This window comes from Enterococcus sp. DIV1758, assembly GCF_051711985.1.
Taxonomy (GTDB): domain Bacteria; phylum Bacillota; class Bacilli; order Lactobacillales; family Enterococcaceae; genus Enterococcus; species Enterococcus faecalis.
Genome location: NZ_JBIOOA010000001.1, coordinates 1,301,201 through 1,531,886, shown reverse-complemented (window position 1 = coordinate 1,531,886; position 230,686 = coordinate 1,301,201). Strand labels below are relative to the sequence as shown.

The window sequence follows — 230,686 nt, the reverse complement described above, 5'->3', positions numbered from 1 at the left end:
TCTGATTAATGGAGATATCCGCATTACAGCTAAAGAAAAAACGCTTCGCCGTGTTGAAGCAAGCTCTGCAAATGGGAATATCAAGTTGGCCTTGCCAAATGACTTAGGCGTTGAAGGGCAAGTGAAAACTAATTTAGGTAGTATTAACAGCCGTTTAACAGATATTGAAGTTGTTCGTGAAAAGAAAGATCGCGGCAATCAACAATTACATTTTAGACGTGTACTGGAAGAATCAATGGCTCAAATTAATGCTTCTACAACAACGGGAAGTATTTTCCTAAAAGATACGGATAAATAATTAATAATTTTAAGCTAGATGGGCTGACGAATCAGCCTTTCTAGTGTAAAATTTAGTAGACGAGGTGAAAACATATGAAAAGAAAACTAACAAAATCTCCGAATAACGTGGTTTTAACAGGAAGCTTAGCTGGGATTGCTGATTGGCTAGGAATTGACCCAACAATTATTCGTGTCGTTTATGTCTTGCTCAGCTTTTTCTCAGCAGGATTTCCAGGCATTCTCTTATACATTGCCTTAGCAGTCTTGATCCCTTCTGGAAGAACAGGAAGCGATCGCGGCTACGGCCATCAAAATCCTTATAATAGAAATGTTCGCAATGAAAATCCTTATGCTGCCAATAAAAAGCAACGTAAAGAAGCGGAAAAAATTGATGATGACGAATGGAGTGACTTTTAATGACATATTTTCAGCGATTGGTTGTTAATACACTGACATTCATTTCTTTATCAGTTGTTTTTCCTGGCATGATTCATGTGAGAGGCATAATGCCTGCAATTATTGCCGCCTTTGTTCTCTCAATCCTAAATATGTTGGTGAAACCAGTCTTAACAATCTTGTCGCTCCCATTTACTTTATTAACGTTTGGTCTATTTAGCTTTGTTGTCAATGCAGCGATTTTACAAATGACCTCGTTTTTTGTGGGGGAAATGAACTTTGGCTTCTCAAGTTTTTGGGCAGCGGTGCTAATGGCTGTAATTATGTCAATTGTCAATACGATCGTTACGGATCACAATTTATCTAAATATGAATAAAAAAGCCTGAAGAACGTAGCATAAAATGCGTTCTTCAGGCTTTTTCGCTGGTTAAATTTTCTAGGTGACATTCTGGATGGCGGCTGATATAGCCATATAAAATGTTTAAAAAATCAACTTGTTGCTTCGAGTAATGCTCAATTGTTTTCGGTGGTTTTTTGGGCATGATTTTTTTTGCTAGTTCAAGCGGTGAATATTTTTGAAACGTTTGTTTAGTTACAACACGTGTTGCTACCACCAAGCCTTGGTAAATTAAATAGTATTTGATTTTTTTCTGACAAGGTAACCACATCAGTTGACAATCTCGTTGGTTAGCTTGACTAATTCGTTGATTTTGGTTTGCAAAGCGCGTCAAAAAGAGCCAATCTTCTTTGAGTTTTGCTGCTTTTTCGAAGGCTTGTTTTTCAGCAGCTTCTTGCATTTGTTGAGCAATTCGTTTGATTGGTTCTCGTCCTTGATTATGGAAAAAGTCGAACAATTCTTGTTGAAATAGTTCGGTCGGAATGGCACTCTCTTTTTGAAAGGTTTGATGCCAATAGTTGGTTGGGACGAGATCGTAGATACTATCCAAAATTATTTTTAAACGGTTTAATTTTCGACGAATCGAATAAGGACCAAAACAGTTCTCTTTAGTGGGCATATTTAAGAGTTTAATCTCTAATTGCCGCTCATTAACGGCTACTGATACATAAGAATATTGTTCATAAGCATTCATTTGGCGATTATAGCGCGGCCGGTACTGTTGAATCAGTTGACATTCTAGGAGGAGCGCATCCAATTCTGTGTCAGTATGGAGAACATCGAAGTCTATAATTTGTTTGACTAAGCGCATCGTCTTTCGAGAATGTTGATGACTATTAATAAAATAGCTTGACACGCGATTTTTCAATTTTTTGGCTTTGCCCACATAAATAATTGTGTCGGTTGCGTCTTTCATTAAATAAACACCAGGCGTTAACGGTAATTGATGGGCTTTTTCCTTTAAATATTCTTTCATAAGTTTCCTCTTTTCTTAAAAGGATCGGCTTCAAGTATACAAAGTTTTCTGAAATAGTCAAGTAACAGAAATAGCATAGATAATTTCACTGAAAAATAGTTTCATTTTTTTGAAATATGATAATTCTAGGAATTATCTAGTGAATAGCTAGAAACTTGTATTTTTAAATGATAAAATATAACAAGTAGCAGAAAGGACTGACATTCGATATGACAGAAGTGGTAAAGATTTATCAACTGGTAGAAAATCTTTCTTTAGAAGTAGTCTACGGAGATGAAGAAAGCTTAAATAGAACAATTAAAACTGGTGAAATTTCCCGGCCAGGCTTAGAATTAACTGGGTATTTTAATTATTATTCCCATGATCGTTTACAATTATTTGGGAGCAAAGAAATTACCTTTGCGGAACGAATGATGCCTGAAGAGCGTTTATTAGTGATGCGCCGTTTATGTGCGAAAGATACTCCAGCCTTTATAGTATCCAGAGGACTAGAAATCCCCGAAGAATTGATTACAGCAGCAAAAGAAAATGGGGTTTCTGTGTTACGTTCACCGATTTCAACTTCCCGTTTATTAGGGGAACTATCCAGTTATTTAGATGGTCGCTTAGCTGTTCGGACAAGTGTCCATGGGGTTTTAGTTGATGTTTATGGACTTGGTGTTTTGATTCAAGGAGATAGCGGTATTGGTAAAAGTGAAACAGCTTTAGAGCTTATTAAACGTGGCCATCGGCTAATCGCAGACGATCGTGTCGATGTTTATCAGCAAGATGAATTAACCGTGGTGGGAGAGCCACCAAAAATTTTGCAGCATTTAATTGAAATTCGTGGTATCGGGATTATTGACGTCATGAACCTGTTTGGAGCTAGTGCGGTCCGCGGCTTTATGCAAGTTCAATTGGTCGTTTATTTAGAGGCATGGGAAAAAGACAAGAAATATGATCGCCTCGGTAGTGATGATGCAATGGTTGAAATAGCTAACGTTGATGTCCCTCAGATTCGCATTCCTGTTAAGACTGGCCGAAATGTGGCCATTATCATTGAAGTAGCAGCAATGAACTTCCGCGCGAAAACAATGGGCTATGATGCAACAAAAACGTTTGAAGAGCGCTTAACCCGTTTAATTGAAGAAAATTCAGGAGAATAGAAGGAGAAGATGTGATGATGTTAGCTCAAGTGAATTCAATTGCATTTCGCCTTTTCGGTATTCCCGTCTATTGGTATGCAATTATTATTGTTTCAGGGATTGCTTTAGCTGTTTGGCTAAGTAGTCGTGAAGCCGTTCGTGTTGGTTTAAAAGAAGATGATGTCTTTGACTTTATGCTCTGGGGATTACCAGCAGCAATTGTTGGCGCGCGCTTGTATTACGTCGCTTTTCAATGGCAGGATTACGTAGACAATCCGATTGAAATTTTCTTTACTCGAAATGGTGGCTTAGCGATTTATGGTGGTCTTATTGGTGGGGGACTGGCGCTGTTTTTCTTTACGCGTCATCGTTTCATTTCTACATGGACTTTTTTAGATATTGCCGCACCAAGTGTGATTTTAGCGCAAGCAATTGGTCGCTGGGGCAACTTTATGAATCATGAAGCCTATGGGCCAGCGACCACCAGACAATTTTTAGAAAATCTCCATTTACCAACGTTTATCATTGATAACATGAATATCAACGGAACGTATCATCAGCCAACATTTTTATATGAATCTGTCTGGAATGTTTTAGGCTTTATCGTTTTATTGTTATTACGCAAAAAGCCACACTTTTTAAAAGAAGGCGAAGTCTTTTTAGGTTATATAATATGGTATTCTTTCGGCCGTTTCTTCATCGAAGGCTTACGGATGGACAGTTTGTATGCGTTTAGTAACATTCGTGTCTCACAATTGTTGTCTTTAGTGATGTTCGTGGCAGCAATTGTTATTGTGATTGTTCGTAGAAGGAATCCCAATTTGAAATTTTACAATCGGGAGAAACAAAAGAAAAAAATAACAACTTCTTAATCCAACTTGATCGAAGAATATGGTAAACTAGAGAAGCAACGTTGTTTAGCGAAAGGAGAGTTTCACCGATGAAACAAAAAGTCGCTGTTTTAGGACCAGGTTCCTGGGGGACAGCTTTAGCTCAAGTATTAGCCGAAAATGGACACGAGGTCTGTATTTGGGGAAATAAACCAGAGCAAATTGATGAAATAAATACAAAACATACCAACAAACATTATTTACCAGAATTAATCTTACCTACTTCAATTCAGGCAACCACTGATTTAGCCACTGCTTTAGTAGATGTTGATGCGGTACTGTTTGTGGTACCAACTAAAGCCATTCGTTCAGTAGCACAAGAAGTGGCCCAACATTTAAAAACAAAACCAATTATTATTCATGCAAGTAAAGGGCTCGAGCAAGGTACACATAAGCGGATTTCAGAAGTGATAGCGGAAGAGATTCCAGCAGAAAAACGGCAGGGGATTGTGGTTTTATCTGGTCCAAGCCATGCAGAAGAAGTCGCTGTTCATGACATCACAACCATTACAGCAGCAAGCGAAAATTTAGCAGACGCTGTGTATGTGCAAGAGTTATTTATGAATGATTACTTTAGAATTTATACGAATGATGATGTGATTGGTGTAGAAACAGGGGCGGCCTTAAAAAATATTATTGCTTTGGGCGCCGGAGCGATTCATGGCTTAGGCTTTGGTGATAATGCCAAAGCGGCAATTATGACTCGTGGTTTAGCAGAAATTAGTCGTTTAGGGGTTGCGATGGGAGCAAACCCATTAACATTTATTGGTTTAAGTGGTGTTGGGGATTTAATTGTTACTTGTACAAGTGTCCATTCTCGAAATTGGCGTGCGGGTAATTTATTAGGAAAAGGTCATAAGTTAGATGAAGTCTTAGAAAACATGGGCATGATTGTGGAAGGTGTTTCAACAACTAAAGCAGCCTATGAATTGGCACAACAACTAGAAGTCGAAATGCCAATCACAGAAACAATCTACAATGTCTTGTACAATGACGAAGATGTACAACAAGCAGCAAAAGAAATCATGTTGCGCGATGGCAAAACCGAAAACGAATTTACACTTGATTTTTAGGAGGAAAAAAGATGAAAGTTAAAAAGGCAGTTATTCCAGCAGCTGGGTTAGGAACACGTTTCTTGCCGGCTACTAAAGCGATGGCAAAAGAAATGTTACCGATTGTTGATAAACCAACGATTCAATTTATTGTAGAAGAAGCACTAGCTTCAGGAATCGAGGATATTTTAATTGTGACAGGTAAAGCCAAACGTCCGATTGAAGATCATTTCGATTCAAATGTTGAATTAGAAAATAATTTAAAAGAAAAAAATAAAACCGATTTATTGAAATTAGTCGAAGAAACAACGGATGTTAATTTACATTTTATTCGTCAATCCCATCCGAAAGGCTTAGGTCACGCTGTTTTACAAGCGAAAGCATTTGTTGGCAATGAACCTTTTGTCGTGATGTTAGGCGACGATTTAATGGAAGATAAAGTGCCATTAACGAAACAATTAATGGATGATTACGAACAAACACATGCTTCGACAATTGCGGTAATGAAAGTACCCCATGAAGATACTTCAAAATATGGTATTATCAATCCAGAAAAAGAAATCGAAAAAGGACTATACAATGTCGAGAACTTTGTTGAAAAACCAAAACCTGAGGAAGCACCAAGTGATTTAGCGATTATCGGCCGTTATTTATTAACCCCTGAAATTTTTGATGTACTTGAAAATCAAAAACCAGGCGCTGGTAACGAAATTCAGTTAACAGATGCGATTGACACTTTAAATAAAACACAACGCGTTTTTGCTCGTGAGTTTAAAGGAGAACGTTACGACGTTGGCGATAAATTTGGGTTTATGAAAACAAGCATTGAATATGGTTTGACTCATCCAGAAGTAAAAGATAATTTACGAGAATACATTATTAATTTAGGTGCTCAATTAGCGAAAAAAGAGCAACCAAAAGAAAAATAAATAAAAATAAGCGTAAAATTTCAATTCGTTAGAAGGAAATTTTACGCTTATTGTCTTAAAGAAAAGGGCATGAGAATTTTATAAAATAAATTGTCATTCTTAGCTTTATGAGTTGTGAAAAATATAAGTTGGTGTTATCCTAAGATTATAAATAAAATTTCAGAGGGGAGTAATGATATGTCAGGTGGGGAAATTGCTGCCTTAATTGCAGCGGTAGCATTTGTTGTTTTAGTCATCTTTTTAGTACTTGTGTTATATAAAGTTTCTCAAGTTGTTTCAAAAATTGAAGATACAATTGATGAAACAAATACAACAATCAAAGTCGTGACTAGCGATGTGAATGTATTGAGTCGCCAAGTGGAAGGCTTGCTTGTTAAAAGTAATGAACTATTGACAGATGTGAATCAAAAAGTGGCAACGATTGATCCGTTGTTTACGGCCGTTGCTGATTTAAGCGAAAGTGTCTCTGAATTGAACACCTCAAGTAAACATTTGATTACGAAGGTAGGAACCGTAGGGAAAGGCACAGCGAAAGCTGGTTTAGTGAGTAAAGTAGGCGGTTCTGCTTTTAGAGCAATGCGTTCAAAAAATAAAAAAACAAATAACTAATTGGAGGAGATTTTTATGGCTAAAAAAGGCGGATTTTTCTTAGGAGCAGTAATTGGTGGAACAGCAGCAGCCGTTGCCGCATTATTACTTGCACCAAAATCAGGTAAAGAATTACGTGATGATTTATCAAATCAAACAGATGATTTAAAAAACAAAGCGCAAGATTACACAGATTATGCTGTTCAAAAAGGAACAGAATTAACAGAAATCGCAAAACAAAAAGCCGGCGTTTTATCAGATCAAGCCTCTGATTTGGCAGGTTCTGTCAAAGAAAAAACAAAAGATTCATTAGATAAGGCACAAGGTGTTTCTGGCGACATGCTTGATAACTTTAAAAAACAAACAGGTGATTTATCTGATCAATTTAAAAAAGCAGCTGACGATGCTCAAGATCACGCGGAAGATTTAGGTGAAATTGCCGAAGATGCAGCAGAAGATATCTATATTGACGTTAAAGATTCTGCGGCAGCGGCCAAAGAAACTGTTTCTGCTGGTGTCGGTGAAGCAAAAGAAGCCACCAAAGATGTTCCTGAAAAAGCTGCAGAAGCAAAAGAAGATGTTAAAGATGCAGCGAAAGACGTAAAAAAAGAATTTAAAGGGTAACAAGCGTTTAGCTTATGAAAGTTAGCAACGGATCGTGTTGCTTTTGTTCAGCGGCTTGCCTTAAAATTTAGAAATGAGGCCATCAGTCCGGTTGACTGATAGCCTCATTTTATTTTTATGCTATTGAATAACTTGCAATTCTTTAGTTGTCTTAGTGAATGGTTCGGAACCTGTTTTGGTTACGTGTAAACAATCTTCAATACGAACGCCTACTTTTCCAGGAATGTAAATACCGGGCTCAATAGAGAAACACATACCTTCTTCAATGACTAAATCATTGCCATGAACCAGCGATGGGTATTCATGGACAGTGGTTCCAATGCCATGGCCTAAGCGATGGTTAAAGTATTCACCATAACCAGCTTTTGTGATTACACCTCGAGCAATATCATCTAATTCGCCTGCTGTAACACCAGGTTTCACCGCTTCAGTTGCTGCTAATTGTGCTTCTAAAACAATTCCATAAATTTCTTTTTGGAAATCAGAAGGTTCCAAGTAGCTGACTGTTCGTGTGGCATCACTACAATAGCCATTATGAACGACACCTAAATCAAATAACACTAAGTCATGGGGCTCAATTTTTGTTTCGCCAGGTACCCCGTGAGGACTAGCTCCGTTTTTTCCTGTTAAGACTAACGTATCAAAACTCATCGAGCGAATACCTTGACGTTTTAATTGATACTCGATTTCTGCAACAATTTCTTGTTCCGCAACGCCTGCTTGAATTGCTTTGAAGCCAATCTCAAAAGCGACATCCGCCCAACTACCAGCTTCTAGTAAACGTTGAATTTCAGGTTCTGTTTTAATTAATTGAAGTTTTTCAATTAAAGGCGTAACATCATGCGAAAAATCGCTAGCTGGGAAATAGGTTTTCAATTGATCGAAACGAGCTAAAGAAAGAGCTTGTTTTTCTAAAGCAAAGCGTGGCGTGCCTTGTGTTCGTTTATTTAATAATGCCGCAATTTTTTCCCAAGGATTTTCGCTATCTAAATAACCATAAACGGGATAAGTCCAACTACTATTTTCGGCATCTTCGACTTCTAATGCAGGTGTAAATAAAAATGATTGGTCGTCCGCAGCGATAAACAAAGCTAACACGCGTTCATGAGGTTCGCTTTCGTAACCGGAAAAGTAAGCGATATGACCAGGATCACTAATATAAGTGAAGTCAATCTTTTCTTGGTGCATCCAATTTTTTAAATCGGCAATTTTTTCTTGATTCATAAAACATCCTTCTTTCTTTTATTCTGAAGTGAATCACAGTACTATCATAACATGAAATGACAAAAAGTTCCTTTTGAAATGGAAAGTAAATTTTCATGAAAAAACGATAAAACGGTTGCAAAAATAGAAGAATTTTGATATTCTAGGCTAGGAAAGAAATGTAAACAGTGTTTTCAGAAAATGAGAACAAATTCATATTTATAGGAGAAGAAACATGGAAAAACAAACAATTACAATTTATGATGTTGCTAGAGAGGCAAATGTATCTATGGCTACTGTTTCTCGTGTTGTCAATGGTAATCCCAATGTAAAACCAGCAACGCGTAAAAAAGTCTTAGAAGTGATTGATCGCTTAGATTACCGTCCTAACGCAGTCGCACGTGGTTTAGCAAGTAAAAAAACGACAACAGTGGGTGTCATTATTCCAGATGTTAGTAATGCATTTTTTGCTTCATTAGCACGTGGCATTGACGACGTGGCTACAATGTATAAATATAATATCATTTTAGCTAATTCAGATGGAGACGATCAAAAAGAAGTTACTGTATTAAACAATTTACTTGCCAAGCAAGTAGATGGGATTATCTTTATGGGTCATCGCATTACAGATGATATTCGTGGTGAATTTTCACGTTCAAAAACACCTGTTGTCTTAGCAGGTTCAATTGATCCAGACGAACAAGTTGGTAGCGTTAATATTGATTACACAGAAGCAACGAAAGATGCAACAGCGACTCTAGCGAAAAATGGGAACAAAAAAATTGCTTTTGTTAGTGGTGCATTAATCGATCCAATTAATGGTCAAAACCGAATGAAAGGCTACAAAGAAGCCTTAGCGGAAAATGGCTTGTCTTATAATGAAGGCTTAGTTTTTGAATCTGAATATAAATTTAAAGCAGGGATTAATTTGGCTGAGCGTGTCCGTAATAGTGGGGCAACTGCTGCCTTTGTTACAGATGATGAGCTAGCGATTGGTTTATTAGATGGGATGCTAGATGCTGGTGTGAAAGTTCCAGAAGAATTTGAAATCATTACAAGCAATAACTCATTGCTTACAGAAGTCTCTCGTCCACGTCTATCAAGTATTACACAACCTTTATATGATATCGGTGCCGTGTCAATGCGTTTATTAACAAAACTAATGAACAAAGAAGAAATTGAAGAAAAAACAGTTGTTTTACCTTATGGAATTGATCAAAAAGGTTCAACAAAATAAGAGAAAATTCTACTAGAAATGCAAAAAAGTACAAGAAGAAATCATGAAAATGATTTCTTCTTGTACTTTTTTATTTGCTTAATATCTTTTTAGTTTAAATTTGTTACCAAGTTCTATAAGAGAATACCCAATAATGTTTGTAATGACCTGGAAAATGCCAGGTCTTTGGACGACGAGCATAGTAACTTCTATTGTAGCCTCTAGGGTATCTTAATGTTTTATAATGCACATTAATCAGGCCGCTCCATCCTGTTCTATACTCCCATTGATCAGCAGTATGAGGGACATTTTCATAGTACGCAGCATCCGCTTCATTAGGAGATATAACACTTGAAATAAAAAAACTAGTCAAAAGAGAGAACGTACCAACAATTACCTTTTTCTTCATAATTCATCTACTCCTTTAAATATATATTGAATAATTCCTTATTCAATACATATTTTATCATATATCATTTCAAAAATTAAGTAAAAATTAAAAATATTTTAATTTCATTGGAAACAAATGATTTTTATGGTATCTTTAGATTAAAAAAAGAGGTGTTTCTATGAAGGTAAAAGAATTAACTGTCGAGTATGGTAATAGAACAATTATAGAAAATTTATCTATGCAAGCTGAATTTGGTGAAATAATTGGCTTAGTTGCTCCTAATGGAACTGGAAAAACCACGTTTTTTAAAGCTATATCTGGTTTAATCCCTAGAAAAAATGGAAATATTAGTTTAAATAAGATTGATTACAATAGTAGAGGTGCAACGTATTTAAAAGAACTATTTTTTCTTGAAAGTAGTAAAAATTTATATGATTATTTGACGCCGAAAGAACATCTTGAATATATTAAAGCCGCTTGGAAAAGTAATAGCGATATAGAGCATATTTTTGAACAATTAAAGATGAAAGAATATCAAAATAGAACAATAAAAAAATTATCGCTCGGAATGAAACAACATGTATTATTAGCGATGTATTTAGCAAGTGATGCAACAATACTTTTGTTAGATGAACCTTTTAATGGCTTGGATCCTACTAGTGTTAGTTTATTCATAATGTGCTTAAAAGAAATAGTTTCTAAAGATAAAATAGTTATTTTATCTTCTCATGATTTGTATAATGTTGAACACACATGTACACGTATTTTATTTATGAAAAATAAAAAGTTGGTTGAGAATGATCAACGTAACCTTTCTTTACGTGAACAATATGATAACTTATATTTAAGAGGAGAAGAGAGAAATGCTTAAGATAGAAACGATAAAAATATTGAAAGAGAAGAGTCTGTGGTTTGTGTTTGTAGCCTTTATTTTAATGTTAATTTATCCGTTACTAGCTCAACCCCAACAACTTTCTTTTAAAGAAATGCAATATGAAAACCGAATCAAAAATAACGAACAAGCGAAAGAAAAAATGAAAAATGAACCTGCAGCAAAAGAAACTTTAAATGAGATAGAAGATGAAAGTGAGCAATTAAGGAAAGCAATTAATGCCATCAAAATTGGTGATGAATGGGCTTTATTAGAAGCTGAGAAAAAATTGGAAGAAAGTAATTTAAACGCAATGTTAAAAGGAACGTTGTACAGTATACCAATTATTGAGCAACAAAAAAGAGTCAAAGAATTGCAATATTTATCTGAAAACAGGATCAAACAAGTGGATTCTTCTGAAGTTGCTAAAATGCCTGCTTTGAATTACCTAGGTTTTCTTTTATCGATGGATTTTCCATATACATTATTATTAATTATCCCTAGTTTAATGATTATAGCGCTCGCAACTTTAGAAAAAAGAAAAAATACTGTTTCTTTATGGAACGGCCTTCCCTTAAAACTATGGAAAAAATATTCTATTAAAATAAGTAGTATTTTGTTTACAGTCGGATTGGTTTCTTATCTGTCAATCTTTCTTTCTGTAATCAGTGCATTTTTCAAAAATGGTCTGGGAAACCCTGATTATCCAGTCGCGATTATTGAAAAGGGACAAAGTGTTACAATCATTTCTCTTTCTAACTATTTGTCGAGAAGCCTAATTATGTTTGGTATGCTGTTATTAGCATTGACAGTATTCAGTTTCTTGCTTTCACTGTTTACTGGAAATTTGATTGTTCATAGCTTGCTAATTGTTGGTGTGGTATTATCTTCAGGATTTAGCATGCTTTCCAATAAATTTTTCTTTACATCTTATATGAATTTTCCCAAAATTATTAATGGAGGAAATGGGTATGAGCCGATGGATGAGATAGGTCTCACATTTGATTTTTCTTTAAAGATGATAGTTGTCTATGTATTAATAAGTTTAATAGTATCTGCTATTGTTTTGAGAAACAGAAAGGGATTATTTTAGTTAAAATAGGTTGATTGCTGCATATTATTTCATTAAATGTAGGAGCTATTTTTGAATAGCTCGAGCTAGTATCGATGGTAAAGAATAAGAGAAACAATAAAAGTAGAGACGTAATTCATCAATTGATGGATTACGTCTCTACTTTTTTACATAATTTTGGTTACAAGCTTAACTTACCAAATTCTTTAGTTGTTCTTTTTATTATCGTTGTTTTTATTGTTGTTGTTATTATTTGTAGTGGCACGTGGAGCAAGATTTCCCCAGTAAGAAGCGTAATTGCTGTCTGTTCCACCGATCCCAAATTTATAGGTACTTTGTGGTGCACCATCTTTGGCATAGTATGAAGTCGTTGTTTTGCCAGGTGTATTGAACTTGGCACCATTATAGGTAATTGAGCCAGGTTTTTCACCAGTAAATTCAGAAACTTTTGATTTAATAACACTTGGGTCTAATTCAAATTTTTGACCAATGCCAAACAATTCTGGATTCGCATAGTACAGCGCGTTGGCTAAGTTCGCCATATAATTCCCATTATTGTCGCCGCTGGTCATCGTCATTGGCGCTGGTAGATCATGTCCTGCCCAAGAACTTAGTGTCACAGTTGGGGTAGAGACAATCAGCCATGAATCTTTATAGTCATCAGTTGTCCCAGTTTTTCCGACCCAATCAGCACTAGCTAAATGAGGATTCAAGCCAGCTAACGTTGGTTTGAATTTTGTTGTATTCGCAGAATCCACCACTGAGCGCAACAAGTCATTCATAATAGAAGCGGTCGCCGGTGAATAAACTTGCGTTCCTTCATCTTTGTGTTCGTAGACTACATGTCCGCTATTGTCTGTAATTTTTTCAATCATGTAGGCTTTTTGATATTTACCTTTGTTAGCAAGTGCTTGGAAACCGTTTGTTTGAGTTACAACATTTGTTTCTACTGGACCCAATGGCGCAGATTCGTAAGCCCAAGCATCTGAAGCTGGATAGTTCATTTTACTTAAGTAGTGATTGTAAGAAAAATTATCATCACCTTTTTTCTTTTTCAATTCTTCATTTACATGATACACAGGGATGTTAAAAGACCAGTTTAACGCATTTCGAACGGTTACAAATTGATTTAAATCCACAGTTGTTGAGTTAGCAAAAGGAGTACCATCTGAATAAGTAGTCGTGTAGTTGGCCAAACGACTTTCAGAACCAATGATTCCTTGATCAATCGCAGGACCATAGACAGAAATTGGTTTAATCGTAGAACCAACTTGACGATCGGCATTAAAGGCATGGTTGTTTTGATTAATATCGAAGTTTCTGCCGCCGATAAAACCGAGGATACGACCAGTAGCGTTATCCATTAAAATATTCCCAGTTTCAATCATTGTATTCCCATTGACATCTGCAGTTCCATCATCAAGCAAATAACCATAATTTGCGACAGCGGTTTGCATCGTGTTGTAAATATTCTGATCAATGGTCGATTGGATTGTATAGCCTTGTGACTGGATTTCGCGACGTGCTTGTTCTTCATATTGATCTAAACCAACTTGATCTAAATCATCACGATTAACTTTAGCTTTTTTCATATCTAAATCCATGACAATCTCAACTGCTTTATCTAACACCGTATAGTATAGATAGCCTTCTGTATTGACATTGGCCTGTTCAGTTGGTAAAAAGTCTTTTTTCAAGTCGTAAGCTTTGGCTTCTTCATATTCCTTTTGCGAAATAGCTTTTTCTCGGTACATACTGAAAAGAACAAAATCTTTTCTCTTCATTCCTAAAGACAAATCGTCTTTCAAGGCACCAGTGTTAGTATAGGGCGTGTAAACAATGGGACTTTGGGGAAGTCCTGCGATAAAGGCCGCTTGAGGAAGATTCAAGTCCTTGGCACTTTTACCAAAGAGTCCTTTGGCTGCTTCTTCCACGCCTGCAATATTTTCACCTTTGTTATTACGACCAAAAGGGGAGACATTTAGATAAGTTGTCACGATTTCGTCCTTAGAAAAGTATTTTTCAATGCGTAAAGCTAATAAAATTTCGTTGGCTTTCCGTTTAAAAGTCGTTTCGTCAGTTAAAATCTGTTGCTTGACCAATTGCTGAGTCAATGTTGAACCACCAGAAGAACCGCCGATACCTGTTGCATCAGAAATCAACGCTCGAACTAGCGCTTTTGGTACTACCCCATGATGTTCTTCAAAATATTCATCTTCTGTTGAAATAATGGCTTTTTTTAGCAATGGAGACATTTGATCGCCATTAATTCGTGTCCGAATTAAATCTGATTTGATGTTAGCAATCGGAGTACCATCTGTGTAAGTCATTTTTGACACTTCGGTAATATCACTGATTTCTTTTTGCAATTCTTCCTTCGTTGGGGGCTGTGTATCTTCAACTAGAAAAGCAAAATAGCCCATTCCGATACCTAAGCCAAGAGAGCCACCTAAGACAATCAGAATAACCCCAAAAACAACTAATGACTGAAAAACGCGAATAATGACATTTAAAATAAGTAAAAAGACATTGCCGCCAGAAGAGGTCTTTGGTTTTTGCTTATTGTTACTTGAATTATTTTTCAAAAGCTTCACCTCAATAAAATGATACATTCTGTGTTATTATAGCAAAAAAAAGCTTCTATGAATAGTTTCTACACCAATTGCCATTTTTTGTTGAAAAAACTTAAGAGAAAATAGGTAAATCTCATTTTTTGACTTTTCAAGTGTGACAGAATCGGTTACTATGAATAGGGGAATTTGATCTATTATTATGTTTTACTATAGGAGGAAAATCATGAATTCAGCTTTTTTTGAAGAATTAAAAGCCCGTGGGTTGGTCTACCAAGTCACAGATGAAGAAGCCTTACAAAAACAATTAAATGAAGAATCTGTTAAATTATATATCGGCTTTGATCCAACGGCAGACAGTTTACACATCGGGCATCTACTGCCAATTCTTATGTTACGTCGTTTCCAACAAAATGGTCATGTGCCTATTGCTTTAGTTGGTGGCGGAACAGGCATGATTGGTGATCCATCATTCAAAGATGCAGAACGTAGTTTAAACACACTTGATACAGTGAAAGCTTGGTCTGAAAGTATTAAGGGCCAGTTGTCACGTTTTATCGATTTTGAAGATGAAAAAAATCCAGCGATTCTAGCAAATAACTATGATTGGCTTGGAGAACTTTCGTTAATTGATTTCTTACGTGATGTTGGAAAAAACTTTACAATTAACTATATGATGAGTAAAGAAAGCGTGAAACGCCGAATCGAAACAGGAATTTCTTATACTGAATTTGCGTATCAATTATTACAAGCATATGATTTCTTGAAATTGTACGAAACAGAAGGTTGTTTATTGCAATTAGGCGGCAGTGATCAATGGGGAAACATTACTTCAGGGATTGAATTATTACGCCGAGAACAAGAAGTTCAAGGATTTGGCTTAACTATGCCTTTAATTACAAAAGCAGATGGTACCAAATTTGGTAAAACAGAAGGAAACGCAGTTTGGCTAGATGCGGAAAAAACTTCGCCATATGAATTTTATCAATTCTGGATTAACACAGATGATCGTGATGTCGTGAAATTCTTGAAATACTTTACTTTCTTAACATTGGATGAAATTGCAACAATTGAAGAAGAATTTACAGCGAACCCAGGGCAACGTGCTGCGCAAAAAGCGTTAGCCAAAGAAGTGACTACTTTAGTCCACGGTGAAGCAGCCTATCATCAAGCGGTTAAAATTTCAGAAGCTTTATTCAGCGGGGATATCCAAAGCTTAACAGCAGAAGAAATTAAACAAGGCTTTAAAGATGTACCAACGTACGAGGTGCAACCAGAGGATCAATTAAGTTTAGTTGACTTATTAGTTACCTCAAAAATAGAACCATCCAAACGTCAAGCCCGTGAAGATGTACAAAATGGAGCGATTTACGTCAATGGAGAACGTCGACAAGATTTAGCAGCTGAATTGACAGAAACTGATAAAATCGAAGGACAATTTACTGTGATTCGTCGCGGGAAGAAAAAATATTTCTTGTTAAAATACTAAAAAAATGAAAGCTTGGGACGAAGGTCGTTTAGACAACAGGTTCCAAGCTTTCGCTTTTAAAAAAGATAAATTGGGATTAATTCTGTTACAAAAAACTCTTTTTTACTATTGGGCATATTCAATTACAGATAACTTGTGCTATGCTAGAATAAAAAGTGCAGTCGCTATAAGGAGTAGGTTATGAAATCAATTGTCGAAAAGTTAAACTTAACGAAGTATCAGCACCCAGTTATTTTAAATAGACCACAGGCAGAGTATCTATCTGAATTTGCTTCAGACGCGCAGCAATTACCCTCAGAACCAGTTGAGCTGATTTTTGCATTTGTGAAAACGATGGCGGAATTTCAAGAGATTGTTTCAATGGTGATTGAAGGTCAACATTTAGTAGAAAATGGGTTGTTATATGTGGCTTATCCGAAAAAAGGCAATAAAATCTATCCAACCTTTGTCCACCGAGATGAAATTTTTCCAACATTACAAGTAAACGAGGCAGATGGGTATATTAAAGGCTCAACCTTAAAATTTAATCGCATGGTTAGTTTAGATGAGACTTTTACGGTTGTCGGCATGAAGAATGTTCTTAAAAAGCCAGCGAAGAATCAGACCAGTTCTGCTGTTGGGGATTATGTTCAATATTTACCAGAAATTGAAGCGTTGGTACAAACAGAACCAGCTGCTGCAGCGACATTCGCTGCATTAACGCCTGGTTATCAAAAAGAGTGGGCGCGGTATGTATTTAGTGCAAAGCGAGCGGAGACACGGAAAAAGCGGCAAACTGAAATGTTAGTCATTTTAAAAGAAGGCTATAAAACCAAAGCGCTTTATCAGCAAAGGAAGAAATAATGGCGCAGTCAATTGAAACAGTTACAGCATACATCGAAACAGTTGAACCAAACTGGCGAATTGCTTATCAGCAAGTATTAGATGTCGTTTCGCAAAATTTGCCAGCAGGGTTTGAATTAACAATGCAATATGGCATGCCAACCTTTGTTGTGCCGCTTTCAGTATTTCCAGAAGGCTATCTTAACCGCGTGGATGAACCGTTACCATTTATCAGCTTAGGCGCTACTAAAAGGCAAGTAGCTTTATATCACATGGGATTAATGGGAAATGAAGCCGTCCGAAGTTGGTTTCAAGAAGCCTATCAGGAACAAGTGTCAACAAAGCTAAACATGGGGAAAAGTTGTCTTCGCTTCACTAATCCTAAGCGAATACCCTATGAACTAATTGGCGAATTAGTAACAAAAATCACGCTTGAAGAATGGCTGCAACAGTATCAACACTACCAAAAGAAAAAGAAGAATTATTAGGAGGAACCACATGTTATTAGGATCACACGTTAGTATGAGTGGCAAGAAAATGCTATTAGGCTCTGCCGAGGAAGCGGCTAGTTATGGCTCAACAACCTTTATGATTTATACAGGTGCGCCACAAAACACGCGCCGGAAACCGATTGAAGAAATGAATATTGAAGCTGGGCAAGCGTTTATGAAGGAACACAATTTAAGTAATATCGTCGTTCATGCCCCGTATATTATTAATTTAGGCAATACAATCAAAACGGAAAATTTCGGTTTTGCCGTAGACTTTTTGCGACAAGAAATTGAGCGAGCACAAGCGTTGGGAGCAACGCAAATCACGTTACACCCAGGTGCGCATGTTGGTGCAGGTCCAGAAGCCGGCATCAAACAAATTGTTAAAGGTCTAAATGAAGTCTTGTGGAAAGAGCAAATCCCTCAAATCGCTTTAGAAACAATGGCTGGTAAAGGAACCGAAATCGGCCGTACGTTTGATGAACTAGCTGCAATTATTGACGGAGTTACGCTAAATGATAAACTTTCTGTCACTCTGGATACTTGCCACATTAATGATGCAGGTTATAATGTAAAAGATGATTTTAATGGCGTATTAGTTGAATTTGATAAAATTATCGGATTGGATCGTTTAAAAGTTATTCATGTGAATGATTCTAAAAATCCTATGGGCTCACATAAAGATCGTCATGCCAATATTGGTTTTGGCACTATTGGTTTTGAAGCTTTAAACGGTGTGGTTCACCATGAAAAATTAACTGCTTTACCAAAAATTTTAGAAACACCTTATGTCGGAGAAGACAAAAAAAATAAAAAGGCCCCTTACGGCTTTGAAATTGCGATGTTAAAAAATCAAACATTTGATCCAGAATTATTAGAAAAAATTCAAGGACAAAACTAAAGCAACAATCGCTCTTAAAGGTCCTATTGACATTTAAGAGCGTATATTTTTGACTTTTAATCACTATTTTGCAAAAAAATCAGACTTTTTTCATTATTTAAGAGAAATCCCGCAAAAAGAACTTTTCTTTTTTTGCTATTTCTAGTAAAATAATTCATTGAGAGCAAAACTATACGGAGAGGAGAGAGTTTCAATGGCAACAGGTTGGGTAGTATTAATCGCAGTAATCGCTTTATTAGTAGGCGCTGCAGGGGGCTTTTTCCTTGCACGCAAATATATGCAAGATTATTTCAAAAAAAATCCTCCCGTTAATGAGGATATGTTACGCATGATGATGGCATCAATGGGTCAAAAACCGTCAGAGAAAAAGGTTAGACAAATGATGCAACAAATGAAAAACCAAGGAAAATAGTAAAGGTTATTCAGGTAATCATGAATAAGTGTAAAAACGGGCTGATTTTCAGTCCGTTTTTTTGTTGTTTTGCGGGAGAATAGGATAATCTAGGAGGAAAAGAGCGAAACGTTTAATCAAAAACAACAATAACGAAGAAACCTTCTAGCTCGAAAGTAGTCTTCGTAGAACAACAAAGTAAAGGAGGGACAACTGAATGTCCATATTCAAAAAATTAGGCTGGTTTTTTAAGCAAGAGAAAAAAAGTTATATTATTGGGGTTTTCTCATTAATGATGGTCGCTCTTGTTCAATTAGTCCCGCCCAAAGTTATTGGCGTCGTTGTAGATGAAATCGTTAACAAAGAAATTCGCTTAACGAAAATTATCGTATGGGTTGCACTCTTGATTGGTGCTGGGCTTGCCCAATATCTTTTTCGCTATATTTGGCGGATGCATATTTGGGGGAGTGCCGCTCGTTTGGAAAAAGAGCTACGGACTCAATTATTTCATCATTTCACAAAAATGGATAGCATCTTTTATCAGAAATATCGGACAGGTGACTTGATGGCGCATGCAACCAATGATTTAAATGCCATCCAAAATGTGGCTGGAGCTGGGATTTTAACATTTGCTGACTCTGTGATTACGGGAGGAACAACGATTATCGCAATGGTTCTATTTGTCGATTGGCGCTTAACATTAATTGCTTTATTACCGCTGCCTTTATTAGCGGTCACCTCACGAGTTCTAGGTTCTAAGTTGCATGATGCCTTTCGAGATTCACAAGCTGCTTTTTCAGCGATTAATGATAAAACACAAGAAAGTATTACTGGAATTAAAGTCATTAAAACATTTGGGCAAGAACAAGAAGATCTTGCTGATTTTACAGAGAAAATTGATGATGCTATCGTCAAAAATAAACGAACGAACTTTTTAGATGCACTATTTGATCCGTTTATTACGCTGATTATTGGTGTTTCTTATGTTTTGACAATTATTATTGGTGGTCGTTTCATCATGGAAGGAACGATTAGTTTAGGTCAGTTGGTCTCTTTCATTGCCTATATTGGGATGCTAGTTTGGCCAATGTTTGCGATTGGGCGCTTATTTAATGTGTTAGAACGTGGGAATGCTAGTTACGATCGTGTGAACGAATTATTACATGAAAAAACGCATATTATCGAACGAAAAGATGCCATCAAAACAATGGCCCAAGGGACAATTTCAATGAAGATTGATTCTTTTTCTTATCCAAAAGAAGAGACGGTGGCGTTGGAAAATATCCAATTTTCGTTGCAAGAAGGAGAAACCTTGGGGATTGTTGGCAAAACAGGCGCTGGAAAAACCACTATTTTGAAATTGTTGATGCGTGAATATGACCAATACCAAGGAACGATTTTCTTTGGAAAACATAACATTAAAAATTACACATTAGATGCATTGATGGGTGCAATGGGGTACGTGCCACAGGACCATTTTCTCTTTTCCATGACGGTACGAGATAACATTCGTTTTGCTAAACCACACTTGGAACAAGCAGCAGTTGAACAAGCGGCAGCATTAGCATTTATTAACCAAGAAATTAAAGCATTCCCTGAAGGCTATGACACAATGGTTGGGGAACGTGGCGTTTCGCTTTCTGGCGGACAAAAACAACGGATTTCTATTGCACGGGCCTTGATTGTTGAACCAGAATTGTTAATTTTAGACGATGCCTTATCTGCAGTCGATGCGAAGACTGAAGAGGCGATTTTATCAAATCTAAAAGAAACGCGCCAAGAAAAAACCACTATCATTACAGCGCATCGTTTAAGTAGTGTCATGCATGCCAAAGAAATCTTAGTGTTGGATGAAGGGAAAATTATTGAACGGGGGACGCATCAAGAGTTACTGGCTCAGAAGGGTTGGTATCAGCGGATGTGGGAAAAACAGCAATTAGAAGCGAAAATTGAAGGGAGTGAGAGTTAATGGAAGAAAAGTATCAATCCGAATGGTCCAGAGAGTTACCGCTGAAAGAACAATTAACGATTGTTCAGCGTTTGTTTCGTTTTGCCAAACCGTTTCGACGCATGTTTTACACAGCTATTCTCTTTGCATTTGGCTTATCAATTATCAATATTCTTTTGCCTAGAGTCATTCAAGTTTTTATGGATAATTATTTAACGCCTAAAACTGCTACAATGCAAGTGATTCTAACTTTTGCTGCTATTTATTTTTTTGGTGTCATTGTCAAAAGTATTGTTTGGTTTTTCCAATGGTATTTGTATTCGATGGCTTCTTTAAAAACGTATCAATATATACGAGTGAAATTATTTGAAAAATTACACACTTTAGGTATGCGTTATTTTGATCAAACACCAGCGGGTTCGACGGTGTCTCGTGTTACAAATGACACAGAAACATTGTTTGAATTCTGGTATGTATTCCTAATGGTGATTACAGGAATTTTTGCCGTAATCTCGTCATTTTTTGCAATGTTTCAACTCAGTCCAAAAATTTCATTTTATTGTCTAATTTTCTTGCCAATTTTATTAGTTGTAATTTGGTATTACCAAAAATTTAGTTCAAAATTATATCGCAGTATGCGGGAAAAATTAAGTCAATTAAACACCAAACTAAATGAATACATCTCTGGTATGCAAATCATTCAACAATTTCGCCAAGAAAAGCGTTTGGAAAAAGAATTTGAGGAAACCAATGATGATTATTTAAAAACACGAGTAGCAATGATTCGTATGAATTCATTATTATTAAGTCCCATCATTAATTTGTTGTATACATTGGCGATTGCATTGGCCTTAACTATGTTTGGCATCGATGCTTTACATTCACCTGTTGAAGCGGGGATGATTTATGCTTTTGTAACGTATGTCCAAGCTTTTTTTAATCCGATGACACAAATGATGGACTTCCTAAGTATCTTTACAGATGGGATTGTCGCAGGTAGCCGTATTTTAAAAATTATGGATACGGAAGAATTAACGCCGCAACAATCAGTAGGAGCGAATGGGGAAATTATTCGCGGGAAAATTGAATTTCGCAATGTTACTTTTTCTTATGACGGCAAAAACGAAGTATTGAAAAATATTAGCTTTGTCGCAAATCCCGGGGAAACCGTCGCTTTAGTCGGTCATACAGGAAGTGGTAAAAGTTCAATTATTAATGTACTCATGCGTTTCTATGAATTTTATGAAGGGCAGATTTTAATTGATGATCGTGACATTCGTGATTTTCCCATGACAGAATTACGGGAAAAGATGGGCTTGGTATTACAGGACGCTTTCATGTTTTATGGAGATATTGCTGGAAATATCCGTTTACTGAATCCCAATATTACAGATGAACAAATTAAACAGGCAGCGGAATTTGTTCAGGCGGATAAATTTATTCACACGTTACCCAATACCTATCATGCGAAAGTCATTGAACGAGGAGCGAGTTATTCTAGCGGACAACGTCAATTAATTTCGTTTGCACGAACGATTGTGACTGATCCCAAAATTTTAGTTTTAGATGAAGCAACCGCTAATATTGATACAGAAACAGAAGGATTGATTCAAGAAGGATTAGCCAAAATGCGTCAAGGGAGAACGACAATTGCGATTGCGCATCGCCTTTCGACGATTCGTGACGCAAACTTGATTTTAGTTTTAGACAAAGGGCAGATTGTAGAACGAGGAACGCACGAAACGTTACTGGCAGAAGGTGGCCTTTATGCGGATATGTATCAGTTACAAAGTACGGAAGTTTAACGTAACAACTGAAAGAGTTAAATAACCTAAACAAAGGCATTTAGTGTTAGGAAATTCCTAATTCTAGGTGTCTTTGTAGCTCTTTAAATTGCAAAAAAGAATAGAAATGGTATGATATGAAGAGAGAAAAACAAACGAGGAAGTTAGGTGGAACTGTGAAGCCAGTTATAGTCAAAAATGTGCGAATAGGTGAAGGGAATCCCAAAATTGTGGTGCCCATTGTTGCTCCAACAGCCGAGGATATTTTGGCCGAAGCAACGGCGAGCCAAACACTAGATTGTGATTTGGTAGAATGGCGTTTAGACTATTATAAAAATGTCGCTGATTTTTCCGATGTATGTAATCTTTCACAACAAGTAATGGAACGGTTGGGGCAAAAACCGTTATTGTTAACTTTTCGTACACAAAAAGAAGGCGGCGAAATGGCTTTTTCCGAGGAAAATTATTTTGCTTTGTATCATGAATTAGTGAAAAAGGGTGCGTTGGATTTATTAGATATTGAATTATTTGCGAATCCGCTGGCGGCAGATACGTTAATTCACGAAGCTAAAAAGGCGGGGATTAAAATTGTTCTCTGTAATCACGACTTTCAGAAAACACCGTCGCAAGAGGAGATTGTCGCGCGGTTACGCCAAATGCAAATGCGTCAGGCGGATATTTGTAAAATAGCTGTGATGCCACAAGATGCGACAGATGTACTTACGTTACTTTCAGCAACCAATGAAATGTACACCCATTATGCATCCGTCCCAATCGTTACTATGTCAATGGGACAGTTAGGGATGATTAGTCGCGTAACAGGTCAACTGTTCGGGTCGGCACTAACTTTTGGCTCAGCCCAGCAAGCGTCTGCACCAGGCCAACTATCCGTACAAGTATTAAGAAATTATTTAAAGATATTCGAACAAAACAAGTGATTCAGAAGGTGAAAAAAGTGGCAAAGAAAAAAACACAACAAAAAACGAATGCGATGCGCATGGTAGAACAACATAAAGTACCATATAAAGAATATGAATTCGCTTGGAGTGAAGATCATTTAAGTGCAGAAAGTGTCGCTGAAAGTTTAGGTATTGAAAAAGGACGAATTTTTAAAACCTTGGTTACAGTAGGTAATAAAACAGGTCCAGTGGTGGCTGTCATTCCTGGTAATCAAGAATTAGATTTAAAAAAATTAGCGAAAGCTAGTGGCAACAAAAAGGTAGAAATGCTTCACTTAAAAGATTTAGAAGCAACCACAGGCTATATTCGTGGTGGCTGTTCACCAATTGGGATGAAAAAACAATTTCCCACCTATTTGGCTGAAGAAGCTCAACAATATTCTGCAATTATTGTTTCTGCAGGCAAACGTGGCATGCAAATTGAATTAGCGCCTGAAGCAATCCTTTCGCTAACCAATGGACAATTTGCGGAAATAACGACAAAAGAATAAGTGGCTATAAGAAGAAGTCGAGACAGAACCGTTTATCTGTTTTTAAACGTGGAGCAAAAATCACTAGGGATTTTTGCTCCACGTGTTTAATTATCAAATTAATAAAGGAAAAGCATTAAGTAAACAGTGCTACTTTTTACTGGGATAAAATTTTTGTAATGCTTGCCGTGCAAGCATATCTGCCGCTTTGTTTTGACTTTCAGGTAGCCATTTGATTAAGAGCAAAGGAAAATTCTTTTCTAGTTGTTGATATTCTGCTAAATAAGGCTGGTACTTTTCATTTTTAGCATAGTTTTTTTCAATTGTTTGAACAACAATTTTACTATCTGAGTGGAGAAGAACGGTTTGTTGATTGTCTTCATTGGTAATCGCTTGTTTTAAAGCTTCAATCAGCACTTTAAATTCAGCTTCGTGATTACTAACAATACCTAAAGGCACATGCAATTGTTGCCGCGATTGGTCGGTGAGGTAAACGATACCGCCGCCAGATTCACCTGGATTGCCTTTAGTTGCAGCATCTACATAAATTCTTAACATAAAATTACTCCTAATTTCTTTTTGTTCTTAAAAAAAGTATGTTACTATTATAACATATTTAAATTTAGCGGCGTTGATCCAGAAGTAGTGAGGGCACTTTATGAAAAAACAGAAATTTTATTGGCAGCCAGAATTAGCATCAACAATTATTTACTGGTCTTGCACATTTTGTATATTATTTATTAGTTTAATTTTAGCATTGGAAAATAATGGTCCTTACTTGATTAGTAATCTGGTGATGGTTCCATTTTTTGTGTTTGCTTATCTAGGAATTGCGCGGTCTTTTAACCTGACAGAAACATCTTTAATTGTTAGAGATGTTTTATGGTTTCGTAAAAAAGCACTTCCGCTTTCTCAGATAGAAAAAGTAACCTACAATGAAAAAAGCATCGAAATTTTTTCCTCAGAATTTAAGGAAGGCTCAAAAGTCTTTTTAATGAAAAAGAAAACGATTCCGTTATTTCTTGAGGCACTTAAGGTAAAAAAGCCTGAATTGAAGGTAGCAGAAGATCATTCTTTGGGCCTTCATAAAAAAGAAGAAAAAAACAAGAGTGAGTCATAAGTCGAAACGACTGGTGACCCACTCTCAAAATCTTAAAATAATCAGCTGAAACAAACGCTACGTTTACTTACTTTTTGGAGCAAAGCGTTGTTGGTTCAGCTTTTTTAGTTATCTATTTTTTTGACATGTGCTGCTTGTAGCCCACGATTGCCTTCCATTATCTCGAACTCTACAGATTGATTCTCATCAAGTGATTTGAATCCGTCACCTTCTATAGCAGTGAAGTGGACAAAAATCTCATCTTCTTCGTTGTAAACGATAAAACCATAACCTTTTCTGTTATCGAACCATTTGACAATTCCTTTTTGCATCCAATTCACGCTCCTTTTAGATTTGTAAAGACACTTTCATTATACGAGAAAAGGCTACCAAACGTCAATGGTTGGGTTGTTTAAAAAAGGTTATTCTAGCCATTCTATTCAATACAAGCTATAATTTAAAAGAAACAATGTGTCACAAAGACGATAAAGAATTGAAAAGGGGTTCGTTATGAAGACAGATATTAACATTGCACAAGCAGCAACATTAAAACCTATTCAAGAGATTGCCGAAACAATCGATCTTTCAGAAGATTCGCTAGAACTTTATGGGAAATACAAAGCGAAAATAGATTTTCCAACGCTTCAATCCTTAGAAGCGAAACCAGAAGGTAAATTAATCCTCGTTACGTCGATTAATCCAACGCCAGCAGGAGAAGGAAAGTCAACCGTGACCATTGGTTTAGGAGATGCATTAAATCAAATCAATAAAAAAACAGTTATTGCCCTAAGAGAACCATCATTAGGTCCTGTGATGGGGATTAAAGGTGGCGCAACAGGTGGCGGTTACGCACAAGTATTACCAATGGAAGAAATCAATTTGCATTTTACTGGTGATATGCATGCGATTACGACAGCCAATAATGCCTTAGCTGCGTTACTAGATAATCATTTACAGCAAGGAAATGAATTAAAGATTGATTCTCGGCGGGTGATTTGGAAACGGGCAGTGGATCTAAATGATCGTGCGCTCAGACAGGTCGTTGTTGGTTTAGGCGGTCCTTTCCAAGGTGTACCAAGAGAAGACGGTTTCGATATTACTGTGGCGAGCGAAATTATGGCGATTCTTTGTTTAGCGCAAAATTTAACGGACTTAAAAGAACGCTTAAGTCGGATTATTGTCGCCTATAATGACCAAAGAGAGCCGGTGACGGTTAAAGATTTAAACGTGGCAGGTGCCCTGACTTTATTATTAAAAGACGCCTTAAAACCTAATTTAGTTCAAACGATTGAAGGAACTCCAGCTTTTGTTCACGGTGGTCCTTTTGCCAATATCGCTCATGGATGTAACAGTATTTTAGCGACAAAAACGGCTTTGCATCTAGGGGATTATGTCGTAACAGAAGCAGGTTTTGGTGGCGACTTAGGTGGCGAAAAATTTTTAGATATTAAAGTACCTTCTTTAGGAAAAGCACCAGATGCCGTTGTGATTGTGGCAACGATTCGCGCGCTGAAAATGCATGGCGGTTTGGCGAAAGATCAGTTAGCAGAAGAAAATTTACCAGCGTTACAAAAAGGCTTTGCCAACTTAGAAAAACATATTCAAAACATGCAACGTTATGATGTACCAGTAGTTGTTGCAATTAATGAGTTTACACAGGATACAGAGAAGGAAATTCAACTGTTGAAAGAAGCCTGCCAAACGTTAGGCGTGCCCGTCGAGTTAACAAGTGTTTGGGCGCAAGGTGGCGCAGGTGGCACGAATCTAGCGAAAACAGTGGTAGCAGAGATTGAAGCCAATACAAAACAGTTTCAACCTTTATATAACCCTCGCCAAACAATTGAAGAAAAAATTCAAGCCATTGTACAAACGATTTACGGCGGGGAACAGGCGATTTTTTCTCCGAAAGCGCAAAAACAAATCGCAGATTTTACAAAAAATGGTTGGGATCAATTACCAATTTGCATGGCGAAGACACAGTATTCACTTTCTGACGATCCTCAAAAACTAGGACGGCCAGAAGGATTTACGATTACGATTCGTGAGCTAGTTCCAAAAATCGGTGCAGGGTTTATCGTGGCGTTAACGGGTGACATTTTAACGATGCCTGGCTTGCCGAAAGTTCCTGCTGCGTTAAATATGGATGTGGACGAAACGGGTCAAGCGAGCGGTCTCTTTTAAAGCCGCTCTTTCCTGAGACCTATTTTTAGTATATACTTGAAAGTAGCTCAATAAAAAATAATGACGGAAATTTATTGCGTAGTTTACTATAAGGAGCAACGACTATGGGGGAACGAGCAGATACATTTTTAGCACACTTTAATCGCATTGAAAAGTGGATGAGAGAGAGACTGAACAATCCTGTCAACATGGGATTCAGTGAAATGACAAGACGTCTTTCCCGAAAAGAAAAAGGACAGATTGCTCAATTTGAAGAGGATTTGCTTCAAATGGCTCAGTTAAGAAATGCCATCGTTCATGAGCGAATTGCTGATGATTTTGTAATTGCAGAGCCAAACGAATGGGCAGTTCAACGAATTGAAACGATTGAACAAGCTTTAACAAAACCAGAAAAAGTAGTGCCTAAATTTGCGAAACGTGTTACAGCTTTTGAAATCACCACTTCTTTAGAAACGTTATTAACGATTATTGCAAAAAAACAATATTCTCAATTTCCGATTTATGAAAAAGGTGTATTTAAAGGATTAATCACGGTTCGAGGGATTGGTGTATGGTTTGCCATTGAGAGCACCAAAGGCGAAGTTCACATTGCCAACCGAATGGTGCGAGAATTGTTGGCATCAAATTATAAACGCAGCAACTATCAATTTGTTTCAATTGAAGCAACCGTTTTTGAAGTTGAACAAATGTTTCGGGAGCAGCCACGCTTAGAAGCTGTGCTTATTAGTAAAAGTGGCCATCCTAATGGTGAGTTAGTAGGCATTGTTCGACCAAGAGATTTAGCAAGTATTCATAGAGAAAAGGAATGACGCGATTGTTAGTAGTATATTTTTTAATCAGTGCCTTATTAGTAGGGCTTGACCAATGGAGCAAATATTTGACGGTCCAAAACATTTCTTTGGGTGAAACAAAAGAATTCATTCCTGGATTTTTGTCGCTGACCCATTTAAGAAATACCGGAGCCGCTTGGAGCTTATTAGAAGGAAAGATGATATTCTTTTATGTCATCACAGTAATTGTTAGTGTCGTGATTATTTATTTATTAATTAAGAATTATAAAAAAAGTATCTGGTATTCTGTAGGTTTATCTTTTGTCTTAGCAGGTGCCATTGGAAATTTTATTGATCGTGTACGTTTAGGCTACGTGGTGGACATGCTCCAAACGGATTTTATGAATTTTCCTATTTTTAATGTTGCAGATAGTACGTTAGTGGTCGGCGTTATTTGTATATTTATTTATTTGATTTTAGATGAAAAAGCAGCAAAGGAAGGCAAAAATGGAACAAATTAACGTAACGATTCAAACAGAAAAAGGCCGGATTGATAAAGTATTAAGTGAACATTTACCCAATCATTCCCGCTCGCAAATTCAACAATGGTTAAAAGAAAAACACGTAACAGTTAATGGTGAAACGGTCCGCGCAAATTACAAAGTTACAGCAGGCGATGAAATTGTGGTAACAATTCCTGAACCAGAAGTGCTAGATATGGTAGCAGAGGATATTCCTTTGACCATTGTTTATGAAGACAATGATGTGATTGTCGTCAACAAACCTCAAGGCATGGTTGTTCATCCTTCGGCAGGGCACCCCAATGGTACATTAGTGAACGCGTTACTTCATCATGCGGATCACTTATCGGCGATAAATGATGTGGTGCGACCGGGAATTGTTCATCGAATTGATAAAGATACTTCGGGGCTATTGATGGTGGCTAAAAATGATCAAGCCCATGAATCATTAGCGAAACAGCTAAAAGAAAAAACATCGTTACGTAAATACGTTGCCTTGGTCCACGGTGTTATTCCTCACGATAAGGGAGAAATAAATGCACCTATTGGTCGTTCCAAGGTTGACCGCAAAATGCAAGCGGTCATTGAAGGCGGTAAAGAAGCAGTCACGCACTTTACTGTTTTAGAGCGTTTTGATGCATTTACCTTAGTTGAATTACAACTAGAAACAGGCCGGACACATCAAATCCGTGTTCACATGAAATATATCGGTTATCCATTAGCTGGAGATCCGTTATATGGACCGAAAAAAACATTGCCTGGCAATGGGCAATTTTTACATGCGAAGTTATTAGGCTTTACACATCCTACTACAGGTGAACAATTAGTTTTTGAAGCACCTTTACCAGAAGTTTTTGAAAAAACTTTACACCAATTAAGAAATAATCATTGATTTTTTTCTGAAGAAGAGGTAAACTCTTTTTTAAGAAGAAAAATAACTAAATAACTGTAACCTTTAAGTTTAGTCCCGTGAGGCTAAGAAGGAATCATGCAAAAGAACACTAAGTGCGCTTAGTTAGTAAGTTGTGTGGGCTACATGGTACCCTTTTACCTTTTTAAACTGTAACCAACATCCTCCTATCCTCATACGGGTAGGAGGATTTTTTGTTGGAAAAAATAACAGGACAATTTCAATAAAAACCCACTTATTTTTCAGCTGCTCAATTGAAGGAAGAATCGCTGACCCCAAGACAGCGAGGACGTAGATAAAAAAGAAATGAGGAGGAAATTATTATGCCAAAGAAAGAAGTTGTTGACGCAGTCACAATGAAACGAGCGCTTACTCGAATCTCGTATGAAATTATTGAAAGAAACAAAGGAATTCAAGACATTGTTTTAGTAGGAATTAAAACGCGTGGGATATACATTGCACAACGTCTAGCCGAACGCTTAAAACAATTAGAAGATATTGACGTGCCAGTTGGTGAATTAGATATTACTTTGTATCGTGATGATGTGAAAGATATGGAGGAACCTGAATTACATTCTTCTGACGTACCAGTCTCAATTGAAGGTAAAGAAGTTATTTTAGTGGATGATGTCTTGTACACGGGCCGGACCATTCGTGCTGCGATGGACGCTGTTATGGATTTAGGTCGTCCAAGAAAAATCTCTTTAGCAGTCTTAGTAGATCGTGGGCATCGGGAACTACCGATTCGTGCCGATTATGTAGGAAAAAATATTCCAACATCAAAAACTGAGGAAATTATTGTGGAAATGGAAGAGCGTGACGGCGCAGATCGTATTATGATCAGTAAAGGAAACGAATAAAAAGGAGTGAACAACGTTGTCAGAAAAAGAATTTCGAAATGAGGATGCAGTCTTAGATATTAAAGACAGACCGCAAGCTTTTCACTGGGTTGGCCTAAGTTTACAACATTTATTTACGATGTTTGGCGCAACGGTTTTAGTACCAATCTTAGTGGGAATTGACCCAGGGATTGCGTTAGTCAGTTCAGGATTAGGAACAATGGTCTATCTGATTACTACAAAAGGAAAAATCCCCGCCTATCTTGGCAGTAGCTTTGCTTTTATTGCAGCGATGCAGATGTTAATGAAGAGTGATGGTTATCCAGCCATTGCTCAAGGTGCTATGACAACCGGCTTGGTATACCTAATCGTTTCATTAATCATTAAAAAAATTGGTTCCGACTGGTTGGATAAAATTTTACCGCCTATCGTTGTAGGACCTGTCGTGATGGTTATCGGTTTAGGCTTGGCAGCTAATGCCGCAAATAACGCAATGTATAACAACAACGTTTATGATTTTAAATATATTGCCGTAGCCTTAATTACTTTAGGTTTAACCATTTTTTACAACATGTTTTTCAAAGGCTTCCTAGGATTAATTCCAATTCTTTTGGGAATTGTTAGTGGGTACCTAGTCGCTTTAGCTTTCGGAATTATTGATTTAACCCCTATTAAAGAAGCTGCTTGGTTTGCTTTACCGAATTTTGAAGTACCTTTTGTTCAATATGAACCGAAATTGTATTTAAATGCCATTACAACAATGGCACCAATTGCTTTTGTAACAATGACAGAACATATTGGTCATTTAATGGTCTTGAATAAATTAACCAAGCGCAACTTTTTCCAAGACCCAGGCTTATCTAAAACTTTAATGGGAGATGGCTTAGCGCAAATTGTAGCAGGTTTTGTTGGTGGACCGCCAGTTACAAGTTATGGTGAAAATATCGGCGTGTTGGCAATTACAAGAGTACACAGTGTCTTCGTGATTGGTGGAGCCGCGGTGTTCGCTGTAGCTTTAGGCTTTGTTGGAAAATTAAGTGCCTTGATTCTAAGTATCCCAGGACCAGTTATTTCAGGAATTAGTTTCGTCTTGTTCGGTGTGATTGCCGCAAGTGGTTTGAAAATCTTAATCGATAATAAGATTAATTTTGATAAGAAAAAGAATTTATTGATTGCTTCAGTAATTTTAGTCATCGGCATTGGTGGCTTAGTCTTCAAAGTAGGAACTTTTGAATTGTCTTCAATGGCATTAGCAACTGTCTTAGGAATTGTTTTGAATTTAATTTTACCGGAAAACGCACGTAGCGAAGAACAGTAGGAGGACTGGACGAATGATTATTACATCTGAACGAATTAGTTTAAAACATCTTTTAACTGCTGAGGCTTTAACCGACCGTGAAGTCATGGGGTTAATCCGTCGCGCAGGAGAATTTAAACAGGGGGCAAAATGGCACCCAGAAGAACGTCAATATTTTGCAACAAACTTGTTTTTTGAAAATAGTACTCGAACACATAAAAGTTTTGAGGTAGCTGAGAAAAAATTAGGCTTAGAAGTGATTGAGTTTGAAGCGAGTAGAAGTTCTGTTCAAAAAGGAGAAACGTTATACGACACAGTACTAACGATGTCGGCAATTGGTGTAGATGTAGCAGTCATTCGTCATGGTAAAGAAAATTATTACGATGAATTGATTCAAAGTAAAACGATTCAATGTTCTATTATTAACGGTGGGGACGGGAGTGGACAACACCCTACACAATGTTTATTGGATCTGATGACCATTTATGAAGAATTTGGTGGATTTGAAGGCTTGAAAGTGGCGATTGTGGGAGATATTACACATTCTCGCGTTGCTAAATCAAATATGCAGTTATTAAACCGTTTAGGCGCTGAAATTTATTTTTCAGGTCCAGAAGAGTGGTACGATCATCAGTTTGATGTCTATGGACAATATGTGCCGCTAGATGAAATTGTTGAAAAAGTCGATGTGATGATGTTGCTTCGCGTGCAACACGAACGTCATGATGGTAAGGAAAGTTTTTCAAAAGAAGGCTATCATTTGGAATATGGGTTAACCAACGAACGGGCAACTCGTTTACAGAAACACGCAATTATTATGCATCCAGCGCCAGTCAATCGGGATGTTGAACTGGCAGATGAATTAGTGGAAAGTCTGCAATCAAGAATCGTCGCGCAAATGAGTAACGGAGTCTTTATGCGCATGGCAATTTTAGAAGCAATTTTACATGGAAAGGCCTAGGTGGAGAAATGAAGACGTTAATTAAGAATGGAAAAATCATCAAAAAAGAGAATCAATTGATTGAGGCAGCACTTTGGCTAGAAAATGGTGTGATTCACGCAATCGGGGAATCGTTTGACGAAGCAGATTTTGAGCAAGTTTTTGATGCGAAAGGGCAACTAATCACGCCAGGCTTGGTCGATGTGCATGTTCACTTTAGAGAACCAGGCTTTACGTATAAAGAAACGATTAAAACGGGTAGTAAAGCTGCTGCTCGCGGTGGTTTTACTACGGTTTGTGCAATGCCCAATCTGAATCCAGTACCAGATACGGCTGAAAAATTAAGTGAGGTTTACGACTTAATTCAAAAAGATGCAGTCGTGAAAGTTTTACAATATGCCCCCATTACAGAAGAGCTACGGAGTGAAGTTTTAACCAATCAGAAGGCCTTAAAAGAAGCGGGCGCCTTTGCATTTACGAATGATGGTGTTGGTGTCCAAACGGCAGGAACGATGTACTTAGCCATGAAAGAAGCTGCTGCATTAAATATGGCGCTTGTTGCGCACACGGAAGATGAATCTTTATTATTTGGTGGTGTGATGCATGAAGGAGAAATTTCTAAGAAATTAGGCCTGCCAGGGATTTTAAGTGCAACGGAAGCTTCACAAATTGCTCGGGATATTACTTTAGCAAAAGAAACAGGCGTTCATTATCATGTTTGTCATGTTTCAACAGAAGAAAGCGTGCGCGTTATTCGGGATGCTAAAAAAGCAGGGATTCACGTAACAGCCGAAGTTTCGCCGCACCATTTAATTTTAGTCGATGAGGATATTCCTGGTGACGAAGGGTTTTGGAAAATGAACCCGCCATTACGTGGTTTAGCAGATCGACAAGCATTGATTGACGGCTTGTTAGATGGCACGATTGACTGTATTGCTACCGACCATGCGCCCCATGGTTTAGAAGAAAAACAACAATCATTTTTAAACGCACCTTTTGGCATTGTCGGTAGTGAAACGGCCTTCCAATTGATTTATACGAACTTTGTCGAAACAGGCATTTTCACATTAGAACAAGTAATTGATTGGATGGCAGTGAAACCGGCAGAAATTTTTGGATTAAACGCAGGAACACTAACAATTGGTGCTCCGGCAGATATTGCAGTTTTTGACTTAGCAACAGCTGCACCAATTGATGCAGAAGCATTTGAATCAATGGCTGTCAATACACCATTTACAGGGTGGACAGTCAAAGGAAAGACACTTATGACATTTGTTGACGGAGCATTAGCTTGGTCGGAGGAGGCGCAGTAGGTTTGAAAAGGTTATTGATTTTAGAAGACGGAACAGTATTTGAAGGAAAAGCGTTTGGTGCAGAAGGCAATGTAGTAGGAGAAGTTGTTTTTACTACTGGCATGACAGGTTACCAAGAAGCAATTACTGACCAAAGTTTTAATGGACAAATGATTACTTTTACGTATCCATTAGTTGGAAATTACGGGGTCAACCGAGATGATTATGAATCCATTGCACCAACCTGTAAAGGTGTCATTGTTAAAGAGCATGCGCGGGTTGCTTCAAATTGGCGTCAACAAATGACCTTGGATGAATTTTTAAAGCGCAAAGGGATTCCGGGAATTTCAGGAATTGATACGCGTGCGCTGACTCGTAAGTTACGATCAGCTGGAACAATGAAAGGGAGCATCATTGATGCCGTGGATGATTTGCCGCATGCGTTTGATCAATTAAAAGCGACGGTCATGCCGAAAAATCAAGTGGCACAAGTCTCTACCACTAAGCCTTATCCAAGTCCAGGTATTGGGCGTAATGTAGTCGTCGTTGATTTCGGGTTGAAACATAGTATTTTGCAAGAATTATCAAAACGGCAATGCAACTTAACCGTGTTGCCTTATAATACAACGGCCGAAGAGATTTTAGAATTAAGTCCCGATGGTGTCATGTTGACAAATGGGCCTGGAGATCCCAAAGATGTGCCTGAAGCTATTGAAATGATTCAAGCAATCCAAGGAAAAGTTCCAATTTTCGGCATCTGCTTAGGTCATCAGTTATTTTCATTAGCGAATGGTGCGGATACGTATAAGATGAAGTTTGGACATCGCGGTTTGAATCATCCTGTACGAGAAATTGCAACAGGACGCATTGATTTCACCTCACAAAACCACGGATATGCCGTAGATGAAGCAACAATTGATCCAGAAAAATTACTTGTGACCCATGTGGAAGTCAATGATGGAACGGTTGAAGGCGTGCGTCATCGAGATTATCCAGCTTTTACTGTGCAATATCACCCAGATGCGGCTCCAGGACCGCACGATGGTCTTCATTTATTTGACGAATTTATGGAATTAATGGATGCATGGAAGGAGCAAAACTAATGCCAAAACGAACGGACATTAAGAAAATCATGGTGATTGGTTCAGGACCAATCATTATTGGACAAGCAGCAGAATTTGACTATGCAGGCACACAAGCCTGTTTAGCGCTAAAAGAAGAAGGGTATGAAGTTGTCTTAGTAAACTCAAATCCAGCGACCATCATGACCGATAAAGAAATCGCGGATCATGTTTATATTGAACCGATTACTTTAGAATTTGTTTCAAGAATTTTGCGAAAAGAACGTCCTGATGCTCTTCTACCAACATTAGGTGGTCAAACTGGATTAAATATGGCGATGGAATTATCGGAATCAGGAATTTTAGATGAGCTAAATGTAGAATTGCTAGGAACAAAGCTCAGTGCGATTGACCAAGCGGAAGACCGTGATTTATTTAAACAATTGATGGAAGAATTAGAACAACCGATTCCAGAAAGTGAAATTGTCAATACGGTGGAACAAGCCGTGGCTTTTGCCAAACGAATTGGTTATCCAATTATCGTTCGTCCCGCATTTACCTTAGGTGGAACAGGCGGCGGCATGTGCGATACGGAAGAAGAACTCCGCCAAATTGCTGAAAATGGTCTGAAATTATCACCAGTTACACAATGTTTAATTGAAAAAAGTATTGCTGGTTTTAAAGAAATTGAATATGAAGTGATGCGTGATTCGGCTGATAATGCGATTGTGGTTTGTAACATGGAAAACTTTGATCCTGTCGGCATTCACACTGGGGATTCGATTGTTTTTGCTCCGAGTCAAACCTTATCAGATTATGAATACCAAATGTTGCGAGATGCGTCTTTGAAAATTATTCGTGCATTAAAAATTGAAGGTGGCTGTAATGTTCAATTAGCTTTGGATCCACATAGCTTTAATTATTATGTGATTGAAGTGAATCCTCGTGTTTCTCGTTCATCTGCACTTGCTAGCAAAGCCACAGGGTATCCCATTGCGAAGTTAGCTGCAAAAATTGCTGTTGGTTTAACATTAGATGAAATGAAAAATCCAGTTACTGGAACCACTTATGCCGAATTTGAACCCGCTTTGGACTATGTTGTTTCCAAAATTCCTCGCTGGCCTTTTGACAAATTTGAAAAAGGTGCTCGAGAACTAGGAACGCAAATGAAAGCAACCGGGGAAGTCATGGCAATTGGCCGCAATATTGAAGAATCCTTATTAAAAGCAGTTCGTTCTTTAGAAATTGGTGCTTATCACAACGAGTTAGAAGAACTAAGTCATGTCAGTGATTTAGAATTAACGAAGAAAATGGTCCATGCGCAAGATGATCGATTGTTCTACTTATCAGAAGCCATTCGCAGAGGATATAGCATCGAAGAATTACAAAGTTTAACGAAAATTGATTTATTCTTCTTGGATAAACTTTTACACATTATCGAAATTGAAACAGCCCTTGAAAGTCACGTGGACAACGTAGCTGTTTTGAAAGAAGCCAAACAAAATGGTTTTTCTGATCGGAAAATCGCAGCACTTTGGGGACAAACAGAACAAGCCATCGCTGACTTCCGCAGAGCCAATCAAATTGTGCCCGTCTATAAAATGGTGGATACGTGTGCTGCAGAGTTTGAATCACACACGCCTTATTTTTATAGCACGTATGAAGTGGAAAACGAAAGCAATGTTTCGAAAAAGCCTTCTGTACTAGTATTAGGTTCTGGTCCCATTCGCATTGGTCAAGGGGTCGAGTTTGATTATGCAACGGTTCATTCTGTCAAAGCAATCCAAGCGGCTGGTTATGAAGCAATTATTATGAATAGTAATCCTGAAACAGTTTCAACAGATTTCTCTGTTTCTGATAAATTATACTTTGAGCCATTAACTTTAGAAGACGTCATGAATGTGATTGATTTAGAAAATCCGATTGGCGTGATCGTCCAATTTGGTGGACAAACAGCGATTAATTTAGCTGAGCCGCTCACAAAACAAGGCGTTAAAATTCTTGGAACAACGATTGAAGATTTAGATCGTGCGGAAAATCGTGATTTATTTGAACAAGCTTTGCAAGAGTTAGCGATTCCTCAACCACCAGGAGATACGGCCACAAGTGCAGAAGAAGCAGTCGTGATTGCTGATCGTATCGGCTATCCCGTTTTAGTGCGTCCAAGTTATGTTTTAGGTGGTCGTGCAATGGAAATTGTCGAAAATCAAAAGGATTTGGAAGATTATATGCGACATGCAGTCAAAGCTTCTCCAGAACATCCTGTCTTAGTTGATAGCTATTTATTGGGACAAGAATGTGAAGTTGATGCCATTTGTGATGGTGAAACAGTACTAATTCCAGGGATTATGGAACATATTGAACGAGCTGGCGTTCATTCTGGTGATTCAATGGCGGTTTATCCACCGCAGTATCTTTCTCAAGAAATTCAAGCAACGATTGCCGATTATACAAAAAAACTGGCACTTGGTTTAAACTGTGTAGGCATGATGAATATTCAATTTGTTATTCATGAAAATCGTGTTTATGTGATTGAAGTGAATCCTCGTGCGAGTCGAACAGTTCCTTTCTTAAGTAAAATCACAGGGATTCCGATGGCCCAAGTTGCTACAAAAGCGATTCTTGGTGAGAAATTGACTGACCTAGGATATCAAGATGGATTATACCCTGAAAGTAAACAAGTTCATGTGAAAGCCCCTGTATTCTCCTTTACGAAACTACAAAAAGTAGATACGTACTTAGGGCCTGAAATGAAATCAACTGGGGAAGTTATGGGTAGTGATTATTATTTAGAAAAAGCCTTGTATAAAGCCTTTGAAGCATCTGGCTTGCATTTGCCAAGTTATGGGGCTGTACTTTTCACCATTGCTGATGAAACAAAAGAAGAGGCTTTAGAAATTGCTAAGCGTTTTTCAGCAATTGGCTATAGTTTAGTCGCAACGGAAGGAACCGCTGACTTTTTAGCGAAGCATCAGTTGCCTGTTAAGAAAGTGACGAAAATTTCTAATCCTGAAGGGGAAACCGTGCTGGATGTCATTCGTAATGGGAATGCACAAGTGGTAATCAATACCATGGATAAAAATCGTTCCAGTGCCAACCAAGATGGGTTTTCAATCCGTCGGGAAGCAGTCGAACATGGGATTCCATTGTTTACCTCACTTGATACAGCAAATGCAATTTTAAAAGTTTTAGAATCAAGAGCCTTTACGACAGAAGCCATTTAAGCATAAATCTGGAACAATCGTCTGAGGAGGACTGTTCCAGATTCTTTTGCGAAGAAATAGAAAATCATTTATAGGGGAATCAGAGAATAAAGGAGTGAAGGATACTGATGCAGAGAAAGCAAGAAATGATGACCATTGTAGCTCAAAAACAGTTAGCGCCACGGATTTATCAGTTAGACTTACAAGGTGAGTTAGTGAAAGAGATGACACGACCTGGACAGTTTGTGCATATCAAGGTTCCGCGTGCAGATTTACTTTTGCGGCGACCGATTAGCATCAACCAAATTGATCATTCGAACGAAACCTGTCGTTTGATTTATCGAGTCGAAGGCGCTGGAACGGAAGTGTTTGCCACCATGAAGGCTGGTGAACAATTAGATATTTTAGGTCCTTTAGGAAACGGCTTTGATATAACTACCGTAGCAGCTGGTCAGACTGCTTTTATCGTTGGTGGAGGAATCGGGATTCCCCCATTGTATGAATTATCAAAACAACTCAATGAAAAAGGCGTGAAAGTGATTCATTTTCTTGGTTATGCATCAAAAGAGGTTGCTTATTACCAACAAGAATTTATGGCATTAGGAGAAACACATTTTGCCACAGATGACGGCTCGTTTGGCACTCATGGCAACGTGGGCCGTTTATTGTCAGAAGCGTTAGCAAAAGGACGGATCCCTGATGCAGTTTATGCTTGTGGTGCGAATGGTATGTTAAAAGCAATTGATTCTTTATTTCCAACACATCCACACGTTTACCTTTCTTTAGAAGAACGGATGGCCTGTGGAATTGGGGCTTGCTATGCCTGCGTTTGCCATAAAAAAGGAGACACTACTGGAGCAAAAAGTGTCAAGGTCTGTGATGAAGGTCCGATTTTTAAAGCAAGTGAGGTTATCTTATAATGAAAAATCCTTTAGCTGTTTCAATTCCAGGTTTAACATTAAAAAATCCAATTATTCCCGCCAGTGGTTGCTTTGGGTTCGGGGAAGAATATGCTAACTATTATGACCTTGATCAATTAGGTTCAATTATGATTAAGGCAACAACCCCCCAAGCACGATATGGAAATCCCACACCACGTGTAGCTGAAACACCTAGTGGTATGCTAAATGCCATTGGATTGCAGAATCCAGGCTTAGACGTGGTTATGCAAGAAAAATTACCAAAATTAGAAAAATACCCTAACTTACCGATTATCGCAAATGTTGCAGGTGCTTGCGAAGAGGACTATGTGGCTGTTTGCGCAAAAATTGGGCAAGCGCCTAACGTCAAAGCAATTGAACTGAATATTTCCTGTCCCAATGTGAAACATGGCGGCATAGCTTTTGGTACAGATCCAGAGGTTGCTTTTCAATTAACACAAGCAGTCAAAAAAGTCGCCTCTGTTCCGATTTATGTTAAACTATCACCAAACGTAACGGACATTGTGCCGATCGCCCAAGCAATTGAAGCAGGGGGCGCAGACGGTTTTTCTATGATTAATACATTGCTAGGGATGCGCATTGATTTAAAAACGAGAAAACCTATTTTAGCCAATCAAACTGGTGGACTATCTGGCCCAGCCATTAAACCTGTTGCCATTCGCTTAATCCGACAAGTAGCCAGTGTTTCTCAGTTGCCAATTATTGGAATGGGTGGTGTTCAAACAGTGGATGATGTCTTGGAAATGTTCATGGCAGGTGCTAGCGCTGTCGGGGTTGGTACGGCCAACTTTACAGATCCATACATTTGTCCGAAGTTAATTGACGGATTACCTAAGCGAATGGAAGAGTTAGGTATTGAATCGTTGGAACAATTAATTAAAGAAGTGAGAGAGGGGCAGCAAAATGCACGATAGACCAATTATTGCGTTAGATTTTCCCACGCAAAAAGAAGTGGCTGTTTTTTTAGAAAAATTTCCTAAGGAAGAAGCCTTGTTTGTTAAAGTGGGGATGGAACTTTTTTACGCAGAAGGACCAGCGATTGTTCGCTGGCTTAAAGAACAAGGACATGATGTTTTCTTGGATTTAAAATTACATGATATTCCGAATACTGTGGAAAAAGCGATGACAAATTTAGCAAAATTAGGCGTTGCCATTACCAATGTCCATGCAGCAGGGGGCGTTCGAATGATGCAAGCAGCTAAGGAAGGTCTAATCAAAGGGACTCAGCCAGGCGCTAAGGTTCCTGAGTTAATTGCTGTAACCCAGTTGACTTCTACTAGTGAAGAAGAGATGCACCATGATCAATTAATCAACGTTTCTTTAGAGACAAGTGTCATTCATTATGCTAAATGTGCGGAAAAAGCGGGTCTGGATGGCGTGGTTTGTTCAGCATTAGAAGCACGTGGTATTCAAGAAGCAACCAAGCAGACGTTTATTTGTTTAACACCTGGTATTCGTCCAGCAGGAAGTGCAGTAGGTGACCAACAACGGGTCGTTACGCCGCAACATGCTCGCGAAATCGGGTCCACATATATCGTTGTTGGCCGACCTATTACCCAAGCAGAAAATCCTTATGAAGCCTATCAAGAAATCAAAAAAGACTGGAGCGGAAAGTAACATGACAAAAGTAGCAAAAAAAATTGCCAAAGATTTATTAGAGATTGAAGCGGTATTTTTAAACCCTAATGAGCCGTTTACCTGGGCTAGTGGCATAAAAAGCCCGATTTATTGTGATAACCGTATCACGATGAGTTATCCTGCTGTGCGTAAAGAAATTGCAGAAGGCTTAGCGGCAAAAATTAAAGAAACTTTCCCAGAAGTCGAAGTGATTGCTGGGACAGCTACCGCAGGGATTCCACATGCGGCATGGGTAGCCGATATTTTAGGATTACCAATGGTTTATATCCGCAGTAAAGCCAAAGATCACGGCAAAGGGAATCAAATTGAAGGCCGAATTTCTGAAGGACAAAAAATGGTAGTTATCGAGGATTTAATTTCAACAGGCGGTAGCGTGTTAGAAGCGGCAGAAGCGGCGGAACGTGAAGGAGCAACGGTTTTAGGCGTTGCGGCAATCTTCACTTATGAGTTACCCAAAGGAACGGCAAATTTTGCAGATAAACAGATGACGTTACTAACGTTAACCAATTATTCAACTTTAATTGATGCTGCATTAGAAGCAAATTATATCGAAGAAAAAGATGTTACCTTATTACAAGAATGGAAAAAAGATCCTGAAAACTGGGGCAAATAACCGTTGAACTAAAGATGGTTCTTGTCGTCTGATTTTTAGTGTCATTTTCAGTAACCAGATTTAACGGTAGGAGAACTTAGGTCATTTGCCGAGGAGCGTAATGAGCTAAGTTCTTTTGTTTGACGTAGAAAAGATGTTAGGATAGAGTTTTAACATGAGTTTTACCTGATTACTATGTGGAAATGAAGGAAGAGTGTATGAAAAAAATAAAAAATATGGACGTTGAATGGAGCTATACAGGCAACGATGGACCGGAACATTGGCATACGCTATGTGACTGGTTTGCAGAAGGTGCTAAGTTTGCTTATCAATCGCCAATTGCTTTAGAAAAAGAAAGTGCTGAGACAGTAAATTCTCAGATTACGTTTCATTATAAAAAAGAAGAATTCACTGAAAAAGAATTCAAAAATACGTTTCATTTTGTACCACCAAATACGGAAAGTTACGTAATGTTTGAAAATGTTGCGTATCATTTAACCGATATCCATTTTCATATGCCTAGCGAACATTTGCTATCGGGAAAGCAGTATCCGCTAGAATTCCATTTGGTTCATATGAACGATGCTGGCGAAAATTTAGTTGTCGGTTGCCTGTTTACCATCACAGAGGAAGAAAATCGTTTTTCAGAAGCGAATCATCCGATGGACTGGGAAAACGGCACGCACCAACAATGGTTTAATCCGTCAATCTTTTTACCAGAGGAGCGTCTACACTACCATTATGTAGGCTCGTTAACAACACCGCCAACTAAGGGTCCAGTGAAATGGTTTGTATTTGATACCATTCAAAAAATGGATCAAGCCTTTTTAAATAAGATCAAGGAAGGCATGTTGGCCTTTAACAATCGGCCCCTTCAGCCGTTGAATGGGCGTAAGATTTATTTTTCAAATGATTAGTGTGTGGAGGAAAAAGTGTTGAATATTCAACAAATGAAGTATGTTGCTGCCATAGCTAACAATGGGAGTTTTCGGGAAGCAGCCAAAAAACTATTTATTACACAACCTAGCTTGTCAAATAGTATTCGGGAATTAGAAGAAGAACTAGGGATTTCCCTCTTTTTACGTACTAATAAAGGCGCTTTTTTAACAGAAGAAGGAATGGTTTTTTTAGAACAAGCAGAGAAAGTCTTAGTTCAAATGGAGTTATTGGAAAATCGCTATCGCGAGACAGTGACCAGCGAACGATTCTCCATCTCTTCGCAACATTACGATTTTTTAGGTGAGGTAATTGCCAAAGTTCTTAAAAAGTATGGGGATCAATATAAAGATTTTCGTGTCTTTGAAACCACGACCTTAAAAGTAATTGAAGACGTCAAAGGATTTCACAGTGAGTTGGGGATTATTTATTTAAATGAACAAAATAGTGTCAGTATTGAACGGTATTTAGAACAAGCTAATCTAGCCTACGAGGTAATTAGTACCTTTAATACACACATTTTTTTAGGAAATCATCATCCTTTAGCCAAGCAAAAAGAAATTCATTTAGAGGAATTAGTTCCCTATCCACAAGTCCGCTTTAATCAAGAAGGAAGCAATTTTTCCTATTTTTCTGAAGATTTAGTTGAAATTCCTGAACAGGAATCGGTCATTCATACTACGGATCGTGGAACCTTAATGAATTTGTTGGTAGAAACCAATGCTTATGCTTCTGGTTCAGGAGTCGTAACGGGTTTTACGAAGAAAGAAATTCGGTTAGTGCCATTGGCGCCAGCTTTGGAAAATCGTATTTGTTTACTCTTTCCCAAAAATCGGGAAATCAGTCCGATTGGTCGCTACTTTATCAAAGAATTAAAAGCGTTGTTTAAAAAAGAGGTAGATACCAAAACGTTTAGCGCTAAGGAATAAAAAGAAGGAACTATCAGTGATTTGACTGATAGTTCCTTCTTTTTTGGCTCATTTTGAAACAGTAGAAATGGTTTCTCTTTCAATTAATGTTACAGGCACTTGAATGTCTTCTATGATTTGAAGGTCTTGCTGCATCGTTTGTAATAACACTTCGCCAGCTAGTTTTCCCATTTCTTTAAAGTCTTGTGCCATGGTTGTTAATGGCGGTTCGACAAATGCTGCTGCTTGAATATCGTCAAAACCAATAATCGATAATTCTTTTGGCACATGAATACCTAGGTTTTTACAGTTTCGTAAACAATGTAACGCGCTGAAGTCATTATCGCAGACCACGGCTGTGAGTTGGTGCGCCTCAAAATACTGTTTAAAGTTGTGTTCATCTAAGAGATTGGTTTCCGTGATTGCTGTATGAAATGCCAGATTGGCTTCTTTTAAAGCTTGGAGATAACCTAAATAACGTTGCCGAACGGATTGTAGGGCTGGACTTCCTGAAAGGATATATCCAATTTTTGTATGTCCTAAGCCAATTAAGCGTTCGGTTGCTGTTTTACCACCAGCAAAGTTGTCTGATTGAATGGTTGCAAAAGGTAAATCATGGATCTTTTTATCCAAGACAACGACTGGAAAATTCATCAAAGCCAACTCAAACAATAAGTCGAGGTAGTCATTACTAGTAGCAGCATAATAGACAAGCCCGGCAAACTCATTCACAATGTCCACAGCATTTTTCTCTCTCAAAAAATTAGGCGAGGTCATAAAGACTTCTAAACCAGCTGCTTGAATAGTAGGGGCCAAACCGCTATAGAAATTTCCTACTGATAAATCGTCTGCAAAAGGCAATAAAAAAAGAACTTTATTTAAAGAAGTATGGAGAGGATGCTTTGGTGCTTGAACAAAACTTCCTTTTCCTTGGTGACGTTGGATTATGCCTTGCGTTTCCAATTCAGTTAGCGCTCGTTTGGACGTAATTCTACTGACGTTAAACTGAGCCGATAATTCTTTTTCGGTAGGCACTTGTGCTCCAACAGGCAATCGCCCTGAATCAATTTCATTTTGTAAATAATCAATAATTTGTTGATATAATGGTTGCTTCATTCATTTCACCTCACAATAAGATATATCTTATTTATAGTTTACCATAAATTAATTGGTTTTAAAATGAAAAAAATGATCGAAATCACTAGACAAAGTGAAATGTAAACGCTATAATTCAATTGTGAAATGATATATCAAATTTAAGAGGTGACGAGAATGGTTTATACAGAAGTTCCAAAATCCGTAGCAACATTTATGGAGACAATTACAGAAAAATGCGGTGAAGCACATCAAGATTGGGCAAAAAACTTTCAGGCGGCCTTTGCCAATACTTTACTAACAACAGTGAAACGTCAAGAAGATGGTACTACCTTTTTATTAACAGGCGATATTCCAGCAATGTGGTTAAGAGACTCAACAGCGCAAGTTCGTCCCTATTTAGTGATTGCGAAAGAAGACGAAGACCTTGCTCAAATGATTGCTGGGTTGGTTAAGCGCCAGTTTCGTTATATTTGCATTGATCCTTATGCCAATGCGTTTAATGAAACAGATAATCATGCAGGCCATCAAACTGATAAGACAGAAATGAATGGCTGGATTTGGGAACGGAAATATGAAATTGATTCATTATGTTACCCGGTCCAATTAGCCTATTTACTTTATAAAAATACTGGGATGACCGAACAATTTAATTCAGACTTTGTGGAAGGCGTCAAAAAAATTCTCAACGTTTTTACAACAGAACAAGATCACGCACAGTCACCTTATTTATTTGAACGAGATACGTGGCGTCAAGAAGATACGTTGGTTGAAGCAGGGAAAGGAACACCAGTTGGCAAAACAGGGATGACATGGTCAGGCTTCCGTCCTAGTGATGATGCCTGCCAATATGGTTACTTAGTTCCTTCTAACATGTTTGCAGTTGTAATTTTAGGCTATATTCAAGAAATTTTCTCTGATGTTTTAGAAGATGCTACGATTGTGGCGATTGCTAAAAAATTACAAGAAGAGATTGAAGAAGGCATCCAAACATTTGGACGAACAAAAAATCAAAATAACGAAACGATTTACGCGTATGAAGTGGATGGCTTAGGCAATGCAAGCGTGATGGATGACAGTAATGTTCCCAATTTAGTAGCAGCCCCTTATCTGGGTTATTGTTCAACAGAGGATGAACAATATTTAACAACGCGTCAAACCTTATTAAGTAAAGAAAATCCTTACTTCTATGAAGGCAAATACGCGAAAGGGATTGGTAGCTCACATACACCAGAAAATTACGTGTGGCCGATTGCTTTAGCAATGGAAGGAATGACAACCAAAGATAAAGCAGAAAAAGAACGAATTTTAGATTTATTAGTTGCCACAGATGCGGGGACTCATTTGATGCATGAAGGTTTTGACGTAGATAATCCTGAGAATTATACAAGAGAATGGTTTTCATGGGCTAATATGATGTTTTGTGAATTAGTTATGGATTATTTTGACATCCGAGTGGAAAAATAGGAGGAAAAGTGATGACAAAGAAAAAAGTCTATATTGTTTCCCATAGTCATTGGGATCGTGAATGGTATCTTCCTTATGAAGAACATCATATGCGCTTAATTGAATTAGTGGATAATGTATTAGATTTAATTGAAAATGATCCAGAGTTTAACAGTTTCCATCTAGATGGACAAACGATTATCTTAGACGACTATTTACAAGTTCGCCCAGAGAAAAAAGAAGCCGTAAAAAAAGCTGTCCAAGCAGGCAAACTAAAAATCGGACCATTTTATATTTTACAAGATGACTTTTTAATTAGCTCTGAATCCAATGTTCGAAACATGCTGATTGGGCATTTAGAAAGTCAAAAATGGGGAGCACCAGTTCAATTAGGTTACTTCCCGGATACATTTGGGAATATGGGTCAAACGCCTCAAATGATGCAATTAGCAAATCTGCCTGCGGCTGCGTTTGGACGCGGGGTGAAACCGATTGGCTTTGATAATCAAGTCTTAGAAAGCGACTATAGCTCACAATATTCTGAAATGTGGTGGGAAGGTCCTGACCAAACGAAAATTTTCGGCTTGCTTTTTGCGAACTGGTATAGTAACGGGAACGAAATTCCTTCAGAAAAAGAAGCGGCAATCGCTTTTTGGAAACAAAAATTGGCTGATGTAGAACGTTACGCTTCCACAAACCATTTATTGATGATGAATGGGGTCGACCACCAACCGGTACAAAGAGATATTACTAAGGCCATCGCTTTAGCCAATGAACTATTCCCAGAATATGAATTTATTCATTCCAATTTCGATGACTATTTGAAAGCTGTTCAAGAGGAGTTACCAGAAGATTTAGGAACAGTAACAGGCGAATTAACGAGTCAAGAAACGGATGGCTGGTACACATTAGCCAATACTTCTTCTGCTCGTGTCTATTTAAAACAGTGGAACACAAAAGTCCAACGCCAATTAGAAAATATCGCAGAACCTTTAGCAGCAATGGCTTACGAAGTAACTGGCGACTACCCACATGACCAATTTGATTATGCTTGGAAAACATTGCTTCAAAACCATCCGCACGATAGTATTTGTGGCTGTTCTGTCGACGAGGTTCACCGAGGCATGATGACTCGCTTTGAAAATGCCAATGATGTCGGGCATTTCTTAGCAGATGAAGCAACACGACAATTAACAGAAGCAATTGATACAAGTGTTTTCCCAGAAAAAGCGCACCCGTTTGTTTTATTTAATACTAGTGGCTATCAGAAAACGGAGGTTGTCACTGTGGAAGTGGAGATTGAACGATTGCCATTTTATACAGGAAAACCTGAAGATCTTTATCATGAATTAAAACAAAAAGCCACCCCAGATTATCAAGTGATTGATCCAACAGGACAAGCCGTTGCAAGCCGTATTGTCAAAGAAGATGTTCGTTTTGGTTACGATTTACCTAAAGATGCCTTCCGTCAACCGTACATGGCTAAATACTTAACGGTCGAATTATCTGTCAAAGAAATGGCGCCATTCTCTTGGGATAGCTTTGCATTGATTCAAGGAGAAACGAACGCTTTTGAAGGAAGTCTTTTGGCTCAACTAGCAACAAATGAAATGGAAAACGAATTTATTCAAGTGAAAATTGAAAACAATGGTAGCTTAACCATTGCTGACAAAAAAACAGGAGAAACATTTTCAAAATTGTTAACATTTGAAGATACTGGCGACATTGGGAATGAATATATCTTTTTCAAACCGACCGAAGACCAAGGAATTACAACCGAAAATGTAACGGCTGAAATTACGAATAAAGAAAATTCCCCTGTAAAAGCAAGTTATCAAATTAAACAAACCGTCATGTTACCAGTTGCAGCAGATGAACGATTAGAAGAAGAACAAAAGGCTGTTCGTGAGTTTAGAGAACGCCAAGCACAACGTTCAACGACGCTTCGCCCGTTCGAAATAACGACAGTGGTTACAATGATCAAAGAAAGTAACCAATTGTTCTTTGAAACAACCATTAATAATCAAATCAAAGATCATCGTTTACGCGTGCTTTTCCCAACTGGCATGGTCACAGAAACACACGAAGCGGATAGTATTTATGAAGTCGTGACACGACCAAATCAAGTAAGCGATACATGGGAAAATCCAACAAACCCGCAGCACCAACAAGCGTTTGTGAATGTTCATGACCAAAACAAAGGCGTGACTATCTTCAATGAAGGCTTAAATGAGTATGAAGTCTTGGCAGATGGAACCATTGCGGTCACATTAATTCGTTGTGTTGGCGAACTAGGTGATTGGGGCTATTTTGCAACACCAGAAGCACAATGCCAAGGAGAATATACCTTTAAATATGGTTTGTCATTGCATGGAAAACCAGAAGAACGCTTTGCTACGTATCAACAAGCCTATAGTGCACAAATTCCTTTTACTGCAGCTACTACTGCGCGTCATGAAGGTAAACTAGCACCGAACCATGTCTACTTGACAACGGCAGAAGGACCAATTGGTTGGACAGCCGTTAAACGTCAAGAGCAAACGAATCATTTAGTCGTTCGTGGCTTTAATCTAACAGCGCAAAATATTCCTTGTGAACTTCACAAAGAGACACAACCAGCGACTTGTTTAACAAATGTATTAGAAGAACCGTTGACACCGGCGATAGAAGTTGATGCACCATTACGTCCGTTTGAAATTCGGACATGGCGTTTCGAAAAATAAATAAATAGGAGAACTTTGTTGAAAAGGACAAAGTTCTCCTATTTTCTTCTCTGTCGTTTTTTTGAGATATTTATAATAAAAATCTAGCGAAACAATGAGAAAATCATTCATTTTACGGTCAATTTGTGCTACTATAACGTCAACTGAAGGAGTGAAGCTAAATGGATTTAACCAATCGTTTTAATCGTCAAGTAAATAAAATTGCTGTTTCTTTAATTCGTCAATTTGACGAACAAGTCTCAGGAATTGAAGGTATTTTAAAATTAACGCTAGGAGAGCCGGATTTTAACACACCTGAGCATGTCAAAAAAGCAGCCAAAGAAGCAATTGATGCGAATTTTTCTCATTATACAGGGATGTCTGGTTTGTTAGATGTCCGTGAAGCAGCCGCTTATTTTATGAAAGAAAAGTACCATTTGACTTACCAGCCTGCGACAGAAATTTTAGTAACAGTTGGAGCAACAGAAGCGATTTCAGCTTCGTTATTAGCAATTTTAGAACAAGGTGACAAAGTGCTATTGCCAGCACCTATTTACCCAGGGTATGAACCAATTATTACATTGGCGGGGGCGGAGCCGGTATATTTGGACACACGAGACAACGATTTTGTCTTGACCCCTGAAATGATTGAAGCGGCAATGGCCGAGCATGGGGAACAAGTCAAAGCAATTATTTTAAATTATCCTAGCAACCCAACTGGTGTCACCTATAATCGCCAAGAGTTGCAAGCAATTGCTGATGTTCTAAAAAAATACGACATTTTTGTGATCAGCGATGAAATTTATAGTGAGTTAACTTATGATGAGAGTCATGTTTCGATTGCTGAAATGTTACGTGACCAAACGATTTTAATTAACGGTTTGTCGAAATCACATGCCATGACAGGCTGGCGGATTGGCTTTATTTTTGCACCAGCGATTTTAACAGCGGAGATCATTAAAGTTCATCAGTATTTAGTTACTGCGGCTGCAACAGTGTCTCAAAAAGCGGCTGTTCGTGCCTTAATCGAAGGAATGCATGATGCTGAAATTATGAAAGAAGAGTATCGGAAACGGCGCGATTTTGTTTATGAACAGATGACTCAATTGGGGTTTGAAGTTGCGCGTCCAAATGGCGCCTTTTATATTTTTGCTAAGATTCCTACTGGTTATGAACAAGATTCTATGAAATTTTGTATTGATTTAGCGCAAAAAGAAGCAGTAGCGTTGATTCCAGGTATTTCTTTTGGCCCAGAAGCAGAAGGATACGTCCGAATTAGTTATGCGTCCGATATGGATAAATTAACAACGGCCATGGAACGAATTGCACATTACATGGCGACACAACGCGTAACACACTAACCTTTATAGATTCTTTACACACCTTTACCTTTTATTTACATTTAATTGAAACAGAATTAACAGAGTCTTGGTAGACTAAACTTGTAACTAATTGAAAAGGAAGTGCAAAGATGAAAAAACGTGTAATTGCAGCAACTATGCTGAGTCTAGGGTTATTATTAACTGGGTGTGGAGCTCAAGGAGGCACAACTGAAAAATCCAGCGAAGCGGATAGTAACAAACCAGTTAAAATTGTCGCTGTTGGTTCCACCGCTTTACAACCGTTAGTAGATGCTGCGAAAGATCAATTTACACAAGAACATCCCAATTATACAGTTTCTGTCCAAGGTGGCGGCAGCGGAACAGGACTTTCGCAAGTTGCAGATGGCGCAGTGACCATTGGAAATTCCGATGTGTTTGCCGAAGAGAAAGATGGCGTGGATGCCTCTAAATTAGTTGATCATCGGGTAGCCGTGGTTGGTATGGGACCAGTGGTCAACAAAGAAGTCGGCGTGAAGAATTTAACGAAGCAACAATTGATTGATGTCTTTACTGGCAAAGTCAAAAACTGGAAAGAAGTGGGCGGCAAAGATCAAGAAATCGTCGTAATAAACCGCGCAAACGGAAGTGGCACCCGAGCAACATTTGAAAAATGGGGCTTAGATGGAGCTAAACCAGTTCAATCACAAGAACAAGATTCTTCGGGAACAGTTCGTAAAATTGTTGAACAAACACCAGGAGCAATCAGCTATTTAGCTTTTTCTTATATGGATAATTCCACTGTTGCCTTAAGCATTGATGGTGTTGAACCAAAAGAAGAACACGTGAAAGACAATTCATGGAAAATCTGGTCTTATGAACATATGTATACAAAAGGGGAGCCTAATAAAGATGTAAAAGCCTTCTTAGACTATATGGTCACTGATGATGTTCAAAAAACAATTGTCAAAGACTTAGGTTATTTAGCCATCACAGATATGCAAGTAGAACGTGATGTAAATGGAAAAGTAACTGAAAAATAAACAAAAAACTCAGCCAATAAACAGGATTGGCTGAGTTTTTTTAGGCTTCTTTTTTTGTTAAAGGCAAGGTGATTGTAAAAGTGGTCCCTAACCCTAAGTGACTATCAATGGCGATTTTACCGCCTAATAATTCTGTGTAATTTTGGACAATAGCTAGACCTAGACCGGTGCCACCAGAATGACGGCTACGTGCTTTATCGACACGATAGAACCGTTCAAAGATCCGTTCTTGGTCTTTTTGACTAATGCCAATGCCAGTATCTTGAACAGATAAACGTAATTGCTGATTTTCAATAGCATAAGAAATAGTAATCTGACCATTTTCTTGGGAATACTGAATGGCATTTTCAATTAGATTCTTCACGACTGGATAAAACAATTCGTATTTGGTGAAAAATTGGCTCTCTGGCAGACCATGAACGACTGTTTTCAGCTGTTTTGCTGCCAATTGTTGCTGATAAGAGCCGAGAATTTCTGTAATAAATTTTTCTAAAGTAATTTCTTGTTCTGCATAAGGAATTGTTGCGCTGCCCCGAGAAAGTTCTAAAATTTCTTGAATTAATTGTTGCAGACGCTGGGCATCTTTTTGCATGATGTGCAAAAATTGATCAAGGACTTCCGGATCTTCTTTGGCGCCATCTATGAGTGTCTCGGTAAAGCCCAAAAGAGAAGTGACAGGCGTTTTTAATTCATGAGACACGTTTGATACAAAATCTTTTTGCATTTTTTCTAGTTGGCGAACGCGCGTTAAATCATAGGCAATTCCTAATACTTGATAATCATTGGCGCTTTGATCATCCAAGTAACGAAGAGAAAGATATAATCGTAAAGGTGTTGGTCCTTGTGTCACAGTAATTTCTTGATGTAAACTGTTTTTTTCAGCGACGACTTGATGGATTAAATGAATCAAATCGGCGTCTTGAATCACTTCAAGATAATTGCTTTGCATATTTTTAGCAGAGAGTCCTAACATTTCCTGCATTTTAGGGTTCAACAGACGAAGCCGTCCTTGCGTATCAATGATAAAGACACCAATCATCAGCTCATCTAAAAGTTCGTGAAATTGCTCATCCGCAGACGTATACGCTTTATACGTTTGACTTACTTGTTGACTCAGTAAGTTAATAGTTTCGTAAAGTTCATTCCATTCAGAAGATTGCTGGATAATGGATCGATTTTCATCTGGATGTTTAAGCATTCGTTTCAGAATCGGTAAGACAGTCACTAGCGGTTGATTTTTTTGCCGTAACAATAAAAAGATAAACAAGGTAATTAGTAGGAACAAAATGCCAAATGTAAAGATAATATAGCGACGAAAAGATTGGATATTTTTAGAAAATAGCGCGGTTTGTTCCGAAATCCGAATAATGCCAACGATTTCTCCTGATTTTAAAACGGGCGTGGCAACGTACAGAAGTTCTTTATTTAACGTTTTACTCTTTCGTAAAGCTGAACCATAGGTAGCTCCTGATAGAACCGCAGCGATTTCAGGCCGTTTTTTGTGCGACTCTAGCGGTTCATTTTGGCTGCTGTCAAAAAAGACGGTACCATTTTTTTGCAACAAAGTTACCCGTTCTTCTGCATCATCTAACGCATGGGTGACAAGGAGTTGTTGTTGGTTTGTCAGTTGCCCTTTTTCGAAAACGGAAGGGGGCAACTGGTCTGTTAAAAGGGTATTTTTTCTTCTTAAATAGGTTTCTTGCTGAGCAACCATTTCTTTTTGAAAGAAAAAATTGGTCGCTGCAATACTCCCGACAAATAATAAAAGCATGACTGCCGCAACTAAAAAATATTCAATCCGCAGTCTCTTTTTCATCGTTTTGGCTCCTGAAAACGGTAGCCGAAGCCACGGACAGTTACTAAGTAAACGGGCCGTTTGGGATCGGGCTCGATTTTATCACGTAAATGACTAATGTGGACATCGACGATGCGACTTTGTCCAGCGAAGTCATATTGCCAAATTCGTTCCAACAAGGTTTCCCGATTAATGACCCGATCTTTGCGTTTCATGAAGTAAACGAGTAATTCAAATTCTTTCGGTGTTAGCTCAATGGGCTGATTGCGCACAAAGACTTCATAATTTTGTTCATCCACACGAATCTCGCCAATCACAAGCGGAGCTTTAGGTGTGTCCTCTTGAAGCGGTTCGGTCGTGGTAGGTTTTAAACGACGAAAAATAGCTTTCATACGTGCTAAGACTTCTCTGGGACTAAAAGGTTTTGTTAAATAATCATCTGCCCCAATTTCTAAGCCGATGATTTTATCTACTTGTTCATCTTTGGCAGTTAAAATCAAAATAGGCGTGTCAATTTTTTCTCGACGAAGTGCTTTGGTAATTTCTAAGCCATCCATACCAGGAAGCATTACATCTAAAATTATAAAATCATATTGATTAGACAAAGCTAATTCGAAGCCGTTTTTACCATCTTCGGAAGTAGTCACCTGATAGCCTTCTTTTTCCAAATTAAAGGTTAACAAAGTTAAAATCGATGGTTCATCATCGACGACAAGAACTTTTTTCATTTACATAACTCCTTCAAGAAATTTCTGAAAATAAGTGTATATTTCACTATTGTTAGTTTAACATATTTTTAGAGGAAGAACGTACTTTAAAGTAAGCGAGAATGCTACTTTTGAGAAAAGTCAACTCATGGTATAATAGAGAAATGAAATGAGGAGAAGCGAATGATTGGTATTAGTAGTTGCTTAGGTGGGATTTGTTGCCGTTACGATGGAAAATCTCAAGAACAAGAAGCGTTAAAACAACTTGTAACTAATGGAAAAGCAATAATGATTTGTCCCGAAGTTTTAGGGGAGTTGCCCATTCCACGTCCGCCAGCAGAAATCATTGGCGGGGATGGCTTTGATGTTTGGGCGAATACTGCTTATGTATATACGGATAACGGGGAAGATGTGACTGAGGCATTTAAAGCAGGGGCACAACGCGCGTATCAAAAATTAAAAGCCCAACAAATTACAACCTTGATTTTGAAAGAAAAAAGTCCCAGCTGTGGCAGCCAGCTGATTTATGATGGACAATTTTCTGGCATTAAAAAAGCTGGAGTTGGAGTCGCAACTGCTTATTTTATTCAACAAGGAATGACCGTTTATTCTGAAGAAACATGGCAACTTGCTGACATTTCTTTTTAAAAGGTAAAAACTTAGTAAAAAAAGATTGACTATTCCCTATGAAATCGGTAACCTATAAGGGATTGAAGATGGGAGCACGGCTCATGGAAATGGAAAAAACAAACCGCATGAATGCGTTATTTGAATTTTATTCGACATTATTAACGGAAAAGCAGATGAATTATATGGAGCTTTACTATGCTGATGACTTTTCTTTAGGAGAAATTGCGGAAGAATATGAGGTTAGTCGCCAAGCGGTTTATGATAACATTAAACGAACCGAAAAAATTTTAGAAGAATACGAAAAAAAGTTACATCTTTATTCAAACTATGTTGTACGGAAAGAATATCTTGAACAACTACAGCAGTATGTTCAAGAAACTTATCCCAAAGATAGTGAAATCAAAAAATATATTGAACAAATTCAAGAAATAGAGGAATGAAACTATGGCTTTTGAGAGTTTAACAAACCGCCTACAGCAGGCAATGAGTAAAATCCGTCGTAAGGGAAAAGTTTCCGAAGCCGACGTAAAAGAAATGATGCGAGAAATCCGTTTGGCTTTATTAGAAGCCGACGTTAATTTACAAGTGGTCAAAGATTTCACAAAACGTGTCAGAGAACGGGCAGTAGGAGTCGAAGTATTAGAAAGCTTATCACCCGCCCAACAAATTGTAAAAATTGTTGATGAAGAATTAACGAAAACGTTAGGTTCAGAAACGGTTGAACTGAATAAATCTCCAAAAATCCCGACAGTGATTATGATGACAGGGTTACAAGGGGCTGGTAAAACAACTTTTACTGGTAAATTAGCCAAACACTTAATGAAAACTGAAAACGCTCGTCCGCTTTTAATCGCTGGTGACGTTTATCGTCCAGCAGCGATTGATCAGTTGAAGGTTTTAGGTCAACAATTAGAAGTTCCCGTTTTTGATATGGGAACCGATGCTAATCCAGTGGAAATTGTTCGTCAAGGGTTAGCATTAGCAAAAGAAAAGAAAAATGATTATGTCTTAATTGATACGGCCGGCCGTTTACACATTGACGAAGCTTTAATGGACGAATTGAAACAAATTAAAGAGTTGGCTAATCCCAATGAAATTCTGTTAGTTGTTGATGCGATGACGGGGCAAGATGCTGTCAACGTTGCAGATAGTTTTAATGAACAGCTTGGAATTACTGGGGTTGTTATTACCAAAATGGACGGCGATACTCGTGGGGGGGCTGCGCTGTCAATTCGGGCAGTAACGGGCGCTCCGATTAAATTTGTCGGTTCTGGTGAAAAATTAACCGATTTAGAAATTTTCCATCCCGATCGTATGTCGAGTCGTATCCTAGGTATGGGGGACATGTTGACGCTAATTGAAAAAGCGCAACAAGATTACGATGAGAAAAAAGCAGAAGAACTTGCTCAAAAAATGAAAGAAAACAGTTTTGACTTTAACGATTTCATTGAGCAATTGGATCAAGTTATGGGCATGGGACCGATTGAAGACTTATTAAAAATGATCCCTGGAATGAGTAACATGCCTGGTATTGAAAATGTCAAAGTCGATCCAAAAGATGTGGCACGGAAACGGGCGATGGTTTTATCAATGACCCCTGCAGAACGTGAAAATCCTGATCTATTAAATCCTAGTCGCCGTCGCAGAATTGCAGCTGGTTCAGGAAATAGTGTGGTTGAAGTCAATCGTATGATTAAACAATTTAAAGAATCCAAAAAAATGATGCAACAAATGTCCAAAGGGGATATGAACATTCCTGGTATGGATCAAATGCTAGGTGGCGGTGTTAAAGGCAAGTTAGGTAAAATGGCCATGAATCGTATGATGAAGAAAAACAAAAAAAAGAAAAAGAAAAAAAGATAAACAGGCTTTAGTTAATTATCATAAGAAACAGAAAGTGCGCCATCAGTCTCTTCGACTGATGGCGCACTTTCTGTTTAAGCGTAGTTTTGGATAATTGCGTTTAACGCTTCGGCAAAACCAGCGCCGTGTTGTTCATAATATGACGTAAATCGTTCATCGCCAACATACATAAGGCCTAACCCTTTGTGTGCTTCTGGCGAATAGCTTGACCAAGAGTACATTAACCAATCTTTGTGTAATTGGAAAATTTCTTGCGCAAGTTGGCTAGTCAACTTGGGTGATTTTTGATACATGGCTAACTTAGAAAATAAATCTTTTTCCACGTTCTGCATTGCTTGCATGTCTTTTTCCGTCAAGTTTAAATATTTTTTGTTGGCTTGTTCAATCGTTTCGTTGCCATATTTTTCCCGAATCTCTTTACCATATTTTTCTTCGTTTTCTTGAACTCGTTGTTGTTTGAATGCTTCGAATTTTTGCTGATCTGACATGTTTATCTCTCCTTTGTAATGGTGTAAGGTTTGTTGAACAGAGGCTAAAAGACGATCAATTTCATTGCGCTTTTCCAATAGTTTTTGTTGATGCTCGTATAAAGCCTGTTCAACATTAAAGTCAGGTTGCTCCAAAATTTCTTTAATTTCATCTAGTTTCAGATCCAATTCACGGTAAAAAAGAATTTGTTGCAAACGATTCACCTCGGCTTGCCCGTAAATTCGATAACCAGAAGAATTAATTCTGGCTGGTTGAAGAAGACCAATTTCATCATAATATCGTAACGTCCGTGCACTGACGCCAGATAGTGAAGCCATTTTTTTAATTGTATATTCCATCATTCATTCCTCCTGACAAAATCTATCATAAACCTTTACGTAACGAGAAGGTCAAGCAAAAAAATAAAAAAAGTGAGACAACCTGTAAAAAGTTGCCTCACTTTTTCTCGATTGATTCAATTAGGCAGTTAAGCGATTAAAGAAATCCACGTAAGCATCTACAATTGATTGTAAGAAGCCAACAGTGCCATCAATAATTTTACCATCTTCACCAATTAAGTTCGTAATACCGCCAATATAGGCTTCAGGTTGTTGTAAAGTTGGAACATTTAAGAAGACTAATGATTGTCTTAAATGATGGTTCGCACCAAATCCGCTAATTGCACCTGGTGAAACACTCACCACAAGTCCGGGTTTTTTATCCCAAACGCTTTCGCCATACGGACGTGAACCGACATCCAATGCATTTTTTAAAACAGCTGGTACTGAACGGTTATATTCTGGTGTTACAAACATCACACCATCTACTTGTTTGACTTCTTCACGGAATGTTGTCCAAGCTTCGGTGGGGGTTCCTTCATCATCCAAATCTTGATTGTATAATTCTAAATCACCAATGTTAATAAAAACAGGTTCGAAATCAGCTGGAAATAAGTCCGCCATTGTTTTTGCTACCAATTTGTTAAATGAATCTTTTCTTAAACTCCCTACAAAAATACCAATTTTTTTTGTCATGTAAATCCCTCCATTTTTCTTTTACTTACTTTATGATAGTACTTTTTCAAAAAAAGCGCAAACGTTTTATCCTTGTACATTGTTGAACTTCGTAACTTCACGTATAATAGCTAGTAAAAGGATGAGTAAAGGAGCAACTGCTTGAATAAAAAAATAAATTGGCGCCGACAATTAACACCGTCGGAGAAACAAACATTGACTGAATTAAGAAACAAGGAAATGATTAAACAAGGAACTTTTTATAAATTGGAACAAACATTTCCTGAGGAATCAGCTTATACTTATTATGGTTTATACAGGAAGGGACAAGCCATTCAAGCGTATATCGTAGGGTATTGTTTTGATGGGGAAACCTTGGAAGCGACGATTGTTGCGCCAAATGTAGGGCCATTTTTTGAAGAACTTGTTCAAGAACTCGAAAAGCAAGCAGCTTTGTGGGGAATGAAAGAAGTCTTTCTCGTGATGGACGACAAGCAATCTGTTGGCCTGAATTATTTTAATAGACAAGGAATTGTGCCAGCTTTTTCAGAACAGTATCTGGTTTTTCAAAGAGAAACTTACTCACAGGAGTTGGCGAAGCTGACACTTCTCCGACCACAAGCGGCTGATTTGCATTCCTTGGCTAGGTTACTAGAAGGTACGCCTTTACCGGAGGACCTTCAACGAACACTTATTTATAAAGAAAACAATCAACTTTTAGCCACGCTACGTTTGGATCATTTTGAAAACGAATGGGGGATTTATGGCTTTGTTGTGACAAAAATGCAACGAGGTCGCGGTCTTGGCCGTCAAGTGTTACAGTCTGCGCTCCGAATGATTTTAGAAAATTCAGCCTCAGCGACTATTTTTTTAGAAGTTGAAACAGAAAATCAAGCAGCGCTTCATCTCTATCAAACAGAAGGCTTTCAAGTGAGAAACCAGTACAACTATTATCAAATTTTGTAAAAATTCTTCATTATTTCGTTTGTTTTCCTGCAAATTGGCTAAAAAAATTGAAAAAAAGTAAAGGTGTCAAGAAAAAACTCTTTACAGGTTGTTGTTAATCTGTTAAACTAACTCTTGTGATTAAGTTAATGGAGGTGTATTTAATAATGGCAGTTAAAATTCGTTTAAAACGTATGGGTTCTAAAAAGAGTCCTTTTTACCGTATTGTAGTAGCTGATTCTCGTTCTCCTCGTGATGGACGTTTCATCGAAACTGTAGGTACTTACAACCCTTTGAAAGACCCTGCAGAAGTAGTTTTAAAAGAAGATTTAGTTTTAGATTGGTTATCTAAAGGTGCGCAACCTTCTGATACAGTTCGTAACATCCTTTCAAAAGAAGGCGTTATGAAAAAACATCATGAAGCTAAAAACGTTAAGAAATAAGGTGATTGAATATGGCAGATGTGAAAGAGTTAATTTTAACTATTGTCCGTCCGTTAGTCAGTCAACCTGAAGCAGTCTCATTAGAAATTGAGGAATCAACTGATTTCCTCGAGTATAATTTGACTGTGGCCAAAGAAGATATTGGACGTATCATTGGTAAACAAGGGCGTGTTGCAAAAGCAATTCGGACAATTGTTTATAGTGTACGTATCGATGGTCCGAAAAAGGTCCGTTTAAATATTCTTGATGGTAAATAAGCAGTAACAAGGAGGTAGCCTAGCTATCTTCTTTTTTTATACATAACCAAAAAGTTTTCATTGCTAGAGACAGACCTTTCTTGCTAAAATAGATGTATCCAGAATAAAGGAGCGATTTGTATGACAAAACGAATTATCATTATGAACTTTGATATTGAAAGTAAATCGTACCAAGCATTTTCCGAAATAAAAAAGATGCAGGCAGAAAGACAGCTTAAAGGTGAGCAAATGGCGGTTGTTACGCATGTTAATGATGGCCAGCATCAATTTAAAATCAATGATTTTATCGATTTTACAGGCAACAATCATACATCAAAAGATAGTATGATTGGGATGTTAGTAGGCATATTAGGTGGTCCTCTGGGCATTCTTTTTGGCTGGTTTGCTGGAAGTATGTATGGTGCAAGCAAAGACGCCAAAGAAATTCAAGAAGCACAAACGGTTTTTGAACATGTGATTCAAAAGATTGATGAAGGACAAACGGGATTATTATTAATTGCAGAAGAAGAAGACAACCGTCCACTCAACCAATTGGTTATGTTTGACTTAGGTGGCGAAATCACGCGGCTTGATTTAGAGGAAGTCCAACAAGAAATTAACGATGCGAACGAAGTTGCAAATGAAGCGAAACAATCGTGGCAAGCAAAAAAAGAACAACATAAAGAAGCGACAACGAAAGAAGAATAAGGATCAAAGACTGTTTTCTGAATAAAGGGAAACAGTCTTTTAAAATACTAAGAAATCACGGTTTTTTATGGTAGTTTGCTAATTTTTTGTTATTTTATCGTAAAATACGGTAAACTAAGAAGAAAACTTTGAGAAAATAGATAAATTATTATTTGCTAAAGGAGCAAACTTCTTCTAAAATAAAAAGGAAGTTTAAAAGAAAGTATGGTAGCAGATGGAAATACAATTTTTAGGAACAGGCGCTGGTGTGCCAGCAAAACATCGCAATGTCACAGGTATTGCGTTGAAATTATTAGATGAACGAAATGCAGTTTGGCTCTTCGATTGTGGGGAAGGGACGCAATTGCAAATTTTAAAAAGTAGTATTCGCCCAAGAAAAATTGAAAAGATTTTTATTACACATTTACATGGGGATCATATTTTTGGTTTACCTGGTTTGTTAAGTAGTCGTTCTTTTCAGGGCGGGACAGAACCTTTAGAAATCTATGGACCAGTTGGGATTGCTGATTTTGTTAAAACTTCTTTACGGGTCTCACAATCGCGGTTGTCCTATCCACTGAAATTTATTGAATTAACAAAAGAAAATGACGTTATTTTTAAAGATAAACAATTCACTGTTCGCTGTAATATCTTGGACCATGGCATCACGAGCTTTGGCTATCGAATTGAGGAAGCAGCGCATGAAGGAGAATTACAAGTAGAGAAACTTCAAGCTTTAGGGATTCCTTCTGGGCCATTGTATGGCAAACTCAAACGTGGTGAAACGATCGTTTTTGATGGACAGGAAATTAATGGACAAGCGTTTGTGGGAGAGCGTAAACCTGGTCGAATCGTGACGATTTTAGGAGACACTCGCAAAACTAAAAATAGCGTAACCTTAGCACGACGAGCGGATGTTTTAGTCCATGAAAGTACGTTTAATAAACACGAAGCAAAAATGGCAAAAGCCTACTTCCACTCAACCAGTCAACAAGCAGCTGAAGTTGCAAAAGAAGCGCAAGTAAAACAACTTATCTTAACGCATATTAGTGCCCGTTATTTAACCAAAGAGGCCTATCAGCTTCAAGAAGAAGCCCAAGAAATTTTCCCCAATACAAAAATCGTGAAAGATATGGATATCATTGAGATTCCATTTGCCAATGAAGGAGGAGCTTAGATGGATTTAACAAATAAAGTCGTTGTCGTAACTGGAGGTTCAGCTGGTTTAGGTGAACAAATTTGTTATGAAGCAGCTAAACAAGGGGCGGTCGTCGTTGTCTGTGCCCGCAGAATTAATTTGATTGGTAAAGTTCGCGAGCAGTGTGCCGCTTTAAGCGGACGAGAAGCATTTTCTTATCAATTAGATATTGCCGATCCAGAAAGCGTTGAACGTGTGGTTGAAGCTATTTCAGCAGAAGTTGGTTCTATAGATGTTTTAGTCAATAATGCTGGTTTTGGCTTGTTTGAAAATTTTGTTGAGATTGACTTGGCTGTTGCACGCCAAATGTTTGATGTCAACGTTCTAGGAATGATGACGTTTACTCAAAAAGTAGCTATTAAAATGATTGAAGCTGGGCAAGGACATATTATCAACGTTGCTTCAATGGCTGGGAAGATGGCTACAGCTAAATCAACCGTTTATTCTGCAACGAAATTTGCTGTGTTAGGTTTTTCAAATGCTTTACGTTTAGAATTGAAACCGTTGGGTGTAGCAGTAACGACTGTCAATCCAGGACCAATCCAAACAGAATTCTTTGATAAAGCGGACCCGACAGGCACTTATCTAGCTGCGGTGGATAAAATTGTTTTGGACCCTACGAAATTAGCGAAAGAAGTGGTTGGGAGTATGGGGACTTCTCGACGTGAGATTAATCGTCCGTTTGTCATGGAAGCAGCTGCCCGCTTTTATACATTGTTTCCACATTTAGGAGATTTCATAGCGGGAAATATTTTAAATAAAAAATAAAGGAGTCGATCAAGTCATGAAAAATCAATGGCGTGTTATTTTGGGCCTTGTGTTGGTCTTAATTGTTGTTATTTTTGCTGTTTTAAATAATCAAGCTGTTCCAGTAAACTTTGGTTTTACTAAAATTAGTGGACCGTTAATCTTAATTATTTTAGGTTCTGCAATTATTGGCGCACTAGTTGGGTTACTAACCTCCACAACCACCATTTGGAACCAACGTAAGGAATTAAAAGCTGTACAAAAAGAGTTGGATATTTATAAAAATGATATGGATAAATTAGTCAAAGAAGAAACGGAAAAAGTTCAACGTTCTTTTGATAATCAATTGGCTGATTTGCAAGCCAAACAAGCGGCAGCACCACAAGTCGCAGAACCAGTGGTCAACGAACAAACATCAAACACAGAAGTAGACGCAACGCCTGTGTCAGGTAGTCGTATTGATCGTTATGTGAAACCTCGTGTGAATGAAGAGGAACAAAAATAAGGAAGAGACTTTATCGCTAAGTTTCTTTTAAAATAAAACTGTGATATCTGCTATTTATCTAACAGATATCACAGTTTTTTTCTCAGATTTAAAAAAATGCTTTCTTTAGTTTTTGGAAAAATTTTGCTATAATTACTTGGTTAGGAGTGACGTCGTGAAAAAATCAAACTATCAATGGCAGTTACAGACAAAGACAGAATTACCTGTAGAATTTATAGAACAATTAAAAAAAGAACAAATTAATCCATTAATTGGCCAACTTTTATGGCACCGCAATATCCGGACAGAAGAAGCATTACGTAAGTTTCTACATCCGACTATCGAAGATATTTATGATCCGTTCTTAATGCATGATATGGAGAAAGCGGTAGCCCGCATCCAGCAAGCCGTCGAAGCGGGTGAACAAATCCTTGTCTATGGGGATTATGATGCAGATGGCATCACTAGTACCACGGTTATGAAAGAAGCAATCGAATTAGTCGGTGGCATGGTTCAGTACTTTCTACCGAATCGTTTTGTTCATGGATATGGACCTAATAAAGACGTATTTGCTGAACAAATTGAACAAGGAGTCCAATTAATTGTAACCGTTGATAATGGTGTAGCTGGACATGAAGCAATTAACTACGCTATGGCACAAGGAGTAGATGTAATCGTTACTGACCATCATGAATTGCCTGAACAATTACCAGAGGCCTATGCGCTTGTCCACCCTAGACATCCACAAGGTGACTATCCTTTTGGAGATTTAGCTGGTGTTGGCGTGGCTTTCAAAGTCGCTACTGCGTTACTTGGTGAATTGCCAATTGAGTTATTAGATTTGGTAGCAATTGGGACAATTGCTGACTTGGTTTCATTAACCGATGAAAATAGAACGTTTGTCAAAATGGGCCTGCAAATGATTCAAACTGGTGATCGAATTGGTTTAGACGTTTTACTACAAGAAGCAGGTGTAAAAAAGGAATCTGTTTCAGAAGAATCAATTGGCTTTACCATTGGACCTCGGTTAAACGCGTTAGGTCGATTAGGGGAAGCCGCACCAGGTGTTGAATTAATGACTACATTTGATGAAGAACAAGCGCTGGAAATCGCTAAATATATTGATCAACAAAACAATGAACGAAAAGACATTGTAACGACGATTGCCAAAGAAGCCCTGGATTTAATCGACCCGAATGCGCCGGTCCATATTTTAGCGAAACAAGGCTGGCATGAAGGTGTCTTAGGGATTGTCGCGGGCCGCATTATGCAAGAAACGGGGAAACCAACCATTATTTTAGCAATAGATGAATCTGGTAAAACCGCAAAAGGCTCTGGACGTAGCATTAGCGCATTGAATCTCTATGAGGCGTTGAACGAAGTGCGTGAGCAATTCACTCATTTTGGTGGGCATCATATGGCAGCGGGAATGACTTTACCTGTTGAAAATATTCCTTTTGTTCAGGAACATTTGGCACACTTTATTGAAAAAAATCAAATTGATATGGCTAATGGACAAGAGTTACTCATTAGTGAGAGCTTAGCGGTTTCGCAGGCAACGACTGCTTTTATTGATCAATTGCGTATTTTGGCGCCTTTTGGGACTGATAATACTGTTCCAACTTTTGTATTTAAGGAAATCACGCCTACGCAAATTCGTCAAATTGGTGCAGATAATGCACATCTCAAATTTCAAATGAATCAAGAAGGGGCGCAATTGGATGCAATTGCTTTTCAAATGGGGCCTCAAGCGGATGAACTAGCACAAGGAACCGCCGATGTGGCAGGCCAACTTTCCATCAATGAATGGAATGGTCGTAAGAAACCACAATTAATGGTGACTGATTTTGCTGTATCGGGAAGACAATTATTTGATTTTCGTGGCAAAAATAATCAAACGAAACCAATTCCTTCAGAAGCAACAGCTTATCTTTTGTTTGATGAAAAAAATCAAAAATTCATTTCAGATCCAACCGCTAATATTATTGTTTGGTCAAACCAAGAAGAATTGGTGGAAGTTGTTTCTCAAAATCAAATCGAACAACTGGTTTTTGTCGACTGTCCTGTGGAAGCAATCACGGTTAAAGAAATTGTTGAAGCGACTGAGATACAACGTATATACATGATGTTTATTTCACCAGAAGAAGCTTATTTAAACGGTATGGCTTCACGTGAACAATTTGCAACATTGTATAAATTTATTTTGCAGCAAAAAGAAGTAAATCTACGTTCCCAGCTATCGAAGGTGGCAAATTACTTAAATATCCAAGAAAAATTATTAATTTTCATGATACAGGTGTTTTTTGACTTAGGATTTGTTACAATAGAAAGCGGTGTTTTAAACAGTATTGAGAAACCCGACAATCGACCATTGACTGAAAGTCAAGTGTACCAACAACGATTGAAAAAAATAAAAACAGAAGAATTTCTACTTTACAGTGATTGTCAAACAATACAACAATGGCTGTGGAATGAGGAGGACAAATAAAAATGGATTTAAGAGATTACATTGCAAGCATTCCAGATTATCCTGAGAAAGGGATCGTGTTCCGTGACATTTCTCCATTAATGGCTAATGGGGATGCCTACCGTGAAGCAACGAAACAAATCGTGGATTACGCCAAAGAAAAAAGAATTGATATGGTTGTAGGACCAGAAGCTCGTGGCTTTATTGTCGGCTGTCCAGTGGCTTATGAACTAGGGGTTGGCTTTGCTCCGGTTCGTAAAAAAGGAAAACTTCCTCGTGAAACCATCGAAGTGACTTATGACTTAGAATATGGTTCAGATACATTAACGTTGCACAAAGATGCCATCACACCAGGTCAACGTGTTTTGATTTGTGATGACTTGCTAGCAACTGGTGGTACAATTAAAGCAACCATCGAATTAGTCGAACAATTAGGTGGTATTGTAGTTGGTTGTGCGTTCCTAATTGAATTAATGGATTTACATGGCCGCGATAAAATTGATGGCTACGATATTGTTACCTTAATGGAATACTAATCTAATTTAATTAGAAAGAGCGAAGGATTTAATCCTTCGCTCTTTCTTTGACATATTTATAAAAACGGAGCGTAGCTTGGGGGGAACACACCGTTTTATTATTTATTAAGGGAACTTACGATAAATGTATCTTGCTTGCTGTTGTTTACGTGTACGTGTATAACGCTTCTCATCCCATGACATAAACCAAAGAATAAATAACGGCGTCACGATCATAAAAGCAAGACGTAATCCTAATGTTCCCAAAAAAATACCTATAACCAATACAAAAAATAAAAATCCAACACGACGAATTGCTTCCATGTGTATCACCTCTTCATTTGATTCGAACGAGTGTTCGTATTGTTATTATACGAATGTATGTTCGTTTTGTAAAGTCTTTTCTACTAATTTATGTTAAAATAATTCGAAAAGAAGAATAATCCTTTATAATAAAGAGATTTAGGGCAATAAAAGAACACGATGCTTTGAGCATCGTGTTCTTATTGTGCTGTGATTACGTATAAAAGAGAACAGAAAAATACATGAGAATCGCTGCAAGCATGACGAACAAGTGCCAAACCACATGCATAAACCGCACATTTTTCAATGAATAGAAGGCTGCACCTAATGTGTAAGACACACCCCCTGCGACCAATAACGCTGTTCCTGTAAATCCAAGAGATTCATATAACGGACGAGCAGCGATGATACAGAGCCAACCTAAAACAATATAAATAATCGTTGAAATGTTTTTCACTGTTTCTTGTTTATGCAACGTGAGGGATTTATAGACAATACCGACGATGGCGATTAACCAGACTAAACTGAACAAGGTCCAACCTAACCAACCGCCAATACTAATTAAGCAAAACGGCGTATAGCTGCCAGCAATCAATAAGAAAATAGAACTATGATCGAAGACCTGAAAGACCTTTTTGGCTCTTGTAAAAATTAAACTATGAAATAACGTTGAAGATAAAAAAAGTAGAATCAACATGGAGCCATAAATAGCATAAGATACCACGTGAATTGGTGAGCCTAAACGAGCCCCTTTAACAAGTAAAATGACTAAACCAGCAATACTTAAACCTGCGCCTATGCCATGTGTAACTGCATTTAAGACTTCGTTCACGATTAGGTATTTTTTTGAGAAATGCGTTTTTTCCAATAAATTCACTTCCTTTATTTTAATTTGATGAAAAATTCGGCAGTGTCTGTTATACTATAACTAGATAATTAACCGTTTAATGGTATTCTACCATGAAAACAGGTTCCTTTTAAAGAAAGAGTGATAAATTTATGACAAACGTTAAAATCGTAACGGATTCTTCATGTACGATGGAAAAAAGTCTTAGAGATGAATTAAATATCCATATGATGCCCTTATCAATTATGGTTGATGGCGTTGTTTATCCAGATGATGATCATTTGCCAGGCGAAAAATTTATGGACATGATGGCTAATGCGAAGGCCTTACCCAAAACCAGTCAACCACCAATTGGTGAATTTGTAGAATTATATGATCGCTTAGGTGAAGATGGCAGTGAAGTAATTTCGATTCATATGACAAAAGGCTTAAGTGGAACGGTTGAAGCGGCCCGTCAAGCTAGCAACTTATCATCAAGTAAAGTAACGGTGATTGATAGCGATTTTACAGACCAAGGTTTGTCTTTCCAAGTCATTCAAGCAGCAAAATTGGCACAAGCGGGAGCGGGTGTTCCAGAAATTTTAGCTGAAATTGAACGCGTCAAACAAAATACTAAATTATACATTGGCATTTCAACATTGGATAATTTGGTTAAAGGTGGACGAATCAGCCGTACAACAGGATTATTATCAAACATTTTTAATATGAAAGTTGTCATGGACTTTGAAAATACGGAATTGATTCCTGTAGCGAAAGGCCGCGGCGTTAAAACGTTTAATAAATGGTTTGACGAATTGAAATCAGAATTAAGTAAGATTCCAAATGTTCGACAAATTGGCATTTCTCATGCGGATGGGCTAGAACTAGCAAATGGATTCAAAGAAGGATTACAAGCAATCTTTAAAGACATGGATATTCCCGTATTACATACGAATCCAGTCATTGCAACCCATACAGGAAAAAATGCCTTTGCTATTATGTACTATACAGACTAAGAAATAACGAGGTTGGGTCTCACTCTTAAATGAGTAGACGCAACCTCTTTCTAACAAGAAAAGGAAAATTTCTTGTTAGTTTATTTAAAAGGAAGTGACGAAGATGAAAAAACAAACACAGCATATTTTGCTGACCGTCTTAACACCTATCCTCATTGCGCTAGGTGTTTTTACATTGTTAAGTGTGGCCATCCCCAAAGCAAAGCCACTATTAAAGCAAGAGAAAGTGGCCACAACTTTTCAAAAAAATCAAAAAGAAGTCATTCATTATACAGCTATCGGTGATTCTTTAACTGAAGGAATTGGCGATTTGACGAATAGTGGAGGTTTTGTTCCTATTGTGGCAGATGATTTAAAAGAACACTACAACTTGAACGGTGTTCAAACAGACAATTTTGGGAAAAATGGGGATCGTAGTGACCAAATTTTAAAACGAATCAAAGAGAAACCTGAAATTCAAAAGGGCCTTGCCTCTGCGGACGTGATTACGCTAACGGTTGGTGGAAATGACTTAATGAAAGTAATTAGTAGTAATATTTTCGACTTGAAAGTCAGCTCGTTCAATCGTCCACAAAAAGCCTATCAACGCCGAGTAAGACGACTACTTGAAGAAATCCGAGAGTACAACAAGAAGGCTCCTATTTATGTCTTAGGAATTTACAATCCCTTCTACTTAAACTTTTCCGAAATTACAGAAATGCAAGAAATCGTTGATAACTGGAATCAAGCAACCGAAGAAATGGTTCAAGAGCAAAAACGAGCCTATTTCATTCCTATCAATGATTTACTCTATAAAGGTCGTGGCGATGAAGTTGGCGTAACTGGTGGCGACTCAGAAACTACAGGAAGTAGTGCTAGCAAAGAGGATTTAAACAATTTGTTATATGAAGAAGATCGCTTCCATCCGAATAATCTTGGCTACCAAATTATGGCCGGAGCTGTCCGGGATGAAATGGTCAAGACAGAGAAAGAATGGATAACCAAATCAGAAGGTAGTGAATAAAATGAATGAAGAAAAGCCAAAAACAAGTAAATCAATTAAAAAGACACAACCAACCAATCCTAAACGAAATCCCTGGAAAATCGCTTTTCTTGTTCTAGTGGGTTTAGTCATTGGTAGTGTAGCTTTCGTGACATTTCGAGCAACACAAGTTCGCGAACCAGATTTAAAGAAAATACCAGCAATTGTTGAAAAAGAAGGCGAGCCAGTCGTCACAATTCAGTCAAAAAAACAACAAGTGAACAAACTGATTGACTTTTATTTAGCCGACTTTCAAAAAGGTTCGGAGATCAAATATAAATTTTATTTAGAAAATGATGCTTTATTAAATGGAACATTTCAGGTGTTAGGGCATGACATTCCTTTTTACTTATATTTTGATCCTTACGTGATGGCGAATGGCAATGTACAATTAAAAGCAAAAAGTTTATCTATAGGAACGTTAGGCTTGCCAATTAAAGAAGTATTGAAATTTGCTAAACGTTCTTACAAACTACCTAAATGGGTTGAAATCAATCCAGATGATCAAACTGTTTTATTACGTTTAGATCAGTTTAGAATGCAAAATGGTCTATTTGTTCGAGCAGAAAAGATTAATTTAGTTGACGATGACATTCGGATGAATATATACTTGCCAAAAGAGAAATAAAAAAGGAGTGTTAGAGATGAAAGAAAAAGCAATTTTTGCAGGCGGCTGTTTCTGGTGTATGGTGCAGCCTTTTGATACACAACCAGGGATTATCTCAGTTGTTTCGGGTTATACAGGTGGGCACGTGCCTAATCCAACATATGAACAGGTTCTAACACACACAACAGGCCATACGGAAGCAGTAGAAATCACTTTTGATCCGGCGATTATTTCTTATGAACAATTAGTGGATATTTATTGGCAACAAACGGATCCTACTGATGCTTTCGGTCAGTTTCAAGACCGCGGCGATAATTATCGGCCAGTTATTTTTTATCGTTCTCAAGAACAAAAAGAAATTGCTGAGAAAAGTAAAGAACGTCTAGCTAATAGCGGCCGTTTTACAGAACCAATTGTTACCACCATCGAACCAGCAGCACCATTTTATCCTGCTGAAGAATACCATCAAGACTTTTATAAAAAAGACGCTTTGCGTTATGAATTGTCCCATCAACGTAGAAGTGAATTTATCGAAGAAAAATGGAGTGACTAATTTACATGAGACGAAGCTTTTACCATTACTTAATGACATTAAAAGGTCCCGCTAAAGATCCTGAAACTGATTTTGCCAATGAAGCGGCCAAAGATATTCAGTTTCCAAAACAAACCGAGGATTATCATGAACTTTCTTCTTATTTAGAAATGAATGCTGACTATTTAAGCAACATGGACATCTTTGATGAGTTATGGGAAAAGTACCTTGAAAACAATAAATAAATCCAGAGGAAAAGCAAACAAAGCTTTTCCTCTTTTTTCATTCATGTTATAGTAAACAAAAGTAGTGACGAATTTGTTAGAAATGAGATGAAATCTATGAAGAACAAACGAACTGTTCCTTTTTATCAATATATTATTTCGCTCCTCTGTGTCGCATTTTTAGCTGGAGGAAGTAGTTATATTTATTTTGATCATCGTGTTAAAAAGATGAGTCAAGAAGGGGCAATTACCAATGCTGATTTAAGCAAAGTGCAGGATTTATATAATGAAATTAGTACCAATTATGTAGGTGAAGTAGATAAAAATGAATTAGTTGAAGGCGCCTTAAAAGGCATGTCTGAAGCCATTGGAGATCCATACTCAACTTATCTAAATGAATCTGCTGCCAATGATTTAAACGAAAGCTTATCTGGCGATTTTGAAGGAATTGGTGCCACTATGACAATGAAAGATGGCGAACCAGTTGTAGCAGAGGCCCCTGTAGCAGATTCCCCAGCTGAAAAAGCGGGAATCAAAGAAGGCGATATTATTGAAAAAGTTGATGGTACAGCTACAAAAGGGATGAAACTAGCAGAAGTCGTCTCAAAAGTCCGAGGTAAAAAAGGAACTTCCGTTGAATTGACTATCCAAAGAGAGGGAGAAACTAAAAATATCTCAATCAAACGTGGGAAAATTCCCGTTAAAACAGTGACAGGTGAGTTAGACAAAAAAGATGCACAAATTGGCTCGATTAAAATTACGTCCTTTGGTAAAAAAACATATCAAGAATTGAAAGAAACAATCACGAATTTACGAGCCAAAGGAGCTAAATCCTTTGTAATTGATGTACGCCAAAATCCTGGTGGACTGCTAGATCAAGCAGAGCGAATGGCCAGTATGTTTTTAAAAAATGGCGAAACAATTGTTCAATTTGAAGACAAAAAAGGACGTACGATGAAAGAAGTTGCTTCCAAAGAATTAGACGACGGCTTTAAAGTAAAAGAACCTGTTGCAGTTATCATTGATGGCAATAGTGCCAGTGCATCCGAAATTTTTGCTGCAGCACTGCATGAATCTGCGAATGTCCCACTAATTGGAACGAAAACATTTGGCAAAGGAACGGTCCAAACGGTGAAGGATTTAAATGACCAAACCGAAATAAAATTGACTGTTTTAAAATGGTTAACACCAAAAGGCGAATGGATCAACGAAAAAGGAATTGAACCAACCATCAAAGCTGATTACCCCGAGTATGCCTATTTAAAATTGATTCCTCGCGATAAAACGCTAAAAGAAGGGGATCAATCTGAAGATATTCAGAACTTAAATGCTATTTTAGCTGTATTAGCGTATCCTGTTGATGAAAACAATGCAAACTACACCGCAGAAACAAAAGCAGCGGTTAGCGATTTTCAACAGAAAAATGGCTTGCCTGTAACTGGAGAAATCGACAATGAAACAGCCACAAAAATTGAAGCCACTTTAGGTAAATTAATTCTTGAAAATGACGCTGCCTACGATACAGCAGTCAAAGAAATTCAAAAAAACTAGAAAAAAGGTGGCACGAAGTTGAAGAAGAAACGTGATTATGTTGGGTATTTAATGTACTTTCTGAAAATTTTAGTACCAGCAATCGTAGCCGTTTTTATTTTAAGAGGATTTTTCCTGATTCCTGTTCGGGTGGATGGCCATTCCATGCAAAAAACCTTGAATCAAGGAGATATGATTGTGATGGAAAAATTCTCCGCCATTAAACGGTTTGATGTGGTGGTCTTTAAAACAGACACAGGATCGATTCTGATTAAACGTGTGATTGGTTTACCAGGAGAAGCTGTGCGTTACGAAAACGATCAATTATATGTCAATAATCAGCCAATCGCTGAACCCTATTTAACTAAAAACAGAAAAAAAGATCATGAAACGATGCCTTACACTACGAATTTTGATTCAAAAGAATTGTTAATGCAAGAAAAATTACCTAAAGATAGCTATTTTGTACTTGGTGATAATCGCCGTATGTCCAAAGACAGCCGTTCTTTTGGTGCAATACATGCAGATCAAATCTTAGGGAAAGCACAATTTGTTTATTACCCACTCACTCATATGAAGATCATTCCTAAATAAGTAAGACCATTAGTTCGTTTATTTAAATAACGACTAGTGGTCTTTTCTAATCTGAAAAATTGTTCTCTTAGCTGAAAAATGTTAAGGTTAAAGTAATGATAGATGTAGGAGGTCATGCAAATGATTAGAAAAACAATTTTAGCAAGTTCTATCTTAGGCGTTGGGTTGCTAATTGGTGCATGTGGGAATCAAACCCAAACGCAAATGAATTCAACCAATACCAGTGAATCATCACAGCCTAAAGTAACCGAATCAAGTCGCAAGTCATCTGAAAGTGCGTCTAATAACGAAGGTGTATCAAGCGATTCTAGTAAATCCACAAGTTCCACTACAGAATCAGAAATCTTAAAAGGTCTGGCGGAAGAAAAAACGCTAAAAGAAAAAATTCCGTCCTTAAATCAAACAACGACTAAGCAAGTCACTGATAATGAGTATAAACGCATTCTTGTGATGGAAGAAAAGGCTACAGAAACAACCTATAAAAGTATTTTGATCAAAAAACAAAATCGCTTAAAAATTGTCAACGAAACAACCGATGAATTGTTATATAATGGAACCCTATAAGAAGGAACGGATTCAATCAACTCAAAAGTATCGCCATTGTTTTCAAAGAAAAATTTCTTTGGAAACAATGGTTTTTTTGTTGACAAAAGAATTTCTAAGATATATAGTTAGTTACATAAGTAGTTAACCGTTTAAGCGAGGTGTAAAAATGGAATTTAATTTTTCGGGGGAAAAGCCTTTATTTCAGCAAGTAGCCGATCAGATTGCTGAAGGAATTTTTAATGGCGCTTACTTAGAAGGCGAACAAATTCCCTCAACCACAGAAATATCAAAAAGTTACCAAATCAATCCAGCCACCGTTTTAAAAGGAATGAATTTATTAGTAGAACGACAGCTGATTGAAAAGAAACGGGGGATTGGCATGTTTGTTTTACCAGGCGCTCAAGAGAGAGTAAGAAGGGCACGGAAAGAAGAATTTTTAAATAAAGAAGTATTAGAAGTTGTCGCAGAAGCTAAAAAATTAGGGATTACAGCCGAACAATTAAAACAACTAATTGAAAGAGGGTATGACGCATGAGTTTGCGGGTGGAATCAGTAAGCAAAAAATATCATCAAAAAAAGGCATTAGATAATATTTCAATTACTTTTGAAAAAGAAACGATTTATGGGCTTTTAGGCAGGAATGGGGCTGGTAAAAGTACGTTATTAAATATCATTAATAATCGAAGTTTTGCCACTTCAGGTTCCGTTCAATTGGCGGGAGAAACAGTGACCGATAATGAGACTGCTTTGAATCATATTTACTTAATGAGTGAAGATAATTTATTTCCTCCTCAGTTAAAAATTAAAGATATTTTTAAAACGACTGAAGGTTTTTATGGATCATTTGACTGGTCTTTGGCCGAACAAATGTTAAGCGATTTTGGTTTAGATAGTAAAAAGGCATTCAAAAAATTATCAACTGGTTATCGGAGTATTGCTAAACTAATAGTGGCGCTATCCGTCCCCTGTGAGTATATTTTTTTAGATGAGCCGGTCTTAGGTTTAGACGCCAATCATCGGGAATTATTTTATACTTATTTAATTGAGACATACCAAGAACGTCCCCGTACGTTTGTGATTTCTACCCATTTGATTGAAGAAATTGCGAATTTATTAGAAGATATTATCATCATTGATCAAGGAAAATTGATTCGCGCAGAATCTATTGAAACAATTTTGAAAAACGGTCGCATTGTTTCTGGGCCGAAAGAACAAGTAGAGCGCTATACTCAGTCATTGGAAATCTTAGGCATGGACACTTTAGGTGGGGCAGTTACGGCTTACGTGTACGGCGACTTGCCAACTGAAAAAGCAGAGGTTCAAATTGCGCCGCTAAATTTACAAACATATTTTGTGCAATTAACCAATAGAAAGAAGGAAAAGTAAAATGAAATTTAAAACAGCTTTGCGGTATCGTGTAATTTATCAAGTCCGTTCCTTAGCAATTTATTTTGGCTTTTATGCTTTGTTCGGCATTCTTTTTCCTCTTATTGGGTTGCTCTTTTCTAACGACGTGAATACTGTCAGCTCTGATGCAGTAATTCCTTGTCTGGTTTTTATGGGGATACTATCATTTTTTGGGATGAACACAGATTTTAAACTGTTTATTCAAAACGGGCTTTCCCGCTGGACAATTTTTTTGGTGAATTTTGTAAGTAATGCTATTTTATCTTTGGTTGGATCCTTGGCTGTACTTGTACTGATTAAAGTATTTAGCGGCAATTTCATTTCTCATTTTCAATTATCAATGAAATTAATTGATGTCTATGCTCAAGGAAACTTTTTCATGTCGTGGTTGCTCTTTTTTATCTTACTAATGCTTAGCGGCTCACTTGGCTTGTTAGCAGGTGTCTTTAATGATCGGATAGATGGCGTAAAAAAACTCATTGTTTTATTGCTGTTATTAATGATTCCTATTTTACTGGGCACGATTGCACAATTAGGGGGGACACCAATGCGCCTGAGAATGCTCCACGTCTTGCAAGCAATGGTTGGTTATCAATCCACTGGTTTTACTGTCCTGCCACTTCTTCTGACAATCAGTTGCTTTGTTGGCATTAATCTTGGTTTGGCCTATTTATTGAATAAACATCGTGAAATTAAACGCGTAAATGCATAACTAATTAATAAGAACATGTTCAATGAGGTGAATTTGGAACATGTTCTTATTGTTTTAATTGAGAGATACATCGGAAGTACCATGACAAAGGAAAGGGCTTCCGTCAAAATAGAAAGAGAAGAAAGGAGTATGAAAAGAGTAAAAAAACTTTGTAAATAAGTAAACGACAAAGAATGAAAAATGGAGGGGTAACATGGCGGTAATTGAAGCAAAAAATATCAAAAAAAGTTATGGAAAGAACGAAACAAAATTTGATGCGTTAAAAGGTGTTGATTTAAAAGTTGAAAAAGGTGAATCTGTGGCCATAATTGGTAAAAGTGGCTCTGGGAAATCAACATTTATGCACATTTTGGCATTGTTAGATCAACCAACTTCAGGAGATATTTATTTAAATGGTAAAAATGTTACTAGTATTAGAAAGAAAGTGCTGAATAAAACGAGAAATGAAGAATTTGGTTTTGTTTTTCAACAATTCTTTATGAATGCCAAGGATACAGTTTTAAATAATGTTCTTTTACCATTAAAAATTGGTGGTATTTCCGGTAGCAAGAGGAAAAAGATGGCTTTAGATGCGTTAAAAGCAGTCGGTTTGGAAGATAAAGTTCAAAACAAAGCGAATAATTTATCTGGTGGCCAAAAACAACGGGTATGTATAGCGCGTGCTTTAGTTAATAATCCGCAAATTATTTTTGCAGATGAACCTACAGGGAATTTAGATTCTGCCACTGGGAAGAAAATTGAAGAATTGTTATTTGATTTAAATAAAAATAAAGGAATTACCTTAATTATTGTGACACATGATCCAGACTTAGCAGCACGTTGTGATCGGCAAGTTCATGTTCGAGACGGCTTGATTGTAGGAGGAGATGAGTAAATGAAATTTAGAGATATTTTAAAATCAGCTAGTACCAATTTAATGCGTAATAAAGGTCGAACCGTATTGACCATTATTGCAATCTTTATTGGAGCATTTACCATAGCTTTAACTACAGGAGTCAATATTGGTGTAAATGATTATATTGACAAACAAGTCGGCAGTGTCGGTGGTGCAAATCAGCTATTTATTCAGCCAAAAATGGAGATGAATGTTGGTAACGGAACAGAACCAAGTAAATATAATCCAGAGAAAAAAACCAGTACGATTCAACAACAAAGTATGCTTGCTGAAAAAGATATTGAGAAGATTAAAAAAATCTCGGATGTTACATCAGTGGAACCAATGAAATCCGTTGCTATCGATTATATAAAAGGAGCAGATAAGCATAAATATGTATTTTCAGCAACTTCTGCGCTAGATGAGATGACCATTGATTTAGCGGCTGGCCGTAAAGTTTCGCAAACGAGCCAGGACTTCGAAATTAATTTGTCACCAGAATATGTAAAGGCGCTCGGCTATACATCTAGTAAAGCTGCCGTGGGAGAAACAGTTCAATTAGGTATCTCAAGTTCCTTGAAAGGACAAGAGCAAGTTATTGAAGCAAAAATTGTTGGCGTTAGAAATACCAGTGTCATTCAAAATGGGCTCTCGCTGATGAATAAAGCATTGATTGATAAAGTTGTCTCAATTAATCAAGCAGATCTTCCAGAACATTTAAAAAATCAATACGCGATGATTATTGCTGAAGTTAAAAAAGACAGCACGCCAGAGCAGATTAAGGACATCAAAAAAGATTTAGATAAAGCTGGCTATTTAGCGACTACTGTCGAAGATGAAATTGGTATGATTCGTAATATAATCAATGCAATCACTGGTGTTTTAACCATGTTTGGTGCAATTGCCTTGTTAGCTGCAAGCTTTGGCATTATTAACACGCTGTATATGTCTGTCCAAGAAAGAACGCGAGAAATTGGTTTAATGAAAGCCATGGGACTTAGCAATGGGAAAGTCTTTACAATTTTTAGTGTTGAGGCGGCTTTAATTGGCTTTTTTGGCTCAATGTTAGGCATTTTAGGAGCTGTTGGGGTTGGAAATTTAGTTAATCGTTTGGCAACGGATTCTTTTTTAAAGGCTTTAACAGGATTTAAATTAATTCAATTTTCATTGCCATCTTCACTAACGATTATCTTAGTTATTATGTTTATTGCTTTTTTAGCAGGAACTTTACCAGCTCGAAGAGCAGCAAAATTAGATCCAATTGAATCTTTACGTTATGAATAATAGATTAAAAACAGCCACTTTCTCTCAATTTAACTAAAGCATATTCTTATATAAAAAGAAGACAATAGGCGTATACTAAAAGTGTGAAAAATGAAACAAATGAGAGGAAGTTGGTTTATGAAAGCTGTTGTGATTAATCAGTACGGAAGTAAAGAGGTACTTGAAGAAGCAGAAGTAACACTACCGAAATTATCGGAACATCAAGTATTGGTAAAAGAATACGCGACATCAATTAATCCGATTGATTGGAAATTGCGTGAAGGATATTTAAAACAGATGTTTGATTGGTCCTTTCCGATTATTCTTGGTTGGGATGTCGCTGGTGTGATTACAGAGGTGGGGAGTCAAGTAACGGATTGGCAAGTTGGCGATAAAGTTTTTGCTCGTCCTGAAACTACTCGTTTTGGTACCTATGCAGAAGTAACGATTGTGGATGATCATTTATTAGCAAAAATCCCTGAAACAATTAGCTTTGAAGAAGCGGCTGCCGTTCCGTTGGCTGGTTTAACCGCTTGGCAAGCATTGTTTGATCATGGTCACCTTAAAGAAGGAGAAACTGTTTTAATTCATGCTGGTGCAGGTGGGGTCGGTACTTATGCGATTCAACTAGCAAAAGAAGCGGGCGCACATGTCATCACGACCGCTAGCGCAAAAAATCATGCCTTACTGAAAAAAATTGGTGCAGATGAAGTGATTGATTATCATACAACGAATTTTGCAGAGGTATTAACTGATGTTGATTTGGTTTTTGATACAATGGGTGGTGAGGTTCAAAAAAATAGTTTTGACGTCTTAAAACCAAACACAGGTCGTCTTGTTTCAATTGTGGGCATTGAAGATAAACAATTGGCAGCCGAAAAAAATATTTCTGCTGAAAGTATTTGGCTTCAACCAAATGGAGAACAATTACAAAAAATTGCTGATTTGATGGCAGCTGGAAAAGTTAAATCAATTATTGGTGAAGTTTTCCCTTTTTCTAGACAAGGGATTTATGATGCACATGCACTCAGTGAAACGCACCATGCAGTTGGCAAAATAGTTGTTCAAATGGCAAAATAAAAGAAGCTCAGACAGTGAATTATCTTAAAATAGAAAAAGTGAGCCTGGGACAAAAATCCAAAGAGATTTTTGTCCCAGGCTCAAAACCTGATAAACGGCGGGAACAGAACCAACTCCTTCGGAAATAAGCCGAAATTCTCCAAAAATTAAAGAGCAATTTTCGGAAATTTCTTCTTATTTCTCGGAGCTAAACGGTTCTGTCCCGACCTCACTTTTTTGTTAAGAGGACAGATGTGCCAACCAAGTTTGTGTTTCCTTAATTTCTTGATAAGTTAATTGATGACTTTGTGTCCAAACCTCTTGTACGGTTGCTCCATGATTCTGAAATAATTGAATCACACGCATACTCTCAGGAAGTGGGACAATCGGGTCATGCTCTCCTAGAGATAATAAAACAGAAGTGTCGGTCAAGTCTGGTTGATTGGTCAATTCAACAGGAAACATGGGATGATAGAGGACAGCTTGATGGTAGCTGTCGGGATGAGTAAGCAATAATTGAATAGCGATATTGGCCCCATTTGAATAGCCAATAAAAATAATTTTATCCAATGAAAATTGATGTTCGTTAGCGGCTTGTTGAATAAACTTATGAAGCGCCTCGCCGCGTTTTTCTAGATCTTCTAAGTCATAATGACCTTCCGCTAGGCGCTTAAAATAACGATTCATTCCATTTTCTGAAACATCACCACGAATACTTAGCACAGTAGCTTGTTTATTTAGTTCTTGAGCAATTGGTAGGAGAGATGTTTCATCACCACCTGTACCGTGAAGTAGCACAAAGACAGGTGCTTCAGGATGTCCTTTTTTAAAAATTGAATGCATTTTTTTTCCTCCTTAGGCTCGTTTTGTATTGAACGGCTTGATCACACTCTCAATATATTCACGACGGTTTTCTAAAAATGGAGCTAGAGATAACTTTTCTCCTAATGTTTCGTAAGGTTCATCCCCCATAAACCCTGGTTCATCGGTGGCTAATTCGACTAAAATATGCCCAATGCGAACATACAATGATTCAAAATAATAACGATCGACATAGCCAGAGTTTTGTAAGCCTAAATGATCAAAGCGCGTTTGCCAAGTCCCAAGTGATTTGCGATCCGCTAAGCGGAATGCAACGTGATGTACTTCACCATATCCTTGTTGCGCTTGTGAGCTAGTATCATCGTCTACCAAAACGACTTGGGCACCATTGCCACCTTGGCCAACTTCAAGTAAATAGCGATTGCCTTCTTGTGCCACTACGTGAAAGCCTAGAATTTCTTCAAAGACTTCTTTGAATTCATGAAAATAGGAAATAGCTATTTCGACAGGTCCTAAGCCATAGATCGCAAATTCTGTTGGAACAGGTCCTTTTTTCCAAGGGGTGCCCGCTGTAACACCCTGATTTAATTCATCAGAGATTAATTGATACGCTTGATCATCAAAATCCCAAAAGCGAAGGACCTTTTTCCCAAATTCTTCAGAAATACCTGTGTGTTTGACAGCAAATTCATTGAAGCGATTTTCATAATAAGTCAAAGCTGCATCTGAAGGAACCCGGAACCCTGTTCTTGAAATTGTATTGGTTCCTTTTAATCCTTTAGGGTTATTGGGAAAATCGAAAAAGGTCATGGTTGTACCTGGTGTACCCAAATCATCGGCAAAATAGGTGTGGTAAGTATAGATATCATCTTGATTCACTGTTTTTTTGACTAAACGCATCCCTAAAACGTCTGTAAAGAAGTGATAGTTTTTTTCTGCATCACTTGTCATAGCTGTAACGTGGTGGATTCCTAATAATTGATCTTCTTTTTTCATCATTATTTCCTCATTTCGTTTCATTTGTTATTTTTCGTAAAGTTTTTTGAAGAAGTGTTAATTCTTCGGAAGAGAGTTGTTCAAATGCTTCTGCAATTCGCTTTGCATGCGTCGGGAAAATTTCTTTAATTAATGTTTTTCCAGCTTCTGTTAATTCAACGTAAGTAATGCGTCGGTCTTTTTCACTGGGGGTGCGCGTTACATAGCCTTTTTTATGTAATTGGTCAATAACATAAGTGGTGCTACTGCTAGCGATTAAAATTTTCTCCTTGATTTTTTGGATGGTCTGAGGACCTTTATGGAGTAACAGCTCTAACACTGAAAATTCTGTAATGTTTAAGTCATAACAAGCGACATCTTGCTTGGCAAGTTGCTCTAGTCGATGGCTGGTTCTTAATAAACCGATATAGGCTTTTAAAGCTTCTTGCTGTTGGGTCATTGTTTCACCTCTTTTTATTTCGAATTCGAGATAAATATAACTTACTTTTGGTAAGTAATCAATTAATATGCTTAAAAAGACAGCCAGCAAAAATTCACATTTTTTGCTGGCTGTCTTTTTTGTTTAATTTAGAAGATCGTTGGAACTAAGCCGCCATCGATTCTTAAGGCTTCGCCTGAGAAGGAAGAAGAATCCGGGCTGGCCACAAAGGTAACAAAACGACCAATTTCTTCTGGTCGAATGAGCCGTTGGATTTGTGAACGAGAACGATGATTTTTCATGAAATCTTTTTCCCAATCCTCTTTGGGAATGTCTGAATCAGCGTACATATCTTCCAACATTTTTTCTACACCTTCGGTAAGGGTTGAGCCAGGCATAACCGTGTTAACGGTGACATGTGTGCCAACAGTTAAGTTGGATAAACTTTTAGCTAATGAAAGATTCATCGTTTTTGTCATGCTATATTGGGGCATTTCGCCAGAAGGCATCACCGCTTCTTCGCTAGCGATGAAAATAATGCGACCAAAATCTTGTGCAAGCATTTTAGGTAGATAAGCTTTTGCTAATGCATTGCCTGACAACACGTTCACAGTAAAAAATTTTTCCCAAGTGGCGTCATCGATGTCCCAGTATTCCATTGGTTCAAAAATCCCCATATTATTCACTAAAATGTCGACTTTAGGGAATTTTTCAAGTAAAGTAGTTCGTTGACTTTCAATGGAAATATTGGCAGTTCCTGCTTGAGGATGAGTGTCTGGAAACATTGTTTGTATTTCTTCAACAACTTTGATTACTTCGGCTTCATTGCGCCCATTGATAATGACATCGGTTCCTTCACGAGCCATTTCAATCGCAATTGCTTTGCCAATTCCTTTGGTTGAACCAGTAATTAATGCTAATTTATTCGTTAAGTGTAAATCCATTTAAATCCCTCCAACGTTTGTCTATATGTCTATATCTAGTGTAGGTCTTTTTCTGGACTTTTAAAAGGAAAAAGTTTTTTCGGCCCGCGGGAAACAAGCCCCAATAACTACTTAACAGCTGTATTTTCACTTTTTGGGCGTAAAACGAGTAATTATTGTCAGTAAAAAAGCGTCACTTTTTTGATAGAATAACTAGAGACGAAATTGGCTAAGACCAATTTTGTAAAATTGTACATAAAAAAGAAGAGTGGGAATGCTATGAAGAAACAATATTACTGGAATATACCCGATAACTTACTAAACTCGTTAAAACAGCGGAAAAAGTTATACAGCTTTTATAAAAATGAACAAAATAAGGCAAGAGAATTAGTAGAGAATTGTCAGTCGGTTCTTTTTCCTGAATTAGTCGCTTCGCTGAATAAAATAGATGAGCGGATTAAATTATTGATATTCTATCAAAATTTAGAAGATTGTGAGCTTTCAGAAGAAGAAATTATTACTGTGATTGAGCGAGAATATTTTGTGACTTTTTATGAAACAATTGAAGAACCGACCACTGAAATTATTAGTAGTCATTCTATGTATTATTTATTGCAACAGCCGACTAAAGAAATGCTTTGGGATTTAGACTTTAGTAACATGTTAAAACAAGGTCAGTTAGTTGATTTAATGGATTATCAAAAATTGACCAAATGTTATCAAAAGCTGCAGAATCAAGCTAAAAATTTGATTGAAAAATTAAATAAAGAAACATTTTACACATTCTATAGTCAACTTTTATTGATTGATTGCCAATGCAAATTATTAATAGAAGAGGCGCTTCTAAAAGAAGAATCATTGATGACGGTCGATGAATGCTTAACAGCCATTAAGCAAGAAATTCGAAAAATTCATTTTGAACAATTTAAATACCAACATTATTTATTTGAAGATTTATCTTTGCGGTACCAAGTTTAACGAAAGTGACAAAAAGAATGGTTGAATCTAACAAGAATGTTCGTTGTTTTCTGTTATATAAAAAGATATGATAGTTTCTGTAGAAAAAATAAAGGAGACGATTCATGAACGCAAATCGCTTAAAGTTATTGATGATGGGGTTAATGGTTCTTGACCATATTAGTTATTTTGTTCCGCCAGAATGGGCACTGATTTTTCATGTAATTACTCGTTGTGTCGGCGTGTTTTTTGGTTACATGGCTGTAGAAGGTTTCAACTATACACGGAATGTTTATCGTTACAATGGTCGTTTGTATATTTGGGCAGCAATCATGTTTGTTGGAAATACGCTTCTAAATCATTTAGTGAATAATCCAGCTGTCGCAGTTCACAACAATATTTTCTTCACCTTAGCCCTTGGGGTCAGTATGTTAATTGTGACAAAAGCGATGCTAGAGATGCCAAAAATCAGTTTAAAGATTGTTTTATTGATTAGTATATTAGCCATTTTAGGAATAGGAGCAATGTTTGCTGAAGGTGGCATTGTGATGTTACCTTTTATGTTGATTACGTATTTAGCCAGAAAGAGACTTGTCTTACGGAACTGTTTATATGGTGCATTAGCGCTCTTTTTCTTAGTTACAAGTTTTCAATGGTTGGGAGATTGGCCAACGACAATTGAAATGTTAGCTTATAATTCTGATTTTATGTTTATCACTGTGTTACCATTTATATCGCTTTACAATGGTGAGAGAGGGAGCAAAGCACCATTTTTCAAATATTTATTTTACGGATTCTATCCGCTTCATTTATGGCTGATTGCATTGATAGCCAATTACGTTCATTAAACCTTTTTATATTAAAAAAATAAAAACAGCGACTCACAAAAATGTGAGTCGCTGTTTTTTAGATGGGTAAGATACTGATTCCTAAAAGAAGAGTGACAAGTAGAAAAACAAAAAACACAATTCGCTTATCATGAACCAGTAAGGCAATGTATTCTCGGATTAGAGCAGTTGGTAAAAAATATAAGGCAGTTGGTGCTCCAACACCTTCAGCTTTTAAGCCGACACGATGGGCATACATAGCTCCTCGTAAGACATGATAGTTATTTGTTGAAAAAATAACAGAGGGTTGTTTAGAATCAGACGGCATCTTTTGCCAATCCGCCTGAATGATTGCTTTAGAAAACAACATATTTTCATAAGTGGTTGTGGATTGGTCCTCCATCAAAATTGCTTCCGCAGGAATATTTTGTGAAAGCAAATATTTTTTCATTGCGAAAGCTTCGGCCATCGGTTCGTCAGGACCTTGACCACCGCTGACTACAAATTTAGCGGTGGGATTTTTTTCATAATATTCAATCCCTTTATCTAACCGACTCTTCAAAAGTGGAGGCACTTCCTCGCTACGAATTCCCGAACCTAAAACAATGATATAATCAACCGCTTTTTTTAAAGGAATCATTTGGTACATCCATGAATACAAGACGTAAGCAGCAAATAGAAAGGTCAGTAAAAGATCCATTAACAATAGAAAAAGTAAGAACAGAAAAAGCACATAAGGTATTTGCGCTGTGCCAACTGATAATAAATATAGAAAGGCGGGTAAAGCAATTAATAAGTTCAGTCCTAAGCCCGCCGACAATTTAGCCGTGACACTTTTGCCTTCTTTCGTTTGCATTGTACGTGAGTTAAAAATAAAGTAAAGGCAAATGCCGATAAACACAGCGGGAATTAATAGATAACCAATAGCCAAGGTAATTAAGTCGCCATTCTTAAAATGTAAATAAATTTTGTCTAGTCCGATAAATAGTAAGGTGACTAATGACAATAAGGTGCCAGAAGCCAGAGTGATACCGCCGAGGATACTGCGGTTATTAATTTTTAATATACCAAATCCTAGTAGGGCGATAAACAAAAAGAATAGTAGTAGTGCCATTTAATTCCTCCTAAAAATAAGTATCTAAAGTATAACATGCTTTAGGATCGGACATAAATAAACAGCTGTGCCGAAGCATAAGTTTTCCTTTCATTCTTAGAAAAGAAGTTTTTTCATGAAAAGTAAATTAGATAACAATTGTTTAGATAAAGAAAAGCTTGATTTACTAAGCTTTTCCTTCTCTATAAAAAATATTAATAAGGGCATAAAAATTAACAATTTGTATGCGCTTACATACTGAGGTAGATTTAAAGTGTAAAGAAGAAAAAATGAGGTGAGAAAATGATCACTGTTTCAATTGCAGGAGGTTCACAACCAGAGATTTTACAGCTAGTTAAAAAAGCGCTAAAAGAAGCCGAGCAACCGTTGCAGTTTATTGTATTTGATACAAATGAAAATCTTGATACTGAAAATCTCTGGAAATATGTTCATTGCTCAGATGAGGCCGCGGTAGCACAGGAAGCTGTCAGTCTAGTTGCAATCGGTCAAGCACAAATTTTATTGAAAGGAATTATTCAGACCCACACATTACTGAAAGAAATGTTGAAAAGCGAGCATCAATTAAAAAATAAACCGATTCTTTCCCATGTAGCAATGGTGGAGCTGCCTGCGGGAAAAACCTTCTTGTTAACCGATTGTGCGATGAACATCGCCCCCACTCAAGCGACCCTCATTGAAATTGTTGAAAATGCTAAAGAAGTCGCCCAAAAATTGGGACTGCATCACCCGAAAATTGCTTTGTTAAGCGCAGCGGAAAATTTCAATCCTAAAATGCCTTCGTCTGTTTTAGCAAAAGAAGTCACGGCACATTTTAATGATCAACAAGAGGCTACGGTTTTTGGGCCACTTTCGCTTGATTTAGCGACCTCTGAAGAAGCGGTTGCGCATAAACGTTACAGCGGTCCTATCATGGGGGATGCAGATATTTTAGTGGTCCCAACTATTGATGTTGGAAATTGTTTATACAAATCATTAACCTTGTTTGGGCACGCCAAGGTGGGAGGAACGATTGTTGGCACAAAAGTCCCAGTCGTTTTAACATCTAGAAGCGATTCGACAGAAAGCAAATTCCATTCATTAAGATTTGCCATGAGACAAGTTTAAAAAAAGGAGCAGAAAACAATGGAAACAGTATTGGTTATTAATCCTGGCTCGACCTCCACGAAGTTAGCGCTTTTTGCTAATCATGATTGCTTGGCAGAAGAAACGCTTAGACATAGCGTCCAAGAATTGGCACCTTTTGAAAATGTTGTCAGTCAAACAGCATTTCGAAAACAAATGATCGCGGAATTTTTAGAAACACATAACATCACACAATTAGCCGCTGTCGTAGGGCGTGGTGGTTTGCTTAAGCCTATTCCTGGCGGTACGTATCTTGTCGATCAACAAATGCTAGAAGACTTGCGGACAGAACGCTTTAATACCCATGCTTCAAATTTAGGGGCGATTTTAGCTAATGAGTTTGCAGAAAAATATCACGTGTCAGCCTTTATTGTCGATCCTGTTGTTGTAGATGAGCTACAGCCATTAGCCAGGATTTCTGGATTAAAAGGCATTCAGCGGCGTAGCGTTGGTCACGCCTTAAATCAAAAAGCGGTCGCTCGAAAAATCGCTGAGGATTTAGGGAAAACATATGAGCAAAGCAATTTTATCGTTGTTCATTTAGGTGGGGGCATTAGCTTGGGGGCGCATCAAAAAGGCCGCATGGTGGATGTGGTAAATGGGCTTGATGGTGAAGGTCCTTATACGCCTGAACGCAGTGGCGCCTTACCGCTCGTTGAATTTGCGCAATGGATACTTGAAAAGGAGTTGACGATTAGCCAAGTGAAAAAGCTAATTGCGGGTAATAGCGGTCTTAAATCATACCTAGGTGAAACAGATTTACGGCATATCCAAGCACAAATAGCTGCAGGTGATCAAACAGCAAATTACTATTTAAAAGGAATGTGTTACCAAATCGCAAAAAGTATTGGCGAGATGGCCGTGGTTCTTGAAGGCACAATTGATGCAATTATTTTAACAGGGGGCGCAGCCTATTCGCAAACCGTTGTTCAAGAAATTAGTCAAAAAGTCACTTGGATTGCACCAATTAAGGTTTACCCAGGTGAAATGGAGATGGCTGCTTTATATGAAGGCGTCAATCGAGTATTAACAGGGGAAGAACAAGCTTTAAATTATAGTGAAGCAAAAATTGAGCAGGAGTGATCAAAATGGCGGAACAAACAGATTTACTGATTTTAGGTGGCGGAACAGGAGGCTATGTAGCAGCAATTCGAGCCGCACAAAAAGGGCTAAACGTCACAATTGTTGAAAAATACAAATTAGGTGGCACTTGTTTGCACAAAGGCTGTATCCCTACAAAAGCTTTATTAAGAAGCGCAGAAGTTTTTGATACCTTAAAACAAGCGGCTTCTTTTGGGATTGAAACAGAGGCAGCTTCCATTGATTTTTCTAAAATACAACAACGGAAAGAAGGAATTATTGAGCAGTTGCACAAAGGTGTTGAAGGCTTATGCAAGAAAAATAAAATCAAAATTTTAGCAGGCGAAGGTGCGATTTTAGGTCCTTCCATTTTTTCACCAGTCTCTGGCGCAGTGGCAGTTACGTTTAATGATCCAACACGGGAAGAAGAAATTATCGTTCCTAAAAATGTCATTATTGCGACAGGCTCTAGTCCTAAAACGTTACCTAATTTGCCATTAGATGAAGAATTTATCTTATCTTCTGATGGGATGCTTGAATTAGAAGAATTACCAGAATCAATTGCAATTATTGGTGGTGGCGTTATTGGTGTCGAGTGGGCTTCTTTATTAAATAGTTTAGGTGTCAACGTAACTATCATTGAATTTTTGGATCGTTTACTTATAAATGAGAGTGCAACAATTTCTAAAGAATTAAAGAAACGTTTAGAGCAACGAGGAATTAACATTCTATTAGGTAGCAAAGTCCAAGAAGCGAAAGTTACTGGACAAAAGGTTCAAGTAGAAGTTGCAGGACAAGAAACCCTCACCGTTGACAAAGTCATGGTAGCAATTGGACGTCAGCCCAATATCAATAAGTTAGGGTTACAGAATACCTCAGTGAAATATACTGACAAAGGCATTGAAGTAAATGAATTTTATCAAACCACAGAAGGACATATTTATGCGATTGGTGATTGTATTGATACACTTCAACTAGCGCATGTGGCTATGAAAGAAGGAGAGCTAGCTGTTCAGCATCTTTTAGGCGAGACAGTTGAACCTTTAAATTATACAAACGTGCCTCGAGGTGTTTATACAAATCCTGAAATAGCAAGTGTCGGCTATACTAGAGAAACTTTACCAGCAGATAAAGAAGTAGTGATTGGTACCTTTAATTTTAACGGTAATGGTAAATCACTTGTTTATGGAGAAACAGATGGCTTTATAGAAGTAATTCGTGACAAGAAGACCGATGATTTATTAGGGGTTTCTATGATTGGGCCACATGTCACGGATTTAATTGCCGAAGCAAGTACTGCCATGTATTTAGATGCTGCGCCCATTGAAATTGGCGAAGCAATCCATGCGCATCCAACAATGACAGAAGTATTGCAAGAAGCAGCCTTAGATACTTATGGCTTAGCGATTCACAAATAGAGAAAGGTTGATGAAAATGAAAGCGCTTAAAAAATCAGGTTTATCAAAAGAAGAATTGATTCAGGCATATCGTGAAGTACTAAGAGGACGTCGTTTAGACGAACGGTTGTGGCAATTAACAAGGATTGGTAAGACCTCTTTCAATATTTCTGGTCAAGGGGCAGAAGTTGCACAAGTAGCGATGGCGATGGCTTTTGATCCTCAAAAAGATTATTTTTTACCGTATTATCGTGATATGACCGCGTGCTTGGTTTGGGGCATGACCTCCAAAGATATTTTAATGGGTTCTTTTGGAAAAGAGGCGGATCCTTCTTCCCATGGTCGTCAAATGCCGAATCATTATGGTTCAAAAGAGCATAATATTGTTTCCTTCTCTTCAACAGTAAGTACACAAATGCCATTAGCAACAGGTGTTGGTTATGCAGCGCAACTTCAAAAAGCTGATTTTGTTGCATTGACCACCACTGGGGAAGGCTCTGCCAATCAAGGAGAAGTCCAAGAAGCTATGAACTTTGCAGGCGTAAAAAAATTACCAGTCATTTTTGTGGTTGAAAATAATGAATATGCGATTTCTGTCCCAATCGAAGAACAGTATGCCAATAAACGAATGGCCGATCGCGCGAAAGCTTATGGCTTTGAAGGTGTAACCGTTGATGGTAGTGATTTTACTGAAGTCTATCTAGCATTTAAAGAAGCAGTAAAAGCGGCTCGCGGGAAAAAAGGACCAAAATTGATTGAATTAATGGTTTCTCGCTTGACTTCTCATTCCGCTGACGATGATCAATCTGTTTATCGTTCAAAAGAAGAACTTGAAGAAATGAAAAAGAACGATGCAGTGAAGCTTTTTGAAAAACAATTATTAGAAGAGGGCTATTTAACAGACGAAGACATTGCCAAAATTGATGAAGAAATTCGTGCAGAAATCAATCAAGCAACGGATGAAGCAGAAGCAATGCCAGATCCTGTACCGACATCAATTTTAGAAGAAGTGTATGCAAAATAAGAGAAGAGGAGAAGAAATATAATGGCTGAGATGACTTATTTAGAAGCAATTAACTTAGGAATTTCTGAAGAAATGGCTCGTGATGAAAAAGTAGTTATTTTTGGGGAAGATGTCGGCGGCGACAAAGGCGGCGTGTTCGGTGTAACAAAGGGCTTGGCTGCTAAATACGGTGACGAGCGTTGTTTTAATACACCGTTAACAGAAGGCTTAATTGGTGGTTTAGCTGTCGGCTTAGGTTTAATGGGCTATCGCGCAATTGGTGAATTTCAATTTGCGGATTACATTTTGCCTGCAACCAATCAATTGTTATCAGAGGCTCGGACAATGCGCTATAGAACAAAAGGCGATTGGACTGCGCCAATCGTTTATCGGACCCCTTATGGCGGCGGTGTTCGTGGTGGGCTGTATCATTCTCAGTCTACAGAAAAAGTTTTTTGTGGACAACCAGGATTAAGAGTGGTGACCCCCTCTAATCCTTATGATGCAAAAGGGATGATTAAAGCAGCAATTCGTTCCGATGATCCAGTCATTTTTTACGAACATAAGCGTTTATATCGTTTACTAAAAGATGAAGTGCCTGCAGATGATTATATCGTACCAATTGACAAAGCCAATGTCGTTAGAACGGGTAGTGATTTAACCGTGATTAGTTACGGCATGACCTTGCAATTAGCTTTAGCTGCGGCGGAAAAACTAGCCGCTGAAGGTATTGATGCCGAAATCGTCGATGTTCGCTCATTATATCCTTTAGATCGCGAAACATTAGTGGCTGCAGCTAAGAAAACGGGGAAGGTTTTACTCGTAACAGAAGACAATAAAGAAGGCAGTGTGATGAGTGAAATTGCAGCAATGATTTCAGAAGATGCTCTCTTTGATTTAGATGCACCGATTCAACGACTTGCAGGACCTGATTGTCCAAGCATGCCTTATGCATTACCTTTAGAAAGAGAATTTTTAATCAATGAAGAGCAAGTATTAGCAGCAATGAAAGAATTAGCAGAATTTTAATTGAAGCAAGGAGGAAAAAATAAATGGCCACAAAAGAAATCAAAATGCCTCATCTAGGCGAAAGTGTCACAGAGGCAGCCATTGTTCAATGGTTAGTTAAACCAGGGGATTCGGTGAAACGCTATGATCCTTTAATGGAAGTCGTTTCTGATAAAGTCACCACGGAAGTCCCATCAGATTTTGATGGTGTAGTAAAAGAATTTCTGATTTCTCTAGATACAGATGTGCCCATCGGAACAGCGGTGATGACGTTAGAGACAGAAGAAACAACAGAAGAAACAGAAGTAGCTACTTTAGCACCAGTGAAAGAAGCAAGTGCGGAACAAGCACATGAACATGAAACGGCTGAAACAACAAGCACTGCGACGTCCCATCAAAAAAATAATGGTCGTTATTCCCCAGCAGTCCTTAAAATTGCCCAAGAAAAAAAGATTGATTTAACACAAGTTACAGGGACAGGTCGTGATGGTCGAATTACTAGAAAAGATGTCACAAACTTTACACCAACACAGGCAAGAACACCTGAGAAAACAGTGAGTCCAGGAACTAGCCCTTCAATTTCAGAGGAGCCAGTTGCTTCGCAAAATGAAAGCGCCGCAACAGCTAGTCCAACTGAAACAACCACAGATAAAATTGTCTCTGCAGATCCTGTACGTAAAGCGATTGCTAAAAAAATGGTACAAAGTGTCAACGAAATCCCTCATGCTTGGTTAATGGTGGAAGCGGATGTGACCAACTTAGTCCAACTTAGAAATTCATTAAAAGATGAATTTAAACAACAAGAGGGACTGTCTCTAAGCTTCTTCCCATTTTTTGCCAAAGCAGTCATTCAAGCGTTAAAGAAAAATCCAAAAATCAATACATCTTGGGATGATGGCTCAATTATTTATCATAAAGATGTTAATTTATCCATAGCTGTAACGACAGACGAGCATCTTTACGTGCCAGTGATTCAACAAGCGGATAACTATTCGATTGCAGGGCTAGCTAAAGAAATCAATCGTTTGGCACAAGAAGTCCGACAAGGAACGCTGGCAAGCAAAGAAATGCAAGGAGGGACCTTTACCCTTAATAATACTGGGACACTAGGTTCCGTCCAATCGATGGGAATTATTAACCATCCACAAGCTGCGATATTACAAGTAGAGTCAATTAATAAACGCCTTGTGCCAACCGCAGATGGAGGCTTTAAAGTGGCAGATATGGTTAACTTATGTCTTTCTATTGATCATCGAATTTTAGATGGACAACAAGCAGGTAAGTTCTTGCGAGATGTTAAAGATAATTTAGCGAAATATAATGCGGATACGGATGTATATTAAAAATCGTTCCTTACTTTAGTTAAATAAAAAGCACCTCAAAGAAATAAACGCTCTTCTTTGAGGCCGCTCTTTATCTAACAGAAAGTTCAATCATTCTCAAACTTATTCTAAAAAAACAAAAATAATCAATAGGAGTGTTGAAAATGCCCACTGATAAACTGGATGCTCAATTAACCCCAAGAATATTTTTTAACAAAGTGTTAGCTGGAACAGCTTCCGGCACCATTATCGCCTTAATTCCCAATGCTGTATTAGGAGCCATTTTAAAATATTTTGCAGAATACAAGATTATCGAAATGATTATTCATGCGGCGCAAATTTTCCAACTAGCCACCCCTTTAATTATTGGTGGACTGATTGCTTTTCAATTTGGCTTAACGCCACAGAAAATGATGATTGCTGGCGGTGCAGCATTTGCTGGCTCTGGCGTGATTAAATTTAATTCAGAAGTGAAAGGCTTTATTGGTGCAGGCACTGGTGACATCATTAATATTATGATTACGGCTTCTGTTGCAGTCTTACTTTTATTAGTCATCGATAAAAAATTCGGTTCAGTGGAAATCATTGCTTTACCGATCGTTGTTGGAGTAGGTGCAGGTTTGTTTGGCATGTTGATTTATCCATATGTGACACAAATTACGGTCGCCATTGGTAAAGTGATTAACAATTTTACTGATTTCCAGCCAATTATCATGAGTATTTTAATTGCTTGTTCATTTGCTGCACTGATTATTTCACCAATCACTACTGTGGCAATCGGTTTGGCGATTCAGTTGAATGGCTTGTCTGCAGGTGCTGCTGCAATGGGAATTGCAGCCACAACTGTTGTTCTTGTGATTAATTCTTGGAATGTCAACCAATCGGGAGTGACACTGGCTGTCTCTTTGGGCGGCATGAAAATGATGATGCCTAACTTATTTAAATACCCAATTATTTTAATTCCTTGTTTATTTACAGCGACTATTTCAGCAATTCCTGTGGTTCTATTCAACATTTCAGGAACCCCACAATCGGCTGGATTTGGCTTGGTTGGACTCGTGGGACCACTTGCTTCATTGGATGCGGGCTTAGGGATTTTACCCTTACTCTTTTCTTGGTTTGTTGTTCCAATTGTCGCGGGTTTATTCTCAAAATTCTTATTTGAAAAAGTGTTGAAACTTTATGATAGTAAAGTCGTCTTTGCTTATCAAGGCTAGATTATCCATTAATTTTCTTTAATGATTTGGATAAAATCTCTAACATCTTCTGTCATACTAAAATCGCGGCGCAAAGCAATGCCGATGGGGAAATAGTCAAACTTATCTTTTAAAGGAATCCATTTCAGTCCCTGACTTTTTCCCACTTCATAATATTCAATCGGCAGCAAACAAATCGAATTATTTTTTTGTAAACTATAAAGAAGTACTTGTAAATCATCGTTATGCAAAATGATATTCGGCTCATAACCGAAGCTCCGAGTCCGATCTAATAGTAGGCGACCAATCATAAAATTATCACTTAACGATGAAAATCGTTGATCTTTCAAATCTTTAAAAGTTAATTTTTCATATTGGGAGAGAGGATTTGATTCTGGTACCACGACATAAACATGGTAGCCTTTGGTAGTCGTTTCTAAAGGTTCAATATGAATAATTTCAGGTAAGGTATTTGGAAAAGAAATTAGTCCCATATCAATTTCTTTATTTGCTAACATCGTTTGTAATTTTGGCGAGCCATCTTGCTGTAATATTAAATTCACATGTGGATGGGTTGTTAAAAATCGTGAAATTTCTTTCATAAATTGTACAGCAAATAAAGTAGTTAAGCCTAAACGTAATTGCTTTTTGACTGGTTTCTGGTTCATTTCACGAATATCTGTTACCAATTGATCGAATTGAAAAACAACTTCTTGGCCATGTTCATATAAATAAACACCAGTATCGGTTAATTGAAACGGTTGATCAGAATGATCAAACAACGCTGTGCCTAACTCAGATTCCATTTTTTTCAATGCTAAAGAAAGTGTTGGTTGGGTGACAAATAAATTGCGAGCGGCCGCCGATAAACTGCGGGTATTAACAATTTCAATGAAGTACTTTAAAAGCTGAATATTCATCAGAAACTCCCTTTCTTTTTAAAAGCGCTTACACAAATGTGCTTGGATAAAAAATAACAAATAGATCACTTATAATATAACATATGTTTTGCCTTTTTATTGCTATAAAAGTAAGAGATAGAGATTTTCTTAGCAGATTTTTACCTAAAAATAAAAAATTGAACGGAGGAAAAGAAATGAAGATTATTATCGCAGGTGCTGGCGCTATGGGCAGTCGTTTTGGACTAATGTTACATCAAGCAGGAAATGACGTTATTTTTGTTGATGGTTGGCCAGAACATATTGAAGCAATAAGAAAAAACGGGTTAGTTGCTGATTTTAATGGCGAAGTGGTGACCGCTAAAATTCCTATCTATCCTCAGACAGAAGTAGCAAGCATCGATTTTACAGCAGACTTAGTTATCCTATTTACAAAAGCAATGCAACTGGAAGGAATGCTTGAAGCATTAGAACATTTCCTTAATAAAAATACGAAAGTTTTATGCTTGTTAAATGGAATTGGGCACGAAGATATTATCAAAAAATACGTGCCTTACGAAAATATTTTATTAGGAAACACAATGTGGACCGCTGGGTTAGAAGGACCGGGCAAAGTAAAATTATTTGGTAATGGTTCGATTGATTTACAAAATTTAGGGGCGCAAAGTGAACAAGCAGCAGAAGCAGTCATTAAGGTATTAAATAACGCTGGCTTAAATGCACGTTATTCTGAGAATATTTTATCATCCATTTATAAGAAGGCCTGTGTGAATGGAACAATGAATGGTTTATGTACTTTGTTGGATTGTAATATGGCAGACTTTGGCGAAACAGAGCAAGCAGATCAAATTGTTCAACAAATAGTTAATGAATTTTTAGCAGTCGCTGAAGTGGAACAAGTTACGTTAGATAAACAAGCAGTTCTTCAACAAATCCGCTCGTGTTATAATCGAGAAACAATTGGTTTGCACCATCCATCGATGTATCAGGACTTAATAACCAATCATCGTTTAACCGAAATTGATTATATCAATGGAGCAATTGTTCGCAAAGGGAAAGCTTATGGGATTGCTACACCGTACTGTCAGTTTTTAACAGAGTTAATTCATTGTAAAGAAAATTTACTTCATGCTAAATAACAAGTAAAAACAGAAATACTCTTGAGTCGGTCTTGAGAAGAGCTTGACCTACTTCTTTCTATACTTTGCCAGTGTATAAGTCTGAGACAAAATCCAAAGTGAGTTTGTTTCAGCTTTTTTGTTTTTTAAAGAACACTGCAGAAAATAAATCAAATCCGTGAAAAATATGTTAAACTAGAGAAGGTGTTTTTTTCGCAAGAATCTACGCGGGACACAGGACTCGTTGAAGAATTGAATCAAAGAAACAATGTGTTAAAGAAGGGATTTGAACAGATTATGACCATTCAATGGTTTCCCGGCCATATGGCCAAAGCAAGAAGAGAAGTTTCTGAAAAAATCAAATATGTCGATATTGTATTTGAACTAGTTGATGCGCGGTTACCGCTTTCTTCTCGTAACCCAATGATGGACCAAATTGTCCAACAAAAACCACGATTAGTCCTTTTAAATAAAGGGGACTTAGCAGATAATGACCAAAATAAAAAATGGCAACATTACTTTCAAAAGAAAGGGTACCAAACCCTAGTTATCAATGCCCAACAAAATAAAGGAATCAATAAAATTGTGCCAGCAGCCAAGGAAGCGTTAAAAGAAAAATTGGCTCGTGAACAGGCGAAAGGTTTGAAACCGCGTGCGATTCGCGCAATGTGTATTGGGATCCCCAATGTTGGTAAGTCAACCTTAATGAACCGTTTAGTCGGAAAAAAAATTGCGCAAACTGGGAACAAGCCAGGCGTGACAAAAGGACAACAATGGTTACGCTCTGGTTCCCAATTGGAATTACTGGATACACCAGGGATTCTCTGGCCAAAATTTGAAGATGAAGAAATTGGGAAAAAATTAGCTTTAACTGGCGCTATAAAAGATCAATTATTGCATCTAGATGATTTGGCGATTTATGGATTAGAATTTTTTGCACGTTTTTATCCGCAACGTTTGACGGAACGATATGGTTTAACAGAGGAAGAGCTATTTTTACCTGCCCCAGAACAGTTGATGTTAATTAGCCAAAAACGTGGTTTTAGAGATGATTATAATCGAGCCAGCGAAATGATTATTTTAGAAATTCGCAGTGGAAAATTAGGTACGTATACTTTGGACCGCTGGGAAGAACTAGGAGACGAATAACATGGCAAAAGAGTCGATTCAGGCAATCAAAGAAGCGTTGTTAACTGTCACTGATGCAACCGATGAACGATTAGCAAGCTGGCGAGAAGATGAACGTTCAGGAGTGCAACAAGCGATCAAACAATGGGAACGTCGCCAGTTAGCCAAAGAAAAAGAATGGCAACTTTTTAAAGAAATGAGTCAATTTGAGGAAGCGGCCTATAAAAAAGGCCATCGTTTAATTGCGGGAATTGATGAAGTAGGCCGCGGACCATTAGCTGGTCCTGTTGTGACAGCTGCAGTTATTTTACCGAAAGATTGTCAATTATTAGGCTTAAATGATTCAAAAAAACTATCTGCTAAAAAACGGGAAACGTTATATAACCAGATTCAAGAACAGGCTGTCGCTATCGGGTTAGGTATCGCTGATCAAGGAGTCATTGATCAAATTAATATTTATCAAGCAACTAGACAAGCGATGAAAATGGCAATTGACGATTTAGCTTTTACACCAGATTATTTATTAATTGATGCAATGCAGTTAGACGTTCCCCAACCACAAGAAAGTTTGATTAAAGGGGATGCACGCTCCATTTCAATTGCAGCAGCCAGTATTATTGCAAAAGTAACAAGAGATCGATTAATGGAAGAATATGATGAATTATATCCTGGATATGGATTTAAAAACAATGCAGGTTATGGAACAAAAGAACATCTTCTCGGGTTAGAAAAATACGGTGTAACACCCATTCATCGACGTACGTTTGCGCCAATAAAAGATATGATTTAAAAATAAAACACTTTTTTTACGTATTCTTATTTTAAGAAGATGTGAAAGAGGTGTTTTTTGTTGGAAATTTTACAACGACAATTATTATTCAAATTAGCGGTATGCCAAGGAATTGGCAATTTAGGTATCTTAAAAGTGTTACAAGAAGCTATCGCACAAAAGCGTGTTGATTTTTCCAGTACAGAAATTATTAGAATTGCTGAAATCAAGAAATATCGTGAATTATTTGAACAATCTTGGTTACACCATACGATTCATAGTGAAGCGTTATATATACGACAATGCCAACACCAATTTATGACAATTTTAGATGCCGTCTATCCTAAATTATTACGAGAAATTTATAATCCACCAGCAATTCTTTTTTATAGAGGAAATTTACAATTGTTAAGCAGAAGGAAAATTGGCATCGTCGGCGCTCGCTATGCCACTTCGTATGGGTTAAGAGTGACTGAAGCTCTGGTTCCTAAAATAGTCAAAGAAGGGTTCACAATTGTCAGCGGTCTTGCCAAAGGTATCGATAGTCGTAGCCATGAGATGGCCATCCAGAGCGGGGGTCAGACAATTGGAATTTTAGGCACTGGATTAGATGTATATTATCCGTATGAAAAGAAAGAATTACAGCAAACTATGAAGCAGAATCAGCTTGTTTTAACAGAATATGTGAATGGAAGTGGGCCGAAAAAATATCATTTTCCTGCACGTAATCGCATTATTGCTGGATTATCTTTAGGGGTCTGCGTGATGGAAGCTCGTAAGAATAGTGGCTCTTTAATTACTGCACAAGCGGCGATGGATTACGGGCGCGAGGTATTTGCCGTACCGGGAAGTATTTTCCAGTCTTTTTCAACAGGCTGCCATGAATTGATTCAGGACGGCGCTAAATGTGTTCAGACAATTGATGATATTTGTGAAGAATTGTGACTTTTACTAATTGTGAATTGACAACCTACGTTCACTTCGGTACTATTTAATCAGATTTTAATCTTTTGGTTGGCAGTTAGGAGTGTCTAAATGGAAACGGTTGTTAGGAAAAGATGGTTGTTTGGTATGCAGCTACTGGGCTTTTTGGTTTTGGATCAAATTCCTTTGATGATGGTCTCAGTTGTTCAAGTTTCTACAGAAAACTTTTGGTTTCGCTTTGTTAGTGGATTAGTGGCTGTTGGACTTGGTGCCTATTTCGTCTATCTATTTGTTGTTTTTTTGAAAAAGAAAAAGCTCATAACTTGGACTTTTTTAGGAATCAAAGAAACCTTGCCAGTGGTCTTGTTAGGTTTGGTGATAATCGTTTGTGTGGGAATACTTGGTGATTTCTTATTACGTCTGGAAGGACTAGAGACGACCTCTAACCAACAAAGTGTTGAAGAAATTGTCCAAGCCATTCCTAAAGGGCTTATACTTATTTTTGCAGGTGTGATTGGGCCAATTTTCGAAGAGGGAATTTTTCGTGTCGGGATTCAAGCGTTTTTCAAGCCAGCTTCAAAAATAGGCATACTCGTTTCTTCTATTTTATTTGCACTTGTGCACACGCCCACAGATATAGGTAGTTTTATTATTTATTGGGGCATGGGTTTAGCGTTAAGTTGGGTCTATCTACGCACGGGTCGCTTTGAAGCTGCTGTCTTGACTCATTTTATTTGGAATGTTTTGGGTATTTTAATGCTTTAGGATAAAATCTATAAATCATAGGCATTTTTTATTTATAAATTCGGACAGTCAAACAGAAATGACAGAAATGTTAGAAAGCCTAGTCTTGACAAACCTATTCTATATAGCATATGATGTATTACGATTTGTGCGTTTTTTACATATATTATATAGTAGGAAAGCGAACACGAAAGGAGCTAATTGAATGGCCTATAAGTATCTCGTGATTGTAGAATCACCTGCCAAAGCCAAAACAATTGAAAAATATCTAGGAAGAAACTACAAGGTGGTTGCCAGTGTTGGTCACATTCGCGATTTACCAAAAAGTAAAATGGGGATTGATATTGAAAATAATTATGAACCTCATTATATTTCGATTCGCGGAAAAGGCGATGTCATCAAAAGTTTAAAAGCGGCTGCAAAAAAAGCTGAAAAAGTCTATCTCGCAGCCGATCCGGACCGAGAAGGTGAAGCAATTGCTTGGCATTTAGCTTATCTTCTTGGCCTTGATTTAAAAGATAAAAACCGTGTGGTATTCAATGAGATCACTAAAGAAGCAGTAAAAGCGGCATTTAAAGAACCTAGAACCATCAACGTTGATTTAGTTGATGCACAACAAGCACGGCGCATTTTAGACCGTTTAGTTGGATACTCGATTAGTCCTATTTTATGGCGTAAAGTCAAAAAAGGTTTGAGTGCTGGTCGTGTGCAATCTGTTGCTTTAAAAATGATTATTGATCGAGAAAATGAAATTCGAGAATTTAAACCTGAAGAATATTGGAGCATTGATGGGAATTTCCAAAAAGGTCGCAAGAAATTCAAAGCAAATTTCTGGGGCGTAGATGGTAAAAAGAAAAAATTACCAAATGCAGAAGCGGTGAAAGAAATCACTTCTCGGATTGACGGTAAAGATTACGATGTTACAAAAGTTGAGAAAAAAGAACGGAAACGTAATCCTGCGTTACCTTTTACAACCAGTAGTTTACAACAAGAAGCGGCACGTAAATTAAATTTCCGTACCCGTAAAACCATGATGGTTGCGCAACAATTGTATGAGGGAATTGCTTTAGGGAAACAAGGCACTGTGGGGCTGATTACCTACATGCGTACAGACTCAACCAGAATTGCCGATTCCGCCAAAGCAGAAGCTGCTGAATTCATTGAAAAGACCTACGGAGATGAGTTCTCAGCACATGGCGGCCGCAAAGCAAAAAATACGCAAGGTGCACAAGATGCCCATGAAGCGGTTCGTCCGTCAAGCGTTTTAAGAACACCCGATGAAATGAAGAAGTATTTAGATAAAGATCAATTAAAATTATATACTCTTATTTGGTCGCGCTTTGTAGCTAGTCAAATGACACCAGCGATTTTAGATACCATGAAGGTCACGCTTCAACAAAACGGCGTAACGTTTATTGCCAATGGCTCTAAAGTGAAATTTAAAGGGTTTATGCAAGTATATGTTGAAGGACGCGATGATGGTAAAGAAGACAAGGAAAATATTTTACCTGAATTAGTGGAAGGTGACGTTGTTAAATCGGTCGATATCGAACCGAAACAACACTTTACTCAACCACCGGCTCGTTTTAGTGAAGCCACGTTAATCCGGACTTTAGAAGAAAATGGTGTGGGCCGACCATCAACATATGCGCCAACATTAGAAACCATTCAACGGCGTTATTACGTGAAGCTAACGAATAAACGGTTTGAACCAACGGAATTAGGTGAAATTGTGAATTCCCTAGTTTCAGAGTTTTTCCCACAAATTGTCGATACACATTTTACAGCGACAATGGAAACGGACTTAGATAAAGTCGGTGAAGGTCAAGAAAAATGGGTTGAAGTTGTCGATCGTTTCTACAAGCCCTTCGAAAAAGAATTAACAAATGCCGAAGAAAAGATTGAAAAAATCCAAATTAAAGATGAACCAGCAGGTTTTGACTGCGAACTATGTGGACATCCAATGGTGATTAAGCTGGGTCGCTACGGGAAATTTTATGCATGTAGTAATTTCCCAGATTGTCGGAATACAAAAGCGATTGTCAAAGAAATTGGCGTGACTTGTCCTGTGTGTCACGAAGGACAAGTTATTGAACGGAAATCAAAGAAAAATCGGATTTTCTATGGCTGTAGTCGGTACCCAGAGTGTGACTTCACTTCTTGGGACAAACCAGTTGGCCGACCATGTCCAAAATGTGGGCAATATTTAGTAGAGAAAAAAGTTAAAGGCGGCAAACAAGTCGTTTGTATCAATGGCGATTATGAAGAAAACGTCCAAAAATAAGAAAAATTGAGACCGAAGAATTTACTTCGGTCTTCTCTTTTAGTAAAATGAATTGAGTTTGTAAGAGACAGCTCTTAACTTCTTGACATAGAAAGGAATTTTTATACATGACAAAAAAAGTCACAATTATTGGTGCCGGTTTAGCCGGAAGTGAAGCGGCATGGCAAGTGGCCAATGCTGGCGTACCAGTTGATTTATATGAAATGCGCCCTGTCAAAAAGACACCAGCGCATCAAACAGAAAATTTTGCAGAGTTAGTTTGTTCTAATTCATTACGTGGAAATAGTTTAACCAATGCGGTAGGTGTTTTGAAAGAAGAAATGCGCCGTTTAAATTCAATCATTATTGGTAGTGCAGATCAAACCGCTGTACCAGCTGGCGGCGCCTTAGCAGTTGACCGTGATTCTTTTTCTGAAACAATCACTGAAAAAATTAAAAGTCATCCATTAATTACAATCAAAAATGAAGAGATCACCGATATTCCAGAAGGGATTGTAATTATTGCAACGGGTCCCTTAACTTCTGAAAGCTTATCACAAAAAATTCAAGAATTTAATGGTTCTGAAGGCTTTTATTTTTACGATGCAGCAGCACCAATTATTGATAAATCAACAATTGACATGGATAAAGTTTATTTAAAATCTCGTTATAACAAGGGCGAAGCGGCTTACTTAAACTGTCCGATGACTGAAGAAGAATTCAATGCTTTTCATGAAGCACTAGTCAATGCAGAAGTGGTTCCTTTACGCACGTTTGAAAAAGAGAAGTTTTTCGAAGGCTGTATGCCTATCGAAGTAATGGCGCAACGTGGCATTAAAACCATGTTGTTTGGCCCGATGAAACCTGTCGGACTAGAAGACCCTAAAACAGGTAAACGCCCTTATGCTGTAATTCAATTACGTCAAGACAATGCTGCAGCTTCTTTATACAATATTGTTGGTTTCCAAACGCATTTAAAATGGGGCGAACAAAAACGAGTATTCCGTATGATTCCGGGATTAGAAAATGCTGAATTTGTTCGCTATGGCGTCATGCATCGTAATAGTTTTATGAATTCTCCAGAGTTGCTAAAACCAACCTACCAATCAAAAAAACGTGACGATCTGTTTTTTGCTGGACAAATGACTGGTGTTGAAGGATATGTTGAAAGCGCGGCAAGTGGTTTACTTGCAGGTATTAACGCAGCTCGTCTTGCCAAAGGGGAAGAGCCGATTGAATTCCCTCGCGAAACGACTTTAGGAAGTATGGCTTATTATATTACACATGCAGAAGGCAAACATTTCCAACCAATGAATGCAAACTTTGGGCTTTTCCCAGAGTTACCTGAACGAATTCGTGACAAAAAAGAACGCTATGAAGCAATTGCTAATCGGGCCTTAGATGTCCAAGCTCAAGTTATCCAATCTTTAGACTAAATTAGAAAAAATATGAGAAAAGACTGAGCATCATTGCTAAGAAATGCGATGATACTCAGTCTTTTAATTTTTAGAAAAAAATAACAAAAGCTAAAGAATAGTTAAAATTGTGAACATATTTAGAAATATTGATTAAATTCTGACAACTTAATTGTCTTTTGAAAAAGGTTATGCTAAAGTTACTTTGTAATCGAATGAGGAGGGCTATCACATGGAAGAAAAGAATTGGCCTGAGTTATTTGCTCGTTATCTTATTGTCGAAAGAGGCTATTCAGAAAAAACAAAAAAAGCATATCAAGAAGATATACAACATTTTTTTTCGTTTTTAAAGACTTCAGGTAGTGACAATTATTTGACTGTGGAACATTTGGATGTTCGGGCTTATTTGAGCGAATTATACGATCAGGAATATAGCCGCAATTCGATTAGTCGAAAAATTGCCAGTCTGCGTTCTTTTTATCAATTCTTATTAAAAAATGAAGCAATCCAAGAAAATCCTTTTTCCTATGTTCATATGAAAAAGAAACAGTTACGGTTGCCCCGTTTTTTTTATGAAAAAGAAATGGATGCATTATTTGAGAGCGCACAAGGTGAGCAACCTCTTGATTTGAGAAATCAAGCGTTGCTAGAAGTTCTGTATGGGACTGGCATTCGGGTCAGTGAATGTGCGAACTTAACGGTGGACGCAGTTGACTTTCAAGCTTCTGTTTTATTGGTTCACGGAAAAGGAAATAAAGACCGCTATGTGCCTTTTGGTTCATTTGCACAAGACGCCTTAAAGGATTACTTAGAGAATGGCCGCGCGCTATTAATGACAAAATATCAAAAAAAACATCCGTATGTCTTTGTTAATCATCATGGTGAACAAATCACGCCAACAGGGATTGAATATGTCTTAAACCAACTAATTAAAAAAAGTTCATTAAATGCGGAAATTCATCCCCACATGTTACGCCATACATTTGCGACACATTTATTAAATAATGGCGCCGATATGCGGACAGTTCAAGAATTATTAGGACATGCTAATTTATCAACAACTCAGATATATGCGCATGTGACAAAAGAAAGTTTACAAAAAAATTATCGAACGTTTCATCCTCGTGCATAATGGAGGGAAACGTCTAGGAGGAACAATAATGGTTGAATCACAATTTCACTCTACAACAATTTGTGCAGTCGAAAAAGATGGAAAATTTGCAATGGCTGGTGACGGCCAAGTAACAATGGGCGAATCTGTCGTTATGAAAGGTACAGCCAAAAAAGTGCGCCGTATTTACAATGATGAAGTCGTTGTCGGTTTTGCAGGAAGTGTGGCAGATGCCTTTACATTAGAAGAAAAGTTTGAAGGAAAATTAAATGAATACAACGGAAACTTAACGAGAGCTGCGGTTGAGTTAGCCCAAGAGTGGCGGACACAACAGTCTATGCAAAAATTAGAGGCTATGCTGATTGTGATGAATAAGGAAGAAATGCTCTTAGTTTCAGGAACTGGGGAAGTCATCACACCAGACGATGGTATTTTAGCAATTGGTTCTGGCGGTAATTTTGCTTTGTCCGCTGCAAGAGCCATGAAAAACTTTGGCGATAAAGAAATGCCAGCGAAAGAGATTGCTAAAAATGCCTTAAATATTGCTGCAGATATCTGTGTATTTACGAATCATAATATCATTGTAGAAGAATTATAAGCGAGGGAAAATCCATGAATGAATTAAACAAAACACCAAAAGAAATAGTCAAAGAACTAGATCAATATATTGTTGGACAGCAAGCTGCCAAAAAATCAGTGGCGGTAGCTTTACGTAACCGCTATCGTCGCTTGCAATTAGAAGAAAATATGCAACAAGATATTACGCCTAAAAACTTACTAATGATTGGACCAACAGGTGTTGGTAAAACTGAGATTGCTCGTCGTCTCGCAAAAATTGTCAATGCGCCTTTTGTAAAAGTTGAAGCAACCAAATTTACAGAAGTCGGCTATGTTGGTCGGGATGTCGAATCAATGGTTCGAGATTTAGTAGAAAATGCGATCCAAATTGTTGAAAAACAACAATACAGTCGCGTGTATGCGCAAGCGTTGAAAAAAGCCAATCAACGTTTAGTCAAAGTATTAGTGCCTGGAATTAAAAAAGAACAAAAGCAGGCTGGTGGTAATCAATTTGAACAAATGATGAACATGTTTAACATGGCTCAGCAACAGCAAGAAGCACAAGAAGAAGTAACGGAAGATATTCGAGCGAATCGCCGAACAATTTTGGAACAGCTGGAAAAAGGTCTATTAGATAATCGTGAAGTAACAATTGAAATTGAAGAACCGAAGAAAACGATGCCAGCTATGAATAATGGCCTAGAACAAATGGGCATCGACTTAAATGAAACGTTAGGCGCTCTGTCACCAAAGAAAAAAATCGAACGTACTGTAACGGTGAAAGAAGCACAAGAATTATTAGTGAAAGAAGAATCAGCAAAAATTGTCAATGACGCTGATATTCATAGTGAAGCGATTCGTTTAGCTGAATCAAGCGGAATTATTTTTATCGATGAGATTGATAAAATCACCTCTAAAAGCCAACAGAATTCGGGCGAAGTCTCTCGTGAAGGAGTACAAAGAGACATTTTGCCAATTGTTGAAGGCTCCCAAGTTAACACGAAGTATGGTCCTTTACAAACGGATCACATTTTATTTATCGCTTCAGGTGCTTTCCACTTGTCAAAACCAAGTGACTTGATTCCAGAATTACAAGGTCGCTTCCCAATTCGAGTTGAATTAGATGATTTAACGGCTGATGACTTCGTAAGTATCTTAACCGAGCCAAACAATGCTTTAATTAAACAATATGTAGCATTAATTGGCACAGAAAATGTTTCAGTTATCTTTACAAAAGAAGCAATTGAACGGTTAGCACACATCGCTTATGATGTAAACCGTGATACAGATAATATTGGGGCGCGTCGTTTACACACAATTTTAGAGCGTTTATTAGAAGATTTATTATATGAAGCACCAGATATGCAAATGGGTGAAATTACGATTACCGAAGCATATGTCAATGAAAAATTGAATGACATTGTTCAAAATGAAGATTTAAGTCGTTACATCTTATAAAAAAGGCTGGAGGAGAAAAGATGGCTACATTATTAGAAAAAACACGTCAAGTGAACGAGCTTTTGCAAAAAAACAATCTGTTTGACGTACAAGCAGAACTTCCGTACAACAAAATGGCAATGATTTTAGGGGATATTTTAGAAAGTAATGCGTATATTATTAGCAGTTCAGGGGATTTGTTGGGGTATACTGAAAAATTAGATGTTAATAATACCCGTATCAAAAATATGTTTAAAGAGAAAAAATTTCCTCAAGGATACACCGAGGCCGTGGATATGCTCAAAGTAACCGAAGCCAATATTCCAATAGATAGTGATTTAACTGCATTTCCTTTTGAATCACGAGAGCTATATCCGTTTGGTTTAACCACTATTGTACCTTTGTACGGTGCTGGCAAACGCTTGGGTACGATTATTTTAGCGCGTGTTGAAAAATCCTTTAACGAGGATGATTTAGTGTTAGCTGAATATAGTGCGACCGTTGTCGGCATGCAAATTTTGTATCATCAATCCAGAACAATTGAAGCAGAAGTTCGCAGTGCGACTGCCGTGCAAATGGCCATCAACACTCTTTCCTATAGTGAATTAAAAGCCGTCCACGCCATTTTTGAAGCCTTAGATGGCGAAGAAGGTCGTTTAACTGCTTCAAGTATTGCAGATGAAATAGGCATTACTCGTTCCGTAATTGTGAATGCCTTAAGAAAATTAGAATCAGCTGGCATTATTGAATCACGTTCTCTTGGTATGAAAGGGACTTATTTAAAAGTGTTAAATCAACAATTTATTAAAGAGTTGGAAAAATAAGCAATTGCTCGTATCAACTAGGAGGACAACGCAATGACTGTACAAATTGAAAATGAATTTCTAATCGCAACATTTGCTGAAGAAGGAGCAGAATTAGTAAGTTTACAATCAAAAGAAACCGGCATTGAATATATTTGGCAAGGAAATCCTGAATTTTGGGCCCGCCATGCGCCCGTACTTTTTCCGATTGTCGGTCGTCTAAAAGAAGATACGTATATGTACCAAAATCAAGCGTATCATTTAACTCAACATGGTTTTGCTCGTGATCAAGTATTTGATGTGATCGAAAAAGGCGCAGAAGAAGTTTCTTTTTCACTAAAATCAACAAAAGAAACCAAGAAAAAGTATCCTTTTGATTTTGAACTAGTGATTACTTATACATTAGAACATCAAGAATTGACTGTAAACTACCAAGTAGAAAACACAGGGAAAGAAGAGATGTATTTTGGGATTGGTGGTCATCCAGCCTTTAATGTACCTTTAGAATCTTCACTAACGTTTGAAGATTATTATCTAAGTTTTTCACCTAAAAAATCACGGACACAAATTCCCTTAGCAGGCCCATTTATTGATTTAGCGAATAAAACGCTAGCCCAAACGAATACCAGCTTTGACTTAACGCATCAATTATTTGAAAATGATGCAATGATTTTTGAAACAAAAGGTCAAACAGCAATTACGATTGCCACAGACGAAAGTGACCATCAAGTCACTTTGAGTTATCCAGAAATGCCTTTTGTAGGGATTTGGTCACCGACACCGAAAGAAGCGCCTTTTGTCTGTATCGAACCTTGGTGCGGGATTGCTGATGCTGTCGACGCAACTGGCCAACTTGCTGAAAAATTTGGCATCAATAAGTTACCAGCTAACGAACTATTTAAAACACAGTATATGATTAGTGTAAAATAAAGAAAAAGGCTGTGAACATTATTTGTTCACAGCCTTTTTCTTTATTTTTTTGCACGTAAGCCAAAAGAGAGGCGACTTTCTGTTCCATTTTTAATTCGCTGAATGTTTTCACGATGACGGACAAAGATAAAAGTAGTCAAAGCAATCGCAATCACGGTTAATAACCAGTTAAATGTTGGTAAAATAGCTGGGACAGTGAAAGGCAAAATAATAGTAGAAAGTGTAATTAGTACAGCGCTAATCATACTTGTTAAACTCACCATACTGGTTAGATACAGACAAATCACAAAAATAAGAGCAGAATAAATAAAAAATGTGGGGCTGTATGCTAATAACATGCCAGCGCTAGTGGCTACGGCTTTACCACCTTTGAAATTAGCAAAAATAGGGAAGGTATGCCCTAAAACAGCTGCTACCCCAAAGAAAAGCGGGTTCACGCCTTGTAAACCAAACAAATAGGGTAATGAAGTGGCTAACGTTCCTTTCAAGATATCCATTAATAATACCGTAATTCCGGCAGGTTTCCCTAAGACACGAAATGTATTGGTTGTTCCTGTATTCCCACTCCCAAATTGGCGTATATCTTTTTTAAAGAAAAGTTTGCCAATCCAAACACCTGAGGGAATCGAACCTAATAAATAGGCAACAAGTAACAAAATGACGATTTTCATCAAGTTAACCTCTTTCTTATTCAAACTAGGATTTATTTTATCATGAATAGAAAAACGGAACAACGTCTAATAACTAAAACAAGAAAAGTTTTTCTTTTGCTTGAGGAAGCGTTGACAAATGGTTGATAACCGTTATAATAAATGTGTGTCATTAGACAAAGACGTCTAATCACTGGTTTGAAAATTAGTTATCAACGAAGATACAATATATATGTACTTATGAAGTGTCAGGGAAAGAGGTGCGAATCCTCTACAGACCTACCTACTGTATGGTGGATGAAACCAATAAGACCACAGATTATTCTGGAAGGATTGGGAGTAAGAAGAAGCTAAGTCAGGATACCGGCTTGATAAGTCTAATCATTCTTTTGTAGGAAAAAGAAGGGGCTTTGAAGATAACTGGCTGAGTATATCATTAGCATAGTTAAGTGACTGCTTTTTTTCTATTGGAGAAAAAAGTGGTTTTTTTGTATTGTTTTGACGTTGAGACAAAGGAGGTTCATTTCAGAAAATTTTCCCCAAAATAAAATAGACGAATGCGAGGATGAAAAAATGAAAAAATTTACTTTAACAATGATGACTTTAGGTTTAGTAGCAACACTTGGATTAGCAGGGTGTGGTAAACAGGAAAAGAAAGCAACTACCTCTTCTGAAAAAACAGAAGTAACGTTACCAACCAAAGACCGTAGCGGCAAAGAAATTACTTTACCCAAAGAAGCAACCAAAATTATTTCTCTAGTGCCATCAACAACAGAAGTGATTGAAGACTTAGGTAAAACCGATCAATTAATCGCAGTTGATACTCAAAGTAGCACAATGATGACTGATTTAAAAAAATTACCACAAATGGATATGATGGCTGTCGATGCCGAAAAATTGATTGCCTTGAAACCACAAATTGTTTATGTGAATGACATCAATTTAGCTAGCTCAGAAAGTGTTTGGAAACAAGTGGAAGATGCTGGAATTACAGTCGTTAATATCCCCACTAGTACAAGTATCAAAGCAATCAAAGAAGACGTCCAATTCATCGCGGATAGCTTATCTGAACATGAAAAAGGACAAAAGTTAATCAAAACAATGGATCAAGAAATCGACGAAGTAGCCAAAATTGGTAAAACCATTAAAAAACCAAAAACTGTTTTGTTTGAAGTGGCTGCCTTACCAGACATTTATAGTTTTGGTAATGGGACATTTTTAAATGAAATGATTGAAACAATTGGGGCAAAAAATGTTTTGGCAAATGAAAAAGGCTGGTTACCAGTGACAGAAGAAGCGGCCATTGCTGCAAAACCAGAAATCATTTTAACCAATGTTAACTATATGAAAGATCCCGCCAAAGAAATTTTAGCTCGTAAAAACTGGGAAAGCGTTCCAGCAGTTCAAAACAAAGAAGTTTTCGAAATTGATAATATGTCTAGCTCTTTACCAAATAACCACATTACCAAAGCATTAAAACAAATGGCAAAAGCTGTTTATCCAGAGGAATATAAGGATTTAAAAGATGAGTAAAAAAACGTGTCTCATACTGATGCTCTTGATCAGTATGAGCATGCTCTTTTTGGGTATTAAAATTGGAAGTGTTCAGATTTCGTTTACGGATTTGCTTCAAATTTTAGTGAAAAAGACGGTTTCAGAAGACGGGATTTTAGAGGGAATCATCTGGAATGTTCGGTTACCGCGTGTCGTGATGGCCTATCTCGTGGGCGCAGGCTTAGCAGTAAGTGGCACGGTGATGCAATCGCTCTTAGGTAATCCTTTAGCTTCTTCGTATACTTTGGGCGTATCAGCGGGAGCATCCTTAGGCGCTGCGTTAATCATGGTAACTGGAGTAACTGCTTCGATCTTAGGGGCATTTTTATTGCCTTTAACTGGTTTTATCTTTGGCTTAGCAACGGTCTTTTTAGTTTTGTTATTTACGCAAACAATGGATAGTCAAATGTCCAATCAAACAGTTGTTTTAGTGGGGATGATTATGACCTTGTTTGTCGGTGCTATTTTGACGTTGATTACAGCACTTTTCCAAGATTATTTGAAACAATTAGTCTTTTGGCAAATGGGTAGTTTTTCTGGCAGTAATTGGCAAAAAATTGCTATTTATTGTCCAATCTTGCTTGTCAGTAGTCTGTTTCTTTGGTTTGATGCCAACGCATTGGATGTTCTTGGCTTAGGAGAAGAACATGCGATGTTAGCGGGAGTAGAAGTCAAAACAGCAAAACTACGCATTATTCTTTTGGCTAGTTTACTAGCAGGAAGTGCGGTTTCATTTGTCGGTGTGATTGGTTTTGTTGATTTAATAGCACCACATATTGTCCGTCGCTATCTAGGGGCGACTCATCGCTGGCTGATTCCCGGTTCAGCAATCTTAGGTGGGACCATCATGGTAATAGGGGACACAATTGCTCGCACGATTTTATCACCAAGAGAAATTCCCATCGGGGCCGTAACAGCCTTGATTGGAGCGCCATTCTTCTTGTATATTTACTTTAAAAAAAGGGGCGTTGCTGCATGATTGAATTAAAAGAAACAGCTGTAACGCTCCAACAAACCCCTATTTTAAAAGATATTTCCCTCGTTTTTCCGACAGGTAGTAAAACTTGTATTTTAGGTCCAAATGGTTGCGGTAAAACGACACTTTTAAAAACGATTGCCGGACTTGTCCCTTATAGTGGTTCTGTTTTAATTGATGGTCAAGAAGTTCATGGACAAAAGCGGAAGGAATTGGCAACGAAAGTAGCGATGATGAGTCAATTCACGACAGTTGCTTTTGATTATACGGTTTACGAAACAGTTTTGATGGGGGCGTATCGACAACAAGCACAACGTTTTTTACCTATTGTTTCTAAACAAGAAAAAGAACGAGTCCTTTATTATTTAGAACGCACGGGTTTATTGCCTTTAAAAGATAAAGTTGTCAATCAGCTTTCAGGAGGACAACAACAACGAGTATTTTTGGCTAAATTATTTGTACAAGATCCAGAAATTATTTTATTGGATGAACCCAATAATCATTTGGATATTCGGTATCAACAAGAATTGATTCAGCAGTTAAATGAGTGGAGTGCGCAAGAAGGGAAAACGTTAATCGGGGTGTTTCATGATATCCGTTTAGCGTTAACGCTGAGTGAAAAAATTGTGTTTATGAAGCAAGGGAAAGTGGCCGCGCAAGGTGATTTTCAAACGTTGGCTTCAAAAGAATTTTTACAAACGATTTTTGAAACAGATATTGTTTCCTATTTTCAGAAACAACATAAAGTTTGGGAAACTATCCAATAACTTTGACAAGTTTTTTGGAAACAGGTAAGATAAAGGCAAAGAATCAGAAACACAATGGCGTGTTTTAACAAATCGGCAAAGGAGCCCAAGACTAAGTACGTGATGGTACTTGCTTTGGGCTCCTTTTTTATGGAGGTAGCGATGAAACGAATCATTTTAATGGGAGCTATCGGTTGTGGCAAAACCACGTTATGTCAAGCTCTGCAAGGCAAAGAATTAATTTATGATAAAACACAGGCGGTGGAATTTCATACAGAAATGATTGATACACCGGGCGAGTTTATTTTGCATCGGCAATATTATAATGCATTAAACGTCACAGCGGCAGAAGCAGATGTGATCGGTTTGGTTCAAAGTGCTGTAGAAACACAACAAGTTTTTTCACCAGGATTTGGTAGTATTTTCCCGAAAGAAATCATTGGTATTTTAACCAAGATTGATTTAGCACAAGATTCTCAGCAGTTAGAGATTGTTCGGCAACAATTAAAAAGTGCGGGTGCAACAAGAATTTTTGAAATTTCTTCTGTTGAAAAAATTGGCTTGCAAGAATTAGTAGATTATTTAGAGGAGGATGAAGCAGAATGAAAATTTATACAAAAACTGGCGATAAGGGAATGACGAAATTAGTCGGCAGCTCAACCGTCGCTAAGGATTCTGATCGAGTTGAAAGTTATGGAACAATTGATGAATTGAATTCTTGGGTCGGCTACATTATCAGCCAACTTCCACAAGAAAATCAAGAAATTAAAGAAGAACTAGAAGCTTTACAACATTTACTTTTTGATGCGGGAACAGATTTGTCAACACCGATTGAAGCACAACGACCATTTAAATTACAAAAGGAAAGTGTCCATTGGCTAGAACAGCGGATTGATTTCTACACTGCACAATCACCAGATATTGATCGTTTTATTTTACCTGGCGGAACCTCAGCAGCCAGTATGGTTCATGTGGCTCGGACGATTGCACGGCGCGCAGAACGCATCATTGTTCGTTTAAATTGGACAGCCAAAATTAACGAAGAGGTATTAATTTTTACCAATCGTTTATCAGATTATTTTTATGCGTTGGCTCGCTATTTAAATGTTCAAGCACAACGACCTGATGTTTTTTATGAACGAAGCGAAAAGGTTTTCCATAAAATTAAAGAGGATGGATTGTAAACAGTTGCTTTTCTAAAAAACTTATGGTAAATTTCAGATAGATTAAACGAATATTTTATGAAAAATATGAATGGAAGCCAGTGAGAATCTGGCACGGTCCCGCCACTGTGAAGAAGCAAGGTTGCTTTTAAGTCAGGTCTTTTCATTTTTTCATTATTGGGCATGCTGTTTCGAGGCAAAACAGGATGTTTCTTAACAACGCTTGTGTTGAAAATCCAGCCCAAGATATTTGTATTAATCCAATTAATGGCACGAGGAAGTGCTTTTGGGAATTTTGGGCTGGTCTTTCAATGTTGAAGGAGATTTCAGGTACAATGACGTACTGCTATATTCCCTTTTTTTATTGACAATTAATTAAAGGCGTTGTACTCTATGGATAAGGTTTCGTGTACAATGGCGTATACATAAGGAAGCAAAGACGCTTCAGACAGATGATTTTTCGTTTGTTTGAAGTGTCTTTTTGTATTTTATTAAGGAGGAATTTAGATGAAAACAATTCATTTCCCTACCGAACTATGGGTAGGAGAAGGCGCATTAGCCAATTTGGAAACACTTCATGATAAACGTGTTTTCATTGTCACAGATCCATTCATGGTTGACTCTGGATTTGTGAATGAAGTGACAAAGCATTTAACAAAAAGTGAATGGCAAATTTTTAGTGACATCATCCCCGATCCACCAATTGATAAAATCGCTGCGGGAATTAAGCAGTTAGCGACATTTCAAGGAGATACGATATTAGCTTTAGGTGGGGGATCCGCTATTGATGCGGCCAAAGCAATGAAATTTTTTGGCAAACGTACTTTGCAAACTCAGATTGCTGAGTTTATTGCGGTTCCTACAACTAGTGGAACTGGTTCAGAAGTTACGAATTTTTCAGTGATTACGGTTGCAGAAACTGGCACGAAAATCCCGCTTGTAACGGATGAAATTCAACCAGAAATTGCGATTTTAGATACAAATTTAGTGATGAGTGTGCCACCAAAAATCACAGCGGATACAGGAATGGACGTCTTAACGCATGTTATTGAAGCGTATGTTTCAACAGAAGCAAATCCGATTTCAGATGCGTTGTGCGAAAAAGTCGTTCGCCTGGTATTCGACAATTTAGAAATAGCCTTTAATGAGGGTAGCAACCAAGAAGCTCGTGAAAATATGCATTTAGCTTCATGTATGGCAGGGATGGCGTTTAATGTTACTTCGTTAGGCTTGAATCACGGTATTGCTCATGCGGCCGGTGCGCGTTTACATGTGCCACATGGACGAATGAATGCAATGCTCTTACCTGAAGTCATTGCATATAACAGTGGCTTAGCGAATGGCAAAGTCACCAACGAACCAACAGCCAAACGTTATGCGCAGTTAGCAAATTGTCTAAATGATACACAGACAACCAATGCACGGATTGGTGTTCAACAATTTATTCGACAAATCAAGCAACTCCGTCACAAATTAAACATGCCTGCCACTTTTAGTGATTATGGTTTACCAAAAGAAGAAGTCCAAACTGCAATCCCAAAAATAGCTGAAGGCGCATTGATGGATGGCTGCACCAAAACAAATCCTGTCCAACCAACAGCAGCAGAAGTGACAAAAATTTTAAATTCTATCTTATAAGCGATTGACAGGATGAAATCGATAACATATAATGTGGGTAGCACAACGGCGTGCTTCAAAATTTAAGAGCAAAGAAGCTCCTTAGTAGAAAGCGAAAGTGGAACCTTTACGTTTTTTATTGAGGATTTTTTATTTGCTAAATTAAAGGAGCGAGTCTGGTTGGAAGAAAAACAACGAATGATTCAAGAATATGTTCCTGGGAAACAAGTAACGTTAGCGCACATCATTGCTAGTCCTAATAAAGAAATTTATACAAAATTAGGATTGCCAGAAGGCACCAGCAATGCACTAGGTATTTTGACAATCACTCCGAGCGAAGCGGCAATTATCGCTGTTGATATTGCGACTAAAAGCGGAGATATCCAAATCGGTTTTATTGATCGTTTTTCTGGATCGGTGGTCATTTCTGGTGACGTAAGCTCAGTGGAAGCGGCCTTACAAGCGGTGATTGAAGGTTTACAACAGATTTTAAACTTTTCTGTAACTTGTAAAATTACCAGAACATAGCGTTGAAAGGACAAGGGCGTGAAGAAAATGGATGGACGAATTGTAATAGTCGATGATGAACCTATTACGAGACTCGATATTCGTGATATTGTGATAGAAGCAGGGTACGAAGTAGTCGGTGAAGCGGCCGATGGTTTTGAAGCAATTGAAGTATGTAAAAAAACACAACCTGACCTAGTATTAATGGACATTCAAATGCCAATTTTAGATGGTCTAAAAGCAGGTAAAAAAATTGTTCAAGACCAACTAGCCAGTAGTATTGTCTTTTTATCTGCATACAGTGACGTACAAAATACGGACAAGGCTAAAAAATTAGGCGCACTGGGTTATTTAGTTAAACCTCTAGATGAAAAATCATTAATACCTACAATTGAAATGAGCATTGAACGAGGCAAACAAACGCAGCTGTTACTAAATCAAATCGATAAATTAAGTTTAAAATTAGAAGAACGTAAAATTATCGAAAAAGCCAAAGGTATTCTTGTAAAAGAAAATCATATATCGGAAGAAGAAGCCTACCAAATGTTGCGTACGTTAAGTATGAACAAACGCGCACGTATGAGTGAAATTGCAGAATTGATTGTAATGGATGATGAATAAATGAAACGATTAGAGCAATTATGTCACCAATATACCAATCTTTCAGAATCAGACATTAAAGAATTACAACGTACAGCACGTTATCTTTCTTCGACGACACTCTATCAAAGTGCAGATGTTTTTATTGATGTGTATAAGGAAATGTCACAACAAGCACTAGTCGTTTATCATAAGCCGCCTGCGAAAACAACTTCTTTATATAGCGGAGATGTCGTCGGGATGGAAGCTTTATTAAAAAATGAACCTGGTGTTCTGCGTACCATGCAAACTAGCTTAAATAGCATTGGTTTGTTAGCAGTGACTCAGGAAAATCGTTTGATTAAGCAAAATATCTATCCCATTCGCAATGAACATCGAACGATTGGTGTCATTATTGTCGAGATTGCGGCAGATGAAGAGATTCAAGCGGACTTACAAAAAGAGGAGCTAAATAACTGCCAGTTAGCAAAAGTAGCGAAATCAACTAGTCAAGTCGACGCATTATTTATTGATCAATTAGCAGAAGCCGTTTTGATTTTTGATGCGGCGGGTCACTTATTAATTACCAATCACAATGCACAAGAGCTTTATCGCAAACTTGGTTATCGGGACAATATCATTGGAATGAGTTATGACAATTTGTCCATCGATTATACAACTTTTGAATATGTGTTGTATCAAATGAAATATAAAATGAGTAATCAACCAATTGAAAGCAAAACGACCTACCTTAATTATTATTTTAAGGTTCGGAAAGTGTGGTTGGCATCAGAAGAACAACTGATTATGATTATTCAAGACAATACAGAATTTAAAGAAAAAGAAGCGGAAATTATTTCCAAATCTGTTGCGATTCGTGAAATTCATCATCGTGTTAAAAATAACTTGCAATCGGTGGTTTCCTTATTGCGTATTCAAGAACGGCGAACGCAAAGCCCCGAAGCAAAGAAAGTCCTTCATGAAAGTGTCAATCGAATTATGGCGATTGCAGCCACCCATGAATTGCTGTCAAAACAAGTCAAAGATGACGTTGCTTTACGGCAAACATTGGAAGCAGTGATGTATAATTTTAGACATCTTTTTCAAGGCGCACAACCCATTGAGATGATGATGGATGTTGACCCAGCCATTATGGTTTCTAGCGAACAAATGGTCACCATTTCCCTTGTTGTCAACGAACTATTACAAAACATTTTTGATCACGCATTTGAGCCACAAACAAGTGGCGTTGTTAAACTTAGTGGAACATTAGATAATAAAATGATTACCATTACTGTTACAGATAATGGTAAAGGCTATGACGTTCATCAAAGTAACGAGACCAGTTTAGGTTTGATGATTGTCAAAAGCTACGTAAAAGATAAATTAAAAGGAAAAATTACAATTGAATCCAATAAACAGGGAACTAAAACCTGTTTCTATTTCGAACAGAACACCAGTGATGTTGTTCATTGATTAAGCAAAGGCGCTTAAAGAAAAGTAGAAAGAAATTTTCTAACGATTCTTTAAGTGCCTTTTTGTATGCAAAAGGAGGCGAGTCAGGCGATGTCGAAGGAAACACTTTTAACCGTAGGGATTGATTTAGGGACGTCTACAACCCAATTAGTCTTGTCAGAATTAACTGTTGAAAATTTTGCCTCTGCGTTTACAGTACCACGTATCAGCATTTCTGATAAAAAAGTCATTTACCGAAGTGACATTATCTTTACACCCTTACTTAACCAATCAGAAATTGATGCAGAACCTATCAAAGCGTTTGTAGCGGAGCAATATCGCCAAGCAGGCATTCATAAACAAGATATTCAAATGGGTGCGGTAATTATCACAGGTGAAACTGCTCGAAAAAGCAATGCCAACAATGTGCTACGAGCACTTAGTGGCTATGCAGGTGATTTTGTCGTTGCTACGGCTGGTCCTGATTTAGAAAGTATCATTGCCGGGAAAGGCGCTGGTGCTCAAACTTATTCTGAAACGAAACGCAAACCAGTGGTTAATTTAGACATTGGTGGTGGAACGACAAATTTAGCTGTCTTTAAAGATGGCGAAGTGATTGACACGGCTTGTTTTGACATTGGCGGACGCTTAATTAAATTAGATCAACAACAAAAAATCACCTATATAGCTCCGAAGATTCAAGAAATTATAAATAAAAAAGGGCTAACCTTGCACCTTGGTGACCAAGCCACCGAACAAAACTTACTGCCAATTATTTCGGAATTAGTTGCCGTGTTAGAAAATAGCATTGGCTTGGGGACACAAAGTCCGTTCTACCAGTTATTAGTAACCAACCATCCACTACGAAAAGGTGAGGAATTACCAATTGTAACATTTTCTGGTGGTGTGGCTGATTGCTTAAATACGACAAGTACGAATCTCTTTAAATATGGGGACATCGGCTTACTTTTAGGGAAATACTTGAGAAAGTCACTGATTTTTTCGGAAAAAGAAGTCTTAGAAAGCGCAGAAACAATCCGAGCGACGGTCGTCGGAGCAGGTTCACACACTGCTGAAATTAGCGGAAGCACGATTGCTTACCGTGAGCAAATTTTGCCGGTAAAAAATATCCCAATTCTAAAATTAGCGCAAGAGGATGAAACCCTTACTGTGACAGAACTAGGCCAGCGAATCCAAGAAAAACTCAATTGGCATCGTATTGAAGAAACACCCCAGATTGCCCTAGCAATTAGAGGCATGAGCAATCCAACATTTGCTGATATTCAACGCTATGGTCAAGGGATTGTGGAAGGATTAGCTAGTTTAGTTGCTGAACAAATTCCCATTATTGTTATGGTGGATGAAGACATGGCGAAAGCTTTAGGGCATGCCTTAAGTGCCCATCTGCCAAAAGACTATCCGTTTATCTGTCTTGATTCGGTCAAAGTAGAAAACGGTGATTATGTAGATATCGGTTTACCAGTGGCAGAAGGAGCCGTCCTTCCAGTCATTGTTAAGACCTTAGTATTTAATTAAAAAGGAGCGACACAAAGATGATTTTAAAAACCAAACTATTTGGCAAAGTCTATCAATTTACATCCGTTAAAGAAGTCTTAGCCAAAGCCAATGAAGAAAAGTCTGGCGACAAGTTAGCTGGCGTAGCTGCTAATTCAGCCGAAGAACGCGTGGCGGCGAAAGTCGTTTTATCAGAATTGTCCTTAAATGACTTGTTTAACAATCCCGTCGTTGATTATGACGAAGACGAAGTGACACGCATTATTATTGACCAAGTCAATATGCGAATTTTTGAAAGTATTAAACATTGGACAGTCGCAGAATTACGCGAATTTATCTTATCTTCGGAAACAACCGATTTTGATATCAAACGAATTTCCCGTGGACTCACTTCAGAAATGATTGCTGCTGTCTGTAAATTAATGTCCAACATGGATCTAATTGTTGGCGCAAAAAAAATCAATATTGAAAAAACCGCCAACACAACGATTGGCCGTCCCGGAACTTTTTCAAATCGTTTACAGCCGAACCATCCAACCGATAATGTCGATGGCATTATGGCTTCAGTTATGGAAGGTCTTTCTTATGGCGCCGGTGATGCTTTAATTGGTTTGAATCCTGTTGATGATTCTACAGAAAGTGTTAAACGAATCTTAAACAAATTTGAAGAGTTCCGTAGCGAATGGGAAATTCCAACACAAACTTGCGTGCTTGCTCACGTAACGACACAAATGGAAGCCATGCGTCAAGGCGCGCCAACTGGCTTAGTCTTTCAATCCATCGCTGGTTCAGAAAAAGGGAACACAGCATTTGGTTTAAATGCAGAAATTTTAGCTGAAGCACAAGATTTAGCGCTTCACAGTGGTCAAGCAGCTGGTCCTAATGTGATGTATTTTGAAACAGGTCAAGGCTCAGAACTTTCTTCTGAAGCGAACTTTGGCGCAGACCAAGTGACAATGGAAGCGCGTTGTTATGGCTTAGCCAAAAAATTTGATCCGTATATTGTAAATACCGTTGTCGGCTTTATTGGACCAGAATATCTTTACGATTCAAAACAAGTCATCCGCGCTGGTTTAGAAGATCATTTCATGGGCAAATTAACAGGAATTTCAATGGGTTGTGATGTCTGCTACACCAACCATATGAAAGCTGATCAAAATGATATGGAAAACTTAGCAATGTTATTAGCAACAGCTGGTTGTACGTATATCATGGGGATTCCTCATGGCGATGATGTCATGTTAAATTATCAAACAACTGGGTTCCATGAAACTGCGACGATTCGTGAAACATTAGGCTTACGTCCAATTAAAGAATTTGAAGAATGGATGGAAAAAATGGGCTTAATGGAAAACGGAAAATTAACAAGTCGCGCTGGCGATGCATCTGTATTTATTAAATAAACGAGGTGAGAATACAAATGAACGAAAAAGAATTAAAAGAAATGATTGCCGGAATTTTAACAGAAATGGTCGCTGACAATCAAGCGGTTTCGACTGCCACTGTGACTGCTGAAGAAAAACCAGTCACAACACACGTCACTGAAACGACAGAAATTGAAGAAGGCCTAATTCCTGACATTACTGAAGTAGATTTACGTAAACAATTACTATTGAAAAATGCCGTAGATCCTGAAGCACTATTAAAAATGAAAGCTTTCTCGCCAGCTCGTTTAGGCGTTGGTCGTGCAGGGACGCGTTATATGACTAGTTCAACATTACGTTTCCGAGCGGACCATGCGGCAGCACAAGATGCGGTCTTTTCAGACGTAAGTGAAGACTTGGTAAAAGAAATGAATTTTATTTCTACAAAAACAATCTGTAACAGTAAAGATGAATATTTAACACGTCCAGATTATGGTCGTCAATTTGATGAAGAAAATAGTGAAATCATTCGAAAAAATACGACACCAAAAGCCAAAATCCAAATGGTCGTAGGGGATGGCCTTAGTTCAGCAGCTATCGAAGCGAATATTAAAGAAGTCCTACCAGCAATTAAACAAGGATTAAACATGTACAACTTAGATTTCGACAATGTTGTTTTTGTTAAATATTGTCGCGTGCCAGCAATGGATAAAATTGGTGAAATCACTGACGCTGATGTTGTTTGTTTGCTAGTTGGCGAACGTCCTGGTTTAGTAACAGCTGAATCTATGAGTGCCTACATTGCTTACAAACCAACTGTCGGTATGCCAGAAGCACGGCGGACAGTTATTTCAAATATTCACAAAGGTGGGACACCGGCTGTTGAAGCAGGCGCCTACATTGCCGAAATTATCAAAAAAATGTTAGACAAGAAAAAATCTGGTATTGATTTAAAAGAAGCTGAATAAAGGAGGATTTCTCATGAAAAATGATCGTCTAGGCGCAAATGTCCTAAGTATGAAAGTCATTCCCAATGTCGATCCGGCATTAGCAAAAGAATTATCATTGAAACCAGAACATCGCTCATTAGGAATTGTTACTTCCGATTGTGATGATGTCACTTATGTTGCATTAGATGAAGCAACTAAAGCCGCCGATGTTACTGTAGTTTACGGTAAAAGTATGTATGCTGGCGCAGCAAATGCTTCAACCAAATTAGCCGGTGAAGTGATTGGCATTATTGCTGGTCCGAGTCCTGCCGAAATCAATAGTGGCTTGAGTGTCATTACGCAAGTCATTGAAGAAGAAGCCAGCTTCTATAGTGCTAACGAAGATGACAGTATTGTTTATTTTGCGCATGTAGTGTCAAGAACGGGTAGCTTTTTATCTGAACAAGCGAATATTCCTGAAGGTGAAGCGATTGCTTATCTGATTGCTCCACCGCTAGAAGCAATGGTTGGCTTAGATGCAGCAATGAAAGCTGCCGATGTTCAAATGGGTGTCTTTTATGGCCCACCTTCTGAAACGAACTTTGGGGGCGCCTTATTGACAGGTAGTCAATCTGCATGTAAAGCTGCTTGCAGTGCGTTTGAACAAGTCATTCAAAATATCGCTGACAATCCGTTGAGTTATTAAGGATGTGACCTGAATGAAAGCATTAGGAATGGTCGAAGTCAAAGGGTTTTTAGGTGCCATTAGTGTGGCCGATGCGGCATTAAAAGCCGCCGACGTTACTTTGTTAAAAGCTGAAATTATTAATGGCGGTTTAACAACTGTGGAACTGATTGGTGACGTTGCCGCGGTTCAAGCTGCCGTTGAAGTAGGCACGGAAGTAGCTAAAGAATTAAATTGTTTAATTGCTCATCATGTGATCTCACGGGTTGATGCTCAAACGGAAGTGATTTTATCAGATCCAGAACCCAAGTCAGCACCTGAACCGATGGAACAAATAGAAGTAATTGAAGAAGAGATTGAAACACCAGACTTGGAAGAACACACTGGCACACGCCAAAAATTAGAAACACAACGCGTGGTTGATTTACGCAAACAAGCCTACAAAATGAACCTAAGTAGTTTAAAGAAAAGTGAGATTAAATTTGCCAATAAAGAAGCTTTAATTCAAGCAATCATGGCTGAAATAGAAAGAAGTGAAGACGAGTGGAATTAGTAGATAAAGACTTACGTTCCATCCAAGAAACAAGAAATTTAATCAGAAAAGCCAAAGAGGCACAGCAAGTATTAGCAACATTTTCGCAAAAACAAATCGATGCGATTGTCCAAGCAGTTTCAGAGGCTACGTTTAACCAACGAGAAAAGTTAGCGAAAATGGCCAATGAAGAAACAGGATTTGGTATCTATGAAGATAAAATCATCAAAAATGCTTTCGCTTCAAAAGTAGTATATGACGAAATGAAGGACAAACCTACAGTTGGTGTGATCAATGATGATGCTGCCAAAAAAGTCACTGAAATTGCTGTCCCAGTTGGTGTAATTGCAGGATTAATTCCTTCTACCAACCCGACATCAACAGTCATTTACAAAGCATTAATTTCATTAAAAGCTGCCAACAGCATTGTTTTTTCACCACATCCCAATGCGTTGAAATCGATTATTGAAACAGTAGAAATTATCCAAAAAGCGGCTATTGCTGCAGGGGCACCAGAAGGTTGTGTCTCGGTCATCAAAACGCCAACTATGCAAGCGACCAGCGAATTAATGAAAAATAAAGAAACAAATTTAATTTTAGCTACTGGTGGAAACGCAATGGTTAAAGCCGCGTACTCTTCTGGAACACCAGCAATCGGTGTTGGGCCTGGTAATGGACCAGCCTACATCGAACGAAGCGCAAATGTTCCTCATGCAGTGAAACAAATAATGGATTCAAAAACTTTCGATAACGGTACAATTTGTGCATCGGAACAATCAATTATTGTTGAAACTGTCAACCGTGAAGCGGTCAAAGAAGAGTTAATTAAGCAGGGAGCGTATTTCTTAAGTCCAGCCGAAGCCGACAAATTAGCTAAATTTATTTTACGACCAAACGGTACAATGAACCCGCAAATCGTAGGACGTTCCGTTCAACATATTGCTTCATTAGTTGGTTTATCTATTCCAAAAGATCGCCGCTTAATTGTTGCCGAGGAAACACATGTAGGCTTGAAATATCCATTTTCAAGAGAAAAATTGGCGCCGATTATTGCTTTCTATACAGTTGAAAACTGGGAAGCAGCTTGCGCGTTATCAATTGAAATTTTGAAAGGTGAAGGTGCGGGTCATACGATGGGTATTCACACAGAAAACAAAGAAGTCATTCGTGAATTTGGCTTAAGAAAACCCGTCTCTCGTTTACTTGTTAACACCTCTGGTACACTTGGCGGAATTGGTGCTTCAACTAACTTAGTGCCAGCATTAACACTTGGCTGTGGCGCAGTTGGTGGCAGCTCAACTTCTGATAATATTGGGGTTGAAAATCTGTTCAATTTACGTCGTGTTGCTTATGGCGTGCGTGATTTAGAAGAGATTCGTCAAGAATTTGGTCAAACATCAACCACATCTGTGGCTACTTCTTGCGAAACAACCAATCAAGAAGAACTAGTAAATGCCGTGGTGGCTCAAGTTTTAGCTCGCTTAAACTAACAAGAAACGAGCGAGTAAGAGTAAAACAAATGAATTATTGGATTTAGGGTTTGGGACCTAAGTCAAATTGCTAATTGTCCCAAATTTTTAAAATAAAACATACATCTTAGGAGGAAATTATAATGTCAAGTACAAATGCTTTAGGAATGATCGAAACTCGTGGTTTAGTAGGTGCTGTCGAAGCAGCCGATGCAATGGTGAAAGCGGCAAACGTTACTTTAATTGGAAAAGAACAAGTCGGTGGCGGTTTAGTTACAGTAATGGTTCGCGGTGACGTTGGTGCTGTAAAAGCAGCAACAGATGCTGGTGCTGCCGCAGCAGAACGTGTTGGCGAATTATTATCTGTCCATGTAATTCCACGTCCACATACAGAAGTAGACGCTATTTTACCACACGCAACAACTGAATTATAATTTTGATTTTTTGGGGCAGAGGTAGGTTCATTACTTCTGTCCTAAACTTTCATTGAGGAGGGGTGTTATGACAGTTATTACAGAAGATATGCTTCGCAACAAAAGGCTTAAAAAAGAACTAGAAGATGGCACGGATTTTGTGTTTCCTGTAGGCAGTTTTCTGACGCCAGCCGCCAAAAGCTATCTACGCGAGCATCGGATTAATAGCAGCTTCTCTTCAACAAACCCATTGCTTTCTGAGGTTCATTCAGTGAAGGCCTCCTCACAAAAACAAAAACAAGAACATTTATCAAAAGAAACAATTTATGAGATTCGGCACTTAAGCCATCTATTGTATTTGCCTTTCTTAACGAATGAAGCGTTATCAACAGAAGGTTGGTTATATTTCGAACAACAACAACTGTGGTTAGAGAAATTTATTTTAGAACAGTCGCTTGTAATGGAGCCAGTCATTTTGGAATCAAAGGTAACTATTCTAACTAACCAACAGAGACAATGGCGCTATTCCTCAAAAGAAATTCAATTACAACTAGATAAAATTATTCTCCAGTTAAAAGGAGAATCACAACTGTTCGGCCTTTTTCAATCTTGGGCTGCAGAATTAATTAGCACCATGGCTGAAATATCACGAAACTAGGAGATGAACAAATTGGATTCAATGAATGAAATTGTTGAAGAAGTTGTTAAACGAATTCAGCAACAACAACAAAATACTTTTGAAGTTGAAGCTTCTGGCCGACATGTTCATTTGTCTCGTCAAGAGATTGATGCATTATTTGGACCAGGATATCAACTAACAAAAGTGAAAGATTTATCACAACCTGGACAGTTCGTTTGTAAAGAACGAATTACGGTTGCTGGACCTAAAGGACTTTTTCAAAATGTGGTTATTTTAGGCCCTGAACGTAGCGAATCACAAGTTGAAGTTTCTATGACGGATACACGTATTTTAGGAATTAACGCCCCAGTTAGAGAGAGTGGCAAGACAGAAGGGACACCAGGTGTCACGCTGATGAATGGATCAGCAGTTGTGACATTAAGTCACGGCTTAATTGTTGCCAAACGTCATATTCACATGACACCCGAAGACGCCTTGAAAAATAAAGTAAGCAATAGCCAAATTGTGCAAGTCAAAGTGGAAGGCACACGTCCGTTAATCTTTGATGATGTAGTTGTGCGAATCAGTCCGCGATTTGCAACGTACATGCATATTGACTACGATGAAGCCAACGCTTGCGGCATAACCAAAGGAGCTCGTGGCTATATTCTTAAGTAAAAGGAGGAAGGACAATGAACGTTTCTGAAATGGAAAATTTGATTCAACAGATTACTGATCGAATTTGTCAACAATTGCTGTCGTCGTCTTATTCAGTGGCTTTAGCAGAAGCAAAAGAAGCATTTCCTGAAGAAATGTTTGTTCGTTTTCCTGATGTAAATTGGGTAACCAAGGAGCAGAAGCAAGCACGAGGTTTGATTGTAAAGAGGCTAACGCTTTCCCAAGTAAATGCGATTGCGCATTTACAGGAAACGGATGAATTAGTCAAAAACATCTTAGCATTCTTATTTGAAGGTAAGCCGGTATTGGTTTTAACCCCAATACCTTCAGTGACTAAAAATTCCCGATTGAAGTATCGTTTGAAACAAACGATTCAGGAAAACGTGGACATGTGCCAACAGTTTGGGATGATTTTTTATCATGATTCAGAAAATTATGCTATGTTTCAGGCGGCCTGTCAAAAACAATTTCGTTCTTTGGCGGAGACCAAACGAACCTACATTACTGAAAAACAATTGATAAGAATGACAGAAGCAGGTGTTTCTTTAAGTAAAAATGCCTATTTAACCCCGTTAGCGAAAGATTATGCTAGGAAACATCAATTGCTGACGTAAGGAGGAAAAACGATGCTTTTAGGAAAAGTGACTGGTAGCCTTTGGTCAACAAGAAAAGATGAAAAATTAAATGGCTGGAAATTTATGATGGTTGATATTTTGAATCAAGAGGACGAAAAGCAAGGATTTTTAATTGCTGCTGACAACGCTGGAGCTGGTGTCGGGGACAAAGTGTTAATTAGTCAAGGCAATGCTGCCCGTATTTCGGCAGAAGATCCGAATGTCCCAATTGATGCAATGATTGTTGGTGTCATTGATTCTACAGAGGAAGAATAGGGAGGACGAGACATGAGCATTAATGAAATTATTATGTATATTATGGTTCTTTTCATGATTATTGGAGGAATCGATAAATGTATTGGCAACAAACTAGGTTTAGGGGAGCAATTTGAGGAAGGGATTATGGCTATGGGTTCTCTAGCGCTTTCTATGGTAGGGATTATCACTTTAGCGCCTGTCTTAGCCAATCTTTTAAGTCCGATTGTCGTTCCTGTCTATGAATTACTAGGTGCTGATCCAGCAATGTTTGCCACAACCTTATTGGCTAATGATATGGGCGGCTTTGCGTTAGCACAACAATTAGCCAATGATCCACAAGCTGGTTTATTTGCGGGGGCAATCTTAGGTGCAATGATGGGACCAACGTTAGTCTTTACAATTCCAGTAGCGCTGGGCATTATCCAAAAAGACGACCAACAATTCTTAGCAACGGGTGTTTTGAGCGGGATTATTACAATTCCTTTTGGTTTATTAGCAGGTGGTTTAACAGCTGGCATGCCATTGTCATTGATTGTTCCTAACTTAATTCCAATTATTATTGTTGCCGCTTTAATTATTTTAGGTTTGTGGTTAGCGCCAAATGGCATGATTAAAGGCTTCCAAATTTTTGGTCAAGGCGTAGTGATTGTCGCTATCTTTGGTTTAGTTGTGGGGGCGATTCAACTATTATTAGGAATTACAGTGATTCCTGGTATTGCACCAGTTACTGAAGGTATTGAAGTCGTTGGCGGGATTGCTTTAACTTTAGCTGGCGCTTTCTGTTTAGTAGCTGTGATTACGAAAGTCTTTAATAAACCATTGATGAAACTAGGAAAAGTTTTAGGAATGAATGAAGTAGCGGCTGCAGGAATGGTTGCTACATTAGCTAACAATATTCCCATGTTCCAAATGTTAAAAGACATGGATAATCGAGGAAAAATTATTAATATCGCTTTTGCTGTTTCGGCTTCTTTCGTTTTGGGTGATCACCTTGGTTTTACTGCAGGCGTAGCAAAAGAAATGATTTTTCCAATGATTGTTGGAAAATTAGTTGGAGGGATTACCGCCATTTTTGTGGCTATCTTTATGGCAAATCGAATGCTAGGGAAACCCGAAACAGAAGTGAAATAATGAGGTGTAAATATGACAGAATTAAATCGTGAAATGATTGAAACGCTTGTTCGACAAATTGTCACAGAAAAATTAATGCCGACTAAACAAGTGGATCCCAGTGGAATTATGTCCATCAAATTACCCGAAATTGACGTAACAGAAGACGATCGCTTAGATACAGGCAACCCAGCGGACATTGTTTACACAAAAGATCTGTTTTCTTTAGAAGAAAGCCCGCGCCTTGGTTGCGGTTTAATGGTGATGAAAGATACCACCTTCGATTGGACACTAGAATACGATGAAATTGATTATATTATTTCAGGACAACTGGATATACTGATTGACGGACGTAAAATTTCTGCAACAGCCGGTGAAATTATTTTAATCCCGAAAAGTAGCAAAATTCAATTTTCAGTGACGGGTGATGCCCGCTTTGTCTACGTGACTTATCCAGCAGATTGGCAAAGCCAATAATTATTTTACCGGCAGTCAGAGAATAATTTTGCCAAAACCCTTTACTCAGCGTTATAATAAATAAGAACGAAAAAAAGGGGTTGAGTGAATGACATTTGAGAATCCAAGTCAAAATCAAATTTTTGATATTTTAAAACAAGCAAAAAATATTGCGGTGGTTGGTTTGAGTAACAAGCCCGACCGCACGAGTTACAAAATTGCGGAAATTTTACAGCAACATGGCTATCGTGTGTTACCTGTCAATCCAGTTTTAAAAGGCGAAACGGTGCTTGGCGAAACGGTTTATGGGACATTAACAGAGATTCCTGAAAAGATTGATATTGTTGACGTCTTTCGGCGGAGTGAATTTTTGCCAGAAGTGGCCGCAGAAACATTGAAAACAGAAGCGCCTGTCTTTTGGGCCCAACTAGGTTTGGAAAATGAAGAGGCAGCGAACTTGTTATTAAATGAAGGTCGTCAAGTTATTATGAACCGTTGTATTAAAATTGAATTGGCAAAAATGGCAGATGCTGAATAAACACGTGTAATTTTATAAAGAAAGAGCGTCCTGAACGGAAAGCTCTTTTTTTTTTGACCCAGATAGAGTATTATTGTAATGATGGTTTTAGAAGGAGCGAACGGAAAACGCAAGAAACCGGCTCACTCTTCTTCTAATTCTTTAAGAAATAGTTAATGTACGCTTATTAACTAAACGAGAATCTAAGTATAAGGAGTTTTTTCTTTGGCTAAAAAAATTAACAATGAGTACAATGATGCCTCTATCCAAGTCCTAGAAGGATTAGAAGCAGTGAGGAAAAGACCTGGTATGTATATCGGTTCAACCGATAGCCGTGGACTCCATCACTTAGTCTATGAAATTGTCGATAACGCAGTCGATGAAGCGTTATCTGGCTACGGGAATGAAATCAACGTAACTATCCAAAAAGATAATAGTATTTGTGTTGCAGACTCTGGCCGCGGAATGCCAACAGGGATGCATGCTTCTGGTATCCCAACAGTAGAAGTCATTTTTACTGTCTTACATGCGGGTGGTAAGTTTGGCCAAGGTGGCTATAAAACTTCAGGCGGACTCCATGGGGTGGGTGCCAGTGTTGTTAATGCCTTATCTAAGTGGTTAGAAGTTCATATTGTTCGTGATGGCGTAGAATACATGGAACGATTTGAGGACGGCGGTAAACCAGTTGGTACCTTAAAAAAAATCGGTAAAACAAAAAAACGCAACGGCACCTCCGTTACTTTTTTACCTGACGACACCATTTTCTCTACGACAAATTTTTCTTACGAAATTTTAGCAGAACGTTTGAGAGAATCAGCTTTCTTATTAAAAGGCGTCAAAATTACTTTAACAGATGAACGTGGGGAAGAACCCAAAGAAGAAGTCTTTCACTACGAAGAAGGCATTAAAGAATTTGTTGCCTATCTAAATGAAGAAAAAGATACATTAACACCCGTTGTTTATTTTTCAGGTTCCAAAGAAGGTATTGAAGTTGAATTAGCCTATCAATACAACGATGGCTATTCTGAAAATGTTTTATCTTTCGTTAACAATGTCCGCACAAAAGATGGCGGTACCCACGAAGTCGGTATGAAAACGTCAATGACAAAGGCGTACAATGAATATGCACGTAAAGTAGGACTATTAAAAGAAAAAGATAAAAATTTAGAAGGTAGCGACTTCCGTGAAGGCTTAGCAGCCGTCCTTTCTATTCGAGTACCAGAAAACTTACTACAGTTTGAGGGCCAAACCAAAGGAAAATTAGGTACACCTTTAGCAAGAACCGTTGTCGACAACGTCGTAGGCGAACAAATGGGCTTCTATTTACAAGAAAACAGTGAAATGAGTCAATCATTAATTCGGAAAGCGATTAAAGCCCGTGAAGCCCGTGAAGCGGCTCGTAAAGCCCGTGAAGAAAGCCGGAACGGTAAAAAACGGAAAAAAGGTGAATCGTTACTTTCTGGAAAATTAACACCGGCTCAATCCAGAAATCCTAAGAAAAATGAATTATATCTTGTCGAAGGAGACTCGGCTGGTGGCTCAGCAAAACAAGGACGCGATCGGAAGTTTCAAGCCATTTTACCGCTACGAGGAAAAGTCATTAATACGGAAAAAGCGAAAATGCAAGACATCTTGAAAAACGAAGAAATCAATACTATGATCTATACAATTGGCGCAGGCGTTGGTCCTGAATTTTCAATTGAAGATTGTAATTATGATAAAATCATCATCATGACCGATGCGGATACCGATGGTGCCCATATTCAAGTGTTGCTATTAACGTTCTTCTATCGTTATATGAAACCATTAATTGAAGCCGGCAAAGTCTATATTGCCTTACCACCTCTTTATAAAGTTTCTAAAGGAACTGGAAAAAAATCAGTCATTGAGTATGCTTGGACCGATGGTGAATTGGCAGAAGTGATTGATAAAGTTGGTAAAGGCTATATGCTCCAACGCTATAAAGGTCTGGGGGAAATGAATGCAGAACAACTTTGGGAAACAACGATGGATCCTGAAACTAGAACCTTAATTCGTGTTCGGATTGATGATGCAGCTCAAGCAGAACGCCGTGTGACCACATTAATGGGCGACAAAGTCGAACCTCGTCGAAAATGGATTGAACAACATGTTCAATTTACGTTGGAAGAAGATGGCAGTATTTTAGATCGTTCAGAAGAAGACACTTCTGCACCAACAGGAGAAAGTCTTTTAGATGCGGAAAAAACAAAAGAAGCAGAACAAACCGATGACACTGAAATCAGTTTGTTTGACATAGAGTAGGGAGTGACAATTTTGGAAAAACGCCAAGAAGTTCAAGAATTAACCCTTGAAGAAGTAATGGGCGATCGTTTTGGAAGATATTCCAAATACATCATTCAAGAACGGGCCCTACCAGATATTCGAGATGGGCTAAAACCAGTACAACGCCGCATTCTCTTTTCAATGAATAAAGACGGCAATACCTTTGATAAAGGCTTTCGTAAATCGGCAAAATCTGTCGGAAACATTATGGGGAATTATCATCCCCATGGCGACAGTAGTATTTATGAAGCGATGGTGCGTCTAAGTCAAGACTGGAAATTACGGGAAGTACTAATTGAAATGCACGGAAACAACGGAAGTATGGATGGCGACCCGCCAGCGGCGATGCGTTATACAGAAGCTCGTTTATCACAGTTAAGTGGTGAGTTGTTAAAAGATATCGACAAAAATACCGTCGATTTCGTCTGGAATTTTGACGATACAGAAAAAGAACCCACTGTTTTACCAGCCAAATATCCTAATTTATTGGTAAATGGCTCAACGGGGATTTCAGCAGGTTATGCAACAGAAATTCCTACACATAATTTAGCGGAAATTATTGATGGGACCGTGTATTTAATTGATCATCCTAATGCAAGTTTAGAGAAATTAATGGAATACATTCCAGGACCAGATTTTCCAACAGGTGGGATCTTACAAGGAAAAGCAGAAATTAAAAAAGCCTACGAAACCGGCCGTGGTAAAGTAATTTTACGTGCGAAGACAAAGATTGAGCCCTTAAAAGGCGGCAAACAACAAATTGTCATTTCTGAAATTCCTTACGAAGTCAATAAAGCAACGCTAGTGAAGAAGATGGATGAAATCCGTTTAAATAAAAAAGTAGACGGCATTGCCGAAGTTCGTGACGAAAGTGACAGAACTGGCTTGCAAATTGTTGTTGAACTAAAAAAAGATGTCAATGCAGAAGGTATTTTAAATTATCTATTTAAAAACACTGAATTGCAAATCAATTACAACTTTAACATGGTAGCCATCGACAACATGACCCCGCAACAAGTGGGCCTAAAACGGATTTTAGAAAGTTACATTACGCACCGCAAATCAGTTATCATTAACCGTTGTCAATTTGAGTTGGACAAAGCTCGCAAACGTGAGCACATTGTTGCTGGTTTAATTAAAGCATTGTCTATCTTAGATAAAGTGATTGCAACAATCCGTGGCAGTAAAGATAAAAAAGATGCGAAGAAGAACTTAGTATCCGACTATGCGTTTACTGAAGAACAAGCTGAAGCAATCGTTACTTTACAGCTATACCGTTTAACCAATACGGATATTACTGATTTACAAGAAGAAGCAAAAACTTTAGAGCAACAAATTGCTGAGTTATTGAACATTTTAAACAATGAAAAAGAACTATTCTCAGTCATGAAAAAAGAACTTCGCGAAGTTAAAAAGCAATATGGCAATCCTCGCTTAACTCAAATTGAAGAGGAAATCCAAGAAATCAAGATTGAAACAGCCGTGTTAGTTGCACAGGAAGACGTGGTCGTAACCGTGACGCACGAAGGCTATATCAAACGGAGTAGTATTCGTTCTTATACAGCATCAAAACCAGAAGAAATCGGCATGAAAGAAGGCGACTTTTTACTATATGCTGGCGAAGTCAATACATTAGATCATCTTTTACTAGTAACAAATAAAGGGAATATGATCTATCGCCCCGTCCATGAGTTGCCAGATTTACGCTGGAAAGAAATTGGCGAACATATTTCTCAAACCATTTTAAATCTTGCTATCGATGAATCGATTATTGCTGTATATCCTTATAAAGAGTTAAGTCCGACAAAAACCTTTGTTTTCATTACAAAAGCTGGCATGATTAAACAAACCAAAATGGCTGATTTTGAGCCTTGGCGCACTTATAAGAGCCGCCCGACATCTTGTATGAAATTAAAATCAGACCAAGATGAAATTACCAATGTTTATTTAACAAATGATCAAGACTTATTGGATGTTTTCCTCGTTAGCAATCGCGGTTTTGGCTTACGTTATCCATTATATGAAGTACCAGTCGTGGGTAGTAAAGCGGCTGGAGTTAAATCAATGAACCTCAAAGAAGACGATTATGTCGTTAATGGTTTACTGGTTCATTCTGAAGGGGATACACCAATTGTCATCGTTACCCAACGTGGCGGTGTTAAACGTATGTTAGCCCAAGAATTAACACAATTAGGACGAGCAAAACGTGGATTAATGGTCTTACGGGAATTGAAGAAAAATCCACATCGTGTTGTCTTTATGTCTGAAAGTACCGATTTAGATTTATTAGTTACTACGCAAAAAGGCACACAAGAAGTTATTCAGTCGAAAAACTATCCAATCAGTGAACGAACATCCAACGGTTCCTTTGTCATCGATGAACAAAAAGATGGCCAAGTAATGGAAGTCCACGAGATGCATTCTGCAGTGATTGAAGAAGAGCAAACAAACTAAACTGTGTTATAAATATCTCGACAGCAGCCATCTGTATTAATACAGATGGCTGCTGTTTTTAATACAGAAGTACATTTTTCACAAGTGATAACAACTATAAATCGTTCTTATTTTCACAAGTATAAATGTTTATATATCAGCGTTTATAATCTTCGCTCCCCATTTATTTATTAAGAAAGTGCAATAAATAATAAAAAAACGCTTGCATCTAAAAGGTTATGTGTTATACTAATCACATAAAGCTGTTACATACAATCAAGTAGCAGTTAACTAAGGAGGCAAACACTTCATGAAACAATGGGAAGGCTTTAAAGGCGACAAATGGAGAACAAGCGTTGACACTCGTGATTTTATTCAAAACAACTACACAGAGTACAAAGGCGACGACAGTTTCTTAGAACCAATCGCTCCGAGCACTGACAAATTATGGACAAAACTACAAGAATTATTTGAAATCCAACATGAAAAAAATGGCGTTTATGACATGGATAGCGATATCCCAGCAACTATTACGTCACATGAACCTGGTTACTTAATCAAAGAAGAAGAAAAAATTGTCGGTTTACAAACAGATGTACCATTAAAACAAGCATTTATGCCATTCGGTGGTATTAAAATGGCGAACAATGCCTTAGTTTCAAATGGTTATGAAACTGACGAAGAAATGACAAAAATCTTCACAGAATACAGAAAAACACATAACCAAGGTGTTTTTGATGCCTACACAGCTGAAATGCGTTTAGCACGTAAAAACAAAATCATTACTGGTCTTCCAGATGCTTATGGCCGTGGCCGTATTATCGGTGACTATCGTCGTATCGCATTATATGGTATCGACTACTTAATGGAACAAAAGAAAAAAGATCATGATAACACTGGTAACAAAGAAATGACAGACGATGTTATTCGCTTACGTGAAGAAATTTCTGAACAATACCGTGCGTTAAATGACTTAAAACAAATGGCTGCTTCTTATGGTTTCGATATTTCTCGTCCTGCTGCAAATGCGCAAGAAGCAATCCAATGGTTATACTTTGGTTACCTAGGTGCCATTAAATCTCAAAATGGTGCGGCAATGTCAATTGGTCGTATCTCAGCATTCTTAGACATCTATATCCAACGTGACTTAGAAGCTGGTTTAATCACTGAATTTGAAGCACAAGAAATGATTGACCATTTAATCATGAAATTACGTATGGTTAAATTTGCACGGACACCAGAATACAACCAATTATTCTCTGGTTATCCAATTTGGGCAACATTATCTATTGCTGGTATGGGTATTGACGGTCGTTCATTAGTTACCAAAAATGACTTCCGTATCTTACACACCTTAACAAACATGGGACCATCTCCAGAACCGAACTTAACTGTATTGTATTCTTCTCACTTACCAGAAGGCTTCAGAACATATGCAGCTAAAATCGCGAAAGAAAGCTCATCTATCCAATTTGAAAACGATGACTTATTACGTGAAAACTGGGGTTCTGACGACTGCGCAATCGCATGTTGTGTTTCTGCAACAGTTATGGGTAAAGATATGCAATTCTTCGGCGCTCGTGCGAACTTAGCGAAAGCTGTTCTTTATGCAATTAACGGCGGGGTCGACGAAAAAACTAAAATGCAAGTAGCACCAAAATATCGTCCAATGACTGGTGACAAATTAGATTACCATGAATTCATGGAACGCTATAAAGACATCTTAGACTGGTTAGCTGAATTGTATGTTAACACATTAAACATTATTCATTACATGCATGATAAATATGCATATGAAGCACCACAATTAGCTTTAATGGATACTGATTTACAACGGACATTCGCAACTGGTATTGCCGGAATCTCTCATGCGACTGATAGTATCATGGCAATTAAACACGGTGAAGTAGAAGTAATCCGTGACGAAGATGGTATGGCAATTGATTATGTACCAACAAAAGAATTCCCAACATACGGAAACGATAACGAAGAAGCCGATGCAATGGCTAACTGGATTTTAGATTACTTTATGACACAAATTAAACGTCAACACACATACCGTAACTCTAAACCAACGACTTCATTATTAACAATCACTTCAAACGTTGTTTATGGTAAAGCAACAGGGAACACGCCTGACGGACGTCGGGCCGGCAAACCTCTTGCACCAGGTGCGAACCCAAGTTATCAAGACGGTAAATTCTTAGGTGAGAAAAATGGCTTGTTAGCTTCATTAAACTCAACAGCTCGTTTAGAATATACAATCGCTTTAGATGGTATTTCTAATACACAAACCATCAACCCTAATGGTTTAGGTAAAGACGACGACACAAGAATTAACAACTTACGTAACGTATTAGATGGCTACTTCGATAAAGGTGGTTACCACTTAAACGTAAACGTATTTACAAACGAATTATTATTAGATGCACAAGCACATCCAGAAAAATATCCAAACTTAACTATCCGTGTATCTGGATATGCCGTGAAATTCCGTGACTTAACTCCTGAACAACAAGCAGACGTTATTTCAAGAACTTCACACGACAGACTATAAAAAACATTTACATTATTTAACTGAAAGGGTGACATTTAACGTGTCATCCTTTTCGTTTGAAAGAAGAGGGATCATTATGACAACACCAGTTACAGGTAGAATTCATTCAACAGAAAATTTTGGTACCGTTGATGGCCCAGGTGTCCGTTTTATTGTATTTACACAAGGGTGTCGCATGAGATGTCAATTCTGTCATAATCCAGATACTTGGAAAATTGGTTCCGGTGGTCGTGTGGTGACGACTGACGAAGTATTAGAGGAAGCATTACGTTTTCGCTCTTATTGGGGCGAAAAGGGTGGTATCACTGTCAGTGGTGGTGAGCCGCTATTGCAAATGGACTTTTTGATCGATTTATTTAAAAAAGCCAAAGCACAAGGCATTCATACAACCTTAGATACGTGTGGCAAGCCTTTTACTCGGGAAGAACCCTTCATTAGTCAATTTGATGAATTGATGAAGTACACAGATTTACTCTTATTCGACATCAAACATATTGATAACGAGCAGCATAAACTGTTAACAACGCAATCAAATGATAATATTTTAGAGATGGCTACCTATTTATCTGAAATTGACAAACCTGTTTGGATTCGCCACGTATTGGTGCCTCAACGTAGTGATTACGACGAATATTTAATCCGTCTGGATGCCTTCATAAAAACATTAAACAATGTAGATAAAGTTGAAGTGCTTCCTTACCATACGATGGGCAAGTACAAATGGGAAGAACTAGGTATTCCTTATCCATTAGAAGGAATTGAGCCTCCTAAAAATGATCGTGTTGAAAATGCGAAAAAACTACTACATGTCGAGGACTATCAAGGTTATCTAGCACGTTAACAAACGAAAAAATAGAAAAGAAGACAATTTTTTTGTTGTTTCTTTTCTATTTTTTGTTATCATTAAGAGTGAATCAAAACCAAGGAGTGTGTATTATGTCAAAAATTTTAGTTTTTGGACACCAAAATCCTGATACAGATGCTATCGGAGCAGCAATTAGTTTTGCTTACTTACAAAAAGAATTAGGAAAAGAGACAGAAGCTGTCGCTTTAGGAACACCAAGTGAAGAAACTCAATATGCCTTAGATTACTTCAATATTGAAGCACCACGTGTTGTCACTGAAGCAGCTAGCGAAACAAACCAAGTCATGTTAGTGGATCATAACGAATTCCAACAAAGCATTTCAGATATCGCTGAAGTAAACATTTTAGCAGTAGTGGATCATCACCGGATTGCCAACTTCGAAACAGCAGATCCATTGTATTATCGTGCAGAACCAGTAGGGTGTACCAGTACAATCATCTATAAAATGTTTAAAGAAAATAACGTGACAATTCCAGCTCAAATTGCTGGTATGATGGTCTCAGCGATTATTTCTGATACATTATTATTTAAATCACCAACTTGCACACAAGAAGACATCGATGCAGCGCACGCCCTAGCTGATATTGCTGAAATTAATTTAGAAGGCTATGGTCTTGACTTATTAAAAGCAGGAACAAATTTAAGCGATAAATCAGCTGAAGTTCTTTTAGATTTAGATGCTAAGAGCTTCCCAATGAACGGCAAAACAGTTCGCGTTGCCCAAGTAAATACCGTCGATTTAGCAGAAGTTTTAGATCGTCAAGCTGAATTAGAAGCAGCTATGGCCGCAGAAAATGCAGCCAATAATTATGACTTGTTTGTCTTAATTATTACGAATATCCTAGACAGTGATTCTGAATTATTAGCGATTGGTGCGGAACAAGCCAAAATTGAAGCAGCATTCAATGTAACATTAGTTAACAATCGTGCGTTCTTACCAGGCGTTGTTTCTCGTAAAAAACAAGTAGTACCACAATTAACAGAAGTCTTTAACTAAAACCGTAAGCGCCTAAGCAACGCGATAAATTCCTTGTTGCTTAGGCGCTTCAATAGTAAAGGGGCGTTAACATGAATGATTTAGCAATTTACTATCATTCTCCGCAACAAACGAAACAATACAATCATTTGCTCAACCAATCACTTTTTTTCCCTCTTGTTACTTTTATGTATGAACATCGGGAAGAAAGAATCATTTTAAGACAATTAAAAGCGGCCTTTGCAACAGAAGGCAAGTTAGAACAATTTTTATCAGAAATGATTGATTGTCAGTTAATCATTCGGGAAAATCGTCAATATCGTTTGAATTTTCCTATTTATACGGCAGCTGAAGTTGCGAGTTTGACCTTGGCTGAAGAAGAACTTCCTAAGTTTAAAGGAACTGTAACAGAGCAATTATTTTGGCTAGCTGAATCTTTTTGGCCACAAGTGTTTCCAGAAGAGGAAGACTATTTTTTTGGCGTGAGCGGTGGCCCCTCATTCTATCAAAAACAAAGATTGGCCTCGGCACAACTATCTATAATTACGCTTGAAAAAGAAAAGACAGAGGTTCCAACAATGCCTCGTTATTTTGATTACTTGGGCAAAGAGCAATCCTTGCCAGAAGCCTTCAGTGCTTTATATGACTTGCTAGGAGACGTAAATCCTGAATACTATCTTTCACAAGCGAGAAGAGTTATTAAACAAGCTCTGCGAGGCCGCAAAGTCAGTACTGTGCCTAATATTTTTCAAGAAAGTTTGCACTTGACCCAAGTGATTACGATTGACCAGGACCACTTAAAACTCCTTTTACCAGTAGCAACGGAACAAGCCGAGCCTTTAGAAGCACAGTCGGATATTCTAGCATTTTATTATGAAAAAATTGCTAACCGATCGGCCATCGAACGCTTAGTTTTTATGCAACAATTGATTGAGCAACTAGGTACGAACTCTCTAAGTTATCTTAGAATAAATTAAAGTTACTATAATTTTATTATGTAAACTAAAAATCAATGACAAGAAATGACGCCGCTTCTTAGTGAGAAATGGCGTCATTTCTTTTGCGAACTTTTTTCGTCCAAAAACCACCGGAAATGAACTTAGGCTCATAGGAAATGATAAATGCTCTCGGCTCTAATTGATTGATTAACTTGTACAATGTACGTTCGTTTTTTCTTGGGGAAAGAATTTCTAAAACCATTCGTTCTCCTTCGCGTCCGTAGGCGACACTTTGCGTAACACCATAGCCGTGTTCACGAAGTGTTTCTGGTAAATGAAATTGTTCAGTAGTAGAAGGGAGGATAACCGATACCATAATATAACCCAAGGCCAAATAGTCTTCGATTTTAATTCCTACACTAATGCCAACAGCGTAACCAAGCGCATAAACAAGTAAATTTAAAGGATTGTCTAACCGATTCAGAACCATACTTAGCCCTAAGACATAAATTGTTATTTCAGCCATACTAACCAGCGGTGCAATAACCCGATAACCTTTCATCGTTAACATAAAACGAATAGTATTTAAGGTAATATACGCAAAATTAATGATAAAAATCATAGCTAACATTTTCAAATCAACAACCATAAAATAAGTACCTCTTTTCAAAATCTTTACATCCAGCCCTCATTATAGTACAGAAAAACTGAGAATCAAAGGCGAAACACTTATAGAAATGAATTCTTTTTTGAATACTCGCTCATATTATTCGCCTAATTTAACTGTTATTTGATATAATCTTAGTATGAAGTAAGAAGGAGGTAAGCGATGAAAATTTTTGTTTGGATTTTGTTATTTTTATTAGTAATTAACGTTATTGCTGCCTTAATTACTGTTTTTAGAAAGCCTCGTAGTATTTCCAGCGTTTTAGCATGGATGATGACGTTGATTTTCTTGCCTGGTATCGGCTTTATTATTTACTTATTCTGTGGGCGAGGTATCGATGGACAAGAAGTTTTTAAATTGTCTGATGATGAAAAACAAATGGTTCAACGAATTAAAGAAAAAGTGGACGTTGATAACAAAAAAGCAGGGCGCGATAAACGTTATGATTTACTTTATGATGCGAAAGTTTTAAATCGTTATTTCCGGAATATGGACGCATCACCGTTGGCCAAAAGAAATAGTTTGCAATTATTCACAGATGGCCAAGAAAAATTCCAAGCATTATTTGAAGATATTCGTGCAGCGAAAGAAACCGTTCATGTGGAGTATTATGCGTTTTTTAATGACACAATTGGTAATCAATTTTTAGATGTATTAATCGAAAAGTTGCATGAAGGCGTGGAAGTTTACTTAATTTACGATCCTTGGGGTTCACCCGGCGCAAATAAAAAGTTTTTTGCTCGTTACGTTGACGCTGGAGGAAAAGTAGCTCCCTTTATTACTTCTCGCGATATGATCCGTAAAACACGTCTAAATTATCACTTGCATCGAAAAATTGTTGTCATCGATGGGAAAATTGGCTGGACCGGCGGGTTCAATGTTGGGGATCAATATTTGAATGTCACCGAAAAATTTGGTTACTGGCGAGATACCCATATTCGTTTGGTCGGGACGGCCGTATTTTCATTGCAAGAGATATTTATCATGGATTGGAATGCTTCAGTCAAATATCCTGAAGAACGTATGACGTATCATGAAAAATATTTTAAATTACCAGAAGATTATGAAGTGGAGCATTTGTCCTTACAAGTTGTTTCAGATGGTCCTGATTCAGAAGAAGAAATTTTGAAAAGCGGGTTTGTTCGGATGATTTTTTCTGCAGAAAAGAGTGTCTGGATTCAAACACCGTATTTAATCCCTGACGATAGTATGATTAATGCGTTGTTAGTGGCGGTTCGTTCAGGTGTCGACGTGCGAATTATGATTCCTTGTATGCCTGACCATCCCTTTATTTACCGCGCAACACAATATTACGCGAATTACTTACACAAACGCGGCATTAAAATTTATATTTATGATAGTGGGTTTATTCATGCAAAAACAATGGTGATTGATGATGAATTAGCTATGGTTGGCACAACAAACCAAGATATTCGCAGTTATTCATTGAATTTTGAGGTAAGTACGTTTATTTACAATCCCGACATTGCGTGGATGTTAGCGCAAGTCTTTGAAGAAGATATAGAAAAAAGTGTCTTACTAACCGACGAGATAATTAAAAAACAAGGGTACTGGCTACGCTTCAAGCAAAACTTTTCACGCTTGTTGTCCCCAGTCTTGTAATCAAATGAATCAGCAGTGAATGTAGTAAACTACTATTTTCACTGCTGATTTTAGTAACAAAACACTGAGGTGGTCTACCTAATTCATTGATAATCCCTCTAAATAATGGTAAATTAAAAATAAATTCAATCAGCTATTCTATCGTGAGAAACATAGTTATTACGTAGATCAGATCAAAGGGACATTCACGACGAGCAAATATTGAGTGTGTTTGCTGAAACGTGCATGTGTGATTTGATCTTTTTTATTGAGCTGTTATTTTATAGATAAGGAGTGGTCACCATGGACTACCAAGCAATAGCAAAAGAAATTTTGAAAGACGTAGGTGGCAAAGACAATATCGTGGATGTCACACATTGTTATACACGATTGCGTTTCGTATTGAAAGACACGAAACAAGTGAACAAAGAAGCCTTACTACAAACAGAAGGTGTCATTTCTGTTGTTGAAAGTGGCGGGCAGTATCAAGTGGTTTTAGGCAATAAAGTCGCGCATGTCTATAATGTTTTAGAACCTTTGTTGGCTCAGCAACTTACGACCAAAACATCCATAAAAGAAAAAAATTCATTAGGCAATCGAATTTTAAATACTGTTGCCGCGATTTTCACGCCTGTCGTACCAGCAATTGCCGCTTCAGGCATGTTAAAAGGAATTCTAGCTATTGCTGTGATGGTCGCAAACAATTTTTACCAGGTCGATTTAAAACCTTTGAATACGTATATTATTTTAAGCGCCGCTTCCGATGCACTTTTTTATTTTATGCCAGTTATTTTAGGTTATTCAGCTGCTAAGGTTTTCAAAACAAACGAATATATCGCTATGGTAATTGGTGCCACCTTATGTTATCCGACCATCGTTTCATTAATGACTGAAGAATCAGCGGTTACCTTGTTTGGATTACATGTGACCAAAGCCAATTATGTTTCCACGGTAATTCCTATTATTCTTGCAATTTTTATTTTAGCTTATGTGCAACGCTTTTTGGAAAAAGTGATTCCAGAAGTTCTAAAAATTATTATGGTTCCTACGCTATCATTACTTTTAATGATTCCAGCCACTTTATTATTATTTGGACCGATAGGGATTTATTTAGGTGACGGCGTAAATTGGTTGTATTATTATATAATGAATTTGAGTCCCATCTTGTTAGGCGGTTTTATCGGTGGAATTTGGTGTGTCTTAGTCATTTTTGGGGCTCACCGCGGACTTGTACCAATTGGGATTAATGATGTCGCTCGAACAGGTCGGCAAAATTTGCTAGCGTTTGCTGGTGCAGCGAACTTTTCTCAAGCGGGCGCCGCATTTGGCGTGTTTGTCCGCACAAAAAATAAAGGCTTGAAAGCCGTTGCTGCCTCTGCAACAGTGACTGCATTATTTGGTATCACAGAACCAGCCATTTATGGTGCAAACTTGCGGCTAAAAAAACCGATGATTTATGCGGTGGCTAGCGGAGCAGCAGGTGGGGCCTTAATGGGCTGGGGCGGCTCCTATGGGACAGCCTTCGCTAACCAAGGACTCTTGACCATCCCAGTTTACGCAGAAGCAGGAACCAAAGCCTTTATTTGTTATTTATTAGGTTGTGGTATTGCTTTTTTTGGTGCATTTCTATTAACGATTTTTCTAGGCTTTAATGATTTACCGCTTGACGAGTCACGTCAAGAACCAGTCCTAAAGACAGAGGCAACGACAGTCAAAGAAAAGCAACGGATTCAAGCACCTCTTCAAGGACAACTCGTATCTTTAGACCAAATCAACGATGAAGTCTTTGCTTCTCAACAAATGGGAAAAACACTAGCTATTTATCCGATAGAGGAACAAATTGTTTCTCCAGGAAATGGGCAGGTGACGGCTTTATATCCAACTCATCATGCAATTGGCTTAAAGTTAGACAATGGTGCTGAAATCCTCCTTCACATTGGAATCAATACCGTCGAATTAAAAGGGCAGGGATTTGAAACGTTCGTAAAAGTAGGAGAAAGGGTCAGACTAGGACAGAAACTGCTCTCTTTTGATAAACAAATCATCCAAGCTGCTGGTTATGATCCAACCGTCTTAGTCATCGTAACAAATACTGCGGAAATGGCTATAATTGAGACAACCAAACAAACAGAGATTACACCACAAACAAATTTATTTTTCATGCAAGTAAAGGAGCAAAACTAATGGTTAAACAATTTAAGAACGATTTTTTATGGGGCGCTTCTTCCTCCGCTTTTCAAATTGAGGGAGCTTGGAATGAGGACGGCAAAGGCCTAACAGTTGCTGATTACAATTCTTTTAAAAAGTCAGCTGTACAAGCAGATACGAAAGTCGCCAGCGATTTTTACCATCGTTTCAAAGAGGACATTGCGTTAATGAAAGAATTAGGCTTAAAAACCTATCGTTTTTCTCTTTCATGGGCACGAATCATTCCAACAGGTGATGGCGAAATCAATCAAGCCGGCATCGATTTTTATAATGCCGTCATTGATACACTTTTAGAAAACGATATTTTGCCGTTTGTCACACTGTATCATTTTGATTTACCTTTTGCGTTGGTGGAAAAATACAATGGTTGGGCGGATCGTCGCTGCGTTTCCGCATTTCAACACTATGCGCAAGTTTGTTATCAAGCGTTTGGTGATCGAGTCAAAAATTGGCAGGTTACAAACGAACAAAACTTAATGATTCGTGTCGATGAACGAATGAATATGTACGATGTTGCACCAGAAAATGCTGAAAAAATTCGTGCACAAATGGATTACCATATGTTTGTTGCCCATGCGCTAGCGACGAATGATTGTCACCAATTGGTCGCTGGGGGAAAAGTCGGTCCCTCTGTTTCCTCAACGATGACTTATCCTAGTTCCAATAAGCCTGAAGATGTTTGGGCGGCTCGTATGAATGATAACTTTAAAACGAATTACGCTCTAGAAATGTATTGTTTTGGCGAATACCCTGGTTACTATCAAGAGTATTTGACCAAATGCGGCATTTATCCCGAAACACAGCCAGAAGATCAAGCAATTTTGAAAGCCGCTAAACCAGATTTTATCGCTCTTAATTATTATCGGACGTTAGTCGCTAGCTATTTACCGACAGATGAGCAACACCCATTGGGTACGAAAGAAAAGGACATTGATTTTGATCTATACGGTTATTTTAAAATCGAAAAAAATCAACATTTAAAAACCTCTAAGTATGGTGCCCAAATTGATCCAACTGGTCTACGTTTAGTTTTAAATGATTATTATCGTCAATACCGTTTGCCGTTAATCATTACAGAAAACGGCTTAGGCACACCAGATCGCCTAACAGAGGACGGAAAAGTTCATGATGACTATCGAATTGCGTATTTGCATGACCATATTGCTGCTTGTCATGCGGCTATTTCTGACGGTGTTGAGTTGTTTGGCTATTGCCCTTGGTCGGTCATGGATATTTTAAGTTCTCATCAAGGATTCAAAAAACGCTACGGTTTTATTTACGTCAATCGTGAAGACCATGAGTTAAAAGATTTACGACGTATTAAAAAAGATAGTTTTTATTGGTACCAATCAGTGATTAAAAATAACGGTTTACCAGAAGAATAATGACCAAAAAGGATCATCCGTTGGCATAAGCGGGTGATCCTTTTGTTTTCAAGTTTTGTCGTTCCGTGTTAGGCTTACTGATAAACCCGTTAAAGGTGGTGAGAGAGATGAATAATTACGATTTATGGAAATGGGTTGCAGGTAAACGAACCGAAAAAAATCAAAATGAAACCTATAGCGCCAAAAATTGGTGGTATGTTTCACTAATGCTCGGTGTATTTGTAGGGATCATGTTGTTGTATTATTTAATCTCTGTGCTTTGGAATTAAGGGAAAATGATAAAACAGACAAAAAGATGTTGTAATTTCGAATAAAAATTGTTACTATAAGGGTAAGAAGAAAACGATTGCAACAAGGGGTTGCAAGAAAAGAGTATGTCACTGGTTCGACCAGGCAGAACTCAACAGACAACTGTTATAAATCTTTACACGGGTTAAGGATGACAGTTTGTTTGTTGAGTTTTTTTCGCGGTTTTTTATAGGAAGAAGGGGTTATATGAAAGTCAAACAAATACTAAATAACAATGTAGCGATTTTAACAAAAGGAACCAATGAGGTAATCGTCTATTCTAAAGGAATTGCTTTTCGAAAAAAAGTAGGCCAATCAGTTTCTAAAGAAGAAGTAGACAAAGTCTTTGTGTTAGACTCGGCAGATGTTTTAGAGCATTTTAGTTATTTGTTAGCGAATACAGAAGAATCATTATTTGAAATTGTTCGTAGCATTATTTTACGAGCGGAGGAGCTTTTTCAAAAAAAAGCAACTGATTACCTGTATTTAACGCTTTTAGATCATATTGATTACGCCCTGAAACGTGGTAAGAAAGGCCAATATATTTCCAATCCTCTTCTTTGGGAAGTACGGCGCTATTATCCGAAGTCCTATCAATTAGGAGTAGAAGTGGTGGAACGATTAAACAAAGAATACAACGTTTCATTTCCAGAAGACGAAGCTGCTTCAATTGCGTTACATTTGGTAAATATCCAAGAAGCTGTACAAAATAGCCAAGAGAATGAAAAAGTCACAGAAATTATGAAAGATATTGTGTCCATCGTTCAATACCATTTTGGTGCGCCAATGAATCATGAATCCATTAATTACACGCGTTTCATGCAGCATTTACAATACTTCGTCCAACGGATTTTAACCAATGATACGTATAGTGAAAACGATTCTGAGTTATATCAACAAATTTCACAGCTCTACCCAGAAGCTTATGGTGCGGTGAAAAAAATCGAATTGTATGTCATTGGCACTTTTGGAAAACTGATTTCTGAAGATGAAAAAACATACTTAATGATGCACATTCATCGCATGACTGAACGAACAGAAAAGCGAAAAGAAAGCGATGTGTAGAAAATGAAATATGAAACATTTTTAAAAGAATTAATTGTCTTAGTTGGTGGACCAGAAAATATTGATAGTGTTGCACACTGTGTCACGCGCTTGAGATTTCAATTAAAAGATCGTAGTAAAGCCCAAACAGCCGAAATCCAAGAAATGAAACAAGTGATTGACGTTATCGACAATAATGTGGCTTATCAAGTCGTTGTCGGAACACAGGTGAAAGATATTTATCAAGAATTATTACCTATGTTAGGAATAGGAGAAACAACTACAGACGCACCAAAGAAAAAGACTAATCCATTCAAAGCAATTGTGGATGTCGTGAGTGAAACAATGACACCTTTAATCGAACCAATTTTTGTTGCCGGGATTTTGGCAGGCTTTTTATCATTATTTAAATTACTTGGAATTATCCAAGAAGATAGCTCCACGTTCATTGTGTTAAACACGATTAGTACTGCTGCTTTTCAATTTTTACCAGTGTTTATTGCAGCATCGGCAGCTAAACGTCTCAAAGCGAGTCCCTATTTAGCCGTTTTGTTAGCGGTTACGTTATTGTCTGATTCAATTGACGGTGTAAAAGGTCTAAGTATTTTTGGGTTAGGTTTACCACAAATTACGTATTCAAATAGTTTTGTGCCAATCTTTTTAGGTGTTTGGTTTATGGGGATTTTAACTGAGCGCTTTAAAAAATGGATACCTGATGCCTTGCAATATTTTTTAAATCCATTACTAATTATGCTGATTACCTTACCAGTGACATTATTAATTTTTGGACCATTAGGTACATGGATTGGTGATGCGTTGTTCTTCGTTTGTGATATTTTACAAAATACAGTTGGTTCATGGGCTGTCACAGCCTTATATGCCGCTTGCCAACCATTCTTAATTTTACTGGGTGCTGGTAATTTCGTTATGCCAGTTATTATGCAAATGTTAAGCGAGCAAGGTTATGATAGCATCTTTTTACATGCTTCAACAATTTCAGATATTGCTGTTGCGGGAGCCATGTTTGGTTACTTCCTGCGTGCTCGTCAAGCAAAACAACGTGAATTATTTGGCTCAGTTAGTTTTACTGCATTGATGGGAGTGACGGAACCTGCTGTCTATGGTGTATTCGTAAAATTCCGCCGGCCGTTTATCGCTGTAATGATTGGCGGTGGTTTAGGAGGACTAATTGCTGGACTGTTGAAAGTCAAAACTTATGGCTATGTGTGGGGCCTAACTAGTTTGCCTTCTTATTTAGGCAAAACAAATGATACGAAGAACTTTATGGCTATGCTAATCGCAGTAATTGTCGGTTTTGTCGGTGCAGCGGTTGCTTCGTTTATCCTAGGGATTCCATCAGAAGAAAAAGAACTACCTAAAGAAACAACGACTAACAAAACAACACAAAAAGAACGACTACTGACCAAAAATCCTGTTTTTGCAGCAATTAAAGGAACCGTCATCCCTCTAAGTGAAGTAGAAGATGCGGCTTTTTCAACAGAAGCATTAGGTAAAGGCGTTGGTATCGTTCCAACTGATACCGAAGTGGTTGCCCCTTTTTCTGGCGAAGTTGTTTCTGTTTTCCCGACAAAGCATGCCATCGGACTTAAAAATGCAGATGGTGTCGAATTGTTGATTCATATCGGTATTGATACTGTTTCTTTAAATGGTAAAGGGTTCACTGTCCATGTGACAGAAGGCGAGCATGTTCAACAAGGACAATCATTAGTCACCGTTGATTTTGATTACATTCGCCAACAGGGTCTTTCAGATACTGTTATTTGTGTAATTACCAATACAAATGAATTTTTAGATGTTATCGGAACTACAGGAGAATGTGCTTCGTATGATCAAGAAATGCTAAATATTGTATTATAAAAAGGAGACACCGATCATGAAAAACAAAAAATTTTTATGGGGCGGCAGTATCGCCGCTCATCAATTAGAAGGCGCTTATCAAGAAGGCGGCAAAGGCTTAGCAATCATGGATCTGGTTACAGTGGGTGCTGTAGATCAGCCACGAGAAATCACCCAAACCATTGAGGCAGACAAATATTATCCTTCACACACTGGCATTGATTTTTACCATCGCTATCAGGAAGATATCGCCTTATTTGCGGAAATGGGTTTTACCTCACTTCGTATCTCTATTGATTGGTCACGAATTTTTCCAAAAGGAGATGAAACCGAACCGAATGAAGAAGGTTTGTTTTTCTATCATCAAATCATTGATGAATTACTCAGTCAGGGAATCGAACCAATTGTCACTTTGTATCATTTTGAAATGCCAGTTCATTTAGTCAAACAATATGGTTCATGGAAAAATCGAAAAGTTATTGATTGTTATTTGCATTACTGTCAGACGGTTTTTGAATCGTTTAAAGAGAAGGTTACTTATTGGTCTACATTTAACGAAATGAATCACCTCGATCCGACCTCAAACGCTTCTGAACCTTTCACCTATATTTTGACAGGTTTAGAATACGGTAAAATCCAAAATCGGCCACAAGTGTTAGCCGAAATCGGCTATAATATGACACTGGCCGGAGTAAAAGCTGTTCAATTAGGTCATAAAATTAATCCTGATTTCCAAATTGGTTGTGTTTTTGGTTTGACACCCGCTTATGCCAAAGATTGCCATCCAACAAATGCGTTAAATTCATTAAAACAAACAACTCGTGATTTTTATCAGATAGATGCAATGTGCAATGGGGCCTTTCCACTATATAAACAAAAGGAATACGAGAAACTCGGACTCCGTATTACTATTTCAGCAGAAGACCAAGAAGCATTTTCTGAAGGTACAATTGATTGGATTGGTTTAAACTACTATGCTAGCGAAGTTGCGAAATTTGAAGGAGATGACACCGCTGAAAGTTCTTTATGGGGCGGTACTCAAAATCCTCATTTAGAGGTTTCTAAATGGGGTTGGGCAATTGATCCTATGGGCATTCGTTATTTATTAAACATGCTTTACCAACGTTATGGGTTACCAATTATGATAACGGAAAATGGCTTAGGGGCTGTTGATGTTTTTGAAGACAGCACTGTGCATGACACCTATCGTATTCACTATTTGCAACAACATATTGAGCAAGTCCAAAAAGCCATGACAGAAGATTTTATTGAGGTAATTGGTTATTTAACTTGGGCACCGATTGATTTAGTCAGTGCTACAACAGGTGAAATGAAAAAACGTTATGGCTTTATTTACGTGGATAAACATGACGATGGTACAGGAACATTAGACCGTTATCGGAAAGATTCTTTTTATTGGTATCAACAATTAATTAGAGATTATCCGCAAGGTTGTTAAAAAGAAGAAACAAATTATTTTAAATCTAAATACACCTAACTAAACAAAAGAACAGCAAGAAGTGATGAATACTTCTTGCTGTTCTTTTTCTTAAGAAAAAACCAATAATTTTCGGTTGTATTTGTCTATCCGTTTGTAGTATGATTGAGTCAGTTTTAAAGGAAACATGCCAAGTATGGAAGACCATACTTGACACGCATTGACTAATTAAACATGGGGAACGTTGCCATAAGTTGATGTTCCAGTCAATAATGCAAGTAAATCAAACATAGCATGTACCTCCTTTAATTGATAATCAAAGTATAACATCTTTTAATGAATTTACATAATAATACAAGTGGAGGTCTGTTCGTGAAGGTAGCAGGAGACAAAATAAAACAAGCGAGAAAACTTAAAAAAATCACACAATCAGAGCTGGCTAACGGCATCTGTACGCAAGCAACAATTAGTAATATTGAAAACCGTAATCTATGTGACAGTTTAGATATTTTCTCATCTATTTGCCTCCGATTAGATTTAGAAGTAGAAGAATGCATGATGATTTCTGAAGAAAAGAAAATTGAAAATCTACTAAACAAAGTCGAGGATTTATCTTTACGGTTATTTCACTTAGAGGCCTACAAATTATTACAAGAAGTGCCTGAAGGTCTTATCTTATCTAATAATGAACTAACGACTAAATTGTTATATTATAAGGGAATTACTTGTTTATTAGGAAAAAAAGATAAAGCAGAGGCCTTGTTTTACCTATACCGGGGCGCGGAAATTGACCGTAAAGTCAATATTTACAACATTTTAAGCCTGAATGCGCTAGGTACGCTATACGAACTGGAAAAAGATATGAGAAAAGCGCAAGTGTATTACGAAAAATCATTACAAGAATTGGAACAATTTAAATTAGAATGTTCCTTGGAGCGTTGTAGAATTTATTATAATTCTGCTAAATTCTACTCGGAAATAAAAGATTACCAAAAAAGTGTCATTTTAAGCGAAAAAGGGATTCAGATTTGTCGTGACAAACACTCCATTTATTTGCTAGATTATCTTTTATATGAAAAAGCCTTTAACAAACAAATGCTCGGGGAAGACACAGCCGATGACTATCGCCAAGCCTATTATTTTACACAATTTTTTGGCAATACAGAAGTCCTACAATATATTGAGAAAGATATGAAAGCTTTTAATATTTCCTATTAATTTAATCAAAAAGCCGATAAAAGCTGAAAACCCAGTTTTTGTTGGCTTTTTGAAAAGTCTAGGCAAGTTACTTTTAAAAATCAGCAGTCACGGTTACGATAAGCAAGACGAAGTATTTAGGAGGATTTAAAAATGAAAAGAGTAATGTGGTTTAGACGTGATTTACGATTACAAGATAATAAAGCATTAGCACACGCGTTACAAAATTCTGCAGCTGATGAATTGATTTTATTATTCCAAATGAATCCTCAACAATTTATTCAAGAAAGTGCTAATCATAACGCTTTTTTTGCAAGTTTAGCCTCGTTTAAAGAACGAATCGATCAAGAGGCACATTTACAAATCATGGTCGGCGAACCGTTAGATTTATTTTCACGTTTGAAACGCAAATTACCCGATTGGCAGGCCATTTATTTTAATGAAGATACTTGTGGCTTTGGGGCAAAGCGGGACCAGCAAGCTATGCGCTTTTTTGAAGAAAATAATATTCAGTCTTTCTCTTTTCAAGATGCCTATTTGCATGGCTCTGAAGAAATTAAGAAGAACGATGGCAGCAAGTACCAAGTGTTTACGCCCTATTACAATAAATGGAAAGAGGCGCCTAAAGAAACACCGATTCCTGTTTCCTATACAGCTGAAAAAATTTTTAGTGCGTGTCTTTTTCCAGAAGAGGAAGCAGCTTATCGTGAACAGATTGCAAGGATTCCTTTAAAACACTATAGTGTCGGCGAAAAAACAGCCAGAAGGTGCTTAAATACTTTTATTGATCAAAAACTTCAATCCTATGAAAATAAGCGTGATTTTCCTTATCAGGATCAAACGAGTCATCTGTCTACTTTTTTAAGAACGGGAGAACTTTCGATTCGCACCATTTGGCAAGAGCTTGCATCTGCGCCTTCTAGCTTAAGTAAAGAAACCTTCAAAAAAGAATTAGCTTGGCGCGACTTTTACAATATGATCTATAGTACGTTTCCACAACAAAAAGAGGAAGCTATTCAAGAAAAATTTCGTTATATTCAATGGGCAAATGACCCAGAAATGTTTGTCAAGTGGCAAAAAGGGGAGACGGGGTACCCTATAATTGATGCTGCCATGCGACAACTGAATCAAACTGGTTGGATGCACAACCGCTTAAGAATGATAACTGCCTCTTTTTTAGTTAAAAATTTGCACATCGATTGGCGTTGGGGTGAAAAATACTTTCAAAAAATGTTGATTGATTATGATGCCGCCAATAATATCGGTGGCTGGCAATGGGCTGCTTCAACGGGAACGGACGCTGTCCCGTATTTTCGGATTTTTAATCCAATTATCCAGTCAAAAAAATTTGATAATGACGGCCAGTTTATCAAAAAATATATTCCAGAACTTATTCAAGTGCCACAAAAGTATATTCATCAACCAAATCTAATGAACGAAGCCTTACAAACGCAATATCATGTACATTTAGGAGAAAATTATCCAAAACCCATTGTCGATTATGCATCAAGTAAAAAACAAACATTGTTTCTATATGAAGCGAGCAAAGAAATTCATCAAGAAATGAACAATCCAAGGTTTCAATAAACAGTAAACCCAACTAGCTTAGCAAACAACTGTAAGGTTAGTTGGGTGAATTGATTAGTCGAAAGGAGAAGTGGCAATTTATCGGCTAAAGTTTTTTATTTTATTCTAGTTTACATAATATACATTATACAAAGTAGAGTAAAAAGCATTGAAAATCAAACAAAACCAGTCTTTAGTTATCTAGACTGGTTTTGTCATTTACGTTATAAAAATTATGTTTGTTAATTAAATTTTCTTTGATTGTTTGCTGCAGTTTTTTATTCAAAAAAGACCTAGCATAATTTAGGCAGCAAGTTATACAAAGCATTAATTCATGGTTATTGATTGATTGCAACAGTCGTGTCTTCTGTCGATAGACCTGTCATAGAGGTGCTATCGGAAAATATTTTTTCAACTTCTTGTTCTGATAAAATATTTTCTTTCTTAGGCATTGAAATCGTCGCTTTTTTGGCTTTTTGTGTAATGCTAATTTTACTAGATAATGATTCAAGTCCCATGTCAACGTTCTTGTCTTGCTGCGGTTTCACATTAATCAACATATTTGTTTTATTTTCTTTTGTATTAACAGAAACTTTGGCAGAAACATCTTTGATTTTTTCGAAAGGATCTTGTTCTTTACCTTTTTCAGATGTTTCTGTCGTAATTTTGATTAACTTTTGTAATTCTTTTTTTGTAAACGTATGGGTAATGGTATCCCCTTTTTTCTCAAACGTATCCTTATCTAATCCTTCTAAAAACTCTTTGTATTCTTCCATCGTTTGCTTAAGATCTTCTTCAGATTCTTGAGTCTCTTTAATTGTATCTTGCCATTCTTTCGCGCTTTCCTCGTTCATGGCTAAAAGATCAATGTATTTTCCTTTTAGTTTTTCTGTATCTAACTGAGAACTATCAATAGCACCGTCAGTCATTGAGTCTGCGACAGCGACAATATATTCCATCATATCTGTTGCTAAATAGAGTTTTGGCTCTTTGCCCTCGTTATCTAATGATCCAACCAATGAAATCGGTACATCCATGCCCATCGCTTTTAATTTCATCTCTAAGTTGAATGCTTTTTCTTTTTTGGCATCTACTTGAATCTTCCCAGAAAGCGATGCGTCTTTGATTTGCGTGATGAGCATCCCAATCATAGGATTCGTTTGTGCACTATCTTCTTGTGAAAATTTCATGTCACTAATTGACATAGAGAAATCCCAAACCCCAGATTCTTGTGCGTTTTGATTGCTGATCCCTTGAATGAACTCATCTTTCGCACTTTTGCCACAGCCTGTCAGTAACAAAGCTGAACAGAAAACGCCTGTAATAATCCCCACTTTTCTTTTTAACACACTTTTTCCCCCTCATTATATAAAAAATTAATTCCCTTTTATTAAGAATAGCAAACATTGCTTATAAATAGCAATGTTTAATTTTAGATTTCCTCTCTTTTAATAAGTGGGATTGATTTAATCTTTTAGGTTTGAATCATTAAGCTGTATTATTTTTAAAATAAAATTGCTTTTCGCCAAAAAATACTGGGAAAAGTTCTGCTAAACTGCCAGCTAAAGGACCTTCTCGCAATTCTTTTTCAGTGACCCAAAACAAGGGTTGTTCCGTTTCTTCTGGTAGTTCATCCGCTGTTTCTGCAATGAATAATGTGGCTAATTCCCGCGCACCCGAACAATCATTCAGCCATTCTGCAACACCTACTAATTGTGGTTTCAGCACTAATCCTGTTTCTTCAAGGAGTTCGCGAACCATGGCTGTTTCCATGCCCTCGTTTTTTTCAACATGTCCGCCAGGGAACGTCCAACCAGGCCAATCCTTTTTTTGTCGTTCCTGCACAAGGATTTCATTTTTCTGATTTCTAATCATACATAATGTTGTTAATTCCACTTCAAAATTCTGCTTCATTTGGCACCTCATCATTTTTTCCTTCGTTAAGGTTACGATACAGAAAAACAGAGAGAGATTCAACTAAGAATTTTCTCTGTTTTATCATCTAGCTCTTTAATAAGTCGTATTGCGATTGATATAAATGATGATATAACGCATGTTTTGCCATTAGTTGATCATGAGACCCTTCTTCCACAATACGACCACCATCAATATAGAAAATTTTATCGCTATTTTTGATGGTAGAAAGCCGATGAGCAATAATAAACGATGTCCGTCCTTTTAGAAGTTGTTGTAGTCCTTCTTGTAACAATTCTTCTGTTTTTGTATCAATACTGGAGGTTGCTTCGTCTAAAATTAAAATTTTGGGATCTGCCAGTAAAGCACGAGCAAATGAAATTAATTGGCGTTGTCCTGCCGAGAGTGTACTACCCCGCTCTTCCACAACTGTTTCATAGCCATCTTTTAAATCCTTGATAAAGTCGTGCGCACGAACAATTTTTGCGGCTTGGATAACTTCTTCCTCTGTGGCTGCTAAATTTCCGTACCGAATGTTTTCAATAATTGTTCCTGAAAAAATAAACGTATCTTGAAGCATTACCCCCATTTGTTTTCTTAACGAACGGAGTGTCACATCGCGAACATCATAACCATCAATTTTAACGGCCCCTTCATTCACATCATAAAAACGACTTAACAAATTGATGATTGTTGTTTTACCCGCACCTGTTGGCCCAACCAAGGCGATTGTTTGTCCTGGCTCAATATGAAAACTAACATCGGTCAAAATATTTTTTCCTTCTTCATAACGGAAATAAACATGCTGAAAGTCAACGGTTCCTTTAATTGGCGGCAACGCAATAGCGTGCGGCGCATCTTGAATTTCTGGAACAACATCCATCGTTTCAAAAATCCTTTCCAAATAGGCAGTTGCAGTAATCAGAGAATTGTAGAAGTTACCAATATTGATGACTGGATTCCAAAAGTTATTGATATAACCGATAAAAGCAATTAGCGTCCCAGTAGTAACGGACACACCTAATTGACGGATTCCTACGAAATAGATAAAACAAGTCGTAATGACGGATATATTTTGCACTGCTGGCCATAATAAATACTGGACACGCACAGCTTTCATAAAGGATTGACGATATTCTTCGCTTACCTCGTTAAAAATCTGGAAATTTTCATCTTCTCGTGCAAAAGATTGTGTAATTTTAATTCCTGAAATACTTTCATGAATATAGGCATTTAAGTTTGATTGTTTATTGCTAAGCTCTTGGTAAGCTTTCCGTTGTTTCCCTTGAATAAATAGAACCATCACGAACAACACAGGCAATAGCAGTAAACTGTATAAGGTTAATTTCACATCAATAAATAACATGAAAATTAAGGTAATAATCACATTAAATAAATCAGAAATTAAATTGATCAATCCGTTACTTAATAAATCACTTAACGTATTGATGTAATTGACCACCCGAATTAAGATTTTCCCATGCGGCCGACTGTCAAAGTAAGAAAATGGTAATTTTTGTAGATGCTCAAAAATTGAAAAACGCATATCTTTTAAAATATCTTGTCCAATTTCTGTGATGGCATATATCCGATAGCGCATACACCAACCAATAATCACCAAGGAAAATAGGAAAATAGCTCCTAGTATCAAGAGTAACGAGAGATTCTTTTGTGGAATTACTTGGTCAATCGCAATTTTAGTAAAGTAAGGGCCTAACATACTTGCCAGATTAGCTAATATGATGACAAATAATGTTTTAAAAACAGCTTTTTTGTAAGGCTTAATATAGGCGCCTAATCGTTTATAGTGGGACCAATTAAATTCTTTTTCTAAAGTCTCATCTACATCAAACGTATTTCTAGCCACGCGACTCACCTTCCTTTGTCAGACCTAATTGTTTTTGATATACGTCAAAATATTTGCCTCTTTGTTCGACTAATTCGCTATGCGTACCGCTTTCTACCACACGGCCTTTTTCCATCATCAAAATTAAATTGGCCTCTCTCACAGAAGAAATTCGGTGGGCAATAATAAATGTCGTTTTCTTTTCCGTCAAACGACCTAGTTCTTTTTGAATTTTTGATTCTGTTTCCATATCAACAGCGGAAGTTGTGTCATCTAAAATTAAAATAGCTGGATCTTTGGTTAAGGCACGGGCCAGTGAAATCCGCTGTTTTTGGCCACCAGATAGGCCAACGCCGCGTTCACCAACAATTGTTGCATAACCTTCGGGCATTCTGGAAATAAAGCTATGGGCATCAGCAATTTCAGCCATCATTTGCACTTGTTCCAAGTTAGCCAATGTGTTACCAAAAGCAATGTTATCTTCTATTGTATTGGAAAAAAGAAAGACATCTTGCATAACCATGGAGATATTTTCTCGCAATTTACGAACAGAATAGCTTTTAGCATCTTTTCCATCAATATAAACAGTGCCTTTTGTTGGATCATAGAACCGAGCGATTAAGTTAACTAAAGTGGTTTTGCCTGAACCAGTTTCCCCTAAAATACCAATTGTTTCACCAGGTTTTGCTGAAAATGAAACATCCGATAAAATGGGGGTTTCTGGATCATCTGAAAAATGAAAGGACACGTGATCAAACGTCACATAGCCTTGGATTGGTTCTGCTTCTTTTTCCCGAGCAATGGGAATCTTCGGTTTCGTTGCTAATAACTGACGAATTTTAATGGACGATGCCGTAAAGCGTTGCACATCATTGATCAACCAGCCACTCATTCGCATCGGCATGTTCAACATCCAGAGAAAACCGTTAAAGGCCACTAAATCACCAATTGTCATCCGACCTTGAATTACAAAGAGGCCACCAAGAACTAAGGCAATAACATTTAAACTACCTGCAAAACCGTCTAACCACGGTAAATATTTTTTTGAGACATCTGCAGAAGCCATATTCCATTTTTTATAGTCTTCATTGTGCTTGTTAAACTTTTCAATTTCATAAGGTTCTTGAGAAAAAGCTTTAACCACCCGATTTCCACCAATATTTTCTTCGACCATCGAATTTAGCCGAGAAAAACTTTCCCGGATCTCAAAAAATACCGGATGCGATTCCTTCGACATTTTTTGTGTTAACAGAAAAATCAAAGGCGTAATTAAAATTAATGCCAGCATCAATTGCCAATTGATCGTCCCCATCACAATCACGGCTGCGATGAACCATAAAATACATTCTAAGAGGTTATAAGTGACCCAAGAAACAAAATGGCGGATAGCGTCTGTATCCCCTGTCATTCGCGCCATAATATCGCCAACACGTGTATGATTAAAGAAATCAAAATCTAATTCTTGAAGTTTGACATACATATCTTTTCTTAAGTCAAATAACGCAGATTGTCCAACCGATTCAAACAAGACTTGATAACTATAACGAACAACTGTCCGAATAACGGTCACCCCAATCATAATCCCAAGAATTGGGACAAGCTCTTCAGTTTTCCCCTGATTGATTACTTGGTCTACAATTCTGCCAGATAACAATGGAATAATAACAATTAAAATAGCGTTAATAACGACAAAAATAACAGCTAGCAGTAACTTATTCTTATTTTTTTTAGCATATTGCCAAATCCATTCAAAACTATTCATTTTCTCCCCTACTCTCTCTTGTTTTTATGGACGTGTATAAGATTACTGTTTTTTTATAGGAAAAGAAATGGGCATTCTTGTATATTTTGATGTACAATATAGTATAGAAAGCGGATACAAGTAGGAGTGATTTTTTATGAACTACACAAATAGTCGAACGTTTAATCCTGAAATTTTATATGCCTTCGATCCTTGGAACGAAGAGACCCACCCTTATAATTGTCATCATCATGAATTTCTGGAAATATCTATTCTTTTAGAAGGTGAATCTGAATATATTGTTCAAGGGCAACAGTACCATGCCACTGCTGGTACGGTGTTTCTTTTTAATCCGCGAACGGAACATGGTGAGCAACAAAAAGTAGGAACTTACTCACATCAACTACACATTGGCATTTCAAATCTCTATTTAGAAGGCTTAGCGCGAAACGTATTTCCAAATAAATCAGCTTTATTAGATTTGAGTCATTTACATGGTGCTTTTTTAGAAAAAGCTTGGCAAATTGTTCATGAATTAAACCATCAAGAAGTTGAATCAGCGTTACAAATTAAAGCTTTAGTTATTGAACTATTGGTTTATATTTTAAGAAGCTTAGCAGTTGATCAAGAAAATAAAATTGAAACTCGGCTATCGAAAACGGAAAAAAGAAAACGAAATTTAGTCAATCATACGATTTATTATCTGGAAACGCACCATGACGAAGAAATTACTTTGGAACAGTTAGCTGAAATGTTATATGTTACCCCGACTTATTTGTCGAAAACCTTTAAAGCGGCCACAGGCGTTGGGCCAATCAATTATTTAATTCAAATCCGCTTAAACCATGCGAAAGAATTGCTGAAAAATGATTCCTTAAGTGTCAAAGAAGTGGCAAAAACGGTTGGTTACGAAGATGCCTATCATTTCAGTAAATTATTCAAAAAATATTATGGAAAATCCCCTTCACAATTTTAAGATAAAAAAACAAGGAATCGTCGGCTTCATTGCGTCCGTTTCCTTGTTTTTGCTTTACGTTGACTCTTTTAACTGTTTCGTCATTGTATAATCGGTATGACGTTCATTTCCCATATAAAAATCATGTTCATCTGTTTTGACGAAGCCTAATGATTGATAAAATTTTTGCGCTGAATGATTATGTTCCCAAACACCTAACCAAACCGTCTCTTTTTCTGCTTCTTCTGCTAATTCAATTGCTTTCGTAATCAAATGTTTGCCTAAGCCTAAACGCTTAAAAGATTTACGAATATAAATGCGCTCAACTTGTAACGCTTGTGGATGTTGATAGGTAATCTGAGCATCACCGTGATTTAATTTCACATAACCTGCAAGTTCATTATTATAAAAAGCAAAGAAATATTGCGAATCTTTATGTAAGATTTCGCTTTCTAAAACTGCTGGACTAAATTTCCTCTCATAATGTGCCTGTAAATCCTCTTCGTTTTCGCCATCTCCATAAGTATCTGCAAAAGTCTCTTGGCAAATGGCCTCTAATTCTGGTACGTCTGCGACGGTACACTCTCTAATAAATACTGACATACTAAAACTCCTTTGTAGATTAAATCAACTGTTTAATTAAAATTAAACAAGGATTCCAAGCGTCCCATAATGTCGGAAAAACCTCAAGGCGCTTAAAACCCAATGATTCGTAAAAACGAATAGTATGATCGTACACGGAATAATTTCCTTCGTCAACTGTTTTGACTTGAATAAAAAAATAGTTATTTTTAGAATACGTTTCCACGCTTTCTATCAATAACTTGCCGACACCTTTGCGATGATACCGCTTTTTAACTGCCATACAATGGATTTCTACTGTATCTTTACTTGTTTCTGAAAGTGTTATAAAACCGAGTATTTTATTCTCTACATCCTTTGCCACCCACATAGGTAAAGTACTAGCTATATCGATATACTTACGGGTCTCTTTTTCAAGGCCAAACCATTCTGGAAGATTAAACAATACCTCTTGTGCTATCTGAGTCTTTTTATCTGCATTTTTTTCCCTCATAATTGTGAATTCTTTCAATTTACAACCTCCTTTTTGTTTACATAACAAAATTATTGTATACACGATCCTTTTTATTAAATAATAGCATAAGTAGTTTAAAAATGTAAGCTAGTCATTTATTCTTTATTATTTCCTTAAACCGACTCCTTTTTTCACTTAATCTGCCCTTCCTTTATTTTTTTCTGTTAAACTAAACGTATTAAGTCTATGAGGAGCGTGCGTATATGGATTATCTGAACACCTATAAGCGGTTGCTAGCATTGGCAGATGCAGGTCTTTTTTACGGGAAAGATGCTTTTGATCAAGAACGTTACCAAGAACTACGGGAACTTACGTTACAACTTATTAGCGCAACCGGACACGAAGCGACTGTCTTGCCCGACTTAGAAAAAATCTTAACTAAAGAGGAAGGTTATCCAACACCGAAAGTAGATGTTCGCGGTTTAATAAAAAAAGAGAATCGTTTTTTATTAGTTGAAGATTTACGGACCAAAGAATGGTCATTACCTGGTGGCTATGCCGAAATTGGCTACTCCCCTAAAGAAAATATTGAAAAAGAAGTATTGGAAGAAACTGGCTTAGTTGTTACAGCAAAAGAATTGCTTGCTGTTTATGATACAGATAAACGAAAAGACATTCCTCAACTATTTCAGTACTATAAAATGATCTTTTCTTGTGAGATTTTAGAAAATCATCCCTTTGAAAAAAACATTGAAACCTCGAATTGTGCTTATTTTTCTTTAGATAATCTCCCCCCTCTTTCTATCAAACGAACAACGAAAGAGCAATTAATGGCATTAATGAACCAAACAACTGGAGCGCTTAGTGACTAACAAAAAGGATGAAGAACTTCTGTTCTTCATCCTTTTTCTATTATTAATTACATATTTTCTAAAGCGGCTTGGGCTAATAAGTTTAAGTAGTTCCAAGGGCGATCAAAATGTGGTTGGAAGAAGAAATCAGAAATCGCTAAATCTTCGACAGTCATTTTATTTTGGACCGCTAATGATAAAGTATTGGCAGATTGTGTGATATCATATTTAGACATCAATTGACCACCAACAATGCGTTGTGTTCCTTTTTCATAAACTAATTCCATCAGAACTTTTTCAGTTGTTGGCATAAACTCTGGACGATAGTTATCTTCGAAAACAGTTGCTTCGACATCTAGTCCGTTTAATTTGGCACTTTCTTTTGTCACACCTGTTGAACCAATTTTCCAACCGAATAAATATAAGCCAGAAGTTCCCTGTGTGCCACGATAAGCCAATTTTTGTTCAGTCAAATTACGACCTACTAGCATACCTTGACGAACAGCATTCGTTGCTAATGGGATATAATTTTTTGTTTGACTTGGGTTGTAGTGAACAACTGCACTATCACCCGCAGCAAAAATATCAGGATTGCTTGTTTGCATATACTCATTGACTTCGATTGCACCATTTGGTAACATGTCAACTTTATCTTTTAATAATTCTGTATTTGGACGGAAACCAACACACATAATCACCATATCTGCTTCGAATTCTTGACTTGGTGTAATGACTTTTGCTACTTTTCCTTGCTCATCTGCTACGAATTGTTGGACATTTTCACCTAAAGCTAAATTAACGCCACGATCAACTAATTCTTTTTCTAGAACATCTGTGAATGGCTTATCTAAATATTTATTTAAAATGCGGTCTAACCCGTCAACTAAAGTAACTTGTTTACCTGATTCTACAAAAGCTTCTACTAATTCAATACCAATATAACCGCCACCAACGACAACGACACGTTTGGCATCTTTCGCTTTTTCGATGATCACGTTGGCTTGTGAATAGTTCTTACATAATAAAATATTTTCAGCATCAATTCCTGGAATTGGTGGAATAATTGGCCAAGAACCAGTTGTCATTACTAATTTATCATAAGAAACGGTCTCTGTTGCACCCGTTTGTAAGTTTTTCGCTATAACAGTTTTGTCGTCCACGTTGATTTCTTCAACATTGTGTTCCATCTTCACTGTTGCTCCTAAAGAAGCCAGTTCTTCTGGATTTGAATAAAATAGATCAGCAGCATTTTTAACTACGCCTCCAACGTACAAGGCAATTCCGCAAGATAGGAAGGAAATATTGTCATTTCTTTCATATACAGTGACTTCCGCCTCCGGGTGATTTGCTAAAATACTTTTAACTGCTGAAGTTCCAGCATGGGTACATCCTACGACTACGACTTTCATGTTGTAAATCCCTTCTTTCACAATCTTTGTTTTGCAGAGGTGACGTCTCCCTCTGTCTGTTTAAAATATATCAGAGGAATCAAGCTTATTCGAGTTCTATGCTTGTGAATCGCATATAAAAAAATTCACAAACTGTTGCTAATTCTTAATAATAGCTAGTTAATTTTTTGTTTTTAAGAATTTAAAAGTCAATAACCACACAAAAAAACAAGCATAAGAGTGAAAACTCTTACGCTTGTGAAATTTGCCTAGACAAGTGACTTATCTTTTGATAAATTTTTAACAGTATGTAATTTTTTACACATTCTCCTGTTGTGCTTGTTGGCAATCTGGACATAATCCATATAATTCTAAACGATGTTCATTAATTTCGAAGCCTGTTAATTTACTAGCGGCCATTTCAACGTCCTCTAACCCTGGATAATGAAAATCAACGATTTTACCACATTTTTGACAAATCACGTGATAATGTTTCTTCGAACTAAAATCAAAACGACTAGATGCATCGCCATAACTCATTTCTTGAACGAAACCGATTTCAGTAAATAAACGTAGATTGTTGTAAACCGTTGCTACACTCATATTTGGAAAATGATCTTCTAGTGCGCGATAAATTTCATCAGCTGTTGGGTGTGTATGATTTTCGATTAAATATTCCAAGATAGCATAACGTTGCGGAGTAATTCGGATATTGGCTTCTTTTAATTCAGCAAGTGCATTTTTAACCAATACGTTGTCCATCTTTGTATCCCTCCCCTGTCTATCTTTCTTAAATAATACTATTTCTTATTACGATTGACAAGAATTATTGTAGGATTCTCGTGGAAAAAACGAGCATTTTACTAAACTAAGAGAAATGCTCGTTTTTTGGCGTGTTTTTTATTCTGGAAATTCGTAAAGAGCTGTCGAAAGATAACGTTCACCGTTATCCGGAACCAACGCTAAGACACGTTTGCCTGCGCCTAATTCGACTGCCAAATCAATGGCAGCTTTAATTGCTGCCCCTGCTGAAATCCCCACAAGGATGCCTTCTTTTGGCCCCATTAAACGAGCAGTTTCTAACGCGTCTTCACTAGAAACGGCGGCAACTTTTTGATAAACGGTGGTGTCTAAAACGTCTGGGACAAAGCCAGCACCTATTCCTTGGATTTTATGTGGACCTGGTTCGCCACCTTCTAAAACAGGCGACTCCGTTGGTTCTACTGCAACAATTTCAATATCTGGAAAAATCCGCTTCAATTCATGGCCAACTCCTGTAACGGTTCCCCCAGTGCCAACACCAGAAACAAACGCATCTAAGCCACGTTTACCAAAGACATCAACAATTTCTTTTCCTGTTTTTTGTTCATGTACCATTGGATTAGCTGGATTATTAAATTGCAAAGGCATGAAGTACCCGTGTTCTTCTGCTAATGCTGTAGCTTTTGCAATTGCCCCTTTCATTCCTTCGGCACCAGGGGTTAATAATAAATCAGCCCCATATGCTTGCATTAATTTGCGGCGTTCAATACTCATAGTATCTGGCATCACAATCTTAACTGGATATCCCAACGCAGCACCTACCATTGCTAACCCAATGCCTGTATTACCACTAGTCGGCTCAATAATCGTTTGTCCAGGTTTTAGGCGACCATCTGCTTCGGCTTGTTGAATCATGCTTAAAGCAATTCGATCTTTCACACTGCCACCAGGATTAAAGAACTCTAGTTTAACAAAAACATCTGCAGCTCCTTCTGGTACCATCCGTTTTAATTTCACAACTGGGCTTTGACCAATTAACTCTGTTACTGATTTTACATAACCTTTAGTCATAATCCTACATCCTCCAATTTTACAAACAATATAATAATTCTTTCTCTAAGCATAGCTCAAAAAAACGATTTCTACCAGAAAAACGAATTTTAGTTTGTGAAAAATTAAATAAAAAAACGGATTATACTCATCAAATAATTGCTGCTGGCCCTACCTATTTTCACGATAAAAGACCTTACAAAAACTACTGCTTTTGTAAGGTCTTTCTTCAACTAAATAATTGCAAAATTAACCGATTTGGATGGTTTGACCCACCGATAAAACAGAATCCAATGTTAATCCATTTAGTGACATTAAATTATCAACTGTCGTTCCAAAACGTGCAGCAATGTCCCACAATGTATCGCCGTTTGCGACAGTGTAACTTTGACTAGCTACAGTTTCTGCTGTTGCTGTTGCAGAAGCCGCTGTATCGATTGTTGTATCAACGGTTCCCGTTGTATCTGAATAACTAGTGGTTTGAGCGACTGGTGCTCCCCAATCATATTGAGTTAAATTATATGCTTCAATTAACCAATTCAATTTTTCGGCATAGCCTGGATCAGTTGCATAACTTCCAGCTAAAGCGGCTGTTGCATCGCGATAACTGCTAGTATTACTCTTCCAAACGCCTGAATAATGGTATGTATCCCCAAAAGCAGTGGAACGAATAACATTGGCATGATCTTGGAACGATTCCGCATAAGAATTATAACTTCTAAATGCTGCTGTGACGGTCACCCATTGTCCGTCTAAATATTCTTTTGTTGGCATATAAACAGATTGTCCATTATAACTTCCTTTTACACCAAACAAGTTATAGTTCGGTGCAGATGCTAACCCAGAACTACCATAACTACTTTCTAGCAACGCTTGAGCAATCATGACGGAAGCATACATATCATTGCTATTGGCAACGGCTGCTGCTGAATTTCCGATTTCATTAATAAATGCTTGCTGGCTCGATTCTGCTTGGGCAGGTACCGCAGCACCAACCACAGGTGCTAAAATCATTGAAGTCCCCGCAACGGCGGTAGCACGTTTATAAGCTTTTTGCTTTTTAAGAGCTTTTTGAATATGTTTACTACTTCTTGTTAACTGTTCGCTCATTCATTTTTCCTCCTCACTGTCTCACTTTTCTATTTTACCGTTAATTTCCTATTGAAACAAGAAATAAACGTATTAAATTTTGAGTTTTAAAATTTCTGTAATGTAATTGAAATCTTGTTTGTATTTAATTAACCCTCTCTACACTTGTGAAAACAACCACTTCTTCTTTTCGTTTTGATGAGATTTTTGTTATTTATCCTCTTACTTTTCTTTATTTATTGTGATAAACTTTTTAATGGACTTGTCACTTTTTGAACAAACTTTATAAGAGAAGTCTGTTTTTTTAGTCAAAACAACTATTACCGAGTAGTTGTTGTATTACAAAATGAATTACATAGAAATGTAGGTGGTTAGATGAAGAAACAACAATCGGGTTTAACAAATCAAGTGACGTTTTTATTAGCGTTAACTTGCGGGGTCGTGGTCGCCAATATGTATTATATTCAACCAATTGGCACCCAAATTGCTCAGGCCTTTCAAGTCAGTATTGGGTCTATTGGTTTTGTTACTATGCTGACCCAATTAGGGTATGCGCTAGGCTTACTTTTTCTTGTTCCATTAGGCGATGTCGTTGATCGCCGCAAATTAATCATTCGAGTAGCCGCACTCTCCTCGCTGTCTCTAAGTGCTGCGTTTTTTGCACCAAGTTTTCTCCTGTTTGCACTCTCTTCTTTTTTTATTGGGTTGCTCTCTATTGTCGCCCAAATTATTATTCCTTATGCAGCGGTCATGGCGGGGCCAGCGAACCGTGGTAAAGTAACAGGTCGAATGCTTGGCGGACTATTGACAGGGATTTTATTGTCTCGAACGATTTCGGGTTTCATTGCTAGTGCAGCTTCTTGGCGAACAGTGTACCTAATCGCCGTAATATTCGTGTTAGCATTGGTCGTTCTACTCCAATTAAAATTGCCCAAAACAGTGATACATACTCAAACTTCAAATCGATTAACTTATTTGGGTTCTTTGAAAAGTCTTCCTAAGCTAATCAAATCGCAACCTTTGTTAAGAGAAGCAACTGTCAATGGCTTTTTTATGTTTGCAACCTTTTCAATCTTTTGGTCTACATTAATTTTCTTTGTTAGTAGTCCAGCTTATTATTGGGGACCGAAAGAAGTCGGTATTCTAGCAATTTTTGGTTTATCGGGAGCTTTCGTAGCACCCATCATTGGTCGTCTATCCGATTATTATCCAGAACGGAAGATTGTTTTGATTGGCCTGTTGATGCAGTTCGGTAGTTTTATCTTACTTTTTCTAGGTGGAACACATGTGGTCTTACTAATCTTAGCAATTATTGTTTTAGATATCGGTACTCAATTTGGGCAAGTAGCCAATCAAACACGCGTCCAAAATTTGGGAGAAGAAGCCAGCAATCGTAACAATACCGTCTTTATGTTTTTCTATTTCATCGGCGGTTCACTGGGTTCATTGATTGGTACATTAATGTGGCAAAACTATGGTTGGTCTGGTGTTACTTTAACTGGTATTGGGTTCCAATTGTTCGCATTATTTTTCCACTTTATGCTCTTTGCTCCCAAAAAGAAATGAAGCAAAAAAACCTGAATGCTATCACAAGCATTCAGGTTTTTTAATGTTTATTTATAGTGATTTATAGGTATTAACCACATTTTCAGGAGTAAAGCCGAATTTTTCAAGAACTAGACCGCCAGGTGCAGAAGCGCCGAAGTGATCAATTGTAATTGTTTTGCCTTCCGTTCCTACATAGCGTTCCCAACCAAAGCTTGCTGCAGCTTCAATTGCCACACGTTTTGTCACAGCTTTAGGTAACACACTTTCTTTATATTCAGCAGATTGTTTTTCAAATAAATCAAAACTTGGCATTGACACGACAGATACATCGATGCCTTCTTCCGCTAATTTCGCTTGTGCTTCCACTGCTAGATTTACTTCAGAACCAGTCGCAATTAAAATCCCTGCTGGTTGTTCACCTTTTTGTGGTGACAATACATAAGCACCTTTTTGAACAGAAGCAGAAGCGTGTTCTAACGTTCCTTCTAAAACAGGTAAGTTTTGACGACTTAGAACTAAAATAGTTGGTGTTTCCGTAGAAGTCATAGCAATTTTCCAAGCAGCAACAGTTTCATTGCCGTCTGCTGGACGAATCACATGAACATTTGGAATGCAACGAACACTTGCTAATTGCTCAATTGGTTCGTGTGTTGGCCCATCTTCACCCACCGCAACAGAGTCATGTGTTAAGACGTAAGTTACAGGAACTTTTTGTAAAGCGGCTAAACGGATTGCTGGACGCAAGTAGTCAGTAAAGACGAAGAATGTCCCGCCATAAACATGGCTACCACCGTGTAATTGAATCCCGTTCATTGCTGCAGCCATTGCAAATTCGCGAACACCAAACCAAATATTACGGCCTTCGTATTGACCAGGTTCGAAATCTTTTTCTGCAGCAATCATTGTATTATTTGAGGCAGATAGATCGGCTGAACCGCCCCAGAAACTTGGAACAACTTTTGAAATAGCTTGAATCGTTTCTTTACTTGTTACACGACTTGCAGCACTTGTTCCTAGTTCATATTTAGGTAATTCTTGTTCCCAACCTTCAGGTAATTGGTTGGCAAAAGCTTCTTTAAATTGTTTGGCTAATTCTGGATGCGCATGTTCATAGTTCTTAAACATCTCATTCCAAGCCTCTTCAGCTTTTTGGCCTTCGTCAATCATCGTTTCTTTAAAACGAGCAGCGACTTCCTCTGGCACAGTAAAGTCAGGGTATTCCCAACCATAAACAGCTTTAGCCGCTGTAATGCCCTCTTCACCAATTGGCGCGCCGTGAACGGAAGATGTTCCTTCTTTTGGTGCTCCGTAACCGATGACTGTTTTAACTTCAATCAGTGTTGGTTTATCTGTTTCAGCTTTAGCCGCTTCAATCGCAGCCTCTATTTCATCTAAATCATTGCCGTCTTTAACTAAAATATGTTGCCATCCGTATGCTTCATAACGAGCCCCAACATTTTCAGTAAAGGCTTTAGAAGTTGGTCCATCTAATGAGATGTCATTTGAATCGTACAAGACAATTAATTTACCTAATTTCATATGACCAGCCATTGAACTTGCTTCTTGAGAAACACCTTCCATTAAATCGCCGTCACCACAAATTGCGTACGTGTAATGATCCATAATAGGGAAACTATCACGATTATAAGTTGCAGCTAAATGCGCTTCAGCCATTGCCATACCAACAGCCATAGCAATCCCTTGTCCTAGAGGTCCCGTTGTTGCTTCAACACCATCTGTGTGGTGCACTTCTGGATGCCCTGGTGTTTTACTATCCCATTGACGGAAATTTTTCAAATCGTCAATTGTTACGTTGTATCCTGATAGATGTAATAAGCTGTACAACATTGCAGAGCCGTGGCCTGCTGAAAGTACAAAACGATCACGATCAACCCAGTTTCTAGAAGTTGTTGGGTTCACCTTTAAATGTTTTGTCCAAAGTGCATACGCCATTGGGGCAGCACCCATTGGTAAACCAGGATGTCCTGAGTTCGCTTTTTGTACGGCTTCAATACTTAATGTCCGGATTGTATTAACGCCCAATTGATCTGTCTTGTCAAACAAAAAAATCATCTCCTAATTTAGGTTTTTTTTACCTTTATTCATAGTGTAGCTTATTTCGACAATGAAAGCAATTACTTTCTGTTGTGAAGTCCTTTTTCACGTTGAATTTGTTTTAGTTTTTCAGGAGTCACATCGGTCCCTTCTTGATCCACGACCTTCATTCCTTCGATATGGTGACGCATCCCTCCACGAAATGCTTCTAAATACTCTTTACGTAATTCTTGTTGTTCGACTTTTTCTTTCGCACTAAGTTCTTCCACTTTTGCTTTATTCGCTAATTCATTTATACGGGCAATTTTTTCTTTCGATAACATCAAAATCCCTCCTTACTCTCACTGTCTATATTATAAGAACTGCCTTAAAAAAACAACTATATTCTGATATTTATAAAACACGAACGCTTGTTTGATTTCGTTCGCATTTTATGGTACACTAATTTTATCAATTGAAAGAAGGTGCGGGTTTTGGCGAAACGTACAGAAACAAGACAATTAGAAGTACTTAAATATATATACGAACAAGTCGAATTAAAGGGTTATCCGCCAACCGTTCGCGAAATTGGGAAGGCTGTTGATTTATCCTCAACTTCTACCGTTCACGGACATTTAGCTCGTCTTGAAAAAAAGGGTCTAATCTTACGTGACCCAACAAAACCGCGAGCAATCGAATTAACACCAGAAGGCTTGGAAAAGATCGGAATTCAACCGACAACTATTCCGATGTTAGGTGTCGTAACTGCTGGTGAACCAATTTTAGCGGTGGAAGAAGCATCAGATTTCTTCCCGTTACCTCCTGATTTACGTACAGAAGAAAATGCTTTATTTATGTTGACGATTCGAGGAGAAAGTATGATTAACGCAGGTATTCTAGATGGCGACCAAGTGATTGTTCGTAAGCAATCGAATGCCAATAATGGCGACATCGTAATCGCAATGACCGATGAAGATGAAGCAACCTGTAAACGATTCTTCCGAGAAGTAAATCATATCCGCTTGCAGCCTGAAAATGATGCATTAGCGCCTATTCTTTTAGATAACGTTACAATTTTAGGTAAAGTTGTTGGTTTATATCGGAATCATATTTAATAAAAAAAAGGAAGTCACTCCGTTGAGCGGCTTCCTTTTTTGCTTGTTAACAAGTAAATAGCCTTTTGAGCTTCCTCGATAACCTCTGCTTCAGTTTCTACAGAAAGTAGATAATTTAAAGCTTCTAAACTTTGCTCGGGTTCTCTTTTTGCGAGCTGACCTAACGACCAAGCAGCTGTTCCGCGAATGACAGGACGCTGATCATTTAAACAGAGAATAATTTGTGGGATAGCTTCACGGCCGCCCAAATTCGCTAACGCAATTAAAGCATTTCGTTGCAATGGTTTTTTGCCACGCCAAGAGCCTGCTAAGTGTCCGAATTGCTGTTTAAACTCTTTATTGGAAATAGTTAATAACGGTGCCAATTTGGGATAGACTTCTTCAATCTTTGGTTCCATCTCTTCATGAAAATGAAAATCTTTTCCTTTATTATAAGGGCAAACCAGCTGACAAATGTCGCAACCATAAATGACGTTACGCATTTTTTTCCGATACTCTTCAGGCATCATGCCTTTTGTTTGCGTTTGATAAGACAAACATTTTTGAGCATTCATTCGACCGTCCCCTAACAAAGCCCCTGTAGGACACCCTGTGATACAACGAGTACAATCACCGCAACCATTTGGAACAGGTTCATCTGGTTCAAATTGAATGTTGGTGGTCACCTCACCTAAATATACAAAGGAACCAAATTCTTCGGTAATCAGTAGACCATTTTTACCAATGAATCCTAAACCCGCCCGCTGAGCAACAGCGGTGTCAACATATTCGCCAGTATCTACTTGCGGCCGAAAGCGCCAGTGTTCTTTTTCTGCTTCAGTGGCAGCTTGCTCTTCAATAAAAGCAATTAATTTTTGCAACCGATCCTGCAAAATGTGATGATAATCAATTCCCCAAGAGGCTCGCGCAAATTGTCCACGCTTTTCATCTCTAGGCATTTTTTCCTGAGCTTTGGTGGGATAAGCTAAAGCAATGGAGATAATACTTTTAGGATGCTCAAACGTTTTTTCTGGGTAAATTCGTTCTTCCACATTTTGATGTTCAAACCCCGAGTTATATCCTCGCTCTCGTTGTTCATGCAGAGAATCTTCTAATTCAATAAATGGTTCAGCATGAGTAAAGCCGATTTTATCGATGCCTAAACGTTGACTCTCTTGAATAATTTTTTCTTTCAATGTTGGCATTGCTCATGCCTCCCTTCATTTTATTATTTATCGTTTCGATGATACGTTTCATAGTCATGTGCATAGAGATTTTTCTCGTCCACGACGCCGGGAACAGTGGCAACTTTTTCCCAAACAGACCAGTCGATTTCTGGAAAGAAGGTGTCGCCTTCAAACGTTTCATGAATCATCGTCCGATATAAGACATCGCATGCGGGAATCAGTTCTTTAAAAACGACAGAACCTCCACCAATAACGGTCACACCTTCATAGTTGTCAGCATACGCAAGAATTTCCTCTACGGAATGCATAACCAAAACGCCTTCAGCTTGGTAATCCGGATTACTGGTAAGAACAATCGTTGTTCGATTTGGTAACGGACGACATCCCATACCTTCGAAAGTTGCACGTCCTAAAACCAATGTATTATGAATTGTTTTTTCCTTGAAAAATTTCAAGTCGTTGGGTAAATGCCAAGGCAATTTGCCTTCTTTACCAATCACTCCTTGTTCATCTTGGGCCCAAATAGCTGCTAACATAGCTTCTCTCTCCTTTTTTATACGGCAATCGGCGCTTTAATCGTTGGATGTGGGTCATAGCCTTCTACTTTAATATCTTCCATATCAAAATCAAAAACAGAAGCCTTGTCTGGATTCAAAACGAGCGTTGGGAAAGAACGAACTTCTCGTGATAATTGTTCTTGCATTTGCTCCACATGATTTTGATATAAGTGGGCATCTCCTAGCGTGTGTACAAACTCCCCCACTTCTAAACCTGTTTCATGTGCAATCAGATGTGTCAATAAAGCATAGCTTGCAATGTTAAAAGGAACACCTAAAAAAACATCGGCACTGCGCTGATAAAGTTGACAGCTTAATTTTCCTTCATTTACATAAAATTGAAACATAGTGTGACAAGGCGGCAACGCCATTGAAGGCACATCTTCTGGATTCCAAGCGGAAACAATTAAACGGCGAGAATCAGGATTGGTTTTAATCATTTCAATCACATTAGCTAATTGATCAATAAAGCTACCATCTTTGGTTTCCCAGTGACGCCATTGCGCACCATAAATATTCCCTAATTCACCATATTTTTCTGCAAATTCTTCATCGTTTAAAATGGCGTCACAGAATTTTTGATGTTCTTCTTTGTATTGTTCTGCAAACGCTGGATCTTGTAAGACACGATGCCCAAAATCCGTCATGTCTGGTCCTTGATAATCTGCGCTTTTTACATAGCGTTCGAACGCCCATTCATCCCAAATATGATTATTTCGCTCTAACAAATAACGAATATTCGTGTCGCCTTTTAAAAACCACAATAACTCACTTTTAATCAAGCCAAACGGTACTCGTTTGGTTGTTAGTAAGGGAAATCCTTTGGCCAAATCAAAACGCATTTGATAGCCAAATAAACTATACGTCCCAGTTCCTGTACGGTCTTCTTTAAAATGACCTTCTTCTAAAATCTTTTTTCCTAGCGCTAAGTATGCTTCTTCCATCTTATTCCCTCCGTCTCTTAATCCGCGTATTCACTCAAGTATTCCCAACGATTCATTTTTTCTTCTAACAATTGTTCCGTTGCAGTTACTGCTTCTTGCAATTCTTGTAAACGAACAAAATCATCACCCTGATGATTCATTTCTTCAGTTAATGTTTCTAATTTCGTTTCTAATTGTGTGATATCTTCTTCAATTGTTGCCCACTCTTTTTGTTCCATATAAGTCAGCTTTGTTTTTTCTTTCTTTTCTGTCGATGCTTCTTTTACTGGTTTATTGAGCGGTTTTTCTTTGACCTTTTCTTGTTCTTTTTGGTTCGCCAAATATTCACTCATCGTGCCATAAAATGATAGGATCTGACCATTTCCTTGAAAAACTAACAATTTATCCATTGTTTTATCCAAGAAATAACGGTCATGAGAAACCGCAATTACCGCTCCTTTGAACGTTTGAATATAATCTTCTAAAATGGTCAACGTATCAATGTCTAAATCGTTGGTTGGCTCATCCAATAATAACACGTTAGGCTGACTAATTAATAATTTTAAGAGATATAACCGGCGTTTTTCTCCACCAGACAGTTTGCCAATCAGTGTGCCATGCATAAAACGAGGAAATAAAAAGCGCTCTAACATTTCAGCGACCCCAACGCTGCTTCCATCACTGCGTTTCACTTCTTCTGCTGCTTCTTGCAAATAAGCAATCATCCGTTGATTAGGATCCATTTCTTCGTTTTGCTGGGTATAATAGCCAATTCGGACGGTTTCACCGATACTATATAGGCCACTCTCTAAAGGAATGCGGCCAGCTAAAATATTTAATAACGTGGATTTGCCTGCACCGTTTTTACCAGTAATGCCAATTCGATCGTTTGCTTGAATGAGTAAATTAAAGTCTTTCAAAAGCTGTTTGTGATCAATGGCATAATTTCCTTCCTTGATTTCCAGAACTTTTTTCCCTAAACGCTGCGTGGCAAAGTCTGCTTCTAAGGTGCCATTGGTTTGTACCTGATGCAAGTTTTCTTTTAAATCCTGAAACCGATCAATTCTTGCTTGCTGTTTCGTTCCTCGTGCTTGAACGCCCGCTCGCATCCACGCTAGTTCTTGTTTGAAGAGCCGTTTTCTTTTTTCTTCTTGCTCTACAGCGACGCGTTCACGTTCGGCTTTTTCCATTACATACGTTTCATAGTTTCCTTTGTATTCATACAGTTTTCCAAAAGAAAGTTCGAAAATCCGATTGGTTACTCGATCTAAAAAGTAGCGGTCATGGGTCACCATTAAAACCGCACCACGATAGTTATTTAAAAAGTTTTCTAGCCATTCAATCGTTTCATAATCCAGATGGTTCGTTGGTTCATCCAATAACAGTAAATCAGGCGCTTCAATTAAGACTTGCGCCAAGCTTACTCGTTTTAACTGCCCACCAGAAAGCTCACCTATTTTCTTTTCCAATGTGGGAATGCCTAATTTTTGTAAAATAATTTTTGCATTGGTATCTGCTGTCCAAGCATCTTGTTTATTCATGGCTTCTTCTGCTTGCGTGTAACGTCTTTGAACCCCTTCGTCTAAACCATTCTCACTTAAAGCAGCTAACGCTAATTCATAATTTTTGACCGCTTTTATGATTGGGCTGTCTCCCTGAAACACGGCTTCTGCAATCGTAATATTCTCGTCAAATGTTTGATTCTGGGAAAGGTACCCAATTTGATAATCACTTGGCTGCTGAATCGCAGCAAAATCACCATCACCGCTATCTACGCCAGCAATAATATTTAATAAACTGGTTTTCCCTGTGCCGTTAATCCCAATTAAACCAATGCGATCTTTTTCATGAATCAAAAAAGAAAGATGATCAAATAGTGTTTTTTCCCCATATGTTTTGGTTAAATCTGTTACTTTTAATTCTTTCACCGACACTACCAACTCCTTCTATTTTGGTCTTGCTTATTGTATCAAAAATTGGATTATAAAAAAAGTGCATGAGATAAAAATCGTCTTGGTTTCATCTCATACACTATTACTTATTCTTTATTAAAATTTTTAACAAATCGTTTCAGCGGAACGTTATTCACTTCGCCGCTAATCGAATAACTCTCTAATAAATTGACATTTTTTCGTAACTCGTTCGCTTCGATAATTGAAATGCGTTCAGATTGTTCATAATGATCAATCATCCGTCGTTCTTCTTGGAAGCCTAATAATAGGTCTTTGACATAGTCTGTCTCCGTATGAACAATATACGAATCAATAAATTCGCCTTTTTCAAACTTATGGGCTAAATCCAAGCGTCCGTCAATGAAGAAATCAATTAAATCATCATCATAGACACCGCGCAAATTATCTAAACTCTTCAGAATAACTTGAGAATTTCTTAGAAAAACTTGGCGAATATTTTCTAGTTCTTCATTTCGTAATTCTTTTTCTTCTTCAGAAGCTTCACCACGATTGAAAAATAGCTTAGGATGTAAAAGAATCGAAATGATTTGTCGAGCAAATAATAACCAAAAGCCTACAATCGATAATAATTGTTTGGCAATCGACCGTTGCATCCGTGTAATCAAGCGTTGATACATACGATAACTTCTGACACTAATTTCTCCTTGTTTCAGACTTTCTTCTAGGCCGTCTCGTTCAATGGACACAATTAACGTCCGCAACTCTTGCACTTCTTGTTTTCGTTCTGCACTTAGCTGCTCGGTATACAATTCTTTTAAACGATCCTGATAATTTTCAATGACCGCATTCATTTCACCACGAGGATTCTCTTCATTTTGCTGTTTTAAGACATCAATGACATCACGTAATAAATCAATTTCGACTGACTCTTCATTTTCCACTTCTGTCTCTGAATCAGTTAAAAATGGTAAAACTAGAATCCCGCCAATCAGAGTCACCAAAATAACACAAGCCGTAATGAATAGTAATAACGGTCGTTCTTTAAAATGCTCCCCGTTAATCGCTGTTGGCAAAATAAAGATGGTGGCTAAACTCACTGTTCCTTTAACACCGCCAAAAGTTAAAATCAGCATTTCATTCATTGCGTTTTTAACTTTCTTAAGTCCATGTTGAAGCGTGTAAACACTGAAAATGGCTAAGAAACGAATCAAAAAGACAACGGCGCTAATAATTAGAACAACCATTAGTAGGAACCAGTTTGAATATTGTTGGTCAATCCAAATTGGCGAAAACACTTGAGAAAGTTCAATTCCTAAGAATAAGAAAACTAAGGCATTTAAGGTGAACTCAATCATACTCCAAATACTTTCGCCAACATTTGACAGCTCTGCTTCAAAAAGCGAAACTTTTTTCAAACTAGACGCTTGCATAATTCCAGCAATCACAGCAGCAATAATTCCAGAAACGCCAATCAACTCTGAAATTAAATAAGCAATAAATGGCAAGAGTAATTCAATCAACAAGTAGCCTGTAACATCTTTTGCCACTGCAGTTTCAAGTAAATGAACAATTTGCTGTTTTAATAGAACTAACACGATTCCGACTACCGCTCCACCAATACTGGAAATAACCAAGGTCCCTGCCGCTTCCACCGGCGAAAATGACCCCGTTAATAAAGCCGCTAATGCAAATTGAAAGGCTGTAACGCCTGATGCATCATTAATGAGTCCTTCACCAGATAAAATGTTCATCGAACGTTCAGGAATGTCAATTCGACCTGATAACGAACCTACCGCCACCGCATCCGTTGGTCCTAGAGCCGCTCCAAAAGCGAAGCAAGCGGCTAATGGTAAAGTAGGCAAAATCATATGCAGGGTCCAGCCGACTCCGACTAAAGTGATTAACACACCAAAAAAGGCCAAGAAAAGAATCATCCCGAAATTTTTCATCATTGCTTTCAGATTGATTAGCTCCCCTTCTCTAAATAAAAGCGGTGCAATAATCATTACTAAAAACACTTCAGGCTCAAATTCAATTTCCTGCCCCATTTTAGTTAAACCAATTAGAACACCTACAATAATTTGCACAATTGGCAGCGGAATGACGGGAACAATCCGGTTGAATATGTTTGAGAAGGTAATAGACAGTGCAAAAACAATGATTAGAAAGGTAAATTCCATCCTATCATTCCCTTCTATATTAAATTTTTATTGACTTACCGATCAAAACATTTAAGTAATTTTTTCTTTTTAAGAATAATTTTCTTTTCGACTTCTTCTAACTCAGAACTGCGTTCGCAAAGTTCCAATTGAGCGCGTCGTGCTTCTAAACGAAGAAGTTCTCCTTTAATTAATTCAATTTTTTTGTAGCGTAAGAAATTTTTCTTTTGCATACGTTCTGCAAAGTGTTGTCGTTTTTCTTCAGGGATTGCTTGATATTTCTTTTTCAAGTCAGCGACACACTTTTCAAATTCTTCACTCACCGAAACAACTTCCTTCCAAAATTTAATCTGACTAATTATAACAAATTTTACCAAAAGTACAAGCAAAATTGCTTTCTTTTTTTCAAAAGAAATTCAGACAAAACTTAACGCGGGAAAAGCTGATTTCTAGGAGCTGAACATGGTTAATCTTCATTAACAATAATATCAATTTCTGCCTCTTCATTCATCCGTGTTGAAAGAAAAAGAACCATTTCTTCTAGTGGCGCAGAAAAGCGTAAAACCACCCCTCTTCTGCCTTTTTTTAAATACCCTAAACGAATACCGTTCGGTTTTTGAACAAGGACAATCTTTTCGATATCTTTAAAGGCCGTGCCCCGATTGTCAAAAGGATGCGTAATAATACAATTCTCCGCAAAACCTCTTGCATCGTAAAGAAAACTGAAGATAATCAAAATATATAACACACTTCGAATCATTTCAATTTTATCTCCTGCCGAAAATGCATTGGCCAGAATCATTAAACTAAAAAAAGCAACTAGATATTTTGTTGTAGGATGTTTTGCAGCCGGAATTACAATACTTTTACGTACGAAGTAAAAGTAACCATACATAACGACGACAAATAAAAATAGCAATAACGTAAATCCATCGATAATCACAAACGACTCCTTTATTTCTTTTTCTTTTGAATATCTGTTAATATATCATTTATTTCTTTAATTTCTTTTTTTGATTCATTAATCTTTTTGATAACCGCCTCACGGTTTTTTCCAGGCGGTAAGTCAATTGATTCTTGGTAGTAGTTTGCTAAAGCTTGAACTTTTTTCATTTTTTCGCTTTGCAACAAGGCTATATTTCTTTTCATTTAACCGCCTCCTCTTCCTTAGTATACATTACTTCGTAAGGAATTGCTTAATTTGCAAGATATTTTCTAATAAAAAGGAGTAATTTTACATTTTCTTATAAACAAAAAGTGTTCGACTGAGTAACACCAGCGAACGATAAAATAATAGAATAAAAGATGAGACAGAAGTAGTTTACTTTTGTCTCATCTTTTATTATTGAGCTGAAATCGCTAAACCAATTGCTTTTTCCCCTAGGTGGGTCCCGATAACTGGACCAAAATGACCGATTTCAATTTCTGCATTTGGGTATAGCTTTTGTAATTTTGCTTGTTCTTTTTCAGCAACGATGCGGTTATTAGCATGAATCACATACAGTTTAACTGGTGCTTCAATCCCTGCGTTTCGTTCACCAATAATCTTTTCTGCACGAGCAAAAGCTTTCTTTGTTGAACGGATTTTTTCAAATAATACAATCTTTCCATCTTCAAAAGTCAAGATAGGTTTAATCTTCAATAGTCCAGCAATCAAGGCTGCGCCATTCGTTAAGCGACCGCCACGAACTAAGTTGTTCAGATCTTCTACAATTAGATATGCATACGTATTGTCACGAATTAAATCTAATTTGGCAAAAATTTCTTCTAAGCTGGCTTTTTCTTCTGTTAAATCTAAAGCAGCTTCTACCATGTGTCCCATTGGCATACTTGTAATTTTTGAGTCATATGGATACAAAGCAACGCCTGGGATTTCATCAGTAAGTCCGTGCAATGTATGAACAAAACCAGAGATTCCTGAAGAAAGATGAATGCTGATGATGGTGTCGTACCCTTGTTCAGCGATTGATTTGTAAAGCTCTAACACTTCTCCTAAAGCAGGTTGTGAAGTCGTCGGAAATTCTTTACTATTATTTAGCAATGCATAATATTCATCTGCTTCAATGTCAATGCCTTCGTTGTATATTTTTCCATCTAAAATGACTGGGATGGGAATTACAAAAAGATTCGGATGATCTTTAATGCGCTCGGGTAAATAAGCTGTACTATCTGTCACAATAGCAATTTTCATTTTGTAACCTCGTTTCACTAATTTTCCACGTTGTTTCTAATATAGCATAAAAAAGGATATTTTAAAATGCTTTCCTTATTCGTTCAGGAATTTTTCGATGGCGTCAGCATTTTTTTGTTCATCTACTTCTAAAATACTGCCTGCATAAGAGGATTCACCAAAATTCCAAGAATCTGGTACCGGAACCGATAATGACTCAACCCCTGCTTTTCCTTTAATCAGCAATGATGGTCCGTTCGTTAACATGAAACTAACAGGCACATCTGTCGACATATAGCCGACTAATTTCCCAAGTGATTCTGGGGTTCTTAATAAAGTCATTGGGTTTTTCATTTGGCTCATTACAGCTGACATAACTTGTTGTTGGCGACGAACCCGACCAAAGTCGCCTTCTTCATCCATCCTAAAGCGAGCGTATTGAAGTAAGACATGTCCATCCATGACCTGTTGCCCTTTTTCAATATCAACACCATCTAAATTCAGTGATTTTTCTGCATCGATTTTGACACCTTTTGGAAACATAGAGTCAACAATTTTTTCAAATGATTGGAAATCTACCTTAGCATAATATTTCGTATCTAAATTAAAGTTTTGTTTTAACGTTTCACGAACCAATTCAGCACCGCCATAAGCGTATGCGGCATTAATTTTATTCGGCCCGACACCAGGAATGTCCACGAATGTATCACGCATAAATGAAATTAATTTCGGTTTTTTTGATGGTCCATTTAGTTGGAGAACCATTATTGTGTCGGCTCGTCCAGCATCTTCCCCACGTGTATCGCTGCCAAGAATTAAAATATTCTTAGCCCCGTTGCTACTTTTGACGCCATTAAATGTTTCTACTTTTTCTTGAGGCAACGAGTCATCATGTTCTGCTGCAGATTTTCCTTTTAAAAACATGACTGTACTATAGGCAAATAACAGAATCAATAGGATCACTAGCCATTTGAAAAAGCGTTTTGTTTTTGATTTTTTACGTTTCTTTTTTGGTTTCTTGTCTTTTTTTCCGCGGGGTGGTTGGTCAGAACCGTTGCCGCCACCTGAATCTGTTTGATGTCGCCTCTCACTTCTGCGACTGTCCTCAGTATAGCTGTCTTCGTAAACTGGCTCTTGAAGGCTTTCAGCTAGTTCTTCTGGTTCTTCTTCTCTATGTTCACCCATTGATTTTCGGGGATTAAAGGTCTTTTTATGCTCTGCTGGTCTCGATTTTTCATGAATATGTTTATAACGATCTACACGACTCATCGTGTCACTCCTTTACCTCTGTGTTTTATCACCTTTCTTAGGATACCTCATTTCGCAGGAAATTCCTATTACAAATATGTAATTTAATAAAAAATGAAACTCACTTTATCTAATAAGTAAGCTTCATTTTCATTTTTAACTCTTTAAAGTGTGGACAAAACATAGATCGGGTAATCCCCTAAAATTTTTATTTCTGCGTCAATCAGTTCCAGTTCTGTTAAAGCTGCTTCAATTAGTTTTTCTGGTTGATCATTCACTAAGTCCATTAAAAAGAAGTACTCTCCGAGCTTTGTTTTCAACGGCCGCGATTCTATTTTGCTAAGATTAATCCCTCGCCAACTAAACACGCTTAATGCTTTGTGTAAAGAGCCAGGAACATTACTTGGCATCGTAATCGCCAGCGTTATTTTTTTCTCAGATAGCGGGAAAGAAATCGCTAAATTTTCAGAACCAAGAACCCAAAATCGGGTTTGATTTACCGATAAATCTTGTATATTTTTTTCTACGATGGTCAAATCATACATTTCCGCAGAAAGTTTTGGTGCAATAGCTGCAAAAGGTAATTCTGGATGTTCTGCAATGTATTTGGCGGCGTAAGCTGTTGAAGGCGTTGCTTCTAAAATCGCTTCTGGAAAGTTTTTCTCTAGAAACATCTGCGATTGAGCTAATGCTTGCGGATGTGATAAAATTTTCTGACTTTGTTGCCAGATCGCTTGATTCTCTTTTGCCACCATTAATTGTTGTTGAATCGGTAAAACTAACTCTGCTTGGACAGGTAACTGCGCTTGATGATACAAATAATCTATCGATGCGTTAACAGTTCCTTCAATCGTGTTTTCTATTGGAATAATGCTGCATGCCACTTCTTGCTGTTCAATTGCTTTCAAGCAAGCTGGAATCGATGCGTACGGCATCAACGTAGCTTCAGGAAAAGCAGCCAACGTTGCACTGTACGTAAAGGAACCAATCGGACCTAAATAACCAACTTTCATCGTTTCTCTACTCCTTTAATTGTTGCAGAATTTCATTGATAATTTCTTCTGGCGAGCGATTGGTCGTATCAATTGTCATCTTCGCACATTCTTCATAAAAATTTTTACGAGACTCAAACAAAGTAATGATTTCTTTTGAAGAACGTTCTATAGCTAAGGGCCGTTGGTTTTCAGTATCTTCTGTGATTCTTTTTAACAGCTCTTCTGGTGTCGCATGTAAATAAATCACTTGCTGAAAAGATTTTAATAAGCTACGATTTTCTGGTCCGACAACAATCCCGCCCCCAGTTGAAAGGACGGCTGTATTTTTTGACAGCTCCTTTAAAAGTTGGGTTTCCTGTTCTCGGAAAGCTGCTTCACCATATTTTTCGAAATAGTCAGGAATTGAGCGTCTTATTTTTTCAATTAACGCTGTATCTAAATCAAGATGAGGCATCTTCAGTTTATTGGCCAAACTTTGACCAATAGTTGTTTTACCCGCACCCATGAAACCAATTAAAACAATGCTTTCCATAGCTCGTTATCCTCCTTCATTAACAACTTAAACGTTCTAAGTCGTCAAAAAATGTTGGATAAGAAACTGAAACTGCTTCAGCCTTATCTAATTCAACAGTGCCTTCTTTTACAAGTAATGCAGCAATTTGTAACATCATCCCGATACGATGATCCCCATAACTGGTAACTCTTCCACCATGTAAAGAAGTTGGTCCATGTATAATTAAGCCATCATTAGTAGGCGTGATGTCGGCGCCTAAAATTGTTAATTCTTTCGCTACTGCATCAATCCGATTGGTTTCTTTGACTTTCAATTCTTCTGCATCTCGAATGATTGTCGTGCCAGTAGCCTGAGTAGCTAACAAAGCAATAATCGGTAACTCATCAATTAAACGTGGGATAATAGCGCCACCAATCTCTGTAGCTGTTAATTGACTCGTTTTTACAAGTAAATCGCCAGAATGATTGGCCTCATCTTCATTTAAAATAGTGACGGAACCACCCATGTTTTTAATCACATCTAAAATACCTGTCCGCGTTTGATTTAAGCCAACATTTTTCAGAAGTATCTCGCTATCTGGGACTACTAAACCCGCAACTAAAAAGAAAGCCGCAGAAGAGATATCGCCAGGAACTACCACGTTTTGACCTGTTAATTGTTGTGGTCCAGTTAACATAATTTTTTTATCATCTACTTCAAGCGTCCCACCAAATTGTCGAATCATCTCTTCTGTATGATCACGTGTCTTTTCTTTCTCAACCACTACAGAAGTGCCCTCGGCTTGCAAAGCGGCGAATAAAATAGCCGATTTCACTTGAGCACTCGCAACAGGCATTGTGTAGTCAATAGGTTGCAAATTTTGAGTCCCGCGAATAGAAATTGGCGGAAACTCCGTTTGTTGAACCCCTTGACATTCCGCTCCCATTTGGTTTAAAGGAAGCATCACACGATTCATCGGTCGTTTAGCAATAGACGCATCACCAGCTAGGCGCGTTTCAAAGGGACAGCCAGCTAAAATGCCTAGCATTAGACGAATTGTTGTCCCTGAATTTCCAACATCAATTGTATTCTTCGCCTTTTTTAAGCCTGCAAATCCTTGCCCCTCAACGGTGATTGTCGTCCCGTCATCTTCAATGTTCACACCCAAAGAACGAAACGCCGCTAAGGTACTTAAACAATCCTCGCCTCTTAGAAAATTTGTAATCGTCGTTTTTCCAGAAGAAATCGCTCCAAACATAATACTTCTATGGGAAATCGATTTGTCGCTAGGAACCATCAGAGTCCCTTGTAAATGTTTCACATTTGTACGTAGTTGCACCCTCATCACCTCTTATTTTTCGTAACACGTATAGTTCGTTTTTTTAGATAAAATTTGTTTTGCAGCTTGGCAGTCTGGTTGATTTTTAAAAGACAATTGAAGAATCCCATAGATTTCTTCTCTCGTTTCTAAAATTTTAATATTTGTAAGAGAAAGGTCCGCTTCGCCTAAAATTTGCGTAATTTCAGCAATGATTCCTGGTTGATCTGGTACATCAACAAACAGATCATAGAAAGCTGGGATTGCGCCTTCTTTATGAATAGGCAATTGAGCACGTGTTTCTTTGGCTTTATCAAAAAAATTACGAATAGCTGGGGCGTTTTTTTCCGTTAACCATTGGCAAACAGTAGTCATCTCTTTTTGCCAATTTTCTAGTAAGTCCAATAATACTAAGCGATTGCTTAATAAAATATCCGTCCACATCATTGCATCAGAGGAAGCAATTCGAGTAATATCTCTAAATCCTCCAGCCGCTAGCTGCTGTGCTCTAGGGTAAGTGGTATTCAGTTGCTGACTTTCGTTCACTAAAGCTGCGGCAACAATATGTGGCAAGTGACTTAGAGCACCAGTAATTTCATCATGTTCCTGTGCAGGCATCGTAATAAACTTCGCATGCGTTCCTTTTAGTAACGTTTGTAACTCCTGAATCTGTTTGCTTTTTTCGCCATGGTCATCGGTAAAAATATAGTAGGCATTTTCAAACAAACGTTCATCAGCGGCTGTTACGCCGGATTTATGTGAACCAGCCATTGGATGACCACCAATAAAATTTTTCATGTTAAGCTTTGTTGCTAACTGATTAATTTCCACCTTGGTACTACCCACATCTGTGATCAGAGCAGTTTCTAGTGATAATTGGTTTAATTCTTCTAGTTGTACTAAAGTTGCTTTAACTGGGGAACAAAGAAAAATAATCTCTGCTCGTCTTGCCCCACTTGTTAAAGATTCAGCTATCTCATCAATTAGACCCGTTTTCTTAGCAAATTCAGTTGACTCCGCTTGATTATCGAAACCGATAATCTCACTGTTTGGATGCCCTTTTTTGATACACAAAGCCAGTGAACTCCCGATTAGCCCTAATCCTACGATTAAAATACGTTTCTTCATTTTTTCCCTCCATATACTTGCGACTTTCTTCCATTAAAAGTTTTGAGTATATAGACGATAACGTTTCACTGCTTCTTTCATTTGTTCAAATGAGTCACTATCAAATTTTTCGAGCATTGCCTTCGCTACTTCCGTTGCAACAACGGCTTCACAAACAACGCTAGCGGCCGGTACCGCCGTGCTATCAGAGCGCTCAACGCTGGCCTTATAAGGCTCTTTTGTATCAATATTCACGCTTTGTAATGGTTTATAAAGGGTTGGAATAGGTTTCATGACACCACGAACGATGATTGGCATTCCGTTGGTCATTCCTCCTTCAAAACCGCCTAAATTGTTGGAAGTTCTGGTATAACCTGTACTTTCGTCCCAAACAATCTCGTCCATCACTTGACTACCAGGGCGTTGCGCCATTTCAAATCCAATGCCAAACTCAGCACCTTTAAAAGCATTGATGCTTACAACAGCTTGCGCAATTTTGGCATCTAGTTTGCGATCCCATTGAACATAGCTACCTAAGCCAGCTGGAACGCCACCCACAAGTACTTCTACTACCCCACCAATTGTATCGCCATTTTTCTTGGTTTGGTCAATTAGTTCTTTCATTTTTTCTTCTACGGAAGGATCTAATACGCGAACGACAGATTGTTCAGACCGTTCTTGAATTTCACGGATCGTTAAATTTTCAGGAATCGTAGCTTCAATCCCGCCTAATACCGCGACATGCCCAGCGACTTGGATATCCAGTTCAGCTAAGAGTTTTTTAGCAACCGCACCAATCGCCACACGCATCGTTGTTTCTCGTGCCGAAGACCGTTCTAAAACATTCCGTAAATCATCATGTTGATATTTCATGCCACCGACTAAATCAGCATGTCCTGGACGTGGTTTGCTGACGCGGCGGATTTTCTTTTGTTTTTCAGGAACTGGCTCTACTGACATCACGGAGGTCCAATTTTTCCAGTCTTTGTTTTCGACAATCAACGTTACTGGTGAGCCAAGTGTTTTACCATGCCGAATGCCCGAAGTAATACGTACTTGGTCTTTTTCAATTTTCATCCGTCCCCCACGACCGTAACCGCCTTGACGTCTTGCTAATTCTCGGTTAATCTCTTCGCTACTTAAAGGCAGACCGGCTGGTAAGCCTTCAATAATAGCAGTTAATTCAGGTCCATGTGATTCGCCTGCTGTAATAAAGCGCATCTTAAATTCCTCCTTCTCTGTTCAAAAATGCTCGAATTTCTTCCGTTGGTAAAGAGACAATTTTCGCTTGACCAATTTTTTCTAAGACAATGATTTTAATCTGTCCCCCACGTGTTTTTTTATCATGTGTAATTGCTTGATAGAGACGTTCTTCTGACCAACGATCTGTGGTTACTGGTAAATGGAACTTTTCTAGCATGGTGACCAACTCTTGGGTAGTCCCAAGTGGGGAAAGCCCTCGTTGTTCTGCGACTTGAGTTATTTGAATCATTCCTAAAGAAACGCCTTCACCGTGAGCAATCACCCCGTAACCAGCTGTATTTTCTAATGCGTGGCCAATCGTATGCCCAAAATTCAGAATCAAACGTAAGCCCAAATCTAATTCATCTTCTTCGACGACATCACGTTTAATCTTGCAACAGGCCGTGATAATTTCTTCTGCATGTGCCACTAAATCTTGTTCATTTTCCAAAGAGGATAAACGGTGCCACAATTCAACATCAGCGATAGCTGCTGATTTTACAATTTCTGAAATTCCTTCACGCACACGTCTAGGTTCTAATGTTTTAAGTGTATTAGGATCAATTAAAACCCCATCTGGTTGGGCAAAAGTACCGACAAGATTTTTGGCTTTTTTAGTATTAACCGCTGTTTTACCTCCAATGCTACTATCTACTTGTGCCAGTAAGGTTGTTGGTACTTGCAAAAAGTGAATGCCGCGCATATAGGTTGAAGCGACAAATCCAGCTAGATCTCCTACAACGCCTCCACCTAAAGCAATTAGACCATCACTTCGAGTCAATTGCTGTTCCGCTAAAAAATCATAAAGCAGTTGAGCTGTTTCGAGGCTCTTACTTTGTTCACCTGCCGCTACAGCAATCAATGATGTTTCAAAACCAGCAGCTTGCAATTCTTTCTCAACAGCTGCGCCATATAATTTATTCACCGTTTCATCGGTAATAATCGCTACCCGTTGTGGCTGCCACAGGCTACGTACCCAGGTGCCAATTTTATCTAAGGCACCTGTTTCGATGGTTAAATCATATGAATGTGTAGGTAACGTTACGGTTAATTTCATGTCCTCTACTCCTCTGTCTTTACTAATCTTCTAAAGCATTAATTTCTTTCATTGCTTTTTCGATGATATGAACTTCTTTCATCATACGTAGGTAAGTTTTTTCATTCAAGGATTGTGGCCCATCTGACCACGCATTCGCTGGATCTGGGTGAATTTCTACAATCAAGCCGTCCGCACCTGAAGCAACACCTGCTCGGGCCATTGGCGGTACTAAATCCCAGATACCAACACCATGACTCGGATCAACAATAATTGGAAAATGACTTAATTTTTTAATTAAAGGCACCGCACTTAAATCAAGTGTATTGCGCGTAGCGGTTTCGTACGTACGAATCCCACGTTCAATGAAGATCACATTGAAATTTCCTTGCGCAGCAATGTATTCAGCTGCGTTTAGCCATTCATCAATCGTACCGGCAATCCCGCGTTTTAAGCCAATAGGTTTTCCAGTTTTACCAACCGCTTGTAATAACTTGAAATTTTGCATGTTGCGCGCACCGATTTGTAAAATGTCACTGTATTTTGCGACAAGTTCTAAATTCGCTTCATCCATCACTTCTGTAATGACTTGCATATCTAATTCATCAGCCGCTTGGCGAATGTATTTCAGTCCTTCTTCTTCTAGCCCTTGGAAAGCGTATGGCGACGTTCTAGGTTTAAATGCACCACCTCGTAAAATTGTTGCACCGCCAGCTTTAGCAATTCGCGCACATTCACGAATCTGATCTAAGCTTTCGATTGAACAAGGACCCGCCATCATGGTCATACTGCCGTCACCGATTTTAACACCGTTCACATCAACCACTGTATTCTCTGGATGAAATAAACGACTCGTTAGTTTGTAAGACAACGAAATGCGGACACTTTTTTCCACGCCTTCTAATGCTGTTAACTCTGCTTCAACTAATTTTTCTGTATCACCAATCAAGCCTATCACTGTTTTTCCATTATCTTGACTTGTTTGAGTAGTTAAGCCTGCACCTGTTACTAAATCAATGACTTGTTTCATTTGCTTTTCGGTTGCATTTTCTTTCATAATTACGATCATTATATTCTCTCCTCATGCCTTTAAACGGCGCTCTTTTTATCTATTTTCAATTTTACGTTTTACGACTGATACAGGCATTTTTTGTCCTGTCCATTGTTCAAAAGCAGCAGCTCCTTGATAAAGTAGCATGTCCAAGCCGTTGCTTGTTTCTGCGCCACGTAAACGGGCTTCTTTTAATAACTGTGTTTCTCTGGGATTATAAATAGCATCATACACGAATAACTTCGGTTGAATCATTGCATAATTTTCTATAGGACTACTATGTGCATATGGATGCATACCCACACTCGTTGCATTAACTAACAAGACGCTTTCAGCAACATCTTTTGCTAGTTTTTCAGTATCCGCTAAATCGTTTAAATGAATTACACAGTTGGTTCGTTCAGTGAAATTTGCCAGTTTTTTTTGACTGTCGTTAAACCCCGCGCTTTTCCTGTTGTAAACGGCGATTTCTTTCACGCCATCTAAAGCAGCTTGGGCAATGATTGATAAGGCTGCACCACCTGTTCCTAAGATGGTCATTTTATTCTGAAAAACGTCAACCTTTTTCTCTTTCAAACTCCACATAAAACCAGTACCATCCGTGCTGTCTCCGTAAAGTTTTCCATCTTTGTTGACAATCGTATTAATCGCGCCAACCAGTTGGGCGGTAGGACTTAGTTCATCCATATAACTTACAGCCGCCACTTTATTGGGCATTGATAAGTTGGCCCCTAACATGTGAAACGTTCGAATCGCTTCAATTGCTTGTGGCAATGTCTCTTGTCCAACGTCAAACGCCAGATACCGAGCATCAACTCCTAAATTTTGAAATGCTGTATTATGAATCAACGGTGAAATACTGTGTTGGCTGGGTTTCGCGAATAACCCAGCTAAACGAGTAGATCCAGTTATTTCTTTCATCCTGTGTGCTCCTTTACGAAATTTTTTTAGTAAGTTTCTGAAATCCTAATTTTTGGCCAAACAAAAAGGATATTCACAGTAAATTTTAAGAAAAATCTACAGTGAATACCCTACAAAAAAGCAATATAAAAGCCACTATAGATTTTCTTAAATCTACATGGCTGAAAGTCATCTTAAATTTCCCTAGCCATTATAGATACAAACGTTTGTTGTCTGTACCCATAATGTTATGAATACAAACCTATCTAAAATAGCTAAAGTAAAAGTTATTCAGTTGTGTATGGTTTTTCTTCGTTGTTGTCATAAGAATCACTCCAAAACTGATTTAATTAAGAATTGTTAACAGTATACCGCTAGAAAAAACATGTGTCAACACTTATTCGCTTATTTTTTTGACTATTCCATTAAAAACAATGTTATTTTATTCGCCAAAAGACTAAAAAAGCCACAGGAACCAGTCATTTCACTGATTCCTGTGGGGCAAAAATTATTTTAATTCTTCAGCGTATACATCATCAACTGTTTGTGTTGGGTCGATAACAATGTATAAGTTTTTAGTTTTTTCGCTGACTTTTGTAGATTGATAGATGTTATCCAAGCCCTCATCTGTTTTATCTTTGTAAGGGAAATAAACTAAATCTGGTGTGCCATTTTTGTAAAGAATTTCCATACGTTCGATATCTTCATATTTTAAAGCACGAGAGAACATCCCTAATTCTAAGCCACCTAAGTTAATATCGTGGGTTTGAACATGATCTCCTTCTTGGAAAATTTCAATTTTGAACCCTTCACATGGATGAATTTCAACAAATTCACTACCATGGATACGGCCAAAACTTGTTGTAATATGTTTAATCCATAAATCACCAATAAAACGACGATCAATCGTCCAAGTTTCACCATTTCTGAAATAAAATTTAAGTCCTGTCATTTCTCTAGCCATAGCACAAATCTCCTTACTTAAAAATAATTTCTTACATTATTAGTTTACCATACTTTTGATAAACGGTCACAAACTTTCGCTGTAGATTCTTAATCTTTTGTTATTCTTTTTAAAAAAGAATCAATCTCAACTACTGCACGTTGGTGAGAACCTTTGGCAATTTGTCGTTCTCCTTCATAAGCAACAAATTCATAGCGTATTTTGTGTGCAGTCTGTTCAATGCTGGTCATCGTAACAACGATTGTCGCCCCTACCGCGGATGGATATAAGTGGCACAATTCTAACACCGTTCCGACAGTTGTTTCCCCAACTGATAATTGGTCCTTCACAGCTTCTTTGGCTGTTTGTTCAATCATGGCAGCTAAAGCAGGGGTTCCTAAAACTTCTAAGTCACCAGAACCGAGCATTTTAGCCGTTTGTGATTCTTTCACCAAAAATTCTTTTGTAAACATTTCTGTTGGCATTATGCTTTCTCTCCTTTTGAACGTTGTTTTTTGGCAAACGAAAGCAGAACTTCTTGTTTATTCTCTAAGCTACCTTCAACAACGTGTTGCTCGATTTCAGCAATCAGTTCCCCTAACCATTTGCCTGGTGTTTCTTCTAAGACGGCTAAAAGGTCTTTTCCTGTTATGGCCAATTCATGTCTTTGATGGATGGGTAATGCCTTAACTAACTCTTTTGTTACTTGTACTTGACTCTCTTGTTGGTAATAATATAAAAGCCTTTCAACAAGTACGGCTGATTCTTCGCCTAATTCATAAAGCATCATTGGCTGCCAGTCGTTATTCAAACGAAAACGCAGACCACGTACTAATTGTGAAACGTTTTGAATTAATTGATTTGAAAGTTTCCAAGCCTTTAAGAAGGAGCGGATTTCTGCTTCTGGTAAATTCAATGATTGGATAAGTAACGTCCACGCTTCTGCTTCTGTTTCAATTTGACGAGCAGGCAAGTCCATTAAACGAAAAAGTCCAGCCCCTTGTTCTCGTAATTTGGGACAATATTGATAGCATTCTGTTTCAATAAACGGAGCTAAGCCACCTTGTCGATTAACCCCTAAAAGCATTTTTACAAATTCAATCGTAATGCGTTCTACTGAAATTTTTTCTAATAAAGGATGAAATTCAGCGATAGCGGCTAAGGTTTTTTCTTCAATTTTAAAATCTAATTGGCTAGCAAAGCGTAAGCCCCGCATCATCCGCAGAGCATCTTCATGAAACCGCTCATGGGGATTGCCGACTGCACGAATGGTTTGATTAGTTAAATCTTCGATGCCATCAAATAAATCAATGATTTCGCCTGTGCTGTCAAGCGCCAAGGCATTAATCGTAAAATCTCGCCGTTTTAAATCTTCTTTCAAGGAGCGAACAAAGGTGACTTCATCTGGTCGGCGAAAGTCTTGATAAGTTGACTCGGTACGAAAGGTTGTTACTTCATACTGTTGGTCTTCCATCAATACAAGGACTGTGCCATGTTCGATGCCCACATCAACGGTTCGTTTAAAAATTTGCTTAATTTCTTCTGGATAGGCACTTGTCGCAATATCGACATCATGGATTGGTTTATTTAATAAAGCATCACGGACACTGCCCCCGACAAAATACGCTTCAAAGCCCTGTGCATTGATTTCACGAATAACGGGAGCGGCTTCTTTAAATTCGTTTGGAATAGTTGTCAATTTCATAGCATCTGTTCCAATCCGTAAAGTAGTTCTGTTCTCTGTACCACTTGCCGACAAGCTAACGCTACTCCTGTCATGAATGAACGCCGATCATAAGAATCATGCCGAATAGTGAGCCCTTCACCTACACTGCCAAATTGGACTTGTTGGTGTGCCACTAAACCAGGTAAGCGTACACTATGGATTCGCAGACCCTCGAAATCAGCCCCGCGTGCCCCTGGTATTGATTCTACCTCTTGCGGATTCCCTTGTTTTTTTGCTAGCCGAACTTCTTGAATCATTTCTGCAGTTTTTATAGCCGTTCCACTTGGTGCATCTAATTTGTTATCATGATGTAATTCAATGATTTCCACATCCGGAAAATACTGTGCCGCTTTTTGGGCAAATTGCATCATTAAAACTGCCCCAATTGCAAAATTTGGCGCAATTAAGCCGCCGATGGCTTTTTCTCGAGATAGGTTTGTCAATTCGTTGATTTGTTCCTCCGTAAAGCCTGTCGTCCCAACAACTGGCGCCATACCGTGTTCCAACGCAAAACGCGTATTTGGATAGGCAGCTTCAGGAACCGTAAAATCAATCCAAACATCTGGTTTGACAGCTAGGACTTCTTCTAAGCGCTGAAAAACGGGAATTGCTGTTTCATCATTGAAAGAAACAGTTTCTTGTGCTTCATGAGGATCATACACACCTACTAATTCAAAGTCTGCGGTTTCTAAGACCATTTGTGTAGCAGTACTGCCCATCCGTCCTTTAAACCCAGCGACAATTATTTTAATCATGTGTTTTCCCATCCTTTCTTTCAAAGCGATAGCGATCCCGCTTGTTAAATTTGGCCATATTTTCTTCAAAAACTTCGGTTAAATCAATCTCTAAAGAATTTGCCATGCTAATCAATACAAAAAAGACATCTCCAAGTTCCTCTGATACTGTCTTTGGTTTTTCGTCTGCTTTTTTCTGTTTTTCACCATAATAATGATTGACTTCACGGGCTAATTCTCCGACCTCTTCCGTCAAACGAGCCATTTGTCCTAATGGTGAAAAATAGCCTGTTTTAAACTGTTGAATATAATCATCAACTTCTGTTTGCATCGATTGCAAACTACGTTGTTCTGATTCTGACATTTTACCCCAACCTTTCTTACTCTACCTCCTACATCTTATCAAAAACTCGGCTATCTGGAAAGGTTCTACTTGTTGTTTTATATAGAGAATGATACAGTTTATACTGTAAAAGGACGTGATTAAATGGAAGAACAAAGATTTTATTTTAAAGATGTGTTATTTATTGTATTAGGAAGCTGTATCTATGCCTTTGGTTTGGTTACTTTCAATATTGCCAATGACCTGGCCGAAGGTGGTGTCACAGGGATTACTTTGATTTTAAGAGCCTTATTTCATTTTAACCCAGCATATACGACATTATTAATCAATATTCCGCTCTTATTAATTGGTGGTAAAATTTTAGGCAAACGTTCCCTCTATTATACGCTAATTGGTACCGTGTCGTTATCGGTATTTTTGTGGTTTTGGCAAAAATTTCCTGTTGAAATTAATTTAGATCATGATTTATTGATTGCTGCTCTCTTAGCTGGTTTGGCCGCAGGATTCGGGAGTGGCCTTGTTTACCGCGTAGGCGGAACCACTGGTGGGACCGACGTCATTGCCCGCATTTTCGAAAAATACTTTGGGATTAGCATGGGCCGCTCGTTGTTACTTTTTGATGTTGCAGTCTTACTCCTCTCGTTGACCTATATTGATGTCAAACGAATGATGTATACTTTAATTGTGTCCTTTGTTTTCAGTCGTGTTGTCGATTCTGTACTAGACGGAGCCTATGCTGCGAAAGGAATTTTAATTGTTTCCAATCATTCCGAAGAAATCGGTCAAAGTTTAATGGCTTCTTTAGAACGTGGGGTAACATATTTAAATGGTGAAGGTGCTTATTCACAAGTGGAAAAACGGGTTCTCTACACGGTAGTCAGCCCTCGAGAAATAATGGAAGTCAAACGAATTGCTAATGAAATAGATGAAAAAGCCTTTGTGTCCATCATTAACGTACATGAAGCAATTGGCGAAGGCTTTACTTATGCAAAACCCAGCAAACAACGGCGCTTTAAATTAAAACAATAAATAAAACCCAGCATTTATTGAAAATGCTGGGTTTTATTTATTGTTGTTTCAAACGATTTAATTCATCGGATAATTCTAAAAACGCTTCTTTGTTGCCTGTTTCTAAAGCATCGTCAATTTGAGCTTTAATTAATGCCATTCGTTGCGTTTGTTCTTCTTGCTTAAAGTATTGATCAATCGCTCTGGCAACTTCCTGATCCACTTGTTCATTCCATGGCGCAAACGGATTATCTTCTAAAACAGATAAATACTGGCTCGTTTGCCATGCCTCTGGAAATACACATTCTAAATAAAGAGCTTTCCGCCAATTCATTCGAATCTCATGAAAAATTTGTTCCGGATCTGTAAATTCTTGTGCTTGGATAAAAAGCAATAACGGCTCCTTACCTAAACCATCTGCTACCACGCGGATCCCTCGATCAGTCTTCTCTACGTTCTCAACAAAATGAACATTATTTAAAATCGCATCGTGCGTTAATAAGTAATTTAAAATCCACAGTACTTCTCTTCTTCCAAAAGGCACTGTATTCACTAACCAAGTTAAAAATTTTTTCTTTTCTGATAAACTAACAAACATCGTCGTTTCCTATCTTTCTTCCATATCTGCTAGCACAGATTGCATGTCGACATCACCAGGTTCATGTTCCAAATAATGGTGCAACAAGTGTTTTGCTTTTTCAAGTTCGCCTTCTTCTCGTAAGAACAATGCGTATTCTTTTAGAAATTCTGGTTCGTGAGACAATTCTTGCGCTGCTTGTTCGTAATGAACTTTAGCGACGGCAAAGTCTTCTAATTCGTTGTACGCTTTTGCTAAGTTCCATTCAGCATAAGGATGATCCGTTTCCTCTAAATCATTTAAGATAGTAATTACTTCCTCAAAACGCTCTTCCGTGATGTAGAGATTACTTAAGGTCAAACGACTTTCATCTGTTTTCTCACCTAATTCCAAAGCTTTTAACAACCAATTTTCAGCACCAGCAATGTCGTGTAAGCGATAGGCATTTTCAGAGGCAAATTGGTATAACTCTACTTGGAAGGGATTTTCCGCAATTCCTTCTTCGATCACCGCTTTTGCTTCCTCTAATTGCTCTTCTTCTTGGAGCGCTTCCGCTAAATATAGATAAAGTGATTGATAATGTGGGTTTAGTGTTTTTAATTGCTGGAACAACGCAATGGCTTTTTGATTCTCATGTAACTGTAAATAAGTGAAAGCTAACTGGAATAAACGATCGTCTGTTTGTTCTTCTTTGACTGCGGCTTCCAAATAAGGAACTGCTTCTTCAAAATCACCTAACATGCTGTAACTACTTCCTAAGCGTTCATTCAAGGAAATAGCAGAGATTTGCGCTGTCCCGCTTTCTACAATGCTTTGATAACGAGTGATAGCCTCGACAAATTGACCATTTGTAAAATATAGTTCTCCCAAAGCAAATTGAATTAACGGCTCTTCTGGCATAAGACTGGCTGCTTCTTTTAATTTCGCTTCACTGACTTCTGGAATCCCTAAAACTTGGTACAAATCCGCAGTAACTAAGAGGCTTTGGACATAACTGTCACTAGTTTCTGGAATTTTTTCTAAATAGATGAATGCGTCATCTATTTCATTATTTTCAATGGCGATTTCTGCTAATGGAATGTTTAAGCCATCTGCATCGGGAAATTGTTCCAACAACTGTTGGAAAATTTGTTTGGCTTCTTCTAGAAAACCTAAAGATAATAACGTTTCCCCTAAATCAGCTAAGGTATTTTCATCATCTTTCTTTAATGCTTCTTCAAACATTAACTGTGCTTCTGCTAAATTTTCAGCTTGTAATGCTTGAACCATTTTTTCACTATATGACATAATTTCCCCTCAAATCTCTTTTAAAATTTCTTGGTATCTTTCAATCGTTGTTAACAGTTGATCGGGCGTTGGCTTTAAAGCTGCTCCTAGTTGACCGATTTTTTCCAACACCATAGGAGGACCTAGTGTTTCTGTGTGAGTCAAGACTTGTTCTGCGTAATCAGCACTTAAAATTTCTTTTGGAAACGCCACCGGAAAACCTAAGCGAATAAACCAAACGATAAAATTTTTAAATTGAAAATCAAAGTGATTGACTTGCTGGCTCCATAAAACTTGTAACAACAATCCCAATAATCGTTTCATGGGACCTGATAACAAATGGCCATTTTCGGTTGTAGCAAAGGCCACTTCAAAAACTCGGCCAAATTGATCCACTTTTTCCCCTGCTTGTTCATACAAAGATAACAACTCGTCTAAAATACCATTAAATGACGTTTGATTCAACCGTTTTTTATCTGGATACGTTTGGTATAGCATTTGTAAATAAGTATAATCACAGACAAGACCCGCTCGAATAAAAACGAGCAAATCAATTAAAGGGGCAGCACCTTTTTTATTGGTCAAGGTACTATCAAACAAAATTTCTTCTGAATGATTTTCTATATGCATAGTTGCATGCTGTGCTTGCTGAATTGTGACACTTGGTAAAAGTCCTTGCCGTAACGCTTGAACAGACACAGGCATCAGCCAACATTTGGAGGAACACTTACTTGGTGCAGAAATGCGGTTAATTGTAGTACCCCTTCATTACCCAAACCAATCAATAAAACATCCTGATTTTCTGGCCAATCAGCTAAGAAACGTAACACACTTTCTAATTCTGATAAGTCATTGCAATGAACATCATTGCGACAAATATACCAGTTTAATCCCAACTGTTCCCCAAAGGCATAATTAATCTTCTCAGAAAAAAGATCATAGTAACGCTGATTCGCCAAAACAACGATTGACTCCGTCGTTACTGGTCGTTTTTTTAGGACGGAAGCAAATGTTTCTCCATAAATAATAGCGACCTTGTTTTCCCCTCTAGAATAGTTGTATTTCATTGATTCACCACCTTAAGACTGTTTCCTCTTCCTTCACCCCAAGTCTAGCATAACCACTAAAAAACAGCTACTGGCAACAACTTATTTTTGTCCTTCATTCATAAATCTTTCTCTTTTTATCAAAAAAGCAAGGAGCGAGTGTCGAACCGTTCCCGCTTGATTCTCGGAGCGAAGCACGTTTTTCTCACCCAAGGTTCGTTACAATTTAGCCTTTTAGCGTACTGTTTCGACCACCTCTTAAAATAACATTTTTTATGTATGATTCAAAAAAGAACCCTTGGAAACCAAGGGTTCTAATTGTCTGTCTTATTTCACTGCATCTTTCAATGCTTTACCTGGTTTGAATGCAGGTACTTTGCTTGCAGCGATTTGAATTTCTTGTCCAGTTTGTGGGTTACGTCCTTTACGAGCTGCGCGTTCGCGAACTTCAAAGTTACCAAAACCGATTAATTGAACTTTTTCACCTTTAGCAAGAGTTTCTTGAATTGTTGAAAAGACAGCGTCTACTGCTGCAGTAGCATCTTTTTTAGTTAAACCAGTTGAAGATGCAACGTTTTCGATTAATTCTGCTTTATTTGCCATGGATCATTTCACCTCCTCTATAAGAGATACGATGTTTTTACACACCTAAAGTTCCGTCTATTTTTGAGTGGTCCAAAAACAGACAGCAAATATTGATCTGGTTCAATATTCTGTTAACAAGATAGCATAAGAAAGTTGTAATAGCAAGGTTTTTAGTGTATTTTAACCAGTTTTTTCAAAAAATAATCATTTTTTCTCAAAGTTGATAAATTTATTTGAATATCTAAAAAAAGTATGGTAGAATGCGCTATTTTCGGCGTCGCGGAATGATTTTAATCGGTGTACCTTCAAACGTAAATGCTTTTCTGATTTGATTTTCTAAAAACCGGGCATAAGAAAAGTGCATTAGTTCTTCTTCGTTGACAAAAATAACAAATGTAGGTGGTTTGACTGCCACTTGTGTTGCATAAAAAATCTTCAAACGTTTTCCTTTATCGGTTGGTGTTGGATTAATTGCTACAGCATCCATTACAACGTCATTTAACAACGCTGAAGGAATCCGTAAGTTTTGATTCATACTTACTGTTTCAATTAGTTCAGGCAGTTTGTTTAAACGTTGTTTGGTTAATGCAGACACAAAAATAATAGGTGCATAATCTAAATATTGGAATTCATCACGAATTTCCGCTTCAAAATCACGCATTGTATTTGTATCTTTTTTGACTGTATCCCATTTGTTGACCACGATAATAATACCGCGACCTGCTTCATGGGCATAGCCCGCCACACGCTTGTCTTGCTCACGAATACCTTCTTCTGCATTCAAGACCATTAAAACAATGTCTGAGCGTTCAATCGCCCGCATTGCGCGCATGACGCTATATTTTTCAGTTGATTCGTATACTTTCCCACGTTTACGCATACCAGCCGTATCAATCATTAAGAACTTTTGACCTTCTTCAGATTCAAAATACGTATCGATTGCATCTCGCGTTGTTCCTTCAATATCTGAAACAATCACACGATCTTCACCAAGAATAGCATTAATCAATGATGATTTACCGACATTTGGACGCCCGATTAAACTAAATTTAATTGTATCTTCGTCCTCTTCTTCTGAAGTGTTAGGAAAATGTTTAACTGCTTCGTCTAACACATCGCCAATGCCTAAACCGTGACTACCAGAAACTGGGAAAGGATCCCCTAGTCCTAAAGCATAAAATTCATAAATATCATTACGCATTTCAGGATTGTCAACTTTATTAACAGCTAAGATCACTGGTTTATTACTACGATATAAAATTTTTGCTACTAACTCATCTGCATCAGTAATTCCTTCACGGCCACTAGCAACAAAGATAATCACATCTGCTTCATCAATCGCAATTTCTGCTTGGTGTTTGATTTGGTCCATAAATGGTTCGTCACCTAAATCAATCCCACCTGTATCAATAATACTAAATTCACGCCCTAACCATTCTCCAGTTGTATAAATACGGTCGCGTGTTACGCCAGGAGTATCTTCTACAATCGAGATACGCTCACCGGCAATGCGGTTAAAAATAGTCGATTTACCGACATTCGGTCTACCGACAATCGCAATAGTTGGATTTGCCATTTGATTCCCTCCTTGAGAATTTCAATCCTTACTAGTTTACCTAATCAAACCTTAAAGTGCAAGAAAAGTTTTAGTTTCTGCTGATTTTCTAACCAATTCAAGAAAAAATGAGTTTGACATAGCCGATCTGTTTACGGCTATGTCAAACTCATAAATTTCAAGAAAGTAACGTGTTATTCCTCTTCTTTCGCATCAGATAAAGCGTCACCTAAAATATCGCCCATGGTAAAGCCAGTATTTTCTTCAGGCAATTCATATTCCTGTTCTTCTTTTGGTTCTTCTTGAGACTCAGGTTTTGGTTCTAACGCTTTGATACTTAAAGCAATACGATGTTCCTCTGGATTAACTTCTAAAACTTTCACTTGTACTTGATCCCCTTCATGAAGGACTTCATGAGGCGTTGCAATATGCTTGTGAGAAATTTGAGAAATATGCACTAATCCTTCCACACCAGGGAAAACTTCCACAAACGCACCGAAGCTGGTTAAGCGTTTTACTGTTCCATCTAAAACAGTCCCAGCGGCTGCTTTTGTTTCGATATCTGTCCATGGTCCAGGCAATGTTTCTTTAATAGATAAAGAAATACGTCCTTCTTCTGGATTAATTGAAAGAATTTTTACTTGAACGTCTTCGCCAACAGTTAACGCATCACTTGGTTTGCCCACATGCTGATGAGCAATTTCAGAAACATGAACTAAACCATCCACGCCACCTAAATCAATGAATGCGCCGAAATCTGTTAAACGAGCTACTTTCCCTTCAACAACGTCTCCGTCATGTAAAGAAGAAAGTAATTCTTCTTTTTTCGATTCTTTTTCAGCTTCAACAACTGCTTTATGTGAAAGAATTAAGCGGTTTTCTGAAGGTTCGATTTCAATAATTTTAAATGCTAGTGTTTGACCTTTATATTCAGAAAAATCTGCAACAAAATGATCTTCAACCATTGAGGCAGGAACAAATCCGCGAACACCGACATCAACAACCAAACCACCTTTAACAACATTTGTAACAGGTGCTTCGATTACTTTGCCCGCTTGGAAATCTTGTTCAATTTCTTCCCAAACTTTTTTAGCATCTAAACGGCGTTTTGACAGTAAATAACTGCCGTTTTCTTTATCTTTGCCAATTGATGTGATAACAACTAAATCTAACACATCACCGACTTTCACAAGTTCGTGTACATCTTCAACTGGTAAAGTCGATAATTCCTTTGCAGGAACAACGCCTTCAACGCCCGCTCCTTCAATGCCGACAACAACTTGTTTGTCTTCGATGGCTAAAACTTCGCCTTTAACAATATCGCCAACACTGACTTCTTGAACGCTGTTCATTGCATCTTCCATTGTTTCGTTGTTTGCTACTTGTTTGTCTTCAAAATCTGTCATGCCTCTTATCCTCCTATGCCAACAAAAATTCCAAAACTTAGCTATATATACTTACATAGTACGAGATTTTTGTAAAAAAATAAAGCGATTTCTTCTATTTTTCTTAAAATTCTTTAAAAAAGTTCAAAACCTTTTTGTTTAATCACATTTTGTATGGCGGCGACGACTTCTTCAATCGTCAAGCCTGTTGTATCGATTTTCACAGCATCACTTGCTTGGACAAGGGGTGATACTTCTCTGGTTGAATCTAAATAATCCCGACGTTCAATCTCCGCCTTCAAGGTTTCAAAATCCGTCTCAATCCCTTTTTCTTGATTTTCTTTAAAACGACGTTCTGCACGTTCTTCAACGCTAGCCACCAAGAATATCTTTACTTCGGCCTTTGGTAAAACTGCAGTACCAATATCTCGACCATCCATGACAACTCCGCCGGCTTGACCAATTTTCTGTTGTAACGCCACCATTTCTTCTCTAACTTTTGCATGTTTTGAAACAGCTGAAACAGCATTCGTTACATCTGGCTGGCGAATCGCTTCGGTCACTTCATGACCATCGATAAAAACACGTTGGCCATTCTCTGCTTGCTGAAAAGAAATAGTGTGGTTGACACAAAGCGCTACTAATGGCTCTTCCGCTTGAATGTCGATTTGATTTTGCAAGGCCAAATACGTAATCGCTCGGTACATGGCCCCCGTGTCACAATACACATAATTCAATTGTTTTGCTAAAATTTTTGCAACTGTACTTTTGCCTGACGAAGCTGGTCCGTCAATAGCAATACTGATTTTCCCCATGAAAAAACTCCTTAACTGATATGCATCCTTTAAAATGCGCTTCTTCTTTTATATTAAAATCAGAAGAAAAGAACTTGGATTTAAACTGATGACGAGTTTCTAACGAAAAAGCAATAAGCCGAAATCCCTCGAAAGACGCAAAACATCTTTCGGAAATTTCTGCTTTATTGGCATTCTCATGTAATCATCCGTCGCGGTTTAGCCCTTGAAAGTGCTGTCCAAACCTCTTTTTCTGGATTATTTAATACGTAATGGTTGTCCTGGATAAAACACAGATGTATCAATCCCAGGATTTAACGCTAAAATTTGTTCTAATGTCATTCCGTTACGTTCGGCAACTTGACGTGCCCCTTCGCCACTTTGAACGGTATCATAAACAGGTTGTTGGTTCTGCGCTTGTTGCTGTTGTTGATTTTGAGCTTCTTGTTGTTGTTGCTGCTCTTGTTGTTGTTGTTGCTGTTGCTGTTGTTGTGCTTGTTGGTCCTGTTGTTGCTGTGCAGCAGCATCTGAACTTGAAGGTGTTGTATTTTCAGCTGGTTGGCTGCTTGCTGGTTCTGAGCTTTCCACTGATTTTGACGTACTTTCTTTTTTCTTCTCTTTTGATGATGATTGGACTAATGAAGAAGATGGCTGGCTATTTTTGCTAGCACTTTCGTTCGGTTTCTTGTCTTGCATCATCCATAAGAAAGTCCCAATTGGAATGGCAATAATTAATAATAGCAAAATAACTAAAACAGTTAGAAATAATGAATTTCCTCGTTGCTGTTGGCGTTTTGCTAAACGAGAACCACCACCATTTTGATCAGGTTCATAAATTGATTGTTCCCATGGCTCACGAGCTTGGTTTTTCTTTTTGTCCTTTTTACTCACTGCTAATTTCCTCCTAAACTTCTCTCGCTTGTTATTATATCATAGCTTTTGCCAACTGCCGACTAAAAAAATGAATTAATCACGTTCTTTAAATAATTTTAGAAATTTAGAACGCCAATCTTCTTCATTTTGATTGCTGGTCTTGTTCGATTTTACTATTGAATCTTGGTAAATGTCAAAGAATAACGCACAATTATCACAACAAGTTTCCGGTGATTGTTTGACAATCGATTCTTGAAAATAAGTTTGAATCAACGTTCTTCGACAGGTTGTGGTTTCAATATACGTCAGCATCCCTCTTAATTGTGCTTGACGATCTTTTTCTTTCTCCTCTAAACGATGCTCTAGCTCTTCAAAAGAATAATCCTTGGCTAAATAGCCTTGGACCCATTTTTGTTGTAACTCGGTGGCATTTTCTAGCAAATCTGCTTGTTCTTCTCCTTCAATCAGCGATTTTAAGGTCGCTCGATTCGCTCTTGTCTCTTCTAAGAAAAACCGATGAATAAATTCATCCCCTTTTTTATACAATAATAGCGCCCAACTTTTTTGACCATCACGTCCAGCTCGCCCGATTTCTTGCAGGTAATTTTCTAAGCTATCAGGCAAATCAAAATGAATCACTCCACGAACATCAGGTTTGTCGATTCCCATCCCAAAAGCATTCGTTGCACAAAGAATATCGATTTGATTATCAATAAATTGTTCTTGCAAGCGACTACGTTCACTAGCCTCCAAGCCCCCATGATAATAGGACACCTTAAAACTGGTTTTCGCCTGAATAAGTTGACTAATTTGTTCTGTTTTGTTGCGCGTGGCGCAATAGATGATGATTTTACCAGCCGTTTTAGATAAGTAATCTAGTAACACTTCTTCTTTTTCTGACGTTTCCTTCACGAACAAGCCAATATTTTTTCGATTCACTGAAGAAAGAACTTCTTGATAGCTACCATGAGAAAATAATTGTTTTATAATTGCGTGCTGTACAACGGGTGTCGCTGTGGCAGTTAACGCCAAGGTCAAAGGAAAGTCTAGCTGTTTTTGGACCAGATCTAATTTACTATATTCAGGGCGAAAATCGACGCCCCACTGATAAACACAATGGGCTTCATCCACCACAAATAATGCAATTTTTTGGCGTTGTAACACACTAAGTACTTCTTGCTGCAAAAGCATTTCTGGGCTTAAAAACAGATAATCGTATTGGAACATTTCCGCTAAAATATAACGCTTTTCTGAATATTGTAACGTACTGTTTAAGGCAACCGCACCTTTAATTCCTTGTCTTTGTAATTGACGCACCTGATCTTCCATTAACGAAAGTAAAGGAGAAACAATTACCGTTAGTCCCTCTAACTTCTGGCCCACAAATTGATAACACAATGATTTACCGGTGCCTGTTGGCAAAACAGCCAATGTATTCATACCGTCAAGTAAGTTTGTAATCACTTCTTTTTGACCAGGCTTAAACGCTGCATAACCAAATCGAGTGAATAATTCTTGTTCTAATGTCAACAACACTCACTCCTTTTCTTGCCAAATTTGTTGGATTTGATATAAGCGGAAATCTAAATAAGAAAGCGTCGCTTCTTGCGCTCGCCAATCCCGATACACCCACAACCGCGGATCTTGTTCTGTTTGAGCCAAGTTTTGGAGTATTGCCTCCTTTTCAAGATAAACAGACACCTGCAGCTGCCCTTGAATAGCCAACTCTAATAGATGATCATGAATGGTACTCAGTTTTATTTTTCGCTGCTCAGCAATTTCCTGAAGCGTCTTGCCTTCCGTTAACAAACGTTGAGTTTCTTGCATACTTTGGTTTAGATTTTTTTCTAGATACGGCCATACAAGCGTTTGTAAAGCAGGATAGTTTCCTCCGTACATTATCAACTGCAGTAAATGATGAACCGCTTGCGTGTGCCACAAACGCTGTTCAAGAGCTGTCTTATGGCTTGTTAATTGCTGAGGAACTTTGCCAGTTTGCTGATAACCAGAAAGTTGCGCAACCAAATAGTCGCTTTCTGCTTCAGGTAGTAACTCAAACCCTCGCAACAGTTCTTCTTTGATTGATTGAATGCGCTGCTCTTTCTTGTCTTGTTGTAACCATCGTTTCAAATATAGTTGCGGAATCGGTGTTGATAAAAGTGGAATATACTGTTTTTCCTCAAATGATAAATACGAAGTCACTTGCACGGCAAATTGAATGAGTTGCCAACTTTCTCGATCACTTCTGCCAAAACGATAAAGATCAATTGCAGGATAATCCAGCAACGAAAAATGGTGCTCCTTTAAAAATAGTTGCCCTTCTTTTGTTAGTTGAATTTCATTTGTCTCTTTGTGATACTGAATTTGTTTCGCCTTCGAAAGTTTTTCAAGAAATTGAAAATAGGCTTGTTCGGAAATCGTTGGCCACCAGCCAATGAACCGTAAACAATCATATAAAAAACCATAAATCAAAACAGAGCTAGTCCGTTTGCCTTTTAAAAGATGATACAAAGTTGATGCACGTACCTTGTATCCATGAGATAATAACGCTAAAATAAAAGTTGCTTCCATAGTAAACCTCTTTTAGATAGGATGTGTCACTGTTTATGCAATCACGTTTAGTTCCTGAAAAATGTATTGCTTGTGGACTTTGTCAAGTTTATGCGCCCAATATATTTGATTATGATGATCATGGGATTGTCCTTTTTAAAGACGAGCCGCATGCTCGACAACAATTTATTCCAGAAAACGAACGCGAGAATGTGTTAAAAGCGTACCGCAAATGTCCCACGCGTGCAATAGAAATAAGCAAAAATGAGTGCTAAATAATTTAGCACTCATTTTTGCTTAGAGTATTTTTTCGAGCCAAGCAAGTGTTTGTTCATCTAACGAAACAAACTGTAATTGTCCTTCTTTTAGCGGTTCTTTGACTAAATGAATTTGATCATTTAGGCCATTGATCCATTCATAACGAAGACCATTTTCTTTTGCTTTAGAATTTTTGGCTTCTAAATAATAATTGACATGGTAATTTTCTTTACCATCCAATTGTAGCGTATTAATGGTCACTTCAAAATCTGGTGAACCATCGGTCGATTTCTTTTCACGTAATCGTTCAAGTGCTTCTATAAAAGAAGGAAATTGAGGATTATTTTCCCCACCAACGAGATATTTTTCAGCAAATTCTGCACTATCCGTATGACTTTTCACTTGTTTGGCAAATGCTTGATAAAAGGTTTCTAGCGCTTTGCGGGCATCATAGTCGCTAGCTAACGGAAAATTCAATTGTAGCGTAGGATTATCGGAGAGCGCTTCGACAAAATCATTTTCACCAATCGTTTCTTTTGATGTTTGAATTTCTTCTCCATTAATCGTCTTTTTGAGTTGAATCGTCATCCCTTTGGACCAGAACAAAGGGCCAATCGTTTTGCTTCCATTCTTTAGCGTACCAACTTTCCGATCATTAATATAAATATCTGCGTCTGGCAGATTGCTCTCCACAACAAAATTCATTCGTTTAAAATCTAAAGGAATACTAGAAATATAATTTTCCTCTTCTAATAAACGATACTCTTCTGTGATAACAGGTTCGCCGGTGCTATCTTTCACTGTGGCTGTAAAGGTATATTGTCCTGGCGCTAAGGGTCCCAATTCCTTTTGATAAGTAGTTGAGTCGGAAGTGCCCACTTCCCGCCCGTTCATTGCCAGCGTCACACCGCGCTGATTTGTCGTTAACTGAACAGAAACAGGCGTTAAAATGAATTGATAACGGTGAAAGAAAAATGCTGTTTGACTCGTTTCACGAATAGTTAAACCATGTAGCTTTTTATCCTTTAATAGCGCTTTTTCTAATTTTTTTAGCTCAGTTGGATTTTTTTGATAATAAGTGATTAAAGGCTTAATGCTTTGCGGATTCACTTGAAATTCAGACTCGTTCGTCCTCATTTTTTTACTTAATTCTTGGGCATCACCATTCTCAATCGCTTCAATAAAATGAGAAATTTGTTGTTCCTTAGAAAAATAATGCGTCCCGAGAAAATAGCTACCCGTTCCAAGAACGATGAACACAAAAAGAAACACCCAGATCCAGCTTCTTTTTGATCTGAGAGGAGTAGATTCGTTCCCTTTATTCATTGATGGTTGTGCTTGGTTTTCCTCTTGATGCATTGATTCATTCATTAGCGGAGCGCCGCATTCTTCACAAAAGGACTCCGTATCACGATTCACGTGACGACAATTTTTACACTTTTTCACTCAGGAAAACTCCTCTTTCTTTGATGATTTCTATCATACCAAGGGAAAGTTAAAATTACAATGCAGATGGTTTAGTATTTTTTAACAGAATGATGACAGATTGTGACAACCTCTTTTCTTTTAGGCGTAAATTTTAAAAACCCACTGTCAAACATTGTTCAACAGCAGGTTTTTTTATCATTTATTTTGTTAACGGTGTTTTTTTCTGAATAGTATGTTGTTTTTTTGATAGCCATGGCAATAACTTCGCATGTAGTACTAGAAAAACACCACTGACTAAGAGGCCTTTAATAAGGTTGAATGGCACAATACCAATCGCCACATAGCTTGCTAAAGATGTTCCTAAAAATTGTTGTGTGGTCACACCATATAATTGTAAGTAAATGGGTGTAATGACAAAATAATTCGCAATACTCATGAAAATTGTCAAGGCTAAAATCCCACTTACTAAGCCCACTATCCGATTTGTACGGATATTTTTCTTTTTACCAAAGAAATAAAAAATTGGCAAGGTGAAGATACTACTTGCTAAAAAGCTAGCGAAATCTCCCACCATATTTTGCGGTGCTAGTCCGGTTAAGAACAGGTGTAGCAACGAACGAACAAAAGCAGTAATTACTCCTGCTAACGGTCCGTACAAGAACATTCCGAGTAGAATCGGAATATCACTAAAATCGATTTTCAAAAAACTAAACGCTGGCATAATCGGAAATGCCACAAATTGTAATACTGTACCGATTGCAGCCAACATTGCAATGCTGACCATTTTTTGTACCTTGTTGTTCATCTGAAATCCTCCAATTAAGGACCCATCTTCAACGAACTTTTTGATTCGCTTCTTTGTCATACAAAAAAACCCTATTTTTCTGCAGGGAAAAATAGAGTAGGATTATCTGATGAAAAAGCGTCTCAAATAAGCCCTATCTTCTTTATCCAGACTATACTGTCGGTATTGGAATTACACCAATTCAATCGTTAAAAACGAGTCGTGGACTATAACCACCGGTCGGGAATTACACCCTGCCCCTGAAGACGAACCTTGTATTATATTTTTTTACTTACTTAGTGTAACCGATTTGAACAATGAATGCAACTAACTAAGCTTTTTTATTAAATTTCATTGATTGTTTCGTTTCTCAAAAAAAAAACAATCCCTCCGCCATAAGCGCGAAGAGATCGAGTCATTTTATCTTATTTAGCTTGATTTAATAATTGACTGATTTCTTTTTTAGTTAAATCACGATATTGCCCTGGTCGCAAACCTTGTAAGGTCAACTCACCGTAACGTTCACGTTTTAATTTTTGAACAGGGAAACCAACAGCTTGAAACATTTTCTTCACTTGATGATTACGTCCTTCATGAATCGTTAATTCCACGACGCTGCTACCTGTTTTAATGTCCGCTGAAAGAATTTGAAAATTGGCTGGTGCTGTGCGTTTGCCATCAATGCGAATGCCTTTGGCTAATGGCAATAGATCCCGTTTAGTTGGTACACCTTTAATTTTTGCTACGTAGACTTTATCTACTTCATGTTTAGGATGGGTTAATTTTTGTGAAAAACTTCCATCATTCGTTAAAAGTAACAACCCAGAAGTATCATAATCCAGACGACCGACTGGATAAATTCGCTCAGTAACATCTGTAAAATAATCCGTTACTACTTTACGGCCTTTGTCGTCAGATACTGCAGAAATAACCCCTCTTGGTTTATAGAATAAATAATAACCATATTCTTCTTGATAAATTGGTACACCATCAACCTCAACAGTATCTTGTTTACTTACTTGCGTTCCTAATTCTTTGACCACTTGGCCATTGACTTTTACGCGACCTTTGACAATTAATTCCTCTGCTTTGCGACGCGAAGTCACCCCAGCATGAGCAATTGCTTTTTGTAATCTTTCCATTGTTTAAGCTTCCTCGCCTTCTGTTGTTTCAGACATTGGGTTCGTTTCTTGATAACGATCAAAAAATAGATCCATTGGTAGTTCTTCTTCTAATTCATCTTCCATTTGTTGGATATCTGGTAATTCATCTAAACTTTTCAACCCAAAGTAATCCATAAAATACTTCGTTGTGCCATACAAAATTGCTCTACCAGGACCATCGACGCGGCCTTTTTCTTCTATCAACTGACGGGCAACTAACTTTTGGATAGAGCCAGAAGTCTGTACGCCACGAATTTCATCAATTTCAATACGCGAAATTGGTTGCTTATAAGCAATAATGGATAATGTTTCTAGCGCCGCTTGTGATAAGGCGTTCGACATAGGCGATTGCGCATATTTTTTTAGTAATGAGGCATATTTTTTCTTCGTTGTTAAGACAAAATGATTGCCGACTTCTAAAATATTCAACGCTGATTTATTGTCAGAAGCATAATGTTCTTTCAATTTCGTTAATTCTTCATAGGTTTTTGCTGTTGACTTCTCTAATAAGTACGCAAGCTCTTCCAAGCCAATTCCTTCTTCGCCAACCACAAATAAAATTGCTTCAATTTGACTAACTAATGTCACTGTGTTTCCTCCACCTCTGTTGTATCTTCCTGCTGGGTTTCTGTATTAAATAACAAAATTTCACTATAATTATTTTCTTGTTCAGCATAAATCACGCCCGTTTTCATTAATTCTAAAAGAGCCATGAACGTTGTCACAATTTCTTGTTTGGAATAAGAATCGAAGAAAGAGTCAAACGACACTGCCTTCCCTTTCTGTACTTGACGCATACGCTCTGAAATAGCGGAGATTTTTTCTTCGATGGAAACATCGTCACTGGCAACAGTTGTTTCAACAGGCTGGCGATTTTTTTTCTTTTCTAACATGGCATGAAAGGCTAGAAATAAATCAATTGTATTGATTTGATTAGGCGGTAGTGTTGTATCTTCCTCTTTATAATCATCCATATCCATTGGTTCTTTTGTATAATAGAGTTTACGTTCTTCTTCTTTTTCATGTAAAACAGTCGCTGCATATTTAAATTTCCGATACTCCAATAACTGAGCTACTAAAGCTTCCCGTGGGTCTTCCTCTTCAAAAAAATCTTCATCATCAATGATTTCAAGCTCTTGTTTTGGAAGCAACATCTGACTTTTAATAGCCATTAAGGTGGCAGCCATGACTAGATATTCTCCAGCGACTTCTAACTCTAAGGTTTGCATCGCATGAATATAAGACATGTATTGTTCAGTTACTGCTGTAATGGGAATGTCATAGATATCGATTTCTAATTTTTGAATTAAATGTAGTAGAAGATCCAGTGGTCCTTCAAAGACATCTAGTTTTAAATTAATTTCTTGCAAAAACGACACCTACTTTCTTTTCTCGACTTCCTAGTTTACCATAAATTTATTCGTTTGTGGGCATTCTCGCAAATTAAGCCCGAGGAAAATGTTCCTTATAAACATCTGCCATTCGTTGTTTGGTAATATGTGTATAAATTTGTGTCGTGGAGATATCTGCATGTCCTAATAATTCTTGAACGATTCTAAGGTCTGCGCCATTTTCCAACAAATGTGTCGCAAAGCTATGCCGTAATGTATGCGGCGTAATATTTTTCTCTATCTGGGCTTCTCGAACAATCTGTTTTAAATTTTTCCAAATGCCCTGTCTAGATAACGGTTCACCATGATGGTTAACGAATAGGTGTGTTTCATTCGGATGATTTTTAATCAATTGAGGTCTGGCTTCGTTCATATAGCGCTCAATCCATTGAATCGCATAATCGCCTAAAGGAATAATTCGTTCTTTGTCCCCTTTTCCGATTGTTTGCAATAAACCAATGGATAAATGCAGATCCCCTAATTTTATTTCAATTAGCTCACTAACTCGCAGGCCCGTTGCATACATCACTTCTAAAATAGCACGATTCCGCATACCTAGTGGTTTACTTGTATCAGGCGTTTCAATTAATCGAGTCACTTCGTCAACAGATAATGTACTTGGCAATTTTTGAACTTTCTTGGGGGAGTCAATATGTTGCATCGGATTATGTTCGCTTAAGCGTTCTTGACGTAAAAATTGATGAAATCCTCTCAAACTAGAAATCATCCGAATCACACTTGCTGAAGCTTGCTGTTCTTCGTGAAGGGATTGCAAAAATTCTGTAATCATGTAACGGTCAACTTCGTCCCAAGAATGCAAGCCTTGTTCTTGTAAAAAGGCTACGTATTTTTTTAAATCTCGTTCGTAACTCCGTCGTGTGTTATTTGATAAGCCCCGCTCTATTTGTAAATAGTGTAAATAATCGACTAATTGTTCTTCCATTATCCTTCCCTCATTTCTAGTACTATCCTATCAGATTATGCCCTAGATTGCATGGGTAAATTCCAACTTATTCAAAAAAATCAACTGACAACAAAAGACTTGTTCACTAAGTCGTTAACTTAAGAACAAGTCTTTTGTTTTTGCTACTATTAGTAAAGAATAAATTTGTTATTTTATATATTTATCTAGAAAAGCAGCTACTGTTTCCTTATATTTTTCTGGGTTTTTATTATAAGCTTTCGCATGCTCTGCTCCAGGCACGACATATTTCTCTTTAGGTCCTTGGGTTGCATTGTAAACTTCGTCTAACATACTAAACGGCACAAACGTATCATTTTCACCATGAATAAAGAGCATTGGTAAATGATTCTTTTGCAATTGCTTAACAGCGCTTGCTTCCCCAAAGAAATAGCCAGCTCTAAGTTTCGTAATCCCGCTAGTAACATTAACTAATGGGAAACTTGGTAAATTGAAAAGCTCTTTCAATTGATATTGCAACTCCTGATTGACTGTAGAATAGCCACAATCTTCCACAATGGCTTTCACGTTATCTGGTAATTTTTCCCCGCTCGTCATCATGACTGTAGCAGCACCCATACTGACACCGTATAAAGTGATTTGTTCTTGCTGACCATTTTCGGTTAAAACTTTCTCAATCCATTGGACATAATCTTTACGATCGGGCCAGCCAAAACCAATATAATCTCCTTGACTTTTCCCGTGACCACGCGCATCTGGCGCTAACACATTGTAGCCCCAATCATGATACATTTTCGCAAAGACAGACATCGTTTCTGCCGAACCCATATAACCATGCGCCATAATAACGGTACGATTACTTTTTTTGTCGGCTGGTAAATAAATGGCCTTTAGACGTAGCCCATCTTTCGAAGTAATTGACCATTCTTGTCGATTTTTGTCATCTTTAAACCATGCGCCTTCAGGTGTCTGGACCACTTTTGACCCTGGGGTATTCTCATTTATAAAGTCTTTCTTTCCTGGAACTACTGCATAATTATAAAAATATAAGCCTGCCGCAATTAAACCAATTGCAATTACTACAATAAGCGCAATCAAAATTTTTAACCATCGATTCATCTACGTACTCCTTTTATTTAAACTGTATGATTCATTATAAGTTGTCACCCTTTTTTTGACAACTACCATTCAAAGATTCAACCATCTTTCTTTACCACTACAATGGGACAATTTTGTTGCGACAAAAAAAGCATAGCACAAAAATGTTACCTTTTGCGCTATGCTCCACTTATCTATTTATAGGAAACTAAAAATTATTTATTTTCAATAAGTTTAAAACTTGACCATGGCTTCAAAAATTCTAATAAGAAACGTTCGTCATCAGAAATACGACCAACCACATTTACACGGCCATCATTTTTCATTTCTTTTAAAGCAATTTGTGTTTCCCCTTTGTATTGTCCATAGCCAACGTTGTCAATCAAGACATCACCTCGAACAATATCTCTCGTTGTATGAGCTGGGAAAGGACGATCTTTATAGTAAACACGTGTCATTGTTGAACGCAAAACGTAATCAGAACGATCTCCACGATAACTGTGTAAGTTATCGAACAATGCAATTCTTTCATCTTCTGTGATTTCTGGTTCTGTATCCACTTTGATCGAAGGATACGGTGCATGAAAGGCTTCTGCCATTGCTGCTAATTCTGCTTCTGAGGCATAAGCATTTCCGACAGAAATATCATCGATTAACCCTGTTAAAACTAAATGCTTAACTTGCGTTGCAATTTCTAAATCGCGGTGGTCTTCCAAAGAACATAATCCATCTTGTGTCGGCCATGGTCCAAATGTAGCATCGTGTGAGTTCACAAACGCCATCGTATTTAAATTATATTTTCTAAATTTTTCTGAACAATAAACAAAATGCTCATAGCCTAAGCCTGTATAACGATGTGGATAGAAATTATGTGAGCCTAGTAAATTTTCTGTGTTTGGTGAGTAGGCCATAATATTATCTACATAGCTTGTCCCTGAACTCATATTAATTTCAATTTTAATGCCATAAGGGTTTCTTGTCATATTCGCCTCTTCTTGCCCAGTAAAACCAAGATCTAAACGAATACCGTAGGCGCCCATATCATGGAAAAATGATAAATCATCATAAGAGATGCCTAATTGTTCGAACAATGCAGGATTAATATCGACCATCACTTCCATACCTAATTGGTTGGCATAATCTACGACTTTTTTAAACTCTGCTAATACCTTTTCCCGATCATCATTGATTTGCAATAAACTAGTAAAGACACGCTTAAAGCCGTATTTATGAGCCAAATCCAAATATGCTTTGTCCTTTTCAAATGTTGAACGTTCTGGATAAATTGAAATACCTAATTTTCCCATGTGATTGCCTCCTAAATTGTAAAACATAATAATGTATCTGCTTACATTGTAACAAAAAAAACAAAAGTGGTCTACACCTTTCCTATAGAAAATCTTATAAAAATTCCACTGGTTTGTTATCTTCTCTTTTGTTATGATAAAAAAGAACCTAATTGTCAGTGTGAAAGGAAGAGGAAAACAGATGAAACATAAGAAAATGCTTGCTGTTGCTTCAGTTGCAGCATTCACCTTGCTTTTAGCAGGCTGTAACACAACCAATAATAAAGGCACGACCGCAACGAGTGATTCTGTCGCTAAATCCAGTGAAAGCAAAACAAAGGATTCGGTCGACTTAAATTCACTAGATTTACCACAACTAGATGACAAAGTTGCCGAAGATCAAGACTTAGTCCAAATGGTTACTTCAATGGGAAATATTGAAATCAAACTATTTCCTAAACAGGCTCCAAAAACTGTCGAGAACTTTATGAAACATGCCAAAGATGGCTATTATGATGGCTTGACTTTCCACCGCGTCATCAATAACTTTATGATCCAAGGTGGCGATCCTAGCGGTGATGGAACTGGCGGAAACAGCATCTGGAATAAACCATTTGAAGATGAATTTTCAAACCAGTTATATAACATTCGTGGCGCATTATCAATGGCGAATGCAGGACCTAATACTAACGGCAGTCAGTTCTTTATTGTCCAAAATACAGATGATCAATCTGATGGTCTTTTATATGATGATTATCCAAAAGCAATCATTGATGCTTACAAAAAAGGCGGCTATCCTTCTCTTGATAAAAAACATACTGTTTTCGGTCAAGTAACCAAAGGAATGGATATTGTCGATAAAATTGCCAAAGTCGAAGTTGGTGCCAACGATAAACCAAAAACTGATGTTAAAATTGAAAAAATCAATATTCTTCAAGAAGCAAAAAAATAACAAAAAGTCAGAACGTATCTTCAGCGTACGTTCTGACTTTTTGTTATTTTTGAATCGCTTGTAATGCCTTTTCTGGCACTTGGTCTTGATTGACCTCTTCATACGTATTGATGTGGGCCCCTTTATTTGAGACTTTTAGATAATGATCTGTTTTTAATTCATGGTCCGCTGTGAAAGTTATTTCTCGCGTTTTGCCTTCCTCATCTGCGGCTACTTGCGTATAACTAGCAATTCCATAGCCATTAACACTATCGGCTTTCTTTGTTTTAACATACACATTTCCTTCTTTAACCAATGGATTTAATTGATCTAACACACCAGCTAATTCGCCAGAGTTCTTCTCTGCGTAAAACTTGGCCCCAAATAAACCACCACCAATAACAATTGCTGTCACCACTAAAAATTTAATAAATTTCATCACATAAATCCTCCCGAGTAATTATTCTCTGTTACTTCTTCCAAAGTATAGCAAGTTTTAAACAATCCTTCCTCGGGCGCAACGACCAGTTTTTTCTCAGACTTATGTCGTATTTTTGTTATTTTGAATAAATAACAAAACACTACTCTTCTATCAATAATTGACTTAATAATTGAATTTCTTGATTCTTAGTTAAGTCAATTGTTTTCATTGTAACTGCTGTGGCTAAACCTAAATAGATTACCACCATTTTAGGAAATAATTCGACAAATTTTCCTTTGTCCATTTGTACATATTTTTTATCCAATAATAAACGCTCTTCAAAAAAAGTTTGAAGCATTTGCTGCAATTCTTCTTCATAACCATGTGCTTTCATAAATAACGCCGTATAGATTTTTTGATGTTTTTGGGCAAATAATATAAAGTTCAGACCCAATGCAATCACTGGGTCTGAGGCACCGACATCTGCTTTATAAAATAATTGCATACGATGAAATAACGATTTAATTAAGGTTCGTTTTAAATCGTCCATGTTGACAAATTCTAAATAAATTGGCTGCGTAGAAATCCCCATAGTATCTGCAATATTTCTAGCAGTTAAATTAGAAAAACCTTTATCTACTAAAATTTTTTCAGCTACGTTTAAGATTTTTTCCTTTGTATATACCTTCGTTCTAACCATTTTCATACCCCTTTTCTCTTTTAGTTAACAATAACTTTATTATGTTCACACAAAAGAAAACCATTTTCATTATATATATAATATTTTACACTTTTTTATGCGTTTCTTTTCTCAAAATTTTCTATACATTTCAAAAAAATTGAGAATTTTCATCACCTATAAACAAATAGGTCCAGAACAAAAGGTCATCACCTTTTGTTCTGGACACTAAACGGCTGCACTCTTTATTCTTCTATTTGTTTGCCTTGCTCTTTGGCAAGCTCATTTTTATCATAAGCTACAAAGAACGGATAGTAAATCAAGATGGCCACTAGAATTAAAACAATATTCAAAACAGCAGCACGCCAATCGCCACCTGTCGCCATAAAGGCGCCAATTGGTCCTGGTAAGGTCCAAGGTGCGGTAAAGACAACTTCACTAACTAAACCTAATTTAGTGGCAAACCAAGCAATCGTTGCTAAAACCATTGGTGCAAAGATAAAAGGAATCATTAAAATCGGATTTAAGACAATCGGTACACCGAAAATAACTGGCTCATTAATATTAAAAATAGACGGTGCTAAAATAGCTTTTCCTAGTTTTGAACCATATTCTGATTTTGCCCGAAAGGCTAATAATATAGCTAAGCCAATTGTGGCTCCAGCACCACCAATCCAAATGAACCATTGGTAAAATGGCTCTGCCGCAATCCGAGGCAATGCTTCGCCAGCTGCTTTAGCAGTCGTGTTTTCCTCTAATAGTTGTAGCCATAGAGGACGCGCCAACGATCCTACGATTGAAGCACCGTGAATCCCAAAGAACCAGAAAAATGTGGTTAAAAAGACTAACAGCAAGACACTCAATAAAGAATCTGCTGCTTGAACTAGTGGTCCTACTAAGTTCCCTACAAATGTGTGCCAATCAAAGCCTAAATAATAAGTGATTGAACCAATCAATAACATGACAATTAACGTCGGCGTCAATGATTCAAATGAACGAGCAACAGCAGGTGGAACGTTATCAGGCATTGTAATTTTGAACTTAGACTTATCTGTTACTCGATAGATTTCGACAGCAATAATTGACGTCACAATCCCGACAAACATCCCTGCACCACCCAAATTAGCCATTGGTAAAACAAACCCAGAAACGCCAGCTGCTTTACTGGCTTCTTCAGGAATCGCTACAGGTACTAATGTTAATAAAAAAGCAATCGTAGCCAAAATCCCTCCAGAGACTTGATCAAGATTATATGATTTCGCTAAACTAGCGCCAATGCCAAAAGTCGCATATAACGCCATAATGTACATTGTCATTCGGTAAGGCAGTAAGATTGTAGCAGCATTACTTGTTAAAAATTGAGTAATGCCCCAAGATTCTGGTAACGGCGGAAACGCAATAATTAGAAAAAAAGAACCGACAATAATTAAAGGTAATGTCGCAATAATTCCATCCCGCACCGCACGTAAATGGCGCTGATTGGCAATTTTAGCCATTGGTCCAGCTAGATGATTTTCAATCCAAACAGTCAGTTTATCTAACATAAATAACACTCTCCTCTGTTTTTCTCTTAAAAAATAACTCCTTTAATCAGCCATAAATAAGAGATAAGCTCTAATAAAATAAGAGAAATTAAAAACAACCAAATAAAACGCTTACAAAAACCTGTTTTCGTTTCAATAAAATAATGACTATACGCTAACGCAAAAGCAATCCCAACAGGCAAAAAAATCATGGCACCAATATTAAACGGCAGACTGAAAGTCCATAATAAAACACTCGGCAACAGGACACCACATAAGAGCCCCATACTAAAAAGAAAACCGGCACTTTTAACTGAAAACTTAGGAACCATTGCTTGATTGTTTTCCATTTCAATTTCGCTCCTTTCGTTTGTTATTTTGTTACATTTAAAATTATAAGCTATTAAAAATATTATTTCAATCTATTCGGTGATTTAATACTAATTTTAAAATAAAAAACCAGTTCACTGAGTGAACTGGTTTTATGCTTATTCGACAAATTCAAATTCAAAATTACCAATCCGAACAATGTCGCCATCTTTCGCGCCACGTGCTCGTAATGCCTCATCGACACCCATACCACGTAATTGACGTGCAAAACGCATTACTGTTTCATCATGATCGAAATTCGTCATTTCAAATAATTTTTCTAATTTTTCACCAGATAAAACCCATGAAGCATCTGGTTCACGATCAATCGTAAATTCTGGACCTTTTGGTTGGAAGCCATAACGAACGGTTTCTTCCTCTACTACTTCATCTTCATATAATGGGAATTCAGGCGTTACTTCCAACAAGTCAGCTGTTGCATTTAATAAAGGTTCAATACCTTTACGAGTAACCCCAGAGATTGGGAAAATAGGTAGCTCATCAGCATACTCATCTGTGCGTTCCTTCGCAAGTTGCTCTTTAAATTTCGCTAAATTCTCTTCTGCTTCAGGCATGTCCATTTTATTGGCAACAATAATTTGAGGTCGCTCCATCAAACGTAAATTGTGTGAAGCCAATTCTTTATTGATTGCCAAATAATCTTCATAAGGATCGCGTCCTTCCATGCCACTCATATCAATGACATGTAAAATAACACGCGTCCGTTCAATGTGGCGTAAGAACTGTGTTCCTAAGCCGACACCTTGAGAAGCTCCTTCAATTAAGCCTGGCAAATCTGCTGCAGCAAAGCTTCGACCATCACTAGTAGTCACCATTCCTAAGTTTGGAACTAACGTCGTAAAATGATAGGCACCAATTTTCGGACGAGCGGACGAGATAACAGAGAGTAACGTTGATTTTCCTACAGAAGGAAACCCAACTAACCCAACATCTGCTAAGACTTTTAATTCTAATTCGATTTTACGTTCTTGGCCCGGTTCGCCGTTTTCGGCAATTTCTGGTGCAGGGTTTCTTGGGGAAGCAAAGCGAATATTCCCGCGACCACCGCGTCCGCCTTTTGCTACTACTAAGGTCTGACCATTCTCAATTAAATCCCCAATTAAAGCTCCAGTTTCTGCATCACGAACTGTTGTACCTGGTGGAACTTTGACAAGTAAATCTTCTGAACCACGACCGTGCATTCCTTTACTCATACCATTTTCTCCAGGTGTCGCCTTAAAATGACGATTAAACCGGAAATCCATTAATGTGCGTAATCCTTCTTCAACAACTAAAACAACGTCGCCACCGCGACCGCCATCACCACCAGCGGGACCCCCGTCTGGTACATATTTTTCTCTACGGAAAGCAACCATTCCGTCGCCGCCTTTACCAGCTTTGACATCAATCGTCACTTGATCTAAAAACATGGACATATAATTTGTCCTCCTATTCTACTTCTACTATCTTTAATCACTTCAAAAAGCATGATTCGAAAGTCTTTATTATTGTATCGGGAAAACAACCGTTTGTCTAGCAATTCTAGTTAGTTATCGTTGGAAAAAGCAAAATTTCTCATGAATCTTTCGCTTTCTTTTTGTCGCTTCGCTATCAGTCTTTTGACAAAAAAATTTTAGAGGTTCATACTATAGATAGTTGAAGAAAATCACTTTTTCAGCAAGGGTCCAAAGAAACACAAACATCTAAAGGAGGAATTTTTGTTATGACAGTCAAAGTAGGAATTAACGGTTTTGGAAGAATTGGTCGTTTAGCCTTTCGCCGAATAAAAGAAGTTTCTGATGATATTGAAGTTGTGGCAATCAATGATTTGACTAGCCCAACAATGTTGGCTCACTTATTACAATTTGACTCTACGCATGGCACCTATCCTGGCACCGTGACAGCCACTGAAAATGGCATTGTGGTTGACGGCGAAGAAACCCGTGTCTACGCAGAACCAGATGCAAGTAAAATCCCTTGGGTTAAAGAAAACGGAGTAGACATTGTCCTTGAATGTACAGGTTTTTATACCTCTGAAGAAAAAGCACAAGCTCATTTAGATGCAGGTGTGAAACGTGTGGTTATCTCTGCTCCTGCAGGCGCAATGAAAACAATCGTTTACAACGTCAATGATGATACACTTGATGCCAACGATAAAATCATTTCTGCTGGTTCATGTACGACAAACTGTCTAGCACCGATGGCTTACTTCTTAAATAATGAATTCGGTATTGAAGTTGGTACCATGACAACTGTCCATGCCTACACATCAACACAAATGCTATTAGATGGCCCTGTTCGTGGCGGAAATCTTCGTGCGGCACGCTCTGCTGCAGACAATACTATTCCCCATTCAACTGGTGCTGCTAAAGCAATTGGCTTAGTTATTCCAGAACTTAATGGAAAATTACAAGGCCATGCCCAACGTGTTCCCGTTGTGGATGGATCCTTAACAGAATTAGTTAGCATTTTAAAAACAAAAGTAACAGCTGATCAAGTAAATGAAGCAATGAAAAAACACACCATTGATAACCCTTCTTTCGGTTATGATGATCGTGAAATTGTTTCTGGAGACATAATCGGCACGACAGAAGGTTCGATTTTTGACCCAACGCAAACAGAAGTAACGACAGCTGGCGATTTCCAATTAGTGAAAACTGTGGCTTGGTATGACAATGAATATGGTTTTACTTGCCAAATGATTCGCTTATTGGAAAAATTCGCTAATTTATAATTCCAATGAATAAAAAACTGCCTTGCATAAATTAATGCAAGGCAGTTTTTTTAATGTTTACTTTGACAACTTTGACAAATACCATGAAAAGTTAAGCGATGATCTTTGACTAAAAAATGATACCGACTTTCAACAATTTGCTCTACTTCACCAAGCAAGTCTTCTTCCACTTCCTCAATTGTGCCACATTCTAAGCATAACAAATGGTGGTGAAAGTGTTTGGCGCCTTCTTTTCTTAAATCATAGCGAGCTAAACCATCGTTAAAGCTCACTTTATCAACGACTTTTAAGTCTGTTAAAATTTCTAGCGTTCGATAGACTGTTGCTAGACCAATTTCCGGACTTTTTTGTTTTACCAAGAAGTAAATTTCTTCTGCTGATAAATGATCTTTTTCATTTTCCAATAATACAAGTACGGTTGCTTCCCGTTGTGGTGTTAATTTAAAGCCTGATTCATGTAATTGTTTTTTTGTCTTTTTTAAAGCAGCAGTCGAATCCATTATTACAGCTCCTTGTTTAGAATGATTACAAATTAAGAAACTTAATTTATCAATCAAATTAAAATAATTATAAAAGAAATAACTGTAATTTGCAAGATATTCTCAATTAGCTACCTTAATTTTTTTCTTTTGATTGTTCCAACGAGCCAATTAGAATTGTTTTACCATCTTCTTGTTTAATTAATTTTTGTTTCATTAAATGACCTAAGGCGCGTTTAAATTGAGCTTTACTAATGCCAAAGGTTTGTTTAATTTCATCAGGGCTTGATTTATCGGTGAAAGGAATTTGGTGATCGTTTGCTCTTTCTAAGAAAGTTAGAATCATTAACGCATCATCGCTGATTACTTCATGACTTCTTGGTTTTAATGAAAGATTCAATACGCCGTCCGGCCGCACGCCAATCACACGTCCCACTACTTTTTCACCTAAACGTGGTTCTTGGAAACGTTCAGAAGGATGGATAAATCCAATGTATAAATCATCAGTTAAAATATACGTTCCTGCAAGTTTCAGACGATACACATGCCCAGTTAAGTTTTGGTTTTGCATTTCAGCATTCCCGCGTTTTGCCATGGCTTTAAAGACTTTTTCATCTGCTAATTCGCCCCAAATGCGGTCTTTACTGTCCACTTTTAAAGTAACCATTACTCGGTCTTCTTTTTTAGGCCAAAGTTCCCGCATGGTTGGTAATTCATCCAACGAAATAACGACATCTTTATCTGGTAAGCCAACATCCACAAAGACACCTAAATCACGTCTCGTTCCTGTGACAGTACCAAAGCCATAGCTACCAATGCGCACAGTAGGAATTGTAGTTGTCAGTGCTGGCTCTTGTTTTTGATTTAAATAACCAAACCCTTCTACAGCCTCCCCTATAGCATGCGTACCTTCTTCTTTTTTTAAACGGAATGTGATGCCATTTTTTTGAACAAAATAAAATTGTTCATTTTCATCGACCACAATGCCGGTAAATGTTGTTGCTAGTAATTCTCTCATTTATCATTAACTCCTCAAGGAAAATCAATCGAACAAAAGATTTCCGCTTTTGTTCGATTGTTTCTATTTTCTTTTATTGCCCTGCATTACGAGAAGCGTTCCCTTTGAACCAACCTGTTTTAGCATTGATTGTAACTAAATACATGTGAACATTTTTCTCTGTAGTGCCTTCTAATAATTTTGATTGATTGTTGGTTGCATAAAGATTGTAGTAACCTTCGCCATTCACAATTTTGGCAGGTTCTAAAGAATATCCACCAGGAACAACATAGCCACGAGCAATCACTGTGTCTAAGACTTTTTCTTTCACACCTGGTGCCCATGTCCACGCTGGATTGCTACTATCAGCGATATCGGTAGCATCTGGCGCATAAAGCGGACTAGTGTACACCCCGTCACTGTTCGGTGCCGTGTAGCCATTCGCTTCTGTTTTTGCTGTTTCTTCCTTCTTAGCGTTCTCTTTTTTCGCGGCAGCAGCTTGTTTCGCTTGTTCTTCTGCTTGTTTCGCTTGTTCTTCTGCTTGTTTTGCTTGCTCTGCGGCAGCTTGTTCTTCTGCAATTCTTTTCTGTTCTTCTTCAACCTTGGTTAACGCTTGGTCAGCTGTCGTGACTTGTGTGACCAGTTCTTTTTTCAGCTTATCACTTGTTACTTTATCTACTTCTGCCTTAGCAGCTTGATACGTGTCTCGATTCAGCTGATTGGTAGTTTTTCCATCTTTATAAATGACCTCAACCGCTTTTTTAGCTTTTTGTAATTGGTTGTATTGTTGGTTCGCTTGATCGATTGCTTGGTTCATCAATTGGTCAAACGGATCATTTCCTGTTAATTTCTTTACGGAAATTGGTTGATCAGCAGCTAGAATCGCCGGTTTCAACTCATTGCCATTGACAATCGGGGCCTCAAATAATTGGTTGATTTGTTGAATGGTTTGTTGTTTCTCTTTCAATGTTTGAATTTGTTTATTTAATTGAGAATACTCTTCTGAATCTTTAATTTCCGCGACTTGTTTTGAGAGTTTTTCTGGACTAACAGTCACCATATCGGGTTTAATAAAAACTTGCTCCTTTGTGGTATAAAAGGCTGCTAGTTCATCTTTCAGCGTATCTGTTTTCTTGGATAGTGCCGCCGCCTCTTGCGCGGCAGCTTTTTGCGTTTGATCATGATACGCCCAAGCACTACCTCCAGCTAATAAAACAACCGCAAGTGCAACGAAAGCCACTTTTTTTGATGGTTTCTTCGGAGCAGGCGCTGGTTGAGCATTCCCAGTTTCATTCATCGGTGGTATCACACCTGAATCTGAAACTTTTTCCTCGGTTGTATCAGCTTCGCTCGGTTCCTCTAGCGACGCTGCACTTGTTAACCCTTCTTCAGAATCTGAAATGGATTCAGTTGGTGTTTCGGCTTGGGTTAATACTGCCTCACCGCTGTTTTCTAACTCTTGGGTCTCTGCTGTTTCTTCTGATGGATTTTCAGACATTTCTGTATCTGCTCGATGCGCTTGAATATAAGCTTGCAAAGTTTCGTTTGGTGTTACATCTTGATCTTCTATCGGTGGTTGTGAAAAAATTTCTTCTTCAGAAGTGGTAGAGATAACTTCAGTTCCTGAAATCTCTGTTAAAGCTTCCTCTTCTGACTTCACTGTCTCAGATACCTCAGCTGTTTCTGCTTCAACAGTAGTTGTTTCTTCTGTTGTTTCCTCTAAATTAACTGCTTCGTCCGTTGCTAGTTTTTCTTCTGTTGAATGAGTAGGCATCGCTTCTGTCGCTGGTATCGTTTCCTCCACCGAATCATGAGTCTCCTCACTAGCCCCTTCTTGAAGCACTGCTTCTGAATCAGAAACATCCTCTGAATCAGAGACTATTAAGTTATCTTCTATCGACTCTTCTTTTTTGTCATCATTACTTTCTTCTTCAGGTGATTCGCCAAACAGTTCCATCACATGGCCTAAGCTCATATCTTTTAACTCAGACCATTCAATATTCTCATTTAATTGATCTTCATGTTGTTCATTTTCCTGTGTTTTAAAATCTATATTTGTTGAAGTCGTTTCCGCTTCTTCTTTATCAACTGTTGTGTCAGTTAGTGAATAGCCACATGTTGGGCAGGTCGTTAATTCTGCATCGAATTCGTTCCCGCACTTCGGACATTTCTTTGTCATTCTTCCGCCTCACATTCTGCTAATATTCCATTACTTCTAATTTACCACAACTTGCGCCTTCTTCCAATAACTAGCAATGACATTTAGAGACTTTTTAAAAATCAAAAGCGGCTCTTCTCGCATGCACGAAAAGAGCCGCTAAACGGTATGTTTATTCTAAAAAGTCTTTTAATTGTTTTGAACGAGAAGGATGTCTTAGTTTTCTTAACGCTTTTGCTTCAATTTGACGAATACGTTCGCGAGTGACACCGAAAACTTTTCCGACTTCTTCTAGCGTACGTGTCCGACCATCATCTAAACCAAAACGTAAACGTAAAACATTTTCTTCACGGTCTGTTAAAGTATCCAGAACATCTTCTAGTTGTTCTTTTAACAATTCGTAAGCTGCATGTTCAGCAGGACTTGTAGCATCTTGGTCTTCAATGAAATCACCTAAATGTGAATCATCTTCTTCACCAATTGGTGTTTCTAAAGAGACTGGCTCTTGTGCGATTTTTAGGATTTCACGAACTTTTTCTGTTGGTAAATCCATTTCCGCACCAATTTCTTCTGGCGTTGGTTCTCTACCTAAATCTTGCAATAGTTGGCGTTGAATCCGAATCAATTTATTGATTGTTTCAACCATGTGAACAGGAATTCGAATTGTTCTAGCTTGGTCCGCAATTGCCCGCGTAATCGCTTGACGAATCCACCAAGTAGCATACGTAGAGAATTTGAACCCTTTACGGTAGTCAAATTTTTCAACAGCTTTCATTAAGCCCATATTACCTTCTTGAATTAAATCCAAGAATTGCATACCACGACCTACATATCGTTTGGCAATTGAAACAACCAAACGTAAGTTAGCTTCTGCTAAACGTTGTTTTGCTTCTTGATCGCCTTCTTCAATTTTAAGTGCCAATTCAACTTCTTCTGCAGCAGTTAATAATTGAACGCGCCCAATTTCTTTTAGGTACATACGCACGGGATCATTAATTTTAACACCTGTTGGCGCAGATAAGTCTTCTGCTTGGGCCTTTTCCGCTTCTTTTTCATCTTTTTTCAAGCTATGTTCACTTGGGTCTCCATTTTCATCGACTACGCTGATACCAGCATCTTCAACTTTTTGGATTAATTTTTCCATAGCTTCTGCATCCAAAGTATACGGTGTGGCTAATTGATTCGCTAAATCATCATAAACCACTGTTCCTTTAGGCTTGTTTTCTTTGATAAATGCTGCCACTGCAGCTTCATATTTTTTACTTGTTTCTTTTTCCATGAAAGAAGGCCCCCTTCATTTTTCGGTTCACGCTTGAAATAACTGATAAATCACCGGGACTTATCAAAATAAAATGAACAAAACGCTTAGTTCTATTCATTTATTACTTAAGTAAATGTTCGTTGAGCTTTAAGCTGTCGAGCCAATTGGATAATCTCCATTGTTAATTCGGCTTCAAGCTGTTGGTTGCCCACTCGTTTTGCTTCTTGCTGTTGAATCTTTTTCTGCTCAATTGCCTCTGCAATACTTGATAAGGCAATTACATGTAATAAATCGGCAACTTCTCGCTCAGAGCTTTCTTCCGATAAATTCTGATACGCAATTTCAATTGCTAATTGTTTGGTTTGATTATCTTGCAAAAAATTAATAAAATCGGCAATGTCGAAACTTTGATGCAGTGTCGCATAACTTTCTAGCAAGAAATATAATTCTTGGTATTCATCATGAGCGAACGAAAAATCTGGCAATTGTTGAACGGTTTGCCGTACTCCTTGTTCATTCATTAAACGAAATAATAAAGAACGTTCTGCTTTTTGAACTTGTGTTAACGGTAACTTGTTCTGGACGTGATTCTCTTCAAAAACAGGTTCTTCCATTGGTGGTGGCATCATTTCATCTTGATAAAATTGTTGCCGTTCTTGCCGTTGGACTGAACGTTGCTCTTGCTTCAATTGATTGAATTGTTCTTCTAAACTATGAACAGAAAGTTGAAATTCCTGAGCAATTTGGTTTAAATAACGATCACGTTCCAAGGGAGATTGAACATTGGTTAACTCCCGTAACAATTCGTTCACATAATCCAATTGTTCTTTTTCATTATTCATGTTTCTAGTTAACCGATGATAATTCATTTTAAAACTAAAAACTGTTTCTCGGCCATGATTGGCTAAATTTTGAAAAGCTTCTGCGCCATATTTCCGCACATATTCATCAGGATCCAGCTTTTCAGGGATGCTGACAATACTCAAGTCAAAATGACTGTTTTCTTGCAATAATTGAATCGCACGGTTTGTGGCTTGAACACCGGCATTATCGCCATCGTAACAAATAACTACTTCCTTAGCGACCCGTTCCAAACGCCGAATTTGTTCATTGGTCAAACTAGTCCCCATTGAAGCCACACCACTTTTTACGCCTGATTGCCAAGCAGCGATAACATCCATGAATCCTTCAAAAAGCAAGACTGTATTTTCTTTACGAATTTCTTTTCTGGCTTTATCAAAGTTAAACAGCGTTTCTCGCTTATTAAAAAGTGTTGTTTCAGGACTATTCAAGTATTTAGGCATCTCATCCCCTGGAAAATCAGCTGTTTTTAACAAGCGACCAGAAAAGGCGATGACATTGCCTTGGGGATCATTAATTGGAAACATGATTCGTTGATAGAAACGATCCAAAAACGTACCGTTATCTCTTTGAACAAACAGACCAGAAGGCTCAAAAAGCGTTTCATCCAGTTGTTCATTTTTAAAAACTTGACTTAAGAAATCACGTTTTTGCGGCGCAAATCCAATTTGAAAGGTCTCAATTAGTTCTTGTGTTAACCCCCGCTCTAATAAATAGTTTAATGCGGGTTCGCCAATTTTAGTATTCACTAAAATATGATGGTAAAGTTCTGCGGCTTTACTATGCAGTTGTAACAAAATCCGTCTTTGTTGGTTTTCTGGGGTATCCGCTACTTCACGCGGCTCTGACCAATCAAAGTCCACAGATAAATGTTCCAAATCTGCAACACGTTTCACGGATTCGGGAAAACTAATGCCTTCAATTTCTTGCAAGAAATTAAAAACAGTTCCACCTTTCCCGCAGCCAAAACAGTGAAAAATTTGTTTGTCTTCTGCTACTGAAAATGAAGGGGAACGTTCTTCGTGAAACGGACATAAACCCATATAATTTTTACCGGATTTTTTTAACTGGACATACTGCCCAATAATATCTACTATATTCGTTCGGTGACGAACTTCCTCAATGACTTCCTGAGGAATGCGTTGTGCCATTGTCCTCACCTCCTAAGAATAGCATTGTGCTAACTCATGTGATTGACCGTTTAAAAAACGCACTGTCATTTCAGTGCGAATTCCAATGGACACATTTACACATGATTTATTGTATCACATAATCTCTGTTTTTCAAGTATCTTGTTTCACCTCAACAAAAAAAGAAAGTATCTAGGACAAAAGTCATCCTGACTCCTGCCCCAGACACTAACTCTTAAAATAATCAGTGAAACATCAAGCTTGCTCCGACTTCCTTCAAGATTTAAAGAAGAACTGCATTTCTGGAGACGAATACTTTTAGCTCAACTTCTATTTTTTATAAATCTTTAATTGTTTTTCCAGCACGTTTCATTTGTACGAAACCAATTGCTACACGCACTACAATATTAATGGCCATCATAATAAAGAAGAGACCCATTGTTTGCGAAGTTAAGAAACCAATTTCTAAAATGTTGTGGAATAACATAGCTGCTACATAAATACCAATAATAGTACTGAAAACCAAGAAAATGCGTAATGGATTGAAAGGCAGACATGCTCGAACAACAGCCATACAGCTAATTCCAACTAATAAATAATACATTAACGTCGTGGTGTCTAAAGAAGAAAATCCTTGATTTTGTCCAATCAGATAAACAGCAATGATATTCGCTACAACTAAAAGCGCATTAACAGACGCATTTTTCAAAGCCGTTGGTAAAAACTTCCCGACAACTTTTCGTTTGTCCCCTTCGAAAGATAAGAAGAAGGCTGGATATCCTTCAATTGCTAAATCAATCAAGGTCACTTGAATCGGAATGAACGGGAACGCAATGGCTGTTAAGGCACAAATGATTGAGAGAATAAACGAATAAATCGTTTTAATGAAGAAAACGCTGGAAACTCGAGTTACATTATTTACCACACGCCGTCCTTCAAACAAGACATCTGGTAACGTTGTAAAATCAGAATCTAGTAAAACTAGATTAGAAATTTGCCGAGTAGCGCCATCTCCTTCTGCCATAGCGATACTACAATCCGCTTCTCGTAATGCCAAAACATCGTTGACGCCATCGCCGGTCATCGCCACCACATGCTCTGTGTCTTTCAACTCACGTACAATGGTTCGTTTTTGCTGAGGAGATACACGTCCGAACACCGTGTATTGCTGAACTGCTTCACGCACTTCTGCTTCTGTCGTTTTGGTCGACAAATCAATATAAGACTCATAACCAGGTAGCCCAGCACGACGAGCAATATTTGAAACAGTCACCGGATTATCGCCAGAAATTACTTTTAAGTCGATTCCTTCTTCTTTTAGATAAGCCAGTGTTTCTTTGGCATTTTGGCGAATTGGATCATCAATTTCTAGAATTGCTAACGGCTCTAAATAAGGCATTTTGGTTTCGTTTAACGGTTGTTGCTCCGCAATAGCTAACATCAAGACGCGATACCCATTCTCTTGTGCTGTAAAAACAGCTTCTGGCAACCGACTATCGTCTACCAAACGCTCAGGAGCCCCTAAATAAACTGTCCCAATTTCTGGAAATTCAATAGCTCCCCATTTTCGTTCAGAAGAAAAAGCCAAGACTTCTTTTGCGCCAAATCGATTGGATACTTCATAATGATCACGAATTGCTTGCATTGTAATATTATTATCCGTACTTTCAGATAGGTAGCTTCCGATAATCTGCGGGAAAAGTTCTTCATATTGGTCATGCAAGATAATCGCCTTTTGCACTTTCATTTTACCTTCTGTAATCGTTCCAGTTTTATCTAAACACAAAGTGTCCACATGGGCCAATGTTTCAATTGAGTACATATCTTGTACTAGAATACGTTTTTTGGCTAACTTAATGACACCTGTTGTCAGCGCAATACTAATTAATAGTACTAATCCTTTTGGTAACATCCCTAACAAAGCAGCTGCAGAAGCAACAACAGATGTTTTAATGCCAGCATCTCTTAACCAAAAAGCTTCAACAAATAAAATAATCCCCAGAGGAATAATCACCCAACTTGTAAATTTAGAGACTTTACGAATCGAATTGACTAACTCTGATTGAATTGGTTTATGCACTTTGGCTTCTTGGGTGATTTTCACAGCATAGTTTTCGGCACCAACGTGGATAACACGGGCATAGGCTTGTCCGCTAACAATGAAACTTCCAGAAAGCAAGGTATCGCCGATTTCCTTTTCAATTAAATCTGATTCACCTGTTAACAACGCTTCATTCGCTTCGACTTTACCGTCAATAACTTCCATATCAGAAGGAACTTGTTCCCCTGCAGAGATAACAACAATATCTTCCATAACTAGTTCTTTTGTATCAATTTCTTGTTGTACGCCATTTCGAACAACATGAACATTTTCTTTTGCCACAATAGATAATTTTTGAACTAAATTACGGGCATGAATTTCTTGGAAAATCCCGATTGACATGTTCACAATAATAATCGCTAAGAAAGCCAGATTGGAATACGCTCCGACAAATAGTAAACAAACAGCGATTGCAAAGTTTAAAAAGTTGAATAACGTCATGACGTTATCAAAAATAATATCTTTTGTAGATTTTGCTACATTTTCCTCATAATTATTTTGAAGGCCTAACTCTTTCTGCTTGGCAACTTCTTCTGTACTTAACCCTTTTTTCAGGTCGACTTTATTCAACATCCAGCTCTTTCCCTACCTTTTCAATTAATCAGTTACATCCCTTCTAGTTTACTTGCATTTTCATGAAACTGCAAGAAAAGCCTAAAAAATTCCTGTAAGTTGAAAGAATTCTTTAGACTTTTCTCGTTTTAATTTAACTTTTCAATAAACCAACGATTCATTTTGACAATTTCTGCATAGAACATATTGCCACCATTTTGATAAAGGTAACCACCGTTGTAAACTAACGCTTGCCAACGATAATAACGATATTTCGTATTTTGGTCATTCCCTAGCAACGGTGAAAGGACTTCTCTTGAATATTCTTCTGCTAACTCTGTCGTGTGTTTCCCGCCACGTTCTTTAACAAACTGAATATAATCCAGTCCATAATTATATGCTTGTACGCCTGTCCACTCATCGCAGCCAGCTTCTTTTGCTTTCGCTAACGCTTCCGCGAGAAATTTTACGCCATGTGCGATACTTTCCTCTGGTGTTTCAATCACTTCTTGTTGTCCATAAACACTTTCACTGCTCTGCATAATATCGCCAGATTTCCCTTTAGATTCTGTATAGATAATCGCTAAAGCTAATGTTTTGTATTCAGGTATTTTATTTTTTTTGACTTCTGCTTCTACTTGTTTTTCAAAGGTCATTACCGTTTCAACATTTTGATGTATTTTATAGCCAAGATAGCCAAGACCAGCAACTAAACCAACAAACAAAAGTAGCATGATTTTATAAATTATTTTTCTTACTCTACGCATCGAATCATCCAAACTTTTTCTTTTAAGATACGTTCTATGTTACTTGAAATAACTGAAAAAAGCGAAGTTTTTGTTACTTCTTTAGTTTTATTTAATAAAAGTAACTTTTTTGTGAACAAACCGTAACTTCGCAAGATTGAACGTTTTCACCTAGAATAGAATAACAAGTAATTTTGTTCTATTGGCGCTTATTTATTGCATCAAAAAAGCCCAGATAAGAATGAACAAAATTCTTTTCTAGGCTTGACTTTATACAACTTATCTATTCTTTTAACAAACAGTCAAATGTTTTATGGAATTTTTTTCCCAGTCATTTCTTCATAGTCTCTACTCATCATTCTCCAAGCTTTTTCAATATCTTTGTTCAATCCAAACAATCCGCTTCTACCAACAATATAAATATCAGGTCCTGCAGCATCAATTCGCTTAAATGAATTTCTATTCGATGAGCCGTCCATTTCAATTACATAACGATACCCTTTTTCTTCACGTAAATTACGAAGAGCAACAATTTTATCAAGTGTTCCTTCAATAAATCGTTGGCCAGCAAAGCCTGGATCAACGGTCATGATTGTGATTTTATCCAACAATTCAATATATGGAAAGATTGATTCAATAGGCGTTTCGGGATTAAGGACGATCCCTGCTTTAAGATTAGCATTGTGAATTTGGTCAATTAGGCGAAATGCTAGACCATCTAAAACCTCTGCATGCATACAAATCCATTCACATTTGATATCTACTAGTTGTTGTACCCAAAAGCTTGGATTCGTAACCATTAGATGGGCAGATACTGGGAGCTTCGAAATTTTTCTTAACTCCTCAATAAACCACGGAGATAATGTAATGTTTGGCACATAGTGACCATCCATAATGTCTATGTGATACGAAGCAACATGATCATTCAAAAAGGTGATTTGTTGTTTAAACTTGTCCAAATCCATCGTCATTAGTGACGGAGAAAATTCAACTTTGTTCATTCTAATTTTCAACTCTTTCTATCTGATTATTTGGTTGATGTTTTTGAAAATTTTTCTAACTCGTTATATTCAGACGTTGACACATCTCTGATAGGCAATATAAATTGCATTAATTTTGTTGCGCTTTTTCATTTTGTTTAGAAAATCTGAATATCTTCCAAGTTTATCTCCTCTTCTTCTTTTTCTACTAAAGCGTCCATATCTTTCTCAGTTACATCTTTCTTAATAATAGCTAAAACTAAACCGGTAACCACTGCGTTTACAACAATTGCAATCACGCCAGCCAGCGGTTTACTCATTGTTGGAATCATTAAAACACCGCCAAATGGAACTGTCGCATCTGCCCCTAAGATCATTGTTGTTGCGCCACCCACGAAGCCACCAATCGCTGTAGCAATGACTCCTCGGACAATATCATTCATAACTAAAGGAATAACACCTTCAACAATGTTAATCACGCCCATTGGTACGGCAGACTTTAACGTTTCAACTTCTAGTTTTGTATAAATATTTTTTCTAAATAATTTAGCAAAGAAGAAAGCTAATCCAAAGCCTATTGGCGTTGCTGTATTTACTAATTGCAATGCTGTAATTGGTCCATTAAGTCCTTCCGCTTGCATTGTCAAAACAAAGGCAAAAACAGTTTTGTTAATGGGTCCGCCATAGTCTATACCACTTAATAAACCAATTACACCACCAAAAATTAATAATGACGAGTTACCTAAGCTATCTAAAAAGTTCGTTAATAATGAAGTAAATGCCGTTATTGGGGTCCCGATAATATATATCATGATTAATCCACCAGTAATTGAGGTTAAAAATGGAATAATTAATGTTGGCATTAACCCTTTCGCCCAATTGGGTAATTTCACATATTTCAAAATAGCTAATATAAGATATCCTGCCAAGTAACCACCTAAGATACCACCAATAAAGCCGGCGCCAACTGCATTCGCAGTTAAACCAATAATAAAGCCTGGAGCAATTCCAGGTTTACCGGCGATTGAAAAGGAAATGCCAGTAGATATAACAACCGGAAGTAAGCCTAAGCCAGCGCCACCCATAGTAGCTAAAGCATCCCAAAGCGAAAATTCACCTGGTACCAAGGTTCCTTGACTTGAGCCACCAAACCCCATACCAATTGCAATTAAAAAGCCAGCACCACAGACAATTGGAATTAAATATGAGATTGCTGTTAATAAATGACCTTTAAGATTTAACTCTTTTAGTTTTTTCATTTTTATCCTCCTAAACATTGTTCTTTTATTTTATTTTCTATTTAAAAAAATTACTGTTGTGGATTCTTCTGTAGAAAATATCCACAATATGCTGTCTTAGTAATTTCATTAAGAGAATGCCTTCACTACATCCTCTGGCGATTTTGATTGAAGGAATTCTCTCACTACTTCATCATTTCCGAGTTTTCTGGCAAACAATGATAATAGTTTAAGATGGCTAGTTGTTTCTTTATGATCATTGCCCACAGCAAAAAGAATGATTCCTTTTACGCCATTATCATCTAAAGATTCCCAAGGAATTTCTGTACTATTAATACCGATGGCCACGCCTATTTTTTTTACATACGCACTTTTGCCATGTGGAATGGCTAGATAGTTTCCGATGCCCGTTTGGCCTTCCGCCTCTCTATCATAGATATCTTTTATAAAGCCTTTTTCCTCTGAAATATTGCCATTTTCAAGTAAAAGATTGGCTAATTCTTTTAACGCTTCCTCTTTTGTATTTACATTCATATTCGTTTTAACGGTTTTTAAGTCAATGATATCCTTTACTTCCATTACAATTCCTCCTAGAAGATTACTTTTCTTGTGTCATAACTTCTTCTGCTTTTTCAATTAGTTTAGTGGGTGATTTTACAGCAACTTCTGTAGGTACTTGAATGATTCGTTTCCCATCAAAACGCTCTCTTCCAGAAATTTTTACATCAATGGCTAATATAACAATGTCCGCTTCCTTAATTTGTTCATCCGTTAGTTTGTTTTCAATCCCAATGGTCCCTTGTGTTTCTACATGGATCTCAACTCCTGCTTTTTTTGCAGCGTTCTCCAATTTTTCTTGTGCGATATATGTGTGAGCAATTCCTACTGTGCAGGCTGCTACGCCGACTATCTTCATTATTTTTCCTCCTCAAATTTTTCTATATTTTTATAAAAATCTGTTTCTGTTTTTAAACACAACAGCTTTTCTAAGAAGTCTTCATTTGCTAATTTTCTAGTAAATCGACTGATTTCTTTTTTTACTTTTAACCGTTCATTTTCTTTTAGTAAGATGACAATAATTAATTTCACTTGCTTAATGTCTGCCGTCCATTCTTGGATTTCTGTTTTTAAGCCAATCAGATATATTTCACTTTTTTTCAAGAGTGCATTTTCTAAATGTGGCAAGACAATTTGCTCTGCAATCTGATTACTTCCCATCTTCTCACGATTTACCAAAGATTCCTCAATCTGCTTTTTTTCTTCGAGCGTTAACAAAGGTGCTGCTGTTTCTGCAATGAATTGATATACTTGCTGTTTTGAAAGAAGTTCTTGGTTTAGGAAAACTTGGTATAAAGGATTAACGTTCATGATAGATTTCCTCAACTTTTCTTTGTAATCGATACTGATCATCCATTGTAAACATGGCACTTACCAACAATGATTTAATGGGGACCTTTTCCTGTAAATGAATCGTTGTAAGAATCAATTCAATATCAGAATAATCTTTTAATGATTTCCTTATATTTCGTGTGGCAATAATTTCAACAATTTGTAATTCAGGAAATTTCTTTTCAACTTTTACTCTCAATAGTTCTGAAGTTCCAATTCCAGTGGTACACATAATCAAAGTACGAATAGGTAACTGATTGGTTTCAATCATTCGTGCAAAATACAATGTAATAAACCCATTCTCGTCTTCGTTTATAGCCGGTAGTTGATAGTTTTTACTTACTTGCTTAGAAACTTGCACAATTTTTCTAAAAATTGTTTCATACGTCATTTTTATTTGATCCAATAAACTATTCTTAACATGTATGCCGTTTTCAAGACGATTTATCATTGGTTTTATATGACTAGCCAATTCAAAAAGTAGCTGATCATTATCAGTTAAAATTTTTAGTTGTGCACTCATTTCCTCTAAATAAAATTGAGTAATTTGCATTACTTTGAAAGAAAAATTAGTTGCTTTACTAAATGAACCTTGCATCCTAGAAGAAACTAAATATTGATATAAGTAATAAATTTCAACGTTAGGCAGTCTCTTATTTAAATAAGTTTCAATCTGTTGAATCGTTGTTTGCGCGACCTTTTTGAGTACTAAGTCCTTTGTTAATTCTTGTTCTTCTTCGTCAGATAATTGGTATTTTTCAGAAATGGCTACTTTTCGTGAACGACTAATTAAGATATAAAGATGCGAAAAGATGTTTACATTATATGGATGTGGAATAGTAATATCTAGTTTCTTTTCAATGTTCCTGACTTGATCTAACGTAAAAAGGACATCATAATTATTAAAATTTAATGCTTTGTTGTTTCGAAGATCCTCAATATCGATAATGTTCAACAGTTGTATTCTATCGGAAATGGCTTTCCTGATAGCTCTTTCCTCCCCGATAATTGCCAACGTTCGATTTTTCCGTTTGAGTGTTAAATCATATTTCTTTAAATCTTCGGATAATTGTTGTTCATCGCTAAATATCACAGAATCGCCAACATAATATCTTGCAAATAATTCATAAACATTTTTAGCTTGTGGAGAAGCTAACAACAATTCCTCCAGAATTCGATTGCGTCTTTCCCTTGGCGAAAAATCACTTTCTTTTTCGACTAAATGTCGATTCTGTTCCATAAATCGTTCATAGTCTAGCTTGTATCCTCGTCCTTTCTCAGATAATATGAGTGAACCTTCTGAAAATTCATCGTTAATTTTTTTTATCAAACGATAAACTGTCTTAGGAGAAGTACTTAGGCAGTTTGCCAATTCTTCTGCAGTCATATAATCTTGTTTTTTTGAGAGAAGTAACAACAATTTTTGTCCACGTTCTTTTTTCGAACTCATAGCAACCCCTCCTTGATATATTTATTATAATCCATACAAAAGAAAACGCTTCCTTGTTTTCTGTCCGTTA

At 37.7% G+C, this 230,686-nt stretch carries 226 protein-coding genes, 3 pseudogenes and 3 riboswitches (1 of these 232 only partly in view); of the genes and pseudogenes, 137 read left to right on the top strand and 92 right to left on the bottom strand.

Features of this window, described 5'->3' with window-relative positions; translation table 11 throughout:
* From liaX to IGJ52_RS07545, 3 genes are all read left to right on the top strand, one after another.
* Window positions 1–298: the final stretch of a daptomycin-sensing surface protein LiaX gene (liaX, locus tag IGJ52_RS07555; protein ID WP_002360155.1), read on the top strand. It extends 1,304 nt beyond the left edge of the window; the window shows 298 of its 1,602 coding nt (coding positions 1,305–1,602); its start codon lies beyond the left edge, outside the window; it ends in the stop codon at window positions 296–298.
* A 74-nt stretch (window positions 299–372) separates the two neighbouring features.
* Window positions 373–696 (top strand): PspC domain-containing protein, encoded by a 324-nt coding sequence (locus IGJ52_RS07550; RefSeq protein WP_002357306.1) that lies wholly within the window; start codon window positions 373–375, stop codon window positions 694–696.
* Window positions 696–1,052: a phage holin family protein gene (locus IGJ52_RS07545; RefSeq protein WP_002357307.1), complete on the top strand. Its 357-nt coding sequence runs from the start codon at window positions 696–698 to the stop codon at window positions 1,050–1,052. The genes IGJ52_RS07550 and IGJ52_RS07545 overlap by 1 nt, the downstream gene beginning before the upstream one ends.
* A gap of 34 nt (window positions 1,053–1,086) precedes the next feature.
* On the opposite strand, the gene IGJ52_RS07540 is transcribed toward IGJ52_RS07545, so the two are convergent.
* Entirely contained in the window at window positions 1,087–2,049 is a 963-nt protein-coding gene (locus IGJ52_RS07540) for a GIY-YIG nuclease family protein (protein ID WP_113792550.1), read from the bottom strand.
* A gap of 209 nt (window positions 2,050–2,258) precedes the next feature.
* On the opposite strand from IGJ52_RS07540, the gene hprK reads away from it, so the two are divergent.
* The 6 genes from hprK to IGJ52_RS07510 all read left to right on the top strand — a co-directional run bounded on the left by hprK (window position 2,259) and on the right by IGJ52_RS07510 (window position 7,256).
* The gene (gene hprK / locus IGJ52_RS07535; RefSeq protein ID WP_002357309.1) at window positions 2,259–3,194 is read left to right on the top strand and encodes an HPr(Ser) kinase/phosphatase; all 936 of its coding nucleotides are present in this window, start codon (window positions 2,259–2,261) and stop codon (window positions 3,192–3,194) included.
* 17 nt (window positions 3,195–3,211) lie between these two features.
* Window positions 3,212–4,045 carry a prolipoprotein diacylglyceryl transferase gene (lgt, locus tag IGJ52_RS07530; protein WP_002408908.1) on the top strand — a complete coding sequence of 278 codons (834 nt, stop codon included), beginning with the start codon at window positions 3,212–3,214 and terminating at the stop codon, window positions 4,043–4,045.
* Window positions 4,046–4,113: 68 nt separating this feature from the next.
* A complete protein-coding gene (locus tag IGJ52_RS07525) occupies window positions 4,114–5,136 on the top strand; it encodes an NAD(P)H-dependent glycerol-3-phosphate dehydrogenase (protein ID WP_002357312.1) in 1,023 nt (340 codons plus the stop codon).
* An 11-nt stretch (window positions 5,137–5,147) separates the two neighbouring features.
* The gene (galU, locus tag IGJ52_RS07520) at window positions 5,148–6,044 is read left to right on the top strand and encodes a UTP--glucose-1-phosphate uridylyltransferase GalU (protein WP_002357314.1); all 897 of its coding nucleotides are present in this window, start codon (window positions 5,148–5,150) and stop codon (window positions 6,042–6,044) included.
* A 177-nt stretch (window positions 6,045–6,221) separates the two neighbouring features.
* On the top strand, window positions 6,222–6,653 hold the full coding sequence (locus tag IGJ52_RS07515; RefSeq protein ID WP_002357316.1) for a DUF948 domain-containing protein: 432 nt from the start codon (window positions 6,222–6,224) through the stop codon (window positions 6,651–6,653).
* Window positions 6,654–6,668: 15 nt separating this feature from the next.
* Window positions 6,669–7,256 carry a YtxH domain-containing protein gene (locus tag IGJ52_RS07510; RefSeq protein ID WP_010715256.1) on the top strand — a complete coding sequence of 196 codons (588 nt, stop codon included), beginning with the start codon at window positions 6,669–6,671 and terminating at the stop codon, window positions 7,254–7,256.
* A gap of 120 nt (window positions 7,257–7,376) precedes the next feature.
* Here the strand turns inward: IGJ52_RS07510 and IGJ52_RS07505 are convergent, their stop codons facing one another.
* Window positions 7,377–8,480, bottom strand: coding sequence for an aminopeptidase P family protein (locus IGJ52_RS07505; RefSeq protein WP_173975051.1), 1,104 nt, complete (start codon window positions 8,478–8,480; stop codon window positions 7,377–7,379).
* A gap of 214 nt (window positions 8,481–8,694) precedes the next feature.
* Here IGJ52_RS07505 and ccpA point away from each other — a divergent pair, with 214 nt between their 5' ends.
* Window positions 8,695–9,696, top strand: coding sequence for a catabolite control protein A (ccpA, locus tag IGJ52_RS07500; RefSeq protein WP_002357319.1), 1,002 nt, complete (start codon window positions 8,695–8,697; stop codon window positions 9,694–9,696).
* A 103-nt stretch (window positions 9,697–9,799) separates the two neighbouring features.
* On the opposite strand, the gene IGJ52_RS07495 is transcribed toward ccpA, so the two are convergent.
* On the bottom strand, window positions 9,800–10,084 hold the full coding sequence (locus IGJ52_RS07495; protein WP_174121744.1) for a hypothetical protein: 285 nt from the start codon (window positions 10,082–10,084) through the stop codon (window positions 9,800–9,802).
* Between the two features lie 160 nt (window positions 10,085–10,244).
* Between IGJ52_RS07495 and IGJ52_RS07490 the strand changes: the two genes are divergently transcribed.
* Window positions 10,245–10,937: an ABC transporter ATP-binding protein gene (locus IGJ52_RS07490; protein ID WP_002420131.1), complete on the top strand. Its 693-nt coding sequence runs from the start codon at window positions 10,245–10,247 to the stop codon at window positions 10,935–10,937.
* The gene (locus IGJ52_RS07485; protein ID WP_002420132.1) at window positions 10,930–12,030 is read left to right on the top strand and encodes an ABC transporter permease; all 1,101 of its coding nucleotides are present in this window, start codon (window positions 10,930–10,932) and stop codon (window positions 12,028–12,030) included. Before IGJ52_RS07490 ends, IGJ52_RS07485 begins: the two co-directional genes overlap by 8 nt.
* 185 nt (window positions 12,031–12,215) lie before the next feature.
* On the opposite strand, the gene IGJ52_RS07480 is transcribed toward IGJ52_RS07485, so the two are convergent.
* A complete protein-coding gene (locus IGJ52_RS07480) occupies window positions 12,216–14,621 on the bottom strand; it encodes a transglycosylase domain-containing protein (protein ID WP_438792003.1) in 2,406 nt (801 codons plus the stop codon).
* Between the two features lie 184 nt (window positions 14,622–14,805).
* On the opposite strand from IGJ52_RS07480, the gene tyrS reads away from it, so the two are divergent.
* The 10 genes from tyrS (at window position 14,806) to ybaK (ending at window position 23,855) form a co-directional block, all read left to right on the top strand.
* On the top strand, window positions 14,806–16,068 hold the full coding sequence (gene tyrS / locus IGJ52_RS07475) for a tyrosine--tRNA ligase (RefSeq protein ID WP_002357324.1): 1,263 nt from the start codon (window positions 14,806–14,808) through the stop codon (window positions 16,066–16,068).
* Window positions 16,069–16,072: 4 nt separating this feature from the next.
* Complete coding sequence (locus tag IGJ52_RS07470) at window positions 16,073–16,252, top strand: hypothetical protein (RefSeq protein WP_002365741.1); 180 nt, start codon at window positions 16,073–16,075, stop codon at window positions 16,250–16,252.
* Complete coding sequence (locus IGJ52_RS07465; RefSeq protein ID WP_438792002.1) at window positions 16,249–16,911, top strand: YdeI/OmpD-associated family protein; 663 nt, start codon at window positions 16,249–16,251, stop codon at window positions 16,909–16,911. Before IGJ52_RS07470 ends, IGJ52_RS07465 begins: the two co-directional genes overlap by 4 nt.
* Complete coding sequence (locus IGJ52_RS07460) at window positions 16,911–17,378, top strand: DUF1801 domain-containing protein (protein WP_024041789.1); 468 nt, start codon at window positions 16,911–16,913, stop codon at window positions 17,376–17,378. The genes IGJ52_RS07465 and IGJ52_RS07460 overlap by 1 nt, the downstream gene beginning before the upstream one ends.
* A gap of 10 nt (window positions 17,379–17,388) precedes the next feature.
* Window positions 17,389–18,282, top strand: coding sequence for a deoxyribonuclease IV (locus IGJ52_RS07455; RefSeq protein WP_104843976.1), 894 nt, complete (start codon window positions 17,389–17,391; stop codon window positions 18,280–18,282).
* Between the two features lie 193 nt (window positions 18,283–18,475).
* On the top strand, window positions 18,476–18,694 hold the full coding sequence (locus IGJ52_RS07450; RefSeq protein ID WP_002357397.1) for a YneF family protein: 219 nt from the start codon (window positions 18,476–18,478) through the stop codon (window positions 18,692–18,694).
* A gap of 196 nt (window positions 18,695–18,890) precedes the next feature.
* Complete coding sequence (locus tag IGJ52_RS07445) at window positions 18,891–20,642, top strand: ABC transporter ATP-binding protein (protein WP_033601003.1); 1,752 nt, start codon at window positions 18,891–18,893, stop codon at window positions 20,640–20,642.
* Window positions 20,642–22,426, top strand: a complete 1,785-nt coding sequence (locus tag IGJ52_RS07440) for an ABC transporter ATP-binding protein (protein WP_010816558.1) — start codon at window positions 20,642–20,644, stop codon at window positions 22,424–22,426. The genes IGJ52_RS07445 and IGJ52_RS07440 overlap by 1 nt, the downstream gene beginning before the upstream one ends.
* Window positions 22,427–22,581: 155 nt before the next feature.
* Window positions 22,582–23,343, top strand: a complete 762-nt coding sequence (gene aroD, locus IGJ52_RS07435; RefSeq protein ID WP_438792185.1) for a type I 3-dehydroquinate dehydratase — start codon at window positions 22,582–22,584, stop codon at window positions 23,341–23,343.
* Entirely contained in the window at window positions 23,340–23,855 is a 516-nt protein-coding gene (gene ybaK / locus IGJ52_RS07430; RefSeq protein ID WP_002382387.1) for a Cys-tRNA(Pro) deacylase, read from the top strand. The genes aroD and ybaK overlap by 4 nt, the downstream gene beginning before the upstream one ends.
* Window positions 23,856–23,984: 129 nt before the next feature.
* On the opposite strand, the gene IGJ52_RS07425 is transcribed toward ybaK, so the two are convergent.
* Window positions 23,985–24,392 (bottom strand): ribonuclease HI family protein, encoded by a 408-nt coding sequence (locus tag IGJ52_RS07425; protein ID WP_438792001.1) that lies wholly within the window; start codon window positions 24,390–24,392, stop codon window positions 23,985–23,987.
* 100 nt (window positions 24,393–24,492) lie between these two features.
* Between IGJ52_RS07425 and IGJ52_RS07420 the strand changes: the two genes are divergently transcribed.
* Window positions 24,493–24,954, top strand: coding sequence for an EbsA family protein (locus IGJ52_RS07420; protein ID WP_002366775.1), 462 nt, complete (start codon window positions 24,493–24,495; stop codon window positions 24,952–24,954).
* Between the two features lie 104 nt (window positions 24,955–25,058).
* Here the strand turns inward: IGJ52_RS07420 and IGJ52_RS07415 are convergent, their stop codons facing one another.
* The gene (locus tag IGJ52_RS07415) at window positions 25,059–25,265 is read right to left on the bottom strand and encodes a cold-shock protein (RefSeq protein ID WP_002357404.1); all 207 of its coding nucleotides are present in this window, start codon (window positions 25,263–25,265) and stop codon (window positions 25,059–25,061) included.
* Window positions 25,266–25,443: 178 nt separating this feature from the next.
* Here IGJ52_RS07415 and IGJ52_RS07410 point away from each other — a divergent pair, with 178 nt between their 5' ends.
* From IGJ52_RS07410 to IGJ52_RS07335, 16 genes are all read left to right on the top strand, one after another.
* Window positions 25,444–27,114, top strand: coding sequence for a formate--tetrahydrofolate ligase (locus IGJ52_RS07410; RefSeq protein WP_438792000.1), 1,671 nt, complete (start codon window positions 25,444–25,446; stop codon window positions 27,112–27,114).
* A 104-nt stretch (window positions 27,115–27,218) separates the two neighbouring features.
* Window positions 27,219–27,923, top strand: coding sequence for a CBS domain-containing protein (locus IGJ52_RS07405; RefSeq protein ID WP_438791999.1), 705 nt, complete (start codon window positions 27,219–27,221; stop codon window positions 27,921–27,923).
* Window positions 27,924–27,928: 5 nt separating this feature from the next.
* Window positions 27,929–28,405, top strand: coding sequence for a signal peptidase II (lspA, locus tag IGJ52_RS07400; protein ID WP_002360174.1), 477 nt, complete (start codon window positions 27,929–27,931; stop codon window positions 28,403–28,405).
* Window positions 28,392–29,297: an RluA family pseudouridine synthase gene (locus IGJ52_RS07395; RefSeq protein ID WP_002371061.1), complete on the top strand. Its 906-nt coding sequence runs from the start codon at window positions 28,392–28,394 to the stop codon at window positions 29,295–29,297. Before lspA ends, IGJ52_RS07395 begins: the two co-directional genes overlap by 14 nt.
* 338 nt (window positions 29,298–29,635) lie before the next feature.
* Window positions 29,636–30,175, top strand: coding sequence for a bifunctional pyr operon transcriptional regulator/uracil phosphoribosyltransferase PyrR (pyrR, locus tag IGJ52_RS07390; RefSeq protein ID WP_301280621.1), 540 nt, complete (start codon window positions 29,636–29,638; stop codon window positions 30,173–30,175).
* A gap of 16 nt (window positions 30,176–30,191) precedes the next feature.
* On the top strand, window positions 30,192–31,472 hold the full coding sequence (locus IGJ52_RS07385) for a solute carrier family 23 protein (RefSeq protein WP_002357410.1): 1,281 nt from the start codon (window positions 30,192–30,194) through the stop codon (window positions 31,470–31,472).
* Window positions 31,473–31,485: 13 nt separating this feature from the next.
* Window positions 31,486–32,412, top strand: coding sequence for an aspartate carbamoyltransferase catalytic subunit (locus IGJ52_RS07380; RefSeq protein WP_002357411.1), 927 nt, complete (start codon window positions 31,486–31,488; stop codon window positions 32,410–32,412).
* 8 nt (window positions 32,413–32,420) lie between these two features.
* Window positions 32,421–33,704: a dihydroorotase gene (locus IGJ52_RS07375; RefSeq protein ID WP_002420140.1), complete on the top strand. Its 1,284-nt coding sequence runs from the start codon at window positions 32,421–32,423 to the stop codon at window positions 33,702–33,704.
* 2 nt (window positions 33,705–33,706) lie between these two features.
* On the top strand, window positions 33,707–34,786 hold the full coding sequence (locus IGJ52_RS07370) for a carbamoyl phosphate synthase small subunit (RefSeq protein WP_438791998.1): 1,080 nt from the start codon (window positions 33,707–33,709) through the stop codon (window positions 34,784–34,786).
* The gene (gene carB / locus IGJ52_RS07365) at window positions 34,786–37,968 is read left to right on the top strand and encodes a carbamoyl-phosphate synthase large subunit (protein WP_002379494.1); all 3,183 of its coding nucleotides are present in this window, start codon (window positions 34,786–34,788) and stop codon (window positions 37,966–37,968) included. The genes IGJ52_RS07370 and carB overlap by 1 nt, the downstream gene beginning before the upstream one ends.
* A gap of 107 nt (window positions 37,969–38,075) precedes the next feature.
* Window positions 38,076–38,867, top strand: a complete 792-nt coding sequence (locus tag IGJ52_RS07360) for a dihydroorotate dehydrogenase electron transfer subunit (RefSeq protein WP_010777669.1) — start codon at window positions 38,076–38,078, stop codon at window positions 38,865–38,867.
* The gene (locus tag IGJ52_RS07355) at window positions 38,864–39,802 is read left to right on the top strand and encodes a dihydroorotate dehydrogenase (protein ID WP_002379493.1); all 939 of its coding nucleotides are present in this window, start codon (window positions 38,864–38,866) and stop codon (window positions 39,800–39,802) included. Before IGJ52_RS07360 ends, IGJ52_RS07355 begins: the two co-directional genes overlap by 4 nt.
* Window positions 39,792–40,505: an orotidine-5'-phosphate decarboxylase gene (pyrF, locus tag IGJ52_RS07350; protein WP_002365730.1), complete on the top strand. Its 714-nt coding sequence runs from the start codon at window positions 39,792–39,794 to the stop codon at window positions 40,503–40,505. The genes IGJ52_RS07355 and pyrF overlap by 11 nt, the downstream gene beginning before the upstream one ends.
* Window position 40,506: 1 nt before the next feature.
* Window positions 40,507–41,139, top strand: coding sequence for an orotate phosphoribosyltransferase (gene pyrE / locus IGJ52_RS07345; RefSeq protein WP_002360179.1), 633 nt, complete (start codon window positions 40,507–40,509; stop codon window positions 41,137–41,139).
* A gap of 182 nt (window positions 41,140–41,321) precedes the next feature.
* Window positions 41,322–42,035 carry a carbonic anhydrase gene (locus IGJ52_RS07340; RefSeq protein WP_002382382.1) on the top strand — a complete coding sequence of 238 codons (714 nt, stop codon included), beginning with the start codon at window positions 41,322–41,324 and terminating at the stop codon, window positions 42,033–42,035.
* 18 nt (window positions 42,036–42,053) lie between these two features.
* Window positions 42,054–42,983, top strand: coding sequence for a LysR family transcriptional regulator (locus IGJ52_RS07335; RefSeq protein ID WP_025190792.1), 930 nt, complete (start codon window positions 42,054–42,056; stop codon window positions 42,981–42,983).
* A 48-nt stretch (window positions 42,984–43,031) separates the two neighbouring features.
* Here the strand turns inward: IGJ52_RS07335 and IGJ52_RS07330 are convergent, their stop codons facing one another.
* The gene (locus IGJ52_RS07330) at window positions 43,032–44,078 is read right to left on the bottom strand and encodes a GntR family transcriptional regulator (RefSeq protein ID WP_086280444.1); all 1,047 of its coding nucleotides are present in this window, start codon (window positions 44,076–44,078) and stop codon (window positions 43,032–43,034) included.
* Window positions 44,079–44,234: 156 nt separating this feature from the next.
* On the opposite strand from IGJ52_RS07330, the gene IGJ52_RS07325 reads away from it, so the two are divergent.
* The 4 genes from IGJ52_RS07325 to IGJ52_RS07310 all read left to right on the top strand — a co-directional run bounded on the left by IGJ52_RS07325 (window position 44,235) and on the right by IGJ52_RS07310 (window position 50,567).
* Window positions 44,235–45,524: a glycoside hydrolase family 125 protein gene (locus IGJ52_RS07325; protein WP_002357422.1), complete on the top strand. Its 1,290-nt coding sequence runs from the start codon at window positions 44,235–44,237 to the stop codon at window positions 45,522–45,524.
* Between the two features lie 11 nt (window positions 45,525–45,535).
* Window positions 45,536–48,226 (top strand): alpha-mannosidase, encoded by a 2,691-nt coding sequence (locus IGJ52_RS07320; RefSeq protein WP_438791997.1) that lies wholly within the window; start codon window positions 45,536–45,538, stop codon window positions 48,224–48,226.
* Between the two features lie 161 nt (window positions 48,227–48,387).
* Window positions 48,388–49,566 carry a pyridoxal phosphate-dependent aminotransferase gene (locus tag IGJ52_RS07315; RefSeq protein ID WP_002365726.1) on the top strand — a complete coding sequence of 393 codons (1,179 nt, stop codon included), beginning with the start codon at window positions 48,388–48,390 and terminating at the stop codon, window positions 49,564–49,566.
* Window positions 49,567–49,676: 110 nt separating this feature from the next.
* The gene (locus IGJ52_RS07310; protein WP_002420150.1) at window positions 49,677–50,567 is read left to right on the top strand and encodes a phosphate ABC transporter substrate-binding protein PstS family protein; all 891 of its coding nucleotides are present in this window, start codon (window positions 49,677–49,679) and stop codon (window positions 50,565–50,567) included.
* A 40-nt stretch (window positions 50,568–50,607) separates the two neighbouring features.
* Here IGJ52_RS07310 and pnpS read toward each other — a convergent pair whose 3' ends face one another.
* Both pnpS and IGJ52_RS07300 read right to left on the bottom strand, forming a co-directional pair.
* On the bottom strand, window positions 50,608–52,383 hold the full coding sequence (gene pnpS, locus IGJ52_RS07305; RefSeq protein WP_438791996.1) for a two-component system histidine kinase PnpS: 1,776 nt from the start codon (window positions 52,381–52,383) through the stop codon (window positions 50,608–50,610).
* Entirely contained in the window at window positions 52,380–53,090 is a 711-nt protein-coding gene (locus IGJ52_RS07300) for a response regulator transcription factor (protein ID WP_002360193.1), read from the bottom strand. The genes pnpS and IGJ52_RS07300 overlap by 4 nt, the downstream gene beginning before the upstream one ends.
* A 162-nt stretch (window positions 53,091–53,252) precedes the next feature.
* Between IGJ52_RS07300 and IGJ52_RS07295 the strand changes: the two genes are divergently transcribed.
* From IGJ52_RS07295 to ffh, 3 genes are all read left to right on the top strand, one after another.
* Window positions 53,253–53,717 (top strand): DUF523 domain-containing protein, encoded by a 465-nt coding sequence (locus IGJ52_RS07295; protein WP_002364031.1) that lies wholly within the window; start codon window positions 53,253–53,255, stop codon window positions 53,715–53,717.
* A gap of 83 nt (window positions 53,718–53,800) precedes the next feature.
* On the top strand, window positions 53,801–54,139 hold the full coding sequence (locus IGJ52_RS07290; protein ID WP_002357429.1) for a putative DNA-binding protein: 339 nt from the start codon (window positions 53,801–53,803) through the stop codon (window positions 54,137–54,139).
* 4 nt (window positions 54,140–54,143) lie between these two features.
* The gene (ffh, locus tag IGJ52_RS07285; protein ID WP_002360194.1) at window positions 54,144–55,562 is read left to right on the top strand and encodes a signal recognition particle protein; all 1,419 of its coding nucleotides are present in this window, start codon (window positions 54,144–54,146) and stop codon (window positions 55,560–55,562) included.
* A 74-nt stretch (window positions 55,563–55,636) separates the two neighbouring features.
* Here ffh and IGJ52_RS07280 read toward each other — a convergent pair whose 3' ends face one another.
* A complete protein-coding gene (locus tag IGJ52_RS07280) occupies window positions 55,637–56,392 on the bottom strand; it encodes a MerR family transcriptional regulator (RefSeq protein WP_002377293.1) in 756 nt (251 codons plus the stop codon).
* A gap of 117 nt (window positions 56,393–56,509) precedes the next feature.
* The gene (locus IGJ52_RS07275; protein WP_002357432.1) at window positions 56,510–57,064 is read right to left on the bottom strand and encodes an NADPH-dependent FMN reductase; all 555 of its coding nucleotides are present in this window, start codon (window positions 57,062–57,064) and stop codon (window positions 56,510–56,512) included.
* Between the two features lie 141 nt (window positions 57,065–57,205).
* Between IGJ52_RS07275 and IGJ52_RS07270 the strand changes: the two genes are divergently transcribed.
* The 9 genes from IGJ52_RS07270 to IGJ52_RS07230 all read left to right on the top strand — a co-directional run bounded on the left by IGJ52_RS07270 (window position 57,206) and on the right by IGJ52_RS07230 (window position 64,786).
* Window positions 57,206–58,009: a GNAT family N-acetyltransferase gene (locus IGJ52_RS07270; protein ID WP_438791995.1), complete on the top strand. Its 804-nt coding sequence runs from the start codon at window positions 57,206–57,208 to the stop codon at window positions 58,007–58,009.
* A 146-nt stretch (window positions 58,010–58,155) separates the two neighbouring features.
* Window positions 58,156–58,431 carry a 30S ribosomal protein S16 gene (rpsP, locus tag IGJ52_RS07265; protein WP_002357434.1) on the top strand — a complete coding sequence of 92 codons (276 nt, stop codon included), beginning with the start codon at window positions 58,156–58,158 and terminating at the stop codon, window positions 58,429–58,431.
* Window positions 58,432–58,442: 11 nt separating this feature from the next.
* Complete coding sequence (locus IGJ52_RS07260; RefSeq protein ID WP_002357435.1) at window positions 58,443–58,688, top strand: KH domain-containing protein; 246 nt, start codon at window positions 58,443–58,445, stop codon at window positions 58,686–58,688.
* 120 nt (window positions 58,689–58,808) lie between these two features.
* Entirely contained in the window at window positions 58,809–59,375 is a 567-nt protein-coding gene (locus IGJ52_RS07255; protein ID WP_438791994.1) for a DUF1269 domain-containing protein, read from the top strand.
* Between the two features lie 214 nt (window positions 59,376–59,589).
* Window positions 59,590–60,531: a ribonuclease Z gene (gene rnz / locus IGJ52_RS07250; RefSeq protein ID WP_002360200.1), complete on the top strand. Its 942-nt coding sequence runs from the start codon at window positions 59,590–59,592 to the stop codon at window positions 60,529–60,531.
* Window positions 60,532–61,320 (top strand): SDR family NAD(P)-dependent oxidoreductase, encoded by a 789-nt coding sequence (locus IGJ52_RS07245; protein ID WP_002377298.1) that lies wholly within the window; start codon window positions 60,532–60,534, stop codon window positions 61,318–61,320.
* A gap of 16 nt (window positions 61,321–61,336) precedes the next feature.
* Window positions 61,337–61,804, top strand: coding sequence for a LapA family protein (locus IGJ52_RS07240; RefSeq protein ID WP_002357439.1), 468 nt, complete (start codon window positions 61,337–61,339; stop codon window positions 61,802–61,804).
* Between the two features lie 154 nt (window positions 61,805–61,958).
* Window positions 61,959–64,271: a single-stranded-DNA-specific exonuclease RecJ gene (gene recJ, locus IGJ52_RS07235; RefSeq protein ID WP_438791993.1), complete on the top strand. Its 2,313-nt coding sequence runs from the start codon at window positions 61,959–61,961 to the stop codon at window positions 64,269–64,271.
* Window positions 64,272–64,273: 2 nt separating this feature from the next.
* On the top strand, window positions 64,274–64,786 hold the full coding sequence (locus IGJ52_RS07230) for an adenine phosphoribosyltransferase (RefSeq protein WP_002357441.1): 513 nt from the start codon (window positions 64,274–64,276) through the stop codon (window positions 64,784–64,786).
* Between the two features lie 105 nt (window positions 64,787–64,891).
* Here IGJ52_RS07230 and IGJ52_RS07225 read toward each other — a convergent pair whose 3' ends face one another.
* Window positions 64,892–65,089 (bottom strand): hypothetical protein, encoded by a 198-nt coding sequence (locus tag IGJ52_RS07225; protein ID WP_438791992.1) that lies wholly within the window; start codon window positions 65,087–65,089, stop codon window positions 64,892–64,894.
* Between the two features lie 193 nt (window positions 65,090–65,282).
* Window positions 65,283–65,936: a PAQR family membrane homeostasis protein TrhA gene (trhA, locus tag IGJ52_RS07220; RefSeq protein WP_002357443.1), complete on the bottom strand. Its 654-nt coding sequence runs from the start codon at window positions 65,934–65,936 to the stop codon at window positions 65,283–65,285.
* A gap of 131 nt (window positions 65,937–66,067) precedes the next feature.
* On the opposite strand from trhA, the gene IGJ52_RS07215 reads away from it, so the two are divergent.
* From IGJ52_RS07215 to IGJ52_RS07150, 14 genes are all read left to right on the top strand, one after another.
* Complete coding sequence (locus tag IGJ52_RS07215; protein WP_002357444.1) at window positions 66,068–66,910, top strand: DegV family protein; 843 nt, start codon at window positions 66,068–66,070, stop codon at window positions 66,908–66,910.
* A gap of 103 nt (window positions 66,911–67,013) precedes the next feature.
* The gene (locus IGJ52_RS07210; RefSeq protein ID WP_002420157.1) at window positions 67,014–67,913 is read left to right on the top strand and encodes an SGNH/GDSL hydrolase family protein; all 900 of its coding nucleotides are present in this window, start codon (window positions 67,014–67,016) and stop codon (window positions 67,911–67,913) included.
* Entirely contained in the window at window positions 67,906–68,559 is a 654-nt protein-coding gene (locus IGJ52_RS07205) for a YpmS family protein (protein WP_002377303.1), read from the top strand. The genes IGJ52_RS07210 and IGJ52_RS07205 overlap by 8 nt, the downstream gene beginning before the upstream one ends.
* A gap of 16 nt (window positions 68,560–68,575) precedes the next feature.
* Window positions 68,576–69,091, top strand: coding sequence for a peptide-methionine (S)-S-oxide reductase MsrA (gene msrA, locus IGJ52_RS07200; protein ID WP_347496194.1), 516 nt, complete (start codon window positions 68,576–68,578; stop codon window positions 69,089–69,091).
* Between the two features lie 5 nt (window positions 69,092–69,096).
* The gene (locus IGJ52_RS07195) at window positions 69,097–69,315 is read left to right on the top strand and encodes a YozE family protein (RefSeq protein ID WP_002357449.1); all 219 of its coding nucleotides are present in this window, start codon (window positions 69,097–69,099) and stop codon (window positions 69,313–69,315) included.
* Between the two features lie 87 nt (window positions 69,316–69,402).
* Window positions 69,403–70,845 (top strand): S41 family peptidase, encoded by a 1,443-nt coding sequence (locus IGJ52_RS07190; RefSeq protein ID WP_025188430.1) that lies wholly within the window; start codon window positions 69,403–69,405, stop codon window positions 70,843–70,845.
* A gap of 18 nt (window positions 70,846–70,863) precedes the next feature.
* Window positions 70,864–71,418, top strand: coding sequence for a signal peptidase I (gene lepB, locus IGJ52_RS07185; protein ID WP_002382369.1), 555 nt, complete (start codon window positions 70,864–70,866; stop codon window positions 71,416–71,418).
* A 114-nt stretch (window positions 71,419–71,532) separates the two neighbouring features.
* Window positions 71,533–71,982 (top strand): hypothetical protein, encoded by a 450-nt coding sequence (locus IGJ52_RS07180; protein WP_438791991.1) that lies wholly within the window; start codon window positions 71,533–71,535, stop codon window positions 71,980–71,982.
* 148 nt (window positions 71,983–72,130) lie between these two features.
* Complete coding sequence (locus IGJ52_RS07175) at window positions 72,131–72,499, top strand: GntR family transcriptional regulator (protein WP_002408441.1); 369 nt, start codon at window positions 72,131–72,133, stop codon at window positions 72,497–72,499.
* The gene (locus IGJ52_RS07170) at window positions 72,496–73,350 is read left to right on the top strand and encodes an ATP-binding cassette domain-containing protein (RefSeq protein WP_002408442.1); all 855 of its coding nucleotides are present in this window, start codon (window positions 72,496–72,498) and stop codon (window positions 73,348–73,350) included. The genes IGJ52_RS07175 and IGJ52_RS07170 overlap by 4 nt, the downstream gene beginning before the upstream one ends.
* A 1-nt stretch (window position 73,351) precedes the next feature.
* Entirely contained in the window at window positions 73,352–74,083 is a 732-nt protein-coding gene (locus IGJ52_RS07165; protein ID WP_002408443.1) for a hypothetical protein, read from the top strand.
* Window positions 74,084–74,276: 193 nt separating this feature from the next.
* Window positions 74,277–74,957 carry an ABC transporter ATP-binding protein gene (locus tag IGJ52_RS07160; protein ID WP_002357457.1) on the top strand — a complete coding sequence of 227 codons (681 nt, stop codon included), beginning with the start codon at window positions 74,277–74,279 and terminating at the stop codon, window positions 74,955–74,957.
* Entirely contained in the window at window positions 74,958–76,241 is a 1,284-nt protein-coding gene (locus tag IGJ52_RS07155; protein WP_002420161.1) for an ABC transporter permease, read from the top strand.
* Between the two features lie 90 nt (window positions 76,242–76,331).
* Window positions 76,332–77,300: an NADP-dependent oxidoreductase gene (locus tag IGJ52_RS07150; protein WP_192444606.1), complete on the top strand. Its 969-nt coding sequence runs from the start codon at window positions 76,332–76,334 to the stop codon at window positions 77,298–77,300.
* Window positions 77,301–77,519: 219 nt separating this feature from the next.
* Here the strand turns inward: IGJ52_RS07150 and IGJ52_RS07145 are convergent, their stop codons facing one another.
* The 4 genes from IGJ52_RS07145 to IGJ52_RS07130 all read right to left on the bottom strand — a co-directional run bounded on the left by IGJ52_RS07145 (window position 77,520) and on the right by IGJ52_RS07130 (window position 80,459).
* Window positions 77,520–78,122 (bottom strand): alpha/beta hydrolase, encoded by a 603-nt coding sequence (locus tag IGJ52_RS07145; protein ID WP_002361880.1) that lies wholly within the window; start codon window positions 78,120–78,122, stop codon window positions 77,520–77,522.
* Window positions 78,123–78,134: 12 nt separating this feature from the next.
* Complete coding sequence (locus IGJ52_RS07140) at window positions 78,135–79,097, bottom strand: ring-cleaving dioxygenase (RefSeq protein ID WP_033593281.1); 963 nt, start codon at window positions 79,095–79,097, stop codon at window positions 78,135–78,137.
* Between the two features lie 10 nt (window positions 79,098–79,107).
* Complete coding sequence (locus IGJ52_RS07135; RefSeq protein ID WP_010816545.1) at window positions 79,108–79,536, bottom strand: MarR family winged helix-turn-helix transcriptional regulator; 429 nt, start codon at window positions 79,534–79,536, stop codon at window positions 79,108–79,110.
* Window positions 79,537–79,664: 128 nt separating this feature from the next.
* The gene (locus IGJ52_RS07130; RefSeq protein ID WP_194177464.1) at window positions 79,665–80,459 is read right to left on the bottom strand and encodes an SDR family NAD(P)-dependent oxidoreductase; all 795 of its coding nucleotides are present in this window, start codon (window positions 80,457–80,459) and stop codon (window positions 79,665–79,667) included.
* Between the two features lie 204 nt (window positions 80,460–80,663).
* Here IGJ52_RS07130 and IGJ52_RS07125 point away from each other — a divergent pair, with 204 nt between their 5' ends.
* Together IGJ52_RS07125 and IGJ52_RS07120 are read left to right on the top strand one after the other, a co-directional pair.
* Window positions 80,664–81,416: a DUF7006 family protein gene (locus tag IGJ52_RS07125; protein ID WP_002384475.1), complete on the top strand. Its 753-nt coding sequence runs from the start codon at window positions 80,664–80,666 to the stop codon at window positions 81,414–81,416.
* Window positions 81,417–81,520: 104 nt separating this feature from the next.
* Window positions 81,521–82,243, top strand: a complete 723-nt coding sequence (locus IGJ52_RS07120; protein WP_002357468.1) for a TraX family protein — start codon at window positions 81,521–81,523, stop codon at window positions 82,241–82,243.
* Window positions 82,244–82,301: 58 nt separating this feature from the next.
* Here the strand turns inward: IGJ52_RS07120 and IGJ52_RS07115 are convergent, their stop codons facing one another.
* Window positions 82,302–83,336 carry a YdcF family protein gene (locus IGJ52_RS07115; RefSeq protein ID WP_261998301.1) on the bottom strand — a complete coding sequence of 345 codons (1,035 nt, stop codon included), beginning with the start codon at window positions 83,334–83,336 and terminating at the stop codon, window positions 82,302–82,304.
* Window positions 83,337–83,618: 282 nt separating this feature from the next.
* Here IGJ52_RS07115 and ptb point away from each other — a divergent pair, with 282 nt between their 5' ends.
* The 8 genes and pseudogenes from ptb (at window position 83,619) to IGJ52_RS07075 (ending at window position 91,485) form a co-directional block, all read left to right on the top strand.
* Window positions 83,619–84,440 (top strand): branched-chain phosphotransacylase, encoded by an 822-nt coding sequence (gene ptb / locus IGJ52_RS07110; RefSeq protein ID WP_101008444.1) that lies wholly within the window; start codon window positions 83,619–83,621, stop codon window positions 84,438–84,440.
* 18 nt (window positions 84,441–84,458) lie between these two features.
* Window positions 84,459–85,541, top strand: coding sequence for a butyrate kinase (buk, locus tag IGJ52_RS07105; protein WP_002420167.1), 1,083 nt, complete (start codon window positions 84,459–84,461; stop codon window positions 85,539–85,541).
* 5 nt (window positions 85,542–85,546) lie between these two features.
* Window positions 85,547–86,956, top strand: a complete 1,410-nt coding sequence (gene lpdA / locus IGJ52_RS07100; protein ID WP_010777656.1) for a dihydrolipoyl dehydrogenase — start codon at window positions 85,547–85,549, stop codon at window positions 86,954–86,956.
* A gap of 10 nt (window positions 86,957–86,966) precedes the next feature.
* Complete coding sequence (locus IGJ52_RS07095; protein ID WP_025189206.1) at window positions 86,967–87,959, top strand: thiamine pyrophosphate-dependent dehydrogenase E1 component subunit alpha; 993 nt, start codon at window positions 86,967–86,969, stop codon at window positions 87,957–87,959.
* 21 nt (window positions 87,960–87,980) lie between these two features.
* Entirely contained in the window at window positions 87,981–88,967 is a 987-nt protein-coding gene (locus tag IGJ52_RS07090) for an alpha-ketoacid dehydrogenase subunit beta (protein WP_002357475.1), read from the top strand.
* A 23-nt stretch (window positions 88,968–88,990) separates the two neighbouring features.
* Window positions 88,991–89,161 (top strand): annotated as a pseudogene (locus tag IGJ52_RS07085) (biotin/lipoyl-containing protein); the annotation flags it as partial.
* Window positions 89,162–89,356: 195 nt separating this feature from the next.
* A pseudogene (locus IGJ52_RS07080) lies at window positions 89,357–90,289 on the top strand (dihydrolipoamide acetyltransferase family protein); the annotation flags it as partial.
* A gap of 143 nt (window positions 90,290–90,432) precedes the next feature.
* Complete coding sequence (locus IGJ52_RS07075; RefSeq protein WP_002384478.1) at window positions 90,433–91,485, top strand: PTS sugar transporter subunit IIC; 1,053 nt, start codon at window positions 90,433–90,435, stop codon at window positions 91,483–91,485.
* Window positions 91,486–91,493: 8 nt separating this feature from the next.
* On the opposite strand, the gene IGJ52_RS07070 is transcribed toward IGJ52_RS07075, so the two are convergent.
* Entirely contained in the window at window positions 91,494–92,384 is an 891-nt protein-coding gene (locus tag IGJ52_RS07070) for a LysR family transcriptional regulator (protein WP_002357478.1), read from the bottom strand.
* A gap of 176 nt (window positions 92,385–92,560) precedes the next feature.
* On the opposite strand from IGJ52_RS07070, the gene IGJ52_RS07065 reads away from it, so the two are divergent.
* The 12 genes from IGJ52_RS07065 (at window position 92,561) to IGJ52_RS07010 (ending at window position 105,563) form a co-directional block, all read left to right on the top strand.
* Complete coding sequence (locus tag IGJ52_RS07065; protein ID WP_002357479.1) at window positions 92,561–93,502, top strand: 2-dehydropantoate 2-reductase; 942 nt, start codon at window positions 92,561–92,563, stop codon at window positions 93,500–93,502.
* 276 nt (window positions 93,503–93,778) lie between these two features.
* The gene (ylqF, locus tag IGJ52_RS07060) at window positions 93,779–94,630 is read left to right on the top strand and encodes a ribosome biogenesis GTPase YlqF (protein ID WP_002357480.1); all 852 of its coding nucleotides are present in this window, start codon (window positions 93,779–93,781) and stop codon (window positions 94,628–94,630) included.
* A gap of 1 nt (window position 94,631) precedes the next feature.
* A complete protein-coding gene (locus tag IGJ52_RS07055) occupies window positions 94,632–95,399 on the top strand; it encodes a ribonuclease HII (RefSeq protein ID WP_438791990.1) in 768 nt (255 codons plus the stop codon).
* Between the two features lie 60 nt (window positions 95,400–95,459).
* Entirely contained in the window at window positions 95,460–96,323 is an 864-nt protein-coding gene (gene dprA, locus IGJ52_RS07050) for a DNA-processing protein DprA (protein ID WP_002393384.1), read from the top strand.
* A 90-nt stretch (window positions 96,324–96,413) separates the two neighbouring features.
* Complete coding sequence (locus IGJ52_RS07045; protein ID WP_438791989.1) at window positions 96,414–97,067, top strand: CPBP family intramembrane glutamic endopeptidase; 654 nt, start codon at window positions 96,414–96,416, stop codon at window positions 97,065–97,067.
* Window positions 97,068–97,251: 184 nt separating this feature from the next.
* Window positions 97,252–99,330 carry a type I DNA topoisomerase gene (gene topA / locus IGJ52_RS07040; RefSeq protein WP_002357484.1) on the top strand — a complete coding sequence of 693 codons (2,079 nt, stop codon included), beginning with the start codon at window positions 97,252–97,254 and terminating at the stop codon, window positions 99,328–99,330.
* A 107-nt stretch (window positions 99,331–99,437) separates the two neighbouring features.
* Window positions 99,438–100,745 (top strand): FADH(2)-oxidizing methylenetetrahydrofolate--tRNA-(uracil(54)-C(5))-methyltransferase TrmFO, encoded by a 1,308-nt coding sequence (gene trmFO, locus IGJ52_RS07035; RefSeq protein ID WP_002357486.1) that lies wholly within the window; start codon window positions 99,438–99,440, stop codon window positions 100,743–100,745.
* Between the two features lie 211 nt (window positions 100,746–100,956).
* A complete protein-coding gene (gene xerC, locus IGJ52_RS07030; RefSeq protein ID WP_002398307.1) occupies window positions 100,957–101,856 on the top strand; it encodes a tyrosine recombinase XerC in 900 nt (299 codons plus the stop codon).
* A 28-nt stretch (window positions 101,857–101,884) separates the two neighbouring features.
* Complete coding sequence (gene hslV, locus IGJ52_RS07025) at window positions 101,885–102,433, top strand: HslVU peptidase proteolytic subunit (protein WP_002357489.1); 549 nt, start codon at window positions 101,885–101,887, stop codon at window positions 102,431–102,433.
* A gap of 14 nt (window positions 102,434–102,447) precedes the next feature.
* Window positions 102,448–103,851 carry an ATP-dependent protease ATPase subunit HslU gene (hslU, locus tag IGJ52_RS07020; protein WP_002366731.1) on the top strand — a complete coding sequence of 468 codons (1,404 nt, stop codon included), beginning with the start codon at window positions 102,448–102,450 and terminating at the stop codon, window positions 103,849–103,851.
* Between the two features lie 20 nt (window positions 103,852–103,871).
* Entirely contained in the window at window positions 103,872–104,654 is a 783-nt protein-coding gene (gene codY, locus IGJ52_RS07015) for a GTP-sensing pleiotropic transcriptional regulator CodY (protein WP_002408465.1), read from the top strand.
* A gap of 33 nt (window positions 104,655–104,687) precedes the next feature.
* Window positions 104,688–105,563, top strand: coding sequence for an aldose 1-epimerase family protein (locus IGJ52_RS07010; protein WP_002408466.1), 876 nt, complete (start codon window positions 104,688–104,690; stop codon window positions 105,561–105,563).
* Between the two features lie 41 nt (window positions 105,564–105,604).
* Here IGJ52_RS07010 and plsY read toward each other — a convergent pair whose 3' ends face one another.
* Window positions 105,605–106,234: a glycerol-3-phosphate 1-O-acyltransferase PlsY gene (gene plsY, locus IGJ52_RS07005; RefSeq protein WP_002360243.1), complete on the bottom strand. Its 630-nt coding sequence runs from the start codon at window positions 106,232–106,234 to the stop codon at window positions 105,605–105,607.
* 205 nt (window positions 106,235–106,439) lie between these two features.
* Window positions 106,440–106,599, top strand: a riboswitch (cobalamin riboswitch).
* Window positions 106,600–106,717: 118 nt separating this feature from the next.
* On the opposite strand from plsY, the gene IGJ52_RS07000 reads away from it, so the two are divergent.
* From IGJ52_RS07000 to IGJ52_RS06860, 29 genes are all read left to right on the top strand, one after another.
* A complete protein-coding gene (locus tag IGJ52_RS07000) occupies window positions 106,718–107,746 on the top strand; it encodes an ABC transporter substrate-binding protein (RefSeq protein WP_438792184.1) in 1,029 nt (342 codons plus the stop codon).
* Window positions 107,739–108,746, top strand: a complete 1,008-nt coding sequence (locus IGJ52_RS06995; RefSeq protein ID WP_002381878.1) for a FecCD family ABC transporter permease — start codon at window positions 107,739–107,741, stop codon at window positions 108,744–108,746. Before IGJ52_RS07000 ends, IGJ52_RS06995 begins: the two co-directional genes overlap by 8 nt.
* Entirely contained in the window at window positions 108,743–109,510 is a 768-nt protein-coding gene (locus tag IGJ52_RS06990; protein ID WP_002365688.1) for an ABC transporter ATP-binding protein, read from the top strand. Before IGJ52_RS06995 ends, IGJ52_RS06990 begins: the two co-directional genes overlap by 4 nt.
* A 141-nt stretch (window positions 109,511–109,651) precedes the next feature.
* Window positions 109,652–110,095 (top strand): EutP/PduV family microcompartment system protein, encoded by a 444-nt coding sequence (locus IGJ52_RS06985; protein ID WP_002363995.1) that lies wholly within the window; start codon window positions 109,652–109,654, stop codon window positions 110,093–110,095.
* A complete protein-coding gene (locus tag IGJ52_RS06980) occupies window positions 110,092–110,673 on the top strand; it encodes a cob(I)yrinic acid a,c-diamide adenosyltransferase (protein WP_002408470.1) in 582 nt (193 codons plus the stop codon). The genes IGJ52_RS06985 and IGJ52_RS06980 overlap by 4 nt, the downstream gene beginning before the upstream one ends.
* Window positions 110,674–110,717: 44 nt before the next feature.
* Window positions 110,718–110,867, top strand: a riboswitch (adenosylcobalamin (AdoCbl) riboswitch).
* Between the two features lie 292 nt (window positions 110,868–111,159).
* Window positions 111,160–112,290, top strand: coding sequence for a 1-propanol dehydrogenase PduQ (locus tag IGJ52_RS06975; RefSeq protein ID WP_002420173.1), 1,131 nt, complete (start codon window positions 111,160–111,162; stop codon window positions 112,288–112,290).
* A gap of 159 nt (window positions 112,291–112,449) precedes the next feature.
* Entirely contained in the window at window positions 112,450–112,797 is a 348-nt protein-coding gene (gene eutS, locus IGJ52_RS06970) for an ethanolamine utilization microcompartment protein EutS (protein ID WP_002345864.1), read from the top strand.
* 27 nt (window positions 112,798–112,824) lie between these two features.
* Entirely contained in the window at window positions 112,825–113,397 is a 573-nt protein-coding gene (locus tag IGJ52_RS06965) for an ANTAR domain-containing response regulator (RefSeq protein ID WP_002357503.1), read from the top strand.
* Window positions 113,398–114,831 carry a sensor histidine kinase gene (locus IGJ52_RS06960; protein WP_002357504.1) on the top strand — a complete coding sequence of 478 codons (1,434 nt, stop codon included), beginning with the start codon at window positions 113,398–113,400 and terminating at the stop codon, window positions 114,829–114,831.
* Window positions 114,832–114,897: 66 nt separating this feature from the next.
* Window positions 114,898–116,346: an ethanolamine ammonia-lyase reactivating factor EutA gene (gene eutA, locus IGJ52_RS06955; protein ID WP_002382341.1), complete on the top strand. Its 1,449-nt coding sequence runs from the start codon at window positions 114,898–114,900 to the stop codon at window positions 116,344–116,346.
* 17 nt (window positions 116,347–116,363) lie between these two features.
* Window positions 116,364–117,728 (top strand): ethanolamine ammonia-lyase subunit EutB, encoded by a 1,365-nt coding sequence (locus IGJ52_RS06950; RefSeq protein ID WP_002357506.1) that lies wholly within the window; start codon window positions 116,364–116,366, stop codon window positions 117,726–117,728.
* A 17-nt stretch (window positions 117,729–117,745) separates the two neighbouring features.
* A complete protein-coding gene (eutC, locus tag IGJ52_RS06945; protein WP_002363986.1) occupies window positions 117,746–118,657 on the top strand; it encodes an ethanolamine ammonia-lyase subunit EutC in 912 nt (303 codons plus the stop codon).
* A gap of 13 nt (window positions 118,658–118,670) precedes the next feature.
* Entirely contained in the window at window positions 118,671–119,324 is a 654-nt protein-coding gene (eutL, locus tag IGJ52_RS06940) for an ethanolamine utilization microcompartment protein EutL (RefSeq protein ID WP_010715225.1), read from the top strand.
* Between the two features lie 13 nt (window positions 119,325–119,337).
* A complete protein-coding gene (locus IGJ52_RS06935; protein ID WP_002360254.1) occupies window positions 119,338–119,856 on the top strand; it encodes a BMC domain-containing protein in 519 nt (172 codons plus the stop codon).
* Window positions 119,847–121,325, top strand: coding sequence for an acetaldehyde dehydrogenase (acetylating) (locus IGJ52_RS06930; protein WP_002371118.1), 1,479 nt, complete (start codon window positions 119,847–119,849; stop codon window positions 121,323–121,325). The genes IGJ52_RS06935 and IGJ52_RS06930 overlap by 10 nt, the downstream gene beginning before the upstream one ends.
* Window positions 121,326–121,447: 122 nt before the next feature.
* Complete coding sequence (locus IGJ52_RS06925) at window positions 121,448–121,738, top strand: BMC domain-containing protein (protein WP_002357513.1); 291 nt, start codon at window positions 121,448–121,450, stop codon at window positions 121,736–121,738.
* A gap of 67 nt (window positions 121,739–121,805) precedes the next feature.
* Window positions 121,806–122,375 (top strand): hypothetical protein, encoded by a 570-nt coding sequence (locus IGJ52_RS06920; RefSeq protein WP_002420176.1) that lies wholly within the window; start codon window positions 121,806–121,808, stop codon window positions 122,373–122,375.
* 3 nt (window positions 122,376–122,378) lie between these two features.
* Complete coding sequence (gene eutD / locus IGJ52_RS06915; RefSeq protein WP_438791988.1) at window positions 122,379–123,014, top strand: ethanolamine utilization phosphate acetyltransferase EutD; 636 nt, start codon at window positions 122,379–122,381, stop codon at window positions 123,012–123,014.
* Window positions 123,015–123,028: 14 nt separating this feature from the next.
* Complete coding sequence (locus IGJ52_RS06910; protein ID WP_192444614.1) at window positions 123,029–123,628, top strand: TIGR02536 family ethanolamine utilization protein; 600 nt, start codon at window positions 123,029–123,031, stop codon at window positions 123,626–123,628.
* A 12-nt stretch (window positions 123,629–123,640) separates the two neighbouring features.
* Complete coding sequence (locus IGJ52_RS06905) at window positions 123,641–123,904, top strand: EutN/CcmL family microcompartment protein (protein ID WP_002357519.1); 264 nt, start codon at window positions 123,641–123,643, stop codon at window positions 123,902–123,904.
* A gap of 12 nt (window positions 123,905–123,916) precedes the next feature.
* On the top strand, window positions 123,917–125,017 hold the full coding sequence (gene eutH / locus IGJ52_RS06900; RefSeq protein WP_002379468.1) for an ethanolamine utilization protein EutH: 1,101 nt from the start codon (window positions 123,917–123,919) through the stop codon (window positions 125,015–125,017).
* A 12-nt stretch (window positions 125,018–125,029) separates the two neighbouring features.
* A complete protein-coding gene (locus tag IGJ52_RS06895; protein ID WP_002357522.1) occupies window positions 125,030–125,473 on the top strand; it encodes an ethanolamine utilization protein EutQ in 444 nt (147 codons plus the stop codon).
* An 88-nt stretch (window positions 125,474–125,561) separates the two neighbouring features.
* Window positions 125,562–125,990, top strand: a complete 429-nt coding sequence (locus tag IGJ52_RS06890) for a CoA-binding protein (RefSeq protein ID WP_002363980.1) — start codon at window positions 125,562–125,564, stop codon at window positions 125,988–125,990.
* A gap of 204 nt (window positions 125,991–126,194) precedes the next feature.
* Window positions 126,195–128,252 (top strand): DNA topoisomerase IV subunit B, encoded by a 2,058-nt coding sequence (gene parE, locus IGJ52_RS06885; RefSeq protein ID WP_010816532.1) that lies wholly within the window; start codon window positions 126,195–126,197, stop codon window positions 128,250–128,252.
* 12 nt (window positions 128,253–128,264) lie between these two features.
* Entirely contained in the window at window positions 128,265–130,727 is a 2,463-nt protein-coding gene (parC, locus tag IGJ52_RS06880; RefSeq protein ID WP_002357527.1) for a DNA topoisomerase IV subunit A, read from the top strand.
* Between the two features lie 289 nt (window positions 130,728–131,016).
* Window positions 131,017–133,263 (top strand): formate C-acetyltransferase, encoded by a 2,247-nt coding sequence (gene pflB / locus IGJ52_RS06875; RefSeq protein ID WP_002357529.1) that lies wholly within the window; start codon window positions 131,017–131,019, stop codon window positions 133,261–133,263.
* Between the two features lie 76 nt (window positions 133,264–133,339).
* On the top strand, window positions 133,340–134,104 hold the full coding sequence (gene pflA / locus IGJ52_RS06870) for a pyruvate formate-lyase-activating protein (RefSeq protein WP_002357530.1): 765 nt from the start codon (window positions 133,340–133,342) through the stop codon (window positions 134,102–134,104).
* 95 nt (window positions 134,105–134,199) lie between these two features.
* A complete protein-coding gene (locus IGJ52_RS06865) occupies window positions 134,200–135,126 on the top strand; it encodes a manganese-dependent inorganic pyrophosphatase (protein ID WP_002360265.1) in 927 nt (308 codons plus the stop codon).
* Window positions 135,127–135,197: 71 nt separating this feature from the next.
* A complete protein-coding gene (locus IGJ52_RS06860) occupies window positions 135,198–136,082 on the top strand; it encodes a DUF1803 domain-containing protein (protein WP_438791987.1) in 885 nt (294 codons plus the stop codon).
* Between the two features lie 58 nt (window positions 136,083–136,140).
* Here IGJ52_RS06860 and IGJ52_RS06855 read toward each other — a convergent pair whose 3' ends face one another.
* Entirely contained in the window at window positions 136,141–136,692 is a 552-nt protein-coding gene (locus IGJ52_RS06855; RefSeq protein WP_002361848.1) for a DUF2179 domain-containing protein, read from the bottom strand.
* 180 nt (window positions 136,693–136,872) lie between these two features.
* On the opposite strand from IGJ52_RS06855, the gene cls reads away from it, so the two are divergent.
* The 9 genes from cls (at window position 136,873) to IGJ52_RS06810 (ending at window position 149,316) form a co-directional block, all read left to right on the top strand.
* Window positions 136,873–138,333 carry a cardiolipin synthase gene (gene cls / locus IGJ52_RS06850; protein WP_425144084.1) on the top strand — a complete coding sequence of 487 codons (1,461 nt, stop codon included), beginning with the start codon at window positions 136,873–136,875 and terminating at the stop codon, window positions 138,331–138,333.
* Between the two features lie 282 nt (window positions 138,334–138,615).
* Complete coding sequence (locus IGJ52_RS06845) at window positions 138,616–140,496, top strand: beta-glucoside-specific PTS transporter subunit IIABC (RefSeq protein ID WP_002420179.1); 1,881 nt, start codon at window positions 138,616–138,618, stop codon at window positions 140,494–140,496.
* A complete protein-coding gene (locus IGJ52_RS06840; RefSeq protein WP_010715218.1) occupies window positions 140,496–141,905 on the top strand; it encodes a glycoside hydrolase family 1 protein in 1,410 nt (469 codons plus the stop codon). Before IGJ52_RS06845 ends, IGJ52_RS06840 begins: the two co-directional genes overlap by 1 nt.
* Before the next feature lie 107 nt (window positions 141,906–142,012).
* A complete protein-coding gene (locus IGJ52_RS06835) occupies window positions 142,013–142,174 on the top strand; it encodes a hypothetical protein (protein WP_241708586.1) in 162 nt (53 codons plus the stop codon).
* 226 nt (window positions 142,175–142,400) lie between these two features.
* The gene (locus IGJ52_RS06830; RefSeq protein WP_002420182.1) at window positions 142,401–143,258 is read left to right on the top strand and encodes a PRD domain-containing protein; all 858 of its coding nucleotides are present in this window, start codon (window positions 142,401–142,403) and stop codon (window positions 143,256–143,258) included.
* 3 nt (window positions 143,259–143,261) lie between these two features.
* A complete protein-coding gene (locus IGJ52_RS06825) occupies window positions 143,262–145,115 on the top strand; it encodes a beta-glucoside-specific PTS transporter subunit IIABC (RefSeq protein ID WP_002420183.1) in 1,854 nt (617 codons plus the stop codon).
* 16 nt (window positions 145,116–145,131) lie between these two features.
* On the top strand, window positions 145,132–146,553 hold the full coding sequence (locus tag IGJ52_RS06820) for a family 1 glycosylhydrolase (protein WP_202521250.1): 1,422 nt from the start codon (window positions 145,132–145,134) through the stop codon (window positions 146,551–146,553).
* A gap of 315 nt (window positions 146,554–146,868) precedes the next feature.
* Complete coding sequence (locus tag IGJ52_RS06815; protein ID WP_002378272.1) at window positions 146,869–147,750, top strand: helix-turn-helix domain-containing protein; 882 nt, start codon at window positions 146,869–146,871, stop codon at window positions 147,748–147,750.
* A 132-nt stretch (window positions 147,751–147,882) separates the two neighbouring features.
* Window positions 147,883–149,316 carry an FAD-binding domain-containing protein gene (locus tag IGJ52_RS06810; RefSeq protein ID WP_202521248.1) on the top strand — a complete coding sequence of 478 codons (1,434 nt, stop codon included), beginning with the start codon at window positions 147,883–147,885 and terminating at the stop codon, window positions 149,314–149,316.
* A 317-nt stretch (window positions 149,317–149,633) separates the two neighbouring features.
* Here the strand turns inward: IGJ52_RS06810 and IGJ52_RS06805 are convergent, their stop codons facing one another.
* The 4 genes from IGJ52_RS06805 to IGJ52_RS06790 all read right to left on the bottom strand — a co-directional run bounded on the left by IGJ52_RS06805 (window position 149,634) and on the right by IGJ52_RS06790 (window position 154,817).
* The gene (locus tag IGJ52_RS06805) at window positions 149,634–150,644 is read right to left on the bottom strand and encodes a hypothetical protein (protein ID WP_438791986.1); all 1,011 of its coding nucleotides are present in this window, start codon (window positions 150,642–150,644) and stop codon (window positions 149,634–149,636) included.
* A 139-nt stretch (window positions 150,645–150,783) separates the two neighbouring features.
* Window positions 150,784–151,209: an 8-oxo-dGTP diphosphatase gene (locus IGJ52_RS06800; protein WP_438791985.1), complete on the bottom strand. Its 426-nt coding sequence runs from the start codon at window positions 151,207–151,209 to the stop codon at window positions 150,784–150,786.
* An 88-nt stretch (window positions 151,210–151,297) separates the two neighbouring features.
* Window positions 151,298–153,076 carry an ABC transporter ATP-binding protein gene (locus tag IGJ52_RS06795; RefSeq protein ID WP_002378276.1) on the bottom strand — a complete coding sequence of 593 codons (1,779 nt, stop codon included), beginning with the start codon at window positions 153,074–153,076 and terminating at the stop codon, window positions 151,298–151,300.
* Window positions 153,069–154,817 carry an ABC transporter ATP-binding protein gene (locus IGJ52_RS06790; RefSeq protein WP_010708179.1) on the bottom strand — a complete coding sequence of 583 codons (1,749 nt, stop codon included), beginning with the start codon at window positions 154,815–154,817 and terminating at the stop codon, window positions 153,069–153,071. The genes IGJ52_RS06795 and IGJ52_RS06790 overlap by 8 nt, the downstream gene beginning before the upstream one ends.
* A 136-nt stretch (window positions 154,818–154,953) precedes the next feature.
* Here IGJ52_RS06790 and IGJ52_RS06785 point away from each other — a divergent pair, with 136 nt between their 5' ends.
* Window positions 154,954–155,772 carry a helix-turn-helix transcriptional regulator gene (locus IGJ52_RS06785; RefSeq protein WP_002369381.1) on the top strand — a complete coding sequence of 273 codons (819 nt, stop codon included), beginning with the start codon at window positions 154,954–154,956 and terminating at the stop codon, window positions 155,770–155,772.
* A gap of 54 nt (window positions 155,773–155,826) precedes the next feature.
* Here IGJ52_RS06785 and IGJ52_RS06780 read toward each other — a convergent pair whose 3' ends face one another.
* Window positions 155,827–156,354 carry a GNAT family N-acetyltransferase gene (locus IGJ52_RS06780; RefSeq protein WP_104855740.1) on the bottom strand — a complete coding sequence of 176 codons (528 nt, stop codon included), beginning with the start codon at window positions 156,352–156,354 and terminating at the stop codon, window positions 155,827–155,829.
* Window positions 156,355–156,373: 19 nt separating this feature from the next.
* A complete protein-coding gene (locus tag IGJ52_RS06775) occupies window positions 156,374–156,826 on the bottom strand; it encodes a GNAT family N-acetyltransferase (protein WP_033591669.1) in 453 nt (150 codons plus the stop codon).
* Between the two features lie 224 nt (window positions 156,827–157,050).
* Between IGJ52_RS06775 and IGJ52_RS06770 the strand changes: the two genes are divergently transcribed.
* Window positions 157,051–157,659, top strand: a complete 609-nt coding sequence (locus IGJ52_RS06770; protein ID WP_010715206.1) for an NUDIX hydrolase N-terminal domain-containing protein — start codon at window positions 157,051–157,053, stop codon at window positions 157,657–157,659.
* A 47-nt stretch (window positions 157,660–157,706) separates the two neighbouring features.
* On the opposite strand, the gene IGJ52_RS06765 is transcribed toward IGJ52_RS06770, so the two are convergent.
* The 4 genes from IGJ52_RS06765 to IGJ52_RS06750 form a co-directional block, all read right to left on the bottom strand.
* The gene (locus tag IGJ52_RS06765; RefSeq protein ID WP_002357559.1) at window positions 157,707–159,047 is read right to left on the bottom strand and encodes an NADH oxidase; all 1,341 of its coding nucleotides are present in this window, start codon (window positions 159,045–159,047) and stop codon (window positions 157,707–157,709) included.
* 297 nt (window positions 159,048–159,344) lie between these two features.
* On the bottom strand, window positions 159,345–159,788 hold the full coding sequence (locus IGJ52_RS06760; protein WP_002357560.1) for a Fur family transcriptional regulator: 444 nt from the start codon (window positions 159,786–159,788) through the stop codon (window positions 159,345–159,347).
* Window positions 159,789–159,926: 138 nt separating this feature from the next.
* On the bottom strand, window positions 159,927–160,859 hold the full coding sequence (cysK, locus tag IGJ52_RS06755) for a cysteine synthase A (protein WP_002366697.1): 933 nt from the start codon (window positions 160,857–160,859) through the stop codon (window positions 159,927–159,929).
* A gap of 228 nt (window positions 160,860–161,087) precedes the next feature.
* Window positions 161,088–161,948 carry a glucosaminidase domain-containing protein gene (locus tag IGJ52_RS06750; RefSeq protein ID WP_002357562.1) on the bottom strand — a complete coding sequence of 287 codons (861 nt, stop codon included), beginning with the start codon at window positions 161,946–161,948 and terminating at the stop codon, window positions 161,088–161,090.
* Between the two features lie 354 nt (window positions 161,949–162,302).
* Here IGJ52_RS06750 and IGJ52_RS06745 point away from each other — a divergent pair, with 354 nt between their 5' ends.
* Complete coding sequence (locus IGJ52_RS06745) at window positions 162,303–163,493, top strand: MFS transporter (RefSeq protein WP_002357563.1); 1,191 nt, start codon at window positions 162,303–162,305, stop codon at window positions 163,491–163,493.
* Between the two features lie 51 nt (window positions 163,494–163,544).
* Here IGJ52_RS06745 and tkt read toward each other — a convergent pair whose 3' ends face one another.
* Together tkt and IGJ52_RS06735 are read right to left on the bottom strand one after the other, a co-directional pair.
* Window positions 163,545–165,539 (bottom strand): transketolase, encoded by a 1,995-nt coding sequence (gene tkt, locus IGJ52_RS06740; protein ID WP_438791984.1) that lies wholly within the window; start codon window positions 165,537–165,539, stop codon window positions 163,545–163,547.
* 71 nt (window positions 165,540–165,610) lie between these two features.
* The gene (locus IGJ52_RS06735) at window positions 165,611–165,853 is read right to left on the bottom strand and encodes a DUF896 family protein (RefSeq protein WP_002384502.1); all 243 of its coding nucleotides are present in this window, start codon (window positions 165,851–165,853) and stop codon (window positions 165,611–165,613) included.
* A gap of 150 nt (window positions 165,854–166,003) precedes the next feature.
* Here IGJ52_RS06735 and lexA point away from each other — a divergent pair, with 150 nt between their 5' ends.
* Window positions 166,004–166,624: a transcriptional repressor LexA gene (lexA, locus tag IGJ52_RS06730; protein ID WP_010715203.1), complete on the top strand. Its 621-nt coding sequence runs from the start codon at window positions 166,004–166,006 to the stop codon at window positions 166,622–166,624.
* A 14-nt stretch (window positions 166,625–166,638) separates the two neighbouring features.
* On the opposite strand, the gene queG is transcribed toward lexA, so the two are convergent.
* The 23 genes from queG to IGJ52_RS06615 form a co-directional block, all read right to left on the bottom strand.
* Complete coding sequence (gene queG, locus IGJ52_RS06725; protein ID WP_002369389.1) at window positions 166,639–167,808, bottom strand: tRNA epoxyqueuosine(34) reductase QueG; 1,170 nt, start codon at window positions 167,806–167,808, stop codon at window positions 166,639–166,641.
* Between the two features lie 23 nt (window positions 167,809–167,831).
* On the bottom strand, window positions 167,832–168,326 hold the full coding sequence (dfr, locus tag IGJ52_RS06720) for a trimethoprim-sensitive dihydrofolate reductase (RefSeq protein WP_002357568.1): 495 nt from the start codon (window positions 168,324–168,326) through the stop codon (window positions 167,832–167,834).
* Between the two features lie 17 nt (window positions 168,327–168,343).
* Window positions 168,344–169,291, bottom strand: a complete 948-nt coding sequence (locus IGJ52_RS06715) for a thymidylate synthase (protein WP_002369390.1) — start codon at window positions 169,289–169,291, stop codon at window positions 168,344–168,346.
* Window positions 169,292–169,308: 17 nt separating this feature from the next.
* Window positions 169,309–171,198, bottom strand: a complete 1,890-nt coding sequence (locus tag IGJ52_RS06710) for an ABC-F family ATP-binding cassette domain-containing protein (protein WP_033601251.1) — start codon at window positions 171,196–171,198, stop codon at window positions 169,309–169,311.
* 110 nt (window positions 171,199–171,308) lie between these two features.
* Window positions 171,309–173,363: a cation:proton antiporter gene (locus tag IGJ52_RS06705; protein WP_002360309.1), complete on the bottom strand. Its 2,055-nt coding sequence runs from the start codon at window positions 173,361–173,363 to the stop codon at window positions 171,309–171,311.
* Between the two features lie 35 nt (window positions 173,364–173,398).
* Window positions 173,399–173,731 (bottom strand): ACP phosphodiesterase, encoded by a 333-nt coding sequence (locus IGJ52_RS06700; RefSeq protein WP_002357572.1) that lies wholly within the window; start codon window positions 173,729–173,731, stop codon window positions 173,399–173,401.
* Between the two features lie 77 nt (window positions 173,732–173,808).
* The gene (locus IGJ52_RS06695; RefSeq protein ID WP_002398295.1) at window positions 173,809–174,285 is read right to left on the bottom strand and encodes a hypothetical protein; all 477 of its coding nucleotides are present in this window, start codon (window positions 174,283–174,285) and stop codon (window positions 173,809–173,811) included.
* Window positions 174,286–174,296: 11 nt separating this feature from the next.
* Complete coding sequence (locus IGJ52_RS06690) at window positions 174,297–174,491, bottom strand: hypothetical protein (protein ID WP_002357574.1); 195 nt, start codon at window positions 174,489–174,491, stop codon at window positions 174,297–174,299.
* Between the two features lie 193 nt (window positions 174,492–174,684).
* A complete protein-coding gene (locus IGJ52_RS06685) occupies window positions 174,685–175,533 on the bottom strand; it encodes a DegV family protein (RefSeq protein WP_002382324.1) in 849 nt (282 codons plus the stop codon).
* Window positions 175,534–175,608: 75 nt separating this feature from the next.
* Window positions 175,609–176,781, bottom strand: coding sequence for an LCP family protein (locus IGJ52_RS06680; RefSeq protein ID WP_002365661.1), 1,173 nt, complete (start codon window positions 176,779–176,781; stop codon window positions 175,609–175,611).
* 143 nt (window positions 176,782–176,924) lie between these two features.
* On the bottom strand, window positions 176,925–177,773 hold the full coding sequence (pheA, locus tag IGJ52_RS06675; protein ID WP_438791983.1) for a prephenate dehydratase: 849 nt from the start codon (window positions 177,771–177,773) through the stop codon (window positions 176,925–176,927).
* 7 nt (window positions 177,774–177,780) lie between these two features.
* On the bottom strand, window positions 177,781–178,287 hold the full coding sequence (locus IGJ52_RS06670) for a shikimate kinase (RefSeq protein WP_202564755.1): 507 nt from the start codon (window positions 178,285–178,287) through the stop codon (window positions 177,781–177,783).
* A 19-nt stretch (window positions 178,288–178,306) separates the two neighbouring features.
* On the bottom strand, window positions 178,307–179,593 hold the full coding sequence (aroA, locus tag IGJ52_RS06665; protein ID WP_261998314.1) for a 3-phosphoshikimate 1-carboxyvinyltransferase: 1,287 nt from the start codon (window positions 179,591–179,593) through the stop codon (window positions 178,307–178,309).
* A 6-nt stretch (window positions 179,594–179,599) separates the two neighbouring features.
* The gene (locus IGJ52_RS06660; protein ID WP_263306311.1) at window positions 179,600–180,694 is read right to left on the bottom strand and encodes a prephenate dehydrogenase; all 1,095 of its coding nucleotides are present in this window, start codon (window positions 180,692–180,694) and stop codon (window positions 179,600–179,602) included.
* A gap of 33 nt (window positions 180,695–180,727) precedes the next feature.
* Window positions 180,728–181,894: a chorismate synthase gene (gene aroC / locus IGJ52_RS06655; protein WP_002408502.1), complete on the bottom strand. Its 1,167-nt coding sequence runs from the start codon at window positions 181,892–181,894 to the stop codon at window positions 180,728–180,730.
* A 1-nt stretch (window position 181,895) separates the two neighbouring features.
* Window positions 181,896–182,972: a 3-dehydroquinate synthase gene (gene aroB, locus IGJ52_RS06650; protein WP_438791982.1), complete on the bottom strand. Its 1,077-nt coding sequence runs from the start codon at window positions 182,970–182,972 to the stop codon at window positions 181,896–181,898.
* 22 nt (window positions 182,973–182,994) lie between these two features.
* A complete protein-coding gene (gene aroF, locus IGJ52_RS06645) occupies window positions 182,995–184,020 on the bottom strand; it encodes a 3-deoxy-7-phosphoheptulonate synthase (RefSeq protein ID WP_002363948.1) in 1,026 nt (341 codons plus the stop codon).
* A gap of 36 nt (window positions 184,021–184,056) precedes the next feature.
* Window positions 184,057–184,923: a shikimate dehydrogenase gene (gene aroE / locus IGJ52_RS06640; RefSeq protein ID WP_261998316.1), complete on the bottom strand. Its 867-nt coding sequence runs from the start codon at window positions 184,921–184,923 to the stop codon at window positions 184,057–184,059.
* Window positions 184,924–185,410: 487 nt separating this feature from the next.
* Window positions 185,411–185,866 carry a hypothetical protein gene (locus IGJ52_RS06635; protein ID WP_002357586.1) on the bottom strand — a complete coding sequence of 152 codons (456 nt, stop codon included), beginning with the start codon at window positions 185,864–185,866 and terminating at the stop codon, window positions 185,411–185,413.
* Between the two features lie 89 nt (window positions 185,867–185,955).
* Window positions 185,956–186,330: a thioesterase family protein gene (locus tag IGJ52_RS06630; protein WP_010816520.1), complete on the bottom strand. Its 375-nt coding sequence runs from the start codon at window positions 186,328–186,330 to the stop codon at window positions 185,956–185,958.
* Window positions 186,330–187,550, bottom strand: coding sequence for a CCA tRNA nucleotidyltransferase (locus IGJ52_RS06625; protein ID WP_025189204.1), 1,221 nt, complete (start codon window positions 187,548–187,550; stop codon window positions 186,330–186,332). The genes IGJ52_RS06630 and IGJ52_RS06625 overlap by 1 nt, the downstream gene beginning before the upstream one ends.
* Window positions 187,547–188,326: a 4-hydroxy-tetrahydrodipicolinate reductase gene (dapB, locus tag IGJ52_RS06620; RefSeq protein WP_173958463.1), complete on the bottom strand. Its 780-nt coding sequence runs from the start codon at window positions 188,324–188,326 to the stop codon at window positions 187,547–187,549. Before dapB ends, IGJ52_RS06625 begins: the two co-directional genes overlap by 4 nt.
* Window positions 188,319–188,669, bottom strand: a complete 351-nt coding sequence (locus IGJ52_RS06615; RefSeq protein ID WP_002363944.1) for a nucleotide pyrophosphohydrolase — start codon at window positions 188,667–188,669, stop codon at window positions 188,319–188,321. Before IGJ52_RS06615 ends, dapB begins: the two co-directional genes overlap by 8 nt.
* 123 nt (window positions 188,670–188,792) lie before the next feature.
* Here IGJ52_RS06615 and IGJ52_RS06610 point away from each other — a divergent pair, with 123 nt between their 5' ends.
* Window positions 188,793–189,677 carry a YitT family protein gene (locus IGJ52_RS06610; RefSeq protein ID WP_002357595.1) on the top strand — a complete coding sequence of 295 codons (885 nt, stop codon included), beginning with the start codon at window positions 188,793–188,795 and terminating at the stop codon, window positions 189,675–189,677.
* Between the two features lie 37 nt (window positions 189,678–189,714).
* Here the strand turns inward: IGJ52_RS06610 and IGJ52_RS06605 are convergent, their stop codons facing one another.
* The 10 genes and pseudogenes from IGJ52_RS06605 to IGJ52_RS06560 form a co-directional block, all read right to left on the bottom strand.
* A complete protein-coding gene (locus IGJ52_RS06605) occupies window positions 189,715–190,254 on the bottom strand; it encodes a ReoY family proteolytic degradation factor (RefSeq protein ID WP_002361802.1) in 540 nt (179 codons plus the stop codon).
* 9 nt (window positions 190,255–190,263) lie between these two features.
* Window positions 190,264–191,520 (bottom strand): tetratricopeptide repeat protein, encoded by a 1,257-nt coding sequence (locus IGJ52_RS06600; protein ID WP_173958464.1) that lies wholly within the window; start codon window positions 191,518–191,520, stop codon window positions 190,264–190,266.
* 9 nt (window positions 191,521–191,529) lie between these two features.
* Window positions 191,530–192,566, bottom strand: a pseudogene (locus tag IGJ52_RS06595) (hypothetical protein).
* Window positions 192,567–192,872: 306 nt separating this feature from the next.
* The gene (locus IGJ52_RS06590) at window positions 192,873–193,148 is read right to left on the bottom strand and encodes an HU family DNA-binding protein (protein ID WP_002357604.1); all 276 of its coding nucleotides are present in this window, start codon (window positions 193,146–193,148) and stop codon (window positions 192,873–192,875) included.
* 247 nt (window positions 193,149–193,395) lie between these two features.
* Window positions 193,396–194,706: a ribosome biogenesis GTPase Der gene (gene der / locus IGJ52_RS06585; protein ID WP_002357608.1), complete on the bottom strand. Its 1,311-nt coding sequence runs from the start codon at window positions 194,704–194,706 to the stop codon at window positions 193,396–193,398.
* A gap of 173 nt (window positions 194,707–194,879) precedes the next feature.
* Window positions 194,880–196,091: a 30S ribosomal protein S1 gene (gene rpsA, locus IGJ52_RS06580; protein ID WP_002360341.1), complete on the bottom strand. Its 1,212-nt coding sequence runs from the start codon at window positions 196,089–196,091 to the stop codon at window positions 194,880–194,882.
* Between the two features lie 113 nt (window positions 196,092–196,204).
* Complete coding sequence (gene cmk / locus IGJ52_RS06575) at window positions 196,205–196,885, bottom strand: (d)CMP kinase (protein ID WP_002357612.1); 681 nt, start codon at window positions 196,883–196,885, stop codon at window positions 196,205–196,207.
* 237 nt (window positions 196,886–197,122) lie between these two features.
* Window positions 197,123–197,755, bottom strand: a complete 633-nt coding sequence (locus IGJ52_RS06570; RefSeq protein ID WP_010816515.1) for a LysM peptidoglycan-binding domain-containing protein — start codon at window positions 197,753–197,755, stop codon at window positions 197,123–197,125.
* Window positions 197,756–197,830: 75 nt separating this feature from the next.
* Entirely contained in the window at window positions 197,831–199,273 is a 1,443-nt protein-coding gene (locus IGJ52_RS06565; RefSeq protein WP_173958466.1) for a RecQ family ATP-dependent DNA helicase, read from the bottom strand.
* Window positions 199,274–200,308 (bottom strand): helix-turn-helix domain-containing protein, encoded by a 1,035-nt coding sequence (locus IGJ52_RS06560; RefSeq protein WP_010822812.1) that lies wholly within the window; start codon window positions 200,306–200,308, stop codon window positions 199,274–199,276.
* Window positions 200,309–200,343: 35 nt separating this feature from the next.
* Between IGJ52_RS06560 and IGJ52_RS06555 the strand changes: the two genes are divergently transcribed.
* A complete protein-coding gene (locus tag IGJ52_RS06555; RefSeq protein WP_002357617.1) occupies window positions 200,344–200,562 on the top strand; it encodes a ferredoxin in 219 nt (72 codons plus the stop codon).
* Window positions 200,563–200,584: 22 nt separating this feature from the next.
* Here the strand turns inward: IGJ52_RS06555 and IGJ52_RS06550 are convergent, their stop codons facing one another.
* The 8 genes from IGJ52_RS06550 to IGJ52_RS06515 form a co-directional block, all read right to left on the bottom strand.
* Complete coding sequence (locus tag IGJ52_RS06550; RefSeq protein WP_438792183.1) at window positions 200,585–201,916, bottom strand: zinc ribbon domain-containing protein; 1,332 nt, start codon at window positions 201,914–201,916, stop codon at window positions 200,585–200,587.
* Window positions 201,917–202,172: 256 nt separating this feature from the next.
* Window positions 202,173–202,838, bottom strand: coding sequence for an ECF transporter S component (locus tag IGJ52_RS06545; RefSeq protein WP_002382314.1), 666 nt, complete (start codon window positions 202,836–202,838; stop codon window positions 202,173–202,175).
* A gap of 71 nt (window positions 202,839–202,909) precedes the next feature.
* Window positions 202,910–203,029, bottom strand: a riboswitch (FMN riboswitch).
* 153 nt (window positions 203,030–203,182) lie between these two features.
* The gene (locus tag IGJ52_RS06540) at window positions 203,183–203,899 is read right to left on the bottom strand and encodes a pseudouridine synthase (protein ID WP_002357624.1); all 717 of its coding nucleotides are present in this window, start codon (window positions 203,897–203,899) and stop codon (window positions 203,183–203,185) included.
* A gap of 3 nt (window positions 203,900–203,902) precedes the next feature.
* The gene (gene scpB, locus IGJ52_RS06535) at window positions 203,903–204,508 is read right to left on the bottom strand and encodes an SMC-Scp complex subunit ScpB (RefSeq protein ID WP_002357625.1); all 606 of its coding nucleotides are present in this window, start codon (window positions 204,506–204,508) and stop codon (window positions 203,903–203,905) included.
* Window positions 204,505–205,299, bottom strand: a complete 795-nt coding sequence (locus IGJ52_RS06530) for a segregation/condensation protein A (RefSeq protein ID WP_002420210.1) — start codon at window positions 205,297–205,299, stop codon at window positions 204,505–204,507. Before IGJ52_RS06530 ends, scpB begins: the two co-directional genes overlap by 4 nt.
* Before the next feature lie 64 nt (window positions 205,300–205,363).
* A complete protein-coding gene (gene xerD / locus IGJ52_RS06525; RefSeq protein WP_002360354.1) occupies window positions 205,364–206,254 on the bottom strand; it encodes a site-specific tyrosine recombinase XerD in 891 nt (296 codons plus the stop codon).
* Between the two features lie 168 nt (window positions 206,255–206,422).
* Entirely contained in the window at window positions 206,423–207,352 is a 930-nt protein-coding gene (locus IGJ52_RS06520; RefSeq protein ID WP_010713413.1) for an alpha/beta hydrolase, read from the bottom strand.
* 194 nt (window positions 207,353–207,546) lie between these two features.
* Entirely contained in the window at window positions 207,547–208,638 is a 1,092-nt protein-coding gene (locus tag IGJ52_RS06515; RefSeq protein ID WP_002360357.1) for a DUF871 domain-containing protein, read from the bottom strand.
* A 181-nt stretch (window positions 208,639–208,819) separates the two neighbouring features.
* Here IGJ52_RS06515 and IGJ52_RS06510 point away from each other — a divergent pair, with 181 nt between their 5' ends.
* Complete coding sequence (locus IGJ52_RS06510) at window positions 208,820–209,569, top strand: peptidylprolyl isomerase (protein ID WP_002374887.1); 750 nt, start codon at window positions 208,820–208,822, stop codon at window positions 209,567–209,569.
* Window positions 209,570–209,612: 43 nt separating this feature from the next.
* Here IGJ52_RS06510 and IGJ52_RS06505 read toward each other — a convergent pair whose 3' ends face one another.
* The 5 genes from IGJ52_RS06505 to obgE all read right to left on the bottom strand — a co-directional run bounded on the left by IGJ52_RS06505 (window position 209,613) and on the right by obgE (window position 213,976).
* The gene (locus IGJ52_RS06505; RefSeq protein ID WP_002357632.1) at window positions 209,613–209,987 is read right to left on the bottom strand and encodes a YxeA family protein; all 375 of its coding nucleotides are present in this window, start codon (window positions 209,985–209,987) and stop codon (window positions 209,613–209,615) included.
* A gap of 142 nt (window positions 209,988–210,129) precedes the next feature.
* Entirely contained in the window at window positions 210,130–210,675 is a 546-nt protein-coding gene (locus tag IGJ52_RS06500) for a TetR/AcrR family transcriptional regulator (RefSeq protein WP_002360361.1), read from the bottom strand.
* A 218-nt stretch (window positions 210,676–210,893) separates the two neighbouring features.
* On the bottom strand, window positions 210,894–212,192 hold the full coding sequence (locus IGJ52_RS06495; protein ID WP_002363934.1) for a PTS sugar transporter subunit IIC: 1,299 nt from the start codon (window positions 212,190–212,192) through the stop codon (window positions 210,894–210,896).
* A 26-nt stretch (window positions 212,193–212,218) separates the two neighbouring features.
* Window positions 212,219–212,521 (bottom strand): hypothetical protein, encoded by a 303-nt coding sequence (locus IGJ52_RS06490; RefSeq protein ID WP_002363933.1) that lies wholly within the window; start codon window positions 212,519–212,521, stop codon window positions 212,219–212,221.
* 138 nt (window positions 212,522–212,659) lie between these two features.
* Entirely contained in the window at window positions 212,660–213,976 is a 1,317-nt protein-coding gene (gene obgE / locus IGJ52_RS06485; RefSeq protein ID WP_438791981.1) for a GTPase ObgE, read from the bottom strand.
* A gap of 287 nt (window positions 213,977–214,263) precedes the next feature.
* Here obgE and gap point away from each other — a divergent pair, with 287 nt between their 5' ends.
* Complete coding sequence (gap, locus tag IGJ52_RS06480; protein WP_002357638.1) at window positions 214,264–215,274, top strand: type I glyceraldehyde-3-phosphate dehydrogenase; 1,011 nt, start codon at window positions 214,264–214,266, stop codon at window positions 215,272–215,274.
* A 50-nt stretch (window positions 215,275–215,324) separates the two neighbouring features.
* Here the strand turns inward: gap and fur are convergent, their stop codons facing one another.
* The 13 genes from fur to IGJ52_RS06415 form a co-directional block, all read right to left on the bottom strand.
* Window positions 215,325–215,774 carry a ferric iron uptake transcriptional regulator gene (gene fur / locus IGJ52_RS06475; RefSeq protein ID WP_002357640.1) on the bottom strand — a complete coding sequence of 150 codons (450 nt, stop codon included), beginning with the start codon at window positions 215,772–215,774 and terminating at the stop codon, window positions 215,325–215,327.
* A gap of 115 nt (window positions 215,775–215,889) precedes the next feature.
* Entirely contained in the window at window positions 215,890–216,771 is an 882-nt protein-coding gene (locus tag IGJ52_RS06470; protein WP_002361792.1) for a CvfB family protein, read from the bottom strand.
* Between the two features lie 73 nt (window positions 216,772–216,844).
* Window positions 216,845–218,929 (bottom strand): cell division site-positioning protein MapZ family protein, encoded by a 2,085-nt coding sequence (locus IGJ52_RS06465; RefSeq protein WP_438791980.1) that lies wholly within the window; start codon window positions 218,927–218,929, stop codon window positions 216,845–216,847.
* A gap of 151 nt (window positions 218,930–219,080) precedes the next feature.
* On the bottom strand, window positions 219,081–220,187 hold the full coding sequence (gene rpoD / locus IGJ52_RS06460) for an RNA polymerase sigma factor RpoD (protein WP_002360364.1): 1,107 nt from the start codon (window positions 220,185–220,187) through the stop codon (window positions 219,081–219,083).
* A gap of 107 nt (window positions 220,188–220,294) precedes the next feature.
* Complete coding sequence (dnaG, locus tag IGJ52_RS06455; protein ID WP_002420216.1) at window positions 220,295–222,181, bottom strand: DNA primase; 1,887 nt, start codon at window positions 222,179–222,181, stop codon at window positions 220,295–220,297.
* A gap of 316 nt (window positions 222,182–222,497) precedes the next feature.
* Complete coding sequence (locus IGJ52_RS06450; protein WP_002420217.1) at window positions 222,498–224,834, bottom strand: cation-translocating P-type ATPase; 2,337 nt, start codon at window positions 224,832–224,834, stop codon at window positions 222,498–222,500.
* Window positions 224,835–224,962: 128 nt separating this feature from the next.
* Window positions 224,963–225,580: a lysozyme family protein gene (locus IGJ52_RS06445; protein WP_002357646.1), complete on the bottom strand. Its 618-nt coding sequence runs from the start codon at window positions 225,578–225,580 to the stop codon at window positions 224,963–224,965.
* Between the two features lie 290 nt (window positions 225,581–225,870).
* Window positions 225,871–226,560, bottom strand: a complete 690-nt coding sequence (gene alsE, locus IGJ52_RS06440) for a D-allulose 6-phosphate 3-epimerase (protein WP_002420219.1) — start codon at window positions 226,558–226,560, stop codon at window positions 225,871–225,873.
* Window positions 226,561–226,697: 137 nt separating this feature from the next.
* Window positions 226,698–227,798: a PTS fructose transporter subunit IIC gene (locus IGJ52_RS06435; protein WP_438791979.1), complete on the bottom strand. Its 1,101-nt coding sequence runs from the start codon at window positions 227,796–227,798 to the stop codon at window positions 226,698–226,700.
* A gap of 108 nt (window positions 227,799–227,906) precedes the next feature.
* Window positions 227,907–228,356 carry a PTS sugar transporter subunit IIA gene (locus tag IGJ52_RS06430; RefSeq protein ID WP_002365638.1) on the bottom strand — a complete coding sequence of 150 codons (450 nt, stop codon included), beginning with the start codon at window positions 228,354–228,356 and terminating at the stop codon, window positions 227,907–227,909.
* 19 nt (window positions 228,357–228,375) lie between these two features.
* Window positions 228,376–228,693: a PTS fructose transporter subunit IIB gene (locus tag IGJ52_RS06425; RefSeq protein ID WP_002357651.1), complete on the bottom strand. Its 318-nt coding sequence runs from the start codon at window positions 228,691–228,693 to the stop codon at window positions 228,376–228,378.
* The gene (locus tag IGJ52_RS06420) at window positions 228,693–229,145 is read right to left on the bottom strand and encodes a PTS sugar transporter subunit IIA (protein WP_010715183.1); all 453 of its coding nucleotides are present in this window, start codon (window positions 229,143–229,145) and stop codon (window positions 228,693–228,695) included. Before IGJ52_RS06420 ends, IGJ52_RS06425 begins: the two co-directional genes overlap by 1 nt.
* The gene (locus IGJ52_RS06415) at window positions 229,135–230,616 is read right to left on the bottom strand and encodes a BglG family transcription antiterminator (RefSeq protein ID WP_010715182.1); all 1,482 of its coding nucleotides are present in this window, start codon (window positions 230,614–230,616) and stop codon (window positions 229,135–229,137) included. Before IGJ52_RS06415 ends, IGJ52_RS06420 begins: the two co-directional genes overlap by 11 nt.
* Window positions 230,617–230,686: the final 70 nt, after the last annotated feature.

Bases quoted from the DNA above. Each gene is read 5' to 3' on its own strand.
- IGJ52_RS07550 (WP_002357306.1), top strand. From the start codon at position 373: ATGAAAAGAAAACTAACAAAATCTCCGAATAACGTGGTTTTAACAGGA.
- IGJ52_RS07545 (WP_002357307.1), top strand. From the start codon at position 696: ATGACATATTTTCAGCGATTGGTTGTTAATACACTGACATTCATTTCT.
- IGJ52_RS07540 (WP_113792550.1), bottom strand. From the start codon at position 2,049: ATGAAAGAATATTTAAAGGAAAAAGCCCATCAATTACCGTTAACGCCT.
- hprK (WP_002357309.1), top strand. From the start codon at position 2,259: ATGACAGAAGTGGTAAAGATTTATCAACTGGTAGAAAATCTTTCTTTA.
- lgt (WP_002408908.1), top strand. From the start codon at position 3,212: ATGTTAGCTCAAGTGAATTCAATTGCATTTCGCCTTTTCGGTATTCCC.
- IGJ52_RS07525 (WP_002357312.1), top strand. From the start codon at position 4,114: ATGAAACAAAAAGTCGCTGTTTTAGGACCAGGTTCCTGGGGGACAGCT.
- galU (WP_002357314.1), top strand. From the start codon at position 5,148: ATGAAAGTTAAAAAGGCAGTTATTCCAGCAGCTGGGTTAGGAACACGT.
- IGJ52_RS07515 (WP_002357316.1), top strand. From the start codon at position 6,222: ATGTCAGGTGGGGAAATTGCTGCCTTAATTGCAGCGGTAGCATTTGTT.
- IGJ52_RS07510 (WP_010715256.1), top strand. From the start codon at position 6,669: ATGGCTAAAAAAGGCGGATTTTTCTTAGGAGCAGTAATTGGTGGAACA.
- IGJ52_RS07505 (WP_173975051.1), bottom strand. From the start codon at position 8,480: ATGAATCAAGAAAAAATTGCCGATTTAAAAAATTGGATGCACCAAGAA.
- ccpA (WP_002357319.1), top strand. From the start codon at position 8,695: ATGGAAAAACAAACAATTACAATTTATGATGTTGCTAGAGAGGCAAAT.
- IGJ52_RS07495 (WP_174121744.1), bottom strand. From the start codon at position 10,084: ATGAAGAAAAAGGTAATTGTTGGTACGTTCTCTCTTTTGACTAGTTTT.
- IGJ52_RS07490 (WP_002420131.1), top strand. From the start codon at position 10,245: ATGAAGGTAAAAGAATTAACTGTCGAGTATGGTAATAGAACAATTATA.
- IGJ52_RS07485 (WP_002420132.1), top strand. From the start codon at position 10,930: ATGCTTAAGATAGAAACGATAAAAATATTGAAAGAGAAGAGTCTGTGG.
- IGJ52_RS07480 (WP_438792003.1), bottom strand. From the start codon at position 14,621: ATGTATCATTTTATTGAGGTGAAGCTTTTGAAAAATAATTCAAGTAAC.
- tyrS (WP_002357324.1), top strand. From the start codon at position 14,806: ATGAATTCAGCTTTTTTTGAAGAATTAAAAGCCCGTGGGTTGGTCTAC.
- IGJ52_RS07470 (WP_002365741.1), top strand. From the start codon at position 16,073: ATGAAAGCTTGGGACGAAGGTCGTTTAGACAACAGGTTCCAAGCTTTC.
- IGJ52_RS07465 (WP_438792002.1), top strand. From the start codon at position 16,249: ATGAAATCAATTGTCGAAAAGTTAAACTTAACGAAGTATCAGCACCCA.
- IGJ52_RS07460 (WP_024041789.1), top strand. From the start codon at position 16,911: ATGGCGCAGTCAATTGAAACAGTTACAGCATACATCGAAACAGTTGAA.
- IGJ52_RS07455 (WP_104843976.1), top strand. From the start codon at position 17,389: ATGTTATTAGGATCACACGTTAGTATGAGTGGCAAGAAAATGCTATTA.
- IGJ52_RS07450 (WP_002357397.1), top strand. From the start codon at position 18,476: ATGGCAACAGGTTGGGTAGTATTAATCGCAGTAATCGCTTTATTAGTA.
- IGJ52_RS07445 (WP_033601003.1), top strand. From the start codon at position 18,891: ATGTCCATATTCAAAAAATTAGGCTGGTTTTTTAAGCAAGAGAAAAAA.
- IGJ52_RS07440 (WP_010816558.1), top strand. From the start codon at position 20,642: ATGGAAGAAAAGTATCAATCCGAATGGTCCAGAGAGTTACCGCTGAAA.
- IGJ52_RS07425 (WP_438792001.1), bottom strand. From the start codon at position 24,392: ATGTTAAGAATTTATGTAGATGCTGCAACTAAAGGCAATCCAGGTGAA.
- IGJ52_RS07420 (WP_002366775.1), top strand. From the start codon at position 24,493: ATGAAAAAACAGAAATTTTATTGGCAGCCAGAATTAGCATCAACAATT.
- IGJ52_RS07415 (WP_002357404.1), bottom strand. From the start codon at position 25,265: ATGCAAAAAGGAATTGTCAAATGGTTCGATAACAGAAAAGGTTATGGT.
- IGJ52_RS07410 (WP_438792000.1), top strand. From the start codon at position 25,444: ATGAAGACAGATATTAACATTGCACAAGCAGCAACATTAAAACCTATT.
- IGJ52_RS07405 (WP_438791999.1), top strand. From the start codon at position 27,219: ATGGGGGAACGAGCAGATACATTTTTAGCACACTTTAATCGCATTGAA.
- IGJ52_RS07395 (WP_002371061.1), top strand. From the start codon at position 28,392: ATGGAACAAATTAACGTAACGATTCAAACAGAAAAAGGCCGGATTGAT.
- IGJ52_RS07380 (WP_002357411.1), top strand. From the start codon at position 31,486: ATGATTATTACATCTGAACGAATTAGTTTAAAACATCTTTTAACTGCT.
- IGJ52_RS07375 (WP_002420140.1), top strand. From the start codon at position 32,421: ATGAAGACGTTAATTAAGAATGGAAAAATCATCAAAAAAGAGAATCAA.
- carB (WP_002379494.1), top strand. From the start codon at position 34,786: ATGCCAAAACGAACGGACATTAAGAAAATCATGGTGATTGGTTCAGGA.
- IGJ52_RS07360 (WP_010777669.1), top strand. From the start codon at position 38,076: ATGCAGAGAAAGCAAGAAATGATGACCATTGTAGCTCAAAAACAGTTA.
- pyrF (WP_002365730.1), top strand. From the start codon at position 39,792: ATGCACGATAGACCAATTATTGCGTTAGATTTTCCCACGCAAAAAGAA.
- pyrE (WP_002360179.1), top strand. From the start codon at position 40,507: ATGACAAAAGTAGCAAAAAAAATTGCCAAAGATTTATTAGAGATTGAA.
- IGJ52_RS07340 (WP_002382382.1), top strand. From the start codon at position 41,322: ATGAAGGAAGAGTGTATGAAAAAAATAAAAAATATGGACGTTGAATGG.
- IGJ52_RS07330 (WP_086280444.1), bottom strand. From the start codon at position 44,078: ATGAAGCAACCATTATATCAACAAATTATTGATTATTTACAAAATGAA.
- IGJ52_RS07325 (WP_002357422.1), top strand. From the start codon at position 44,235: ATGGTTTATACAGAAGTTCCAAAATCCGTAGCAACATTTATGGAGACA.
- IGJ52_RS07320 (WP_438791997.1), top strand. From the start codon at position 45,536: ATGACAAAGAAAAAAGTCTATATTGTTTCCCATAGTCATTGGGATCGT.
- IGJ52_RS07315 (WP_002365726.1), top strand. From the start codon at position 48,388: ATGGATTTAACCAATCGTTTTAATCGTCAAGTAAATAAAATTGCTGTT.
- IGJ52_RS07310 (WP_002420150.1), top strand. From the start codon at position 49,677: ATGAAAAAACGTGTAATTGCAGCAACTATGCTGAGTCTAGGGTTATTA.
- pnpS (WP_438791996.1), bottom strand. From the start codon at position 52,383: ATGAAAAAGAGACTGCGGATTGAATATTTTTTAGTTGCGGCAGTCATG.
- IGJ52_RS07300 (WP_002360193.1), bottom strand. From the start codon at position 53,090: ATGAAAAAAGTTCTTGTCGTCGATGATGAACCATCGATTTTAACTTTG.
- IGJ52_RS07295 (WP_002364031.1), top strand. From the start codon at position 53,253: ATGATTGGTATTAGTAGTTGCTTAGGTGGGATTTGTTGCCGTTACGAT.
- IGJ52_RS07290 (WP_002357429.1), top strand. From the start codon at position 53,801: ATGGAAATGGAAAAAACAAACCGCATGAATGCGTTATTTGAATTTTAT.
- ffh (WP_002360194.1), top strand. From the start codon at position 54,144: ATGGCTTTTGAGAGTTTAACAAACCGCCTACAGCAGGCAATGAGTAAA.
- IGJ52_RS07280 (WP_002377293.1), bottom strand. From the start codon at position 56,392: ATGATGGAATATACAATTAAAAAAATGGCTTCACTATCTGGCGTCAGT.
- IGJ52_RS07275 (WP_002357432.1), bottom strand. From the start codon at position 57,064: ATGACAAAAAAAATTGGTATTTTTGTAGGGAGTTTAAGAAAAGATTCA.
- rpsP (WP_002357434.1), top strand. From the start codon at position 58,156: ATGGCAGTTAAAATTCGTTTAAAACGTATGGGTTCTAAAAAGAGTCCT.
- IGJ52_RS07260 (WP_002357435.1), top strand. From the start codon at position 58,443: ATGGCAGATGTGAAAGAGTTAATTTTAACTATTGTCCGTCCGTTAGTC.
- IGJ52_RS07255 (WP_438791994.1), top strand. From the start codon at position 58,809: ATGACAAAACGAATTATCATTATGAACTTTGATATTGAAAGTAAATCG.
- rnz (WP_002360200.1), top strand. From the start codon at position 59,590: ATGGAAATACAATTTTTAGGAACAGGCGCTGGTGTGCCAGCAAAACAT.
- IGJ52_RS07245 (WP_002377298.1), top strand. From the start codon at position 60,532: ATGGATTTAACAAATAAAGTCGTTGTCGTAACTGGAGGTTCAGCTGGT.
- IGJ52_RS07240 (WP_002357439.1), top strand. From the start codon at position 61,337: ATGAAAAATCAATGGCGTGTTATTTTGGGCCTTGTGTTGGTCTTAATT.
- IGJ52_RS07230 (WP_002357441.1), top strand. From the start codon at position 64,274: ATGGATTTAAGAGATTACATTGCAAGCATTCCAGATTATCCTGAGAAA.
- IGJ52_RS07225 (WP_438791992.1), bottom strand. From the start codon at position 65,089: ATGGAAGCAATTCGTCGTGTTGGATTTTTATTTTTTGTATTGGTTATA.
- IGJ52_RS07215 (WP_002357444.1), top strand. From the start codon at position 66,068: ATGACAAACGTTAAAATCGTAACGGATTCTTCATGTACGATGGAAAAA.
- IGJ52_RS07210 (WP_002420157.1), top strand. From the start codon at position 67,014: ATGAAAAAACAAACACAGCATATTTTGCTGACCGTCTTAACACCTATC.
- msrA (WP_347496194.1), top strand. From the start codon at position 68,576: ATGAAAGAAAAAGCAATTTTTGCAGGCGGCTGTTTCTGGTGTATGGTG.
- IGJ52_RS07195 (WP_002357449.1), top strand. From the start codon at position 69,097: ATGAGACGAAGCTTTTACCATTACTTAATGACATTAAAAGGTCCCGCT.
- IGJ52_RS07190 (WP_025188430.1), top strand. From the start codon at position 69,403: ATGAAATCTATGAAGAACAAACGAACTGTTCCTTTTTATCAATATATT.
- IGJ52_RS07180 (WP_438791991.1), top strand. From the start codon at position 71,533: ATGCAAATGATTAGAAAAACAATTTTAGCAAGTTCTATCTTAGGCGTT.
- IGJ52_RS07175 (WP_002408441.1), top strand. From the start codon at position 72,131: ATGGAATTTAATTTTTCGGGGGAAAAGCCTTTATTTCAGCAAGTAGCC.
- IGJ52_RS07170 (WP_002408442.1), top strand. From the start codon at position 72,496: ATGAGTTTGCGGGTGGAATCAGTAAGCAAAAAATATCATCAAAAAAAG.
- IGJ52_RS07165 (WP_002408443.1), top strand. From the start codon at position 73,352: ATGAAATTTAAAACAGCTTTGCGGTATCGTGTAATTTATCAAGTCCGT.
- IGJ52_RS07160 (WP_002357457.1), top strand. From the start codon at position 74,277: ATGGCGGTAATTGAAGCAAAAAATATCAAAAAAAGTTATGGAAAGAAC.
- IGJ52_RS07155 (WP_002420161.1), top strand. From the start codon at position 74,958: ATGAAATTTAGAGATATTTTAAAATCAGCTAGTACCAATTTAATGCGT.
- IGJ52_RS07150 (WP_192444606.1), top strand. From the start codon at position 76,332: ATGAAACAAATGAGAGGAAGTTGGTTTATGAAAGCTGTTGTGATTAAT.
- IGJ52_RS07145 (WP_002361880.1), bottom strand. From the start codon at position 78,122: ATGCATTCAATTTTTAAAAAAGGACATCCTGAAGCACCTGTCTTTGTG.
- IGJ52_RS07140 (WP_033593281.1), bottom strand. From the start codon at position 79,097: ATGAAAAAAGAAGATCAATTATTAGGAATCCACCACGTTACAGCTATG.
- IGJ52_RS07135 (WP_010816545.1), bottom strand. From the start codon at position 79,536: ATGACCCAACAGCAAGAAGCTTTAAAAGCCTATATCGGTTTATTAAGA.
- IGJ52_RS07130 (WP_194177464.1), bottom strand. From the start codon at position 80,459: ATGGATTTACACTTAACGAATAAATTAGCATTAATTACTGGTTCAACC.
- IGJ52_RS07120 (WP_002357468.1), top strand. From the start codon at position 81,521: ATGAACGCAAATCGCTTAAAGTTATTGATGATGGGGTTAATGGTTCTT.
- IGJ52_RS07115 (WP_261998301.1), bottom strand. From the start codon at position 83,336: ATGGCACTACTACTATTCTTTTTGTTTATCGCCCTACTAGGATTTGGT.
- ptb (WP_101008444.1), top strand. From the start codon at position 83,619: ATGATCACTGTTTCAATTGCAGGAGGTTCACAACCAGAGATTTTACAG.
- buk (WP_002420167.1), top strand. From the start codon at position 84,459: ATGGAAACAGTATTGGTTATTAATCCTGGCTCGACCTCCACGAAGTTA.
- lpdA (WP_010777656.1), top strand. From the start codon at position 85,547: ATGGCGGAACAAACAGATTTACTGATTTTAGGTGGCGGAACAGGAGGC.
- IGJ52_RS07095 (WP_025189206.1), top strand. From the start codon at position 86,967: ATGAAAATGAAAGCGCTTAAAAAATCAGGTTTATCAAAAGAAGAATTG.
- IGJ52_RS07090 (WP_002357475.1), top strand. From the start codon at position 87,981: ATGGCTGAGATGACTTATTTAGAAGCAATTAACTTAGGAATTTCTGAA.
- IGJ52_RS07075 (WP_002384478.1), top strand. From the start codon at position 90,433: ATGCCCACTGATAAACTGGATGCTCAATTAACCCCAAGAATATTTTTT.
- IGJ52_RS07070 (WP_002357478.1), bottom strand. From the start codon at position 92,384: ATGAATATTCAGCTTTTAAAGTACTTCATTGAAATTGTTAATACCCGC.
- IGJ52_RS07065 (WP_002357479.1), top strand. From the start codon at position 92,561: ATGAAGATTATTATCGCAGGTGCTGGCGCTATGGGCAGTCGTTTTGGA.
- ylqF (WP_002357480.1), top strand. From the start codon at position 93,779: ATGACCATTCAATGGTTTCCCGGCCATATGGCCAAAGCAAGAAGAGAA.
- IGJ52_RS07055 (WP_438791990.1), top strand. From the start codon at position 94,632: ATGGCAAAAGAGTCGATTCAGGCAATCAAAGAAGCGTTGTTAACTGTC.
- IGJ52_RS07045 (WP_438791989.1), top strand. From the start codon at position 96,414: ATGGAAACGGTTGTTAGGAAAAGATGGTTGTTTGGTATGCAGCTACTG.
- topA (WP_002357484.1), top strand. From the start codon at position 97,252: ATGGCCTATAAGTATCTCGTGATTGTAGAATCACCTGCCAAAGCCAAA.
- trmFO (WP_002357486.1), top strand. From the start codon at position 99,438: ATGACAAAAAAAGTCACAATTATTGGTGCCGGTTTAGCCGGAAGTGAA.
- xerC (WP_002398307.1), top strand. From the start codon at position 100,957: ATGGAAGAAAAGAATTGGCCTGAGTTATTTGCTCGTTATCTTATTGTC.
- hslV (WP_002357489.1), top strand. From the start codon at position 101,885: ATGGTTGAATCACAATTTCACTCTACAACAATTTGTGCAGTCGAAAAA.
- hslU (WP_002366731.1), top strand. From the start codon at position 102,448: ATGAATGAATTAAACAAAACACCAAAAGAAATAGTCAAAGAACTAGAT.
- codY (WP_002408465.1), top strand. From the start codon at position 103,872: ATGGCTACATTATTAGAAAAAACACGTCAAGTGAACGAGCTTTTGCAA.
- IGJ52_RS07010 (WP_002408466.1), top strand. From the start codon at position 104,688: ATGACTGTACAAATTGAAAATGAATTTCTAATCGCAACATTTGCTGAA.
- plsY (WP_002360243.1), bottom strand. From the start codon at position 106,234: ATGAAAATCGTCATTTTGTTACTTGTTGCCTATTTATTAGGTTCGATT.
- IGJ52_RS06995 (WP_002381878.1), top strand. From the start codon at position 107,739: ATGAGTAAAAAAACGTGTCTCATACTGATGCTCTTGATCAGTATGAGC.
- IGJ52_RS06990 (WP_002365688.1), top strand. From the start codon at position 108,743: ATGATTGAATTAAAAGAAACAGCTGTAACGCTCCAACAAACCCCTATT.
- IGJ52_RS06985 (WP_002363995.1), top strand. From the start codon at position 109,652: ATGAAACGAATCATTTTAATGGGAGCTATCGGTTGTGGCAAAACCACG.
- IGJ52_RS06980 (WP_002408470.1), top strand. From the start codon at position 110,092: ATGAAAATTTATACAAAAACTGGCGATAAGGGAATGACGAAATTAGTC.
- IGJ52_RS06975 (WP_002420173.1), top strand. From the start codon at position 111,160: ATGAAAACAATTCATTTCCCTACCGAACTATGGGTAGGAGAAGGCGCA.
- IGJ52_RS06965 (WP_002357503.1), top strand. From the start codon at position 112,825: ATGGATGGACGAATTGTAATAGTCGATGATGAACCTATTACGAGACTC.
- IGJ52_RS06960 (WP_002357504.1), top strand. From the start codon at position 113,398: ATGAAACGATTAGAGCAATTATGTCACCAATATACCAATCTTTCAGAA.
- eutA (WP_002382341.1), top strand. From the start codon at position 114,898: ATGCAAAAGGAGGCGAGTCAGGCGATGTCGAAGGAAACACTTTTAACC.
- IGJ52_RS06950 (WP_002357506.1), top strand. From the start codon at position 116,364: ATGATTTTAAAAACCAAACTATTTGGCAAAGTCTATCAATTTACATCC.
- eutC (WP_002363986.1), top strand. From the start codon at position 117,746: ATGAACGAAAAAGAATTAAAAGAAATGATTGCCGGAATTTTAACAGAA.
- eutL (WP_010715225.1), top strand. From the start codon at position 118,671: ATGAAAAATGATCGTCTAGGCGCAAATGTCCTAAGTATGAAAGTCATT.
- IGJ52_RS06935 (WP_002360254.1), top strand. From the start codon at position 119,338: ATGAAAGCATTAGGAATGGTCGAAGTCAAAGGGTTTTTAGGTGCCATT.
- IGJ52_RS06925 (WP_002357513.1), top strand. From the start codon at position 121,448: ATGTCAAGTACAAATGCTTTAGGAATGATCGAAACTCGTGGTTTAGTA.
- IGJ52_RS06920 (WP_002420176.1), top strand. From the start codon at position 121,806: ATGACAGTTATTACAGAAGATATGCTTCGCAACAAAAGGCTTAAAAAA.
- eutD (WP_438791988.1), top strand. From the start codon at position 122,379: ATGAACAAATTGGATTCAATGAATGAAATTGTTGAAGAAGTTGTTAAA.
- IGJ52_RS06910 (WP_192444614.1), top strand. From the start codon at position 123,029: ATGAACGTTTCTGAAATGGAAAATTTGATTCAACAGATTACTGATCGA.
- IGJ52_RS06905 (WP_002357519.1), top strand. From the start codon at position 123,641: ATGCTTTTAGGAAAAGTGACTGGTAGCCTTTGGTCAACAAGAAAAGAT.
- eutH (WP_002379468.1), top strand. From the start codon at position 123,917: ATGAGCATTAATGAAATTATTATGTATATTATGGTTCTTTTCATGATT.
- IGJ52_RS06895 (WP_002357522.1), top strand. From the start codon at position 125,030: ATGACAGAATTAAATCGTGAAATGATTGAAACGCTTGTTCGACAAATT.
- IGJ52_RS06890 (WP_002363980.1), top strand. From the start codon at position 125,562: ATGACATTTGAGAATCCAAGTCAAAATCAAATTTTTGATATTTTAAAA.
- pflB (WP_002357529.1), top strand. From the start codon at position 131,017: ATGAAACAATGGGAAGGCTTTAAAGGCGACAAATGGAGAACAAGCGTT.
- pflA (WP_002357530.1), top strand. From the start codon at position 133,340: ATGACAACACCAGTTACAGGTAGAATTCATTCAACAGAAAATTTTGGT.
- IGJ52_RS06865 (WP_002360265.1), top strand. From the start codon at position 134,200: ATGTCAAAAATTTTAGTTTTTGGACACCAAAATCCTGATACAGATGCT.
- IGJ52_RS06860 (WP_438791987.1), top strand. From the start codon at position 135,198: ATGAATGATTTAGCAATTTACTATCATTCTCCGCAACAAACGAAACAA.
- IGJ52_RS06855 (WP_002361848.1), bottom strand. From the start codon at position 136,692: ATGGTTGTTGATTTGAAAATGTTAGCTATGATTTTTATCATTAATTTT.
- cls (WP_425144084.1), top strand. From the start codon at position 136,873: ATGAAAATTTTTGTTTGGATTTTGTTATTTTTATTAGTAATTAACGTT.
- IGJ52_RS06845 (WP_002420179.1), top strand. From the start codon at position 138,616: ATGGACTACCAAGCAATAGCAAAAGAAATTTTGAAAGACGTAGGTGGC.
- IGJ52_RS06840 (WP_010715218.1), top strand. From the start codon at position 140,496: ATGGTTAAACAATTTAAGAACGATTTTTTATGGGGCGCTTCTTCCTCC.
- IGJ52_RS06835 (WP_241708586.1), top strand. From the start codon at position 142,013: ATGAATAATTACGATTTATGGAAATGGGTTGCAGGTAAACGAACCGAA.
- IGJ52_RS06830 (WP_002420182.1), top strand. From the start codon at position 142,401: ATGAAAGTCAAACAAATACTAAATAACAATGTAGCGATTTTAACAAAA.
- IGJ52_RS06825 (WP_002420183.1), top strand. From the start codon at position 143,262: ATGAAATATGAAACATTTTTAAAAGAATTAATTGTCTTAGTTGGTGGA.
- IGJ52_RS06820 (WP_202521250.1), top strand. From the start codon at position 145,132: ATGAAAAACAAAAAATTTTTATGGGGCGGCAGTATCGCCGCTCATCAA.
- IGJ52_RS06815 (WP_002378272.1), top strand. From the start codon at position 146,869: ATGAATTTACATAATAATACAAGTGGAGGTCTGTTCGTGAAGGTAGCA.
- IGJ52_RS06810 (WP_202521248.1), top strand. From the start codon at position 147,883: ATGAAAAGAGTAATGTGGTTTAGACGTGATTTACGATTACAAGATAAT.
- IGJ52_RS06800 (WP_438791985.1), bottom strand. From the start codon at position 151,209: ATGAAGCAGAATTTTGAAGTGGAATTAACAACATTATGTATGATTAGA.
- IGJ52_RS06790 (WP_010708179.1), bottom strand. From the start codon at position 154,817: ATGAATAGTTTTGAATGGATTTGGCAATATGCTAAAAAAAATAAGAAT.
- IGJ52_RS06785 (WP_002369381.1), top strand. From the start codon at position 154,954: ATGAACTACACAAATAGTCGAACGTTTAATCCTGAAATTTTATATGCC.
- IGJ52_RS06780 (WP_104855740.1), bottom strand. From the start codon at position 156,354: ATGTCAGTATTTATTAGAGAGTGTACCGTCGCAGACGTACCAGAATTA.
- IGJ52_RS06775 (WP_033591669.1), bottom strand. From the start codon at position 156,826: ATGAGGGAAAAAAATGCAGATAAAAAGACTCAGATAGCACAAGAGGTA.
- IGJ52_RS06770 (WP_010715206.1), top strand. From the start codon at position 157,051: ATGGATTATCTGAACACCTATAAGCGGTTGCTAGCATTGGCAGATGCA.
- IGJ52_RS06765 (WP_002357559.1), bottom strand. From the start codon at position 159,047: ATGAAAGTCGTAGTCGTAGGATGTACCCATGCTGGAACTTCAGCAGTT.
- IGJ52_RS06760 (WP_002357560.1), bottom strand. From the start codon at position 159,788: ATGGACAACGTATTGGTTAAAAATGCACTTGCTGAATTAAAAGAAGCC.
- cysK (WP_002366697.1), bottom strand. From the start codon at position 160,859: ATGACTAAAGGTTATGTAAAATCAGTAACAGAGTTAATTGGTCAAAGC.
- IGJ52_RS06750 (WP_002357562.1), bottom strand. From the start codon at position 161,948: ATGAGCGAACAGTTAACAAGAAGTAGTAAACATATTCAAAAAGCTCTT.
- IGJ52_RS06745 (WP_002357563.1), top strand. From the start codon at position 162,303: ATGAAGAAACAACAATCGGGTTTAACAAATCAAGTGACGTTTTTATTA.
- IGJ52_RS06735 (WP_002384502.1), bottom strand. From the start codon at position 165,853: ATGTTATCGAAAGAAAAAATTGCCCGTATAAATGAATTAGCGAATAAA.
- queG (WP_002369389.1), bottom strand. From the start codon at position 167,808: ATGCCAACATTGAAAGAAAAAATTATTCAAGAGAGTCAACGTTTAGGC.
- dfr (WP_002357568.1), bottom strand. From the start codon at position 168,326: ATGTTAGCAGCTATTTGGGCCCAAGATGAACAAGGAGTGATTGGTAAA.
- IGJ52_RS06715 (WP_002369390.1), bottom strand. From the start codon at position 169,291: ATGGAAGAAGCATACTTAGCGCTAGGAAAAAAGATTTTAGAAGAAGGT.
- IGJ52_RS06705 (WP_002360309.1), bottom strand. From the start codon at position 173,363: ATGGAATTTACCTTTCTAATCATTGTTTTTGCACTGTCTATTACCTTC.
- IGJ52_RS06690 (WP_002357574.1), bottom strand. From the start codon at position 174,491: ATGAAAAGAAATATAGCCTTGTTGCAAAGCGAAAAAATGAAAAAAGTT.
- IGJ52_RS06685 (WP_002382324.1), bottom strand. From the start codon at position 175,533: ATGAAAATTGCTATTGTGACAGATAGTACAGCTTATTTACCCGAGCGC.
- IGJ52_RS06680 (WP_002365661.1), bottom strand. From the start codon at position 176,781: ATGAGTCGTGTAGATCGTTATAAACATATTCATGAAAAATCGAGACCA.
- pheA (WP_438791983.1), bottom strand. From the start codon at position 177,773: ATGAAAGTTGGTTATTTAGGTCCGATTGGTTCCTTTACGTACAGTGCA.
- IGJ52_RS06670 (WP_202564755.1), bottom strand. From the start codon at position 178,287: ATGGAAAGCATTGTTTTAATTGGTTTCATGGGTGCGGGTAAAACAACT.
- aroA (WP_261998314.1), bottom strand. From the start codon at position 179,593: ATGAGGGTGCAACTACGTACAAATGTGAAACATTTACAAGGGACTCTG.
- IGJ52_RS06660 (WP_263306311.1), bottom strand. From the start codon at position 180,694: ATGAAGAAACGTATTTTAATCGTAGGATTAGGGCTAATCGGGAGTTCA.
- aroC (WP_002408502.1), bottom strand. From the start codon at position 181,894: ATGCGCTTTATTACAGCAGGCGAATCACATGGACCTGAATTAACTGCT.
- aroB (WP_438791982.1), bottom strand. From the start codon at position 182,972: ATGAAATTAACCGTAACGTTACCTACACATTCATATGATTTAACCATC.
- aroF (WP_002363948.1), bottom strand. From the start codon at position 184,020: ATGATCGTAATTATGAAAGAAAATGCAACCGAAAAGCAAATGAAACAA.
- aroE (WP_261998316.1), bottom strand. From the start codon at position 184,923: ATGAAAGAAATAACTGGATCTACTCGTTTAGCTGGGTTATTCGCGAAA.
- IGJ52_RS06635 (WP_002357586.1), bottom strand. From the start codon at position 185,866: ATGGCTAGAGAAATGACAGGACTTAAATTTTATTTCAGAAATGGTGAA.
- IGJ52_RS06630 (WP_010816520.1), bottom strand. From the start codon at position 186,330: ATGCCAACAGAAATGTTTACAAAAGAATTTTTGGTGAAAGAATCACAA.
- IGJ52_RS06625 (WP_025189204.1), bottom strand. From the start codon at position 187,550: ATGAAATTGACAACTATTCCAAACGAATTTAAAGAAGCCGCTCCCGTT.
- dapB (WP_173958463.1), bottom strand. From the start codon at position 188,326: ATGATTAAAATAATTGTCGCTGGGTTTAAAGGACGGATGGGCAGTACT.
- IGJ52_RS06615 (WP_002363944.1), bottom strand. From the start codon at position 188,669: ATGTCAGAATCAGAACAACGTAGTTTGCAATCGATGCAAACAGAAGTT.
- IGJ52_RS06610 (WP_002357595.1), top strand. From the start codon at position 188,793: ATGGAAGAACAAAGATTTTATTTTAAAGATGTGTTATTTATTGTATTA.
- IGJ52_RS06605 (WP_002361802.1), bottom strand. From the start codon at position 190,254: ATGTTTGTTAGTTTATCAGAAAAGAAAAAATTTTTAACTTGGTTAGTG.
- IGJ52_RS06600 (WP_173958464.1), bottom strand. From the start codon at position 191,520: ATGTCATATAGTGAAAAAATGGTTCAAGCATTACAAGCTGAAAATTTA.
- IGJ52_RS06590 (WP_002357604.1), bottom strand. From the start codon at position 193,148: ATGGCAAATAAAGCAGAATTAATCGAAAACGTTGCATCTTCAACTGGT.
- der (WP_002357608.1), bottom strand. From the start codon at position 194,706: ATGGCAAATCCAACTATTGCGATTGTCGGTAGACCGAATGTCGGTAAA.
- rpsA (WP_002360341.1), bottom strand. From the start codon at position 196,091: ATGACAGATTTTGAAGACAAACAAGTAGCAAACAACGAAACAATGGAA.
- cmk (WP_002357612.1), bottom strand. From the start codon at position 196,885: ATGGGGAAAATCAGTATTGCTATTGACGGACCAGCTTCGTCAGGCAAA.
- IGJ52_RS06560 (WP_010822812.1), bottom strand. From the start codon at position 200,308: ATGGAAGCAACTTTTATTTTAGCGTTATTATCTCATGGATACAAGGTA.
- IGJ52_RS06555 (WP_002357617.1), top strand. From the start codon at position 200,344: ATGCAATCACGTTTAGTTCCTGAAAAATGTATTGCTTGTGGACTTTGT.
- IGJ52_RS06550 (WP_438792183.1), bottom strand. From the start codon at position 201,916: ATGAATGAATCAATGCATCAAGAGGAAAACCAAGCACAACCATCAATG.
- IGJ52_RS06545 (WP_002382314.1), bottom strand. From the start codon at position 202,838: ATGACAAAGAAGCGAATCAAAAAGTTCGTTGAAGATGGGTCCTTAATT.
- IGJ52_RS06540 (WP_002357624.1), bottom strand. From the start codon at position 203,899: ATGGAAAGATTACAAAAAGCAATTGCTCATGCTGGGGTGACTTCGCGT.
- xerD (WP_002360354.1), bottom strand. From the start codon at position 206,254: ATGGAAGAACAATTAGTCGATTATTTACACTATTTACAAATAGAGCGG.
- IGJ52_RS06520 (WP_010713413.1), bottom strand. From the start codon at position 207,352: ATGAATCGATGGTTAAAAATTTTGATTGCGCTTATTGTAGTAATTGCA.
- IGJ52_RS06515 (WP_002360357.1), bottom strand. From the start codon at position 208,638: ATGGGAAAATTAGGTATTTCAATTTATCCAGAACGTTCAACATTTGAA.
- IGJ52_RS06510 (WP_002374887.1), top strand. From the start codon at position 208,820: ATGAAACATAAGAAAATGCTTGCTGTTGCTTCAGTTGCAGCATTCACC.
- IGJ52_RS06505 (WP_002357632.1), bottom strand. From the start codon at position 209,987: ATGAAATTTATTAAATTTTTAGTGGTGACAGCAATTGTTATTGGTGGT.
- IGJ52_RS06500 (WP_002360361.1), bottom strand. From the start codon at position 210,675: ATGAAAATGGTTAGAACGAAGGTATATACAAAGGAAAAAATCTTAAAC.
- IGJ52_RS06495 (WP_002363934.1), bottom strand. From the start codon at position 212,192: ATGTTAGATAAACTGACTGTTTGGATTGAAAATCATCTAGCTGGACCA.
- IGJ52_RS06490 (WP_002363933.1), bottom strand. From the start codon at position 212,521: ATGGAAAACAATCAAGCAATGGTTCCTAAGTTTTCAGTTAAAAGTGCC.
- obgE (WP_438791981.1), bottom strand. From the start codon at position 213,976: ATGTCCATGTTTTTAGATCAAGTGACGATTGATGTCAAAGCTGGTAAA.
- gap (WP_002357638.1), top strand. From the start codon at position 214,264: ATGACAGTCAAAGTAGGAATTAACGGTTTTGGAAGAATTGGTCGTTTA.
- fur (WP_002357640.1), bottom strand. From the start codon at position 215,774: ATGGATTCGACTGCTGCTTTAAAAAAGACAAAAAAACAATTACATGAA.
- IGJ52_RS06470 (WP_002361792.1), bottom strand. From the start codon at position 216,771: ATGAGAGAATTACTAGCAACAACATTTACCGGCATTGTGGTCGATGAA.
- IGJ52_RS06465 (WP_438791980.1), bottom strand. From the start codon at position 218,929: ATGACAAAGAAATGTCCGAAGTGCGGGAACGAATTCGATGCAGAATTA.
- rpoD (WP_002360364.1), bottom strand. From the start codon at position 220,187: ATGGAAAAAGAAACAAGTAAAAAATATGAAGCTGCAGTGGCAGCATTT.
- dnaG (WP_002420216.1), bottom strand. From the start codon at position 222,181: ATGGCACAACGCATTCCTCAGGAAGTCATTGAGGAAGTTCGTCACCGA.
- IGJ52_RS06450 (WP_002420217.1), bottom strand. From the start codon at position 224,834: ATGTTGAATAAAGTCGACCTGAAAAAAGGGTTAAGTACAGAAGAAGTT.
- IGJ52_RS06445 (WP_002357646.1), bottom strand. From the start codon at position 225,580: ATGCGTAGAGTAAGAAAAATAATTTATAAAATCATGCTACTTTTGTTT.
- alsE (WP_002420219.1), bottom strand. From the start codon at position 226,560: ATGAACAAAGTTGAATTTTCTCCGTCACTAATGACGATGGATTTGGAC.
- IGJ52_RS06435 (WP_438791979.1), bottom strand. From the start codon at position 227,798: ATGAAAAAACTAAAAGAGTTAAATCTTAAAGGTCATTTATTAACAGCA.
- IGJ52_RS06430 (WP_002365638.1), bottom strand. From the start codon at position 228,356: ATGGAAGTAAAGGATATCATTGACTTAAAAACCGTTAAAACGAATATG.
- IGJ52_RS06425 (WP_002357651.1), bottom strand. From the start codon at position 228,693: ATGAAGATAGTCGGCGTAGCAGCCTGCACAGTAGGAATTGCTCACACA.
- IGJ52_RS06420 (WP_010715183.1), bottom strand. From the start codon at position 229,145: ATGAACGTTAATCCTTTATACCAAGTTTTCCTAAACCAAGAACTTCTT.
- IGJ52_RS06415 (WP_010715182.1), bottom strand. From the start codon at position 230,616: ATGAGTTCGAAAAAAGAACGTGGACAAAAATTGTTGTTACTTCTCTCA.